Source organism: Micromonospora sp. CNB394 (assembly GCF_000374985.1).
GTDB lineage: Bacteria > Actinomycetota > Actinomycetes > Mycobacteriales > Micromonosporaceae > Micromonospora > Micromonospora marina.
Window position 1 is genome coordinate 515,651 of the sequence record NZ_KB895825.1, and the last position, 223,606, is coordinate 739,256.

Annotated in this window: 232 protein-coding genes, 1 tRNA gene, 2 pseudogenes and 1 riboswitch (2 of these 236 cut by a window edge); of the genes and pseudogenes, 120 read left to right on the top strand and 115 right to left on the bottom strand. The window is 73.3% G+C overall.

Translation table 11 applies throughout. The annotated features are described in order from the left end of the window. A protein-coding gene (locus C569_RS0102230; protein WP_018784197.1) for a glycosyl hydrolase crosses the window boundary here: on the bottom strand, positions 1-690 show its start. The gene continues 2,292 nt to the left of window position 1, outside the view; the window shows 690 of its 2,982 coding nt (coding positions 1-690); the start codon lies at positions 688-690; its stop codon lies beyond the left edge, outside the window. A gap of 246 nt (positions 691-936) precedes the next feature. Further along, the gene (locus C569_RS34015) at positions 937-1,320 is read right to left on the bottom strand and encodes a hypothetical protein (RefSeq protein ID WP_018784198.1); all 384 of its coding nucleotides are present in this window, start codon (positions 1,318-1,320) and stop codon (positions 937-939) included. Positions 1,321-1,416: 96 nt separating this feature from the next. Here C569_RS34015 and C569_RS0102240 point away from each other — a divergent pair, with 96 nt between their 5' ends. Next, the gene (locus C569_RS0102240; RefSeq protein ID WP_018784199.1) at positions 1,417-2,037 is read left to right on the top strand and encodes an L-threonylcarbamoyladenylate synthase; all 621 of its coding nucleotides are present in this window, start codon (positions 1,417-1,419) and stop codon (positions 2,035-2,037) included. A 205-nt stretch (positions 2,038-2,242) separates the two neighbouring features. On the opposite strand, the gene C569_RS0102245 is transcribed toward C569_RS0102240, so the two are convergent. Continuing rightward, positions 2,243-3,175, bottom strand: a complete 933-nt coding sequence (locus C569_RS0102245; protein ID WP_018784200.1) for a hypothetical protein — start codon at positions 3,173-3,175, stop codon at positions 2,243-2,245. Positions 3,176-3,290: 115 nt separating this feature from the next. Continuing rightward, on the bottom strand, positions 3,291-4,736 hold the full coding sequence (locus tag C569_RS0102250; protein WP_018784201.1) for an endo-1,4-beta-xylanase: 1,446 nt from the start codon (positions 4,734-4,736) through the stop codon (positions 3,291-3,293). A gap of 385 nt (positions 4,737-5,121) precedes the next feature. Between C569_RS0102250 and C569_RS0102255 the strand changes: the two genes are divergently transcribed. Continuing rightward, positions 5,122-5,967, top strand: coding sequence for a S1 family peptidase (locus C569_RS0102255; RefSeq protein ID WP_018784202.1), 846 nt, complete (start codon positions 5,122-5,124; stop codon positions 5,965-5,967). 114 nt (positions 5,968-6,081) lie between these two features. Here the strand turns inward: C569_RS0102255 and C569_RS0102260 are convergent, their stop codons facing one another. Further along, positions 6,082-7,041: a hypothetical protein gene (locus tag C569_RS0102260; protein WP_018784203.1), complete on the bottom strand. Its 960-nt coding sequence runs from the start codon at positions 7,039-7,041 to the stop codon at positions 6,082-6,084. A 171-nt stretch (positions 7,042-7,212) separates the two neighbouring features. Between C569_RS0102260 and C569_RS0102265 the strand changes: the two genes are divergently transcribed. Next, positions 7,213-7,518: a DUF1330 domain-containing protein gene (locus C569_RS0102265; protein ID WP_018784204.1), complete on the top strand. Its 306-nt coding sequence runs from the start codon at positions 7,213-7,215 to the stop codon at positions 7,516-7,518. A gap of 13 nt (positions 7,519-7,531) precedes the next feature. On the opposite strand, the gene C569_RS0102270 is transcribed toward C569_RS0102265, so the two are convergent. After that, positions 7,532-8,275, bottom strand: a complete 744-nt coding sequence (locus tag C569_RS0102270) for a hypothetical protein (RefSeq protein WP_026267602.1) — start codon at positions 8,273-8,275, stop codon at positions 7,532-7,534. Between the two features lie 72 nt (positions 8,276-8,347). Between C569_RS0102270 and C569_RS32975 the strand changes: the two genes are divergently transcribed. Continuing rightward, on the top strand, positions 8,348-8,500 hold the full coding sequence (locus tag C569_RS32975) for a thioesterase family protein (protein ID WP_018784206.1): 153 nt from the start codon (positions 8,348-8,350) through the stop codon (positions 8,498-8,500). Between the two features lie 3 nt (positions 8,501-8,503). On the opposite strand, the gene C569_RS0102280 is transcribed toward C569_RS32975, so the two are convergent. Continuing rightward, complete coding sequence (locus tag C569_RS0102280; RefSeq protein WP_018784207.1) at positions 8,504-9,049, bottom strand: hypothetical protein; 546 nt, start codon at positions 9,047-9,049, stop codon at positions 8,504-8,506. 70 nt (positions 9,050-9,119) lie between these two features. Here C569_RS0102280 and C569_RS0102285 point away from each other — a divergent pair, with 70 nt between their 5' ends. Then, positions 9,120-9,698, top strand: a complete 579-nt coding sequence (locus C569_RS0102285) for a TetR/AcrR family transcriptional regulator (protein WP_018784208.1) — start codon at positions 9,120-9,122, stop codon at positions 9,696-9,698. Between the two features lie 24 nt (positions 9,699-9,722). Here the strand turns inward: C569_RS0102285 and C569_RS0102290 are convergent, their stop codons facing one another. From C569_RS0102290 to C569_RS0102305, 3 genes are all read right to left on the bottom strand, one after another. Then, positions 9,723-12,464 carry an AAA family ATPase gene (locus C569_RS0102290; RefSeq protein WP_018784209.1) on the bottom strand — a complete coding sequence of 914 codons (2,742 nt, stop codon included), beginning with the start codon at positions 12,462-12,464 and terminating at the stop codon, positions 9,723-9,725. Between the two features lie 127 nt (positions 12,465-12,591). Next, complete coding sequence (locus C569_RS0102300; RefSeq protein WP_018784210.1) at positions 12,592-13,131, bottom strand: hypothetical protein; 540 nt, start codon at positions 13,129-13,131, stop codon at positions 12,592-12,594. Between the two features lie 10 nt (positions 13,132-13,141). Further along, positions 13,142-13,684, bottom strand: a complete 543-nt coding sequence (locus tag C569_RS0102305; protein WP_018784211.1) for a hypothetical protein — start codon at positions 13,682-13,684, stop codon at positions 13,142-13,144. A gap of 209 nt (positions 13,685-13,893) precedes the next feature. Here C569_RS0102305 and C569_RS0102310 point away from each other — a divergent pair, with 209 nt between their 5' ends. After that, positions 13,894-14,823 (top strand): diacylglycerol kinase family protein, encoded by a 930-nt coding sequence (locus C569_RS0102310; protein ID WP_018784212.1) that lies wholly within the window; start codon positions 13,894-13,896, stop codon positions 14,821-14,823. Positions 14,824-14,827: 4 nt separating this feature from the next. On the opposite strand, the gene C569_RS0102315 is transcribed toward C569_RS0102310, so the two are convergent. Continuing rightward, on the bottom strand, positions 14,828-15,088 hold the full coding sequence (locus tag C569_RS0102315; protein ID WP_018784213.1) for a hypothetical protein: 261 nt from the start codon (positions 15,086-15,088) through the stop codon (positions 14,828-14,830). Positions 15,089-15,098: 10 nt separating this feature from the next. Then, the gene (locus tag C569_RS0102320; RefSeq protein ID WP_026267603.1) at positions 15,099-15,497 is read right to left on the bottom strand and encodes a DUF2267 domain-containing protein; all 399 of its coding nucleotides are present in this window, start codon (positions 15,495-15,497) and stop codon (positions 15,099-15,101) included. A 258-nt stretch (positions 15,498-15,755) separates the two neighbouring features. On the opposite strand from C569_RS0102320, the gene C569_RS0102325 reads away from it, so the two are divergent. Then, on the top strand, positions 15,756-16,469 hold the full coding sequence (locus tag C569_RS0102325) for an RraA family protein (protein WP_018784215.1): 714 nt from the start codon (positions 15,756-15,758) through the stop codon (positions 16,467-16,469). 5 nt (positions 16,470-16,474) lie between these two features. On the opposite strand, the gene C569_RS0102330 is transcribed toward C569_RS0102325, so the two are convergent. The 6 genes from C569_RS0102330 to C569_RS0102355 form a co-directional block, all read right to left on the bottom strand. Continuing rightward, positions 16,475-17,101: a response regulator transcription factor gene (locus C569_RS0102330; protein WP_018784216.1), complete on the bottom strand. Its 627-nt coding sequence runs from the start codon at positions 17,099-17,101 to the stop codon at positions 16,475-16,477. Next, positions 17,098-18,315, bottom strand: a complete 1,218-nt coding sequence (locus C569_RS0102335; protein WP_018784217.1) for a sensor histidine kinase — start codon at positions 18,313-18,315, stop codon at positions 17,098-17,100. The genes C569_RS0102330 and C569_RS0102335 overlap by 4 nt, the downstream gene beginning before the upstream one ends. A 113-nt stretch (positions 18,316-18,428) precedes the next feature. Next, positions 18,429-19,361, bottom strand: a complete 933-nt coding sequence (locus C569_RS0102340; RefSeq protein ID WP_018784218.1) for a hypothetical protein — start codon at positions 19,359-19,361, stop codon at positions 18,429-18,431. 105 nt (positions 19,362-19,466) lie between these two features. Continuing rightward, on the bottom strand, positions 19,467-20,654 hold the full coding sequence (gene dinB / locus C569_RS0102345; RefSeq protein ID WP_018784219.1) for a DNA polymerase IV: 1,188 nt from the start codon (positions 20,652-20,654) through the stop codon (positions 19,467-19,469). A gap of 94 nt (positions 20,655-20,748) precedes the next feature. Next, positions 20,749-23,934, bottom strand: coding sequence for a penicillin acylase family protein (locus C569_RS0102350; protein ID WP_018784220.1), 3,186 nt, complete (start codon positions 23,932-23,934; stop codon positions 20,749-20,751). A gap of 260 nt (positions 23,935-24,194) precedes the next feature. Beyond that, positions 24,195-25,328: an N-acetylmuramoyl-L-alanine amidase gene (locus C569_RS0102355; protein WP_018784221.1), complete on the bottom strand. Its 1,134-nt coding sequence runs from the start codon at positions 25,326-25,328 to the stop codon at positions 24,195-24,197. Between the two features lie 349 nt (positions 25,329-25,677). Here C569_RS0102355 and C569_RS0102360 point away from each other — a divergent pair, with 349 nt between their 5' ends. The 7 genes from C569_RS0102360 (at position 25,678) to C569_RS0102395 (ending at position 35,319) form a co-directional block, all read left to right on the top strand. After that, positions 25,678-27,465, top strand: coding sequence for a hypothetical protein (locus C569_RS0102360; protein ID WP_018784222.1), 1,788 nt, complete (start codon positions 25,678-25,680; stop codon positions 27,463-27,465). A gap of 204 nt (positions 27,466-27,669) precedes the next feature. Then, the gene (locus tag C569_RS0102370) at positions 27,670-29,319 is read left to right on the top strand and encodes a serine/threonine-protein kinase (protein WP_018784224.1); all 1,650 of its coding nucleotides are present in this window, start codon (positions 27,670-27,672) and stop codon (positions 29,317-29,319) included. Between the two features lie 54 nt (positions 29,320-29,373). Continuing rightward, positions 29,374-30,381, top strand: coding sequence for a hypothetical protein (locus C569_RS0102375; protein WP_018784225.1), 1,008 nt, complete (start codon positions 29,374-29,376; stop codon positions 30,379-30,381). 73 nt (positions 30,382-30,454) lie between these two features. Further along, positions 30,455-31,498, top strand: coding sequence for a hypothetical protein (locus tag C569_RS0102380; RefSeq protein ID WP_026267604.1), 1,044 nt, complete (start codon positions 30,455-30,457; stop codon positions 31,496-31,498). Positions 31,499-31,703: 205 nt separating this feature from the next. Beyond that, the gene (locus C569_RS0102385) at positions 31,704-32,900 is read left to right on the top strand and encodes an MFS transporter (RefSeq protein ID WP_026267605.1); all 1,197 of its coding nucleotides are present in this window, start codon (positions 31,704-31,706) and stop codon (positions 32,898-32,900) included. A 78-nt stretch (positions 32,901-32,978) separates the two neighbouring features. Further along, positions 32,979-34,841: a transketolase gene (locus C569_RS0102390; RefSeq protein WP_026267606.1), complete on the top strand. Its 1,863-nt coding sequence runs from the start codon at positions 32,979-32,981 to the stop codon at positions 34,839-34,841. A gap of 91 nt (positions 34,842-34,932) precedes the next feature. Then, on the top strand, positions 34,933-35,319 hold the full coding sequence (locus C569_RS0102395) for a DUF2267 domain-containing protein (RefSeq protein WP_018784229.1): 387 nt from the start codon (positions 34,933-34,935) through the stop codon (positions 35,317-35,319). 119 nt (positions 35,320-35,438) lie between these two features. On the opposite strand, the gene C569_RS0102400 is transcribed toward C569_RS0102395, so the two are convergent. The 5 genes from C569_RS0102400 to C569_RS0102420 form a co-directional block, all read right to left on the bottom strand. Next, a complete protein-coding gene (locus C569_RS0102400) occupies positions 35,439-35,666 on the bottom strand; it encodes a VOC family protein (protein ID WP_018784230.1) in 228 nt (75 codons plus the stop codon). Next, entirely contained in the window at positions 35,663-36,361 is a 699-nt protein-coding gene (locus C569_RS0102405) for a hypothetical protein (RefSeq protein WP_036344969.1), read from the bottom strand. The genes C569_RS0102400 and C569_RS0102405 overlap by 4 nt, the downstream gene beginning before the upstream one ends. 223 nt (positions 36,362-36,584) lie before the next feature. Next, positions 36,585-36,983 carry a YchJ family protein gene (locus tag C569_RS0102410; RefSeq protein ID WP_018784232.1) on the bottom strand — a complete coding sequence of 133 codons (399 nt, stop codon included), beginning with the start codon at positions 36,981-36,983 and terminating at the stop codon, positions 36,585-36,587. Positions 36,984-37,134: 151 nt separating this feature from the next. Beyond that, entirely contained in the window at positions 37,135-37,776 is a 642-nt protein-coding gene (locus C569_RS0102415; protein ID WP_018784233.1) for a class F sortase, read from the bottom strand. A 66-nt stretch (positions 37,777-37,842) separates the two neighbouring features. After that, on the bottom strand, positions 37,843-38,325 hold the full coding sequence (locus C569_RS0102420; RefSeq protein ID WP_018784234.1) for a hypothetical protein: 483 nt from the start codon (positions 38,323-38,325) through the stop codon (positions 37,843-37,845). Between the two features lie 341 nt (positions 38,326-38,666). On the opposite strand from C569_RS0102420, the gene C569_RS0102425 reads away from it, so the two are divergent. The 4 genes from C569_RS0102425 to C569_RS0102440 are packed head-to-tail and all read left to right on the top strand — an operon-like array spanning position 38,667 to position 42,746. Next, positions 38,667-39,074 (top strand): YciI family protein, encoded by a 408-nt coding sequence (locus tag C569_RS0102425; protein ID WP_018784235.1) that lies wholly within the window; start codon positions 38,667-38,669, stop codon positions 39,072-39,074. A gap of 8 nt (positions 39,075-39,082) precedes the next feature. Further along, the gene (locus C569_RS0102430; protein WP_018784236.1) at positions 39,083-40,225 is read left to right on the top strand and encodes an RNA polymerase sigma factor; all 1,143 of its coding nucleotides are present in this window, start codon (positions 39,083-39,085) and stop codon (positions 40,223-40,225) included. Between the two features lie 42 nt (positions 40,226-40,267). Then, positions 40,268-41,515: an MFS transporter gene (locus C569_RS0102435; RefSeq protein WP_018784237.1), complete on the top strand. Its 1,248-nt coding sequence runs from the start codon at positions 40,268-40,270 to the stop codon at positions 41,513-41,515. Positions 41,516-41,561: 46 nt separating this feature from the next. Continuing rightward, positions 41,562-42,746 (top strand): lycopene cyclase family protein, encoded by a 1,185-nt coding sequence (locus C569_RS0102440; RefSeq protein WP_196806658.1) that lies wholly within the window; start codon positions 41,562-41,564, stop codon positions 42,744-42,746. Positions 42,747-42,771: 25 nt separating this feature from the next. On the opposite strand, the pseudogene C569_RS29685 reads toward C569_RS0102440, so the two are convergent. Then, positions 42,772-43,429, bottom strand: a pseudogene (locus C569_RS29685) (tyrosine-protein phosphatase). A 70-nt stretch (positions 43,430-43,499) separates the two neighbouring features. Between C569_RS29685 and rnhA the strand changes: the two are divergent. Continuing rightward, on the top strand, positions 43,500-44,063 hold the full coding sequence (rnhA, locus tag C569_RS0102450; protein ID WP_018784240.1) for a ribonuclease HI: 564 nt from the start codon (positions 43,500-43,502) through the stop codon (positions 44,061-44,063). On the opposite strand, the gene C569_RS0102455 is transcribed toward rnhA, so the two are convergent. The 3 genes from C569_RS0102455 to C569_RS0102465 all read right to left on the bottom strand — a co-directional run bounded on the left by C569_RS0102455 (position 43,982) and on the right by C569_RS0102465 (position 45,795). Then, positions 43,982-44,242, bottom strand: coding sequence for a hypothetical protein (locus tag C569_RS0102455; RefSeq protein ID WP_018784241.1), 261 nt, complete (start codon positions 44,240-44,242; stop codon positions 43,982-43,984). The genes rnhA and C569_RS0102455 overlap by 82 nt on opposite strands. A 108-nt stretch (positions 44,243-44,350) precedes the next feature. Next, positions 44,351-44,587: a hypothetical protein gene (locus C569_RS0102460; protein ID WP_018784242.1), complete on the bottom strand. Its 237-nt coding sequence runs from the start codon at positions 44,585-44,587 to the stop codon at positions 44,351-44,353. Positions 44,588-44,913: 326 nt separating this feature from the next. Further along, entirely contained in the window at positions 44,914-45,795 is an 882-nt protein-coding gene (locus C569_RS0102465) for a pentapeptide repeat-containing protein (protein ID WP_051090436.1), read from the bottom strand. Positions 45,796-46,322: 527 nt separating this feature from the next. On the opposite strand from C569_RS0102465, the gene C569_RS0102475 reads away from it, so the two are divergent. Continuing rightward, on the top strand, positions 46,323-47,057 hold the full coding sequence (locus C569_RS0102475) for a polysaccharide lyase family 7 protein (RefSeq protein ID WP_018784245.1): 735 nt from the start codon (positions 46,323-46,325) through the stop codon (positions 47,055-47,057). A gap of 549 nt (positions 47,058-47,606) precedes the next feature. After that, entirely contained in the window at positions 47,607-47,852 is a 246-nt protein-coding gene (locus C569_RS33575; protein ID WP_018784247.1) for a TetR/AcrR family transcriptional regulator C-terminal domain-containing protein, read from the top strand. Positions 47,853-48,034: 182 nt separating this feature from the next. Here the strand turns inward: C569_RS33575 and C569_RS0102490 are convergent, their stop codons facing one another. Further along, a complete protein-coding gene (locus C569_RS0102490) occupies positions 48,035-48,742 on the bottom strand; it encodes a B3/4 domain-containing protein (RefSeq protein WP_018784248.1) in 708 nt (235 codons plus the stop codon). Positions 48,743-48,773: 31 nt separating this feature from the next. Further along, positions 48,774-49,382, bottom strand: a complete 609-nt coding sequence (locus C569_RS0102495; protein ID WP_018784249.1) for a LysE family translocator — start codon at positions 49,380-49,382, stop codon at positions 48,774-48,776. Between the two features lie 29 nt (positions 49,383-49,411). Here C569_RS0102495 and C569_RS0102500 point away from each other — a divergent pair, with 29 nt between their 5' ends. Continuing rightward, on the top strand, positions 49,412-51,037 hold the full coding sequence (locus C569_RS0102500; protein WP_018784250.1) for a PLP-dependent aminotransferase family protein: 1,626 nt from the start codon (positions 49,412-49,414) through the stop codon (positions 51,035-51,037). Here the strand turns inward: C569_RS0102500 and C569_RS0102505 are convergent. Further along, positions 50,989-51,669, bottom strand: a complete 681-nt coding sequence (locus tag C569_RS0102505; protein ID WP_018784251.1) for a TetR/AcrR family transcriptional regulator — start codon at positions 51,667-51,669, stop codon at positions 50,989-50,991. The genes C569_RS0102500 and C569_RS0102505 overlap by 49 nt on opposite strands. A gap of 115 nt (positions 51,670-51,784) precedes the next feature. On the opposite strand from C569_RS0102505, the gene C569_RS0102510 reads away from it, so the two are divergent. The 7 genes from C569_RS0102510 to C569_RS0102540 all read left to right on the top strand — a co-directional run bounded on the left by C569_RS0102510 (position 51,785) and on the right by C569_RS0102540 (position 59,112). Further along, positions 51,785-53,281: an NAD(P)/FAD-dependent oxidoreductase gene (locus C569_RS0102510; protein WP_018784252.1), complete on the top strand. Its 1,497-nt coding sequence runs from the start codon at positions 51,785-51,787 to the stop codon at positions 53,279-53,281. Further along, positions 53,274-54,242, top strand: a complete 969-nt coding sequence (locus C569_RS0102515; RefSeq protein ID WP_018784253.1) for an SDR family oxidoreductase — start codon at positions 53,274-53,276, stop codon at positions 54,240-54,242. Before C569_RS0102510 ends, C569_RS0102515 begins: the two co-directional genes overlap by 8 nt. Beyond that, positions 54,239-55,078, top strand: a complete 840-nt coding sequence (locus tag C569_RS0102520) for an alpha/beta fold hydrolase (RefSeq protein ID WP_018784254.1) — start codon at positions 54,239-54,241, stop codon at positions 55,076-55,078. The genes C569_RS0102515 and C569_RS0102520 overlap by 4 nt, the downstream gene beginning before the upstream one ends. A gap of 195 nt (positions 55,079-55,273) precedes the next feature. After that, complete coding sequence (locus C569_RS0102525) at positions 55,274-56,362, top strand: S-(hydroxymethyl)mycothiol dehydrogenase (RefSeq protein WP_026267609.1); 1,089 nt, start codon at positions 55,274-55,276, stop codon at positions 56,360-56,362. Then, positions 56,359-56,988 (top strand): MBL fold metallo-hydrolase, encoded by a 630-nt coding sequence (locus C569_RS0102530; protein WP_018784256.1) that lies wholly within the window; start codon positions 56,359-56,361, stop codon positions 56,986-56,988. The genes C569_RS0102525 and C569_RS0102530 overlap by 4 nt, the downstream gene beginning before the upstream one ends. Positions 56,989-57,096: 108 nt before the next feature. Then, positions 57,097-58,182 carry a DUF3626 domain-containing protein gene (locus C569_RS0102535; RefSeq protein ID WP_018784257.1) on the top strand — a complete coding sequence of 362 codons (1,086 nt, stop codon included), beginning with the start codon at positions 57,097-57,099 and terminating at the stop codon, positions 58,180-58,182. A 210-nt stretch (positions 58,183-58,392) separates the two neighbouring features. Beyond that, positions 58,393-59,112, top strand: coding sequence for a hypothetical protein (locus tag C569_RS0102540; protein ID WP_018784258.1), 720 nt, complete (start codon positions 58,393-58,395; stop codon positions 59,110-59,112). Positions 59,113-59,191: 79 nt separating this feature from the next. Here the strand turns inward: C569_RS0102540 and C569_RS0102545 are convergent, their stop codons facing one another. Both C569_RS0102545 and C569_RS0102550 read right to left on the bottom strand, forming a co-directional pair. Continuing rightward, the gene (locus C569_RS0102545) at positions 59,192-60,646 is read right to left on the bottom strand and encodes an MFS transporter (protein WP_018784259.1); all 1,455 of its coding nucleotides are present in this window, start codon (positions 60,644-60,646) and stop codon (positions 59,192-59,194) included. A gap of 66 nt (positions 60,647-60,712) precedes the next feature. Next, positions 60,713-60,949, bottom strand: coding sequence for a hypothetical protein (locus C569_RS0102550; RefSeq protein WP_013286401.1), 237 nt, complete (start codon positions 60,947-60,949; stop codon positions 60,713-60,715). Positions 60,950-61,092: 143 nt separating this feature from the next. Between C569_RS0102550 and C569_RS0102555 the strand changes: the two genes are divergently transcribed. Then, the gene (locus tag C569_RS0102555) at positions 61,093-62,220 is read left to right on the top strand and encodes a geranylgeranyl reductase family protein (protein WP_026267612.1); all 1,128 of its coding nucleotides are present in this window, start codon (positions 61,093-61,095) and stop codon (positions 62,218-62,220) included. Here the strand turns inward: C569_RS0102555 and C569_RS0102560 are convergent. Further along, entirely contained in the window at positions 62,207-63,241 is a 1,035-nt protein-coding gene (locus C569_RS0102560; RefSeq protein ID WP_026267613.1) for an NAD(P)-dependent alcohol dehydrogenase, read from the bottom strand. The genes C569_RS0102555 and C569_RS0102560 overlap by 14 nt on opposite strands. A gap of 95 nt (positions 63,242-63,336) precedes the next feature. Here C569_RS0102560 and C569_RS29695 point away from each other — a divergent pair, with 95 nt between their 5' ends. Both C569_RS29695 and C569_RS0102570 read left to right on the top strand, forming a co-directional pair. Continuing rightward, entirely contained in the window at positions 63,337-63,522 is a 186-nt protein-coding gene (locus C569_RS29695) for a hypothetical protein (protein WP_018784262.1), read from the top strand. 127 nt (positions 63,523-63,649) lie between these two features. After that, a complete protein-coding gene (locus C569_RS0102570; protein ID WP_018784263.1) occupies positions 63,650-64,552 on the top strand; it encodes an SDR family oxidoreductase in 903 nt (300 codons plus the stop codon). Between the two features lie 42 nt (positions 64,553-64,594). On the opposite strand, the gene C569_RS0102575 is transcribed toward C569_RS0102570, so the two are convergent. Both C569_RS0102575 and C569_RS0102580 read right to left on the bottom strand, forming a co-directional pair. Then, positions 64,595-65,245, bottom strand: coding sequence for a nucleotidyl transferase AbiEii/AbiGii toxin family protein (locus C569_RS0102575; RefSeq protein WP_018784264.1), 651 nt, complete (start codon positions 65,243-65,245; stop codon positions 64,595-64,597). Beyond that, the gene (locus tag C569_RS0102580; RefSeq protein ID WP_018784265.1) at positions 65,242-65,568 is read right to left on the bottom strand and encodes a hypothetical protein; all 327 of its coding nucleotides are present in this window, start codon (positions 65,566-65,568) and stop codon (positions 65,242-65,244) included. Before C569_RS0102580 ends, C569_RS0102575 begins: the two co-directional genes overlap by 4 nt. Before the next feature lie 455 nt (positions 65,569-66,023). On the opposite strand from C569_RS0102580, the gene C569_RS0102585 reads away from it, so the two are divergent. The 10 genes from C569_RS0102585 to C569_RS31990 all read left to right on the top strand — a co-directional run bounded on the left by C569_RS0102585 (position 66,024) and on the right by C569_RS31990 (position 76,255). Next, positions 66,024-66,614, top strand: coding sequence for a hypothetical protein (locus C569_RS0102585; RefSeq protein ID WP_018784266.1), 591 nt, complete (start codon positions 66,024-66,026; stop codon positions 66,612-66,614). 300 nt (positions 66,615-66,914) lie between these two features. Further along, positions 66,915-70,238, top strand: a complete 3,324-nt coding sequence (gene fdh / locus C569_RS29700) for a formate dehydrogenase (RefSeq protein ID WP_231394690.1) — start codon at positions 66,915-66,917, stop codon at positions 70,236-70,238. After that, positions 70,231-71,274 carry a 4Fe-4S dicluster domain-containing protein gene (locus tag C569_RS0102600; protein WP_018784269.1) on the top strand — a complete coding sequence of 348 codons (1,044 nt, stop codon included), beginning with the start codon at positions 70,231-70,233 and terminating at the stop codon, positions 71,272-71,274. Before fdh ends, C569_RS0102600 begins: the two co-directional genes overlap by 8 nt. Next, positions 71,271-72,377: an NrfD/PsrC family molybdoenzyme membrane anchor subunit gene (nrfD, locus tag C569_RS0102605; protein WP_018784270.1), complete on the top strand. Its 1,107-nt coding sequence runs from the start codon at positions 71,271-71,273 to the stop codon at positions 72,375-72,377. The genes C569_RS0102600 and nrfD overlap by 4 nt, the downstream gene beginning before the upstream one ends. Positions 72,378-72,423: 46 nt before the next feature. Then, a tRNA-Sec gene (locus tag C569_RS32980) sits at positions 72,424-72,519 on the top strand. A 24-nt stretch (positions 72,520-72,543) separates the two neighbouring features. After that, complete coding sequence (gene selA, locus C569_RS0102610) at positions 72,544-73,836, top strand: L-seryl-tRNA(Sec) selenium transferase (protein ID WP_018784271.1); 1,293 nt, start codon at positions 72,544-72,546, stop codon at positions 73,834-73,836. Between the two features lie 5 nt (positions 73,837-73,841). Beyond that, entirely contained in the window at positions 73,842-75,605 is a 1,764-nt protein-coding gene (selB, locus tag C569_RS0102615) for a selenocysteine-specific translation elongation factor (protein WP_018784272.1), read from the top strand. A 45-nt stretch (positions 75,606-75,650) separates the two neighbouring features. Next, the gene (locus C569_RS0102620) at positions 75,651-75,848 is read left to right on the top strand and encodes a hypothetical protein (protein WP_013286387.1); all 198 of its coding nucleotides are present in this window, start codon (positions 75,651-75,653) and stop codon (positions 75,846-75,848) included. Between the two features lie 31 nt (positions 75,849-75,879). Beyond that, positions 75,880-76,005 carry a hypothetical protein gene (locus tag C569_RS34715; protein ID WP_018784274.1) on the top strand — a complete coding sequence of 42 codons (126 nt, stop codon included), beginning with the start codon at positions 75,880-75,882 and terminating at the stop codon, positions 76,003-76,005. A gap of 67 nt (positions 76,006-76,072) precedes the next feature. Then, the gene (locus C569_RS31990) at positions 76,073-76,255 is read left to right on the top strand and encodes a hypothetical protein (protein ID WP_081635886.1); all 183 of its coding nucleotides are present in this window, start codon (positions 76,073-76,075) and stop codon (positions 76,253-76,255) included. Positions 76,256-76,262: 7 nt separating this feature from the next. Here the strand turns inward: C569_RS31990 and C569_RS0102635 are convergent, their stop codons facing one another. Next, positions 76,263-76,919, bottom strand: coding sequence for a hypothetical protein (locus C569_RS0102635; RefSeq protein ID WP_018784276.1), 657 nt, complete (start codon positions 76,917-76,919; stop codon positions 76,263-76,265). A gap of 127 nt (positions 76,920-77,046) precedes the next feature. Here C569_RS0102635 and C569_RS0102640 point away from each other — a divergent pair, with 127 nt between their 5' ends. Then, on the top strand, positions 77,047-77,253 hold the full coding sequence (locus C569_RS0102640; protein WP_018784277.1) for a hypothetical protein: 207 nt from the start codon (positions 77,047-77,049) through the stop codon (positions 77,251-77,253). On the opposite strand, the gene C569_RS0102645 is transcribed toward C569_RS0102640, so the two are convergent. From C569_RS0102645 to C569_RS0102655, 3 genes are all read right to left on the bottom strand, one after another. After that, positions 77,250-77,723, bottom strand: coding sequence for a hypothetical protein (locus C569_RS0102645; RefSeq protein ID WP_018784278.1), 474 nt, complete (start codon positions 77,721-77,723; stop codon positions 77,250-77,252). The two genes, C569_RS0102640 and C569_RS0102645, sit on opposite strands and share 4 nt — an antisense overlap. Next, positions 77,720-77,929 carry a hypothetical protein gene (locus C569_RS0102650; protein ID WP_018784279.1) on the bottom strand — a complete coding sequence of 70 codons (210 nt, stop codon included), beginning with the start codon at positions 77,927-77,929 and terminating at the stop codon, positions 77,720-77,722. Before C569_RS0102650 ends, C569_RS0102645 begins: the two co-directional genes overlap by 4 nt. Positions 77,930-78,024: 95 nt before the next feature. Continuing rightward, on the bottom strand, positions 78,025-78,855 hold the full coding sequence (locus C569_RS0102655) for a universal stress protein (RefSeq protein ID WP_018784280.1): 831 nt from the start codon (positions 78,853-78,855) through the stop codon (positions 78,025-78,027). Positions 78,856-78,985: 130 nt separating this feature from the next. On the opposite strand from C569_RS0102655, the gene C569_RS0102660 reads away from it, so the two are divergent. The 15 genes from C569_RS0102660 (at position 78,986) to C569_RS0102730 (ending at position 90,713) form a co-directional block, all read left to right on the top strand. Then, entirely contained in the window at positions 78,986-79,732 is a 747-nt protein-coding gene (locus tag C569_RS0102660; protein ID WP_018784281.1) for an SAM-dependent methyltransferase, read from the top strand. A 98-nt stretch (positions 79,733-79,830) separates the two neighbouring features. Next, complete coding sequence (locus tag C569_RS0102665; protein WP_018784282.1) at positions 79,831-81,018, top strand: PP2C family protein-serine/threonine phosphatase; 1,188 nt, start codon at positions 79,831-79,833, stop codon at positions 81,016-81,018. A gap of 48 nt (positions 81,019-81,066) precedes the next feature. Further along, complete coding sequence (locus tag C569_RS0102670; RefSeq protein WP_018784283.1) at positions 81,067-81,537, top strand: MarR family transcriptional regulator; 471 nt, start codon at positions 81,067-81,069, stop codon at positions 81,535-81,537. A 303-nt stretch (positions 81,538-81,840) separates the two neighbouring features. Next, positions 81,841-82,479 carry a CDP-alcohol phosphatidyltransferase family protein gene (locus C569_RS0102675; protein WP_026267614.1) on the top strand — a complete coding sequence of 213 codons (639 nt, stop codon included), beginning with the start codon at positions 81,841-81,843 and terminating at the stop codon, positions 82,477-82,479. Then, on the top strand, positions 82,476-83,432 hold the full coding sequence (locus tag C569_RS0102680) for a DUF881 domain-containing protein (RefSeq protein ID WP_018784285.1): 957 nt from the start codon (positions 82,476-82,478) through the stop codon (positions 83,430-83,432). The genes C569_RS0102675 and C569_RS0102680 overlap by 4 nt, the downstream gene beginning before the upstream one ends. Beyond that, positions 83,429-83,761 carry a small basic family protein gene (locus tag C569_RS0102685; protein ID WP_007071104.1) on the top strand — a complete coding sequence of 111 codons (333 nt, stop codon included), beginning with the start codon at positions 83,429-83,431 and terminating at the stop codon, positions 83,759-83,761. The genes C569_RS0102680 and C569_RS0102685 overlap by 4 nt, the downstream gene beginning before the upstream one ends. 10 nt (positions 83,762-83,771) lie before the next feature. Further along, complete coding sequence (locus tag C569_RS0102690; protein WP_026267615.1) at positions 83,772-84,695, top strand: DUF881 domain-containing protein; 924 nt, start codon at positions 83,772-83,774, stop codon at positions 84,693-84,695. A 54-nt stretch (positions 84,696-84,749) separates the two neighbouring features. Then, the gene (gene gcvH, locus C569_RS0102695; protein ID WP_018784287.1) at positions 84,750-85,130 is read left to right on the top strand and encodes a glycine cleavage system protein GcvH; all 381 of its coding nucleotides are present in this window, start codon (positions 84,750-84,752) and stop codon (positions 85,128-85,130) included. 216 nt (positions 85,131-85,346) lie between these two features. Then, positions 85,347-85,799 carry an FHA domain-containing protein gene (locus C569_RS0102700; RefSeq protein WP_007071101.1) on the top strand — a complete coding sequence of 151 codons (453 nt, stop codon included), beginning with the start codon at positions 85,347-85,349 and terminating at the stop codon, positions 85,797-85,799. Positions 85,800-85,849: 50 nt separating this feature from the next. Beyond that, entirely contained in the window at positions 85,850-86,542 is a 693-nt protein-coding gene (locus tag C569_RS0102705) for a MerR family transcriptional regulator (RefSeq protein ID WP_196806659.1), read from the top strand. 210 nt (positions 86,543-86,752) lie between these two features. Next, positions 86,753-87,217, top strand: a complete 465-nt coding sequence (locus C569_RS0102710) for a bifunctional nuclease family protein (protein ID WP_036311069.1) — start codon at positions 86,753-86,755, stop codon at positions 87,215-87,217. Positions 87,218-87,434: 217 nt separating this feature from the next. Further along, a complete protein-coding gene (locus C569_RS0102715; protein WP_026267616.1) occupies positions 87,435-88,022 on the top strand; it encodes a MerR family transcriptional regulator in 588 nt (195 codons plus the stop codon). A 434-nt stretch (positions 88,023-88,456) separates the two neighbouring features. Next, positions 88,457-88,846 carry a group 1 truncated hemoglobin gene (locus C569_RS0102720; RefSeq protein WP_018784291.1) on the top strand — a complete coding sequence of 130 codons (390 nt, stop codon included), beginning with the start codon at positions 88,457-88,459 and terminating at the stop codon, positions 88,844-88,846. A 2-nt stretch (positions 88,847-88,848) separates the two neighbouring features. Continuing rightward, positions 88,849-90,015, top strand: coding sequence for a globin domain-containing protein (locus C569_RS0102725; RefSeq protein ID WP_018784292.1), 1,167 nt, complete (start codon positions 88,849-88,851; stop codon positions 90,013-90,015). Positions 90,016-90,032: 17 nt separating this feature from the next. Further along, the gene (locus tag C569_RS0102730) at positions 90,033-90,713 is read left to right on the top strand and encodes a DivIVA domain-containing protein (RefSeq protein ID WP_018784293.1); all 681 of its coding nucleotides are present in this window, start codon (positions 90,033-90,035) and stop codon (positions 90,711-90,713) included. A gap of 49 nt (positions 90,714-90,762) precedes the next feature. Here C569_RS0102730 and C569_RS0102735 read toward each other — a convergent pair whose 3' ends face one another. Then, positions 90,763-91,419 carry an NAD(P)H-binding protein gene (locus C569_RS0102735; protein ID WP_018784294.1) on the bottom strand — a complete coding sequence of 219 codons (657 nt, stop codon included), beginning with the start codon at positions 91,417-91,419 and terminating at the stop codon, positions 90,763-90,765. A 154-nt stretch (positions 91,420-91,573) separates the two neighbouring features. Here C569_RS0102735 and C569_RS0102740 point away from each other — a divergent pair, with 154 nt between their 5' ends. Then, a complete protein-coding gene (locus C569_RS0102740; RefSeq protein ID WP_018784295.1) occupies positions 91,574-92,416 on the top strand; it encodes an NAD-dependent protein deacetylase in 843 nt (280 codons plus the stop codon). 57 nt (positions 92,417-92,473) lie between these two features. Continuing rightward, a riboswitch (glycine riboswitch) is annotated at positions 92,474-92,564 on the top strand. Between the two features lie 73 nt (positions 92,565-92,637). Then, complete coding sequence (gene gcvP, locus C569_RS0102745; RefSeq protein ID WP_018784296.1) at positions 92,638-95,460, top strand: aminomethyl-transferring glycine dehydrogenase; 2,823 nt, start codon at positions 92,638-92,640, stop codon at positions 95,458-95,460. 94 nt (positions 95,461-95,554) lie between these two features. On the opposite strand, the gene C569_RS0102750 is transcribed toward gcvP, so the two are convergent. Further along, positions 95,555-95,755: a DUF5999 family protein gene (locus tag C569_RS0102750; protein WP_013286363.1), complete on the bottom strand. Its 201-nt coding sequence runs from the start codon at positions 95,753-95,755 to the stop codon at positions 95,555-95,557. Positions 95,756-95,878: 123 nt separating this feature from the next. Between C569_RS0102750 and C569_RS0102755 the strand changes: the two genes are divergently transcribed. Then, entirely contained in the window at positions 95,879-97,072 is a 1,194-nt protein-coding gene (locus C569_RS0102755; RefSeq protein WP_026267617.1) for a chorismate-binding protein, read from the top strand. A gap of 90 nt (positions 97,073-97,162) precedes the next feature. On the opposite strand, the gene pip is transcribed toward C569_RS0102755, so the two are convergent. Further along, positions 97,163-98,113, bottom strand: a complete 951-nt coding sequence (gene pip, locus C569_RS0102760; protein ID WP_018784298.1) for a prolyl aminopeptidase — start codon at positions 98,111-98,113, stop codon at positions 97,163-97,165. A gap of 99 nt (positions 98,114-98,212) precedes the next feature. Here pip and def point away from each other — a divergent pair, with 99 nt between their 5' ends. Next, positions 98,213-98,722, top strand: a complete 510-nt coding sequence (gene def / locus C569_RS0102765) for a peptide deformylase (RefSeq protein ID WP_026267618.1) — start codon at positions 98,213-98,215, stop codon at positions 98,720-98,722. Here the strand turns inward: def and C569_RS0102770 are convergent. Then, positions 98,702-99,505 carry a GNAT family N-acetyltransferase gene (locus tag C569_RS0102770; RefSeq protein ID WP_018784300.1) on the bottom strand — a complete coding sequence of 268 codons (804 nt, stop codon included), beginning with the start codon at positions 99,503-99,505 and terminating at the stop codon, positions 98,702-98,704. The two genes, def and C569_RS0102770, sit on opposite strands and share 21 nt — an antisense overlap. Then, on the bottom strand, positions 99,490-100,263 hold the full coding sequence (locus C569_RS0102775; protein WP_196806660.1) for a TSUP family transporter: 774 nt from the start codon (positions 100,261-100,263) through the stop codon (positions 99,490-99,492). Before C569_RS0102775 ends, C569_RS0102770 begins: the two co-directional genes overlap by 16 nt. A gap of 174 nt (positions 100,264-100,437) precedes the next feature. Between C569_RS0102775 and C569_RS0102780 the strand changes: the two genes are divergently transcribed. Beyond that, entirely contained in the window at positions 100,438-101,217 is a 780-nt protein-coding gene (locus C569_RS0102780) for an endonuclease/exonuclease/phosphatase family protein (RefSeq protein ID WP_018784302.1), read from the top strand. A gap of 3 nt (positions 101,218-101,220) precedes the next feature. Here the strand turns inward: C569_RS0102780 and C569_RS0102785 are convergent, their stop codons facing one another. Then, complete coding sequence (locus C569_RS0102785; RefSeq protein WP_026267620.1) at positions 101,221-102,087, bottom strand: bifunctional 5,10-methylenetetrahydrofolate dehydrogenase/5,10-methenyltetrahydrofolate cyclohydrolase; 867 nt, start codon at positions 102,085-102,087, stop codon at positions 101,221-101,223. 93 nt (positions 102,088-102,180) lie between these two features. After that, positions 102,181-103,200, bottom strand: a complete 1,020-nt coding sequence (locus C569_RS0102790; protein WP_018784304.1) for a hypothetical protein — start codon at positions 103,198-103,200, stop codon at positions 102,181-102,183. A 125-nt stretch (positions 103,201-103,325) separates the two neighbouring features. Between C569_RS0102790 and C569_RS29705 the strand changes: the two genes are divergently transcribed. Beyond that, complete coding sequence (locus tag C569_RS29705; protein WP_018784305.1) at positions 103,326-104,348, top strand: beta family protein; 1,023 nt, start codon at positions 103,326-103,328, stop codon at positions 104,346-104,348. Here the strand turns inward: C569_RS29705 and C569_RS0102800 are convergent. The 3 genes from C569_RS0102800 to lanKC form a co-directional block, all read right to left on the bottom strand. Next, positions 104,338-105,324 (bottom strand): tyrosine-type recombinase/integrase, encoded by a 987-nt coding sequence (locus C569_RS0102800; protein ID WP_018784306.1) that lies wholly within the window; start codon positions 105,322-105,324, stop codon positions 104,338-104,340. The genes C569_RS29705 and C569_RS0102800 overlap by 11 nt on opposite strands. Before the next feature lie 480 nt (positions 105,325-105,804). Next, positions 105,805-107,067: an MFS transporter gene (locus C569_RS29710; RefSeq protein WP_018784308.1), complete on the bottom strand. Its 1,263-nt coding sequence runs from the start codon at positions 107,065-107,067 to the stop codon at positions 105,805-105,807. Positions 107,068-107,415: 348 nt separating this feature from the next. Continuing rightward, entirely contained in the window at positions 107,416-110,043 is a 2,628-nt protein-coding gene (lanKC, locus tag C569_RS29715; protein WP_018784310.1) for a class III lanthionine synthetase LanKC, read from the bottom strand. Between the two features lie 289 nt (positions 110,044-110,332). Between lanKC and C569_RS32985 the strand changes: the two genes are divergently transcribed. The 3 genes from C569_RS32985 to C569_RS0102835 all read left to right on the top strand — a co-directional run bounded on the left by C569_RS32985 (position 110,333) and on the right by C569_RS0102835 (position 112,948). After that, the gene (locus C569_RS32985) at positions 110,333-110,872 is read left to right on the top strand and encodes a hypothetical protein (RefSeq protein WP_018784311.1); all 540 of its coding nucleotides are present in this window, start codon (positions 110,333-110,335) and stop codon (positions 110,870-110,872) included. Positions 110,873-110,879: 7 nt separating this feature from the next. Then, entirely contained in the window at positions 110,880-112,142 is a 1,263-nt protein-coding gene (locus C569_RS29720) for a sensor histidine kinase (RefSeq protein WP_018784312.1), read from the top strand. Positions 112,143-112,240: 98 nt separating this feature from the next. After that, positions 112,241-112,948, top strand: coding sequence for a response regulator transcription factor (locus tag C569_RS0102835; protein WP_155945483.1), 708 nt, complete (start codon positions 112,241-112,243; stop codon positions 112,946-112,948). A gap of 39 nt (positions 112,949-112,987) precedes the next feature. On the opposite strand, the gene C569_RS0102840 is transcribed toward C569_RS0102835, so the two are convergent. The 6 genes from C569_RS0102840 to C569_RS32990 form a co-directional block, all read right to left on the bottom strand. Further along, the gene (locus tag C569_RS0102840; RefSeq protein ID WP_018784314.1) at positions 112,988-115,363 is read right to left on the bottom strand and encodes an excinuclease ABC subunit UvrA; all 2,376 of its coding nucleotides are present in this window, start codon (positions 115,361-115,363) and stop codon (positions 112,988-112,990) included. Between the two features lie 396 nt (positions 115,364-115,759). Then, positions 115,760-116,170 carry a VOC family protein gene (locus C569_RS0102845; protein ID WP_026267621.1) on the bottom strand — a complete coding sequence of 137 codons (411 nt, stop codon included), beginning with the start codon at positions 116,168-116,170 and terminating at the stop codon, positions 115,760-115,762. Positions 116,171-116,175: 5 nt separating this feature from the next. Beyond that, positions 116,176-116,640, bottom strand: a complete 465-nt coding sequence (locus C569_RS0102850; RefSeq protein ID WP_018784316.1) for a helix-turn-helix transcriptional regulator — start codon at positions 116,638-116,640, stop codon at positions 116,176-116,178. Positions 116,641-116,739: 99 nt separating this feature from the next. Then, the gene (gene pdxY, locus C569_RS0102855; RefSeq protein ID WP_018784317.1) at positions 116,740-117,591 is read right to left on the bottom strand and encodes a pyridoxal kinase PdxY; all 852 of its coding nucleotides are present in this window, start codon (positions 117,589-117,591) and stop codon (positions 116,740-116,742) included. A 195-nt stretch (positions 117,592-117,786) separates the two neighbouring features. After that, a complete protein-coding gene (locus C569_RS0102860) occupies positions 117,787-118,515 on the bottom strand; it encodes an SDR family NAD(P)-dependent oxidoreductase (RefSeq protein ID WP_018784318.1) in 729 nt (242 codons plus the stop codon). Between the two features lie 124 nt (positions 118,516-118,639). Continuing rightward, a complete protein-coding gene (locus tag C569_RS32990) occupies positions 118,640-118,780 on the bottom strand; it encodes a hypothetical protein (protein WP_018784319.1) in 141 nt (46 codons plus the stop codon). Positions 118,781-118,881: 101 nt separating this feature from the next. On the opposite strand from C569_RS32990, the gene C569_RS0102870 reads away from it, so the two are divergent. Both C569_RS0102870 and C569_RS0102875 read left to right on the top strand, forming a co-directional pair. Next, the gene (locus C569_RS0102870; protein WP_018784320.1) at positions 118,882-119,346 is read left to right on the top strand and encodes a peroxiredoxin; all 465 of its coding nucleotides are present in this window, start codon (positions 118,882-118,884) and stop codon (positions 119,344-119,346) included. 65 nt (positions 119,347-119,411) lie between these two features. Further along, the gene (locus C569_RS0102875; protein ID WP_026267623.1) at positions 119,412-120,098 is read left to right on the top strand and encodes a hypothetical protein; all 687 of its coding nucleotides are present in this window, start codon (positions 119,412-119,414) and stop codon (positions 120,096-120,098) included. A 70-nt stretch (positions 120,099-120,168) separates the two neighbouring features. On the opposite strand, the gene cydB is transcribed toward C569_RS0102875, so the two are convergent. From cydB to C569_RS0102895, 4 genes are all read right to left on the bottom strand, one after another. Beyond that, positions 120,169-121,167 (bottom strand): cytochrome d ubiquinol oxidase subunit II, encoded by a 999-nt coding sequence (cydB, locus tag C569_RS0102880; RefSeq protein WP_026267624.1) that lies wholly within the window; start codon positions 121,165-121,167, stop codon positions 120,169-120,171. 17 nt (positions 121,168-121,184) lie between these two features. Then, positions 121,185-122,594: a cytochrome ubiquinol oxidase subunit I gene (locus tag C569_RS0102885; protein WP_026267625.1), complete on the bottom strand. Its 1,410-nt coding sequence runs from the start codon at positions 122,592-122,594 to the stop codon at positions 121,185-121,187. Between the two features lie 235 nt (positions 122,595-122,829). After that, complete coding sequence (locus C569_RS29725) at positions 122,830-124,314, bottom strand: DHA2 family efflux MFS transporter permease subunit (RefSeq protein WP_018784324.1); 1,485 nt, start codon at positions 124,312-124,314, stop codon at positions 122,830-122,832. Positions 124,315-124,332: 18 nt separating this feature from the next. Next, positions 124,333-124,959, bottom strand: coding sequence for an NADPH-dependent FMN reductase (locus C569_RS0102895; protein WP_081635897.1), 627 nt, complete (start codon positions 124,957-124,959; stop codon positions 124,333-124,335). A gap of 64 nt (positions 124,960-125,023) precedes the next feature. Between C569_RS0102895 and C569_RS0102900 the strand changes: the two genes are divergently transcribed. The 3 genes from C569_RS0102900 (at position 125,024) to C569_RS0102910 (ending at position 127,282) form a co-directional block, all read left to right on the top strand. Next, positions 125,024-125,434, top strand: coding sequence for a MerR family DNA-binding transcriptional regulator (locus C569_RS0102900; RefSeq protein ID WP_018784326.1), 411 nt, complete (start codon positions 125,024-125,026; stop codon positions 125,432-125,434). A gap of 370 nt (positions 125,435-125,804) precedes the next feature. Further along, positions 125,805-126,569, top strand: coding sequence for a 1-acyl-sn-glycerol-3-phosphate acyltransferase (locus tag C569_RS0102905; protein WP_018784327.1), 765 nt, complete (start codon positions 125,805-125,807; stop codon positions 126,567-126,569). Positions 126,570-126,631: 62 nt separating this feature from the next. Continuing rightward, a complete protein-coding gene (locus C569_RS0102910; protein ID WP_026267627.1) occupies positions 126,632-127,282 on the top strand; it encodes a flavodoxin family protein in 651 nt (216 codons plus the stop codon). Between the two features lie 103 nt (positions 127,283-127,385). Here the strand turns inward: C569_RS0102910 and C569_RS0102915 are convergent, their stop codons facing one another. Then, the gene (locus C569_RS0102915) at positions 127,386-127,754 is read right to left on the bottom strand and encodes a DUF4180 domain-containing protein (RefSeq protein WP_018784329.1); all 369 of its coding nucleotides are present in this window, start codon (positions 127,752-127,754) and stop codon (positions 127,386-127,388) included. Further along, on the bottom strand, positions 127,747-128,190 hold the full coding sequence (locus tag C569_RS0102920) for a helix-turn-helix domain-containing protein (RefSeq protein ID WP_196806662.1): 444 nt from the start codon (positions 128,188-128,190) through the stop codon (positions 127,747-127,749). Before C569_RS0102920 ends, C569_RS0102915 begins: the two co-directional genes overlap by 8 nt. Before the next feature lie 88 nt (positions 128,191-128,278). Between C569_RS0102920 and C569_RS0102925 the strand changes: the two genes are divergently transcribed. From C569_RS0102925 to C569_RS0102935, 3 genes are all read left to right on the top strand, one after another. Beyond that, complete coding sequence (locus C569_RS0102925; RefSeq protein WP_018784331.1) at positions 128,279-129,046, top strand: glycerophosphodiester phosphodiesterase family protein; 768 nt, start codon at positions 128,279-128,281, stop codon at positions 129,044-129,046. A 20-nt stretch (positions 129,047-129,066) separates the two neighbouring features. Next, positions 129,067-130,458 (top strand): MFS transporter, encoded by a 1,392-nt coding sequence (locus C569_RS0102930; protein ID WP_018784332.1) that lies wholly within the window; start codon positions 129,067-129,069, stop codon positions 130,456-130,458. A gap of 100 nt (positions 130,459-130,558) precedes the next feature. Beyond that, positions 130,559-131,245 carry a thymidine kinase gene (locus tag C569_RS0102935; RefSeq protein WP_369752976.1) on the top strand — a complete coding sequence of 229 codons (687 nt, stop codon included), beginning with the start codon at positions 130,559-130,561 and terminating at the stop codon, positions 131,243-131,245. Between the two features lie 3 nt (positions 131,246-131,248). Here C569_RS0102935 and C569_RS0102940 read toward each other — a convergent pair whose 3' ends face one another. Beyond that, complete coding sequence (locus C569_RS0102940; protein ID WP_026267628.1) at positions 131,249-131,707, bottom strand: hypothetical protein; 459 nt, start codon at positions 131,705-131,707, stop codon at positions 131,249-131,251. A 100-nt stretch (positions 131,708-131,807) separates the two neighbouring features. Between C569_RS0102940 and C569_RS0102945 the strand changes: the two genes are divergently transcribed. Next, positions 131,808-132,179, top strand: a complete 372-nt coding sequence (locus tag C569_RS0102945) for a VOC family protein (protein ID WP_018784335.1) — start codon at positions 131,808-131,810, stop codon at positions 132,177-132,179. A gap of 60 nt (positions 132,180-132,239) precedes the next feature. On the opposite strand, the gene C569_RS0102950 is transcribed toward C569_RS0102945, so the two are convergent. From C569_RS0102950 to C569_RS0102965, 4 genes are all read right to left on the bottom strand, one after another. Then, positions 132,240-133,229, bottom strand: a complete 990-nt coding sequence (locus C569_RS0102950; protein WP_018784336.1) for a tyrosine-type recombinase/integrase — start codon at positions 133,227-133,229, stop codon at positions 132,240-132,242. Between the two features lie 113 nt (positions 133,230-133,342). After that, complete coding sequence (locus tag C569_RS0102955) at positions 133,343-133,777, bottom strand: Hsp20/alpha crystallin family protein (RefSeq protein WP_018784337.1); 435 nt, start codon at positions 133,775-133,777, stop codon at positions 133,343-133,345. Between the two features lie 74 nt (positions 133,778-133,851). Beyond that, positions 133,852-134,361 carry a GNAT family N-acetyltransferase gene (locus C569_RS0102960; RefSeq protein ID WP_018784338.1) on the bottom strand — a complete coding sequence of 170 codons (510 nt, stop codon included), beginning with the start codon at positions 134,359-134,361 and terminating at the stop codon, positions 133,852-133,854. Beyond that, positions 134,358-134,885: a DUF2087 domain-containing protein gene (locus C569_RS0102965; protein WP_018784339.1), complete on the bottom strand. Its 528-nt coding sequence runs from the start codon at positions 134,883-134,885 to the stop codon at positions 134,358-134,360. Before C569_RS0102965 ends, C569_RS0102960 begins: the two co-directional genes overlap by 4 nt. A 479-nt stretch (positions 134,886-135,364) precedes the next feature. Here C569_RS0102965 and C569_RS0102975 point away from each other — a divergent pair, with 479 nt between their 5' ends. Both C569_RS0102975 and C569_RS0102980 read left to right on the top strand, forming a co-directional pair. Continuing rightward, on the top strand, positions 135,365-135,673 hold the full coding sequence (locus tag C569_RS0102975) for a hypothetical protein (RefSeq protein WP_018784341.1): 309 nt from the start codon (positions 135,365-135,367) through the stop codon (positions 135,671-135,673). 410 nt (positions 135,674-136,083) lie between these two features. After that, positions 136,084-136,605: a DUF1062 domain-containing protein gene (locus tag C569_RS0102980; protein WP_231394691.1), complete on the top strand. Its 522-nt coding sequence runs from the start codon at positions 136,084-136,086 to the stop codon at positions 136,603-136,605. A gap of 52 nt (positions 136,606-136,657) precedes the next feature. On the opposite strand, the pseudogene C569_RS0102985 reads toward C569_RS0102980, so the two are convergent. Next, positions 136,658-137,900 (bottom strand): annotated as a pseudogene (locus C569_RS0102985) (macrolide family glycosyltransferase); the annotation flags it as partial. A 46-nt stretch (positions 137,901-137,946) separates the two neighbouring features. On the opposite strand from C569_RS0102985, the gene C569_RS0102990 reads away from it, so the two are divergent. Then, on the top strand, positions 137,947-138,540 hold the full coding sequence (locus C569_RS0102990) for a TetR/AcrR family transcriptional regulator (protein WP_018784344.1): 594 nt from the start codon (positions 137,947-137,949) through the stop codon (positions 138,538-138,540). On the opposite strand, the gene C569_RS0102995 is transcribed toward C569_RS0102990, so the two are convergent. Beyond that, positions 138,537-139,016: a hypothetical protein gene (locus tag C569_RS0102995; RefSeq protein WP_018784345.1), complete on the bottom strand. Its 480-nt coding sequence runs from the start codon at positions 139,014-139,016 to the stop codon at positions 138,537-138,539. The two genes, C569_RS0102990 and C569_RS0102995, sit on opposite strands and share 4 nt — an antisense overlap. A 162-nt stretch (positions 139,017-139,178) precedes the next feature. Between C569_RS0102995 and C569_RS34835 the strand changes: the two genes are divergently transcribed. From C569_RS34835 to C569_RS33000, 4 genes are read left to right on the top strand one after another with little or no spacing between them, the layout of a single operon-like run. After that, on the top strand, positions 139,179-140,864 hold the full coding sequence (locus C569_RS34835) for a DUF4158 domain-containing protein (RefSeq protein ID WP_304412560.1): 1,686 nt from the start codon (positions 139,179-139,181) through the stop codon (positions 140,862-140,864). A 17-nt stretch (positions 140,865-140,881) separates the two neighbouring features. After that, entirely contained in the window at positions 140,882-142,081 is a 1,200-nt protein-coding gene (locus C569_RS33585) for a transposase (RefSeq protein ID WP_304412561.1), read from the top strand. 11 nt (positions 142,082-142,092) lie between these two features. After that, positions 142,093-142,455 (top strand): hypothetical protein, encoded by a 363-nt coding sequence (locus C569_RS0103005; protein ID WP_018784346.1) that lies wholly within the window; start codon positions 142,093-142,095, stop codon positions 142,453-142,455. Beyond that, positions 142,437-142,598: a hypothetical protein gene (locus C569_RS33000; protein WP_018784347.1), complete on the top strand. Its 162-nt coding sequence runs from the start codon at positions 142,437-142,439 to the stop codon at positions 142,596-142,598. Before C569_RS0103005 ends, C569_RS33000 begins: the two co-directional genes overlap by 19 nt. Before the next feature lie 9 nt (positions 142,599-142,607). Here C569_RS33000 and C569_RS0103015 read toward each other — a convergent pair whose 3' ends face one another. After that, positions 142,608-142,853 (bottom strand): hypothetical protein, encoded by a 246-nt coding sequence (locus tag C569_RS0103015; protein WP_018784348.1) that lies wholly within the window; start codon positions 142,851-142,853, stop codon positions 142,608-142,610. 281 nt (positions 142,854-143,134) lie between these two features. Here C569_RS0103015 and C569_RS34030 point away from each other — a divergent pair, with 281 nt between their 5' ends. The 5 genes from C569_RS34030 to C569_RS0103040 all read left to right on the top strand — a co-directional run bounded on the left by C569_RS34030 (position 143,135) and on the right by C569_RS0103040 (position 147,067). Next, on the top strand, positions 143,135-143,209 hold the full coding sequence (locus C569_RS34030; protein WP_231394703.1) for a hypothetical protein: 75 nt from the start codon (positions 143,135-143,137) through the stop codon (positions 143,207-143,209). Positions 143,210-143,384: 175 nt separating this feature from the next. Then, positions 143,385-143,525: a hypothetical protein gene (locus C569_RS33005; RefSeq protein ID WP_155945484.1), complete on the top strand. Its 141-nt coding sequence runs from the start codon at positions 143,385-143,387 to the stop codon at positions 143,523-143,525. A gap of 344 nt (positions 143,526-143,869) precedes the next feature. Further along, positions 143,870-144,457, top strand: a complete 588-nt coding sequence (locus tag C569_RS0103025; protein WP_036344979.1) for a hypothetical protein — start codon at positions 143,870-143,872, stop codon at positions 144,455-144,457. 67 nt (positions 144,458-144,524) lie between these two features. Next, positions 144,525-145,106: a hypothetical protein gene (locus tag C569_RS0103030; RefSeq protein WP_018784351.1), complete on the top strand. Its 582-nt coding sequence runs from the start codon at positions 144,525-144,527 to the stop codon at positions 145,104-145,106. A gap of 1,085 nt (positions 145,107-146,191) precedes the next feature. Next, complete coding sequence (locus tag C569_RS0103040; RefSeq protein ID WP_018784352.1) at positions 146,192-147,067, top strand: tyrosine-type recombinase/integrase; 876 nt, start codon at positions 146,192-146,194, stop codon at positions 147,065-147,067. Positions 147,068-147,492: 425 nt separating this feature from the next. On the opposite strand, the gene C569_RS0103045 is transcribed toward C569_RS0103040, so the two are convergent. Continuing rightward, on the bottom strand, positions 147,493-148,458 hold the full coding sequence (locus C569_RS0103045) for a TerC family protein (RefSeq protein ID WP_026267631.1): 966 nt from the start codon (positions 148,456-148,458) through the stop codon (positions 147,493-147,495). Between the two features lie 229 nt (positions 148,459-148,687). On the opposite strand from C569_RS0103045, the gene C569_RS0103050 reads away from it, so the two are divergent. Both C569_RS0103050 and C569_RS0103055 read left to right on the top strand, forming a co-directional pair. Next, complete coding sequence (locus C569_RS0103050) at positions 148,688-149,464, top strand: class I SAM-dependent methyltransferase (protein ID WP_018784354.1); 777 nt, start codon at positions 148,688-148,690, stop codon at positions 149,462-149,464. Positions 149,465-149,469: 5 nt separating this feature from the next. Beyond that, a complete protein-coding gene (locus C569_RS0103055; RefSeq protein WP_026267632.1) occupies positions 149,470-150,036 on the top strand; it encodes a maleylpyruvate isomerase N-terminal domain-containing protein in 567 nt (188 codons plus the stop codon). A gap of 6 nt (positions 150,037-150,042) precedes the next feature. Here the strand turns inward: C569_RS0103055 and C569_RS0103060 are convergent, their stop codons facing one another. Then, a complete protein-coding gene (locus C569_RS0103060) occupies positions 150,043-150,507 on the bottom strand; it encodes a DUF1992 domain-containing protein (protein ID WP_026267633.1) in 465 nt (154 codons plus the stop codon). 134 nt (positions 150,508-150,641) lie between these two features. On the opposite strand from C569_RS0103060, the gene C569_RS0103065 reads away from it, so the two are divergent. Beyond that, on the top strand, positions 150,642-151,049 hold the full coding sequence (locus tag C569_RS0103065) for a YkvA family protein (RefSeq protein ID WP_018784357.1): 408 nt from the start codon (positions 150,642-150,644) through the stop codon (positions 151,047-151,049). Here the strand turns inward: C569_RS0103065 and C569_RS29735 are convergent. Next, the gene (locus C569_RS29735) at positions 151,044-151,334 is read right to left on the bottom strand and encodes a GNAT family N-acetyltransferase (RefSeq protein ID WP_018784358.1); all 291 of its coding nucleotides are present in this window, start codon (positions 151,332-151,334) and stop codon (positions 151,044-151,046) included. The genes C569_RS0103065 and C569_RS29735 overlap by 6 nt on opposite strands. Positions 151,335-151,469: 135 nt before the next feature. Between C569_RS29735 and C569_RS0103075 the strand changes: the two genes are divergently transcribed. Next, a complete protein-coding gene (locus C569_RS0103075) occupies positions 151,470-152,120 on the top strand; it encodes a LysE family translocator (protein WP_018784359.1) in 651 nt (216 codons plus the stop codon). A gap of 188 nt (positions 152,121-152,308) precedes the next feature. Here the strand turns inward: C569_RS0103075 and C569_RS0103085 are convergent, their stop codons facing one another. Genes C569_RS0103085 through C569_RS0103100 form a run of 4 tightly spaced genes read right to left on the bottom strand, consistent with a single transcriptional unit; the run spans position 152,309 to position 155,714 of the window. Further along, complete coding sequence (locus tag C569_RS0103085) at positions 152,309-152,818, bottom strand: NUDIX domain-containing protein (protein ID WP_018784361.1); 510 nt, start codon at positions 152,816-152,818, stop codon at positions 152,309-152,311. 10 nt (positions 152,819-152,828) lie between these two features. Next, the gene (locus tag C569_RS0103090) at positions 152,829-153,692 is read right to left on the bottom strand and encodes an SDR family oxidoreductase (protein WP_018784362.1); all 864 of its coding nucleotides are present in this window, start codon (positions 153,690-153,692) and stop codon (positions 152,829-152,831) included. Beyond that, positions 153,689-154,996 carry an NAD(P)/FAD-dependent oxidoreductase gene (locus tag C569_RS0103095; RefSeq protein WP_018784363.1) on the bottom strand — a complete coding sequence of 436 codons (1,308 nt, stop codon included), beginning with the start codon at positions 154,994-154,996 and terminating at the stop codon, positions 153,689-153,691. The genes C569_RS0103090 and C569_RS0103095 overlap by 4 nt, the downstream gene beginning before the upstream one ends. A gap of 55 nt (positions 154,997-155,051) precedes the next feature. Continuing rightward, positions 155,052-155,714 (bottom strand): TetR family transcriptional regulator, encoded by a 663-nt coding sequence (locus C569_RS0103100; protein WP_018784364.1) that lies wholly within the window; start codon positions 155,712-155,714, stop codon positions 155,052-155,054. A 73-nt stretch (positions 155,715-155,787) separates the two neighbouring features. Here C569_RS0103100 and C569_RS0103105 point away from each other — a divergent pair, with 73 nt between their 5' ends. The 3 genes from C569_RS0103105 to C569_RS0103115 are packed head-to-tail and all read left to right on the top strand — an operon-like array spanning position 155,788 to position 159,008. After that, on the top strand, positions 155,788-157,140 hold the full coding sequence (locus tag C569_RS0103105) for an MFS transporter (protein WP_018784365.1): 1,353 nt from the start codon (positions 155,788-155,790) through the stop codon (positions 157,138-157,140). A 12-nt stretch (positions 157,141-157,152) separates the two neighbouring features. Further along, positions 157,153-158,358 carry a hypothetical protein gene (locus C569_RS0103110; RefSeq protein WP_018784366.1) on the top strand — a complete coding sequence of 402 codons (1,206 nt, stop codon included), beginning with the start codon at positions 157,153-157,155 and terminating at the stop codon, positions 158,356-158,358. A 59-nt stretch (positions 158,359-158,417) separates the two neighbouring features. After that, on the top strand, positions 158,418-159,008 hold the full coding sequence (locus C569_RS0103115; RefSeq protein ID WP_018784367.1) for a pyridoxamine 5'-phosphate oxidase family protein: 591 nt from the start codon (positions 158,418-158,420) through the stop codon (positions 159,006-159,008). 6 nt (positions 159,009-159,014) lie between these two features. Here the strand turns inward: C569_RS0103115 and C569_RS0103120 are convergent, their stop codons facing one another. Next, a complete protein-coding gene (locus C569_RS0103120; RefSeq protein WP_026267635.1) occupies positions 159,015-160,496 on the bottom strand; it encodes a peptide MFS transporter in 1,482 nt (493 codons plus the stop codon). A 225-nt stretch (positions 160,497-160,721) separates the two neighbouring features. Here C569_RS0103120 and C569_RS0103125 point away from each other — a divergent pair, with 225 nt between their 5' ends. After that, positions 160,722-161,063, top strand: a complete 342-nt coding sequence (locus C569_RS0103125; protein ID WP_007070998.1) for an RNA polymerase-binding protein RbpA — start codon at positions 160,722-160,724, stop codon at positions 161,061-161,063. A 177-nt stretch (positions 161,064-161,240) separates the two neighbouring features. Here C569_RS0103125 and C569_RS0103130 read toward each other — a convergent pair whose 3' ends face one another. The 3 genes from C569_RS0103130 to lnt are packed head-to-tail and all read right to left on the bottom strand — an operon-like array spanning position 161,241 to position 164,243. Then, the gene (locus C569_RS0103130; RefSeq protein ID WP_018784370.1) at positions 161,241-161,768 is read right to left on the bottom strand and encodes an FxsA family protein; all 528 of its coding nucleotides are present in this window, start codon (positions 161,766-161,768) and stop codon (positions 161,241-161,243) included. Positions 161,769-161,821: 53 nt separating this feature from the next. Next, a complete protein-coding gene (locus C569_RS0103135) occupies positions 161,822-162,613 on the bottom strand; it encodes a polyprenol monophosphomannose synthase (protein WP_026267636.1) in 792 nt (263 codons plus the stop codon). Positions 162,614-162,635: 22 nt separating this feature from the next. Further along, complete coding sequence (gene lnt, locus C569_RS0103140) at positions 162,636-164,243, bottom strand: apolipoprotein N-acyltransferase (protein ID WP_018784372.1); 1,608 nt, start codon at positions 164,241-164,243, stop codon at positions 162,636-162,638. 110 nt (positions 164,244-164,353) lie between these two features. Here lnt and C569_RS0103145 point away from each other — a divergent pair, with 110 nt between their 5' ends. From C569_RS0103145 to C569_RS0103155, 3 genes are all read left to right on the top strand, one after another. Next, positions 164,354-167,464 carry a BTAD domain-containing putative transcriptional regulator gene (locus C569_RS0103145; RefSeq protein ID WP_018784373.1) on the top strand — a complete coding sequence of 1,037 codons (3,111 nt, stop codon included), beginning with the start codon at positions 164,354-164,356 and terminating at the stop codon, positions 167,462-167,464. Positions 167,465-167,532: 68 nt separating this feature from the next. Then, on the top strand, positions 167,533-168,507 hold the full coding sequence (locus tag C569_RS0103150) for a daunorubicin resistance protein DrrA family ABC transporter ATP-binding protein (protein ID WP_018784374.1): 975 nt from the start codon (positions 167,533-167,535) through the stop codon (positions 168,505-168,507). Further along, positions 168,504-169,286: an ABC transporter permease gene (locus tag C569_RS0103155; protein WP_026267637.1), complete on the top strand. Its 783-nt coding sequence runs from the start codon at positions 168,504-168,506 to the stop codon at positions 169,284-169,286. Before C569_RS0103150 ends, C569_RS0103155 begins: the two co-directional genes overlap by 4 nt. Before the next feature lie 414 nt (positions 169,287-169,700). On the opposite strand, the gene C569_RS0103160 is transcribed toward C569_RS0103155, so the two are convergent. The 6 genes from C569_RS0103160 to C569_RS0103185 are packed head-to-tail and all read right to left on the bottom strand — an operon-like array spanning position 169,701 to position 176,378. Further along, on the bottom strand, positions 169,701-171,035 hold the full coding sequence (locus C569_RS0103160) for a glutamate mutase L (RefSeq protein WP_026267638.1): 1,335 nt from the start codon (positions 171,033-171,035) through the stop codon (positions 169,701-169,703). Between the two features lie 20 nt (positions 171,036-171,055). Further along, positions 171,056-171,448, bottom strand: a complete 393-nt coding sequence (locus C569_RS0103165) for a hotdog domain-containing protein (protein ID WP_018784377.1) — start codon at positions 171,446-171,448, stop codon at positions 171,056-171,058. Further along, positions 171,445-172,200 (bottom strand): OAM dimerization domain-containing protein, encoded by a 756-nt coding sequence (locus tag C569_RS0103170; protein WP_026267639.1) that lies wholly within the window; start codon positions 172,198-172,200, stop codon positions 171,445-171,447. The genes C569_RS0103165 and C569_RS0103170 overlap by 4 nt, the downstream gene beginning before the upstream one ends. Next, a complete protein-coding gene (locus tag C569_RS0103175) occupies positions 172,197-173,756 on the bottom strand; it encodes a lysine 5,6-aminomutase subunit alpha (protein WP_026267640.1) in 1,560 nt (519 codons plus the stop codon). The genes C569_RS0103170 and C569_RS0103175 overlap by 4 nt, the downstream gene beginning before the upstream one ends. Beyond that, entirely contained in the window at positions 173,753-175,324 is a 1,572-nt protein-coding gene (locus C569_RS0103180) for an amidohydrolase (protein WP_026267641.1), read from the bottom strand. The genes C569_RS0103175 and C569_RS0103180 overlap by 4 nt, the downstream gene beginning before the upstream one ends. A gap of 4 nt (positions 175,325-175,328) precedes the next feature. Beyond that, complete coding sequence (locus C569_RS0103185; protein ID WP_018784381.1) at positions 175,329-176,378, bottom strand: hypothetical protein; 1,050 nt, start codon at positions 176,376-176,378, stop codon at positions 175,329-175,331. Between the two features lie 157 nt (positions 176,379-176,535). On the opposite strand from C569_RS0103185, the gene C569_RS0103190 reads away from it, so the two are divergent. Further along, positions 176,536-177,942, top strand: coding sequence for a KamA family radical SAM protein (locus C569_RS0103190; RefSeq protein ID WP_018784382.1), 1,407 nt, complete (start codon positions 176,536-176,538; stop codon positions 177,940-177,942). A 63-nt stretch (positions 177,943-178,005) separates the two neighbouring features. On the opposite strand, the gene C569_RS0103195 is transcribed toward C569_RS0103190, so the two are convergent. Beyond that, the gene (locus C569_RS0103195) at positions 178,006-178,200 is read right to left on the bottom strand and encodes a CsbD family protein (RefSeq protein WP_018784383.1); all 195 of its coding nucleotides are present in this window, start codon (positions 178,198-178,200) and stop codon (positions 178,006-178,008) included. Between the two features lie 160 nt (positions 178,201-178,360). On the opposite strand from C569_RS0103195, the gene C569_RS0103200 reads away from it, so the two are divergent. Then, positions 178,361-178,972: a histidine phosphatase family protein gene (locus C569_RS0103200; RefSeq protein WP_026267642.1), complete on the top strand. Its 612-nt coding sequence runs from the start codon at positions 178,361-178,363 to the stop codon at positions 178,970-178,972. On the opposite strand, the gene C569_RS0103205 is transcribed toward C569_RS0103200, so the two are convergent. The 4 genes from C569_RS0103205 to C569_RS0103220 form a co-directional block, all read right to left on the bottom strand. Further along, a complete protein-coding gene (locus tag C569_RS0103205) occupies positions 178,905-179,408 on the bottom strand; it encodes an Lrp/AsnC family transcriptional regulator (protein ID WP_018784385.1) in 504 nt (167 codons plus the stop codon). The two genes, C569_RS0103200 and C569_RS0103205, sit on opposite strands and share 68 nt — an antisense overlap. Positions 179,409-179,467: 59 nt before the next feature. Beyond that, on the bottom strand, positions 179,468-179,629 hold the full coding sequence (locus tag C569_RS31670) for a DUF433 domain-containing protein (RefSeq protein ID WP_018784386.1): 162 nt from the start codon (positions 179,627-179,629) through the stop codon (positions 179,468-179,470). 64 nt (positions 179,630-179,693) lie between these two features. Further along, complete coding sequence (locus tag C569_RS0103215) at positions 179,694-180,836, bottom strand: acyl-CoA dehydrogenase family protein (protein ID WP_018784387.1); 1,143 nt, start codon at positions 180,834-180,836, stop codon at positions 179,694-179,696. After that, positions 180,833-181,942 carry a Xaa-Pro peptidase family protein gene (locus C569_RS0103220; RefSeq protein ID WP_018784388.1) on the bottom strand — a complete coding sequence of 370 codons (1,110 nt, stop codon included), beginning with the start codon at positions 181,940-181,942 and terminating at the stop codon, positions 180,833-180,835. The genes C569_RS0103215 and C569_RS0103220 overlap by 4 nt, the downstream gene beginning before the upstream one ends. Positions 181,943-182,043: 101 nt before the next feature. Between C569_RS0103220 and C569_RS0103225 the strand changes: the two genes are divergently transcribed. The 3 genes from C569_RS0103225 (at position 182,044) to sthA (ending at position 185,260) form a co-directional block, all read left to right on the top strand. Further along, positions 182,044-182,424: a YccF domain-containing protein gene (locus C569_RS0103225; protein ID WP_026267643.1), complete on the top strand. Its 381-nt coding sequence runs from the start codon at positions 182,044-182,046 to the stop codon at positions 182,422-182,424. A gap of 309 nt (positions 182,425-182,733) precedes the next feature. Beyond that, positions 182,734-183,456, top strand: coding sequence for an FkbM family methyltransferase (locus tag C569_RS0103230; protein WP_051090445.1), 723 nt, complete (start codon positions 182,734-182,736; stop codon positions 183,454-183,456). A 400-nt stretch (positions 183,457-183,856) separates the two neighbouring features. Then, positions 183,857-185,260 (top strand): Si-specific NAD(P)(+) transhydrogenase, encoded by a 1,404-nt coding sequence (sthA, locus tag C569_RS0103240; RefSeq protein ID WP_018784392.1) that lies wholly within the window; start codon positions 183,857-183,859, stop codon positions 185,258-185,260. A gap of 122 nt (positions 185,261-185,382) precedes the next feature. Here sthA and C569_RS0103245 read toward each other — a convergent pair whose 3' ends face one another. The 6 genes from C569_RS0103245 to C569_RS0103270 form a co-directional block, all read right to left on the bottom strand. Beyond that, a complete protein-coding gene (locus C569_RS0103245; RefSeq protein WP_018784393.1) occupies positions 185,383-187,170 on the bottom strand; it encodes a gamma-glutamyltransferase family protein in 1,788 nt (595 codons plus the stop codon). 11 nt (positions 187,171-187,181) lie between these two features. After that, complete coding sequence (locus tag C569_RS0103250; protein WP_018784394.1) at positions 187,182-188,210, bottom strand: ABC transporter ATP-binding protein; 1,029 nt, start codon at positions 188,208-188,210, stop codon at positions 187,182-187,184. Beyond that, positions 188,207-189,184 (bottom strand): ABC transporter ATP-binding protein, encoded by a 978-nt coding sequence (locus C569_RS0103255; protein ID WP_026267645.1) that lies wholly within the window; start codon positions 189,182-189,184, stop codon positions 188,207-188,209. The genes C569_RS0103250 and C569_RS0103255 overlap by 4 nt, the downstream gene beginning before the upstream one ends. A gap of 98 nt (positions 189,185-189,282) precedes the next feature. After that, positions 189,283-190,164 carry an ABC transporter permease gene (locus tag C569_RS0103260; RefSeq protein ID WP_018784396.1) on the bottom strand — a complete coding sequence of 294 codons (882 nt, stop codon included), beginning with the start codon at positions 190,162-190,164 and terminating at the stop codon, positions 189,283-189,285. Beyond that, positions 190,161-191,105, bottom strand: a complete 945-nt coding sequence (locus tag C569_RS0103265; protein WP_026267646.1) for an ABC transporter permease — start codon at positions 191,103-191,105, stop codon at positions 190,161-190,163. The genes C569_RS0103260 and C569_RS0103265 overlap by 4 nt, the downstream gene beginning before the upstream one ends. Next, entirely contained in the window at positions 191,105-192,643 is a 1,539-nt protein-coding gene (locus C569_RS0103270; RefSeq protein WP_026267647.1) for an ABC transporter substrate-binding protein, read from the bottom strand. Before C569_RS0103270 ends, C569_RS0103265 begins: the two co-directional genes overlap by 1 nt. Before the next feature lie 178 nt (positions 192,644-192,821). On the opposite strand from C569_RS0103270, the gene C569_RS0103275 reads away from it, so the two are divergent. Both C569_RS0103275 and C569_RS0103280 read left to right on the top strand, forming a co-directional pair. Further along, the gene (locus C569_RS0103275; protein WP_018784399.1) at positions 192,822-194,450 is read left to right on the top strand and encodes an acyl-CoA dehydrogenase family protein; all 1,629 of its coding nucleotides are present in this window, start codon (positions 192,822-192,824) and stop codon (positions 194,448-194,450) included. Between the two features lie 10 nt (positions 194,451-194,460). After that, entirely contained in the window at positions 194,461-195,282 is an 822-nt protein-coding gene (locus tag C569_RS0103280) for an MOSC domain-containing protein (RefSeq protein ID WP_026267648.1), read from the top strand. Positions 195,283-195,321: 39 nt separating this feature from the next. On the opposite strand, the gene C569_RS0103285 is transcribed toward C569_RS0103280, so the two are convergent. Further along, a complete protein-coding gene (locus tag C569_RS0103285; RefSeq protein ID WP_026267649.1) occupies positions 195,322-195,888 on the bottom strand; it encodes a GNAT family N-acetyltransferase in 567 nt (188 codons plus the stop codon). 34 nt (positions 195,889-195,922) lie between these two features. Here C569_RS0103285 and C569_RS0103290 point away from each other — a divergent pair, with 34 nt between their 5' ends. Beyond that, on the top strand, positions 195,923-197,131 hold the full coding sequence (locus C569_RS0103290) for a MalY/PatB family protein (RefSeq protein WP_036345108.1): 1,209 nt from the start codon (positions 195,923-195,925) through the stop codon (positions 197,129-197,131). Between the two features lie 157 nt (positions 197,132-197,288). Here the strand turns inward: C569_RS0103290 and C569_RS0103295 are convergent, their stop codons facing one another. Beyond that, entirely contained in the window at positions 197,289-197,900 is a 612-nt protein-coding gene (locus tag C569_RS0103295) for a DinB family protein (RefSeq protein ID WP_018784403.1), read from the bottom strand. Between the two features lie 53 nt (positions 197,901-197,953). Between C569_RS0103295 and C569_RS0103300 the strand changes: the two genes are divergently transcribed. Beyond that, positions 197,954-198,964 carry a YafY family protein gene (locus C569_RS0103300; protein ID WP_018784404.1) on the top strand — a complete coding sequence of 337 codons (1,011 nt, stop codon included), beginning with the start codon at positions 197,954-197,956 and terminating at the stop codon, positions 198,962-198,964. A gap of 3 nt (positions 198,965-198,967) precedes the next feature. Here the strand turns inward: C569_RS0103300 and C569_RS0103305 are convergent, their stop codons facing one another. After that, positions 198,968-199,759 (bottom strand): TetR/AcrR family transcriptional regulator, encoded by a 792-nt coding sequence (locus C569_RS0103305; protein ID WP_018784405.1) that lies wholly within the window; start codon positions 199,757-199,759, stop codon positions 198,968-198,970. A gap of 225 nt (positions 199,760-199,984) precedes the next feature. Here C569_RS0103305 and helR point away from each other — a divergent pair, with 225 nt between their 5' ends. Next, entirely contained in the window at positions 199,985-202,156 is a 2,172-nt protein-coding gene (gene helR / locus C569_RS0103310; RefSeq protein ID WP_018784406.1) for an RNA polymerase recycling motor ATPase HelR, read from the top strand. A 44-nt stretch (positions 202,157-202,200) separates the two neighbouring features. Here the strand turns inward: helR and C569_RS0103315 are convergent, their stop codons facing one another. Both C569_RS0103315 and C569_RS0103320 read right to left on the bottom strand, forming a co-directional pair. Then, entirely contained in the window at positions 202,201-203,010 is an 810-nt protein-coding gene (locus tag C569_RS0103315) for an ABC transporter permease (protein ID WP_018784407.1), read from the bottom strand. Then, entirely contained in the window at positions 203,007-203,975 is a 969-nt protein-coding gene (locus C569_RS0103320) for a daunorubicin resistance protein DrrA family ABC transporter ATP-binding protein (RefSeq protein ID WP_018784408.1), read from the bottom strand. The genes C569_RS0103315 and C569_RS0103320 overlap by 4 nt, the downstream gene beginning before the upstream one ends. Positions 203,976-204,237: 262 nt before the next feature. Here C569_RS0103320 and C569_RS0103325 point away from each other — a divergent pair, with 262 nt between their 5' ends. Continuing rightward, positions 204,238-205,605 carry a pyridoxal-dependent decarboxylase gene (locus tag C569_RS0103325; protein WP_018784409.1) on the top strand — a complete coding sequence of 456 codons (1,368 nt, stop codon included), beginning with the start codon at positions 204,238-204,240 and terminating at the stop codon, positions 205,603-205,605. A 6-nt stretch (positions 205,606-205,611) separates the two neighbouring features. Here C569_RS0103325 and C569_RS0103330 read toward each other — a convergent pair whose 3' ends face one another. Genes C569_RS0103330 through C569_RS0103350 form a run of 5 tightly spaced genes read right to left on the bottom strand, consistent with a single transcriptional unit; the run spans position 205,612 to position 208,175 of the window. Continuing rightward, positions 205,612-206,025: a hypothetical protein gene (locus C569_RS0103330; RefSeq protein ID WP_018784410.1), complete on the bottom strand. Its 414-nt coding sequence runs from the start codon at positions 206,023-206,025 to the stop codon at positions 205,612-205,614. A 2-nt stretch (positions 206,026-206,027) separates the two neighbouring features. Further along, positions 206,028-206,477 carry an EndoU domain-containing protein gene (locus C569_RS0103335; protein WP_139135500.1) on the bottom strand — a complete coding sequence of 150 codons (450 nt, stop codon included), beginning with the start codon at positions 206,475-206,477 and terminating at the stop codon, positions 206,028-206,030. A gap of 28 nt (positions 206,478-206,505) precedes the next feature. Then, complete coding sequence (locus C569_RS0103340) at positions 206,506-207,000, bottom strand: hypothetical protein (protein WP_026267653.1); 495 nt, start codon at positions 206,998-207,000, stop codon at positions 206,506-206,508. Position 207,001: 1 nt separating this feature from the next. Next, a complete protein-coding gene (locus C569_RS0103345; protein ID WP_018784413.1) occupies positions 207,002-207,328 on the bottom strand; it encodes a hypothetical protein in 327 nt (108 codons plus the stop codon). A 19-nt stretch (positions 207,329-207,347) separates the two neighbouring features. Beyond that, complete coding sequence (locus tag C569_RS0103350) at positions 207,348-208,175, bottom strand: hypothetical protein (RefSeq protein ID WP_018784414.1); 828 nt, start codon at positions 208,173-208,175, stop codon at positions 207,348-207,350. Between the two features lie 164 nt (positions 208,176-208,339). On the opposite strand from C569_RS0103350, the gene C569_RS0103355 reads away from it, so the two are divergent. The 5 genes from C569_RS0103355 (at position 208,340) to C569_RS0103375 (ending at position 210,967) form a co-directional block, all read left to right on the top strand. Next, complete coding sequence (locus C569_RS0103355; RefSeq protein ID WP_018784415.1) at positions 208,340-208,741, top strand: YbaB/EbfC family nucleoid-associated protein; 402 nt, start codon at positions 208,340-208,342, stop codon at positions 208,739-208,741. Beyond that, entirely contained in the window at positions 208,728-209,048 is a 321-nt protein-coding gene (locus C569_RS0103360; protein WP_026267655.1) for a type VII secretion target, read from the top strand. The genes C569_RS0103355 and C569_RS0103360 overlap by 14 nt, the downstream gene beginning before the upstream one ends. Continuing rightward, entirely contained in the window at positions 209,045-210,319 is a 1,275-nt protein-coding gene (locus C569_RS0103365) for a WXG100 family type VII secretion target (RefSeq protein WP_026267656.1), read from the top strand. The genes C569_RS0103360 and C569_RS0103365 overlap by 4 nt, the downstream gene beginning before the upstream one ends. Continuing rightward, positions 210,316-210,555: a hypothetical protein gene (locus tag C569_RS0103370; RefSeq protein ID WP_018784417.1), complete on the top strand. Its 240-nt coding sequence runs from the start codon at positions 210,316-210,318 to the stop codon at positions 210,553-210,555. Before C569_RS0103365 ends, C569_RS0103370 begins: the two co-directional genes overlap by 4 nt. A gap of 127 nt (positions 210,556-210,682) precedes the next feature. Next, positions 210,683-210,967 carry a hypothetical protein gene (locus C569_RS0103375; RefSeq protein WP_018784418.1) on the top strand — a complete coding sequence of 95 codons (285 nt, stop codon included), beginning with the start codon at positions 210,683-210,685 and terminating at the stop codon, positions 210,965-210,967. A gap of 23 nt (positions 210,968-210,990) precedes the next feature. Here C569_RS0103375 and C569_RS0103380 read toward each other — a convergent pair whose 3' ends face one another. The 7 genes from C569_RS0103380 to C569_RS0103410 all read right to left on the bottom strand — a co-directional run bounded on the left by C569_RS0103380 (position 210,991) and on the right by C569_RS0103410 (position 217,880). Then, positions 210,991-211,668, bottom strand: a complete 678-nt coding sequence (locus C569_RS0103380) for a class I SAM-dependent methyltransferase (RefSeq protein ID WP_018784419.1) — start codon at positions 211,666-211,668, stop codon at positions 210,991-210,993. Between the two features lie 173 nt (positions 211,669-211,841). Then, positions 211,842-212,456: a hypothetical protein gene (locus C569_RS0103385; RefSeq protein ID WP_018784420.1), complete on the bottom strand. Its 615-nt coding sequence runs from the start codon at positions 212,454-212,456 to the stop codon at positions 211,842-211,844. Positions 212,457-212,462: 6 nt separating this feature from the next. Beyond that, entirely contained in the window at positions 212,463-215,921 is a 3,459-nt protein-coding gene (locus tag C569_RS0103390) for a protein kinase (RefSeq protein WP_018784421.1), read from the bottom strand. Between the two features lie 9 nt (positions 215,922-215,930). Next, positions 215,931-216,521, bottom strand: coding sequence for an SAVMC3_10250 family protein (locus C569_RS0103395; protein ID WP_018784422.1), 591 nt, complete (start codon positions 216,519-216,521; stop codon positions 215,931-215,933). 161 nt (positions 216,522-216,682) lie between these two features. Continuing rightward, on the bottom strand, positions 216,683-217,204 hold the full coding sequence (locus tag C569_RS0103400) for a hypothetical protein (RefSeq protein WP_231394693.1): 522 nt from the start codon (positions 217,202-217,204) through the stop codon (positions 216,683-216,685). A gap of 146 nt (positions 217,205-217,350) precedes the next feature. After that, complete coding sequence (locus C569_RS0103405) at positions 217,351-217,602, bottom strand: hypothetical protein (RefSeq protein ID WP_018784424.1); 252 nt, start codon at positions 217,600-217,602, stop codon at positions 217,351-217,353. After that, a complete protein-coding gene (locus tag C569_RS0103410; protein ID WP_018784425.1) occupies positions 217,599-217,880 on the bottom strand; it encodes a DivIVA domain-containing protein in 282 nt (93 codons plus the stop codon). Before C569_RS0103410 ends, C569_RS0103405 begins: the two co-directional genes overlap by 4 nt. A gap of 322 nt (positions 217,881-218,202) precedes the next feature. Here C569_RS0103410 and C569_RS0103415 point away from each other — a divergent pair, with 322 nt between their 5' ends. The 3 genes from C569_RS0103415 to C569_RS0103420 all read left to right on the top strand — a co-directional run bounded on the left by C569_RS0103415 (position 218,203) and on the right by C569_RS0103420 (position 220,875). Further along, on the top strand, positions 218,203-219,090 hold the full coding sequence (locus C569_RS0103415; protein ID WP_018784426.1) for a helix-turn-helix transcriptional regulator: 888 nt from the start codon (positions 218,203-218,205) through the stop codon (positions 219,088-219,090). Next, entirely contained in the window at positions 219,083-219,298 is a 216-nt protein-coding gene (locus C569_RS32030; RefSeq protein ID WP_081635890.1) for a DUF397 domain-containing protein, read from the top strand. Before C569_RS0103415 ends, C569_RS32030 begins: the two co-directional genes overlap by 8 nt. A gap of 173 nt (positions 219,299-219,471) precedes the next feature. Next, positions 219,472-220,875, top strand: coding sequence for a CBS domain-containing protein (locus C569_RS0103420; protein ID WP_026267658.1), 1,404 nt, complete (start codon positions 219,472-219,474; stop codon positions 220,873-220,875). Between the two features lie 405 nt (positions 220,876-221,280). Here C569_RS0103420 and C569_RS29740 read toward each other — a convergent pair whose 3' ends face one another. Then, positions 221,281-222,180, bottom strand: coding sequence for a hypothetical protein (locus tag C569_RS29740; protein WP_155945486.1), 900 nt, complete (start codon positions 222,178-222,180; stop codon positions 221,281-221,283). A gap of 4 nt (positions 222,181-222,184) precedes the next feature. On the opposite strand from C569_RS29740, the gene C569_RS0103430 reads away from it, so the two are divergent. Further along, complete coding sequence (locus C569_RS0103430) at positions 222,185-222,844, top strand: class I SAM-dependent methyltransferase (protein WP_018784429.1); 660 nt, start codon at positions 222,185-222,187, stop codon at positions 222,842-222,844. Between the two features lie 22 nt (positions 222,845-222,866). After that, positions 222,867-223,606, top strand: partial view of an arginase family protein gene (locus C569_RS0103435; RefSeq protein ID WP_018784430.1) — the 5' portion only. It continues 151 nt past the right edge of the window; the window shows 740 of its 891 coding nt (coding positions 1-740); the start codon lies at positions 222,867-222,869; the stop codon falls past the right edge of the window.

Genomic DNA, 223,606 nt, shown 5'->3' on the forward strand with positions numbered 1-223,606 from the left:
GGCGCCGGAGTTGCGCCAGACGGTGGGCGTCCCGGCGGTGGTGAGCTGCGCGGTGCCGCCGTTCACCGTGTAGTAGCTGAACGGCAGGCCGTGGCCGATCGTGGCGCGCATGGTGCGGCTGCCGTCGCTCCAGTCGGCGGTGACCGTCCAGTCGGTCCAGCCGGCGGCCTTGACCACCGGCGCGGTCAGCCCGGCCAGCCCGACGCGGACGTCCTCGGTGTACGGGTAGTGGAACTCGCCCACACCGGTCGCGGTGCCGCTGATCGCGGGCGTGGTGGTGTAGGACAACCCGAGCCCGTTGTTCTCGGCCTTGAACGCCAGCGGGTGGGCGTGCAGGACTTCGCTGCCGGTGCAGTTGTTGCGCTTCCAGATCAGCGAGGACCACCAGTCGTTGGTGGGAATCGCGCCGGCCGGCGCGTCGGCTGTGGTGAACGTCCGCGGGTTGGTGCTGATCGCGCCGCAGCCCTTGGGGAGCAGTGCGCCGGCCGGCCGCGTCTCGGTGAAGCTGCCCGCGCCGACCGCGCCGGCGGTGGCGGTGCCGCCACCGGCGACCACGACGCCGAGCAGGCCGGCGGCGAGCACTGAGGCGGCGGCGAGGGCGGTCGCCCGCAGGCCGCGGCGGCGGGCCGGGGACGGGACGGGCACGGCCGGGGGTACGGGGTCGGGGGAGAAGTCCCGCAGGAGGGTCATGGAGGTCCCTTCACGAGGAGAGGCGGGGTACGGAGTGGTGGTCCGGAAGCTGTGAGAGCGCTCTCTCGAGATGCGACATTAAGGTCCGGGTTACGGGTCCGTCAATGTCCTGTTACGAGAGAGGGCGCTCTTCCGGGGTCGTCCTGACCCTCCGCAGTGGCTCTCCGTACGACCGGTGACCGGGGCGACCCCGGACCGCGCCGCCGCCCCCGGCCGGTGACCGGGGGCAGCGCCGCGCGTGCGTGCTCAGGCGGCGGTGGCGGCGGCGAGCCTGTCCGCCGCGTCGCCGGCGCCGGGCTGAGCGTGCTGCCGGTCGGCCGGAGCGACCGGGACCGTTCCGGCCAGGCCCGGCGTGAGCACGCCGACCGACGTGATCGCGCCGCCCGGGCTGACGGAGCGCGCGGCCGGGACGGAGCGCGCGGGCCGCGGCGCCCGGGCGGCGCTCAGTCCGACCTGCGCGTTGTTCCAGGCCGGGCACGGCCACGCCGCCCCGGCGCAGCTCGGGCTGGCGCAGGCGCGCTCGGCGTCCGGCTGGTGCGCGTCGGACACCGCGGCGGCCAGGTCCCACAGCAGCGGATCGGTCACCTCCGCGGGGCGGTCGGCGACGCGGTCTGTGCTGGCTTCGGACATTGTTCGGTCCCCCTGTCGTGAACGGCCCCCACCTGTTTCCGGAAACCGCCCCGGCCAAACCTGCGCCCGCCCGGGCGCGGACATAGGCTGGCCGGCGTGGCGAGGTACTACGACCTGCATCCGGACAACCCCCAGCCCCGCGTGATCCGGCAGGTGGTGGACCTGCTGCGCGCCGACGGGGTGATCGCCTACCCGACCGACTCCTGCTACGCGCTCGGCTGCCGGATCGGCAACCGCGACGGCGTGGAGCGGATCCGGGAGATCCGGCGGCTGGACGACCGGCACCCGTTCACGCTGATGTGCGCCGACTTCGCTCAGCTCGGCCAGTTCGTCAAGCTCAGCAACGCGGTCTTCCGGCAGGTGAAGTCGGTCATCCCGGGCAGCTACACGTTCCTGCTGCCGGCCACCGCCGAGGTACCCCGCCGGTTGCAGGACCCGCGGCGGCGGGTGGTCGGGGCGCGGGTGCCCCGGCACGCCGTGACCCAGGCGCTGCTCGCCGAACTCGGCGAGCCGCTGCTGACCAGCACGCTGCTGCTGCCCGGCGAGGACGAGCCGATGACCCAGGGCTGGGAGATCAAGGAGCGGCTCGACCACCTCGTCGATGCGGTGGTCGACGCCGGGGACTGCGGGCTGGAGCCGACCACAGTGGTCGACCTGTCCGGCGCGGAGCCGGAGATCCTGCGCCGCGGCGCCGGCGACCCCTCCCGCTTCGAGTAACGATCACCCGTTGCGCCCCGCCGGGCCTCCGCCGTGGCCGGCCGAGGCCGCCCTGGAGGCGCTGCCCCCGGCCGCCGGCGACGTGGGCGCCACGCAGGACACCGTGGACCGGCTGCGCGCCGACTACGAGAACCACCTGGCCGCCGCCCGCGACCCGGGCGGCGAGGACGCGGAGGGGGAGCGGCAGGCGGCCCGGCGGCCCCGATCAGCGCCCGTCGACGGCGACAGCCGTGTACGGGGTGGCCGGCGTCGGCGGAGTGGAGAACCGGGCGTTGGGCAGGTAGAGCCGCCCGAGCGCGGCGGCGACGGTGGTCGGCACGTCGAAGTCCGGGTCGGTGAGGACCCGGCGCAGCACACCGGTGGTGCCGGCGCGGTTCAGTTCGACCACGGCGATCTGGTTGAGCCGGTTCTGCACCACGTACAGCGTGCGGCCGATCAGCAGCAGGCCGTCGCCGTTGACGAACGTGGTGCCCGGCACGTCGACGGCGGTGGTGACGCCGGTGGCCGGGTCCACCCGGAACAGGATGCCGGTGTTCGACTGCACGACGATCAGCCCTCGGCCGTCCGGCGTCGGCACGATGCCGTTGAGGTTGACGCCGGTACCGCTCTGCTGGAAGTCGCCGGTCAGCGGCAGCGTGGTGAAGCCGCCGGCGGGCGGCAGCGTGCCGCCGCGTCCCAGCGGCAGGCGGTAGAGCACCGGCCGGTTCGAGTCGGTGAACCAGGCGGCGTCGGGGGTGAGCGTCACGTCGTTGACGAACGTCGGCGCGTCGGCGAACCGGTAGCGGGCGAGCACGGCGCCGGTGCGCGTGTCGATCACCCGCGCGTCGCCGGCGGTGCCGCCGGCGACGAAGAGCCGGCCCCGCCTGTCGACCTTCAGGCCGAGCGACGGGGTGCCGGTGGCGGGGCTGACCTGCCGGCCCGCTCCGGTGATCAGGTCGGCGCGGTAGATCTCTCCGGTGGCCCGCGACCCGAACCAGGCGTACCGGCCGGCGGCGGCGATGCCCTCCGGCTGGAAGCCGTCCGGCAGCGCGATCACTGCCGGGCGCCGGTCGTGGGCGGCGGCGGGGGCCGGTGCGGCGGTGGTGACGAGGGTGGCGGTCAGGGCGACGCCGATAGCGGTCCTGATGCGTCGGTTCACTGTGGTCCTTCCGGCGAGACAGTGGAACAGGACCTACCCCACTGTACGGTCGCCGGCGGGTGCCCGCCGGGGATGCGACCCGGCACGGTCGCCCCGTGCCGGGTCGCGCCGACTGTCAGCCGCCCGCGCAGGCCGGCGTGCCGGAGGGCGCCGTGCCGGTGCCCTGGAATCCGAACTCGGTGGTGCCACCGGCACCGACCTGGCGGTTGTAGTCCACGTTGCGGAACGTCACCGCGCCGGTGGTGCCGCTGGCCTGGGCGCTCCAGGTGTTCGTGACGGCCGAGCCCGAGGGCACGGTGAGCGACACGGCCCATCCGTTGAGCCCGCCGGCTCCCGCGGTGATCCGGACGTTGGTGACGAAGCCGCCCAGCCACTGGTTGGTGGTGAACGTCGCGGTGCAGGCGCCGGTCGGCGGGGGCGTCGTCGGCGGCGCGCTGGTCGGCGGCGCGCTGGTCGGCGGTGTCGAGGTGGGCGGGGCGCTGGTCGGCGGCGCGGTGGTGGGCGGCGGGGTGCCGCCCGCGTTGAGGGCGTTCAGCACGGCGGTGTACGCCTGCTTCTTGTTGCCGCTGCCGTCGAACAGCAGCGGGGTGCCGCTGGCCCGCCAGGAGTCGGTGTCCCGGATGCCCCAGACCGTGATGCCGTTGCAGCGCGGCACGGCCAGGCAGTCCCGGGTCACGTTGCCGTACGTGGTGGCCTGGGTGCTGCCGGAGCCCTCGATGTCCAGCTCGGTGATCTGCACGTCGACGCCGAGCGCGGCGAAGTTCTGCAGCGTGGTGCGGTAGTTGCTCGGGTACGGCGACCCGCTGTTGAAGTGCGACTGGAAACCGACGCAGTCGATCGGCACGCCCCGGGCCTTGAAGTCCCGCACCATGTTGTAGACGGCCTGCGTCTTGGCCCAGTTCCAGTTGTCGGTGTTGTAGTCGTTGTAGCAGAGCTTGGCGCCCGGATCGGCGGCGCGGGCGGCCCGGAACGCGGCCTCGATCCAGTCGCTGCCGGTGCGCTCCAGGTTGGAGTTGCGGCGGGCGCCGCTGTTGCCGTCGTCGAACGCCTCGTTCACCACGTCCCAGGAGTCGATCTTGCCGCGGTAGTGGGTGGCGACCCGGGTGACGTGGTTGAGCATCGCCTGGCGCAGCGCGCTGCCGGACATGTTCTGCGCCCAGCCGGGCTGCTGCGAGTGCCAGGCCAGCGCGTGGCCGCGTACCCGCATGCCGTTGGCCTGGGCGTGCGCGACGAGCCGGTCGCCGCTGGTGAAGTTGAACTGGTTCTGGGACGGCTCGGTGGCGTCCCACTTCATCTCGTTCTCGGCGGTCACCGAGTTGAACTCGCGGTTGAGGATGCCGACGTACGTGCTGTCGGACAGCTTGTTGACCGCCACCGCCGCGCCGAAGTACCGGCCCTGCTCCGCCGCCGACGCGCCGAGCGTCGTGCCGGCGCTGGCACTGGTCGCCACCGCTGTCGTCGCGGCGACCACCGCGGCCCCCGCCACCATCGCGATCACAGCGGTCCGCGGGCGTGACCGGGCTGCCGCGCTCCCGCTGCCGCGGGCGACCACCTTGTCCATCTGAATGCCTCTCTAGCCTGACGATGGGATCGGCTCGCCTCGGCCCCACCGCCCGCCACGACGTCGGCTCCGCGCGGCCGCCCGGTGGCCGCGCCAGGTCCGGGAGTGACTCCCCGGCACATCGTGAGTGGATCGAAGCGAATCTCTGCCCGGAGCCTACCGGAATTGTTCCGAAAACTTAATCACCTCGATGCGTCGACCATGGGGCGGCCGGCATCGGGTGAGCAGGCGGATTCTGCGGGTGGGTGCGGGCTGCGAGCGTGCGCGTACCGCCCGGCGCGGTTCCGGAAGTTTCGGGGCCCGCCGGTTCTGCCACTTGAGTCGATCGCGCCACCGGACCGATGCTTGGCAGATCGACCGTAGACGATGGAGGAGGTGTCGGGGGATGCGCCGACCCGCGCTTGTCGTACTCGTCCTCGCCGCCCTGCTCGCCGGCACCCCGGCGCTCGCCCGGGCCGGCGTCGCCGCACCGCCGTCCGATCCCGCCGCGCTCGCCGATCTCCGTACGCCCGGCACCGCCTGGGGGCGCGACCCGGCCACCGGCCGGCTCACCGTCACCGCCGACGACACGGTACGCGGACCCGAGCTGGCCGCGTTGCGCCGCACCGCCGACCGGGCCGGCGCGGTGCTGCACCACGAACCCGGGCGGCTGCGCACGCTCATCGCCGGCGGTCAGGCGATCTACGGCGGCGGCGGGCGGTGCTCCCTGGGCGCGAACGTGCGCAGCGGCACCACCTGGTACTTCGTGACCGCCGGGCACTGCACGCGCCTCGCCGCCACCTGGTACGCCGACAGCGCCCGCACCACGGTGCTGGGCAGCCGGAGCGGCAGCAGCTTCCCCGGCAACGACTACGGCGTGGTCCGCTACACCGGCGACGTCGCCCACCCGAGCGCGGTCCACACCTACCCCGGGCAGGTCACCGTCACCGCCGCCGGCAGCGCGTACGTCGGGCAGGGGGTCTGCCGCAGTGGCGCCACCACGGGCGTACGGTGCGGCACCGTCACCGGGCTCAACCAGACCGTCAACTACGCCGAAGGCAGCGTCACCGGGCTCATCCGCACGAACATCTGCGCCGAGCCGGGCGACAGCGGCGGCCCGCTCTACGTGGCCGCGACCGGCACCGTCATCGGCGTCCTCTCCGGCGGCAGCGGCAACTGCACGAGCGGCGGCACCAGCTACTACCAGCCGATCCTGGAGATCCTCGCCGCGTACGGCCTGGCCATCCCCTGACCGGCGCTCAGCCCGCGCAGGTGTTGTTGCGCACCGGCTGGGTCAGCCGCTCCTGGTCCCCGAACGCCGCGTAGACGCGCAGGTGACACGGCCGGTCGAGGTCACCACCCGGCGTCAGCTCTTGGCCGCCGGCCCGAGGAGTTCGGCCGCCCGTCGGTCGGCGAACGCGGTGACGGCCTGCTGCCCGGCGCCGAACACGATCGCCAGGCCCAGCAGCGCGGCGGTGCTGCTGACGCTGGTCTCCACCAGGCCGCCGATGACGAGCATGATGCCGACCACCGCGACCAGCGGGCCGATCGCGAGCTTGAGCAGCCCCTGCTGGAACGGCAGCTTGTAGGGCAGCCCGCCGGACCGTGAGGTGATCATCGAGGGCAGCGCGCTGAGGAACGCCCCGAGCGCCCCGGCGATCAGCACGAAGAACAACAGCCGCCACGCCGGCACGCCACCGGCGTCGGTCGGCGCCTCCAGCAGCCGTACGTCGTGGCTGCGCCACTGCACCAGCACCACCAGGATCTCCGCGACGAGCGCGAACACCGACAGGCCCAGCATCCGGTTGCGCAGCCGGCGGGCCGACTCGTGGAACTCGTCGGACGCCGAGTGGTAGCGCAGCAGCAACGCCTGCACCCGGGCGCGCAGTAGCGCGTCGGACGGGGCTCCGGCCGACGGGTCGAGATCGGTGAGCACCTTGTCGTCGGCCGGCAGCACCTGCGCCGCCGCGCTCCGGTACGCCGGCAGCAGCCCGGTCAGCTCGTCCGGGGAGCGCAGCGCCACCATGGCCCGCTCCACCGAGTGGATCGTCTGCCACGCGTACTCCAGGTTGCCGCCGCGCAACCACTCGACCACGCCGCTGCGTCCGAGCACCCCCTCCACCCCGGACAGTTGCGCGCGCAGCGCCTCGGCCCGCTCGGGATCACGCGGCGACAGCACCGCGAGCTGCTGGTACAGGTCGTCGAGCTTGGTACGCACGCGGACCTGCCACACGGCGGCGGGAACCGGCGCGGCGGGCCGGACCGGGCCCTCCGGCGCGCTCCGCGGCTCGGGTATGGCCTCCGGCTGGGTCTCCTGTCCGATCATCGTGCCCCACCTCTTCCCCCACCCGACGCGCGGCGCGCGAGTCTGCTACCAGTATTCGCAGGTCAGAGGCATAATGGCTAGAGCACAGCGGACAGTCGGCCGGGTCACGACGGCGGTGGGCCGACCTGACGGACGACACCGCGGCGCTCGGGCGGTCGGTAGCCTGACCCGGTGACCGTCTACGCCCTCGCACAGCTCACCATCCACGACCGGGCGCGCTACGACAGGTATGCCGCCGCCTTCCCGCCGGTACTGGCCCGGTACGGCGGGAAGCTGCTCGCCGCCGACACCGCTCCTCGCGTGGTGGAGGGCGACTGGCCGCACCAGAAGGCGGTGCTGCTGTCGTTCGGCAGCCGCGAGGACTTCGAGCGCTGGTCCACCTCGCCGGAGTACCGGGAGATCTCCCGGGACCGGGAGGCGGCCACCGAGGGCGTGGTCCTGCTACTCGACGGGATCGGTCACGCCTGGCCGGCCTGACCCGCCGGCCCGCTCAGAGGCGGTGGCGCACCCACACGTTGGGCTCGACGTACGCGGCGTGGTCGTGGTCGACGTCGACGAGCACCGGCGTCAGCGCGCCCGGCACGCGTACCGGGCCGGAGGTGTCGAACGGCAGCCCGGTCCAGCGCCGCCAGTCGGCGAGCGTGCCGGTCACCGTCATCGACCGGGGCGCGACCCGCTCGATCACCCCGCCCGCGCGGACGTGCACCCGCAGCCACGGGTCGGCCGGCAGCCCGTCCGGGCCGCGCCGGGCCACGTACTCGGTCATCGGCACGTCCGGGACGGCGGCCTTGCCGCTCGGGCGCACCGGCGCCACCAGCGTGTCGAAGCCGGCGCGGGCCACCGCCGCGCGCATGGCCGCCAGCATCAGCGCGGACAGCCCGCCGCCGCGCCGGTCCGGGCGCACGCAGATCTCCAGCGCGGACACCAGGTTCGGCGTGGACCCGGTGAGCCGGCCGAGCGTGGCCCGCTGGATCACCCGGTCCCAGCCGCCGTCGGGCAGCTCGTCCTCGGTCCAGCGCAGCGGCACCGCGTACCCCCGGGCCACGGCCCGGCCCGGCTCGGCCGGGTCGACGGCGGCGAAGACGAACTCGGGGTACGTCTCGTGCGCGACGCCGTAGTAGATCGCGCCCATCGGATCCCAGAGCATGAACGGCGGCCAGGCGCCGTCGAAGTCGGCGTCCAGCAGCGGCGCCAGGTCGGGCCGCTGCGCCAGGGTCACGATCTCCACTGTCACGCCGGGCAGGCTAGAGGCGCGCGGCCCGGACCGCACCCGGATTACCGCTTCGCCCCTGGTTAGGCTGCCGGCATGGCAGATCCGTTCCGGGTGCGCGTCACCGTGCGCGGCTACGGACTCGACACGCAGGGGCACCTCAACCAGGCGGTCTACCTCCAGTACGCCGAGCACGCCCGCTGGGAGTGCCTGCGCGCGTCCGGCCGGGTCGCCGGGCGCGGTGGGTGAATCTCACGCGTCGCGCGGCGCCCGTTTCGGGAAGACGGTGTACGCGACCGGCCAGAACACCAGCCAGCCCGCCATCACCAGGCTGAGCCGGCCGGTCCACGCCCACAGCTCGGCGGTGCGCTCGCCGTCGCCGACCAGGGCGATGCCGGCGAGCAGCACGGCGCAGGCGACCGCCCAGCCGATCATGCCCTTACCCCACTCGCGCCACTCGTGCCGGGCCCGGGCCATCCCGTACCGGGGGGCCCGGCGCGGGGGAGGGCCGCCGGCGAACCGGTGCGCGAACCGCTCGTCGGCCCAGCGCACCATGCTGTGCCCGAACGCCACCGAGAACCCGAGGTACGCGGCGGCGAGGCCGTGGGCGAACGTGGCCGTGGCGCCCCGGCGCAGGTCGATCATCGTGGCGGCAAGCAGGACGAGGTCGACGACCGGCACGGCGATCAGCAGGGCGGCGCCGAGGCGGGGCCGCCGCAGCGGGTACCGGGCGATCAGGCCGGCGAGCAGCACCACCCAGAACGCCACCTCGCATCCGACGATCACTGCCACGAGCATGCGGCCTCCCTTTTTAGTACGCTGTGCGATAACCGTAGCAGCGGTCGTCAACCACGTTCCGGAGGGGCCCGTGCCCAAGATCGTCGACCACGACGCGCGCCGTGCCGAACTGGCGCAGGCGATGTGGCGGGTCGTCTACCGCGACGGCGTCGGCGCCGCCACCGTCCGCAGCATCGCGGCCGAGGCGGGCTGGTCACCGAGCGCGCTGCGGCACTACTTCGCCACCCAGACCGAGCTGCTGGTGTTCGCCATGGAGCACGTGCAGGCCGAGGCGGCCGAGCGGATCGCCGCCGACGACCGCACCGGCGGCCCGCGCGAGGTCGCCCAGCGGATCCTGGAACAACTGCTGCCACTGGACCGCCAGCGCGTCCGCGAGGCCGAGGTGTGGCTGCTGCTCGCCGCGCGCGCCCAGACCGACCCGGTGGCGCGTGCCCGGATGGCCGACGCGGACGACGGCATCCGCCGCGCCGTCGAGTTCGCCGTGGTGCTGCTCACCGGGGAACCGGCCGCCGACCACGAAACGGTCGCCCGGTTGCACGCCCTGCTCGACGGGCTCGCGCTGCATGCGCTCCTGTACCCCGAGCGGATGCCGCCCGCGCGTGCCCGGGAGCTGCTCGGCGCGCACCTGGGCACGCTGGCCGCGTCCTGAGCGCCCTGGCCGGTGCTGAGCGACTCAGTCGCCCGGCGGCCGGCCCATCGCCGCGCCCAGCTCGGCACGGCTGGCGATGCCCAGCTTGCGGTAGACCCGGGCCAGGTTGGCCTCCACCGTCTTCGGGCTGATGTAGAGCGCGTCGGCGATGAGCCGGTTGGTCTGGCCCCGCGCGGCGAGCCGGGCGACCCGCTCCTCGGTCGCGGTGAGCGTCGTCGGTGCCGGGGTGCGGGCGCCGATGCGGCCCAGCTCCGCCCGCGCCCGGTCGGCGAACGCGGACGCGCCGAGTGCGTCGAACTCGGCCACCGCCGCGTCGAGCGCCGCCCGCGCCTCCCGGCGTCGCCGCACCCGCCGGTACGCGCGGCCGGCGGCGAGCAGGCAGCGGGCCCGGTCCAGCGGCAGCACCGCCTCCGGCACCGCGGCCCGGGCCTGCGTCAGCGCGTCCAGCGCCGCGCTCGGATCCGCACCGGTCGCGCCGGCCAGCAGGACCCGGCTGCGGGCCAGCCCGAGCGTCGTCCACGGTCGTGGCAGCCGGCTGTGGCGCCGGGCCAGCCGGTCCAGCGCGGCGTGCGCGGTGTCCAGGTCACCGGCGCCCACGCACGCCTCGATCCAGTCCGGCTCGAAGCGCTGCCCGAGCGGTTCGGCGATGCCCGACCCGTCCAGATCGGCGGCGAGCGCGCCGAACGCCGTCGCGGCGGTGGCCCACTCCCCGGACGCCAGCGCCACCAGCCCGGTGAGCTGGTGGTGCAGTCGCCGGCTCCACGTGTCGGCGAGGTCGTCGTCGCGGCGCAGCCCGGCTGCGGCGGCGCCCGCCTGCGCCAACCGGCCCCGGTGCGCGTCGAGCACACCGCCCAGCCAGCTCTCGCCCACCAGCCCGGTACCCAGCTGCTCACCCAGGTCACGGGCGGCGGCGATGTGCGAACCGGCCTCGGCGAAGCGCCCCGCCAGCAGTTCCGTCTCGCCGAGATGGGTCAGCACCTCGTGCCGCAGCGGGTCGTCGCCCCGTGCCACCGCCAGGTCCAGCATCAGGTGCAGCCGGGCCCGCGCCCGGTCGTGGTCGTCGACCGACTTCCACCAGATCGCCGGCACCGAACCGGCCAGGAAGGACGGCTCGCCGTCCTCCAGCGCCAGCGCCCGGTCCAGCAGTTCCGTGGGCGCCGGGCCGCCGGCGCGTACCTCGTTGAAGAACAGCAGCAGCAGCGCGGCGGTCAGCAGCGGGCGGTGCTCGTCGCGGCCGGACAGGCGGGCGATCGCGGCGCGCGCGTGCCGGCGGGCCGGCTCCGGCTGGTCGTGGAACATGGTCAGGTGGGTGTGGATCCGCCCGGCCAGGTCGCCGTCCGGCCCAGCGGCGGCGAGCGCCTGCTCGGCGACCCGGACGGCGGTGACCAGGTCGTCGACGCACCACGCGACGAGCGCGCGCAACAGCAGCGCCTCGCCCCGCTCGGCGCCGGTCAGCTCGTCGGCCGCCGCCGCGGCGGCCCGCCCGGCCGCCGCGTAGTCGCCGCTGTCGATGCGGCACTGCACCGCGTCGAGGCGGCGCCGGTTCCGGTCGGCGGCCGACGACGGCGGGGTCAGCTCGGCCGCCCGGGCGTACCAGTCGGCGGCGAGCGCCGATGCGCCGCGCATCCGCTGCCGGGCCGCCGCGGCGGCCAGATCGGCGGCGACGGCGACGTCCGGCGCCACAGTGCACCGGGACAGGTGCCGGGCCCGCTCGTCCGGGTCGGCGACCGCACCGGCGAGCAGCGCGTGCAATTGCCGCCGGGCCCCCGGCGGGATGCTCTCGCGCACCGCCGCCGCGTACCGCGGGTGCGCGAAGTCGATCCGGCTCGGCGTGACCACGACCAGCCCGGCGTCCTCGGCCGCGTCCAGCGCTCCGGCCGGCGCACCCGCCGCTGCCAGGTCCCGCAGCGTCGGCACGGACAGCAGCGCGGCCAGCCGCACCGCGTCCCGGCTCGGACCGGGCAGCGCCCGCAGGGTCTCCGCGAGCAGCAGGCGCAGCGACGACGGTACGGGCAGGTCCTCGTCGTGCGCGGGCGGGCGCGGCAGCCGCAGCACCGCGCGGGCCAGTTCGATGGCCAGCAGCGGATTGCCGTCGGCGTCGCGGGCCAGCCGGTCGGTGAGCGGACGGCTGAGCGTGCCGCCGAGCCGGGCGGCGAGGACGCGGTGCAGGTCGGGCGGAGTGAGCGGGGGTACGGCGGCGCGCAGCAGCGCGGGCCGCCCGGCCGGGTCGTCGTCGAGCCCGAGCGGCACCGGCACCGGGGGGCTGTCCCCGGTGCGGTGGGTGGCCAGGACGGCGGGCCACCGGGTCAGCCGGCGCAGCGCGAACCGCAGCGCCCGGGCGCTCGGCGGGTCCAGCCACTGCGGATCGTCGACCGCGAGCAGCACCCGGGGCGCGTCGGTGACCGCCGCGTCGAGCAGCGTACGGGTGGCCGCGCCCACCGCCCGCTCGTCCACCGCGCCGTCGTGCTCGCCGGTCAGCAGCACCATGTCGGCGGCGACCCGTTGCGGCGCGGGCAGCCCCGGTAGCGCGTCGGCCAGCGGGCGGAGCACGTCGGCGAGTGCCGCGTACGGCAGCGCGGTCTCGGCCTCGGTGGGCGCGGCGGACAGCACCCGCCAGCCGGTGCGCCCGGCGTGGGCGACCACTGCCCGCCAGAGCGCGGTCTTGCCGATGCCGCTCGGACCGTCGAGCAGCACCGGCGTACCGGAGGTCAGGGCACGCCACACCCGCTCGACGACCGCGTCGCGGCCGACCAGTGCGGCGTCCATGGCGGGATGGTGGCACAGCCGCGCCCGCGAACCCAGCGTCGGCGCGGCCTGGCCCCGAAGCTGTCCGCATGTCGAGACGGCGGGATCACCTCCTGGTGCGGTAGACGCCGGCCACGCACCGGCCGCCTCACATCCGGCCGGCGACGGTACGGGCGAGCCGTTCCAGCGGCGCCCGGTTCTCCTGCGGGTCGTTGAGCCGCACCAGCCGCACCGCCACCCACAACTCGCCCTTGCGCAGGAAGAACGTCTCCGCGGTGAGCAGTGCCTCGTCGGCCGTCCCGGCCAGCTCACGGATCTCGTGCCCGAGTTGCCGTTCGATGTCGAGGTACTTCTTGGCGCCGTCGCCCACGAACACCTCGACCTGAGCGGTGGGCCCGCTCGTCGGTCCGGTGTAGGTGCACGACCGGTCGGAAACCACCGGTTCCTGCAGCGCGGTGCCGGCGAGGCGTTCCGCGTCGGCCTTCGGCACCAGCGCGCACGCCTGCGGGGCGGCGGCGTCGTCCACCGGTTCGGTGCTCGCCAGCGCCTCCCCGGTCGGCTCCGCGACCGGCGCGCTCGCGCCCGGGGCGGCGCCACCGGCAGCCGGCGGTTCGTCGCCGCCGCAGCCGGCCGAGGCGGTGAGCAGGGCCGCGGCCAGCGTGAGCGCGATCAGTCCACGGGTTCGCATGCCCGCCCCCTCAGCCCGGAATCGCGTCGAGCGTACGGCGGAGGATCTGCTCGTTGCCGGCGGTGCCGCCGCCGAAGCTGCTGATGGTGACGGTGTACGCGCCCTTGCCGTCGATCAGCACCGCTTCGCCGCTGATGTCCTTGACCGCGAGGTAGCTCCGCTCGCCCCGGTCCAGGTCGACGACCTTCTCGTACTGCTTGCCGGCCTGCTCGTGCTGGTAGTCGTAGGTCGTCACGCCGGCCTCCGCCGACGCGGTGGTGACGGTCAGGCTGGCCACTCCCTTGCCGTCGCCGAACGCGCAGTTCCCGTCGTCCCGCATGCTCTGCCCGACGATCTCCGACACCTGAGCGGCGGTGAACGGGCAGGGCGGGCGGACCCCGGCGAGCGTACCGGCGTCCGCGTCCCCGTCCCCGGCGACATCGGCCGGTGCGGAGTCCGGCGGACCTGCGTCGCCGCCGTCGCACCCGGCCGGGGCGAGCAGGGCGAGCAGCAGCAGGGGCAGCGCCAGCCGGGCGCGGCCGGTCCGGGACGGTGTGAGCGCGTCAGATGCCATGTGATCGACGCTAGGCATGTCGTCACCGCCCGTAATCGGGGGTTTCCCTATGCGGTGACCTTGCGGACGGACGGATACGGCCGGCCCAGCGGGCGCAGCGCGCCGATGCCGAACCGACCGGCGCCGCACGGTGCGGTCCACCACCGGGCCGCACCGCTGCCGACGCGGTGGCCCGGTCCCTCCGGGTGCCGCCGGATAGGGTCGCATCCGTGCGGACCAAGCAGGAACTGTCGACGGCGATCCGGGAACGACGGCGGGCGGTGCTCGTGGTCAACGCCCACTCCCGGCGCGGCCGGCGGCTCTACGACACCGTCCACGCACGCCTGCGGGCCGCCGGTTTCGCGCTGCTCGGCGCGTACCCGGCGGACCGGCCGGGAGAGCTGGACCGGGTCCTCGCCGAGGCCGCCGACCTGGGGCCGGACCTGCTGGTCACCGGCGGTGGCGACGGCACGGTCGGTGCGGCGGCCCGGCTGCTCGCCCACCGGGACATCGCGATGGGCCTACTGCCGCTGGGCACCACAAACAACTTCGCCCGCACCGTCGGGGTCCCGCTCGACCTGGACGCCGCGATCGCGGTGCTCACCGGCGGCAAGGTGATCGACGTCGACCTGGGCCTGATCGGCGACACCCGGTTCACCAACCACGTCGGGGTCGGCCTGTCCGCCGACATCATGCAGGCCGCGCCGCCCGGGCTGAAGCGGGTCGTCGGGCGGCTCGCGTACCCGCTGACCGGGCTGGGGCTGCTGGCCCGCCACCGGCCGCTGGCCGTGACGGTCCGCGCCGAGGGCCGCGAGCACACGTTCACCACGCATCAGGTGTACGTGGCCAACGGCGGCTTCCACGCCGGCCGGCCCATCACCGCCGACGCCACCGCCGACGACCGGCTGCTGGTCGCGTACCCGGTGGGTGGGCCGACCCGTCGCGGGCTGCTGCGCGAGACGGCGCGCAACGCGGCGGCCGGCCACCGCCGTACGCTCGGCGACGAGCCGTTCCTGGCGGTACGCCAGCTGTGGCTGGACACCGACCGGCCGGCCCGCATCGAGGTCGACGGCGAGCCGTACGGGCGGACGCCGGTCCGCATCGGCCTGGACCCGAACGCGTTGCGGCTGATGGCGCCCGCGGGCAGCCCGGACCACTGACCGGTCAGGCCCAGTGCTCCTCGTCCGGCAGCGGGATCTCGGTGTTCTGCTCCACCGCGTCGGCGGCGGTCAGGTCGTCACGCACCGACTCGCCCAGCCCGGCCCGGTCGCTCGGCGGGCGCAGCACGCCCTGCTCGGCCAGGTCCGCCTCGCTCGCCTCGGGCACCGCCGTGCCGACCGTGTCGGGTCCGCCGACGAGCGTCTCGTCCTGCCGCTGCTCCTGGGCGTCGGCCTCGGGCGGGCGGCGCAGCGCGTCCTCGCTCATCGCGTCCCCGTCACGCCGTGCGCCGCACGTACGGCGCGCTCTGGTCGGCCACGTCGCCGTACTCGGCCGGGAGCTGCCCGACGACCTGCGCGTAGGCGGCCGGGTCGACCGCGTCGCGCAGCACGTCGAACACCGCCGTGATCCCGTCCCGGGCGGCGTCCACGTCGACGTCGGCGCGTCCGCTCACCCGCTCCACGAACACGTCGAGCCCGAACGGCTCGGCGTCCTCGGCCGGGCCGAACGCGTACGCCCGCAGCGCCTCCGGCAGCCGGTCGGCGAGGTCGCGCGCCTCCCCGCCGTCGATGCGCTCGGCCAGCGTGGTGAACGTCGCCCGGGTGATCGCGGTGGCCTGCTCCGCGGACGCGCCGCACCGCTGGGCCACCGCGCCGATGAACTGATCCTGGTCCATCTCGCCGCCTTCCTCCGCCGGGATCGCGGGATTCCCACCCTCGACCTCCGCAAACGGGCCGCGCACCGCCCGGCACGGCGCGGGGCTCGACCCGCCGGCCCCGAGCCGGGTAACCGCCGTCATGACCGACCGTCGCGCCGACACCGTCCGCTCGACCGGACGGCCGAGCGGTCGCCGTCCGGCCCGGCCGACCGCCGCAGGCCACCGGACGCCGACTGGCACCTGCCCGGGGCCGGGTCGGCTGGTTAGCGTCGGCGCATGGACATCCGTCAGGACGCGCCGGCCGCGCGTTTCGCCGCGCTGACCACCGCCCACGTCGCCGACGCCTGCCTGCGCGCCGGCGTCCCCGTCCGCTGCGCCCCCGCCGCCGTCGTCCCGGTGCTGCCCGGGCGGCGCCTGGCCGGCCGGGTCCGCCCGGCCCGGCACGCCGGCAGCGTGGACGTCTTCCTGGAGGCGATCGAGCAGGCCACCGAGGGGGACGTGCTCGTCGTCGACGACGGCGGGCGCACCGACCGGGCCTGCGTCGGCGACCTGGTGGTGCTGGAGGCGCGGGCCGCCGGCCTGGCCGGACTGGTGGTGTGGGGCGCGCACCGCGACACCGCCGACCTGGTCGCGGTCGGGCTGCCCGTGTTCAGCCTCGGCGCCACCCCGAGCGGGCCGCTGGAGCTGGACCCGCGCCCGGCCGGGGCGCTGGAGCACGCCCGGGTCGGACCGCTCACCGTCGGTCCGCGGGATGTGGCGCTGGCCGACGACGACGGCGTGCTGTTCGTACCCGCCGACCGGGCCGGGGAGCTGTTCGACCTGGCCGAGTCCATCCGGGACACCGAGCGGCGGCAGGCCGACCGGATCCGGGCCGGCGATTCGCTGCGCGCGCAGGTCGGGTTCGGCGCGTACCTGGCGGCCCGGGAGGCGGACCCGGCGCTGACGTTCCGGGCGCACCTGCGGGCGGTGGGCGGCGCGATCGAGGAGTGACCCGGTCAGCCGCCGCGCGCCCACAGCGCCAGGCGTACCCGGTTGGCGCTGCCGGTCTTGGTCATCAGGCTGGTGATGTGCGTCTTCACCGTGGTCACCCCGATGTGCAGGCGGTCGGCGATCTCGGTGTTCGACAGCCCGTCGGCGACCAGGTCCAGCACGTCCCGCTCGCGGGCGGTCAGGCCGGCCGTACGCCGGGGCGCGCCGGCGCGGGCGTGCACCGCGCGCTCGACCAGCCGGCGCAGGACGTCGGGACTGAACGGGCTGTCGCCGGCGGCGGCACGGCGGACGCCCGCGAGCAGGTCGGCCGGGGGCGCGTCCTTGAGCAGGAACCCGCAGGCGCCCGCGGTCAGCGCGGGGTAGAGGTGGTCGTCGTCGCCGAACGTGGTGAGCGCCATGATCCGGGTGGCCGGCCGGTCGGCGAGGATCCGGCTGGTTGCGGTGATCCCGTCGACACCGGGCATCCGCAGGTCCATCACCACCACGTCGGGGCGTAGCCGGGCGGCGAGGGCGACCGCGTCCCTGCCGTTGTCGGCCTCGCCGACGACCTCGAGGTCGGGCTGGGCGTCGCAGAGCATCCGCAGACCGGCCCGGATGAGGTGCTGGTCGTCGACCAGCAGCACCCGGATCACGCCGGCTCCGGCATCCCGGCGCGGGGCCGGGGCGGGTGCGGGGCGGGCCCCGCCCCGGGCAGCACGGTCCGTACCCGCCAGCCGGACCCGGTGGGCCCGGCCTCCAGCCGCCCGCCGAGCACCTCGACCCGTTCCCGCATCCCGACGATGCCGTGACCGCCGCCGGTGGGCACCCCGGCCGGCGCGGCGCCCCGCCCGTCGTCGGTCACCGCCCAGTGCACCGCGCCGTCCTCGACCGACACGGTCAGCCGAGCCCGGGCCGCCGCGCCCGCGTGTTTCGCCACGTTCGTCAACGCCTCCTGGGTCAGTCGCAGCACCGCCTGGCCGCGTACCGCGTCGAGCGTGCCGACCGCGGGGTCGACGTCGGCCTCCACCACGACGCCCGCCTGCCGGGCGCGGTCGACCGCCGCGCCGAGCGCGGCCGGCAGCGCCGACGGGTCGATCGCGGTCAGGGCGGCGTCACCGCGTACGCCGTCCGGGCCGCGCAGCACCGCCACCAGCCGCCGCAGGTCGGTCAGCGCGGCCGTGCCGGTGGCGTGCACGTCGTCGAACACCTCACCGACCCGGGGATCCAGGTCCGGCAGCACGTGCCGGGCCACGCCGACCCGCAGCACCATCGACGCGACGTGGTGCGCGAGCACGTCGTGCAGTTCCCGGGCGATGGCGCCGCGCTCGTCGGCACGGGCCGCCCGGTCTTCCGACTCGCGCCGGCGCCGTTCCGCCTCGGCCCGCTCCTGCGCCTGGCGCCCGAGTTCCCGGGTGGTCCGCACGACCAGCCCGAGCAGCAGCGGCAGCCCGACGGTGACGGCCGGTCCGAACAGGCCGGTCAACACGGTACGGACCGGTGCGCCGATCAGGCCGGTCAGGTCGACGGCGGCCAGCAGCCCGGCACCGAGCCAGATCGTGCGGGGCCGGGTGGCGCGCATGGTCAGCTCCAGCAGCGCCCAGCTCGCACCGACCTGGTTGATCGTCTCGTCGTCGACCAGGACGAGCGCGGCGACCAGCAGGGCCGACTGGAGCAGCAGGTTCACCAGCGGCCGGCGGTGGCACAGCAGCGCCAGGAGGAACGCCGGGACCGCCAGTGCCCACTGCGTACCGGTGGCGGCCGGGCCGCCGTGCGCGCCGAAGACCAGGTAGCCGATGCCGCTGAGGTCCAGCAGCAGGATCCGCGCGAACGTGTCGCGCGCGTCGAACAGCCGGCCGGCCCACCTCACCGCGCCAGCCTAGGCAACCGCTGCGGCGGGGGCCACCGTGTCCACCGGCCGCCGCCATCCGACCGGCGGTCCGCTGTGGACCGCCGGGCCGACCCGGCCGGGGACCGTGGCGCTCATCCGAACAGCACCACACCGGTACGCCGGCTGCGGCGGGCCAGCACCGACGTGGTGGCCGTCGCCGTGGCCACCACCAGCACCCCCGCCGCGGCGAGCGTGCGCGCGTCCGGTGCGAGCAGTGGCTGGCCGCGCAGCGCCTGCCCGGTCAGCAGCAGCGTCAGTCCCGCGTACGCGACGCCGCCGACGAGCACCAGCCGGGCCCGGGTCAGCTCGTCCAGCCGCGCGCCGAGGAACCGGTCGAGCAGGATCGCCAGCAGCGGCAGCGCCTGCAACGCGTGCATCCCGACGAAGTGCCCGACGCGCAGGTCGCCGCCGGTGGTGCTCCAGCCGAGCAGCGGCAGCCCCGGGCCGCCGTCGGGGACGCCGACGCTGTGCGCGCCGTTGATCCCGGCGGGCGCGCCGGCCGGGCGCTGCGCCACCATCGGGAACGCGACGAGCATGCCGAGCAGGGACACGGCGAGACCGAGCCGGACCGCGTATCCGCCGGCCCGGTCCGGAAGCGACCGGCGGGCCAGCACGACCGCCAGCACGAACTGGGCCGCGAACAGCACGGTGATCGCCACGCCCATCACGTTGAACAGCACCGCGTCCAGCGTGGTGGTGCCGTTGAAGTGGCTCGTGGTGCCGCGGAGCACCTGACCCACGATGACGGCCATCTCCACCACGGACACGGCCACGATCACGGTGGCCGCCCGCTCGGCCGCCCGGCTGCGGCGGGGCAGCAGGGACAGCATCCAGGCCAGCGTGACGCCGTAGAGCACGAACGAGATCGCGAACTTCAGCGGCTTGAGCCAGATCGGCGCGCCGGTGAGCACGCGCGGGTCGGCCACGACACCGATCGCGGCGACGACGGTGAGCACCGCCATCGCGGACACGAGGAGCATCAGGGGGCGGTGCCATCCGGCCGCCCGGTTCCGCAGGGTAGTCATGCCTGTAGATGCTCGTGACGGGCCGGGCCGGTCGCGCCCGCCCGCAGGCCGCACCCGCGGCCACGGGTCGGAGTCCGTCTCCTACCCGGGGAGGAGGCCGGCCGGTCAGTCCGGCAGCCGGGGCATCTCGACGCCCGGGTCGCGGCCGAGCAGCACGCCGCGGGTCAGCGCCCGGGATCCGAAGCGGTCCCGCACCGCGTCGACGGCGGCGTCCAGCGCCGGGCCCGGTTCGGCGGCGAACGGCAGGGTGAGCTGGGTGTGCCCGCTGCCGAGGTTGCCCACCGAGACGCCGAGCAGCGTGACGCCACGTTCGGCGATCAGCGGCAGCGCGGCGCGCAGCAGGTCCCCGGCGGCGGCCCGCAGCGGCCCGGTCTGCGCGGTCGGCTCGTCGAGCGTGTGCGACCGGGTGGCCCGGGTGTAGTCGGCGAAGCGCAGCCGCAGCGTCACCGTTCGGCCGGTGCGCCGGGCGGCCCGTATCCGCCCGGTGACCCGGTCGACCAGCCCGGCCAGCACCGCGTCCAGGTCGCCGGGGGAGTGCGGCCCGCGTCCCAGCGCGTGCTGCGCGCCCATCGAGGAACGGCGGCGGCCCACCTGCACCGCCCGGGGGTCGCGGTTGTGGGCCAGGGCGTGCAGGTGCCGCCCGGCGCCCCCGCCCAGCAGCGACACCAGGGCCGGCTCGTCCAGCCGGGCCACCTGCCCGACGGTACGGAGGCCGCGCTCGCGCAGCCGGGCGGCGGTGACCGGGCCGACGCCCCACAGCCGCTCGACCGGCAGCGGGTGCAGGAACGCCAGTTCCCGTTCCGGCTCCACCACCAGCAGCCCGTCCGGCTTGGCCACGCCGCTTGCCACCTTCGCGAGGAACTTCGTCCGGGCCACCCCGACGGTGATCGGCAGGCCGACCTCGCGGCGTACCCGCTCCCGCAGCGCGGCCGCGACGGCGGTCGGCGCCCCGGCGAGCCGCCGCAGCCCGCCCACGTCGAGGAACGCCTCGTCGATGCTGAGCCCTTCGACGAGCGGGGTGGTGTGCCGGAAGATCTCGAACACCGCCCGGCTGGCGGCCGTGTACGCGGCCATCCGGGGCGGCACCACCAGCGCGTCCGGGCAGAGGCGCCGCGCCTGCCGGCCGCCCATCGCGCTGCGCACGCCCCGGGCCTTGGCCTCGTAGCTGCACGCGAGCACCACGCCGCCGCCGACGATCACCGGCCGGCCGCGTAGCCGGGGGTCGTCGCGTTGCTCGACCGAGGCGTAGAACGCGTCCAGGTCGGCGTGCAGGATGGTGACCTCGCTCGACACCGCGTCATCATCGCACAGGTGTTCGAAAGAGCGCGGCTGACCTGCCCGGACAGGCGGCCGGCCAGCGGGGCGCCCGCCGGCCGGCCGCCTGTGGTCACCGTCCGTAGACCTCGAACTCGTAGAGCGAGAAGCCGTACGAGGTGGCCCGCTTGACGCCGTACATCCGCACGTAGCGGGCGCTGACCGGGGCGAACGTCACGTTGTCGACGCCGCCGTTGCCGGTGGTGGTGCTGAACACCGGCTGCCAGGAGTTGCCGTCACCGGAGACCTCGACCCGGTAGCCGGTGGCGTAGGCGGCCTCCCACCGCAGCACCGCCCGGCTGATGGTCCGGGCCGAACCGAGGTCCACCCGCAGCCACTGGTTGTCGCTGTAGCGGCTGGCCCACCGGGTGCCGAGACTGCCGTCCACCGCCTTGGCCGGGGTGTAGCTGGTCAGGAACTGGGTGCTGGACGCTGTGGCGGTACGGCCCTGCGCCAGGTTGGTCACCGTGTCGCCCCGGCGCGCCGGGAACGAGACGACCTGCTGGTAGGTGGGCCGGTTCTGCCAGGCGATCAGCGGCTGGGTGATGCCGCCGAGCCCGGACTGGACGATCGAGTCGGCGCACCACTGGTCGCCGGCCCCGCAGGACGAGTCGCCCGGGTAGACGGTGGTGGCGGACGCCGCCGCGGCCTGGCCGAGCGTGTCGAGCAGCGCCTGCCGGCACGCGCCCAGGTTGCCGTTGCCGCAGTACGTGCGCCCGAGCCCGCCGGCCACCGGGTCGCCGAGCACGGCCCGCAGGTCCTTGTCGACGTAGCCCCACCAGCCGTACTGGAACGCCGAGCCCTTGTGCGCCTGCCCCTGCGACGCCCAGTTCACGGTGCCGTCGCGGGCACCGTTCTGGCCGCCCGAGGGCGCCTCGTTGACGTCGAGCGCGTCGACGAGCGCGGCGTACAGGTCGGAACCGAGCCCGGGGCGGAACTGCGCCGAGGCCAGCAGCGGCCACCAGGCGTCGAAGATTCGGATGGCCTCGGCGTGCTGGTAGACCTTCGAGCCGGGCGACGTCTCCACCCGCCGCGACCCGGCCTGCTGCCAGGCCCGCAGCTTGGTCACCGCGGCGGCGAGCGCCGGGTCGGTGACCGGCGTGCTGTCGAGCACCCGCAGCAGTTCGCCGAGCACCTGCTGCCCGCGCAGGTCGGTCACCGCCGCCTCGGCGGTGATCCGGACGATGTCGGCGCGGCCGACCTTGCGCGAGGCGATCGCGGCCTGCACCGGGCCGTCGAGCAACTGGCCCCGGTGCACCGCGCCGTAGCTGAAGTTTCCGTCGGCCGCGCCGAAGTCGCGCGCCTGCTTGTTGTTCCAGCTGACGTAGTAGTCCTGGTTGACCGACTGGGGGTGGGCCGACGCCGGGGTGTACGTGGCGTCGTTGGTGTCCGGGTTCCAGCCGGCCCACTCGTACGCCGGCTCCGCCTTCGCCGGCAGGTTCGGGTCGAGCCCGGACGGGCGGACCGGGTTGGAGCCGGAGTTGTAGTACGCCGCCTCGGTCGAGTTGACGTAGAACCAGTTGAACGCGTACCCGACGCCGGCCGCGGACGCCTGGAACGCCGCCGCGCTGCCCATCGCCGCCGGGTCGTTGTACGCCTGGAAGCCGATCGCCGAGTCGGCCTCGTGCCGGTAGGTGGAGCGCAGCTTGGTGAACGCGGTGGGCTGCCCGTTCACCAGCCCCCGGTAGGCCACCAGCCCGTACTTGGTGCGCAGCGAGCGCAGCGTGTACGCGCCGGCCGGGGTGGAGTCGGCGAGCGTCGGCGACCAGGAGTTGCGCTTCTCCAGCACCTCCATCGCGACGCACTGGCCACGGTAGAGGTAGCGGTTGGAGCGCAGCGTCGGCGCGCTGCCGTCGGTGGTGCACAGCGGCACCGCGTACGTGTCGGTCAGGTCCTGGTTGGCGGAGGTGGCGCTCCACGCGTAGTCCTGGCCGCGGCCGAGCAGCACGTAGAGGTTCAGCCCGGCGAACGCGGCGCCGCGGGCGCTGATCCCCGGCCCCTGGAGTTCCTGGAGCATGAGCAGCTGCGGCGCGAAGTAGCCGGTCTGCGGGCCGAACACGGCCACCGGATTGCCGCTTGTGGTGTGCCGGCCGGAGACCACCACCGCGTTCGACATGCCCTGCGCACGCAGGTTCGACAGGCCGCCGAGCAGGTCCTTGGTGGCGGCGCTGCTGCCGGTGCGGGCGGCGGCCCCGCCGGTGGCGTCGTACGCCAGCGGCTCGGCGACCACGGTGCCGGCGTCGGGTAGCACCGCGCTGGTGGCGCCGGGTGGTGTCGCGCCGTACGGGAAGCTCTGCCCGTCGTGCAGCGTCAGCACTGTCTCCGGGTCGTTCTGCGACCGGAACGCCGTCCAGACCCGGTCGCCCTCGGTCGGGCCGTACTTGGCCCGGGCGGCCACCCGGACCAGCGCGGACTGCATCTCGCTGCCGCCGCCCCCGCCGAACAGCCCGCCGATGACGCCGGCGGTGGCGATCAGGTCGGTCATGGTGAAGTGCCTGGGCTTGCCGGCGCCGGTGAGGACGTACTCGCCGGGGTAGTTGTCGTCGGCGATCGACTTGTCGATGTAGGCGTTGATGCCGGCGATGTAGTCGGCGACGTCGGTGTGGAGCTGCTGACCCCGGGTGCCCTTGAGGCGCAGCGCGTCCACCTGGGCCTGGAGGTCGGCCTCGGAGTACGGCGAGTTGGCCCAGATGCTCTGCTCCAGCTCCCGGTTGCCCGGCGCACCGCCCGCGAACGAGGTGAGCGTGCCGCGTCCGGCGTGCCGCAGCAGGTCCATCACCCAGAGCCGGTCCTGGGCTCCGGCGTACCCGGCGCCGAACATGGTGCCGGCGCGGGTGGTGCCGGTGACGTGCGGGACGCCGGTGGCCCTGTCCCGGACGATGGTGACGTCCGCGCGCGGCGAGATCCTGCTCTCGACCTGCGCGTCGGGGACGCCGAACGAGGCGTCGTTGTAGAAGTGGGCGATCTGCTCGTCGGTCAGGCCGGCGTAGTTGTAGACCAGGTTGGCGTACTCGTCGAGCTGGTCGCTGGAGTGCGCCGGGCGGGTGCCGAGCGCCTGGTGGGCGAGGATGGCGACGAGTGTGGCGTTGCCGTTCTGCCCCGGGGGCAGGATGTCGGCGCACTGGCCGAGGCAGTAGTCGTCGGGGGTGAACGTGGTGGCGGCGAGCGCCGGTGACGGCGGGACGACGGTCAGGACGCTCGCGGTGAGGGCGGCGGCGGTGAGCGCCGCGAGGCGGGCGCGGACGGGGGGTCGTGGCATGGCGATCCTCCGGGGACGCGGAGTAGGGCCGTTCGGTACGCCCGGCTGACGGCGTCTCGGCCTCCGCGCCCGGGCGTCCTGCCCGGAGGTGAGAATGACTCATATCTATCTCCGGGCAATGATCGGCGCACCGCCGCCGTCCGGGATAGCCGTCGTTCACCAGTCGTCAATGCCGACGTTTCGTCTTGTTCCATCCCGCAACGACGAGGTGGGGGTGGCGCCGTTGCTACCCCCACCGCTCTCTCCCCGCCGGTGCGCCGTCAGTGCTTGCGGAACGACTCGCGCACCACACCCCCCACCAGCGCGCACCAGGTGGTCGTGCTGATCTTGCCGGTGGGCGGTAGTCCGTGCAGGCGCTGGAGGTCCTTCACCGCCGTACGGGTGGCGTGGTCGTACTCGCCGGTGGCGGTGACCTCGGCGTATCCCTTGGAGGCGAGCATGGACTGCGCCGCGGCCACCGGGATCCCGCTGGACTTCTGGTCCAGCTCCGGAGCCAGGGTCTCCCAGGTCGGCGCCGTGAGCGTGGCGTCGACGTCGACCGGAATGCCGTTGCGCGCCTGCCAGTCCTGCACCGCCGCGACGGTGGCCGCGTCGAACACGCCGGTGGCCGGCACGGTGTAGCCGCGGAACGTGAGCAGCTCCTGGGCGACCCGGACCACCGGGCCGCCGACGAAGCGCCAGATGTCCGGCCAGCGGCGGGCCGGCACGTCGCCCAGCTTGGTGCCGAGCTTGTGGCACACGGCCCGGCGCAGCGCCGGGAACTCCCGGTAGAACATCGCGCCGGGGCAGAGCGTGGCGCGGAAGTCCCAGTGACCGAAGATGTCGTGCGCGTGCAGTCCGTACTGCCGGCAGATCGCGGTGCAGAGCCGGACCAGCCCGTCGAGCAGTTCCTCCGGCGGCGTCTCGGTGACGTAGGTGCCCTCGTTCTCGATGCCGATGGCCCGCCCGTTCTCGCCCGGGCAGTGCGCGGCGACCATCTGCCGGTCGCCTTCGCGCAGCCGGTCCAGGCTGCCGTGCCGTCCCTCCAGGACGTGACCGCCGCGGCTCACCGTGAAGTGCTGCCCGGTGTCGGACCAGCCGTTGCCGTCCATGTGCAGGTCCTGGCAGTCGCGGGCGAGCTGCTTGGCGTGCTCCTCGGAGTAGTCGGTGACGTTCGGGAACGCCATGTGGTGCACGATGATCTTGTTGGTCGGGATCGCACTGACCGACAGCGGGTCGGCCGGTGGGCGGGCGGCCCACTCGTCGCAGGCGATGATCCAGTCGAGGTCCGCGCCCGGCGCGGCCCGCGCGGCGGCCGGTAGGGCGAGCTCGCTGCCGACGACCGCGACCGCGGCGGCGCCGAGGCCGGCCCGCAGCAGCGTACGGCGGTCCAGCTCGGGGTGGTCGAAGTGCATCTCGCCTCCTCGGTGGCCCGACCGGCGCCGGGCGGTGTAAAGGAAATGCAACGACTGAGCGCGTGGTGGAGAATATTGCCAAGCCTGGGTGGTGCGCCAGAGGACAAAAGCGACGTTCGCTGCCGTTGAACCGGCCGCGCCTGCCGCCGGAGTAGGCGATCTCCGGTCCGCTGACCGGGACGGACCATGGTCGTCCGCGGTCCGCCGTGGCCGCCGGACCGGAGCCGTCGCCGGCCCGACCGGCACCGATCCGGCGGCCGGGCCGGGCGCCCGCTCGCCGCCCGGACGGCGGTGCCCCCGCGCCGGCCGCCCACCCGTACGCTGGCCGGGGCGGAACGGGGGGAATGACATGGCGAGTCGCGGACGGCTGGACCGGCGCAGCGTGCTCGTGGCCGCGGGCGGCCTGGCGGTCGCCGGGATCGGCGTGCCGGTCGGGCTGGCCGCCACGAACGACCGGCCGCCGCCCCCGCCGCGCGGCCGGCGGCCGGTCAGCATGGCGATGCACCTGCACGCCTCGTTCAGCGAGGGCGTGGCCAGCTACGCCGCCCATCTCGACCAGGCCCGCCGCAACGGCGTCGACGTGCTCTGGTGGACCGACCACGACTTCCGGGTCGCCGCCCACGACCACCGCCGGGTCGTCCACTTCGACGGCCCCGAGGAACGCGAGGGCGGCCTGGCCTGGACCTGGGAGCCGGCCACCGAGGGACGACTGTCCACCTCGGGCGCCGACTTCGTGGACGCGCCGGACGCCCCCGACGGTCCGGGCCGCGCGCTGCGGCTCACCGCCGCCGGTTCCGGCACCCTCTGGTACGCGGGCAAGGCGTGGAACTGGACGCACACCGCCAACATCTCCGACACGACACTGCACCTCGACGTACGCCCGGAAGCGGCGGGCCGGGACGCCACGCTCACCGTGGAGGTGGCGCTGTCGCACCACCCGGCCGGGCCCGGCCGGCCCGCCGGACAGCTCGTGCTGCGCTACCGCCTCGGCGGCGTGGACACGGTCCGGCACACGGTGGACGGCCGGCACGGCACCGTCGAGACGCCCGCCCCGGCGGGTGCCTGGCGGCGGCACACGTTCGACCTGCTCGCCGACGTTCGGCGGCTCTGGCCCGGCATCGTCGCCGGGGACAACTCGCTGCGCGGGCTGCGCCTCGGCGTGACCGCGGCACGGGGCGGGCGCGGCGCGTACCTGGTGGACCGGCTCGTCTTCGACCGCGCCCGCCGCGCCGGCCAGGCGGGCGAGGAGCTGCGCGCCGAGGTGCTGCGCGGCTACGACGGCGCGTACCCCGGCGTCACCCACCACCGCGCGTACGAGGTGTCCATGGTGCGGCACCTCAACTGGTTCGGCGGCGACGGCACGCTGCCGCGCTTCCCGTCCCCGCCGTACCGGGACAACGACGTCGACGCCACCGAGAAGATGGTGGAGTTCCTGCACGCGCACGGCGGGGTGGTGTGCTGGAACCACCCGCTGGACGTGGAGCGCCGCGAGTCACTGGCCCGGCTGCTGGTGAGCCGCGACGCGCTCGGCGTCGACCTGATCGAGATCGGACGCCGGCCGGTCGAGGACCACCTCTGGGCGTACGACGTGGCGGCCCGTAACGCGATCCCGCTCACCGCCGTCGGGGTCACCGACGACCACGACGGCACCGACTGGCGGGCCGGCCGGGACCGGAACGTCACATCGGTGTGGGCGGCCTCGACCGGCCGGGACGACCTGGTCGCGGCGCTGCGCGCCGGTCAGGCGTGGTTCGCCGACCTGGCCGGCTACCGGGGTGCGCTGGACCTGGAACTGGGTGGCCGCAGCGCCATGGGTGCGCTCGCCGTCCTTGCCGAGGACACCGTCACGGTGCGGTTGCGCGCCACCGACCTGCCGGCCGGGGCCACGCTGGAGACGGTCACCGGCGAGGTCGACCGGGCCGGTGTCGCGGACCCGACACCGGCGGTCCGGGTCGGGCCGGTCGCCTGGCGGCAGTTGCGGCAGGGCTGGTGCGACCTGCCGGTGCGCGTCGGCTCCGGCACGTACGTGCGCACCCAGGTCCGTGACCGCGACGGCGAGATCGTCGGCGCGAGCAACCCCCTCTGGCTGCTCCGCAACCCCCCACCGGCAGGAATCCCCGCACCCCGCCGCTTCTGACCCGCGGTTGCCGGGGTCTGGTACTCGTGACGGTGTGTCCGATACCGACGACCTGCCGTGCGACGCCGCGCCGCGCGGCCGACCGGACGCCGACCGGCGTCCGGAAACAGCCGTTGCGGCGATGGCCGGTGCCCGCGCCTCGGTGAGAATGACGAGCGAGGCGGAGTCCGACATCCGCCCGTGGGACGCCGTGGAGTCTGTCGCATGAGCGGCTGGGAACTGTCCGGATACACCCCCGTCCGCCGGCTCGGCGCCGGCGCGTCGGGCAGCGTCGTGCTCGCCGTCCACGATGCGACCGGCACTCCGGTCGCGATCAAGTACCTGGTCCGCGACCTGGGCGAGGACTCCGCGTTCCGGACCGCGTTCCGCACCGAGGCCCGGCTGCTCGGCGAGATCGACGACCCGCACGTCAGCCGCCTCTACGAGTACGTGGAGAGCCCGCACGGCGCGGCCATCGTGATGGAACTGGTCGACGGCGTCTCCCTGCGCCAGATGCTGCGGGAACACGGCCCGACCACGCCCGAGGCCGCGCTCTGCGTCCTCAAGGGCTCGCTCGCGGGCCTGGCCGCCGCACACGCCCACGGTGTCGTGCACCGCGACTACAAGCCGGAGAACGTGCTGGTCACCGGCTCCGGGCTGAGCAAGCTCGCCGACTTCGGCATCGCCATGCCGATCGGTCAGGGCTCCGACACCACGGTGTCCGGCACGCCCCGCTACATGGCCCCCGAGCAGTGGACCGGCGCCCCGGCTGCCGCGGCGTGCGACGTCTACGCCGCCACCGCCACGTTCTTCGAGTGCCTCACCGGCCGGCCCCCGTACCAGGGACCGGACCTGCTCTCCCTGCGCGACCAGCACGCCAGCGCGCCGATCCCCGCCGAGGCGGCGCCCCCGCCGGTGCACGAACTGCTGCGCCACGGCATGGCCAAACGCCCCGACGAGCGTCCGCCGTCCGCCGAGGCGTTCCTGGACCTGCTGGAACGGGTCGCCGGCAGCGGCTACGGCAGCGACTGGGAGCAACGAGGCCTGGGCGAACTGGCCCGGCGGGCGGCGCTGCTCGCCGCGCTGTGGCCGTTCCCGGACCGGGCCGAGGGCGGCACCGCTGTCGCCCACACCGCGCTGGGCACCACCACCGGCCGGAGCGGACGGTTCCGCAGCGGGCGCACCCGTACCGCGCTCACCGCCGGTGCGCTGGTCGCCGCCGTCCTGGCCGGGGGCGCCGGCTACAGCTACGCCGCCCACGACGGCACGTCCGCCGCGGGCCCCACCGGTCCGGCGAGTGCCGCGCCCGCCACCACCGGCGCACCCACACCGGAGCCGACCGGCGCCGAGTCGCCGAGCCCGTCGCCGACGCCCGTCCCGTCCACCGCGTCCGCCGCACCACCACCTCCCGCGCCGCCGGCCACCCCCGGCCCGACCGGGACGCCGGCCCGTACCGGCACGCCCGCCCCCAGCGCTACGCCCGCCCCCAGCGCCTCGCGCACCACCAGCCCGCCACCACCGGACGTGACCGCGCCGGTCGTGGACGGCGTACGTGCCGACCCGGGCGAGCTGGACCCGAAGGGCTGCCCGTACGGCGCCAAGACCGTCACCGTCACCGCCACCGTCACCGACGACCGCAGCGGCCCGGCCGCGCTCACCGTCACGTTCGGCTACACCGTGGATGGCGCCGCCGGCACGATCCGGATGGCCGCCGCCGGGCGGGGCGTGTTCACCGGCACGCTCGGCCCGCTGTCCACGCCCAAGCGCAGCGCCCGCATCCCCATCCGGGTCACCGCCGCCGACGCCGCCGGCAACACGACCACCTCGGCGTCACCGGTGTACGTGACGCTCTACCACGCCTGCACCCCCGGCTAGGAGTACGACAGTGCCCGCTGCCCCGCCCCGCAGCCCGTCCCCGGGACGATCGGCGTGACCCGCCCCGACGAGCCCACCGAGGCGCTGCCCACCCGCGCCCTGCCGATCACCGGCGACGCGGACGCCGCGGAGCCCACCGTCCACCTTGCCGGGGCGGCGGCCGACCGGCCACCCACCGCCGAACCCACGGTGCACCTGACGGCGATCCCCGGCGGGGACGACCACACCGCAGACCTCGCCGCCCCGGCCACGCCGACACCGTCCGACGCCGAGCCGACCGTGCACCTGCGCCCAGGCCGGGCAGCCGACACGGGGGAGGCGACGGCCCAGATGCGCCCGGCGCCGGCAGGTGCGACCGGACAGGCTGCCGTCCACCCGCGTGCGAGCGCAGAACCGCCCCTGCGCCCCGGCGCGGAACCGACCGCGTCGTGGCAGCCCACCGCCTCCTGGCAGCCCACCGGCGTACCGCATCCGGGCCGCGCCACCGGCACGGCGGCGACGGGCGCCGGGGCGTACCCGGATCGGACCGGCCACGCGCGGCCGGCGAGTGGCGTGCCGGCCCCGGGCGGTGAGCTGCGCTTCGGGCCGGGCGTGCCGGCGACGCCGCCGCCCGCGCCGCCCTGGCCCGCCACGCCTCCGATCCGCCGGCGTCCGGCCTGGCGTGGCGTCGTCTCGGTGCTGTCCGCGCTGCTCACCGTGGTGCTGCTGCTGGCCGTCGGCCTCTACCTGTGGCAGCGGCTGAGCCCGCTGGAGGTCGAGGGAGTCACCGTCGCGGTGTCCCGGCCCGCCGGTGTCGCCTGCGACGTGACAGTCGACGTGGTGGCCACCGTGCGCACCAACGGTCGCGGCGGGACGATCCGGTACCAGTGGTTCCGCTCGGACGCGCCGCCCGGCGCGGTGCTCACCGAACGGGTCGGCAACGGGCAGCGGACCGTCGCGCTCACGCTCAAGTGGACGTTCACCGGGACCGGGACGACCACCGGCATCGCCACCGTCAACATCGTCGGACCGACGACGGCGCAGGCCGGCACCCAGGTCGTCTACCGCTGCCCCGGAGGCTGACCGCGTTTCCCCGCACGCGCGTCCGGGTAGCCCCACCCGAACAAACCTGGACCACGTACGTGGAGGCCCTTCGATGAGAGACGATTTCGGGGACGCGGTGGGCGACGCGTTCCGTTCGGTGATGCTGTTCCTGCCCAAGGCGGTCGCGTTCGTCGCGATCCTGGTCGTCGGCTGGCTGATCGCCAAGGCCGTGCTGAAGCTCGTCGACAAGGTGCTGGAGCGGGTCCACTTCGACCGCGCCGTGGAGCGCGGCGGGATCAAGACCGCGCTGGCCCGCTCGAAGTACGACGCCAGTGACATCGTCGCGAAGCTGGCCTACTACGGGGTGCTGCTGGTCACGCTCCAGCTCGCGTTCGGCATCTGGGGCCCGAACCCCATCTCCGACCTGATCGCCGGCGTGATCGCCTGGCTGCCCCGGGCGTTCGTCGCGATCGTCATCGTGGTGGTCGCCGCGGCCATCGCCCGCGCGGTGAAGGACATCATCTCCAGTGCGCTCGGTGGCCTCTCGTACGGGCGGGTGCTGGCCAACCTCGCCTCGGTGTTCATCCTGGGCCTCGGCGTCATCGCCGCGCTCAACCAGATCGGCGTCGCCACCACCGTCACCACCCCGGTCCTGATCGCGGTGCTCGCCACCGTCGGCGGCATCCTGGTCGTCGGCGTCGGCGGCGGGCTGGTCCGGCCGATGCAGAGCCGCTGGGAGAACTGGCTGACCCGGGCCGAGGAGGAGTCGCGCACCATCGCCACGCACGCCCGTGCCTACCAGGCGGGCCGGCGTGACGTCGAGGCCCGCCTGTCGGCCAACGGCCCGTCCGGGGACTCCGAGCTGACCCAGCCGGTGAGCCGCGACGCCGAGGCGGACCGCACCCAGCCGGTCCCCGCGTATCCGGGCACCCGGCCGGCCCCGGCCGCCACCGGCGCGGACGCCACCGAGCCGGTGCCGTCGCAGGTGGGCGCGGAGGCGACGCAGCACATCCCGGCGTACCCGGACTCCGAGCGCACCCAGCCGGCCACGCCGCGCCAGCCGACCACGCCGCGCCAGCCGACCGCCGAGCAGGCCGCGGACAGCGAGGCCACCATGGTCATTCCGCAGGCCGACGTGGACAAGTTCCGCCGCTGACCCGACAGCGGAGACGAACCGGGGCGGGACCGCACGGTCCCGCCCCGAATTCGTGCCCTCCGCAGGGACCACCCGGGCGCCTCACGGCGGATAGGATCCCGGTATGACCTGGCGATGTTGATGCCTTCCTGAGCGACGAGGCCGCGGGCCGCCGCGGACGCCGAGCACTCCGACCGGTGTCCGTCACGTTCCGTGGGAAGGTTCCATGCTCGTCGCTCCCTCCCGCGTGCCCGCGACCCGCCGTCTGGCGGCGACGCTCTACGGGTACGCGTTCCTCACCGACCTCGTCCTGCTCTACCCGCTCTACGTGCTGCTGTTCGCCGACACCGGACTGTCGGTCGGGCAGATCTCCTCGCTGTTCGTGCTCTGGGCGGCCGCCGGCATCGTGCTGGAGGTGCCCTCCGGCGTGTGGGCCGACGCGGTGTCGCGCCGGCTGCTGCTCTGCCTGGCGCCGCTGCTGGCCGCCGTCGGGTTCGCGCTCTGGGTGCTGCTGCCGTCCTATCCGGCGTTCGCCGTGGGCTTCCTGCTCTGGGGCGCCGGTGGCGCGCTGCGCTCCGGCGCGCTGGAGGCGCTCGTCTTCACCGAGTTGGAACACCTCGGCGCAACCGGCCGGTACGCCCGGCTGATCGGCCGGACCCGCACCGCCGAGGTGCTGGGCGCGGTCGGGTCGGGGGTGCTCGCCGGGCCGGTGTTCGCGCTCGGCGGCTACCTCGCGGTCGGCGTGGCGAGCGTGGCGACCTGCCTGCTGGCGGCGGCCGTCGCGGCCCGCTTCCCGGAGCACCGCACACCGCCCGCAGCGCCTGTTCCGGGCGCGGGTGACGAGGAGCCCGGCTGGCTGGACAGCCTGCGCCTGGGCCTGCGCGAGGTGCGGGCCGACCGCCGCGTCCGCACCGCCGTGCTGCTGGTCGCGGCCGTCACCGCGATCTGGGGTGGGCTCGACGAGTACACCGGGCTGCTGGCCGCCGACACCGGGATGGCCGAGGTGGGCGTGCCGCTGCTGCTCCTGCTGGTGTGGGCCGGGATGACAGTGGGCGGACTGCTCGCGCCGCTGGGCGAGCGGCTGTCCCACCGGGGGTACGCCGGTCTGCTGGTGTTCGCGGCGGCGGCGACGGCGGCCGGGGCGCTGCTGCGGCACCCGGCGGGCTTCCTGCTGCTGGCGGCGGCGTTCGCCGCGTTCCAGCTGGCCACCGTGCTCGCCGACGTGCGGCTCCAGGCCCGGATCGCCGGGCCGTCCCGGGCCACCGTCACGTCGCTGGCCGGGATGGCCACCGACCTGACCATCGTCGCCTTCTACGGCGGGTACGGGCTGCTCGCCGGCGCGGTGGGTAATCCGGCGGCCTTCGCGGTCGCGGTGCTGCCGTACCTGCTGGTGGCGCTCTGGCTCGTCACCGGTCGGGCATGAATAGCCAGAAAAGGGACCAATGGTCGCGTTCGCGGTTAGCGTGGGTCCGGAAATCGGCGAGCCCGGGAGACGATCGCGGTGACGTTGGAAGCAGAGCGCACATTGCGCGACGAGGATCTGACCGGGCTGGCGGAGCTGGCCGCCCAACTGCGGGTGGACGCGATCCGGTGCAGCACGACGGCCGGCTCCGGGCACCCCACGTCCAGCCTCTCCGCCGCCGACCTGCTCGCCGTGCTCGTCGCCCGGCACCTGCGCTACGACTGGTCCTACCCGGACAACCCCGGCAACGACCACCTGATCTTCTCCAAGGGGCACGCCTCCCCGCTGCTGTACGCGGTGTTCCGCGCCACCGGCGCGATCAGCGAGCAGGAGCTGCTGGAGACGTACCGGCGATCCGGCTCGCGCCTCCAGGGCCACCCCACACCGGCGCTGCCCTGGGTGGACGTGGCCACCGGCTCGCTCGGGCAGGGCCTGCCGGTCGGCGTCGGGGTGGCACTGGCCGCCCAGCACCTCGACCGGTCGCCCGCCCACGTCTGGGTGCTCTGCGGCGACAGCGAGACCGCGGAGGGATCGGTGTGGGAGGCGCTGGACAAGGCGGGCCACTACGGGCTGCGTAACCTCACCACGATCGTGGACGTCAACCGGTTCGGCCAGCGCGGCCCCACCGAGCTGGAGTGGGACCTGGACACCTACCGGCGGCGGGTGGAGGCGTTCGGTTGCCGAGCGATCGTGGTCGACGGCCACGACCCGGGCGCCGTCGACGAGGCGTACGGGCAGGCGCGCGACGCCGCCGGGCCGACCGTGGTGCTGGCCCGCACGGTCAAGGGCAAGGGCGTACCCGAGGTGGAGAACGACCCGGCCTGGCACGGCAAGCCGTTCGACCCGGAACTGGCCGAGCGCGCCGTACGCGCGCTCGGCGGCCCCCGGCGCATCCGGGTCGCCGGACCGAAGCCACCGCCCGCGCCGCGCACCGCCCCGGCCGAGCACGGACAGCCGGAGCTGCCCCGGTACTCCCGCGGCGCGAAGGTCGCCACCCGGGACGCGTACGGCGACGCGCTGCGCGCCCTCGGCGCCGCCCGGCCCGACGTGGTCGCGCTCGACGGCGAGGTCAGCGACTCCACCCGGGCGGAGCGCTTCGCCACCGCGTATCCGGATCGGTTCTTCCAGATGTTCATCGCCGAGCAGCAGCTCGCCGCCGCGGCGGTGGGCATGGCGGTGCGCGGCTACCGACCGTTCGCGGCGACGTTCGCCGCGTTCTGGTCCCGGGCGTACGACTTCATCCGGATGGCCGGCGTGTCCCGCGCCGATATCGCGCTCGTCGGCTCGCACGCCGGGGTGGAGATCGGCCCGGACGGCCCGTCCCAGATGGGGCTGGAGGACATCGCCGCGCTGCGGGCGGTGCCCGGCTCCACGGTGCTCTGCCCGGCCGACGCGGTCTCCTGCGCGGCCCTGGTCGCCCAGATGCCCGACCACCCGGGCGTGACCTACCTGCGCACCACGCGCGGGAAGTACCCGGTGCTCTACGACGACACCGAGCCGTTCCCGATCGGCGGCAGCCGGATGGTGCGCGACGGCGGGGACGTCGCGCTGCTGGGCACCGGCGTGACGGTGCACCTGTGCCTCGCCGCCGCCGACGAACTGACCCGCGAGGGCATCGACGCCCGGGTGATCGACCTGTACTCGATAAAGCCGGTGGACCGGCGGCGGCTGGCCGAGGCCGTCGTGGAGACCGGCGGGCGGCTCGTCGTGGTCGAGGACCACTACCCGGAGGGCGGGCTGGGCTCGGCCGTGCTGGAGGCGCTCGCCGACCTGGGCGAACCGTCCCGGGTCAACCACCTGGCGGTACGCGGACTGCCCGGCTCCGGCACCCCCGCCCAGCAGCTCGACCGGGCCGGCATCGGCGTCGGCGCGATCGTCTCGGCGGCGCGGGCCCTGGCCTGAGCGTGTCCGCCCGGACCGGCGGCGCTCGCGGCGGTGTTTGCGGGGACCGGCGGCGGGTAGCCACGCTGCCGTTGCGACGGGAGGACCGACGATGGCCGAACCGGAGTTCTACGCGCGGGTGTCCGCCCGGGCCGGCGTGCCGCCGGACGACGCCCGCGCGCTCACCCAGGCGACGCTGCGCACCCTCGCCGAGCGGATCAGCGGCGGCGAGGCCGCCGAACTGTCCGCGCACGTCGCGCACGAGCTGCGTCCGCTGCTGGCGCGGCCCCGCACCGACGACCCCGAGGCATTCGGGTACGACGAGTTCCTGCGCCGGATCGCCGAGCGGGCCGGCGTCAGCCCGGCCGAGGCCGAGCGCGGTGCCCGCGCCGTGGTGCAGGCCCTGCACCGGGTGATCGGGCCGGCCGCGTTCCACCGCGCGCTGTCGCAACTGCCCGCGCGGATCGGCGAGCTGGCCCAGCCGGCACCACGCGGGTAGCGCCGGATCCCGCCTCCGCCGTAGGCGGGATCCCGCTCGGACCGCCCGCTCGGACCGCCCGCTCGGACCGCCCGCTCGGACCGCCCGCTCGGACCGCCCGCTCGGACCGCCCGCGTGGATCAGTCCGTCCGGTGCAGGAACGACCACTGGTGCGGCGAACGCGGTGAAGGCGGCGGGAGATGCAGGAGCAGGTGCGTGGTGGCGCCTAAGCCGAGCTGCGCGCTCCGCGCGCCCGGCGGCCGGGCGCCGGGACGCGGGAACGCCAGGACGAAGCCGAGGGCGGCGAAGAACGCCACCGCGGCGTCGAGGTCGCGTACCGGGAGGTTGACGGGGGTCGCTCCGCTCATCGGGCCGCCTCCCGCTCCAGCAGCGCCTTGAGCGCGCCCAACCGGTCCCGCCAGTACGCCTTGAGTCGCGCCGCCTCGTCGGCGTCGGCCAGCTTCTCGTGCAGCACGGCCACCCGTGACTTCGACGCACCCATCGGGGTCAGCCCGACGACGATCCGGCTGGGGCTGTTCGCCCAGTCCGCCCGGAACGTCTTCGGTGCCGTGGCGGTACGCACCCGCACCTCGACGCCGGGCAGCCACCGCCGTCGGGTCGCCGCGTCGGCGAACGCCTGGAACAGCGTCTGCACCGGCACGCCGACGGTCCGGCTGGCACCGGCCTCGAACCCGCCGCCCCGCCGCTGACCCGGCGCGCGCAGGCCGCGTGCCTGCTCGTAGCCGACCGTGACGGTCTGCGCCCACCAGCCCGGCACCCCGTGGGTGTCGACCAGCCAGCGGGCGATCTCGGCGTGGCTCCGGTCGACCGCGCCCCACGCGTCGAGCCGGTCGAACCAGTAGGCCCAGTCCTGCCCGGTCCGCTCGCGCAGCAACGCGTCGGAGATGCGGTCCTGCTGGGTCCGCCCACCGGTGGGGGCCACCGTCGGGGCCGGCGTGGTCTCGGCTCTGCCGAGCAACTGCCGGCGGGCGGTGGTGTAGCTCTCGCCGGTCTTGTCCATCCGGGTGCGTACCCGAGACTTGAAGGACCTCTGACGGGTCATCGCGCGCTCCCTGTCACGACCCGGTCGGGGAACCCACGCTTCCGGCGACCGTGCCGTGCGGCTGCCGCGCGGTGGTCAGGTGTCGCGTCCCGAGGGCTCGAAGCCCCCTTTGCCTCCGCGGGCCGGTGGCGTGGGCACCGGAAAGGAGGTGGGGCGCGGGACGGCGCCGACCCTCAGTGTAGGCCGGATCGTCGTGCCGTGGGAGCCGGCGCGCCGGGCCGCGTCACTCCGGCAGCGCGTCCAGGTAGACCCAGCGGCCGTCCTCCCGGGCGAAGCGGCTGTGCTCGGCCAGCACGCCGGCCCGGCCGCCCTCGCGGTAGTGCGCCCGGAACCGGACCGTGCCGGCGGTGTCGAACAGCCCGCCCTGCCCGGTCTCCACGATCTCCAGCCGGGTCCAGCGGGTGCCCGGATCCAGCTCCAGCCGGTCCGGCCGGGTGCTGGAGTGCCAGCTGTGCCGCAGGTAGGCGGCGTCGCCGAGCGCGAACGCGCTGAACCGGGACCGCATCAGCGCCTCCGCGGTCGCCGCCGTCGCCTCGTCCCGGTGGACCGGGGCGCAGCAGTCCGCGTACGGCCGCCCGGTGCCGCACGGGCAGGCCGCCGTCCGCTCACCCCGTTTCGCCATGCCGCGATTCTCCCAACTCGCGGAGCGGTGTTAACAAGGGGCCCTTCCTCTACCGGAGGCGTTAACAGGGGGCCCCTCCTTGCACCTCAACCCTCGCTGCTGCTGTTCCGGCGCGGAACTGGCGGAACTGGCCGACCTGGCCGGGTGAGCCTCACCGGGTGGCGGTGGCGAAGACGACGATGTTGTCCGGGTAGTTGCCGGTCCGGGGGTCGAACCGTCCGCCGCACGTGATCAGCCGCAGCCGCGCCGCCGCGTCGCCGCCGTAGACCCGTGCGGTGGGGAAACGCTCCTTCGGGTACGCCCCGACGCCGTCGACAGCGAACGTCGCGGTCCGCCCGTCGGCGCGCAGCACCCGGATCGTGTCGCCGCCGCGCAGCCGCCCGAGGTCGAAGAACACGGCCGGACCGTGCTGCGAGTCGACGTGCCCGACCAGCACCGCGTTGCCGGCCTGGCCGGGGGTGGGACCGGGGTGGTACCAGCCGGTGACCGTCGGGCGTTCCAGCGGTGGCACCTCCAGCGCGCCGTCCGCGTCGGTGGCGACCGGGACGATCTCGGCGTCGACGCCGATGCGGGGGATGGTGACCCGCACCGGCGTGGATCGGGGCAGCGCCGGGCCGCCCGTACCCGGTCGTTCGGTCGCCGGCGCGGCGGAGGCGCCGGGTTGCGGTGGTGACGCCGACGTGGTGCCGAGCCCGGCCGAGACCAGCCCGGTGCCGGTGGCGGCGGCGAGCGTGACGGCGGTGACCACGACGGCGGTGTGCAGGCGCGAGCGGCGTTGCGATTCCGACAGCATCCCACCTCCGTCGAACAGGGACGCGGCGCCCGCGCCGGAGCATCCGGCGCGGGCGGACCGCTCCGGTCAGGCGACGGCGCCCGCGCGACGCCGGCGGATGACCGCGTACGCGCCTCCGGCGAGCGCCCCGGCGGCCAGCACGCCACCGGCGATCAGCACCCCGGTGTCGCCGTCGCGCCCGCCCCCACCGGCCTGCGCGCCGCCGATCGGGGTGACGGTGAACGTGGCGCTGCCGCCGTCGCTGCCGTCGCCGCAGGTGGTGGCCACCGTGTACGTGCCGAGCGTGAACCCGGCGGTGAACAGTTCGGCGCTCAGGCCGCCGCCCGCGGCGGCCGTGGTGGACCGGACGTTCTGGTCCCGGTCCGGGCCGGTGACCCGGAAGATCGCGTCACCGGCGTTCGGGTTGCACGTGGTGGTCAGCACGACGGTGGCGCCGACCGGGGTGGTGGCGGGTGACACTCTGGTGTCCGCCAGCGCGGCGGCCGGGAGCAGCAGTGCGCCGAGGCCCACGCCGAACGCCGCCGATCCGAGAAATGACTGTGCCTTCATCCGCGTCTTCCCTCACTTTTCGTCCGCTGTAGGCGTGGGACGTCGTTCGGGTGGCCAACTCCGTGACGAGCACCGGTGTGGCCAACACTAGGAGGGTTGCGGCGATCACTGGGGGTAATTGAGAAATCTTCGTTGCCGTCCGGTGTGCTCCTTGCCGCCACGAGACGGCGGACATGTCGACCCAGGCCGGACAGCCGTACTGGCATAACTAGCCTCCTAGGATGGATTACGCGATGTGACGCCCGAAAATTCCTCCGCCACCGATGTCGAGAACGGACGGCCGGCTTCGTCCCCGGAGTGAACGCGGCCAGAATGGGTCGCACCCCCACGAGGAGACACAGATGAAGTACCTGCTCCTAAAGCACTACCGCGGCGGCCCGACCCCGGTCACCGAGATGCCGATGATCGACAAGTGGACGCCGGAGGAGATCTCCGCGCACGTGCGCTACATGCAGGAGTTCGCGGCGCGGCTGCAGGACAGCGGCGAGTACGTCGACGGTCAGGCGCTCGCCCCGGAGGGCACCTTCGTCCGCTACGACGGCGAGGGACGGCCGCCGGTCACCGACGGCCCGTTCGCCGAGACGAAGGACCTCATCGCCGGCTGGATGGTGATCGACGTGGACAGCTACGAGCGCGCTCTCGAACTCGCCGCCGAGCTGTCGGCCGCGCCGGGGCAGGACGGCAAGCCGATCCACGAGTGGCTGGAGCTGCGCCCGTTCCTGAGCGCGCCGCCCACCATCACCGAGTGACAGCTCCGATGGACGAGGTCGCCCTTCGCAGCCTCATCCCGGGCGTGCTCGGTGTCCTCGTCCGCCGTGGAGCCGACTTCGCGGCGGCCGAGGACGCCGTGCAGGACGCGCTGATCGAGGCGCTGCGCGTCTGGCCCGACGACCCGCCCCGGGATCCGCGCGGCTGGCTGGTCACAGTGGCGTGGCGGCGGTTCCTGGACGTGGTCCGCGCCGACGCCGCCCGGCGCCGGCGGGAGGATCTCGTGGACGAGGAGCCGCAGCCCGGGCCGGTGCCGTCGGCGGACGACACGCTGCGGCTCTACTTCCTGTGCGCGCATCCGTCGCTGAGCCCGTCGTCGGCCGTCGCGTTGACGCTGCGCGCCGTCGGCGGGCTCACCACCCGGCAGATCGCGCAGGCGTACCTGGTGCCGGAGGCCACCATGGCGCAGCGGATCAGCCGGGCCAAGCGCACCGTGTCCGGGGTCCGCCTCGACCAGCCCGGCGACGTCGCCACCGTGCTGCGGGTGCTGTACCTGGTGTTCAACGAGGGCTACTCCGGCGACGTGGACCTGGCCGCCGAGGCGATCCGGCTCACCCGGCAGCTCACCGCCGCGATCGACCACCCCGAGGTGGCCGGGCTGCTCGCGCTCATGCTGCTGCACCACGCCCGCCGGGCCGGTCGGACCGCGCCCGACGGGAGCCTGGTGCCGCTGGCCGAGCAGGACCGCCGCCGGTGGAACACCGTGCTGATCGCCGAGGGCGTGGGCATCCTCCAGACCGCCCTGTCCCGGGACCGGCTGGGCGAGTTCCAGGCCCAGGCTGCCGTCGCGGCCCTGCACGCCGACGCGCCCACCGCAGCGGAGACCGACTGGGTGCAGATCGTCGAGTGGTACGACGAACTGGTCCGCCTGACCGGCAGCCCGATCGCCCGGCTGAACCGGGCGGTGGCGGTCGGCGAGGCGGACGGCCCCCGGGCCGGGCTGGCGGCGCTCGCGGCGCTCGACGACTCGCTACCCCGGTACCCGGCGGTGGCGGCTTACCTGCACGAACGCGACGGCGACCCGGACACGGCGGCGCGGCTGTACGCGGCGGCGGCCCGCCGGGCGTCCAGCCTGGCCGAACGCGACCACCTGAACCGGCAGGCCGCCCGTCTCAACGCCGGCCGCCGGTAAACCGGTCGGCAGGCTCCGTCGCCGCTGGTAGGTTGCCTCGCCGTGACGGGGGAACGGCTCGGCGGGCGCTTCGCCCGACTGTGGACGGCGAGCACGCTGTCCGCGCTGGGCAGCGGAACGGCGACGGTGGCCGCTCCGCTGTACGTGGCGTCGATCACCGACGATCCGCTCGTGGTGTCGGCCGGGGCGGCGGTGTCGTGGCTGCCGTGGCTGCTTTTCGCGCTGCCCGGTGGCGTACTGGCGGACCGGATGGACCGGCGCCGGCTGATGGTGCTCATCGACTGGGTACGCGTCGGCGCGCTGGCCGTGCTCGCGGCGGCGATGCTGGCCGACCGGGCCGGGATCGCGCTGCTGTACGCGGTGCTGTTCGTCGTGAACACCGGCGAGGTGGTGTTCCGGACCGCCGCGCAGGCGGTGCTGCCGGCGGTGGTGCCGCGTTCGCTGCTGGAACGCGCAAACGGCTGGCTCGGCGGCGGCACCCAGGTGATGCAGAACATGATCGCCGGCCCGCTCGGCGGGTTCCTGTTCGTGGTGGCGGCGACGCTGCCGTTCGCGCTCAACGCCGGCACGTACGCGCTGAGCGCCGTACTGGTCGGGCTGCTCGCCGGTACGTACCGGGGCGGTGCGGCGCCCCAGGTCCGGCGGTCGGTGCGGGCGGAGGTCGCGGAGGGGTTCCGCTGGCTGTGGGGGCAGCGGCTGCTGCGCACCATGACCGTGCTGATCGGCCTGCTGAACGTCACGCTCACCGCGGCGGTGGCGGTGCTGGTGCTGCTCGCCACCGAGCGGCTGAATCTGGGCTCGGTCGGCTACGGCGCGTTGTTCACCTGCATGGCGGTGGGCGGCGTGCTCGGTTCGCTGGTGGGGGACCGGCTGATCGCCGCGATCACCCCCACCTGGACGGTGCGGACGGGGCTGCTGGTCGAGGCCGGACTGCACCTGGCGCTCGCCGCGTCCCGCAGCGCGGCCGTGGTCGGGTTCGCGTTGTTCGCGTTCGGGGCGCACGGCGCGCTGTGGAACATCGTGGCGAACTCGCTGCGGCAGCGGCTCACCCCGCAGGAGTTGATGGGCCGGGTCGGCAGCACCACGTTGTTCGTCGCGGCGGGCGGCAACTGCGTCGGCGCGCTGCTCGGCGGCGTGGTGGCGGCCCGGTTCGGCATCACCGCGCCGTACTGGGTGGGCTTCGTGGTGGCCGTGGCGGTGATCGCCGCGACGTGGCGGGTCTTCGACCGGGCGACGGTGGCCGCCGCCTACGCCGAGCCGGCCGCGCGCAAGCCCGCCCCGGTGCCCTGAGCGGGCCGCCCGGTGGCGGCTCCCGCCGGTGTGGCAGCGTGGCCGGATGCACGCATCCTTCCCGGTCGACGCCGACCTCGCGCTGGTCGGCGGCGGCGGCGCCGCGTCCCTGGTCCTGGCCGCGCTGGACCGGCACGACGTGACCGGGCTGCGGGTCGCGGTGGTGGACCCGGTGCACAAGCGCGGCCAGGACCGCACCTGGGCGTTCTGGGGCCTGCCCGGCGACGACCTGGACCCGATGCTGAGCGCGAGCTGGTCGCAGGTCGACGTGGTCACGCCGGCGGGCCGCCGTGTCCTGACGCTCGACCCCCTGCGGTACGCCATGCTCCGCTCCGCCCCGGTCTACGACCGGGCTGCCGCGGCCGAGCGCCGGCTGGACGCGGTCCGGATCAGCGCCCCGGCGGGGGAGCTGCACGACGACGGTGAGCGGGTCACGGTCCGCGACCCGGACGGCCGGGACCTGGTGCGGGCCGGGTGGGTGCTCGACTCGCGGCCCCGGCGGCCGAGGCGTCCGGGGCGCACCAGCTGGCTGCAGCACTTCCGGGGCTGGTGGCTGGCCGCCGACCGGCCGACGTTCGATCCGCAGCGGGCGGTGCTGATGGACTTCCGCACGCCCCAGCCGGATCGCGGGGTGTCCTTCGGGTACGTGCTGCCGGTCGACGACCGGTTCGCGCTGGTCGAGTACACCGAGTTCGGGCCGCAGCTGCTCGACGACGCGGGCTACGACGCGGCGCTGCGCGGGTACGCCGGACTGCTCGGCCTGGACCTGACCGCGCTGCGGGTGCGGGAGGTCGAGGACGGCGTGATCCCGATGACCGACGGACCGTTCGACTCCCGCCCGAGCCCGCGCGTGGTGCGGCTGGGCACCGCCGGTGGGGCGACCCGCCCGTCCACCGGATTCACGTTCTCGGCGATGCTGCGCCAGGCCGACCAGGTGGCCCGCGCGCTCGCCGCCGGTCGCCCGCCGGTGCCGGCGCCCGCGTACCCGGGCCGGCACCTGTGGATGGACGCGGTGGCGTTGCGCGCGCTGGACCGGGGCCACGTCGGCGGGGTGGAGTTCTTCGAGCGGCTGTTCGACCGCAACCCGCCGGAGCGGGTGCTGCGGTTCCTCGACGGCGTGACCAGCCCGGCCGAGGATCTGGCGGTGATGCGGTCCAGCCCGCTGCTGCCGATGACCGGCGCGGTGCTCGGCGACGCGGCCGGCCGGCTGCGCGCCCGCCTGCGCCGCTAGCTTCCGCTGTCGCCGGTCCCGGCGCCTATCGGCGGCCGGTCGCCTCGGTGACGCGGCCGCGCACGAGCGCGCGCAGTCGCTCCGCCGCCGGCGTACTGCCGCCCTGGGTGGGCAGCGGTTTCGTGTCGCCGGCGAGCAGCCGGGCGCGCAGCGCGTCGATCGTCTGCTCGTCGACACCGAGCCGGCCGGTCGCGTAGCCGTGCACGGAACCGTGGGCGGCCCGCAGGTCGGCCAGCACCAGCCGGATGATCTCGGCCGGGGCCCGCCCGTACGCCGGCCAGCCCGGCGCGCCGCCGTGGCGATCACGCCACTCGGCGACCAGCCGTTCGGTGGCGTGCTCGGTGAGCGCGAAGTCCGCCGCGATCTGGTCGTCGTCCACGCCGAGCAGGGACAGCACCAGCGCGGCGAGCAGCCCGGTGCGGTCCTTGCCGGAGGCGCAGTGGAACACCAGCGGGTGCTCGCCGTCCGCGATCAGTTCGAGCGCCTGCCGCAGCTCGGTCACGCAGGTCGATCACGGTGCGGACGCCGAGAGCCGCGAACCGTTCCAGATCCGAGCCGGCAAGCTTGGCCAGTGAGTCGGAGCGGTAGAGCCGGCCCCGGGCGACGGTACGGCCGTCGCCGGTCCGCCAGCCGCCGAGGTCACGGAAGTTGCACAGAGCGGCGAAGTCCGGGGGAGCGGTCATGCCCGCACGTTAGCCGCGCGCGGCGGGTCGGGTGGTCCCGCGCGCTCGCGTACCCGGTAGGTTGCCGGGCATGGTGGAGGCGGAGACCGGCCGGGTCGTGGAGATCTGGACCGACGGCGCGTGCAGCGGCAATCCCGGGCCCGGCGGCTGGGGCGCGGTGCTGCGCTGGGGCGGGCACGAGCGGGAGCTGTGCGGCGGCGAGGCCACCCCGACCACGAACAACCGGATGGAGCTGACCGCCGCGATCCGGGCGCTGGAGAGCCTGACCCGCCCGGTCACGGTACGGCTGCACACCGACAGCACGTACGTGCGCAACGGCATCACCGGCTGGCTGAACTCGTGGAAGCGCAACGGCTGGCTGACCGCCGCCAAGCAGCCGGTGAAGAACGCCGACCTGTGGCAGGCGCTGGAGGCGGCCTGCGCCCGGCACGACGTGACGTGGCTGTGGGTGAAGGGCCACAACGGGCATCCGGAGAACGAGCGCGCCGACGCGCTGGCGAACCGGGGCATGACCGAGGCGCGGAGCGGCGCAGCCGCCGCCCCGCGTACGGCTCAGCGCAGCGGCCGGCCCTCCTCGATCTCCTCCGGTTCCTCGGACGGGTCGCCGGTGCCGGAGACGGCCGCCACGTCGTAGCCGGCCCGGCTGACCTCCCGTGCCGACCGCCGGTCCTCGGCGGGCTGGTCGGCGAAATCGTCACCGGTGTCGTCGGTGGTGTGCAGGGACTCGCCCGGCGGGCGCAGGGACGCCTCGTACGCGGTCGTGCCGTCGGGTTCGTCGCCGGCCGCGCGGCCGAAAGACTCTTCACTGGTCATGTCGCCCTCCTGCCCGCAGCGGGTGACGGCAAACGTTCGGGTCGCCCGAGCCCTGGCGACGGGCCCGGTTCGTTCGGTGGCCCGGGTTCGGCCGGTGCTCGCGCCCGGTCAGCGGGCCGCGTCCGGGTGGGTCGGCATCGAGGAGCCGCCCGAGCTGCTGCCGGACGCTCCGCCCGCCGTCCCGGATCCGTCGTCCTCGGTCACCTCGTCCGGTTTCGGTGCGCTCGGAGCGGGTGCCGGCACGTCGGTGTCAGCGGCCGTCTGCACCAGCGGAACCTGTCCGGCCTCGTCCTCGGCGTGCGCCGGGTCGACCGGTTCCTCACCGTCGCGTGCCCGATACCCCACCGGTGGCCCCTCCCAGTCGGTCGCCGCCTACCCCACCCCACCCCCACCAAACCCACGCGCCCCCGCCCGGTCCCCTCACAGTTGATCAAGGACTTTGTGTCCCCATCCGGCCCTGAACCCGACCCAAACTCCTTGATCACCGCCGAGGTGGCCCTGGTGAGCCGGTCGAAGGGGGTGATCAAGGAGTTTGTGGCCTGGCGGCGGGCGGAAATGGACACAAAGTCCTTGATCGCCGCGGTGCGGGGGTGGGGTGGGAGCGGGTGCCAAGATGCGGGCGGGCCGGGGGTCGCCATGAGTGGCGGCGGCGGGGGCGCGCGTGGGTGGCGTCAGCGGGGTTGGCGGCGGCGCTGCCGGGGCTGGGGGCGGGCCGGGGTCAGCGTCAGGGACCAGTGAGCCGGGCGGTGTAGCCCCGGCGGCAGCACCGTGCGGTGGTCGCCGCGTGCGGCATCGAGCTGCGACTGGTGCGTGAACAGGCACTCGCCCAGGTCGGCCCCGCGCAGGTCGGCCCCGCGCAGGTCCGCGCCGGTCAGGTCGGCGGCGCCGAGGCGTACGCCCCGCAGGTCCGCCCCGATCAGGCAGGCACCGCGCAGGTTCGCCCCGGTCAGCGGGGTGCGGCGCAGGTCCACCCCGATCAGCGTCGCGCCCCGGCGGTCCGGGCCGGCCTTTCCGGCGCGGGCCCGTTCGGCGGCGCGCGACAGCAGCCGGTTGGCCCGGTCCCGGTGCGCGTCGACGTCGAGCGCGAGCAGGTCGTCAGGGGTGCCGTCGGTGAGCCGGCCGGTCTCGTCGAGCGCGGCGGTCAGCTCGTCGCGCAGTGGTCCGGGCGGGGTCAGGCGGACCGCCTCGGTCAGGTACCAGAGCAGTTCGTGCAGCGGTCGCAGCACCGCGAAGCTGTCGAACATCCGCTGCGCGGTGGCCGGGTCGGCGCGCCAGTCGCGGCCGGCGAACGTGTGCCGGGTGAGGTGTTGACCGGCGCCGAAGCAGTCGAACACGGTGCATCCGGGGAAGCCGCGTTGCCGCAGCTCGGTGTGGATGCCGCAGCGGAAGTCGGCGCCCAGGTTCGGGCAGGGCCGCCCGGCGGGCTTGTCGATGGCGAAGTCGGCCGACGCGGTGAACGCCGGCGCGACGCAGCACACCCCGGCGCAGCGCGAACAGTCCGCCCGCAACTCCCGCCCGCTGACGACCGGTCCTCCTCCCGACACGGCACCCATTCTCCCCACCCCACGCGCCCACCTACCCACCCACCCCGTCGATCATGAGGTTGACGGCGACGAACCGGACCGGAACCGCCGCCAACCTCATGATCAACGAGAACTGGCGGGGCGGCGTCGACAACCCGATCGCCACCCGATCCGGTAACCGATCCCGCGCTGCCTCGACGATACGAGTCACCCCGGCCACCGGAAAGATCGTAGTCCATCATGGACCTGAAAGAGCGCCGTCCGGCCTGGGGGAGAACGCGCGCCCACCCGACGCACTCCGCATCCTCACCGTGGATCACTGTTCACGAGTGTGCACACCCATCAAATGCCCTGGCCTCGAACATTGACCTTCCTGGTTCTGCCTCCTAATCTCCTGGCGGGCCGGTTCTGCGCGGTTCGCATATATGAAAACTCCACTCAGGAGTGCGTATGACGCGACGCTCAGCGCTGGAAAAACGCCGGTTCACCACCACCACCACCTCGAGAGGCGGAACCCCGCAATGAATCCTGTCCGAAAGCGCAGGCTCGTCACGGCGATGCTGGCGACCCTGGCCATCCTGGCCACCCCCGTCGTCTCGCAGAGTGCCGCCACCGCGGCCGCCCCCTGCGACTACCCCGCCCAGCAGCTCAACCTCACGAACTGGAAGGTGACGCTGCCGACCGGCTCGTCCGGCTCGCCGACCGAAGTGAAGCAGCCCTCACTCGCCACCTACTCCACGAATCCGGCGTTCATGGTGAACACCAAATGCACGGGCGTGCAGTTCCGGGCCCCGGTCAACGGTGTGACCACCAGTGGATCGAGCTACCCCCGCTCCGAACTGCGGGAGATGGCCAACAACGGCACCTCGAACGCCTCCTGGTCGTCCACCTCGGGCACCCACACCCTCACCGTCAGGCTGGCGTTCAACAAGCTCCCGAACACCAAGCCGCACGTTGTGGGCGCTCAGATTCACGACGGTGACGACGATGTCACCGTGTTCCGCCTGGAAGGCACCAGCCTCTACATCACCAAGGGCAACACCACTCACCACAAGTTGGTGACCAGCAGTTACAAGCTGAACACGGTCTTTGAGGCGAAGTTTGTCGTCAGCGGTGGCCAGATCAGGGCCTACTACAACGGCGTACTGCAGACGACCATTGCGCATTCGAAGTCCGGCAACTACTTCAAGGCCGGCGGATACACCCAGGCCAACTGCAGCAACTCCTCTCCGTGCAGCAGCTCCAACTATGGGCAGGTGTCCCTGTACAAACTGCTCGTGTCGCATTCCTGAAAATAGCCGCGAGTGCCGGGTGTTTCCTGCGGGAAACGCCCGGCACTCGTGTCAGCGGGTGGCGACGACGCGAGGTCGGACCGCAGCGCGGTGCCGGTCTCCCGACCGGTCCGTCTCTGCGGCCCACGTCCCGAACCGGACTTGCGGCTCTCACTGCATCAAGCCCCAACTCCGGCGACGACGGCCGTCGCCAGTGCCGGCGCCTGGCCGCCCGCGCCCTGTCCGACGAGCTGCGGCCTTCAGCGTCGACGACGGTTCCGGGGCGGCGGGAGACGGTGCTGCTCAGTCCGCAGGACGGGCACCTGCTCGGTCACGAGTCGACGGGACTGTCGGACCGGGCGGTCATCGCGTACTCGCTGTCCTTCCGCTGTCGTACCGATGCCGTGGTGGATGGGTCGTGCCAGTGAGCAGGGGCGATCTCTTCCGCAACCCGGCTGGCCCGCACACGCCCGCCATCCGCCCGGTCACCGGGACTTGCGTCAGCCCCCCGGCGCTTCGGGTACGGCGACTTCGTCCTCTCCGGTCAGCTCCCCGGCCAACGCCCGGCTCATGCTCACCGGGCACCTGCACCCCAGCGACCCCGCCCAGGCCGCCGAACACTTCATGGCCCTCCTCGTCGGCCCGCTGGAGGCCCGTACCGAGATGGGCACACGCCAGCTCAGCGACACCGAGCTGGATGACGTCGTCCGCTCCGCCGTCCGGACGTTCCTGCTGGCCTTCGGCCCACAGCACGACCAGGCCAGCCAGACCCAACGCCCCTGGCCGGTGCACGGTCAGAACGGACAGGATCGGTAGACGACGTCCGGCCAGTCGCGGCTCATGAGGGAACTGTCGTACCCACCGGCCGCACCCGGCCCCGACGTCGGGCCGTTCCCGGCGCGCGACCGGACCGGCCCCGACGCCCGACGCCTAAACCGGCGCAGGCCGCGACCCACGCACCGGCGACGGCGTTGGATCGCGAGGCGGCACACCCGTGGTCAGCCCGTCCGGACCGGCACGGCGAACTCCGGCGCGTCCGCGCTCAGCAGCGCCGTCCGCGCCGGCGCGCGCCACTGCTCGGTCAGCGCCACAGCCAACTCGTCCAGCATCCGGCGTACGGTCGGCGCCGCCCGCTCGTGCATCGCCTCGACCACCACGAGCACCTCGGTGGTGCCGGCCCGGACAGCCGACGCGCCGCTCTGCCGGTGGCACCAGCGCCGGGCGTGCGCGTGTCCGGAGTTGTCGGCGAAGATCACCTCGCCGGGCGCGGGCTGCTCGTTCTCCCCGCCGAGGCCCAGGTAGGACTCCGTGCCGTCGGCCGGGCGCACGGTCAGGTCGCCGTCGATCCGGGCCAGGTCGAGCACGGCGACCGGGACCGCGTACCGGGTGGAGAGCGCGTTGCCGAGGTCCACGAGCGGGTGCAGCCGGGGCAGGTCCCCGTCCCGCCGCAACCGGCGCAGCAGCGATTCGGCAGCGCAGCGGTAGCGGGTCGGCGGGCAGCCCATCCGGGTGAACGCGCGACGCCAGGCCTGGATCTCGGGGAAGCCACCCTCCGGCCCGGCGGCGAGCCGGTCCCGGGTGGCGCCGAGACACCCGGCCAGCCGGGGCGTGACGTCGACCTCGGGCGTGACGCCGGCGGCGTGCAGGACGCCGCAGGTCAGTTCCGGAAATGCCGACCAGATCTCGGGGGAGTGCCGGAAACGCACGGAAAGACTCCTTGTGGGTGGTGAGTCGAGGCTAGGCGCGGAACGCGAGGCCGAGGCCCAGGACGAGGAAGCTGCCGGCGAAGGCGTGCCGCAGCAGCCCGGTCAGCCGGGGCCGGGACAGCACACGCCGGCGCAACGCGCCGGCCAGCAGCGCGTACCCGGCGAACACCAGCAGCGTGACGGCCATGAACACCAGGCCGCAGGCGAGCATGCGCACGGTGGCGGCGGGCGCGTCCGGCGGTACGAACTGCGGCAGGAACGCCACGAAGAACACCGTCACCTTCGGGTTCAGCAGGTTCAGCAGCACCCCGTCGCGGAACACGGCCGCCGCCGGACGCGGGGGCCGGTCGCCGTCGAGGGCGAACGTGCCCCGGTCGCGCAGCGCCGACCAGGCCATCCAGAGCAGGTACGCCACGCCCAGCCAGGTCATCACGCGGAACGCCGGGGTGCCGGCGCGCAGCAGGGCGGCCAGCCCGGTCACCGCGGCGATCACGTGTGGCACGAGGCTGAGCGTGCCTCCGGCGGCAGCGGCCAGGCCGGCCCGCCGTCCGGCGGTCACCGTGGCGGCGAGCGTGTGCATCACCCCGGTGCCCGGAGTGATCGCGACGACGAGCGACGTCAGCAGGAAGGCGACTGTCATGCGGTCCAGCGTGTGCCCATAATGGTCCGATGGACAGGGCCAAAGCTGTCGCTGTCGAGGAGTCCAAAGCGGCCGGCGCGGACTTCCTCCAGCTCGACGTCGGCGAGGCGCCGCCCGGTGGCCGCGCGGACTGGCTGGCCGCCCGGCTGCGGTCCGCCATCGCCGACGGCCGGGCGCCGGTGGGCACCCGTCTGCCCGCCAGCCGGGTGCTCGCCGCCGAGCTGGGCGTCTCCCGCGGTGTGGTGACCGAGGCGTACCAGCGGCTGGCCGAGGACGGGCAGGTGGCCGGACGCGGCCGGGCCGGAACGGTGGTGGTCGCCTCGCCGGCCGCCGTGGTCACCCGGCCGCCCGAGCCGAGGAGAGCACCGCAGGTGTTCGCCACCAGGCCCGGCGTCGACGCGTTCGACGAGCTGCGCGCCGTACCCGCGCAGGTGGACCTGACACCCGGCGTACCCGATCTGGCGGCCTTTCCCCGCGCGGCCTGGCTGCGGGCCGAGCGGACCGTGCTGCACCGGATGACGCCCGCCTCGCTCGGCTACGGCGACCCGGCCGGCACGCCCGCGCTGCGGCTCGCGGTCGCGAACTGGCTGGCCCGCAACCGGGGCGTCGGCGCGGACCCGGCCGAGGTGGTGATCGTGGCCGGGGTGTCGCAGGCGCTCGGCCTGCTCGCGCGGGTGCTGCACGACCGGGGTACGCACACCGTGGCGGTGGAGGATCCCGGCTCGCTGGGTGTACGGCAGCACCTGCTCTGCTTCGGGCTGGCGACACCGCCGATCCCGGTGGACGACCGGGGACTACGTGTCGACGAGCTGGAGCGGTCCGGTGCTCCCGCGGTGCTGCTCACCCCGGCGCACCAGTTCCCGACCGGGGTGGTGCTCGACGGCGACCGGCGCCGGCGGCTGCTGCGGTGGGCACGCGACGGCGGCCTGGTGGTGGAGGACGACTACGACGCCGAGCACCGCTACGACCGTCCGCCGGTGCCGGCGTTACGTGCCATGGCGCCGGACCGGGTCTGCTACGTCGGCAGCATCTCCAAGCTGCTCGCGCCGGCCCTGCGGATCGGGTGGATGCTGGTGCCGCCCGCGCTGCACCCCGACGTGGTGGCCGCGAAGCGGGCGGCAGACCTCGGCAACGCGGCCTTGCCGCAGCTCGTACTCGCCGAGCTGATGGAGTCCGGCGCGCTGGAACGGCACCTGCGGCTGCTGCGCCACCGGCACGTACGCCGACGGGACGCGATGATCCGGGCGGTCCGCGCGTACCTGCCGGGGGCGGTGGTGCACGGCGCGGCGGCCGGGCTGCACCTGATGGTCACGCTGCCCGGCGACGTCGACGACCGGGCGCTGGCGGCGGCGGCGCTGCGGAGTGGCGTCAAGCTCCACCCGTTGTCCTGGCACGGCCAGAGCCCGCAGCCACCCGGCCTCGTCCTCGGGTACGCGGCCACCCCGCCCTCCGAGATCGACCGCGCCCTCTCCACGGTGGCCGAGGCCCTCCACGTCGGCGCCGAGCCGGTGCAGGTCACCGTGGGCGTGGGTGAGCGACTCGATCGGGATGCCCGGCCTCGCCGCACAGCGGGATGCCGGCGAGCGCACCCGGGAGACCAATGGGGTCATGGAGTTCCGCCGGACGGGATGACCGGCGGCGTGGTGGTCCGGTAGATCGCGGTCAGCCACACGTCGAGCAGCACGTCGACCACGTCCCGCTCGGCCACCGCCGGGCCGTCCCCGGCGAACGTGGCGTACCAGACGCGCTCGTTCATCGAGTTCAGCGCGATGGCGAGATCCCGGGCGGGCAGCCCGTCCGGGGCCGCGCCGCGGGCGCGTTCGGCCTCGATCGCGGCCTGCACCGCGCGGACCCAGCGTTCCAGCACCTCGGCCCAGAGCCGCCGCACCTCGGCGTTGGTGCCGCGCACCTGGGCGCAGGCCAGTACCACGTCCCGGTGCCCGCCGAAGGTGGCGTGGAACCGGGCGATCAACTTCCGCCAGTGGGCGCGCGGATCCTCGGCGAGCCGTTCGAACACGCCCCCGGCGGCGGCGTCGGCCTCCTCGGTGACCCGGTCGAGCAGCGTGAGCAGCACCGCGCTCTTGGACGGGAAGTAGAAGTAGAACGTGGGGCGGGAGATCCCGGCGCCGCGCGCCAGGTCGTCGATGGAGATGTCCGCGAGGGGGCGCTGGGCCAGCAGCCGCTCGGCAGTGGCCAGGATCGCGGTCTCCCGGTCGTCGCCGGTGGACCGGCCGGCCCGCCGCCCGCGCGTCGGCGCGGCGCCGGTCGGCGTACGGGCGGTCGTCATGTCGGCTGATGCTACACCCGCTCGACACAGTGTCGATTCGACTCGACACGGTGTTGACCGCGGTCGACGGCGATGGATAGTGTCCGGTCCACCGCCGGTGCGAACGGGAGAAGCGATGGCCGCAGACCACGTCGACGTCCTCATCGTCGGGGCCGGCCTGTCCGGCATCGGCGCCGCCGTCCACCTCGGACGTGAATGCCCCGGCAAGACCTACGCGGTGCTGGAGGCCCGGGGTGCCATCGGCGGCACCTGGGACCTGTTCCGCTACCCGGGCATCCGCTCCGACTCCGACATGTACACCCTCGGCTACTCGTTCGAGCCGTGGACCGACCCGAAGGCGATCGCCGACGGCGACTCCATCCGGGCGTACGTGCGGCGGACCGCGCGCGAGTACGACGTGGAGCGGCACATCCGCTTCCACCACCGGGCGCTGCGCGCCGAGTGGGACAGCGCCACCGCCCGCTGGACCGTGCACGCCCACCGCGACGACACCGGCGAGGACGTCACGCTCACCTGCGGGTTCCTGTTCACCAACTCCGGCTACTACCGATACGACGAGGGCTACACGCCGCGGTTCCCCGGCGTCGAGCGGTACGCCGGCACGCTCGTGCACCCGCAGCACTGGCCCGACGACCTGGACTACGCCGGCAAGCGGGTCGTGGTGATCGGCAGCGGCGCCACGGCGGTCACGGTGGTCCCGGCCATGGCCGAGCGGGCCGCCCACGTCACCATGCTCCAGCGCTCACCCACGTACGTGATCGCGCTGCCCTCGCGCGACCGGTTCGCCGACGCCGCGCGGCGCTGGCTGCCCCCGAAGGCCGCGTACGCGGTGGTCCGGTGGAAGAACGTCACGCTCGGCGTGGCGAACTTCCAGCTCAGCCGCCGCGCCCCCGGCGTGGTGAAGCGGTTCCTGCGCCGGGCCGCGAAAGGCCGCCTCCCTTCCGGGTACGACGTCGACAGGCACTTCTCGCCCCGCTACGACCCGTGGGACCAGCGGCTCTGCGTGGTGCCGGACGGGGACCTGTTCGCCGCGCTGAGCGCCGGCCGCGCGTCGGTGGTGACCGACACCATCGACACGTTCACCGAGCACGGGATCCGGCTCGCCTCCGGCGAGGAACTGCCCGCCGACGTGGTGGTCACCGCCACCGGCCTCAACCTGCTCGCGCTCGGCGGCATCACGCTGACCGTCGACGGCGCCGAGGTCGACCTCGCCTCGACGGTGGCCTACAAGGGCATGATGCTCTCCGGCGTGCCGAACTTCGCCATGACCATCGGCTACACGAACGCCTCCTGGACGCTCAAGGCCGACCTGGTCGCCACGTACGTCTGCCGGCTGCTGCGCCACCTCGACGACACCGGCCGGCAGATCGTCACGCCGCTCGCCCCGGACACCGACGACCTCGAACCGATCATCGACCTGAAGTCCGGGTACGTGCTGCGAGCCGTCGACCAGCTCCCCAAGCAGGGGCCGCAGGCGCCGTGGCGGCTGCACCAGAACTACCCCCGCGACGTACGCCTGATGCGGCACGGCCCGCTCACCGACGGCGTCCGGTTCGACCGCGCCGGCGTACCCGCCACGGCGGCCACCACCTCGGGAGGAACCGATGCGTGACCTCGTCCTCCCCGGCGGCACGACGGTGCTCACCGGCGCGGCGAGCGGCATCGGCGCGGCGCTGGCCCACGGGCTGGCCCGGCGCGGCGCCGACCTGGTGCTGCTCGACCGGGACGCCGACGGCCTGGCCGCCACCGTCGCCGCGATCCGGGCCGTGTATCCGGACCGGCGGGTCGAGACCCACGTGGTCGACCTGGCCGACGCCGACGCCACCGACCGGGTCGCCGCCGAGATCCACCGCGCGCACCCCCGGATCCGGCTGCTGATCAACAACGCCGGCGTGGCGCTGGGCGGGCGCTTCGACCAGGTCACCCTGGAGGAGTTCCTCTGGGTCATCGAGGTCAACTTCCGGGCGGTGGTCCGCCTGACCCACGCGCTGCTGCCCGCGCTCAAGGCCGAATCCGGCTCCCACCTGGTGAACGTGTCCAGCCTGTTCGGGCTGATCGCCCCCGCCGGGCAGGCCGCGTACGCGGCGAGCAAGTTCGCCGTGCGCGGCTTCACCGAGGCGCTGCGGCACGAACTCGTCGACGACGGCGTCGGCGTCACCTCGGTGCACCCGGGCGGCATCCGCACCCGGATCGCCGCCACCGCCCGCGTCGGCAGCGGCGTGGCCCTCGACGAGTACGAGGCCGGGCGCAGGCAGTTCGAGAAGCTGCTGACCATCGACCCGGCGACCGCCGCCGAGGTGATCCTGCGCGGTGCGCAGCGACGCCGCGGCCGGGTGCTGATCGGCTGGTCGGCGAAGCTGCCCGACCTGCTCGCCCGCCTCGCCCCCGCCGGGTACGGCAGGGTGCTGGCCCTGGGCATGCGCCAGCGCCCGACCGGGCCCGGCGTCGCGCCCGCAACTCCGCCCGCCGTCCCGCCCGCCGAAGCGCCCGCCCTCGCGACCGACGCCGCCGTGCCGGTTCCGTCTCCCCGGGCCGGCGACGAGGCCGTGCCGGAGTCCGGAAGCCGGGCGTGACGCTCGCCCTGCCCCCGGCCGACGAGCGCACCGTCGACGGGCGGCGTACCCGGTGCCGGATCAGCGGCGACGGCCCGCCCGTGGTGCTGCTGCACGGCATCGGCCGTACCCTCGACGACTTCACCGCCCTGCACACGGCGCTGGCCCGCGACCACCTGGTGCTCGCGGTGGACCTGCCCGGCCACGGCGGCTCCGCGCCGCTGGACGGCCCGCACACGCTCCCAGCCCTGGCCGCCGCGGTGGCCCGCTTCCTGGACGTGGCAGGGGTGACCGGCCCGGCCCACCTGGTCGGCAACTCCCTCGGCGGGGCGGTCGCCATGCGCCTGGCCGCCGACGCGCCGCACCGCGCCGCCAGCCTGGCGTTGCTCAACAGCGCCGGCTTCGGCCGCGAGGTGACGGTGGCGCTGCGGCTGCTCGCGGTACGCCCGCTGGCCCGGCTGCTGCTGCGCCCGCACCCGGGGATCGCCCGGCGCACCGAGCGGGCGATCTTCCACGACCCGGCGCACGTCACCGACGAGCGGATCGCCGTCGCGCTCGCCGTGGCCGGGCAGCCGCACGCGGCCCGGGTGATGCGGGAGCTGGTCCGCGACCTGGGCACCTGGCGCGGCGTACGCCCGCAGTGGCGCGCCGACCTGCTCGACGCGGTGGCCGCGCTCGACCTGCCCACGCTGCTCGTCTGGGGCGAGCGCGACCTGGTCCTGCCCGCCGCGCACCTGGTGTACGCCCGCACCCGGCTGCCGCACGCGCACAGCCACCTGTTCCGCGGTACCGGGCACATGCCGCAGATCGAGCGCACCGTCGAGGTGGAGGCGCTGCTGCGGGAGCTGTGGGCCTGACCGTGGCCTGCGCCACTGTCCAGGCCCGCCCCGGACCGCCCGGGTGTTCGACCAGGCGGCGGGCCTCGATGACGTCGGCGATCTCCCGGCCCGACACCGGCCGGGTTCGACTACGCCCGCACGTTCGACGCTGGTTCGCCAGTCATGATCAGCGGTACGTTTCCGGGTGCAGACGTATCCGACGAAGGAGGCACCGTGAGCCAGGAAGTCCGGGGAGTCGTGTCGCGGCGCAAGGGCGCGCCGGTGGAGGTCACCACCATCGTGGTGCCGGACCCGGGGCCCGGCGAGGCGGTGGTCCGCATCCAGTCGTGCGGCGTCTGCCACACCGACCTGCACTACCGCGAGGGCGGCATCAACGACGACTACCCGTTCCTGCTCGGCCACGAGGCCGCCGGCGTCGTGGAGCAGGTGGGCGACGGCGTCACCGACGTGGCTCCCGGCGACTTCGTGGTGCTCAACTGGCGCGCGGTCTGCGGGCAGTGCCGGGCCTGCCGGCGCGGCCGGCCGTGGTACTGCTTCGCCACCCACAACGCGACGCAGAAGATGACGCTCACCGACGGCACCGAGCTGACGCCCGCGCTCGGCATCGGCGCGTTCGCCGAGAAGACGCTCGTCCACGCCGGGCAGTGCACGAAGGTCGACCCGTCGGCCCGGCCGGCGGCGGTCGGCCTGCTCGGCTGCGGCGTGATGGCCGGTCTCGGCGCGGCCATGAACACGGGCAACGTGACCCGGGGCGACTCGGTCGCGGTGATCGGCTGCGGCGGCGTCGGCGACGCGGCGGTGGCCGGCGCGGCCCTGGCCGGCGCGACCACGATCATCGCGGTGGACACCGACTCCCGCAAGCTCGACTGGGCGCGCAGGTTCGGTGCCACGCACACCGTCGACGCCTCGGAGGACGACGTGGTGGAGGCCGTCCGCGCGGCCACCGGTGGCTTCGGCGCCGACGTGGTGATCGACGCGGTCGGCCGTCCGGAGACGTGGAAGCAGGCTTTCTACGCTCGCGACCTGGCCGGCACCGTCGTGCTGGTCGGCGTGCCGACCCCGGAGATGACTGTCGACCTGCCGTTGCTGGACGTCTTCGGGCGCGGCGGCGCGCTCAAGTCCAGCTGGTACGGCGACTGCCTGCCCAGCCGCGACTTCCCGATGCTGACCGAGCTGTACCGGCAGGGCCGGCTGGACCTGGACGCGTTCGTCACCGAGGAGATCGCCCTCGACCAGGTCGAGGAGGCGTTCGCCCGGATGCACCACGGGGACGTGCTGCGCTCGGTGGTGGTCTTCCCGTGACCGCCCGCGTCGACCACGCCGTCACCTCCGGCACGTTCTCGCTCGACGGCCAGACGTTCGACGTGGACAACAACGTCTGGGTGATCGGCGACGACGCCGAGTGCGTCGTCCTCGACGCGCCGCACGACGTGGCGGCCGTCCGCGCGGTGATCGGTGACCGGCGGGTGCTGGCGATCATCGCCACCCACGCCCACGACGACCACGTGCGGGTCGCGCCCGAGCTGGCCCGGGCCACCGGCGCGCCGGTGCTGCTGCACCCGGCCGACCGGGTGCTGTGGGACATGGTGCACCCCGGCACGGCCCCGGACGGCGACCTGACCGACGGGCAGACGGTCACCGTCGGCGGCACCACGCTGCGGGTGCTGCACACGCCCGGCCACAGTCCCGGCGCGTGCAGCCTGTACGCGGCCGACCTGGGCACGGTCTTCACCGGCGACACCCTGTTCGCCGGCGGACCGGGCGCGACCGGGCGGTCGTACAGCGACTTCGGCACCATCGTCGAGTCGATCCGTACCCGGCTGTTCACGCTGCCGCCGGAGACGGTGGTGCACACCGGGCACGGCGACGACACCACTATCGGGGCCGAGGCGCCGCACCTGGACGAGTGGATCGCCCGGGGCCACTGAGGACACCGCCCGACCGGGCCCGGTCGGGCGTCCCGGCCCTGGCGGACGCCGGTTCCGGCCCGGAAACCGGGTGGCCGGGCGTCGCTCCGTCTGGTGATACTCGGGCCCGTGCCCGCCGCCGACCTCACCGACGCCCAGTCCGCAGCGCTGCGCCACGTCCGCCGGGTCGCGCTGAGCGACCGCCCGGCGGCGCTCGCCGTCATCGCCGAGCACCTTGCCGCCTCCGGCACGACCTACCGGTACGAGGAGGTCGTCGCCGCGACCACCGGGTACGGGCACCTGACGCTCAACTTCCACCCCGACCGGGTGCTGCGGGACGGCCGCGCCGTGGTCGAGGCGCTGGACGAGGAGGGCGTCTACCGCAGCCAGTTCGAGACCGGCATTTCCAACGGCGGCCTGACCGCGTACCCGGGCGGCGACCGGGACGTGTGGGAGCAGGCGATGTTCGGCGGCGCGTACCAGCGTCCCGGTGTGCTGCCCACGGAGCGCCCGAAGTACGGCGGCCTGAACCTGCTCGACCACGCCGACGGCGCGTGCCCCCGGTTCGGCTCCTGTCACCTGCGACTGCGCCCGGAGGTGCTGGCCCGGGCCACGTTCACCTTCGGTGACAGCCACCTTCAGCCTGCCGAGGTCGGCACCGTGGACGTCTTCGAGCCGGTGTTCGCGGCGCTGCTGACCGCCACCGCCGGGACCGGCGTCGCCCTGGGCGTGGCCGGCATGGACACCGGCGCGCTGCTGCTGACGCTGCTGCGCCGTCGGGAACGGGAGTCCGGGCGGGTGGGAAGGGCGCTCGACGACTACGTCGAGGCGCAGGTGCACGGCGAGATCAGCCTGGCCCGCGACGTCGAGGCACTGGTGGTCGACCCGTCGTTCCGGGGCACCGACGTGGGGCGGCGCCTCGCCGGGATCGCCGCGCGGCGCGGCCTGGCGCTGCGCTTCCACAGCGGCTTCGTGCTGCCCGCCGCCGCCGTGGACGCCGCGTTCCGCGGTCCCGACATCCCGCCCCTGGCCCTACGGGTGGCCGCCGAGTTCGCCCGCCCGGGGGAGCCGCTGCACGCGGCGCTCGTCGGCCGCGCCGCCGCCTCGGTGGTACGCGAGCCGCAGCGCTGGGCCGACCGGGGACCGGCCGCGGTGACACTGCAGCACCTCAAGCAGCTCTGGCACGTGCTGGTCCGGTTCGGCGTTCCGGCCTGATCGTCCGGTCTGCGGCAGGCACGACTCTGCTGCCCGGAATCGCGGGTGACCTGGACCGCAGCCTCGGCTCTACCCGGCATTTCCGGAATGACCGACACCGCGGGCTCGTTGTGTCCCCCGTACCGCCGGAACCCAAACACCTACCCGGCGGTAGTCCCTCGAGGGGCGCTCATCCCGGAGCGCGTCGTAACGATCGAAAGGGCAACCATCGTGAAGCAGTACTTCACTGGATGGCTCCCCGCCATCGCGAAGACCGCCGTCGTGAAGACCGCCGCCGTCTCCCGGAACCGCCGCGCCGCGCTGAGCGTGGCGGGGGTGGCCGTACTGGGTGGCCTGGCCGTCGGCCCCGTCGCCGTGGCCGCGCCTGTGACCAGCGGGCCGCACGCCGGCGCCAAGGCCGCCATCGACCTGGCCACCGGCACCTCGACCGAGGCGGTGCAGCCCGGCCAGACCACCGGCCTGGACAAGGTGCCGACCAGGGCCGACCGGCCGGCCGAGGAGAAGCTCGTGCCGCACGGCGTCGAGGGCGCGCAGTCGCGCATCCCGCTCGACGACGCGCAGCTCGACAACGCCAAGGCCATCGTCGAGGCGGCCAAGGAGACCGGCGTGGGGGAGCGGGGCGCCGTGATCGGCGTCGCGACCTCGCTGCAGGAGTCGAAGCTGTACAACCTGGGTCACCTCGGCGCGTCAAACGACCACGACTCGGAGGGCCTGTTCCAGCAGCGCCCGTCGTCCGGTTGGGGCACGTCCGAGCAGATCACCGACCCGGAGTACTCCAGCAAGGCGTTCTTCAACGCGCTGAAGAACGTCGGCGGCTGGGAGGATCTGCCGCTGACCACCGCCGCGCAGACGGTCCAGGTGTCCGCCTACCCGTACGCGTACGCGCAGTGGGAGGAGCAGGCCGCGGACATCGTCCAGCAGGTCTGGTGACCCGACCCCGCGCAACGGCCGGCCCCCTTCGCGGGGCCGGCCGGTGGCTGCTCACCACAGTGCTGCTGCCCGCCGCCGATCAGGAGCGGCCCGCGGACCACCGGTGACCGAGCACGATGTCAGTGACGGCGGCGCCGAGCGCCACCACGATGATCCCGGCGGCGAGCAGCAGTGAGTGGCGGAACGCCGTACTCCAGTCGCCGCGGTCGCCGGCGAGCGTCGAGAAGAACAGCGCGCCCACCGCGGCGATGCCGGCGGCCGATCCGAGGCGCTGCCCGGTCTGCAGCATTCCGGCGCCGCTGCCGGCCGTCGGCACCGGCACCTCGGACAGCGTGAGCGTCTGGTTCGGCGCGATCACCAAGCCGCTGCCCAGCCCGGCGACGAGCAGCGGCAGTGCGGTCCGCAGCGGCACGTCGTCGTGCGGCCCGCCGGCTAGCACCAGATCGGTCGCGATCAGCCCGGCCACCACGGCCACCAGCCCGACCGCGACGAGCGGACGGCCGTAGCGGGTGACCACCCGGCCGCCGAGCGCGGAGGCGAGCGCCGAACCGAGCGCGAACGGCGTGATCGCCAGACCGGCCACGAGTGCGCTGTAGCCGAGCCCCATCTGGAGATAGAGCGTGAAGACGAAGAAGATCGCGGTGAACCCGGCGAAGTAGATCAGGCCGATCAGCGCACCCAGCGTGTACGAGCGCACCGTGAACAGCCGCAGGTCGAACAGCGGCTGGGCGCGCCGGGCGTACCGGTGTTCCCAGAGCGCGAACCCGCCGAGCAGCAGCAGGCCGACGGGGATCAGCAGCCACTTGCCCGGGCCCCGCCACTGCTCCCGCTGCATTAGCGGCAGCAGGAGCGCCGTGACCCCCGTCCCGAGCAGCAGCACACCGAGCGGGTCGAGGCGGCCCCGTCCGGCCGGGTTGGTGGGCCGGGCGGGCATCAGCCGCCAGCCCAGCACCATCGCCACGATCCCGACCGGGATGTTCACGAAGAACACCCACCGCCAGCCGTGCTCGGCGCCGCCGAGGTGGATGACCAGCCCGCCGAGCAGCGGACCCACGGCCGTGGAGATGCCGATCGTCGCGCCCAGCAGCCCGAACGCCCGGCCCCGGTCCGCACCCCGGAACAGCTCCTGAATCGTGCCGCTGACCTGCGGGTTCACCACACCGGCGGCGGCACCCTGGACGAGCCGGGCGACGACCAGCCACTCCGGCGAACGGGCCAGCCCGGCCAGCGCGCTGGTGAGCGTGAACAGGCCCACCCCGACCACGAACGCGGTACGCCGCCCGCGCGCGTCACCGAACCGTCCGGCCGGTACCAGCACCAGGCCGAACGTCAGCGCGTACCCGGACAGCACCCACTGCAGGTCGCTCGGCGTGGCCTGCAACGCCCGGTCGATCGACGGCACCGCGACGTTGACGATGCTGACGTCCAGCAGCGTCATGAACGCCGCGATCAGGCCGACGCTCAGCGCCTGCCAGCGACGCCGGCCGTCGTACCCGGTGCCGGGCACCGCCGTCGACGACCGGCCTTCGCTCATCGCGCCCCCCATCGACCGTCGACCACCCGGATCGTCACCCGGTGCCCGGTGGGGCGAACGACCCGGTCATGCCATCTGGCGCGCGCACCACCGGGGTCCGAAGTCCAGGCCGGACATCGGGGAGTCCTCGCGGTGCAGCAGCCCCCGCTCGGTGAGCGAGTGCAGCGGCTCGCGCAGTTCCTCCTCGGTCATCCCGGTCTCCTGGGCGATCAGGTCCGGGTAGGGGACGTGTCCCTGCACCTCCAGCGCGGACACCGCCTGGTAGACCCGTTCCTCGACCGCAGACAGCTGGACCTGAGGCATCGCTTCCCTCCTCGGCGTGGACCGCCCGACCCGCGGACGGCCGGCGACCGGCGGTTACCCGGACGGGCGGCGATGATGCTCACCCGTTCGGCTGTCGTACCGGGCGGCGCGGCCCGCCGGTGCCCTAGGCTGCACCCGTGATCATGGATCTCGTCGTGGTCGGCGGCGGGCCCGCCGGACTCTCCGCCGCGCACGCCGCGGCCCGGGCCGGCGTCCGCACGCTCGTGGTCGAACGGGCCACCCACCCCCGGTACAAGACGTGCGGCGGCGGCCTCATCGGCACGTCGCTGGCCGAGATCGCCGGCCGCGTCGAGGTGCCCGCCCACGACCGGACCGACCGGGTCACGTTCACCCGGGACGGGCGACGCGCGTTCACCCGCCGGCACGCCGGGCCGCTGGTCACCATGATCCGCCGCGAGGAGTTCGACGAGCGGCTGCGCGCCGCCGCCGTCGCCGCCGGGGCGCAGGTCCGCGAAGGCGTCGCGGTCCGCGCGATCGAGCAGGACCCCGACGAGGTACGCCTGCGCCTGGCCGGCGGTGAGACGGTACGCGCCCGGACCGTCATCGGCGCGGACGGTTCGTCCGGCGTGACGGCGCGCCACGTCGGGGTGCGCTTCCGCCAGGTCGACCTCGGCCTGGAACTGGAACTGCCGGTGGACGCCGCCGAGCGGGACCGCTGGCGCGGCCGGGTGCTGCTCGACTGGGGGCCACTGCCCGGCTCCTACGCGTGGGTCTTCCCGAAGGGCGACCGTCTCACGGTGGGTGTCATAGCCGCCCGGGGCGACGGCGATCGCACCCGCGCCTACCTGCGCGACTTCACCGACCGGCTCGGCCTGTCCGCGGTCGAGCCGGAGCACGACTCCGGTCACCTGACCCGCTGCCGAACCGGGGACTCGCCACTGCGCCAGGGCCGGGTGCTGGTCGCCGGGGACGCCGCCGGCCTGCTGGAACCGTGGAGCCGCGAGGGGATCAGCTACGCGCTGCGCTCGGGCCGGCTGGCCGGGGAGGCGGTGGCCGCCGGCGACCTCGACGCGTACGCCCGGGAGGTCGACCGGCGGCTGACGCCGGAGATGCGCGCCGGGCACCGGCTGCTGGAGGTGTTCGAGCGGCGGCCCGACGTGTTCCACGCGATGCTGGCGAGCCCGCCCGGCTGGCGGATGTTCGTGCGGTTCTGCCAGGGCCGGGCGAGCTTCGCCGAGATGCTCGACCGGCGGCCCGTACGCGCCGGGCTGGCGCTGCTCGACCGGCTGCCGTCGCTCAGGGGACGATGACCGCCCGCCCCCGCACCTCGCCCCGGCGCAGCGTCTCGTACGCCTGCGGCGCCTCCGCGAGGGGGAACGTGTGCACGTCGGCGTGCAGCCGGCCGTCACGGGCCAGCGCGATCACCTCGTGCAGTTCGGCCCGGGTGCCCCAGAACGGCACCACCACACCGGTCTCCAACGGCACCGGGGGCGGCTCGTCGGCGACCGGGCGCACCGGCAGCGTGCCGCCGGCCAGGCCCACCAGCAGGATCTGACCGCCGGTGGCGACGACCTGCCGGGCGGTGTCCAGGGTGGGCTGCGCGCCGACGAAGTCGAGCACCACGTCCGCGCCGTCCGGCGCCGGCCCGACCAGTTCGCGGATCTTCTCCACCGCGTCCGGTCCGGCCTGCACCGTGTGGTGCGCACCCAGGCGGCCGGCCAGCTCCAGCGCGGCGGTGTTCGTGTCCACCGCGATGACCCGTACCGCCGTGGTGGCGAGCAGGATCTGCAACCCCATGTGCCCCAGACCGCCGATGCCGATCACCACGCAGGAGGTGCCCGGTCGCAGCCGGGGCCGCGCCAGCTCCACCGCGTGGTACGGCGTCAGCCCGGCGTCGGTCAGCGGCGCCGCCCGGGTCAGGTCCATGTCGCCGACCGGCAGCAGCCGGGACGCGGGCACCACCACGTACTCGGCCAGCCCGCCGTCGCGGCTGAGCCCGATGCCGCCGACCGGGATGACCCGGCAGCGGTTCTCCTCGCCCCGCAGGCAGGCCCGGCACCTGCCGCAGCCGATGATGCCGTAGACGGCGGCCCGGTCGCCGGGCGACCATCCGTCGACCCCGGCGCCGACCGTGTCGACGGTGCCGGCGATCTCGTGGCCGAGCGTCATCGGGACCGGGAACACGCCCGCCGGGGCGTCGAGGATGTGCAGGTCGGAGTGGCAGGCGCCGACCGCGCCGACGCGCAGCAGCACCTCGCCGGGGCCGGCCTGCGGCGTGGGCACCTCCGTGTGCTCCAGCACGCCGGGTGCGGTCATCCGTACTGCGCGCATGTCTCCTCCACCTCGCCGCCGACGGTCGACGCGGCGGCATACCCGTGCCGTGGCGGTTGATGCGGAGACGGGCCGGGTGAGCGCACAATGCGGTCATGAGCGAACCCGCCGAGTCGTTCACCGACGAGCAGTACGCGTTCCTGCGGCACGTCCGCTTCGGCGAACTGCCGGCCCGGGTACGCCCGGAGGAGCGGATCGAGTCCGCCGAGACCGAGTTCCCGCCGGACCGGCCGGATCCGGTCGGCGGGGAGTCGGAGTGGCACCTGCGCGCGGGCGGCTGACGCGCCCCGGGCACCTGCCCGGACCTCGCCGCCCGCATGGCCGGAAGAGCCCTTGGCCCGCGCCCAGTCGACCTTCCGGTCACTGGCTGCTGTTTTTCCCGCCGGTCCCCCGGGTAGGGGCGCATGCATGAGCGAGGACCAGTTCACCCAGCAGCACCCGGCCGAGCAGTACGGACAGCAGGAGGGCCAGCCGGCGCAGCAGCAGACGCCGCCCGGCAGCGAGCAGCAGATGGGGCCGAAGCCCGACCACGGCGAGGAGTCGTACCGGGGCAGTGACCGGCTCAGCGGCAAGCGGGCGATCATCACCGGTGGCGACTCCGGCATCGGCCGGGCCGTCGCTGTCGCCTTCGCCCGCGAGGGCGCCGACGTCCTGGTCACCTACCTCGGCGACGAGGAGGAGAAGGACGCCCGGGAGACGGTCGCCCTGATCGAGCAGGCCGGGCGCACCGGTGTGGCGGTCCAGTGCGACCTGCGCGAGGAGGCCAACTGCCGCGAGCTGGTCGACCGGGCGCTGCGCGACCTCGGCGGCGTCGACATCCTGGTCAACAACGCCGCTTACCAGATGTCGCAGGACAACGGCCTGCTCGACATCACCACCGAGCAGTTCGACCGGGTCTTCAAGACCAACGTGTACGCCATGTTCTGGCTCTGCAAGTTCGCCGTGCCGCACATGAAGGACGGCTCGACGATCATCAACACCTCGTCGATCCAGGCGTTCGACCCGTCGCCGCAGCTGCTCGACTACGCCACCACAAAGGCCGCCATCGCCAACTTCACCAAGGCGCTCGCGCAGAACCTGGCCGAGCGTGGCATCCGGGTCAACGCGGTCGCGCCCGGCCCGATCTGGACGCCGCTGATCCCGGCCACCATGCCGGAGGAGAAGGTGAAGCAGTTCGGCACCGACACGCCGCTGGGCCGTCCCGGTCAGCCGGCCGAGCTGGCGCCCGCGTACGTCTACTTCGCCTCGCAGGAGTCCAGCTACGTCACCGGCGAGATCCTCGGCGTCACGGGTGGCCGCCCGACGAAGTGAGCGCCCGACCGGTCCCCGCCCTCGGTCGTCTGGTTCCGCCGCTCAGCGGGGCCAGGCGGCCATCCGGCGGCGCACCTCGGCGATGCGCGGCGCGTCCAGGCCGTAGCGGGTGAACCGGCGGTCGGCCAGCCCGTCCAGGTAGCGGCCCGCGGCGCGCACGTCCTCGTCGTCGAGCGCCGGGTCGACCTGCCGGGCCAGCTCCAGCAACTCGGCGACCGTGTACCGGTCCAGCGCGGCGGAGACGTCGATGTAGTCGCGTACCTCCCGCCGGTTCACCAGCGCGGCGGTCTTGTTGGCGATCAGGTCGCGGACGTCCATCACCGGGCCGAGGTCCATCACCACCGGGCTGCGGTGCCGGTCCAGGCGGGCCAGGCTGAGCCGGATCTGCCGGCCGTCCCGGCTCACCACGAAGTCCCGCAGGTCCCGGTCGAAGCCGTCGAACACCGCACCCAGCCCGCCCGGGTCCACCTCGGCCACCTGGTAGCCGGCCCGCTCCAGCGCCGCGCGCACCCCGTCGGCCGCCGCCGCGGCGGCGCCCTCCACGTCGGCGAACAGGTCGACGTCCTCCGTGGGACGGGTGACCAGGCCGTGTACGGCCCACGCCACCCCGCCGCCGAGCACGAAGCGATGCGGGCCCGCGGCGGCCAGAGCCACCCGGGCCACCTGCCGGTAGAAGTCGTGCGGGTGGGTCACGCCGGGCGCAGGCTCCGGTGCCGGCTCTCCCAGGCCAGGCGTACGCCCCGGGGCAGGTTGAGCAGTGGCCACAGCCTTCGCAACGTGCCCGCGTGGATCAGCTCGCGCAGATCCTCCACCCGGGTCGTCTCGCGCAGCACGTTCTCGTACATCCAGAGCAGCTCGTCCGGTTCGCCCAGGTCGAACGCGCGTTCGCTGCTCCACATCAGGCGTACCGGCAGTTCGACGATGCCGCTCGTGGGGCCGGTGAGCTCGTCGAGGGTGCGCGCCACCACGGCGGGTCGCCCGGGGCGGGCGAGGTACGCGTGCGCGCTGACCGACATGGCATCAGGGTAACCCCTGCCCGGCCCCTTTCCCCCCATCCGTTCCCCGAGCAGCGCCACCCGCCCTGCGCCCGCCGTCCCGCCTCGCCCCGTCGATCATGAGGTTACCGGACAAATCGGTCAGCACGCGCCGCCAACCTCATGATCGACGGCCGGGGACACCCGGGCGGCGGAATCGGTGCCGGTGGCGGAGCGTTATACCTGGTGTACGACCGCAGCAGCACCCCGCGCCGGTGAAGGGCGGGCGGCAGGCGCCCGGGAATGATCCCCGGCCCGCGGTCGTTGCACATGTCTCCGGCACCGCCAGCCGGCCCCCCGCCGCCCCCGGGCGTGATGTGCGGGCCGCGTGAGCAGGACGCCGGACCCCCCGAGAGCTTTTCTGAGCGCCTGACGGTGCTCGCACCCGCACCGGCCCCCACCGGTTACGGGCGTCGACCCCCGAATGGAGCACTCCGATGAACACGATCCTGCGTAAGAGCATCCTCGGAATCGCCGGTCTGACCGTCGCCGGTGGCCTCGCCGCCGGCCCCCTGAACCACGACACCAGCAGCACCACCCCGGCGCGGGACGTGGCCGTCACCACCCAGGCCACCGCGAAGCTCGACACCGCCGCGCTGATCCCGCACGGCGTGCAGGGCACCCAGTCCCACATCGAGCTGGGCGACGAGCAGACCGCCAACGTGAAGGCGATCATCGCGGCGACGAAGAAGGCCGGGATGGACGAGCGAGCCGCCGTCGTCTCCATCGCCACCGCGCTGCAGGAGTCGAAGCTGGAGAACCTCGGCCACCTCGGTGACCGTAACGACCACGACTCGCAGGGCCTGTTCCAGCAGCGCCCGTCCTCCGGTTGGGGCACGGTCGAGCAGATCACCGACCCCGAGTACTCCACCCTGGCGTTCCTCAAGGGCCTCAAGCAGGTCGACGGCTGGCGCGACATGCCCCTGACCGTCGCCGCCCAGACCGTCCAGGTGAGCGCCTACCCCGACCACTACGCCCAGTGGGAACAGCAGGCCGCCGACCTCGTCGCCCAGCACTGGAACAGCTGACCCGGCGGTGACCGGGGTCACGACGAACGAGCGGAAGAACCGTGCCCCCGGTACCGTTGTGCAGAGCGTCGGTGTGTCCAGTGTCCCCGGGCCTCACCTAAATTGCCTTCGCGGAATACCGTTCGGCTGGAGCCGCGTCGCGCCACTCGCCGAGAGGCGACATGCACACCGACGCCCAGAGCCGCCCCGGCCCACCGGCCGGGGCGGCTCTGTCTGTCGGCTCGAGTCGCACCCCCCGGACCGCTGGCCTAGGGTTACAGGCAGAGGTGAGCCGTTCTCGACGGAGAGGGGGGTGCGCGGATGGGTCTCAAGACGTTCATCCAGGGGTGGCCGGTCTACCGGCAACTCACCGGCACCGACCCGCTCGGTCGCGGCGCCGCCGCCCAGTCGCCCCGCTCCGCCGGGCTGACCGCCCGCACCGAGACCGCCGACGGCATGGCCCGCTCGGTCTGCCCGTACTGCGCGGTCGGTTGCGGACAGCGGGTCTTCCACTCCGGCGGCCAGGTCACCCAGATCGAGGGCGACCCGGACAGCCCGATCTCGCGTGGCCGGCTCTGCCCGAAGGGCTCGGCCAGCAAGAGCCTGGTGACCAGCCCGCTGCGCCAGACCAAGGTCCGCTACCGCCGGCCGTACGCGACCGAGTGGGAAGACCTGGACCTCGACGTCGCGCTCGACATGATCGCCGACCGGATCCTCGCCGCCCGAGCGGAGACCTGGGAGGACGTCGACGAGCAGGGCCGCCCGCTGAACCGGACGCTGGGCATCTCCAGCCTCGGCGGCGCGACGCTGGACAACGAGGAGAACTACCTCATCAAGAAGCTGTTCACGGCGATGGGGGCACTCCAGATCGAGAACCAGGCCCGGATTTGACACTCCGCCACCGTCCCCGGTCTGGGGACCAGCTTCGGTCGCGGCGGCGCCACGGACTTCCAGCAGGATCTCGCCAACGCTGACGTCATCGTCATCCAGGGCTCCAACATGGCCGAGGCCCACCCGGTGGGCTTCCAGTGGGTGATGGAGGCGAAGAAACGCGGCGCGAAGGTCTTCCACGTCGACCCGCGGTTCACGCGCACCAGCGCGCTCGCCGACACGTACCTGCCGATCCGGGCGGGCACGGACATCGCGCTGCTCGGCGGCGTGGTGCGCTACATCCTGGAGAACCAGCTCGACTTCCGGGAGTACGTGCTGGCGTACACCAACGCGGCCAACATCGTCAGCGAACAGTTCGCCGACACCGAGGACCTGGACGGCCTGTTCTCCGGCTACAACCCGGACACCGGCTCGTACGACCACGCGAGCTGGCAGTACGACGGCCAGGAGGGCAATGCCACGGTCCGGGGCACCGGCAAGGAACGCGACTCGGCCTCCGGGCTGGAGCACGAGTCGCACGGCGAGCCGGTGCCGGCGCGGGCGCCACGTGACGAGACGTTGCAGCATCCGCGCTGCGTCTACCAGATCCTGAAGCGGCACTTCTCCCGCTACACCCCGGAGATGGTGGCCCGCGTGTGCGGTATCCCGGAGGAGAGGTTCCTCGAACTGGCGCGCGCCTGGACGGAGAACTCGGGCCGGGAGCGTACCGGCGCGCTCGTCTACTCGGTCGGCTGGACGCAGCACAGCGTCGGCGTGCAGTACATCCGCACCGGCTCGATCATCCAGACGCTGCTGGGCAACATGGGCCGCCCGGGCGGCGGCATCCTGGCGCTGCGCGGGCACGCCAGCATCCAGGGCTCCACCGACATCCCGACGCTGTTCAACCTGCTGCCCGGCTACCTGCCGATGCCGCACCACGCGGACCACCCGACGTTCGACGAGTGGGTGGACAGCATCCGGCACCCGGGCCAGAAGGGCTTCTGGGGCGACTCGCGGGCCTTCGCGGCGAGCCTGCTCAAGGCGTACTGGGGTGACGCGGCGACGCCGGAGAACGACTTCTGCTACGGGTACATGCCCCGGATGACCGGCGACCACGGCACGTACCAGCAGGTCCTGAACATGATCGACGGCAGAGTGAAGGGCTACTTCCTGCTCGGCCAGAACCCGGCGGTCGGCTCGGCGCACGGCCGGGCCCAGCGCCTGGGCATGGCCAACCTGGACTGGCTCGTCGTCCGCGACCTGTTCATGATCGAGAGCGCCACGTTCTGGAAGAACGGCCCGGAGGTCGCCACCGGCGAGATCGTGCCGGAGGAGTGCCGCACCGAGGTGTTCTTCCTGCCGGCGGCCTCGCACGTGGAGAAGGAAGGCACGTTCACCCAGACGCAGCGGCTGTTGCAGTGGCGGGAGAAGGCGGTCGACGCGCCGGGCGACGCCCGCTCCGAGCTGTGGTTCTTCTACCACCTCGGCCGGGTGCTGCGGGAGAAACTGGCCGGCTCCACGCAGCGCCGCGACCGCGCGCTGCTGGACCTGGCCTGGGACTACCCGACGCACGGCCCGCACGCGGAGCCGAGCGCCGAGGCGGTGCTCAAGGAGATCAACGGGTACGAGGTGGCGACCGGCCGCCCGCTGGGCGCCTTCACCGAGGCCCGTGACGACGGCTCGACGGCGATCGGCTGCTGGATCTACTCCGGCGTCTACGCCGACGGGGTGAACCAGGCGGCCCGCCGCCGGCCCCGGCACGAGCAGGACTGGGTGGCGGCCGAGTGGGGCTGGGCGTGGCCGGCGAACCGGCGCACGCTGTACAACCGCGCCTCCGCCGACCCGGACGGCCGGCCGTGGAGCGAGCGCAAGAAATACGTCTGGTGGGATCCGGACGCCGGCGAGTGGACCGGCTACGACGTGCCGGACTTCGAGAAGACGAAGCCGCCGTCGTACCGGCCGCCGGAGGGCGCCTCCGGCCCGGCCGCGCTCGCCGGTGACGACCCGTTCATCATGCAGGGCGACGGCAAGGCGTGGCTGTACGCGCCGGGCGGCGTCCTCGACGGCCCGCTGCCCACGCACTACGAGCCGGCCGAGTCGCCGATGCGCAACCCGCTCTACGGTCAGCAGGCCAACCCGACCCGCAAGATCTACGAGCATCCGATCAACCGGATGAACCCGAGCCCGCCGGAGCCGGACAGCCAGGTCTTCCCGTACGTGTTCACGGTCAGCCGCCTCACCGAGCACCACACGGCCGGCGGGATGAGCCGTACCGTGCCGCGCCTGGCCGAGCTGCAACCGGAGATGTTCGTCGAGGTGTCCCCGGAACTCGCCGGCGAGGTCGGGCTGGCCCATCTGGGCTGGGCGCACCTGATCAGCGGCCGCGCGGTGATCGAGGCGCGGGTGCTGGTCACCGACCGGCTCACCCCGCTGCGGGTGGACGGCCGGATCATCCACCAGGTCTGGCTGCCGTACCACTTCGGCACCGAGGGCCTGGTGACCGGCGACTCGGCGAACGACCTGTTCGGCATCACGCTGGACCCGAACGTCCTCATCCAGGAGAGCAAGGTCGGCACCTGCGACATCCGGCCCGGGCGGCGGCCCACCGGCCCGTCGCTGCTCGACCTGGTCGGCGACTACCAGCGGCGTGCCGGGATGACGCCGGACCGCAAGGTGCCGGTGGTGACCACCGACGCGGCCGGCGGGGACGACGCCGCCGGCAGCACCGACGAGCAGTCGGCCGCCGCGCACCAGGACGGGGAACCGCATGCCTGACGCCAACAGCCTGTACGGCCCGCTCGACCCGGCACCGGACGCGGGCTGGGTCTCCGCGCCGCCCCGGATGGGCTTCTTCACCGACACCAGCGTCTGCATCGGCTGCAAGGCGTGCGAGGTGGCCTGCAAGGAGTGGAACGGCGTCCCCGACTCGGGTTTCGACCTGCTAGGCATGTCGTACGACAACACCGGCGCGCTTACCGCGAACTCGTGGCGGCACGTCGCGTTCATCGAGCAGCCCCGCCCGGCCGGGCACCGCACGCCGCCGTTCGCCGGTGACCCGACCGGCCCGGCGACCAGCCCGGCGTCGGCGGCGGCCGGCGCGGTGACGGCCGCGGACACCGGGACGAACCCCGGTCTGCCGCCGGGGCGGCCGGAGGCGGCGGCTCTGATGGCCGCCGGTCCGGAGTTCCTCGGCATGCCCGGTGCCCGGCCGCCCGGGCGGGGCACCGGCGCGCAGAGCCGAACGGACTTCCGCTGGCTGATGATGTCCGACGTGTGCAAGCACTGCACGCACGCGGCCTGTCTGGACGTGTGCCCGACCGGTTCGCTGTTCCGCACCGAGTTCGGCACCGTGGTGGTGCAGGAGGACATCTGCAACGGCTGCGGGTACTGCATCTCCGCCTGCCCGTACGGCGTGATCGACCAGCGCAAGGACGACGGCCGGGCGTGGAAGTGCACGCTGTGCTACGACCGGATCGGCGCGGGCATGACGCCCGCCTGCGCGCAGGCGTGCCCGACCGAGTCGATCCAGTACGGCCCGCTCGACGAGTTGCGGGAGCGCGCCGCCCGGCGGGTCACCGCGCTGCACGAGCGAGGGGTGCCGGAGGCGCGGCTGTACGGCCACGACCCGACCGACGGCGTCGGCGGCGACGGCGCGTTCTTCCTGCTGCTGGACTCACCCGAGGTCTACGGGCTGCCGCCGGACCCGGTGGTCACCACCCGGGATCTGCCGAAGATGTGGAAGCGGGCCGGGCTGGCCGCCCTGGCCATGGCGGCGGCTGCCGTCGCCGCGTTCGCCGGAGGATCGTCGTGAGCCCGGACCGCCCGGTCGGTGACCTGTTCCGCCGCTTCCGCGAGCGCCCGGCCGCCGGACGCGTCAACGGTTCCGCCACCGGACGCGACGCCGGCCTCGCCCCGCACCCGTCCCGCGACGCGGCACCGCGCCGGGGCGGCAGGGGCGGCGGGGAGCGGCTCAACGTCCCGCCGGCCGAGTTCACCTCCTACTACGGCCGGCCCGTCCTCAAGCCGCCGGTGTGGCGGTGGGACGTCGCCGCGTACCTGTTCACCGGCGGTCTCGCCGCCGGGTCGTCGCTGCTGGCGGCGGGCGGGCAGCTCACCGGCCGGCCGGCACTGCGCCGGGCCGGCCGGGTCAGCGCGCTCGCGGCGGTCGGCGCCAGCACGTACTTCCTGGTGAACGACCTGGGGCGGCCGTCACGCTTCCACCACATGCTGCGGGTGGCGAAGGTGACCTCACCGATGTCGGTGGGCACCTGGATCCTCAGCGTGTTCGGCCCGGCCGCCGGGGTCGCGGCGGTGGCCGAGGCGGCGCCGCTGCTGCCCGACCGTGGCGTGCTGGGGTTCGGCCGCCGGCTGCTGCCCCCGGCCGGGCATGCCGCCGGTGTGGTCGCCGCCGTCACCGCGCCGGCGCTGGCCACGTACACCGGGGTGCTGCTGGCGGACACGGCGGTGCCGTCGTGGCACGAGGCGTACCCGGAACTGCCCGCCATCTTCGCGGGCAGCGCGCTGGCCAGCGGAGCCGGTGTCGGGCTGGTGGCCGCGCCCGGCGCGCAGGCCGGCCCGGCGCGGCGCCTCGCGGTCGCGGGCGCGGCGATGGAGCTGTGGGGTTCGCACCGGGTGGAGAACCGGCTCGGCCTGCTCAGCGAGCCCTACACGCAGGGCACACCCGGGAAGCTGCTGCGCGCCGGCCGGGCGCTGACCGCCGCCGGTGTGGCGGGCGCGCTGCTCGGCCGCCGCAGCCGGGTGCTGTCCGCGCTATCCGGTGGCGCGCTGATCGCCGCGTCGGTGTGCACCCGGTTCGGCATCTTCCACGGCGGGGTCGCCTCGGCGCGCGATCCGCGGTACACGGTGGTGCCGCAGCGCGAACGCGCCGACCGGCGGGCCGCCGGCCAGGACTGACACCTCCCCGGGCGGGACCTCCGTCCGCTGTGGTTGACTGCTGCGTGGAGGCGTTCAGGCGGCTGGTGCCCCTCCCGGTCTTCAAAACCGGTGTGGTCCGGGATCCGGGCCAGGCGGGTTCGATTCCCGTCCGTCTCCGCCAGGAACCGTTCCCGGGAGTGCGCCGATGCGTGAGGTCGACCCGCGACGGCGGGTGCCGCGCACCGACGCGCTGCTCGCCGATCCCGCGCTGGCCGCCGCCGCCGGCACGCTCGGCCGCGACCGGGTCAAGGCCGCGATCGTCCGCGCGCAGGACCGCGCCCGCCGCGGCGAGCTGACCCCCGATGAGGTACGCGACGCGGCGCTGGCGGACCTGCCCGGTCGTACGCCGCGCGCGGTGCTCAACGCCACCGGCGTCGTGCTGCACACCAACCTGGGCCGCGCCCCGCTCGCCCCGTCCGCCGTGGACGCCCTGGTCGCCGCCGCCGGGCACACCGACGTGGAGCTGGACCTGCGGACCGGGCGGCGGGCCCGCCGCGGCCGGGAGGCGCTCGACGCGCTCGCCGCGGCGGTGCCCGACGCCGGGGCGGTGCACGTGGTGAACAACGGCGCCGCCGCGCTGGCGCTGGCCGCGACCGCGCTGGCCGCCGGCCGGGAGATCGTGGTCAGCCGCGGCGAACTGGTCGAGATCGGCGACGGGTTCCGCCTGCCCGACCTGCTGGCCAGCACCGGCGCCCGGCTGCGCGAGGTGGGCACCACGAATCGCACCACGCGCGCCGACTACGAGGCCGCGATCGGCGAGCGGACCGGGTTCGTGCTGAAGGTGCACCCGTCGAACTTCGTGGTCAGCGGCTTCACCTCCGCGGTGCCGGTGGCCGAGCTGGCCACACTCGGCGTACCGGTGGTGGCCGACATCGGCTCCGGCCTGCTCGCGCCGGACCCGCTGCTGCCCGCCGAGCCGGACGCCGCGACCACGTTGCGGGCGGGCGCGCACCTGGTCACCGCCAGCGGCGACAAGCTGCTCGGCGGCCCGCAGGCCGGCCTGCTGCTCGGCGACGCCGACCTGGTGCACCGGCTGCGCCGGCACCCCCTCGCCCGAGCGCTGCGGGTGGACAAGCTCACCCTCGCCGCGCTCGCCGCCACCCTGTACGCGCCGGCCACGCCCACCGGGGACGCGCTGCACGCCGACCCGGCCCGGCTGCGGAAGCGGCTGGAACGGCTGCGTGACCGGCTCGGCGAGGACGGCTGCAAGGCCGAGGTGGTGCCCAGCGTCGCCGTCGTCGGCGGCGGCGGGGCACCCGGCGTGGAGCTGGACTCGTGGGCGCTGAGCCTGCCCGAGCGGTACGCGCAGCCGCTGCGCACCGGCGACCCGGCGATCCTCGGCCGGGTGCTGCACGGCCGGGTCCTGCTGGACCTGCGTGCCGTGCCGGAGGGCGCCGACGACCGGGTCCGCGCGGCCGTGCTGAACGTGGGGGACTGACCGGCATGTGGGTGGTGGCGACCGCCGGGCACGTCGACCACGGCAAGTCCACGCTGGTGCGGGCGCTGACCGGGATGGAACCGGACCGGTGGGCGGAGGAACGCCGCCGGGGCATGACCATCGACCTCGGCTTTGCCTGGACCACGCTGCCGTCGGGCGGCACGATCGCCTTCGTCGACGTGCCGGGGCACGAGCGGTTCGTGCCGAACATGCTCGCCGGTGTCGGCCCGGTACCGGCCGCGCTGATCGTGGTGGCCGCCGACGAGGGCTGGATGCCGCAGTCCGCGGAGCACCTGGCCGCGCTGGACGCGCTGGGTGTGTCGTACGGGCTGCTGGCGGTGACCCGCGCGGACCTGGCCGACCCCGGCCCGGCGGCCGCGCGCGCCCGTCGAGAGATCGCCGCGACGTCGCTGGGCGCTGTGGAGGCGGTGCCGGTCTCCGCGGTCACCGGCGCCGGGCTGCCCGAGCTGCGCGCCGCACTGGACCGCCTGACCGCCCGCCTGCCCGACCCGGCCCGGGACGGGCCGGTGCGGCTGTGGGTGGATCGGGCGTTCACCGTGCGCGGCAGCGGCACTGTGGTCACCGGCACGCTCGGCGGCGGCCGGCTGCGTGCCGACGACGAGCTGGAGCTGGCCGCCATCGGCGAGACGCTGCGGGTACGCGGGCTGCACTCGCTCGGCACCGCACGCACCGCTGTCGAGGCGGTGGCCCGGGTCGCGGTGAACCTGCGCGGCCTGTCCCGCGACCGGGTCGGGCGCGGCGACGCGCTGCTCACGCCTGGCCGGTTCGGGCGCACCGACCTGCTCGACGTGCGGCTGTCCGGTGACCCGGCCGCCGACCTGCCGGCCGCGCTCACCCTGCACGCGGGCTCGGCGGCGGTGCCCGCCCGGGTCCGGCCGCTGGGCCCGGACACGGTACGACTGCGCCTGGCCCGCCCGCTGCCGCTGCTGGTCGGGGACCGGGCGTTGCTGCGCGACCCCGGCCGGCACCACGTGGCGGGCGGCGTGACGGTGCTGGACGTCGACCCGCCGCCGCTGCGCCGCCGGGGGGCGGCAGCAGCCCGCGCGGCGGTGCTGGCCGGCCTGGACGGGCGGCCGGACCTGGCCGGGGAGCTGCGCCGCCGGCGGCTGGTCCGGGCCGGTGACCTGACCCGGATGGGTGTGCCGCCGGCCGGAACGCCGGTGGCCGGGCAGTGGCTGGCCGACCCGGAGCACTGGCGGGATCTGGGCCGTCGCCTCACCGCGGAGGTGACCCGGTACGCCGGCGAGCATCCGCTCGCCGCGGGCGTACCCGTCGACGTGCTGCGGCACCGGCTCGACCTGCCCGAGCGCGCCCTGGTCACGGCGCTGCTGCGCCCGCCGCTGCGGCTGCGCGACGGCCTGGTCACCGCCGCCGGGCAGGGGACACTGCCGGATCCGGTGGCCCGGGCGGTGGACCGGGTCCGGGCCGAGTACGGCGACCGGCCGTTCCAGGCCCCCGAGGCGCACCACCTGGCCGACCTCGGCCTGGGCCCCCGCGAGATCGGCGCCGCGGTCCGGGCCGGTGTGCTGCTGAGGCTGGCCGAGAACGTGGTGCTGCTACCCGGCGCCCCGGACGACGCGGTGCGGGTGCTCGCCGGGCTGCCGCAGCCGTTCACGCTCAGCGCCGCCCGGCAGGCGCTCGGCACCACCCGCCGGGTGGCGGTGCCGCTGTTGGAACTGCTCGACCGGCGGGGCGCCACGCGGCGGCTGCCCGACGACGCCCGCGAGATGGTCCGCCCGCCGGGCTGAGCCAACCGGCGCCACCGGCCCGTGCCGGTCACCTACCGTGACGCCATGGACCCTTCCGCGGTCTGGCGGGACAAGAACCACAAGTGGCGGATCGAGGCGTACCGGGCCCCGGACCTGCGCTTCGCGATCTTCGCCACGAACGGCCCCACCGAGTCGGCGCCGCTGTGGCTGTTCGGGATGGCCGCGCTGGCCCGCTGGCTGATGACCCACGCGATCTCGCTGGACGACCTGGAGACCGACTGATGGGCGCGCAGCCGCCCCCAAGCGGCTGGCCATGCAGACCGCGGGCGACCGGGCCCGCCCACCGGTGCTGCTGCCCGGGACGCTGCCGGTGGCCGACACGATGCGGCAGCTGCGCCAGCGGCACGAGCAGCTCGCCCTGGTTCGTACGCCGGACTGACACCCGGACGGGGGACAGACGCCCGATCCGGCGTCCCGGCCCGCGCCGCCGGTCGTACGGTGCGGACGTGCGGGACCGTGGAATGCGTGTGTTCATCACCGTGCTGGCCGGGCTGGCCGTGATCTACTTCGGCTTCACCGGAAGCCGCGACAGCGGCGGGGAGGGCGGAGTCTCCGGCGGCGTGGTGCTGCTCGCGCTGCTCGCCTCGCTGCTGGCCTGGAACCTCACCAAGCCCGGCCCGGCCAAGTAGCCACCCCTCAGTGGGCGGTGGCGGCGCTGCGGCTCACCTCGCCCGCCGACTCCTCGCCCAGGGCCACCCGCACCAGCGCCGACGCCAGCCGGCCGAAGTCGGCCTCGCCGACCAGCCCGACCAGGTCACCCGGGCTCGCCGGCAGCCCCAGCCGCCGCGCCCCGGCAAGCGTGCGCCGGTCGGCGTACGGGCGCACGTCCGGCCACACCGACTGCGCCTCCCGCAGGAAGATGTCCGCACCGGTGGGGCCGATGCCGGGGAACCCGGTGAGCAGGCGGCGCAGCACGGCCCGGTCGGCGCCGGCCTCCTCGTGCAGGCGGCGCAGGTCACCGTGCCAGCGGTCCAGGCAGAGCCGGGCGCCGGTGCCGAGCATGGTGGCGGTCCGCTCGTCGTAGCGCCGGTAGTGGCCCCGGCCCAGCGCGTCGACCCGGTCCTGCCAGCTCGCCGCCTCCATCGCCTGCGGGGTGCGGTAGCCGGCCGCGAACAGCTCCCGGGCGGCGGCCACCGCCACCGAGGCCCGGATCCGGGTGCTCAGCAGCGTGGTGAGGACCAGCAACTGGTAGAGCGGGCCGGGCCGGTCCGCGAGGGCGATGCCGGCTTCCTCCGCGTACGTGCGGGACTGCCGGTCCAGCAGGGCGCGCGCGACGTTGCGATCGTCTGGCATCCATCCGGCTTACCCGCCGCGGCCCCGGCCAGACCCCCGGGTCGATCCGGAATGCGCCGGGCGGCGACGGGTACGCGGGGCGGGTGCGCGGTCGACGGCCGTGCGCTCCACCGGGAAGGAGAGACCCGTGGTCAAGCCGCAGCAGGAGGAACTGCGCCGGAACGACCTCGGCGGCACCAGCCAGGACAGCCGCAAGACGGCCACCCAGGCGGGCGGCCGTTCGCGAGGCGGTGGTACGTCCAACGCCGACGCGGGACGCCCCGTCCCGAGGGGCCAGGTGTCGCCGTACGGCCCGGCCGGTGAGCCGGTGGCCGACGACGAGAGCGACGGCTAGGCGCGAGCCGACGTCGGCCGCAGTCGCCGCCAGGTGGCTGCGGCCGACAGCCCGTACGCCAGGTGCGGGATCAGGTCGGAGACCCAGTCGCTGCGCCGCCAGCTCCGCGGGTCGGTCACCCCGAGCACCGTCATCGAGCCGTCGGTGGTGGCCATCACCCCGCCGCCGAGCAGCACCGTGGCAAGCGGCAACGGGATCCGGCGATCGGCGGCGAGCAGGCCGAACACGGCGCCGGCGGCGACGCCCGTGGCGTATCCGAGCAATGGCCCCAGACCGGAGCGGCGGTTCGCCGCCTCGTCGCCGGGGCCCAGGTCGACGTGCGCGACGTCGGCCAGCCGCCCGGCCACCGACTCCGGGGTGCTGCTGGCCGGCCGGGCCCGAAACGCCATGTCGAGGTACGTGACCGCGTTGAGGACGGCGCTGCCGACGGCGCCCGCGACGGCGCCGTCGGCAACCGCTGCCGATCTCACTTCGGGTCACCCGGTTCCCGGTTGCCCTTGGGGCCGTAGGTCCGTTCGCCCCGGACCACGCCGCGTTGCCCCCGGTCGTCCTGGAGGATCCGGTTGGCGACCTGGTTCGCCTCCTGGTCGGACGCCCGCCCGGACTGCTCGACGAGGTCGCGAAGGCGTGCCCGCTGCTTGTCGTACGCGTTGCTGCCCGGCCGTGGTCCTGGCATCTCTGCCTCCTGCGGATCGGTGTCGGCTGACCGAAGGCGTCTACCCGTCCGGGCCGGGACCAACCGTCGCCTGCACGTCCCCGCCCGGCCGCCGTTCAGTCGGGCGCGCGGACCACCGCGACCGGGCAGGCGGAGTGGTGCAGGACCCCCTGGCTGACCGAGCCGAGCAGCAGCCCGCCCAACTCGCCGCGGCCGTGCCGGCCCACCACGACGAGCTGGGCGTCGCGGGACGCCTCGGTCAGCGCGGCGAGCGGCTTGGCGCGTACCGCCTCGGCGTGCACCGGCAGTTCCGGCCACCGTTCGCCGATCGCGGTGAGCGCATCAGTGAGCACCCGCTCCTCGTCGTCGTCCCGGCCGCGCGGGCGGGCGTGCACCACGTGCAGCGCGGCGTCGCGGTCGTACGCGGCCTCGGCGGCGAACTCGACGGCGTCGCGCGACAGCGCGGAGCCGTCGACGCCGACCACGACCGGGCCGTCGTCACGGGCGGTGCCGCGGGCGATGAGCACCGGGCAGTCGGCGTGTGAGGAGACCTGCACCGCCACCGACCCGACCACGAGCGCGGCGAATCCGCCCAGGCCGCGGTCGCCGAGCACGAGCACGGCGGCGGTGGGGGACTCGCCGAGCAGCACCGCCGCCGCCTCCCCGTCGATGATCTCGCCGGTGACGTGCAGTCCCGGTGCCTCGGTCTCGGCCACGGCGACCGCGTCGGAGACGAGCTGCTCGGCCTGGTGGCGCAGCCCGGCACCGGGTGGCGACCCGGCCGGCGGGGACACCGGTACGCGCAGCAGCGGCCAGATGAAGCCGTGCACCACCCGCAGCGGGCGGTCGCGCCGCAGCGCCTCCCGGGCCGCCAGGCGCACCGCCCGTGTCGCGGGTTCGGAGCCGTCCACCCCGACCACCACCGCGGCCCCGTTCGCCGAATTCACCAGTGCCTCCTCGTGGTCGGCGCGCTCCCGTGGCCAGTATCGCGGCCCGGGTGGGCGGCCCGGGGCGATACCGCCGGGGTCGCCCGGTGGGTACGCTGGCGTGCAGCGCCCAGGGGGAGGAGCCCCGTCGATGGATCAGCCGGACGGACCGAGCACCGCCCGCATGATCGACTACTGGCTCGGCGGCCGGCACCACCGTCCGTTGGACGTGGCAGCGGCCGCCGCGTTCGAGGCGGCGTACGGGCCCTGCGCGGCGATCTTCCGGTCGCTGCGCGGCTTCCTCGGCCGTACCGTGCGGGCCATGGCAGCCGACGGGATCGACGGCTTCCTGGTCTTCGGTGCAGGCGTGCCCACCTGTGGCAACGTGCACGAGGTCGCACCGGAGGCGACTGTCCTCTACACCGACGTGGAACCGGAGACCGTCCGCCTGGGCCGCAGCCTGCTCACCGGCAGCGACCGGGCCGGGTACGGCTACGGCGACGCCACCGACATCGGGACCGTGGACCGGGCGCAGCTGCACCGGTTCGTGCCGGGCTGGGGGAGACGACCGGTGGGTGTGGTCTTCCTGGGGCTGGCGGCGTTCCTGGACGACGACACGCTCGCCCGTACGCTCGACGAACTGTACGAGGCGGTCGCGCCCGGCAGCCGGCTGGCGATCGACTTCGACACCGAGGAGCTGGCCGGTCACCCCGAGGCGCTGGCCATGATGGGTCCGGCGTTCCGGATGCGGACGCCCGAGCGGTTCGCGCCGCTGCTGGGCCGCTGGCGGCCGACCGACGACGGCATCGTGCCGGTGGCCCGGTGGCGGCCGGCTAGCGAGCCTGAGCCGGTGCCGGACGCGTTCCACGGCGCGCTGGCGGTCCGCGCGGCCGGCTGAGGCGTTCTCGTCACGCCCGGCCGAGGCGGGGCGTTCGTTGTCGGCCGACCTTCGTATGATGTTTGCTCTGTAGCAATAGTCGTCATCGGAGGATGAGCATGCCGGAGGCGTCCGGATCGGTGTCGCGTGCCCTGCGCACGGCGCCGCCCGACCAGCTGGCGGAGACCGCGGACGCGGTGCTTCGCCAGACGCTCGGGGCCGCGCGGGCGGAGGTGTTCGTCGCCGACTACCGCGCCAGCGGGCTCTGGCCGGTGCTCGACCCGGACGTGCCCGACGGCGGCCCGCTGCCGGCCCACACCGTGGCGCAGCGCTGTTTCAGCAGCCAGGAACCGGTGCTGGACATCGTCGAGGACGGCCGCTGCCGCGCCTACCTGCCGTTGTCGGTGTGGGGGGAGCGGCTCGGCGTGCTGATGGTGGACCTACCCGGCGATCCGGACGCGGCCACTGTGGAGGCGGTCCGTGACGCCGCCGGGGAACTGGCCGTGGCGATCCGGGCGGCCGACCGGGAGACTGACCGCTACCGGCGCGCCCGGCGACGGGAGCGGCTGAGCATGGCCGCCGAGATGCAGTGGGACCTGCTGCCGGGGCGCAGCGTACGGCTCGGTGACGCGCTGCTCGCCGGGCAGCTCGAACCGGCGTACACGGTGGGCGGCGACCACTTCGACTGGTCGGTGGACGGCGACCGGCTCACGCTCACCGTGCTCAACGGCACCGGCAGCGGGCTGGCCGCGTCGATGCTCACGTCGATGACGGTGAACGCCATGCGCAACGCCCGGCGTTCGGGCGGCAGCCTGGTCGAGCAGGCGGAGCTGGCCTCGGACACCATCTTCTACCAGCACCGGGGAAGCCGGCACGTGGCCACGCTGCTGCTGGAACTGGACAGCCGCCGGGGTGTGATGCGGGCGGTGGATGCCGGCTCACCGCAACTGCTGCGGCTGCGCGGTGGCCGCGTCACGCCGATCGCGCTGGAGCAGCAACTGCCGCTGGGCATGTTCGCCGAGACGCGCTACGACGTGCAGGAGTTCACTCTGGAACCGGGCGATCGTCTCTTCGTGGTCAGCGACGGGGTGTACGCGGCGGCGCCCGACGAGCAGGAGCCGTACGGTGTGCGGGCGATGGCGCGCGCGATGCGGTCGACGCGGCTGCAGCCGGCGACCGAGGCAGTTGGTACGGTGATGCGCGAACTGCATGCGTACCATGCCGACGCGGATCTCCGTGACGACGCGGTCGTCGTCTGCCTGGACTGGCGCGGCTCCAGCCGGTCGGACGACGTGACGGGGCAGTGACGGGGGCGGCGGAGCGGACACGAGCGGGACGATCGCAGGGGACAGCGAGTGGAGCGACCTCCGAATCTTGCCGCGGCCATCGAATCGGCTGCGGAGGCGCTCATCGGTGTGCTCGACTCCGCGACCTCCCGGCACACGGTCAGCGTCTCGCCCACCCAGCTGCGGGTGCTGTCGCTGATCGTGTCGCATCCGGACACCAACGTGAACCGGCTGGCCGAGCTGCTGGACGTCGTCCCGTCCTCGGCGAGCCGGCTCTGCGACCGCCTGGAGGCGGTCGGCCTGCTGCGCCGGGTGGCCGACCCGCGCGACCGGCGCGAGGTGCGGCTGATTCCCACCACTGCGGCGGAGACACTGTTGCGCGACCTCCAGGAGAGACGGCACCGGGCGGTGCAGGCCGTGCTGGACCGGATGCCCAACCGGGTGCAGCACGAACTGCTGCTGGCGCTGGTCGCGTTCAGTCAGGCCGCGATCGCCACCGCTCCGCAGGCCGGGTCGGACTCGGCCGCCCGTACCGCCTGACCCGCACTGCCCGGATCGGCCTCCCCTTCCACCGTTCAACTAGTGTCCTAGGATGCCGTAGCGGTTGTGACGGTCCCCACCGTGACACCACTGAGCAACGGCGCAGCGGGCAGCCGGGGCAGAACGGCCAGCCCGATATAGTGGCAGCGCAACTGGGCGGCCCGTGACGACGACGGCGGGCCGCATCGGGGAGGTCCCAGCCCGGGATCACAGAGGGCGCCGGCGTCTGACCGGCCGGCAACGCGCACGTCCCTCCAGCGGCCGCTCGTCCGGCTGCCGGACCGTGCTGCGAAGGGAGGTTCGGTGTCGCGTCGGCCGGCTCCAGCGGAGCAACCGGATTCCGGGACCGCCACGGTCATGGGAGATCGCGTCCTCACGCTGCCCAACCTGATCAGCTTCGTCCGGCTCGTCGGCGTGCCGGTCTTCCTCTACCTGTTCCTCGTGGTCCGGGCCGACGTCGCCGCCATCGTGGTGCTCGCCGTCGGTGGCACCAGCGACTGGGTGGACGGCTGGATCGCCCGCCGCCTGGGCCAGGTGAGCCGGCTCGGGGAGTTGCTCGACCCGCTCGCGGACCGCCTCTACATCATCGCCACGCTGTTCGCGTTCACCGCCCGCGAGGTGGTGCCGTGGCAGTTCACCGGCGCGCTGCTGGCCCGGGAGCTGCTGCTGCTGGCGTCGCTCGGGGTGCTGCGCCGGTACGGCTACGGCCCGCCGCCGGTGCACTACGTGGGCAAGACCGCGACGTTCCTGCTGCTGGCGGCGTTCCCGATCCTGCTGCTGGCCGACGCCGTGCCGGACGCCGGCACCGCCGCCGGCGCGATCGGCTGGGGGCTGGCCTGGTGGGGTCTGGCCCTCTACTGGGCCGCCGGCACGATGTACGTGGTGCAGGCCGGCCGCCTCGTGCGGACCATGCGGGGGCGTCGTACGGAGGCGGCGGCATGACCACGCCGCAGCCGCGGGACGGGGACCGGGAGCGCGACCCGTCGACCCGGGTGTACACGCCGGACTTCCTGACCGAGCTGTTCCGCAATCCGCTGGATCCGGGGTACGGCGACGCTGCGGCGCGCCGGGCGACGGGCTCGGTGTCGCGGGTGCGGCAGGTGCTGGGCCGGCCGGTGAGCCTGGTGGTGCTGGCGCTGATCGGTTTCCTGTTCGCGGTGGCGTACCGGGAGACGATGGCGGAGGAGCCGAGCCGCGCGACGGCGCGGGCGGGTCTGGTCGCCGAGATCAAGGGGCGGGAGGCGGAGACCGACCGGTTGACCGAGCGCGCGGAGCAGTTGCGTGAGGAGGTCGGCCGGCAGCGGGACGCGGCGTTGAGCGGTTCGCAGGCGTCCCGGTTGCGCACGTTGGAGGCGGGAACCGGCCTGGCCCGGGTGCGGGGGGACGGCGTGGTGGTGCGGCTGGCCGACGCGGCGGCGGACCAGGACGGGGTGACCGGTGGGAACGCGGGTCCGTCCCGGGTGCTGTATTCGGATCTGCAGAAGGTCGCGAACGCGTTGTGGGCCGCGGGCGCCGAGGCGGTGGCGGTGAACGGGCAGCGGTTGACGGCGACGTCGACGATCCGGTCGGCGGGTGAGGCGATCCTGGTGGACTACCGGCCGGTGACGGGCCCGTACGAGGTGCAGGCGATCGGGCCGGGGTCGATGCGGGACCGGTTCGACGAGAGCCGGGCGGCGGCGTTGATGCGTGAGGTGGCGCGGACGACGGGTCTGTCGTTCGGGGTGAAGCGGGTCGAGGACCTCACCCTGCCGGCGGCGCCGCAGCCGCGGCTACGCTACGCCGAGCCTTCGGTGAGTCCGAGCGCGCGCCCGTCGCGTTCGGGTGGTGCCGGTTCGTCGAGTCCCGGGTCGTCCGGCCCGGGACGTTCTTCCAGCCCTTCGGGAGGTGGCCGATGATCGCGGTGCTGGCGTTGCTCGCCGGTGTGGTGCTCGGGGTGTATCTGGACCCCACGGTGCCGGCGGCGTTGCAGCCGTATCTGCCGATCGCGGTGGTGGCCGCGTTGGACGCGGTGTTCGGTGGGGTGCGGGCGAAGCTGGACCGGATCTTCGACGACAAGCAGTTCGTGGTGTCGTTCATCTCGAACGTGCTGGTGGCGGGTCTGATCGTGTACCTGGGTGACCAGTTGGGCGTGGGCGGTCAGTTGTCGACCGGTGTGGTGGTCGTGCTCGGGGTGCGCATCTTCGGAAACGTGGCGGCGATCCGCCGGCACCTGTTCCGGGCGTAGGTTTGTGGCGATGAGCGAGGAACACAGGGAGACGGGTACCGGGTGGCCGAGGCCGGGGGAGCCGGTGCGGCCGTCGGGTCCGGCGGGTGAGCCGGATCCGCGCCCGGAGGCGCCCGATCCGGACGAGTTGAGCCCGTTGGCGCCGGTGCCGGACGAGTCGGCGCCTCCCGCGGAGCGGGCGGCAGTGCCGGAGTCCGAGCCGGAGCGGGGCGCGGTGGCCGATGGGCCGTCGGCGGCGCGGCGGTTCTCGTCGGCGGGTGCGATGATCGCGGTGTTGCTGGCGTTGCTGGGGTTCACGCTGGTGGTGCAGTTCAAGACGACGTCGACGGATCCGACGCTCGCGGCGACGCGGGAGGAGGACCTGGTGCGGATCTCGTCGGATCTGGATTCGCGGGAGCGGCGGCTGCGCCAGGAGATCGAGTTGCTGGAGGAGAGTCAGCGGCAGCTGCGGTCGGGTGAGCAGGGCCGGCAGGCGGCGTTGGAGGAGGCGACGCGGCGGGCGGACGAGCTGGGCATCCTGGCGGGTACGTTGCCGGCTGTGGGTCCGGGTCTTGAGGTGCGGTTCTCGGGGCCGGCGAAGGCGGTGTCGTCGACGCGGATCCTGGACGCGGTGCAGGAGTTGCGGGGTGCGGGCGCGGAGGCGATGCAGATCCAGGGCGCGGACGGTACGGCGGCGCGGATCATCGCGTCGACGTATTTCGTGGACGGGACCGACGGTGCGCTGGTGGTGGACGGGCGGCGGTTGACGGGTCCGTTCACGATCATGGTGATCGGTGATCCGGCGACGATGCGTACGGCGTTGAACATTCCGGGCGGGGTGGTCGCATCGGTGCGGGACGGCGGCGGTAACGTGACCTCCGAGGATCGTGAGGTTGTGGAGGTTTCGCAGCTGCACGCGCCGATCAAGCTGGACCACGCCCGGCCGGTCTCGTGACCGGTCGCGGCCGCGCCGGTTTCTCCGGTGCACCGATGACGAAGGACGCAGCTGGTGATTCCTGAGGATCTGCGGTATACCGCCGAGCACGAGTGGGTGGTCGGTGGTGACGGTGGTGTCGTCCGCGTCGGTATCACGCATTTCGCGCAGGATGCCCTGGGTGACATCGTGTTCGTGCAGCTGCCGGAGCCCGGTGCGGTGGTGGCGGCGGGTGAGTCGCTGGGCGAGATCGAGTCGACGAAGAGCGTGTCGGAGATCTACGCGCCGTTGGGCGGCACGGTGGCGGCGCGCAACGAGGCGTTGGCCGACGCCCCTGAGGTGATCAATACGGATCCGTACGGTGCGGGGTGGTTGGTGGAGATCACTCCGGACGATCCGGCGGCGGTCGAGGGTCTGCTGACCGCTGATGCGTACCGCGAGCTCACCGAGAGCTGAGTTCGTGCTGTTCCGGGCGGCGGCGCGGTTCCGCGCGTCCGGTTGCCCTGCATTTCGGCGCTGGCTAGGCTCGCCCAGTCGACCGAGAACCAATAGTTTGAGCGTCGCGGAATGCGCCTTCCCGGGCACGGGGAGCCAGCCGCCGGGTGTGGTGTTGCCCGGCGGCCAGACCCGCCATTCCCTGACGCCGACCGAACAGATCCGTGAGGTGGTCCCATGACGCGCCCAGACGACGAGTTCCCCCCGCTCGACGTCACTTCGACGCTCAATCTCGGTTCGCTCGACGAAGTGCTGGAGGGGCCGGACACCGATGTGGTGCCGAGCCGGATGTCCGGCTCGTTGCCGCCGGGTATGGCGTTGCTGGTGGTTCGCCGGGGTCCGAATGCGGGTGCCCGGTTCCTGTTGGACCACGATGTGACGACGAGTGGGCGGCACCCGGACAGTGACATCTTCCTGGACGACGTGACGGTGTCGCGTCGGCACGCGGAGTTCCACCGTGACGGTGGGACGTTCACGGTGCGGGATGTGGGCAGCCTGAACGGCACGTATGTGAACCGTGAGCGGGTCGAGGCGGCGACGCTGAGCAACGGTGACGAGGTGCAGATCGGCAAGTTCCGGGTGGTGTTCATCGCCGGTCCGCGCCCGGAGGAGGAGGCCGGCCGGGGGTGAACGAGCCTGCGGCTTCGACGCCGTCCGGGGCGGCGCGGGCGCCTGCGTTGATGAGTATCGGCGAGGTGCTGGCGCAGTTGCGGCCGGAGTTTCCGGACGTGACGATCTCGAAGTTGCGGTTCCTGGAGGCTGAGGGCCTGGTGGAGCCGCAGCGGACGCCGGCGGGTTATCGGAAGTACGGCTGGGACGATGTGGCGCGGTTGCGGTTCGTGTTGACCGCGCAGCGGGATCAGTACCTGCCGTTGCGGGTGATCCGGGAGCAGTTGGCCCAGTGGGACGGGTCTGTTCCGTCGCCGGGGCGGGGGCGGCCGAATCTGGTGGCGGTGGGTCCGGGTGGTGAGGTTCCGGGCCGGGAGCCGGTGGAGTCGTCGGAGGTGCGGCTGGACCGGGCGGGTCTGATCGCCCGTAGTGGTGTGGAGGAGTCGACGCTCGCGGAGTTGGAGCGGCTGGGTGTGCTGGTGCCGGATCCGCCGGGGTGGTACGACGCGGATGCGTTGATCATCGCGAGTGCGGTGGCGGGTCTGGCGGCGTACGGGCTGGAGCCTCGGCATCTGCGGGCGTACCGGTCGGCGGCGGATCGTGAGGTCGGGTTGTTCGCGCAGCTCGTGGCGCCGTTGGCGCGGCAGAGCGATCCGGCGGCGCGGGCCCGGGCGGCTGAGACGGCGCGGGAGTTGGTGGCGTTGTCGCAGCGGTTGCACGCGGCGTTGCTGCGGGTGGGGTTGCGGTCGACGTTGGGCCGGTGAGGTCGGTGCGAAGGGCCGGGTGCGGGTGCGCCCGGCCCTTCGTCGTGGGTGGGCGCGGAAAGATCTGGTGGGTGGAGCGTGTCGTAGGCTTGCCGGGGTATGCCCGTCCGGCGAGGCGTGGTGCACGTAGCGCGTGGGACTCCCGTGTCCTGGTCCGTGTACCGTGCAGGGAAGGGCGCGGTGCAAGGTGACGACGACACGGAGGCGGCGGTGCGCGAGCTGAGCGTGGTCGGAGTTCGGGTGGAGTTGCCCAGCAACCAGCCGATCGTCCTGCTGCGGGAGGTCGAGGGGGACCGCTATCTGCCGATCTGGATCGGCGCGGTCGAGGCGACGGCGATCGCTTACGAGCAGCAGGGGGTCAAGCCGGCTCGGCCGTTGACGCACGATCTTCTGCGGGATGTGCTGACGGCGTTGCAGGCGCCGTTGCGGGCGGTGGAGATCACCGAGTTGAAGGAGAACGTGTTCTACGCGGATCTGCTGCTCGGTGACGGTGTGCGGGTGTCGGCGCGGCCGAGTGACTCGATCGCGTTGGCGTTGCGGGTGGGTGCTCCTATTCGTTGTGCGGAGCAGGTTCTCAGTGAGGCGGGGATCGTGATTCCGGACGAGCAGGAGGACGAGGTGGAGAAGTTCCGGGAGTTCCTGGAGCAGGTGCGTCCGGAGGACTTCGCGGGTTGAGGTGTTCCCGGCCGGGTGGCCGGGGTCGGCGCGGCGGCGGGTGTCACGGTGGTGGCGGCCGGCCGCCGTGTGTGGTTTGTTGCCGGATGGTGGCGCGGCGTGTCGCGGTGTCTCCTGCGGGTGAAGTCCGGGGGGCGGCGTTAGGGTTGCCGTGTCGAGGGGTGCGCGTACGGGGAGTCGACGCGGCGCCGCCACGGGCGCGGGGAGGTTGGTCCGGATGCACGAGCCGCGGGATCCTGGTCCGGGTGCGGAGCAGCAGGCGGGTGTGGGGGCCGTTCCGGCTGGTGACGGCGAGGTCGGTTACCGGGGTGTGACCGCGTGTTCTGCGGTGGGGATCAGTTACCGGCAGTTGGACTACTGGGCGCGTACGGCGCTGGTGGTGCCGAGTGTGCGTGACGCGTCGGGTTCGGGGACGTCGCGGTTGTACTCGTTCCGCGACCTGGTGGTGTTGAAGGTCGTGAAGCGGCTGCTGGATGCCGGGGTGTCGTTGCAGAACATCCGTAAGGCGATCGAGGCGTTGCGGTCGCGTGGGGTGGACGATCTGGCGGGTATCACGTTGATCTCCGACGGGACGACTGTGTACGAGTGCCGGTCGCCGGAGGAGGTGGTCGACCTGTTGCAGGGCGGCCAGGGGGTGTTCGGCATCGCGATCGGTGGCGCGTTCAAGGAGATCCAGGGTTCGTTGTCGCATCTGCCGGCGGAGCCGGTGGGTGGGCAGGAGCCGGCCGTTGCGGCGGTGGAGCCGGAGGTGGAGTCGGTGGGTGACGAGCTGGCGGCGCGCCGGGCCCGGCGCCGGGCCGGGTGACCTGCGTCGCGTCTCGTTGACGGGATCGCGCCGCGCCCGAAAAGGGTGCGGCGCGATTCGTGTTTTGGTGACGGGGTGTGGTCCTCGCCTGTGGGTTCAGGCGTTCGGGCGGTGTGGGCCGGGCCGGGTGGAAGTCGGTGCAGGTCGCGGCGCGTGTGCACGTGATGTCCGAAAAGGACGGTACGTGGTGTGCGTTGACGGCTTGTGTGCGTGCGGCTGCGGTGCGTCCACCGGTTCGGGCGGGTTGCTGACTGTCCGTGTTCGACGGCTCTCGGGATTGGCACAGGGTGGGCGTGAAGTGTCGTTGCGGTCGCGCTATGGTCCGTTCCGGTCGTCGGCGTGTCGGCGTCACGGCGGAACGCTGTGTGACGCCGCGCCGGACGGCGAACCCCTGCCGCGGCGCTGCCCGCGGGCCCCTGGTGGAAGGACCGAGTATGACGGTGACGAGCGAGACCACCCCGATCTCCCATTACGAGCGCATCGGCGGCGCGGCGGCGGTGAAGGCCGCGGTGGAGCTGTTCTACGACAGGGTGCTGGCCGACCCGGATCTGGCCGGCTACTTCGCCGACGTGGACATGGTGGAGCAGCGGCGGCACCTGGCGCTGATGCTGGCGGTGGTGCTGGGTGGCCCGAACGAGTACGCGGGCCGTGGGCTGGCCGAGGCGCACCAGCCGCTGAGCATCACCGGTGAGCACTACGCGAAGGTCGGTGAGCACCTGACCGCGACGCTCGTCGAGCTGGGTGTGCCGGCGGACGTGATCGCCGACGTGCAGGTCGTGCTCGGGCAGGTGCGGGAGCAGGTCGTGTCGGCGGGGGACGCCTGAGCGTGGACGTCGCACGGCTCAAGCAGAGCTGGTCCCTGGCCGCCGCGCACGGCGACCAGGTGCCGCTCTACTTCTATTCGACGCTGTTCCTGGCGCATCCGGAGACCCGGCAGATGTTCCCCACGAACATGGCCGGGCAGCGGGACCGGCTGGTGGCCGCGTTGGGGCATGTGGTGTCCCACGTGGACCAGGTGGACCGGCTGGTCGGGTTCCTGCGGGACCTCGGCGCGGATCACCGGAAGTTCGCGGTGCGCGCCGAGCACTACCCGGCGGTCGGTGAGGCGCTGCTGGCGACGTTGCGGCACTTCTGCGGTGAGGCGTGGACCGAGGAACTGGCCGCTGACTGGGCCGCGGCGTACGGGCTCGTCGCGCGGGTGATGATCGAGGGCGCGCAGGCCGCGGAGTCGCAGTCGCCGCCGTGGTGGGTGGCGGAGGTGCTGACGCACGAGCAGCGCACGTTCGACGTGGCGGTGCTGACGGTGCGCCCGCAGTATCTGTTGCCGTTCACGCCCGGCCAGTCGATCGGGGTGTCGCATCCGGCGGTGCGGTCGTGGCGGTACTACTCGCCGGCGAACGCGCCGCGGCCGGACGGCACGGTGGAGTTGCACGTGCGGGCCGCGCCGGGTGGTGTGGTGTCGTCGCGTCTGGTGTACGGGTGCGCGGCCGGTGACCAGATCCACCTGGCGTCGCCGGTGGGGGACCGGTTGACGTTGTGGCAGGCCGGGTCGTCGGATCTGTTGCTGCTGGCGGGTGGGACCGGCTGGGCGCCGGTGAAGGCGCTCGTGGAGCAGGTCGCGGCGGAGGGTTCGGGCCGGCGGGTGGACCTGTACGTGGGTGCGCGTTCGCGGACGGAGTTCTACGACAGCGAGGCGATCGACAAGCTGGCGGCGACGCATCCGTGGCTGCGGGTGTCGTACGTGGCCGGTGCGGATCCGGCCCGGCCGGGTGAGTCGGTGCGTGTCGCCGACCGGGTGCTGGCCGACGGGGACTGGCGGTCGCGGCACGTGTATGTGTGCGGCTCGCACGAGATGGTGGGTCATTCCGTGGCGGCGTTGAGCGGTGCCGGGTACCAGCCGGGCCAGGTGCATCACGAGGGTTACGGCAAGCACTGGTACGGCCCGGCGTGGCGGACGTTGACGGGGTCTGACGAGTCGGAGGTGGACCGGTGAGCGCGAGGAGTGAGCCGGTGAGCGCGGGTCCGATCAGAAGTTACGACGGGCAGCAGGTGTCCGGTCCGGTGCAGGTGCGGTTGACCTCGGACCGGGTACGGCGGTGGGAGTTCGGGTCGGCGGCGTTCACCCGGCGTGGCTACGACCAGACCGGGGTGGACCGGTTCCGGTTGCAGGTGGCTGACGAGCTGGATCTGCTGGCCGCGCAGGTGGCGAACCTGCGGGCGGAGAACGAGCGGCTCAACGACCATCTGGAGCTGCACCGGCACGGGGTGATCCCGAGCACCGAGGCGGCGGTGGCGCCGGCGGCGAAGGAGGTCAACCTGTTGTCGGCGGCGCAGCGGGAGGCCGAGCAGATCATCGCGCAGGCCCACGACTACGCCCGCCGAATCGCCGAGTACGCCCGTACGCAGTACGAGAGTTACATGCGGGCGGCGGCGGAGGAGGCGAAGCGGGAGGCCGAGCGGGCGGTGACGGAGTACCGCAGCGCGGCCGGGAGCGGCTTCGGCGACTCGGTGGCGACGCGTGAGGCGTTGCGGATCTTCGGCGAGATGATGATCTCGCACATGCAGGCGGCGGCCCGGCACCTCGACGACGGCAGTGAGCAGTTGTCGCGCACGATGGAGCGGATCGCCCGGGAGTTGCCGCAGGGCGGCGGGGGCGCACCGCAGCCGGCGTTGTCCCGGCACCAGCGTTGAGCGGCGTCCCGGTCCGTGGATGATCGCGGGCCGGGACGTGCCCGCCGGGTCAGCCGGCGACGGCGGCGATCGCGTCGGCGATGGGTGTGTCTCCGCCGACCAGTTCCAGGGTGTGCCCGGCGGTGTCCGGGGCGTACAGCAGGGCGAGCAGTACCCGGGCCACGTCGGCGCGGCTGATCGCGCCGGGTTCGACGTGCCGGGCCAGGGTGATCCGGCCCGCGGGTTCGTCGTCGGTGAGGCGGCCGGGCCGCAGCACCGTCACGTCGAGGTCCCGGCCGGCGACGTCGTCCTCGGCGGCCTTCTTCGCGCGCAGGTACGCCACCCACACGTCGTCGGTGCCCTCGGCGGGCGCGTTCTCGACGCCCATGGAGGAGACCAGCAGGTAGCGGCGTACCCCGGCGCGGACGGCGGCGTCGGCGAGCAGCACGGCGGCGCCGCGGTCGACGGTGTCCTTGCGGGCGGCGCCGCTGCCGGGTCCGGCGCCGGCGGCGAACACGACCGCGTCGGCACCGGCGAGGTGGGCGGCGAGGGTGTCGACGTCGGTGTGTTCCAGGTCGCACACGACGGGTTCGGCGCCGGCGGCGCGCAGCGCGGCTTCGTGGTCGGGGTTGCGGATCAGCCCGAGCGCGGTGTCTCCGCGTCCGGCGAGTTCCCGCTCCAGCAGTTTGGCGATCTTTCCGTGCCCTCCGGCGATGACGACGCGCATGGGCTCAACCTAGCCCGCCACGGCGGCCCTCGCCGGGTGACCGGCCTCGCCGATCATGAGGTCGGCGGTACGACACGCCGGGCCTGAGCACCGCCGACCTCATGATCGGCCGGGTGAAGGGGCGGGCAGGGGCGCGGCGAGGGACGATGGACGGGTGAGTGAGGCGTTCGAGGAGTTGACGCGGCTGGTGGCCGCCGGGGACGTGGTGGTGCTCAGCGGCGCGGGCCTGTCCACCGAGTCGGGCATCCCGGACTACCGGGGGCCCAGCGGCGCGGCGCGCCGGCACACCCCGATGACGTACCAGGAGTTCACCCGGGATCCGCTGGCGCGGCGGCGGTACTGGGCGCGCAGCCACCTGGGCTGGCGGACCATCGCCCGGGCGGCGCCCAACGACGGGCACCGGGCGGTGGCCCGGCTGCAGGGCGCCGGGCTGCTCGGCGGGATCATCACCCAGAACGTCGACGGGCTGCACACCGCCGCCGGCGCGACCGGGGTGATCGAGCTGCACGGCCGCCTCGACGAGGTGACGTGCCTGGACTGCGGCAACGCCACCGGCCGCGACGAGCTGCACCGGCGGCTGTCGGAGGCGAACCCGGGCTTCGACGCGCGGGCGGCCCGCGTCAACCCCGACGGTGACGTGGACCTGCCCGACGAGGCGGTGACCGGGTTCCGCACCGTCGACTGCGGGGTCTGCGGCACCGGCATGCTGAAACCGGACGTGGTGTTCTTCGGCGAGACGGTCCCCGCGCCCCGGGTGGCGGACTGTTTCGCGCTGGTCGAGCGGGCCCGGGCGCTGCTGGTGCTCGGGTCGTCGTTGACTGTCATGTCGGGGCGGCGGTTCGTGCTGCGCGCGGCCCGCCACGGCATCCCGGTGGCGATCGTCAACCGGGGCGCAACCCGCGGCGACGGGTACGCGGCGCTGCGCCTGGACGCGCCGCTGGGCGTCACGCTGTGCGCGCTCGCCGACCGGGTGGCGGCGGCACCGGCGCCGGTGTGATCAACCCCCGGGACATGAGCCGGAAACACGCCCGCTGGTAGCGTTGGGGCTGCCGGTACCACCCACGTGGGAGAGACCGTCGACCCGACGGCGCCGAAGGGGCAGATTCTCCCCGGAACCTCTCAGGCAAAAGGACCACGTGGGCAGGCGCTGTGGAGCGCGTCAGCGCGACTCAGGGGGAGGCCGACCCGTCGACCTCGCCCCACCAAGGAGCGCAGCGCATGACCGCAGAGCAGTTCGCCGACCGGCACATCGGTCCCGGCCGCGACGACGAACGCCGGATGCTGGGCACAGTCGGTTACGACTCCGTCGACGAGCTGATGGACGCCGCGATCCCCGAGGTGATCCGCTGGCACGGCACCCTGGACCTGCCCGCCCCGGCCAGCGAGCGGGAGGCGATCGCCGAGCTGCGCGCCCTGGCCTGCCGCAACACCGTGGCCGTGTCCATGATCGGCCTGGGTTACCACGGCACGCACACCCCGGCGGTGATCCGCCGCAACGTGCTGGAGAACCCGGCCTGGTACACCGCGTACACGCCGTACCAGCCGGAGATCAGCCAGGGCCGGCTGGAGGCGCTGCTGAACTTCCAAAGCATGGTGTCCGGCCTGACTGCGCTACCAGTCGCGAACGCCTCGATGCTCGACGAGGGCACCGCCGCGGCCGAGGCGATGACGCTGGCCCGCCGCGCGTCCAGGAGCAGGAGCCCGGTGTACGTGGTGGACGCCGACGCGCTGCCGCAGACCGTCGCGGTGATCGCCGGCCGCGCCGAGCCGCTCGGCATCGAGGTGCGCGTCGTCGACGTCGAGCGTGACGAGTTGCCGGCCGAGTTCTTCGGCCTGCACCTGCAGTATCCGGGCGCCTCCGGCGCGGTCCGTGACCACCGGGCGCTGGTCGAGGCGGCGCACGGCGTGGGCGCGCTGGTGACCGTCGCCGCGGACCTGCTGGCGTTGACGCTGCTGCGCCCGCCGGGCGAGATCGGCGCCGACATCGCCGCCGGCACCACGCAGCGTTTCGGCGTACCGATGGGCTTCGGCGGGCCGCACGCCGGTTACCTGGCGGTGCGCTCGGGCCTGGAGCGGATGCTGCCCGGCCGCCTCGTCGGGGTGTCCCGCGACGCCGACGGCAACCCGGCGTACCGGCTGGCGTTGCAGACCCGCGAGCAGCACATCCGCCGGGAGAAGGCCACCAGTAACATCTGCACCGCGCAGGTGCTCCTCGCGGTGATGGCCGGCATGTACGCCGTCTACCACGGCCCCGACGGGCTGCGCGCGATCGCCCGGCGTACCCACGAGGCGGCGGCGCGGCTCGCGGCCGGGCTGCGCGCCGGGGGCGTGCAGGTCGCGGACGTCGCGTTCTTCGACACCGTCACCGCGACCGTGCCGGGCCGCGCCGCCGACGTGGTGGCCGCCGCGGCCGAGCGCAACGTCAACCTGCGGCTGGTCGACGCCGACCGGGTCGGTGTGTCCTGCGACGAGACCACCACACCCGCGCACCTCGCCGCGGTGTGGGCGGCGTTCGGCGTCGACGGGTTCGACGGCGACGCCGACGTGGCCCTGCCCGACGGGCTGGCCCGCACGTCGGACTTCCTCACCCACCCGGTGTTCCACAACCACCACTCGGAGACGGCGATGCTGCGCTACCTGCGCCGCCTGGCCGACTTCGACTACGCGCTGGACCGCGGCATGATCCCGCTGGGGTCGTGCACGATGAAGCTCAACGCCACCACCGAGATGGAAGCGATCACCTGGCCGGAGTTCGCGCACCTGCACCCGTTCGCGCCGGACGAGCAGACCGCCGGGTACCGGAAGCTGATCGCGCAGCTCGAGGGCTGGCTGGCCGAGGTCACCGGCTACGACGCGGTCAGCGTGCAACCCAACGCCGGTTCCCAGGGTGAGCTGGCCGGGCTGCTGGCGATCCGCGGCTACCACCGCGAGCGCGGCGAGGGCCACCGCGACGTGTGCCTGATCCCGTCGTCGGCGCACGGCACCAACGCCGCGTCGGCGGTGATGGCCGGCATGCGGGTGGTGGTGGTCGGCTGCGACGCCGACGGCAACGTCGACCTGATCGACCTCGACGCGAAGATCGACAAGCACCGGGACGTGCTCGCCGCGATCATGGTGACGTACCCGTCGACGCACGGCGTGTACGAGACCGGCATCGCCCAGCTGTGCGCGAAGGTCCACGACGCGGGCGGTCAGGTGTACGTCGACGGCGCGAACCTCAACGCGCTGGTCGGGTTCGCCAAGCCGGGCCGGTTCGGCGCGGACGTGTCGCACCTGAACCTGCACAAGACGTTCTGCATTCCGCACGGCGGCGGCGGCCCCGGTGTGGGCCCGGTGGCGGTGCGCTCGCACCTGGCGCCGTTCCTGCCCGGTGACCCTCTCGGTGCGCGCGCCGAGGGGCGGCCGGTGATCTCGGCGGCGAACCACGGGTCGGCGGGGATCCTGCCGATCCCGTGGGCGTACCTGCGGATGATGGGCGCCGACGGGCTGGCCCGCGCCACCGGCGTGGCGGTCCTGGCCGCGAACTACGTGGCGGCGCGGCTGCGGGGCCACTTCCCGGTGCTGTACGCCGGCAACAAGGGCCTGGTCGCGCACGAGTGCATCCTGGACCTGCGTCCGCTGACCAAGGCCACCGGTGTGAGCGTCGACGACGTGGCGAAGCGGCTGATCGACTACGGCTTCCACGCGCCGACGATGTCGTTTCCGGTGGCCGGGACGTTGATGGTGGAGCCGACGGAGAGCGAGGACCTGGCCGAGCTGGACCGCTTCTGCGACGCGATGATCGCGATCCGGGCGGAGATCGACAAGGTCGGCTCGGGGGAGTGGCCGGCCGGGGACAACCCGCTGGCCAACGCGCCGCACACCGCGGCGATGGTGTCCGCCGACCAGTGGCCGCACCCGTACCCGCGGTCGGTGGGCGCCTACCCGGCGGGTGTGGACCGGGCGGGCCGGTACTGGCCTCCGGTGCGGCGCGTCGACGGCGCGTACGGCGACCGGAACCTGGTCTGCTCGTGCCCCGCGCCGGAGGCGTTCGAGGACTGAGCGGCTGCCGCCGGGGCGGTGGGCTCCCGCCGCCCCGGCCGGTGTGCGCGCCAGTCCTGACCGGCGCGTACGCTCACTGACGCTGCGTGATCGCTCAGGCGACGAGGGCGTGGCGGGCCGGACCCCGGTGCGGGGCGATGGTGCGCCCGTCGGGGAGCAGCTCACCGGTGTCCTCGAAGACGATGACACCGTTGCAGAGCAGGCTCCAGCCTTGCTCAGGGAAGCAGGCGAGGACGCGGGCGGCCTCGCGGTCGGTCGCGTCGGCGGAGGGGCAGGTGGGCTGGTGCTGACACATCGGGTTCTCCGGACTGTGGGGGCACTGTGTCATGGTTCACATGACCAGTGACGCACAGTACCAAGGAAAACTGAGCGGCATCGAGCAAGGATGCGTCATGTTCACCCAGAATGGGCTGAACGGATGACCCGTCACGGCCCAGACGTCGTGGAAGCGCTCCCACAGGTGGGGGTCGATGCACCGGGTGCCCCGCCCGGATGCCGCCGCCGGCTCGTCGAGACCGCCCGGCTGCACTGGCGCATCGGCGACGGCGGCGACCCCGCCGACCTGGCACAACGCTTCCTCGCCGCACACGGCATCACCCGCGACGACCTGGCCCGCCCCGGCCGCCACGACCCCGGGGCCGCAGTGTGCGGCGCCGCGCTGTACCTGTCCGCCGCCGCCGGCGCCTACACCCTCGGCGTGCCGCCCGGCGCGCCGAGCCCCGCACCGGCGCTGCCCGACCTGGCCGTGGTCGTCTACCACCACACCGGCCGCCCGGCGGCACCCCGGCCACCGGCGTCGGCCCCGTGGCGGCTCGGCGGCTGGCGCGACAGCTGGACCCCCGGCGCGCACGCCGCCGCCGTCGCCGCGGTCCGCGACGCCATCGCCCGCGGCGACGTCTACCAGGTCAACGTCGTCGGCCACGCCGCCGCCCGCTACACCGGCGACCCGCGCCCCGCGCTGGCCCGCCTCGCCGCACTGCCCGGCGCCCGCTACGGCGGCACCCTGCACGGCCCCGGCTGGACGCTCGGCTGCGCCTCCCCGGAAACCCTCATCGCCGTCGAGCACGGCCGGCTGATCACCCGCCCCATCAAAGGCACCCGCCCCGCCACCCCCGCCGGACACCGGGACCTGCTCGCCTCGGCCAAGGAACGCGCCGAACACGTCATGATCGTCGACCTGGAACGCAACGACCTGGCCCGCGTCGCCCGCACCGGCTCGGTACGCGTCGACGAACTGTTCACCGTACGCCGCTGGTGTGACCTGTGGCAGGCGGAGTCCACCGTGTCGGCGGCGCCCGCCGACGGCCTCGGCCTGGCCGACCTGCTACGCGCGGTCTGCCCCGGCGGGTCGGTCACCGGCGCGCCCAAACACGCCGCCCTGACCCACGTCGCCGCCCTGGAGCCGGTCGGCCGCGGCGCGAGCATGGGCGCGCTCGGCTGGGTCGGGCCCGACCGCCTCGACCTGGGCCTGACCATCCGCACCGCCGCCGCCGACGCGCACCTGCTGCACCTGTGGGCCGGGGGAGGCATCACCTGGGACAGCGACCCCGCCGCCGAGGTCGCCGAAGCAGCCGCCAAGGCCGCCCCGATCCGCGCCCTGCTCGCCGGCTGACAAGGCGGCCCGGCGACCCGGCCTCTCGCAGCGGCCCTGCCCCCGGTGGGCCGTGTGCGGCGGCTCCGGCTTCCGCGGGCCGGTGGCGGCTCAGCCTGCGGCGGCGAACGCGTCCAGAGCGGCGACGACCTGTTCGCCGATGCCGTGACCGCCGCCGTGACCGCCGGACTCCACGATCTCCAGCCGCGCGTCCGACCAGTCCCGGGTCAGCTGCCAGGCGATGTCCGGCGGGCCGCTGACGTCCAGCCGACCCTGCACCAGCACCCCCGGAATGCCCGCGAGGCGGCCCGCGTCACGCAGCAGCTGACCGTCGGGCAGGAAACCCCGATTCGCGAAGTAGTGCGTCACCAGCCGGGCGAACCCGTACCGGAACACCGGATCGGCGAACCGCGGATCCGGCGCATACCCGCCGGCGAGCGACACGTGCACGTCCTCCCAGTCGCACCAGTGGCGCGCCGCCCGGTCCCGCACCGCCGGGTCCGCATCGTCGAGCAGCCGCCCGTACGCGGCCGACAGGTCACCGTCCCGGTCGGCCTCCGGAACCCCGTCCCGGAACCGCGCCCACTCCTGCGGGAACACCCGGCCCATGTCCCGGGTCACCCACTCGATCTCCCGGCTGGTGTTGGCCACCACGCTGAACAGCACCAGCGCGCTCACCCGCCCCGGGTGCCGCTGCGCGTACGCCAACGCCAGCGACGACCCCCACGACGCGCCGCACAGCAGCCACCTGTCGACCCCCAGATGCGCGCGCAGCACCTCCATGTCGGCCAGCAGATGCCCGGTGGTGTTCACCGACAGGTCAGTCGCCGGATCCGACGCCGGGGGAGTGCTGCGCCCGCAGCCACGCTGGTCGAACAACACGATCCGGTACGCGGCCGGGTCGAACAGCCGACGCCACGACGCGCCCGCGCCCGAACCGGGCCCACCGTGCACCACCAGCGCCGGCCGCCCGTCCGGGTTGCCGCACGTCTCCCAGTACACGCGCTGCCCGTCCCCGACGTCCAGCATGCCGTGCGCGTACGGCTCGATCGGCGGATACATACGGCGGCCTCCCTGCGACGGTGTCCGCACACCCTACGAGCGTCACCGCCCCGGCGGGTGTCCACCCACGAGCGGTAAGCAACGGATAGCCTTCCGGACATGACTATGCGCCCCATCCGGATCATCGGCGACCCCGTGCTGCGCACCCCCAGCGAACCCGTCACCAGCTTCGACGCCGAACTGCGCGCCCTCGTCACCGACCTGATGGACACGCTGCTCGGCGCACCCGGCCGCGCCGGCGTCGCCGCACCCCAGATCGGCGTCAACACCCAGGTGTTCGTCTACGACGCCGACGGCCACCGCGGCCACCTGGTCAACCCCACCCTGGAGGTGTCCGACGAACTCCAGGACGACGAGGAAGGCTGCCTGTCCATCCCCGGCCTGTACTTCCCGACCCCCCGCGCGCTGCACGCCACCGCACACGGCTACGACCAGCACGGCGAACCGCTCACCATCACCGGCAGCGGCTTCCTCGCCCGCGCCCTGCAACACGAAACCGACCACCTGCGCGGACGCCTCTACGTCGACACCCTGCGCGGCGACACCCGCCGACAGGCCCTGCGCGAGATCCGCGCCGGCCGGTTCGACTCACCCAGCCGCGACCGATGACGTCAACGCGCACTCGGTGAACCCGGCCACCCGGGAGAACCCCAGCCGCTCGTACAACCGCACCGCCGCCGCGTTGTCCGCCCGCACGTTCAACGTCACATGATCCACCGACGCGCGCAGCCGGGCGCACAACGCCGCCACCACACCCGCACCCAGACCACGACCCCGCACCTGCGGATGCGTCGTCACGTTCCCCACCGCCGCCACCCGCCACCGCGGCGAGAACACGTGCACCCCCGCCACCGCCACCAACCGGCCACGCTCCCGCACCCCCACGTACTGGCCCGTCTCCAGCATCCGCGCGTCGAACCAGTTCCCCGGATACGCCACCGCGTACAACGCGGAAAGCTCCGCCGCGTCCGCCGGCCCCAACGGCTCACCCACCGCCGGCACCGTCGCCAACCGGCCCGGCTCCGTCAACGCCATCCGGTGATGCGCCGCCGCCTCCGACACCACGAACCAGCGGCCCAGCGCCGCCTCCAGACCCGGGGACAGGTGCGCCCACATCCGCGCCGGCAACACCGGCGCCGCCTCCACCAGCAACCCCGCCAACTCCGGCACCCGATCCGGCGCCGCGAACGCCAGCAACGTCGGCAACTCCACCCCGTGATACAGCAACACCACCTGATCGCCACGCCGGAACCACGACGTGTACGGCCAGAAAAAATCGTCCAGATCACCCAACTGGTACGCGTGCAACACCGGATCCCGGCCCAGCAGACCCGCCAGCACCGCCCGGTCGTGCTCCGCCCGCACCGCCACCGCGATCAGCCCGCCATCCACTGGTCGTAACCCAACCGGGCCACCAGCGCCAGCACCACCACCAGCAGCACCACCCGCACGAACCCGGCACCCCGCCGCAACGCCATCCGCGCACCCACCGCCGCCCCCGCCACGTTGCACACCGCCATCGCCGCACCAAGCGCCCACCACACGTGCCCGGTCAACCCGAACACCACCAGCGCACCCAGATTCGTACCCGCGTTCACGACCTTCGCCATCGCCGACGCGTGCACGAAATCCGAACCCAGAAGCGCCGTGAACGCCAGCACCAGGAACGTGCCCGTACCAGGCCCGATCAACCCGTCGTACAAAGCGATACCCAGACCGGCCACCGCCACCGCCACCACCACCCGCACCGGCGACCGCCGCTGCGGCGACGCCACCACACCCAGCGACGGCCGCGCCAGCACGAACACCGCCACCGCCACCAGCACCACCAGCACCACCGGCCGGTACGCGCTACCCGGCACCGCACCCGCCAACGCCGCACCCAACCCCGCCGTCAGCACCGCCAACCCCGCCGCCGGCCCCGCCACCGCCCAGTCCAGCTTCGTCCGCCGCGCATACGTCACCGCCGCCGTCGACGTACCGAAGATCGCCGCCAGCTTGTTCGTGCCCAACGCCGTCGCCACCGGCACACCCGGCGCCGCCACCAACAACGCCGGCAACAACAACAGACCGCCGCCACCCACCACCGCGTCCACCCACCCGGCCAGAAGGGCAGCGGTCAGCAACGTCGTCAACGACAGGGCATCCACCGCCGCATTCTGCCCACGCCGCCACCAGCGACGAGACCACCTGTGGCCAGCCTCACCGCCCCCGGCGACGCCGCAACCACACCCCGACCGACCCCACCGCCACGAACACCAGCATCGAACAGCACAACAGTCTCAGCACCCGGCAAGACTCCCACGACGACGTAGGGTGTCCAGGTGCGCCTGGCCACCTTCAACCTGCTGCACGGCCGATCCCTCACCGACGGACTCGTCGACCCCGACCGGCTCAGCGCCGCCGTCACCGACCTCGACGCCGACATCCTCGCCCTCCAGGAAGTCGACCGAGACCAGACCCGCAGCGGCAAACTCGACCTCACCGCAGTGGCCGCCCGCGCCCTGCACGCCGACCACCACCGCTTCGCCGCCGCCGTCGTCGGCACCCCCGGCGAACAGTTCCGCCCCCTCACCCACGACGACGACGGCCACGGCGAACCCCTCTACGGCATCGGCCTGATCAGCCGCCACCCCGTCCGCTCCTGGCAGGTCACCCGCCTGCGCGCCGCCCCCGTCCGCTCACCCATCTACGCACCCGGCCCCGGCGGCGGACTCGTCCTGCTCCGCGACGAACCCCGCGTCGTGCTCGCCGCCGTCCTCGACACCCCCCACGGCCCCCTCACCGTCGCCGCCACCCACCTGTCCTTCGTCCCCGGCTGGAACATCTGGCAACTACGCCGCGTCGTCCGCGTCCTGCGCACCCTGCCCGCACCCCGGATCCTGCTCGGCGACCTCAACCTGCCCGCCGGACCCGCCGCCGCACTCACCCGCTGGCAACCCCTCGCGCGGCGCCCCACCTACCCGGCCGGGCAACCCCGCCTCCAACTCGACCACATCCTCGCCGACCGCCACGCACTCGACCAGCTACCACCCGTCACCGCCGTACACACGCCACTGGCCACCATCTCCGACCACCGTCCCCTCGTCGTCGACCTCGGCTGACACTCAAGCCAGACCGCACTGCCGCCACGCCGCCCGCACCGCGTTGCGGAACAACATCGCCACCGTCGTCGGACCCACCCCACCCACACGCGGCGTGATCGCACCCGCCACCTGCGCGCACGACTCGTCCACATCCGGCAGCAACCGCCGCCCCTCGTACCGCACCCCACCACCGACCACCACCGCACCCGGACGCACATGCTCCGGCCGCACGATCCCCGGCACCCCCGCCGCCGCCACCAGGATCTCCGCCCGCCGCGTGTACCGCGGCCAGTCCGCCACCCCCGTGTGCACCACGGTCACCGCCGCGTTCGCCGTCGGCCGCTTCTGCGCCAGCAACATCGCCAGCGGCCGCCCCAACGTCGCACCCCGGCCCAGGATCACCACCTCCCGGCCCGCCACCGGCACACCGTGAAACGCCAGCAACGCCTCGATCCCCGCCGGCGTACACGGCAACGGACCCGGCAACCCCAACGCCAGCCGGCCCATGTTCACCGGATGCATCCCGTCCACGTCCTTGTCCGGATCCAGCTCCGCCAACGCCCGGTCGTAGTCCAGGTGACCCGGAACCGGATACTGCACCAGCACCCCGTGCACCGACTTGTCCGCGTTGAGATCCGCCAGCACCGCATGCAGATCCGCCTGCGACGCCGACGCCGGCAGATGCACGTGCGGCGACACGAAACCCAGCTCCGCCGCCTGCCGCTGCTTGATCCGGATATAACCCGCGCTCGCGTCGTCGTCACCCACCAGCACCGTCGCCAACGCCGGCGTCACCCCCGCCGCACGCAACTGGACCACCGACGCGGCGACCTCCGACAACACCTGCTCCGCCACCGGCGCACCCGGCAACAACCGCGCAGAAGACATACGACACCTCGCCCGCGGAGGCCCAGGCGGTCGACCCCCACGACGAGCTCCCCGATGGTTCACCCATCCCCGTGCCGCCAGTCGCGTTCCCCCTCAGCCTGCCACAGCCTCCGCCGCCACCGCATCCACCACCGCCTGCCACTCCGGCAACGCCGCCAGCAAACCGTCCGCCCGCCGCCGCCGATCCGCAGACGACGCCACACCCAGATCCGCCAGCACCGCCCCGAACGCCCGCTCCCGCTCCGGCGCCACCGCACCCGACACCACAAGACACCGCGCGTACGTCACCAACACCCAGAACATCGCCTCCCGATGCCGGCCCGCCCCAACCAGCTCAGCCGCACCGTCGAACACCACCGGACGCCCCGCGGCGCTCAGGTCCGCCCCGAACGCGAACCCCTCCCGCGGCAACCGAGACACCTCGTCGAACAGCACCGCCAACCCGGCCAGATGCTCCCGCACCCGCGCCGCGTCCACGCCCGCCCCGCCGCCGTCGAGCGTGTCCAGCAACCCCGCGTACCGATCCGCGAACCCGAACCGCGACAACACCCGCTCCGCCCGCACGTACCGCCGCCGCACCGTCGGATCCACCAGACCCGCCACCGCCGGCCACACCGCCAGCAACGACGTCGGAAACACCCACGCCAGCACCTGCTCCGCCACCGGCGCCGAACCACCGACCGCCCGCAACCCGGCCTCGATCCGCCGCCGCACCCCCGCGCACCGCGCCCGCACCCACACCGGATCCGCGAACCCCGCCGCCACCCGCTCCCGCACCGCGGCCAGCCGGCCCGACGGATCCGCGATCACCCCATCGGTACGGAACATCGGCGCGAACACCCACGACCCCAGCACGTCCTCCGGGCCACCCAACTCCTCCCACGTGACAGTGCTGACCTCCAGCAGCACCCCCCGGTGCACGAACTTGCCCACCTTCGCGCCGGGCTCCCGGCGCACCAGCAACACATCCACGTCCGACGACACCGGCAGCGCCGCGTCGTCCGGCAACCCCACAGTCGACCCGCTGAAGAACGGCCCCTCGATCAACGGATCGACGCGCATCCGCTCCCGCACCCACCCGACCGCCACCGCCCGCGCCGCACCGACTCGCATCCCGCCGATCCTGCCAGCCCGGCAACGCCCACGCCCGCCCGCATTGACACGGAAGGTTGTCGATCGGACACAGAACGTGGAACATCGATACAAGTGACTGTCGTCAAATCGTGTGGGGCGATGCAATGGCGGGCTACTATCCGATCCTTAAAGGCCGAAAAGCCGAATTCCGGGCCCTCGACCACATCGCGGATGAGTTGGTGCCGCACATCCTCCCGATCTTCGACGTGCCACCGTCCGACCAGGGTTCGATCAAGGCCGCCTCCGCCTTCAGCCAGCGCGCGCAGGAATCCATCCCACGCGACATGGCCATCGCTGTCGACGTGCGTCACCTCCCGGAGCCCACCACCGGTACCCGCCGACCCCTTCAGGACATCGCCGACGACCTGCACCGATGGGGGATCCCCGCCCTGCCCGTCGCCCACCTGCACGACACCCCCGCACAACTGGCGGACGTCCGTGACGCCGCCGCCCCGTACGGCGGCGTCATACGGCTCCCCGCCGACCACACCGAACCGGACGCCGCCGAAACCGGCGCCCGACTGAGTCACGTTCTGTCCGCCACCGAACTGCATCCCGAGGACTGCATCCTCATCCTCGACGTCGCTGAGGTGCCCTCCGACCGGGACCTCACCAGCGCCGAACCCTTGATCCGTAAACACCTCGCATGGGCTCGGCGCCATCCCTGGAAGACAGTCGTCGTCGCCGCGGGTGCCATGCCCGCGAACATCTCCCACGTGCCGGCCCACACAGCCACCCCGCTGCGCCGGAGGGACTTCGATCTCTGGAAGCGGCTACAGGAGCACGACATCCAGTTCGCCGACTACGGGATCACCTGTCCCCGCATGAGCTCCGGAACCCGCGGGCCGGCACCGAACCTCCGCTACACCCACCACGACGCCTGGTGGGCCTACCGAGCCACGCGCGACGGCAACGGCAACATCGGCATCTACGACATCTGCAAGGCCCTTGTGTCCGCCGACCACTGGCCAGCCGCCGGACGGCACTTCTCCTGGGGCGACGAACAGATCGCCCTGCGCGCCGCATGCCATGCCGGGACCGGCGTCGCCACGGATTGGATCGCTTGGGGAACGTCACACCACCTGGCGTACGTCGCCGCTCAACTCGGCCTGCCCCCTACTGCTTGAGAAACCCCGACAACGCCCGGTTGGTGCGGTTCGCCGCCACCGCCGCCCGCTGCTGACCCGCCGTCACCTCGATGTACGTCTGCGACGACGCCAACGACGCGTGCCCCAGCAATCGCATGATCTCCGCCGCGCTCGCCCCGTCCTCCGCCAGCCGCGTCGCGAACGTGTGCCGCAACGCGTGCAACCGCGCACCCCGCGGCACCCGGTCACCGATGCCCGCCCGCCGGTAACACGACTCGACCAGGTACTGCAGACCACCCCGCCGCAACGGCTCACCCTGACGGTCCACCAGGAACGGCGCGTCCGGCCGCACGCTGCGCGACCCGAACCGGTGCCGCCGGCTGTCCAGATAACCGGCCAGCACCCGGTCCACGGCGTCCTCGATCGGCACCGTACGCGGCCGCCCGCCCTTTCCCGCCACGTCCACCCGCCGCTCGCCGGCGCGCCCGGCCACCGACGACACCCGCAGCGCCAGCAGCTCCGACAGCCGCAACCCCGCGCACAACGCCAGTGCCAGCACCGCCAGGTCGCGCTCCGGCCACGGATCACGCTGCCGGCCCTCCGCGCGCGCCACCGCCGCCAGCAGTTCCTCCGGGGTGTCCTCGCCCCGCAGCGGCTTGGGCCGGGGGAGAGGCGTGCGGGGCCGGCCCACCGCAGGCATCGGATTTCCCGGTACGACGCCCTCGGCGACCAGGAACGTGAAGAAGCTGTTCCACGTCGACCAGGCGCGATGGACCGACGCGGCGGCGCGGGGAGCGGCGAACCGCGCGAACGCCGCGCGCATCACGCGGGGGGAGAGGGTGCTGACGGGTAGGTGCAGGGGAGCGGCTTCACCGTCGGCGGCGACCAGCTCGGCCACCGTGGTCAGATCCCTCCGGTACGCGGCCAGGGTGTGGGGGGAGGGCTTACGGGTGGCCCGGGCGGTCAGGAACTCCTCGATCAGAGCGCCCGCCGTATCGTCCGGTTTGTCATGCATAAGGGATATTATGCATGATTTTCGCGTTCCCGCCAGGAGGCCCACTTCGGGGGAGCGCGGGCGATCAAGGCGATGATCAACTCCATCTCGCCGAGACGGCGGTATCCGCAGCCCTCCGCTGCAGCCACCTCGGCGAACTGGCGGCAGCTCCGGGCGATCATGAGGTTGACCGGGAGTGCTGTCCAATTTGTCGCCGTCAACTTCATGATCGGCGGACGGTGGATGGAGCGAGGTGGGGTTCAGGCGATTGGTGCCTGCCGGCGGGCAAACGCCGGGCGATGTCGTGTCTGTCGGTGCGAGGCGGCTGGCGGCGGACGGCGAGCTCACTGTCGGTGCCAGCGCTCGCCAGGGGTGGGCTAATCGACCCGCCTGCACCCGAAGGCCTGCCGAAGCGGTCACCCGCTTGCGCGAGCGCTCGGGGAGGTCCCGTCTCCGGGTTACTTGACATAATATACATTATCGAATCGCCGCCAGAGGCGCTCAGGCAGGCTGCGGGTCGCGGTGCTCGGCCTCGCCGGCCTCCACGTCCTCGACGGACCGCAGATCCGGCATGTCACGCACAGCCGGCGCGAGGGCCGCCACGCCGGCGAGCGCCAGCATGACGGCGGCGAAGCTGCCGAACACCATCGGGGCCGGCACCCGGTCGATCAGCAGGCCGGACAACGCCGGGCCGAACGGCGCCACGACCAGCGCGATGAAGCTGGTGGCGGCGTTCGCCCTCCCCTGAAGCTCGCCGGGGGTCAACAGCGTCTGCAGGGTCAGCATGCTGATGTTCGCCGCCGGTACGACCAGGACGCAGGCGCCGGCCAGCGCGCCCAGCGCCAGTCCGTTGTCGGTGGTGGCCATGGCGGCGGTCAACACGCCGCAGGCCCAGATGACCGCGAGGATCAGCCAGCGGGTGGGTACCCGGGCGGTCAGCCAGGACGCGACGAGCGACCCGGCGACGGCGCCGAGCCCGACGCACGCCATGACGGTTCCGGCGGACAGGCCGGAGGCCCCGTTGCGGACCGGCACGACGATGATCGCCAGCAGCACACCGGCGAACGCGAAGTTCAGGACGGCGCCGCTGAGCAGCGTGAACCGCAGTGCGGGGTGCCGCCACAGGAACCGTACGCCGGCGACCGCCTGCCGGGGCAAAGACTCCCCCGGCTGGGTCAGGGTCCGGCCGAGCGGGCCGCGCAGCAGGGCCACGGCGACCAGGGATACGGCGTACGAGATCGCGTCGACGAGGAACGGCAGGGCCGGGGCGAGGCCGAACAGGAAGCCGCCGAACGGTGGGCCGGCCAGGTGGACGACGCCGTTGCGGGTCTCGTTGAACACGGTGGCCGTACGCAGGTCGCGGGCCGCAACGACGGCGCGGGTGGCCGCCGCGGCGGCGGGTTGCAGCGCGGCGCCGAGGCCGGCGGTGGCGGCGGCGAGGAGCGCGATCAGCAGGACGGGCGCGTCTCCGATGAGGGCGAGGACGGTGACGCCGGTGACGGCGAGGAGCGCGCCGCCGTCGCAGCAGAGCATGAGGATGCGCCGGTCGCGGCGGTCGGCGAGCAGGCCGGCGGGCAGGAGTACGAGGACGAGGGCCATGCCTTCGGCGAAGGCGACGAGGCCGGCGTCGGTGGCGGAACCGGTCGTCATCAGGACGAGCAGCGGTGTGGCGACGGCGGTGACCTGGGTGCCGAGTTTCGAGGCGGTGCGGGCGACGGTGATCAGGAGGAAGTCGCGGTTGTGTCGCAGGCCGGTGGGCGGCATGAGGGCTCCGTGGGCGTGGTGGCGGGCGGGAGGTCGGCTCCACCGGGTGGGTAGACGACGGACCCGGGCGGGCGGGGGGCCGCCCGCCCGGGTCGCCAGGCGGATCAGGTGTGGCCGGGGCCGGTGGCCCCGTCGCCACTGCCGTCTCAGCCGTTGCAGCAGGCGATGCTGATGCTGCTGGACTGCGGCGGGACCGCGTGGCGGGTGCCGTTCTGCGTGGCCATGGCCTGCAGGTTGAGGAGCTTCGTCATGGGGGTTCACCTCCTTCGTGGGTGTGGTGGTCGGGCCTCCGGTGTGTCCCGGAGGGCCGTCGGTGGGTGCCGACGGGGTCTGTGGGTGCCGGCTGGTTCAGCTCGCGGCGAGGAGGTGGCCGGTGGTCGCGACGTGGGTGGGTGCGTCGAGGAAGGGCAGTGTGACTCCGGTGTGGTGCAGCGCGGCGTGCATGGCGGAGAGGATTCCGGCGCCGCCGGCGGCGAGGTCGGTGGAGATGCGCAGCAGGGTGTCGCCGGGGAAGGCGAGGTGGCCGTCGAGGGCGTACGCGTGCCAGGCGAGCCGGGCCAGGTGTGCGGGGTGGCGGCGGGTCGCGGCGTCGCGGACGATGCTGACGGGACGGTTCGGGGTGGGGTGGGGCGGTTCGTCGGCGAGGAGTGCGGCGGTGGCGAGCAGTCCGGCGCGGCCGTGGAAGAGGCCGGGCAGGAGGACGAACTCGACGTCGACGGTGCGGCGGACGGTGGTGACGATGTCGCGCAGCCAGGGGCGTTCGCCGTGGTGGAGCAGTGTGTGTGCGGCGACGGCGATGCCGGCGCTGCCTTCGTCGAGGTAGAACAGTCGTCGTGCGCCGTCGCGTACGTGGAGGTTGCCGTTGTCGTCGCGGACGGTGTGTTCGAGGTCGCGGCGGACGGCGGTGCGGGCGGCGTGCAGCCAGGCGGGGTCGCCGGTGGCTTCGTGGAGCCGGGTGAGGAAGACCGCGGGGCCGGACCAGCCGCGGAGCAGGCCGGGGCGTGCGGGTTCGGGTACGGGGTGTCTGGTGTCGTCGGTGAGGGTGCGGGTGAGCCGGTCACCGATGCGCAGGGCGTCGTCGGGGGCGGGAGTGCCGGTGCGGAGCAGGGCGAGTCCGATGCCGGCGAGGCCGCTGTGCAGGCCGGGGCCGTGTTGGTCGTGGAGGCCGGTGCGACATCGGTCGAGGAGTTCCGCGGCGTCGTCGTGGCGTCCGGTGCGGTGCAGCAGCGCGGCGATGCCGGCCAGGCCGTCGTAGAGGCCGAGGTGGGTGGCGGGTAGGCGTTGTGCGGCGCGGACGAGCCAGTCGAGGTGTTCGTCGCGTTCGGGGTAGTGGGTGCCGGTGCTGACCAGTGCCCAGATGACGCCGGCGGCGCCGTGCGCGAGGGTGGCGCCGCCGTGTGGGAACTGTCCGGGGTCGCCGGGGAAGAGCCGGTCGGTGCGGTGTGGGGTGGCGGTGGCGCGGATTCCGGCGGCGAGTGATTCGAGCAGCGGGGTGTGGTCGGCGGTGTGGCCGGTGGGCCATGGGAAGCGGGTGACGCGGGTGTGCTCGGAGGCAGCGGTGCGGGCGGGCGTGGCGTGTGCGGTGTGCAGGTCGTCCTGGATGCGGTCGAGGTATCCGGCGGGCAGGGGGAACCGTCGGGCGGCGGTGACGAGGTCGTGGAACTTCTCGTCGGTCAGTGCGGTGAGTTGGGTGATCGGTATGAAGACGGCGAGTCGGAGGCAGGCCAGCGCGTATGCGTCGACGGCCGGGCCGCGGCGTATCCGCGGGGTGGCGAAGCCGGGGTCGCCGAGTGACGGGGTGAAGTCCTCGTCGGCCAGGTACGCCTGTTCGAAGTCGACGAGGACGATCCGGCCGTCGGGCCGGATCATGACGTTGGCGGTGTGCAGGTCGCCGAAGACCACTCCCCTGGCGTGTATCTGGGCCATTGCCGTCTCGACGCGGTCGATGACGTCGAGCGCCCAGGTGGTGTAGTCGGCGAGGTCCTGGTCGGTGGGGTCGGGGTGGATCAGGGGGTGCCGCATGGCCAGGTGGTGTTGGAGGGTGTCGCCCTCGACGAACTCCTCGACCAGGAATTCGTGTTCCCACCAGGTGAGGCGGTCGAGAAGTCGTGGTACGCAGTCGAGGCCGGTGAGGCGCCGCAGCATGTCCTCCTCGCGGCGCAGGCGGGTGAGGGCGTCTGTTCCTGCTCCGTCGAGCCCGGCCAGCGGCCGGGCTTCGCGCAGGACGACGGTGCGGCCGTCGCGCAGGTCGGTGGCGCGGTAGACGCCGCCGGCGTTGGAGTGGTGCAGGGCCTCGTCGATGCGGTAGGGCGGGTCGTCGGCGGTCTGCGCGTCCACTGCCGCGATGTGTTCGGCGACGAAGTCGGGTACGGGGGCCCAGTCGGGCACGGTGAAGACGGGTTCGCGCCGGTCGGGGACGAGGACTCCGTCGGGGCGTACGACGGCGGGGACGGGTTCGTCGCCGTCGACGCACCAGAGTTCGGCGAATCCGCCGTAGCGCAGGTAGAGGGGTCCGTCGTGCCAGCGCAGGTCACTGAGGACGTATGGGCCGCGGTAGCCGGCCAGCCGGGTGCCGAGGTCGTCGAGGATGCGGCGCAGGGCGGTGTCGTCGGCCGGGTACAGGGCGGCGAGTTTTCCGCTGCCGGCGCGGTGGGCGTACTTCTCGTTGTTGACCAGGGCGAGTCGCCGGCTGCGCTGGAACTTGAAGGCGACCCGGTGGCGTACGCAGTGGTCGCGTACCAGGTCGAGTACGTCGGCGGCGTCGTCGAGGCCCACTGACACGTGCACCTTCCAGCCCTGCTGCGGCAGCTGCGTGTGGGTGGGGTGCCACATGACCCAGCCGCCGTGCTCGGCGACGCGCCATCCGTCGGGCGGGGTCTGGCCGGCCAGCGGGAACCGGTTCGCCGTGTCGGCGACGTACGCCGGTGAGTCGACGTGGATCGGGTCGGCGATCAGGAAGGCACCGGGCTTGGGCATGGCGAACCTCGCGGCCGTGACGGGTGGGATGGGTGTCCGGGGTGTTCGGTGTGTGGCTGCCGTCGTCCGGACTGGTTCCATCGTGGTCGTAGCCGGCCGGTTCCGGCGTCCGGCCGTGGGGCGAGGTTCGGTGTCCGCCCCGGTCCGGTCCGGGGCGCCGGGGGGTCCGTCTGGAAGGTGACACCGGATGTCACCCGGTACGGGGACGTCCGCCGGGCCTGGTGTCGGCCAGAATTCGTCGCGTACGCGGGTCGTCCGCCCGCATCTTTCTGTTCTCTGGAGGTCCTTGATGGAGACCGAGGTCCAGTCGCCGCCGGCGGTGTTGTTCCTGCAGGCGCAGCGGCCGGCGGGTTGGGTGACGGTGGCGCGTGGGGTTGCGCTGGACGGCCGGCGGTGTCTGCTGCGGACGGTGGGTGCGGGCCGGCCGCGCTCGGGTGACGCGGTGCGTCTGGTGGGGGTGACCGGTCCGGACGCGCGGTCGCTCACTGTGGCCGAGGTGTCGGTGTTGCACCGTGACCCGGCGGACCTGCTGATGGTGTCCCTCGCCGGTGAGACGGTTCCCGGTGGGTACGGCACCGACGCGTCGGCGGTGCGCCGGGTGCTGGCGTTGCTCGCCGACGACGGGGACCGGCGGTGGCGGGTGGCCGCGGACGTCGCCGGTGGCGTGGTGTCGCCGGTCGTGCTGGCCGCCGCGGGCCGGCCGGGTGTGCCGGTGACCACGCACCGGGTGAGCGCGGCGACGCCGGATGGTGGAGGTGACGACGACGGCTCTCCGCTGTCGTGGACGTGCCGGTTGTTCGGGATCGGCTGCCCCGCCGAAGATTCCTAGCCCGCCGATGACCACGGTGACCGGTGCGGTGGCGCCGTCTGCCCCGGCGCGGGCTGCGAGATGGTGGCGTCACGATCTTCTGCTGCTGCCGGTGCTGTGCCTGCTCGACCTGTTCACGGCTTCGTCGGTGGTGATTCAGAGTGAGCCGGTGGGCCCGGTCCGGCAGTGGGTGCAGGTGCTCGCCGCGGTGCTGTCGATCGGTGCCCTGTGGTGGCGGGCCCGCGCGCCGGTAGCCGTCTTCGGGTTCCAGTGTGCCCACGGTGTGGCGATGTGGTTCCTGGTGCACGACTACCGGCCGTGGGTGGGCCTGATCGTCGCCCTGTACGCGGTGGCGGCGTTGCGGCCGCTCGTGGTGTCGGCGGTGGCGTTCGCGGCGGCGTGCGCGCGTAGTCTGCTCAGCGCGCTCGACTCGTTCCGGGTGGAGCCGAACCCGGGTGCGCGGGCCGGGGAGTTCGTGGTCACCGCGCTGATGTTCGCGCTGATCTACGCGGCCGCGTGGGCGGCCGGGTCGGTGGTGCGGCGGCATCGGCGGCGGGTGGCCGATCTGGAACGGGAGCGGCGTCTGGCCCGGGCCGAGGCGGTGGCGTTGGAGCGTCGCCGGATCGCCGCCGAGCTGCACGACGTGGTGTCCCACTCGGTGACCGTGATGGTTCTGCAGGCCGCCGGTGCCGCGCGGATCAGCGCTTCCGACCCGGAGCGCACCCGGGAGGCGTTGCTGCACATTCAGCAGGCGGGGCAGCAGGCGATGGCGGAGCTGCGCCGGCTGCTGGCGGTCATGCGGGCCGAGTCGGGTCCGGCGGCCGGCGGTGAGCCGGGCCCGCAGCCGCGGCTGGACGACATCGAGGTGCTGCTGACGTCGATGCGGTGCGCGGGGCTGACGGTGACGATGTCGGTGTCCGGCAGCCCCAAGCCGCTGGATCCGAGTATCGAGCTGGCGGCGTACCGGACGGTGCAGGAGAGCTTGACGAACACGCTGAAGCACGTCGGGCGGCGTGCCTGCGCGACTGTGCATTTCGGGTGGCAGGAGCGGGTGGTGTTGCTGCGTGTCGACGACGACGGCACGGGCGGTGACCCGGGCGGCGCGGCGGCGGGGCTGTCGACCGGCAACGGGCTGGTCAGCCTCGCCGAACGGCTGGAACGCGTCGGTGGCCGCCTGGTCGCCGGGCGGCGTCCCGAGGGCGGGTTCCGGGTGAGCGCGACGCTGCCGGTCGCGCAGCGCGGCGACGTCGTGGCGGTGCCGGGTGACGGCGGGGTGCCGGCTGTCGGGTGAACGCGTGTCCGTTGGGCGACATCAGGCTGGCCGGCGACGCCGGCACCGATGATCATGTGGTGGGGCCGTGGTCACGGCCGCCGATGACGGGAGCCTTCATGATCAGGGTGCTGCTCGCCGACGATCAGCCGCTCGTGCGGGCGGGACTCGCGATGCTGCTGACGAACGAGCCGGACATCGAGGTCGTCGCCGAGGCCGGCGATGGGGCGCAGGCCGTGGAACTCGGTCGCCGGCTGCGCCCGGACGTGGTGCTCATGGACGTGCGGATGCCCGGCACCGACGGCCTGGCCGCGACGAGGCTGATGGCCGAGGAGAAGCTGATCGGTGACGCCGACCGGCCGGTGCGGATCATCATGTTGACGACCTACCACGTGGACGAGGCGGTGCATGCCGCGCTGCGGGCGGGCGCCTCCGGTTTCGTGCTGAAGGACGCCGCGCCCGAGGAACTGGTGTCGGCCATCCGGGCGGTGTCCGCTGGAGAGGCGTGGCTGGATCCCGCTGTGGCCCGGCGGCTGCTCGACGACCTCGCCGCCCGGCCCGACCCGGGGCTGCCCACACCGGTGCAGATGCGCGGGCTCACGCCGAGGGAGCGCGAGGTGCTGGTGCTCATGGCGTACGGGATGTCGAACCGGGAGATCGCCGAGCATCTCGTGCTCGGTGACGCGACGGTCAAGACCCACGTCAGCCGGGTCCTGACGAAGCTGGGGATGCGGGACCGGACGCACGCGGTGGTGGCCGCGTACCAGTGCGGGCTGGTGGAGCCCGGGACGGCGCCGCCGGCCCGGATGGCCGGCTTGTCCCGCTGAGGCCCGCGGCGCGGCCGGGAGCCTCAGCGGGCGCGGCGGTCAGGCGCCGACGTAGTCGGCGAGGTGTTCGCCGGTGAGCGTGGACCGGGCGGCGACGAGATCGGCCGGGGTGCCCTCGTAGACGAGCCGGCCGCCGTCGTGGCCGGCTCCCGGGCCGAGGTCGATGATCCAGTCGGCGTGCGCCATGACGGCCTGGTGGTGTTCGATCACGATGACCGACTTGCCGGCGTCGACGAGCCGGTCGAGCAGGCCGAGTAGTTGGGCGACGTCGGCCAGGTGCAGGCCGGTGGTCGGTTCGTCGAGGACGTACACGCCGCCCTTGTCCCCCATCCGGGTGGCGAGCTTGAGGCGCTGCCGTTCGCCGCCGGACAGGGTGGTGAGGGGCTGGCCGAGCGTGAGGTAGCCGAGGCCGACGTCGGCGAGCCGGTCGAGGACGGTGTGGGCGGCGGGGGTGCGGGCCTCGCCGTCGCTGAAGAACGTCTCGGCCTCGTCGACGGACATGGCGAGGACCTCGCTGATGTCGCGGCCGCCGAGGTGGTAGTCGAGGACGGCGGGCTGGAACCGTTTGCCCTCGCAGTCCTCGCAGGTGCTGGCGACGCCGGCCATCATGCCGAGGTCGGTGTAGATGACACCGGCGCCGTTGCAGGTGGGGCAGGCGCCTTCGGAGTTGGCGCTGAACAGGGCGGGTTTGACGCCGTTGGCCTTGGCGAAGGCCTTGCGGATGGGGTCGAGCAGGCCGGTGTAGGTGGCCGGGTTGCTGCGGCGGGAGCCGCGGATCGCGGTCTGGTCGATGCTGACGACGTCCTCACGCTTGGCCAGGGAGCCGTGGATGAGGCTGCTCTTGCCGGAGCCGGCGACGCCGGTGACCACGACCAGGACGCCGAGGGGGATGTCGACGTCGACGTCGCGCAGGTTGTGGGTGCGGGCGCCGCGGATCGGCAGGGCGCCGGTGGGCGTACGCAGCTTGTCCTTGCAGGTGGCGCGGTCGTCGAGGTGGCGGCCGGTGGTGGTGCCGCTGTCGCGCAGGCCGGCGACTGTGCCCTCGTAGCAGATGGTGCCGCCGGCGGTGCCGGCGCCGGGGCCGAGGTCGACGACGTGGTCGGCGATGGCGATGGTTTCGGGTTTGTGTTCGACGACCAGGACGGTGTTGCCCTTGTCGCGCAGTTGTAGCAGGAGGTTGTTCATGCGGGCGATGTCGTGCGGGTGCAGGCCGATGGTGGGTTCGTCGAAGATGTATGTGACGTCGGTGAGGGACGAGCCGAGGTGGCGGATCATCTTGGTGCGCTGTGCCTCGCCGCCGGAGAGGGTGCCGGCGGGGCGGTCGAGGCTGAGGTAGCCGAGGCCGATCTCGACGAACGAGTCGAGGGTGTCCCCCAGCGCGGTGAGCAGCGGGCCGACGGATGGTTCGCGCAGGTCGCGTACCCAGGTGGCGAGGTCGCTGATCTGCATGGCGCACGCGTCGGCGATGTTGATGCCCTTGATCTTCGAGGAGCGGGCTTCGGGTGCCAGCCGGGTGCCGTCGCAGTCGGGGCAGGTGGTGAACGTGACGGCGCGTTCGACGAAGGCGCGGATGTGCGGCTGCATGGCGTCGACGTCCTTGGCGAGCATCGACTTGCTGATGGCCGGGACGAGGCCGGTGTAGGTGACGTTGATGCCGTCGACCTTGATCTTGGTGGGCTCCTTGTGGAGCAGGTCGTCCAGTTCCCGCTTGGTGTAGTCGCGGATGGGCTTGTCGGGGTCGAACAGGCCGCTGGAGCGGAAGATGCGGCCGTACCAGCCGTCCATGCTGTAGCCGGGGATGGTGATGGCGCCCTCGTTGAGGGACAGCTTCTCGTCGTAGAGGACGGTCAGGTCGAAGTCGGTGACGGCGCCGCGGCCCTCGCAGCGGGGACACATGCCGCCGAGGCGGTTGAAGGTGCCCTTCTTGGTCTGGGTCTTGCCGGGGCCGCGGTCGACGGTGACGGCGCCGGTGGCGCGTACGGAGGGGACGTTGAACGAGTAGGCGTTGGGCGGGCCGATGTGGGGGTCGCCGAGGCGGCTGAACAGGATGCGCAGCATCGCGTTGACGTCGGTGGCGGTGCCGACGGTGGAGCGGGGGTCGGCGCCCATGCGTTCCTGGTCGACGATGATGGCGGTGGTGAGGCCTTCGAGGACGTCGACCTCGGGGCGGGACAGGGTAGGCATGAAGCCCTGGACGAAGGCGCTGTACGTCTCGTTGATGAGGCGCTGGGACTCGGCGGCGATGGTGCCGAAGACCAGTGAGCTCTTGCCGGAGCCGGACACGCCGGTGAAGACGGTGAGCCGGCGTTTGGGTATCTCGACGTCGACGTTGCGCAGGTTGTTCTCGCGGGCACCGTGGACGCGGATGATGTCGTGGCTGTCGGCGTGGTGCAGGCCGGTGGTGGCCTTGCTCATGGTGTCTCCGTCCGGTGTTGCGGTGTCAGTCGAGCCAGCGGCCGTCGCGCTTCAGGGTGCGGCCGGGCAGTTCGTCGGCTTCACGCCAGGTCTGGATGCGGCGTGGTGTGATGCGGTGCCAACGGTAGGGCGTGATCAGGGTACGGGGGTCGAAGCCGGTTCGGGTGCCGAAGCGGTCCCGTGTTCGGTGGGCAGGGCGTCGACGGCGAGGGTTTCCACGTCGCCGTCGATCATCGTGACGTCGCGGGTGGGGCCGAGACCGACGCGGGCGCGGCGGCGGCGAGGTTGCGGCCCGTCGGGGCCGGCGGTGGCGACCCCGCAGTCGACGTCGTGGTCGAGGCGGTGGGCGGTATCGTCGCGGCGCCGGGCGCGGGTGCGTCGCTCACGGGGTGGGCCTCAGCGCCGCTCGTTGATGCGGATGAGGTTGCCGGTGGGGTCGCGGAAGGCGCAGTCGCGTACGCCGTAGGGCTGTTCGGTGGGTTCCTGGACGACGTCGGCGCCGCCGGACTGAAGGCGGTCGAACAGGCCGTCGAGGTCGTCGGTGGCGAGGGTGAGCGCGCCGTAGCTGCCCTTGGCGATCAGTTCGAGGATGGTGCGGCGTTCGTCGTCGGTGATGCCGGGGTCGGCGGCCGGCGGGTGCAGGACGATGCCGGTCTCGGGCTGGTTCGGCGGGCCGACGGTGAGCCAGCGCATGTCCTGGTAGCCGACGTCGTTGCGCAGTTCGAAGCCGAGGGTGTCGCGGTAGAAGGCGAGGGCGGCGTCGGCGTCGGTGTGGGGCAGGAACGCGTAGTGGATGGTGATCGTCATGGTGGTCACGGTAGTGGTGGCCGGCCGGTGCGGGCTTCTCGATTCCTGATCGGCCGGGTGGCCTGTTTGGTCAGGCACGGGGGTGGTTCGGCGGTGTCGGGGGCGTGGCGGGCGCGGTAGGCGCCGGGTGGTTCGCCGACGAGTTCGGTGAACCGGGTGGTGAAGGTGCCCAGGGACTGGCAGCCGACGGCGAAGCAGACGTCGGTGACGTTGAGGTCGCCGCGGCGCAGCAGGGCCATGGCGCGTTCGATGCGGCGGGTCATGAGGTACGCGTACGGGGATTCGCCGTAGGTCTGGCGGAACTGGCGGCTGAGGTGCCCGGCGGACATGTGCTCGCCGCGGGCGAGGGCTTCGACGTCGAGGGGTTCGGCGTATTCGCGGTCGATGCGGTCGCGGACGCGGCGCAGGCGGGTGAGGTCGCGCAGCCGCTGGGCGAATGCGGGGTCGTCGGTGGCCGGGTGCGGTGGCACGTCCGCATCCTGCCTGCTCGGCGGCGGTGTCGTCCACCAGTGTGGGCGGCGGGTCGTCGCCGGGTGCACCGGCCGTGCCCGGTGCACCCGGGGCGTGGGTCAGCGCAGCCGGCGGGCGGTGAAGCGGGTGGGCGGGTCGGCGATGGCGTCCTGGGTGGCGACGAGTTGCAGTTCGCGGGTGCCGGCTTCGAGGGTCGCCTCGAGTACCGCGTAGATCGAGTTGGTGGTGCGTTCCAGCGCGGTCCGCGGTGAGCCGGTGGTGGTGAGGTGGGCGAGGTAGAGGGCGGCGGTGACGTCGCCGCCGCCGTTGGGGGCGATCGGCAGCAGCGGGGTGGTGACGGCCCAGGCGCCGTCGTCGGAGACGGCGACGACTTCCAGGTGACCGGCGGGCAGGTCGCCGTGCAGGACGCTGGTGACCAGGACGTGCCGGGGGCCGGTGGCGCGGACGGCGTCGACGGCGGCGAGCAGGTCGTCGAGGGTGCCGGTGGTGCGGCCGGCGAGGAACTCCAGCTCGAATTGGTTGGGGGTCACGATGTCGGCGCGCGGGACGACGGTGTCGCGCAGGTATTCGGGGATGCCGGGGCGGACGAACATGCCGCGGCCGACGTCGCCCATGACCGGGTCGCAGCAGTAGACGGCGGCCGGGTTGGCGGCCTTGACGCGGGCGACGGCGTCGAGGATGACGGCGCCGACGGCGGGGTCGCCCTGGTAGCCGGAGAGGACGGCGTCGGCGGTGCCGAGCACGCCGCGGTCGGAGATCCCGGCGATGACGTCGGCGACGTCGGTGGGGGCGAGCAGGGGGCCGCGCCAGGCGCCGTAGCCGGTGTGGTTGGAGAAGTGCACGGTCAGCACCGGCCAGACCTCGTGCCGGAGGCGTTGCAGCGGGAACACGGCGGCGGAGTTGCCGACGTGGCCGTAGGCGACCGACGACTGGATGGACAGGATCTTCACCCGGTCATCGTCGCATCTCCGGCCGCGGATGACTGCCGGTGGTGGGGTGATGACCGGGTCGGGACGGCGGTGACCGTTCGGCTCACGCTTTCGACCTTCCCCGTCTCCACGTTGATCAAGTGGTTCCCGGAGCGGCCTCAGTAGGAGACGCGGCGCGGCAGCCCGGGGGCGGAGATCCCCCGGGCCGCCGCCGGGTCAGAGGCCGCCGCCGACGCGCAGGACCGCGCCCGTGGTGTACGAGGCGTCCGGGCCGAGCAGGTACGCGATCGCGCCGGCGACCTCCTCGGGTTCCCCGGCGCGGCCCATCGGGATCCGGCCGGCGGCGGTGTCGGGACGGTCGGGCACGCCGGAGCGGGCGTGGATGGTGGTGCGGATGATCCCGGGGGCGACGGCGTTGACGCGGACACCGTGCGGCGCGAGTTCCTTGGCCAGCCCGACGGTGAGGGCGTCGGTGGCGGCCTTGACCGCGGCGTAGTGGATGTACTCGCCGGGTGAGCCGAGCGTCGCGGCCACGGAGGAGACGTTGACGATGGCGCCGCCGCGGGTGAGCCGCCGGGCCGCCTGCTGGGCGCACAGGACGTAGCCGATGAGGTTGACGTCGACGACCTCGCGCAGGTCGTCGACGCGCAGGTCGGTGAACGGGCCGATCGGGCTGGTGACGCCGGCGTTGTTGACCAGGCCGGTGAGCGGGCCGAGCCGGTCGGCGGCGTCGAAGATGCGGCGTACCCCGTCGGGGTCGCATGTGTCGGCGGCGACGGTGACCGCGCGGCGGCCGGCGGCGCGCACGTCGGCGGCCACCGCCTCGGCGGCGGTGTGGTCGGCGCGGTAACCGATGACCAGATCGTGACCCTCGGCGGCGAGGCGGCGGGCGGTGGCCGCGCCGATGCCGCGTCCACCCCCGGTGATGATGGTGACGGAGGTCAATGCCCTTCTCCCCTGCCTGGCGGTGGGGGCGACGTTACCGTGGGCGGGACCATCCGGGGTGGAGAGGACTGTCACATGGGGCGCGCGTTGGTGCTGGGTGACGGCGGGGTGACCGGGGTGCCGCTCAGGCGCCGTCGGTGAGGCGGGCGAGCCGCCGGTTGAGGTAGCGCTGTTCGGGCCGGCTGCCGGTGAGCCGGGCGGCCAGCCGGTAGTGCTCGGCGGCGGCCTGCGTGTCGCCGTGGAGTTCGAGCAGGTGGGCGCGCACGGCGTGCAGCCGGTGGTGACCGTGCGTCGTGCGGCGGTGCCTCCCCGCCGCTCGCCCGGTACGACGGAGCGGGATCGCCGATGTCTACATATCCTCACGTCATGAGTGACGCGGTGGGTGTCGGTGACCTGGTCGAGGATTTCACGCTGCCGGACGAGACGGGCACGCCACGGCGGCTGTCGGAGTTCCTGGCCGCCGGGCCGGTGGTGCTGTTCTTCTACCCGGCGGCGATGACGCGGGGCTGCACCGCGCAGAGCTGCCACTTCCGGGACCTGGCGGCGGAGTTCGCGGCGGTGGGCGCGTCCCGGGTGGGGATCAGCCGGGATCCGGTGCAGCGGCAGGCCGAGTTCTCCCGCCGGCACGGGTTCGACTATCCGCTGCTGTCCGACGTCGACGGCGAGGTGGCGCGGGCGTTCGGGGTGCGGCGGCGGCTGCCGCTGGGCGCGCTGAGCACCCGGCGGATGACGTTCGTGATCGGTACCGACCGGCGGGTCCTCGCCGTGGTGCACAGCGAGCTGAGCATGAACGAGCACGCCGACGCGGCGCTGCGGGCCCTCGGGGGCTGATCATCGCGGTGTCGCAGCCGGCTGGTATCAAGGCTGCGTCAAACAGGTGTACGGAAGAGGGCGTGATGGCGGGTCAGGGTTTGTCCACTGACGAGGTTCAGGGAATCCGGGAGGCCCTTGCGGCGGGCCGCAAGCCCCGGGTGGTGTTCACCGAGGCGGCCGGGCAGATGGCCGGGCAGCTCGGGCAGGTGGTGGAGCTGACCGATCCGGCGGCGTCGGAGGAGTTCGTGGTGGTGCGGTTCGGCCGCGACGAGCTGCCGTTCTCCCCCGCCGACGTGGCGATCGCCCCCAGGGGCGCGGGGCGGCGTCCGGCCGCCGAGGCGAAGCCGGAACCGGAGCAGCCGCCGGCCGCGCCGGAGCCGGCGTTCGTGCTGGACACGCCGCGGGTGCCGGCGCCGCGACGGGAGGAGCCGAGGGCCGAGCAGCCGGCGGCGGAGCCGAAGCCGGCGAAGCGGGCGGTGAAGGCCGCGAAGCCGAAGACCCCGCCGGGGCTCACCGTGACGCTGGCCTACGCCGAGGGCGAGTGGACGGTCGCCGCGCAGCAGGGCACGAAGGCGCTGGCCCGGCCGTACGTGGTGAAGCCCGCCGAGGCGCTGCGGATGGTGGCGCTGGTGGACGTGCCCGGCGTGCAGGAGGCGGTGGAGCAGATCCTGGCCGCCGAGCGGGCCGAGGCCGAGCAGCAGGCGGAGAAGCTGCGCGCCGAGCTGGCCGAGATCGAGGCGCGGCTGGCGGAGCTGCGCGAGGCGCGCTGACCCCGGAACGCCCCGCGGGGCCGGTGCGACCCCCTCGCACCGGCCCCGCGCCCCTGCGCCCACAGGTCCATCAGTGTTGCGGGATGTTCTGTACCCCGATCCGGCGGCGGAACACCCAGTAGGTCCAACCCTGGTAGGCCAGCACGATCGGCGTGAACACCACCGCCACCCAGGTCATGATCTTCAAGGTGTACGGGGTGGACGCGGCGTTGGTGGCGGTGAGCGTGCCCGCCGCGTCGAGGGTGGACGGCATCACGTTCGGGAACAGCGCCGCGAACAGAGTCGCCACGGCCAGCGCGATCGCCACGGCGGTGCCGGTGAACGCCCAGCCCTCCCGGCGTACCCTGGCCGCGGCCAGACCGCCGAGCAGGGCGAGGGCGGCGCCGACGGCGAGCACGACGGCGGCGGCGCTGGAGCGGATGGTCAGCGACCAGCTCAGGAACGCCACGGCGGCCACGGCGGTGCCGACGCCGAGCTTGACGGCGAGGGCGCCGGCGCGCTCCCGGATGTCACCGGTGGTTTTGAGGGCCAGGAACACCGCGCCGTGGGTGAGGAACAGCCCCAGCGTGGTCAGGCCGCCGAGCAGCGCGTACGGGTGGAGCAGGTCGAGCAGGCCGCCGACGTACTCGTGGTCGGCGGAAAGCGGCACGCCGCGGAAGATGTTGGCGAACGCCACGCCCCACAGCACGGCAGGGATCGCCGAGCCCCAGAAGATGGCCTGGTCCCAGCGGCGCTTCCAGGACGCCTCGGGCCGCTTGTGGCGGTACTCGAAGGCGACGCCGCGGGCGATCAGAGCCAGCAGGATGAGCAGCAGCGGCAGGTAGAAGCCGGAGAACAGGGTGGCGTACCACTCGGGGAAGGCGGCGAACATGGCCCCGCCGGCGGTGATCAGCCACACCTCGTTGCCGTCCCAGACCGGGCCGATGGTGTTGATCAGGACGCGGCGCTGCCGGTCGTCGCGGCCGAGCACCGGCAGCAGCATCCCGACGCCGAAGTCGAAGCCTTCGAGGATGAAGTAGCCGGTGAAGAGCACTGCCACGAGAAGAAACCAGACGGTCGTCAGTTCCACGGTTGGGCTCCGGGGTGTCAGTAGGCGAACGCCAGCGGGCGCTCGGCGTCGTCGGTGTCGTCGTCGGTCTGCGGGCTGACGTCCGGTACGCCGGCGCGGGCGTAGCGGACCAGCAGTTTGAACTCGACCACCGCGAGGACGGCGTAGATGAGGGTGAACGCGGTGAAGGAGGTGAGCACCTCGGTCAGGGAGACGCTGCGGGACACGCCGTCGCGGGTGAGCATCTCGCCGAACACGATCCACGGCTGGCGGCCCATCTCGGTGAAGATCCAGCCGAAGGAGTTGGCCAGCAGCGGCAGCACGGGCATGACCAGGCCGGCGCGCAGCAGCCACTTGCTGGTGGGGGTGCGGCCCTTGCGCTGGCTCCACAGCACCAGCAGCGCGATCGCGGCGGCGGCCAACCCGAAGCCGATCATGAAGCGGAAGCTCCAGTAGGTGACCGGGATGATCGGGGCGTAGTTGCCGGGGCCGTACTGGCTGGCGTACTGGGCCTGGAGGTCGTTGATGCCCTGCACGGTGCCGTTGGGGTCGCCGGTGCCGAGGAACGACAGCAGGTACGGGATCTTGACGGCGAACAGCTCGCGGCTGCCGTCGAGGCTGCCGACGGTGAGCACGGAGAACGAGGCGGGGCTCTCGGTGGTGTAGAGGCCCTCGGCGGCGGCCATCTTCATCGGCTGCACCTCGGTCATGATCTTGCCCTGGATGTCGCCGGTGAGGATGACCAGTGCCGAGGAGACCAGGACCGTCCAGGAGCCGAGCTTGGTGGCGAAGCGGTACGCGCCGGTGTCGGCGCTGTCACGGTTGCGCATCACGTGCCACAGGCCGACGGTGACCATCAGCGAGCCGGCGACCAGGAACGCGCCGGCCAGGGTGTGCGGGAAGGTGACCAGGGCGACCTTGTTGGTGAGCACGGCGACGAAGTCGGTCAGCTCGGCGCGGCCGCTGTCCGGGTTGATCCGGAAGCCGACCGGGTTCTGCATGAACGAGTTCGCGGCGAGGATGAAGTACGCCGACAGGTTGGTGCCGATCGCGGCGGCCCAGATCGCGGCCAGGTGCAGACGCTTGGGCAGCCGGTCCCAGCCGAAGATCCACAGGCCGATGAACGTGGATTCGAGGAAGAACGCCACCAGGGCCTCGATGGCCAGCGGAGCGCCGAAGATGTCGCCGACGAAGCGGGAGTAGTCGCTCCAGTTCATGCCGAACTGGAACTCCTGCACGATGCCGGTGACCACACCCATCGCGAAGTTGATCAGGAAGAGCTTGCCGTAGAACTTGGTGAGTTTGAGGTACCGCTCGTTGCCGGTGCGGTGCCACATGGTCTGGAGGATGGCCACCAGCACGGACAGGCCGATGGTCAACGGCACGAACAAGAAGTGGTAGACGGTGGTGACACCGAACTGCCAGCGGGCGACGTCCAACGCGTCCACCTGAAACCCCCAGCTGAGCATACTACGAGACGTAGTAGATACTACTCGCTGTCGTAGCGAAAGCGGCAGGGCCGCAGGGCCCGACCCGGCCCGGGACCAATGACCCTGATCACCCTTGCCGGAGGACCTGCGGTCCCCGGGATGCGCTGTGCCCGTCGTCCCCGCAGCGGGCTGAGGCCGCTGCGGGGACGTGGTGATGACCGTGCGGACGCACAGCCGGCTCGGGAAACCCCTGTCAGGCTGGCGATCTTGACCCCTCGGCCCGGTCTTCGACCCGCGCGACGCGACGCAGGCCCACGGCCGCCGCCAGTACGCTCAGGGCCATGAAGGCTGCGGCGACGGCGTAGCTGCCGCCGACCGCTCCGGCAAGCTGAGTCTCGAGCTCGGCGCGGGCGGGTGGATCGAGGGCGAGCATCGCAGCGAGCCCGCCGCTGTCGGTGGTGCCCAGTTCGGTCACCCGGGTGGACACCAGAACCGTGAGAGTGGTGGCGACGAGGGCAACGCCGACAGCGCTGGCGATCTGCTGGACGAGCGCGAGCAGTGTCGTACCGCGGGGGGTGTCCTCGTGCTCCAGGTCGCGCACGGCCACGGTCATGGCCGGCATCAGGGTGGCGCCGGAACCAACACCGAGAACGGCCGCCGCGGCTGCGATCATCGGGTATGACGCGCCGCTCGTCGTGGTGATCAGCAGTGCGATGCTGCCGAGCAGGCCCAGTGTCACGCCGGTGAACACGATGCGTGCTGGTGGTACGCGGTCCACCAGTCGGGTGGCGATCTGAAGAGTCGCTCCGACGGCGAGGGCCATCGGGATGGTGATGGTGCCGGCGAGGGTGGCGGGGTCGCCGCGGACGCCTTGGACGTAGATCGGCAGGATCGACATCGCTCCGAAGTAGGCGGCGCCGAAACACACCAGCACGGCCAGGCCACCGGCGAGGGGTCGGTGGCGCAGCAACCGCAGGTCGACCAGTGGGGCATCGATCCGCAGTGCGCGGACGACGAACGAGGCAAGGAGCAGCACGCTCGCGCCGAGCGCGGCAGCCGCCTCGATGGTCATCTCGCCGGTCTCCCCGATGAGGGTGCACCCCAGCACGAGCAGCACGGCACCGCCGCATACCTGAGCCAGGCCGGTCCAGTCCATCCGCGTGGTCGACGCGGGGTCGGCGGGTTGGCGTGGCAGCAGTCGCGCGCACAGCAGCACGGCGGCGGCGCCGATCGGCACGTTGAGGAGGAAGATCCAGCGCCAGGAAGCGGCGTCGACAAGCCAGCCGGCAAGAGGCGGGCCGAGGACGGGGCCAATGATCAGGGGCAGGCCCAGCAGGCTCATCAATCGGCCGCGGGCCTCGCGGGACACGGAACGTAGACCGATGGCCTGGCCCACGGGGTTGAGCAGACCACCGCCGAGGCCCTGCAGGATTCGGAACGCGGTGAGCGACCCGGCGTCCCATGCCAGACCGGCCAGACCCGAGGAAAGGGTGAAGATCACCAGTGCGGCCACGTACACGCGGCGGGCGCCGTAGCGGTTCGCCGCCCAGCCGGCGAGTGGGGTAACCGCGACGACGCCGAGCAGGTAGCCGCTGGTCACCCACTGCACCGCAGGCAGGGTCGAGTCGAGGTCGGCGACGATCGCGGGTACCGCGACCAGGGTGACGGTGGTGTCGACGATGACCATCAGCCCACCGAGGGCGAGCACCAGGCCGATGACACGTGCGCGAGCATCCATGGCGGGTCCGGCCGGCGCTCAGCGCTGGAACGGGCGGTCGCGGCGGGCGACGTGCAGCGTCGTCGCCCACCAGGTCAGTTCGCGCAACGCCTCGTCGAGGGCCTCGCCCGTGCCGGGCGGTGGAGTGAAACCGTCGTCGCCGATGTCGTTCCACGGCGCGCGTAGCCCGACGACACGGCGGGTGGTCACCACGTGCAGCTCGGCGAAGACGCCGCGCAGGTGCTCGGCGGCCAGCAAGCCGCCCTGCACCCCGTACGACAGCACGGTGGCCGCCTTGAACATCCACTCGCCGTAGTGCCAGTCGATCGCCCGCTTCAAGCAGGCCGGGTAGCTGTGGTTGTACTCGGGGGTGACGATGACGTACCCGTCGGCTCGATCGATGCGGTCGGCGATCGCCGAGCGGGGGCCGCCGCCAGGCTCCAGGTGCTCGTCGTCGGGCAGCTCGCACTCGGCCAGGTCGACCAGGTCGACGTCGGCGATGTCGGCCGCCTTGCCGGCGACCCAGTCCGCGAGTACGCGGCTCAGCCGTTCCTTACGGACGCTGGCGGCGATGACGGCCAGGCGTAGCGGCGGCTGGTCCAATCGGTCGGCCGTCGACAACGCGGTCTCGGGCGAAGGGCTGTACGGGGACGTCGGATCGGTCATGCCGGCCATGCTCGGCCTTCAACTTATGTTGAAGTCAAGCCGCTGGGTGGGGCACCATGGTCGAGTGAGCATCGCAGCGCAGATCCCTGCCCGCTTCACCCTCACGGTCAAGGACGTCGCGACCGAGGCCGGGGTGGCGCCCTCCGCCGTGCGCTTCTATGAGCAGCACGGGCTGATCACCGCCCACCGCACCGCAGGCGACCAGCGGCGCTTCGACGACAGCGCCGCCTGCCGTATCAAGGTCGCCAAGGTCGCCCAGCGCGTCGGACTCACCGTCCGAGAAATCGCCGACGTCTTCGTCACGCTCCCTGACGACCCCGAGCCACAGGATTGGCAACGTGTCGCCGCTGTGCTCATCGACGAAGCCGAGGCGCGCACCGCGGCACTTCAGGCATACCTCGGTGAGATGCTCTCCGGCGGTCGACTGTGCGAGATCGACGACCGCATCGAGGTGCCCAACCAGGGGCGCGGGTAGAAAGCTGTGGCGATCTCGGCCATGGTGAACTGACGGGAGTCGTACATCCGTTGCGCCTTGCCGATCAGGGCCGGGGTCATCTTCGGCTTACGGCCGCCACTGCGGCCGCGGGCGCGAGCGGCGGACAGCCCGGCCACTGCCCGTTCCTTGATCAGGGCGGCTTCGTACTCGGCGATGCCGGTCGATCTTCCAGATGATCAGGGTGTCGCCGGTGCGTAGATCGGCGAGGCAGGCGAATGTGAGAGCTGGGCGGAGCGGTGAGACCCGCAAGATCATTCTCGGCGCCGACCGCTGTACCGCTCTTCCTCAACCCCGGGATCACCGTGCCGGGTGCCGGGATCGGCCCGGCGCGTGCGACCATCCAGCACTGATGAACAGCACCCCCTGGCGCGCACCGCTGCTGTGGCGGGGCGCGCAGACGCTCGCCCGCGCCGTCGTCGGGCTGGTCGGCCGGCTGGAGGTCACCGGCGACGTGCCCGACGCGCTGCGCCACGGCCCGCTCGTCCTGGCCGCCAACCACATCAGCCCGTTCGACCCGGTGGTGCTGGCCGCCGCCTGCCGGGTCCGGCGCGTCGCGCCCCGGATCATGGCCACCGGCGGGCTGTTCCGCGCCCCGGTGATCGGGGCGCTCATGCGCCGTGCCGGGCACATCCGCGTCGACCGGGGCACCGCCGCGGTGCACCGCTCGCTGGAGGTCGCCGCCCAGGCCGTGGCCGGCGGGTCGGTGGTGCTGGTCTACCCCGAGGGACGCATCGGGCTCGACCCGGGCATGTGGCCCGAGCGCGGCAAGACCGGCGCTGCCCGGCTCGCCTTCGCCGCCGGCGCCGCCGTCGTACCGGTGGCCCAGTGGGGCTCGCACGAGGTGATGCCCTACCGGGCGCCCAAGGGGATGCTGCGCGCGGTGGCCCGGGCGGTCGTCCGCCGACCCGCCATCCGGGTGCACTTCGGCGCCCCGGTGCCGCTGGACGACCTACGGCCGGACTACCCCGGCGCGGCCCGGCAGGCCACCGACCGGATCATCGACGCGATCACCGACGACCTGGTGCTGCTGCGTCCCGACGAGCCCGACCGGCCCCGGCACGTCGACCCCGGCCGCCCGGTGGACGGCAGCCGCGCGCACCGCCGCCGCACCTGAGGCATTCCGGCCGCGACGGCGGGTATCAGATGACGCTTACCGCGTACGTCGAGAGGACCGTCATGACCGCTGTTCGAGCACTCGTTCTCAACTGCACCCTGAAACGCTCCCCGGCGACGTCCAGCTCACACGTGCTCGGTCAGGAGGTGCTCGACGCGCTGGCCGATCAGGGCGTCGACGGCGAGATCGTCCGGGTGGTCGACCACGACGTGCGCTTCGGGGTGTCCGTCGACGAGGGCGACGGCGACGGCTGGCCCGCCATCCGCGCCAAGCTGCTCGCCGCCCAGATCCTGATCATCGCCACCCCGATCTGGCTCGGTCAGCCCTCGTCGGTGACGAAGATGGTCCTCGAACGGTTGGACGCCGAGCTGTCCGAGACCGACGACCAGGGCCGGCTGCTCACCTACGGCAAGGTCGGCGGGGTGGCAGTGGTCGGCAACGAGGACGGCGCGCACCACACCATCGCCGAGGTGCAGCAGGCGCTCAACGAGGTGGGCTTCACCTGCCCGGCCGCCGGGGCGACCTACTGGGTCGGGGAGGCGCTGCACAAGACCGACTACGTCGACGCCCGCCCCAAACCCGACACCACCGGCCGCGCCACCGCCGCGCTGGCGCTCAACAGCGCCCACCTGGCCCGGCTGCTCGCGGAGCAGCCCTACCCGCCGCCCGGAACCCGGGACGCGGCCGCCGGACCCAGCACACAGCCAGGCTGACCCCCGCCGATCTTGCGGTTGGTGCCCGGGCAAACCCGGCCAACCGCCCCCGACGAGGGCCGCGAGTGCAACATCGGCGAGGCGAGGACGACGTCGGGCTGGGTCAGGCGGTGGCGCGCAGGCGGGCGTCGAGCGCGGCCAGGTCCGGCACGAACCACACCTGGTCGTGCCGGTTGGACTCGGCCACCAGCGCGCGCAGCGCGCCACTGCGGTCCAGGTGCGCGGAGATGTCGCCGACTATCGCCAGGCGCAGCCGGTAGTTGACGAACTTCTGCATCACCTCGCCCGCGAAACGGGTGCCGAGCGTGAAGAAGCCGGGATCGAGGCGGGTGGCCGGCACCGCGACCACCGTCGCACCGAGGAACGCGGCGCCGATCAGGTCCAGCGCGTCGCCCTCGGTGGCGATCGGTGGACCGTCCGGGTCGCAGACCAGCACCGCCACGCCGGCCCGGTCCTGCATCACGTCAGCCACGGCCGCCGCCGAGTAGGCCGTTGTCGCCGCCCAGCACCTCGTCCACCAGGCGCAGCAGGTCGGCGGCGGCGGTGAGGTCGCCCAGGATCATGATGGTCATGCGTTGCCGCTCCTCGTCGTGGACCGTCTGCACCCGCAGCGGACGGTCCGGGTCGTGGTGGGTGTTCACGCCGGCCAGCACCAGCGTCGCGAGCCGGTCGGCGGCGGCCCGGTCGACGCCGTCGAGCCGCAGGACGCTCGACGCCTCCGCCGCCGGTCCGGCGGCCGCGACGGCCGGCCGGCCGGTCAGCGCGTCCAGGTCCGCACGCGCGATCCGGTACTGCTTGCCGATCCGGGTGGCCCGAAGCCGCCCGGACCGGATGTAGCCGCGCACGGTGCGCACGTGCAGCCCGAGCAGGTCAGCAACCTGCTCGACCGAATACATGTCGTTACTCATCGCACCCTATCTTAGTCCCGATAGGGAGCGATAGGTAATTTCATCGCCCGGCCATGTGCCCGCCACCCAGGCCGGGCATACTGCCCGCGTGCAGCCCCGTCCCGGCTACCTCGACGCGCCCGCGCCGCTGGCGTTCGCCCACCGCGGCGGCGCGGCCGACGGCGACGAGAACACCGCCGCCGCGTTCGCCCGTGCCGTCGCCCTGGGCTACCGGTACGTGGAGACCGACGTGCACGCCACCGCCGACGGCGTACCGGTGGTCTTCCACGACCCGACGCTGCGCCGCGTCACCGGCGAGCCGGGCCGCATCGCCGACCTGCGCTGGGCCGATCTGTCCTCGGTACGCGTCGGCGGGGCCGCCCTGGTGCCCCGCCTGGACGAGGTGCTCGGCGCGTGGCCGCAGGTGCGGTTCAACATCGACGTCAAGTCCGACGGCGGCGTGGCGCCCACTGTCGCCACCGTCTCCCGGGCCGGCGCGGGCGATCGGGTGCTGCTCGCCTCGTTCAGCGACGCCCGGCTGGCCCGGCTGCGGGCGCTGGCCGGCCCGGAGGTCGCCACCAGCATCGGTATGCGCGGCGTGGCGCGGCTGCGGCTGGCCTCGCTGCACGGGCGGCCCGTGCGGCTGCCCCCGTCAGTGGTCGCCGCCCAGGTGCCGGTCTCCTTCGGCCGGGTGCCGGTGGTCGACGGGCGGTTCCTCGCGTACTGCCACCGGATCGGGTTGCAGGTGCACGTCTGGACGATCGACGATCCCGCCCAGATGCACCACTTACTTGATCTTGGGGTGGATGGCATCATGACCGATCACGTCAGCGTGCTCCGTGACGTCTACCGCAGTCGCGGCCACTGGGCCGCCTGAGCCCCCGAGGACGACCCCCGATGGCCGATACGGTCACCCCCGCCGTCGCCGACCCCACCGGACCGGGCAGCACCCGCCGCGAGCGCACCGGCTGGTACTTCTACGACTGGGCGAACTCCGCGTTCCAGACCACAGTCATCACTGTCTTCCTCGGGCCGTTCCTGACCACCGTCGCCGAACTCGCCGCCGGCTGCGAGCTGGGCGCGGACAGCTGCGACGGCGCGGTGTACCCGCTGGGCATCAAGGTCGCCGCCGGGTCGTTCTACCCGTACCTGATCTCGCTGTCGGTGTTCCTCACCGTGTTCGTGCTGCCCGTGGTCGGCGCGATCGCCGACCGGTCGGCGCACAAGAAGCGCCTGCTCGCCGCCGCGGCGTTCACCGGCGCCGGCGCGACCATCGCGTTCGCCTTCGTCACCGGCGAACGCTACCTGCTCGGCGGCGCGCTGTTCCTGATCGCGAACATCTCCTTCGGGGCCGCCGTGGTCGTCTACAACTCGTTCCTGCCGCAACTCGGCGGCCCGGACGAACGCGACGGCATCTCCAGCCGCGGCTGGGCCATCGGCTACCTCGGCGGCGGGCTGCTGCTCGCGCTGAACCTGGTCGCGGTCACCATGCTCAGCGAGGAGGGCAACGCCCAGCGCACGCTGGACCTGGCCCGCTGGTCGATCGTGTCGGCCGGCGTGTGGTGGGCCGCGTTCACCCTGGTCCCGCTGCGCTGGCTGCGCGAACACCCCACCGCCGCGGCCCTGCAGGCGGGCGGCAACGTGCTCACCGACGGCTTCCGGCAGCTCGGGCGCACCCTGCGGGAACTCAAGACGTACCCGCTGACGCTGTTCTTCCTGCTCGCGTTCCTGGTCTTCAACGACGGCATCCAGACCGTCATCACCCTCGCCAGCCAGTACGGCACCGAGGAACTGCGGCTTGGCCAGAGCACGCTGATCGTGACCATCCTGCTGGTGCAGTTCCTCGCCTTCGGCGGCGCGCTCGCCCTCGGCGCGCTCGCGAGGCGCATCGGCGCCTGGAAGACCGTGCTGCTGTCGCTTGTGCTCTGGACCGGTGTGATCATCGCCGCGTTCCAGCTGCCCGCCGAAGCGCCCGTACCGTTCATGATCCTCGGCGGCTGCATCGGCCTGGTGCTCGGCGGCAGCCAGGCGCTGAGCCGGTCGCTGTTCAGCCAGCTCATCCCGGCCGGCAAGGAGGGCGAGTACTACGGCTTCTACGAGATCAGCGACAAGGGCACCAGCTGGCTCGGCCCGCTGGCGTTCGGCCTGGTGTTCCAGCTGACCTCGTCGTACCGGGTGGGCCTGGTGTCACTGCTGATCTTCTTCGTGGTCGGCTTCGTGCTGCTGGCCGCCGTGCCGATGCGCCGGGCCATCATCGCCGCCGGCAACACCCCGCCCCGGGTGCTCTGACCCGCGCCGCGCCCCGGCCTGCGGATCATCGCGGGCCGGATCAGGGGGCATCGATGGACTAGGCTGCCCCGACGTGACCGACGACGCCGCCCCGACCTGCCTGGCCCGCCCTCTGCCGGGGCCCGGCGACGACCGAGCCACCGGCTGCGCCGCCGCCCGCGGCGTCGACGGACGGCCGCTGCACGCTGCCGCGCTGAAATTCTTCTGGGGGCCGATGGACTGCGGCAAGTCCACCATGGCGTTGCAGATGAACCACAACCACGCCCGGCAGGGCCGCCGTGGCCTGGTCACCACCCGCATCGACCGCTCGCTGGGCCCACAGGTCACCACCCGCATCGGCCTGGCCCACGAGGCCGTCGAGGTCACCGACGACCTCGACCTGCGCGTCCTGGTCCGCGACGCGTGGGCCGAGGGGGTACGCGTGGACTACCTGATCTGCGACGAGGCCTCGTTCTACAACCTCGAACACATCGAGCAGATGGCCGAGCTGGTCGACCGGTTCGACGTCGACGTGTACGCCTTCGGCCTGGCCACCGACTTCCGGTCCTGCCTGTTCCCGGCCGCGCAGCGGCTGTTCGAACTGGCCGACGAGGTGGCCCGGATCCAGGTCGAGGTGCTGTGCTGGTGCGGCCGGGAAGGGCTGCTCAACGCACGCGTGGTCGGCGGCCGGGTGGTCCGCGAGGGCGCGCAGGTCGTCATCGGCGACACCGTGGACACCGCCGACGTGCGCTACCAGGTGCTGTGCCGGCGCCACTACCGCGCGGGCGACCTCGGCCCGCGCGCCTGAGCGTCAGAACGGATCCCCGCACACCCGCCAGCCGCCGCCCTCCGGCACCACCGGCAACTCGCGTTCCTCGCTGCCGCCGCCGTCGCGGTTGATCCGCACGATCACCGTCCCGGTCGGCTTGCCGGATCGGGTCGTCACCGACACGTCGACGATCTCGTAGCCGCTGACCTGCGGCGGAGTCCGCACCCAGCTCCCGAAACCGGTCCGGCTCCACTTCTCGCGGGCGTCGGCGCACAGCCGCTCGTACGCCGCGTCGGTGTCACCGGCCGCGACGTCGCGGAAGAACCCGTCGGCGGTCTCCCGCACCGGCCCGTCGGCCTGGAACACCACCTGCGCGTTCCAGGCCGCCAGCCCGGCCACCCCGATCAGGCAGGTGCCCACGCCGAGACCGGCGATCAGCACACCCGCGCGTAGCGGGCGGCGACGCCGGGCCGTGTGGTGCCAATCCCGCTGCCTGCCCATCACCGTCGACGGTAGGCAACCGGACGGTGACGCGCAGCCGGTTGCGACGCGCGCTCGTACCGGACAGCGAACGGCGGGGCATCGGCGGCAGACTGTCCGCATGACAGCTCACGCCGACATCGCCATGATCAGTATCGACAGCTCCGACCCGGCCGCGCACGCCACCTTCTACGCCAAGGCGCTGGGCTGGGAGATAACCCACAGCGAGGCCGAGTACGCCATGATCGTCAAGGACGGCCCGGCGATCGGGTTCGGCCTCGTGCCCGGCTACACGCCGCCGGCGTGGCCGGACGAGAGCGGCGACAAGCGCTACCACCTGGATCTCTACGTCGACGACGTGGCGGCCGCGGAGAAGGACCTGGTGGCGGCCGGCGCGATCCGGCCCGAGTTCCAGCCCGGCGGCGAGCGGTGGACCGTGCTGATCGACCCGGTCGGGCAGCCGTTCTGCCTCTGCCCGCGCCCCCAGGGCTGACCGGTCCGCGATGCGGGCCGCGGAGCACCGCGCGGCCCGCATCGCGGCCGCCGGCGGCGGTCAGCCGCGGCGGCGGGCCCGGGCCGCCCAGATGGCGTACGCCGGGTCGCGGTCCAGGTTGTGCCGGTCCCGGTCGTAGCGGCGGGTGGTACGCGGATCGGCGTGCCCCATCGCGTCCTGCACGTCCTCCAGCGGCACCCCCTCGGAGCGCGCCGTGGTGGCGAACGCGTGCCGCAGCGAGTGCGGCGACAGCTTCGCCCAGGCGGCGATCCCGGCCTGCTGCGCGAGGCGCCGCACCAGCCGGAACACGGCGTGCCGGTCCATCCGGCCGCCGGTCGTGGTGACCAGCAGCGGACCGGTCAGCTCCGGCACCGTGACACCCTGCGCGGCGGCCCGTGCGGCGAGGTAGGCGTCGACCGCGTACGCGGTGCCCGGGGTGAGCGCACGCCGGCGTACCTTGCCGCCCTTGCCGACGAAGCGGACGCTGCGGTGACCGCGCTCCGTGCCCAGGTCGGACACGTCCAGCGCGACCAGTTCCCCGACCCGCAGCCCCAGGTCGGCCAGCAGCGCGACAGCGGCCCGGTTGCGGGCGGCGGCCGGTCCGGTGTCTGCCTCGGCGGCGGCGATCAGCGCGTCGACCTCGTCGGGGGTCAGGCCGACGGTGGCGGAGTGGTCCCGGTCGACGCGCGGCCGGTCCGCAGCCGACACCGGGTTGGCGGGCACCGCGCCCAGCTTGACGAGGAAGTCGTACCAGCTCGACAGCGCGGACAGGCGGCGGGCGACGGTCGCCGGCGTGAGCGGGCGGCCGGCGCGGCCGCGCGGTGTGCACTCCAGTTCGCGGCCGTAGGCGTTGACGTCGAGGAAGGTGGCCCGCAGCGGGTCGACGGCGTGCTCGGCGCACCAGGTCAGCCAGCCGGTGACGTCGCGGCGGTACGCGTCGCGGGTGTGCTCGGACAGCCGCCGGTTGCGCAGCCACGCCTCGGTGACGTCGGCCGGGCCGGCGGGCAGGGCGGCGGGGCGGGCGCGCGGCAGCACCTCGGAGCGAAGCATGTGAGAAAGGCTCTCAGCCGGCGGGCGGTTTGGCGATGAGGCGCGCTGACCCACCGGCACGACGGCGAGGTCGGCCGGTGGGCCGGCCTCCCCCGCGCGTCGGCGTGACCTGCTCAGGCGGTGGTGAGCTGACGGTGGCCGTTGCTCTCGGCGGGCGTGCTCACCGCGATGCGGCGCGGCTTGGCGCGCTCGGCGATCGGGATGCGCAGCGTCAGCACCCCGTTGTCGTAGCCGGCCTCCAGCCGGTCGGTGTCGAGCGTGTCGCCCAGGAACAGCTGCCGGGTGAACGTGCCCATCGGACGCTCGGCGGCGACCAGCTCGACGTTCTCGCCGGTGGGGCGGCGACGCTCGGCACGGACGGTCAGCACGTTGCGCTCGACCGTGCAGTCGATGCTGTCCGGGTCCACACCGGGCAGGTCGAACGCCGCGTAGAAGTGGTCACCGTCGCGGTACGCGTCGAGGTGCATCACGGCGGGCCGGGCGGTGGTGCCGAAGAACTGCTCGGCGATCCGGTCGATCTCGCGGAACGGGTCGGTACGCATCAACATGGTTGCTGCCTCCTCGGCTCTCCTGACCCAAGGTCTCAAGTTGAGTCCGTGTGACTCAAGTTCCTGGTTCTGTTTTAGCGCGCCTGCGCCGCGTCGTCAACTCGTCCCGCGAGTGCTTTCTCGAACCAGTGCTGCGCGTACGGGCCGCTGTTGAAGGCGGGGATCTCCCGGTAGCCGTGCCGGGCGTACAGGGCGCGCGCCTCGACCAGGTCGGAGCGGGTGTCCAGCCGGATCCGGGTCGCTCCGCCGTCGGCCGCGTACGCCTCGACCGCGGCGATCAGCGCCGCCCCGCCCCCCGCGCCCCGGTGCTCCGGGCGCACGTACACCCGGGTCAGCTCGGCCCAGCCCGACTGCCACCGCAGTCCGGCACACCCGGCGAGCCGACCGCCGCGGCAGGCCACCACCAGCAGCCCGGTGGGCGGGGCCAGGTCGTCACTCGGGTCCTCGGCCAGCGCGGCGTCCACCTCACCGGGCCGCTCCGGACGGCCGTACCAGCGGCGCACCATCTCCGCCATGTACTCCCGCAACACCAGCGCGGCGTCCGGCTCGTCCGGGCGCACGACCCGCGTGCTCCAGCCGGTCACGGCCCGGTCCGCCAGTAGACGCCCTGCTCGCGGGTGAGCAGCATGTCGTCGATCAGGTACCGGCGCAGCGACACATGGTCGGCCTCGCCGCCCTCGCACCAGCGGCGCAGGGCGTCGTCGACCTCCCGCTCCGGGTAGCGCCGCCCGGGTTCGAAGGTGCGTTCGGTGATGTGCTCCAGCAGCACGCGGCGGCGCCCCCGCTGCGCGGGCAGCCGGGTCAGCGCGACGTCGCGTAGGAACGTGCGCAGGATCGTCTCCCGCGGGTTCGCCGCCGACGTCGACGGGGACGCCGCGCCGGCCCGCGCGAACTCGCGCAGCCGCTCGGCGTCGACGCGCAGCCCGCCCCCGTCGTCGGCGAGCACCCCGGCGTCGGTGAGACGGCGGACCGCCACGGCGGCTTCGCGGGCGGGCAGGCCGATGCGGGCCATCACGGCCGGCACGTCCCGGGCGCCGAGCGCGATCACGGCGAACACGGTCCGGCGGCCCTCGTCGGCGAGTGCCCCGGCGAGGGCATGAGCGGTCATGACGGGCAGCCTGTCAGCAACCCGCCGGATCCGGCGAGGCGTTTTCCGGCCGCGCTCACAGCCGCCGGTGCATGACGTGCAGCCCCACCCGGCCCCGCGTCGGGTGGGCGAACGCCTCCGGCTTCGTCGCCCGGGGCCTGCGGTGTTCGTGGTCACAGATCTGGGACACCGAGGTAGGCCCGCTCCTGAGATACCTCACGCCATGCTCTGGGGAGTCAGCGGGCCGGTCTTCCTGCTCGACTACCTCGGCGCGGTCGCCGTGGCAGTGCTGCCTGGCGACAGCGCAGGGCGGCTGGTGGCTGACCGTGGTGCCGGAGACCGGCGCCGCGGCCCGCGCGCCGCTGACCAGACCTCCCATTTCGCGTCGATCACGAGGTCGACGTGTCCGGTGTCCGTTCTGCCCGGTGCAACTTCATGATCGACGGCTGGCCGAGCAGGCCCACCGGTTTCCTTGTCTTGGGGGCCGGGAAGGCTCGGGCATGGCCGAGACATTCGTGAGCGAAGACCTGAAGACACTGCAGGCGATTGCGCGCGGGGCCGGGATACAGGAGGTCGACCGCCTGTCGCCGGACCAGCTGGTCGAGGCGCTGCGCCGCGCCGGGGTGACCGACGGTACGCAGGACCAGTGGCCGCCCCAGCCGATCGAGGACCCGGCGCACCTGGCCGGGCTGCCCCGCAGCTCGCTGAAGCAGGGCGACGAGAGCACCGGCGGCCGGGCCGCCGAGGAGGCGATCGGCGCCATGCCCGGCGAGTCCGGCGCGGAGATCAACGACCGCACCCGACGCTGACCGTACGCAGAAAGGGGCCGCCCCCGGTACTCCCGGGGGCGGCCCACGCTCGACCGGACGCGGTCGGAGCATGCCGGCGGCGACCGCCGCCTCCTCGCGGGCCCGGTGCCGCCGAAGTGAAGTGACGTGTGATGCAGCGGCGCCGGAAACGGGTTGAGAGCGGTTTCGGACTTCCCGTACGTTCCCTGCATCTGTCGTCGCAGCGAAGAAGGACGATTCGCGTGACCCCTCCTGCTCTCTAGAACCTGACACGTTCCCCACGCCTGTAGCCGGTGCCTGCGCACCGGCTCACCGGGCTGCTCTCACGCGCCCGGCACAGCGTCCGAGGCCGCGCGTAATCGGCCTCGCGTCAGGTCTTCAGAGATCAGGTCTTCATGTCATCCCAACCACATATCGTGCTGTCCTGGGTCGTGCGCCGGACCCGCCTTCCGCTGCTGTCGCTGCGCTGCGCCGTCTGCCGGGCGGAGTCGGCCACCGCCGCCAAGGGCCGGTTCCGGGTCAACGCCAACGGCAAGCTGCTGGACGTGTGGCTGCTCGTGCGGTGCGTGTCCTGCGACCGCACCATCAAGCTCACCGTCCGCGAGCGGGCACCTGTCAGTTCGTTCGATCCCGCCGATCTGCACGGCCATCACCTCAACGATCCCGATCTGGTGGCGGCCACACTGCTCGACCCGTGGTTCGCCCGGCGCTGCCGCTTCACCCTCGACTGGACGGACGCGTGGACGCTCGACGCGCCCACGGTGCCCTTGGACGGGTGGCCGGTGCAGGTGGACGTCACCTTCGACGATCCGGTGCCGGTACGGCCGGACCGGCTCATCGCGCGCCGGTTCGGCCTCACCCGGGCGGAGGTGCTGCGCCGGGTCAAGTCCGACATCCCGCTGAAGCGCCCGACGAGCACCGGATTCACCTTCACCGTACTGGCGGACGACTGACCGGGGCGTGGTCGCGGCGGCTGGTGCCGCCGCGACCACGCCGCCCGGCACCACCACGTGCGACTGTCAGCTCGGCCTCGATCAGATCGGCGGCCCGGTCGGCGCCGCCGGCGGCGCCGACCTGCCGCTTCAACTCCGCAGTGCGGGCCACCACGGCGGGGTCCGAGGTGAGATCGAGCAGCGCCTCGCGCAGCTCCGCGGCGGTGACGGTGGCCGAGTCGACGACCCGGGCGACGCCGAGGGCGGCCAGTTGCTCGGCGTTCGCGAACTGGTCGGCCGCCTGCGGTACGGCGATCATCGGCGTCCCGCAGTAGAGGCCCTCGCTGCTGCCGCCCATGCCGGCGTGGGTGACGAAGGCATCCGCCTGCTCCAGTACGGCCAGCTGTGGCACCCACCGGTGGACCTCGACGCCGTCGGGCACGGGACCGAGCTCGGCGGGGTCGACGTGCTCGCCGATCTGGATAACCGCGTGCCAGCCGGGCAGGTCACCGAACGCGGCGAGGCAGCGGCGGTAGAACTCGGGCTGCCGGGTGAAGGCGGAGCCGAGCGAGACGAGCAGCACCTTCCCGGCGCGCTCCGGCCGTACCCATGATCCCTGGTCGGAGCGGTCGCCCAGCACCGGGCCGACGAAGCTGTAGACCGACCGGTCCACCCGGTCGGCGTTCGGCTGGAGCGCCTCCGGCGGCAGGACCAGGCCGCGAACCGGCCGCCCCTGGAACGCCATGCTGTCGGTGACCGACGAGCCCTCAGCGGTCAGCCACTGCGTGAAGCGCCGGTAGTAGTCGGCGCCACGCGGATCGGCCCGCATCGCCTCCACGGCGGGTGCCATCTCCTGCTCGTAGCCGTCCCAGGCGACGAACGTGGAGGAGAGCTGGACGGCCGGAATCCCCCACTGCTCGCCGAGCAGCCGGGCCGGCGCGCCGGCGATGTCGTAGAGGAACAGGTCCGGCCGGTCGTCGTCGTAGGCGGCCCGCAACTGCGGCAGCATGGCGACGGCATCGTCGAGGAAGAGCGTGAGCTGCGCGATCGGATCGTCGATTCCGGCGCCGCCGTCGGCGGGCAGCGTCGAGGTGTACGGCTTCAGCTCCGCGCCGGTGGCCCGGATCGCCTCGGCGAAGGTGGGATCGTTGGCGTACGTGACCCGGTGGCCGCGCCGCACGAGGGTACGGATGATCTCCAAGCTCGGGTTGACGTGGCCGTGGAACGGGATGCTGACCATGGCGATGTGCGACATGTGATCTCCTGATCCTCGCTGAGACGAGACGTTCCGTCTCGATCAGAAGACCACGGCGCACCCGAACCGTCAAGACGATACGTCTCGTCTCGTTGTAGGCTCGTGGGGTGACCCCGCAGCCCACGCGCCGCAACGAGCATTCCCGCCGCGCGATCCTCGCCGCCGCCCTGGAACTGCTGGCCGAGACCGGCTACCCGGCCCTGACCGTCGAGGCGATCGCCGCCCGCGCCGGCGTCGGCAAGCAGACGATCTACCGCTGGTGGCGCGGCAAGGGCGCGGTCATCCTGGATGCGCTCGCCGACGATGTGCCGGAGGTCGTCGCGCTGCCCGACACCGGTGACCTGCGGGCTGACCTGCGTCAGGTTCTCCGGGCCACTGTCGCCGAGTTCGCCGATCCACGGTTGTCCGCCACCACCCGCGCCATCACCATCGAGACGCTCGCCGACGAGGAACTGGGCGCGCAGGCACGCGACCGACTGCTCCGCCCTCAGCTGAACGCGGTGCGCGTTCGCCTGGAGGCCGCTCGCGAGGCCGGCCAGGTCCGCCCCGACGCGGCGCTGGACCAGGTGGTGGAGCTGCTGTTCGGCCCGCTCTACCACCGCTGGCTGCTGCGCAACGGACCGCTCACCGACGACTACGCCGACGGCATCGTCGACCTGGTCGTCGCCGCCGTCACCCCGTCAACGAGCATTCGCGGCTAGCCATTCGCCTGCGGCCTGTCGGCGGCCAGTTCCTGCGACAACCGGTCCAGGCCACCTCTGATCAACTTCCCGTAGCCGTCGTCGCCGAGCGCCTCGACACCCTCCCGGGCCCGCCGGAGGTGGTCCCTCGCCTGGTCGAGTTCGCCGAGCCTGCGGTGGCACTCCGCCAGGTTGAGATGCAGCGACGGGTACAGCCCGGCAACCGGCATCGGCACCCCGGCCCGCGCGACCTGCTCGTCGGTGAGCAGGTCAGCCGCCGCGAGCGCCCGCCGGTCCCAGACAAGCTCATGGCGTACGTCGTCCTGCACGTCGGCCATCGCGTGGGCGAGGACGCAGACATGCAGCGGGTCGCCCTGCTCCGCGCCGATCTCGTTCCAGATCCGGGTGAACAAGTTGCGGGCGTTCTCCCGCCGACCGTGCTGGTGATGCATCTGGACGCCGTCGTTGATCCTGGCCAGTGTCGCGTCGAACGCCACCGAAGCCGACCCCCCGGGGGGGCCGACCGGAGTACGCCGGAGACCGGCAATAGGCGTTTCAGGGTTGCGTTGAGCTGTGGATTTCCCTGCGGGGATTGATGTTGGTTAGAGTCTGCGGCGGCGCGGGGGCCTTTGTCCGGTTGGTGATCGGGTGGTGGCTTCGTGGCGTCGATCGAGCGGACCGCGTATCCGCGGTTGAAGCCGGCCGTGTCGGTGCGGGAGTTGCACGAGGCGTTCACGCCGACGGCTGATGAGATCGGGTGGGCTCGGGAGCGGACCCGGTCGGCGCGGCATCTGCTGGCGTTGGTGGTGTTGCTGAAGACGTATCACCGGCTGGGGTACTTCGCGGATCTGTTCGAGATGCCGCTGCCGATCGTGGAGCACATTCGGGGCGTGCTGGAGCTGAAGCCGGACGTCGATGCGGAGCATGATTCGGAGCGCACGCTGCGGCATCACCGCGGGCTGGTGCGGCAGCGGCTGGGGATCACGGCGGATCCGGGCCGGGCCCGGGAGGTCGCGGAGCAGGCGATCCGGGCTGCGGCGTTGACGAAGGACAACCCGGCCGACCTGATCAATGTGGCCCTCGAAGAGCTGGTCCGGGCTCGGCTGGAGTTGCCCGGCTACACGACGCTGGATGAGTTGGCGGCGTCGGTCCGGACCGCGGTGAACACCGCGGAGTACGCGGGCATCGACGCGCGGATGAGCCGGGCGCAGGTCGCGGTGGTAGATGCGATGCTGGTGGTGGATCCGGTGACCCGGCGCAGCGACTTCGACCGGCTCAAGACGCCGGCGCCGGCCGCGACGGTGCAGCGGTTGAAGAACCATGTGGCACACCTGGCCTGGCTGGACGGTTTGGGGCCGACCGAGGTGTGGTTGCGGGGTGTGCCGCCGGCGAAGGTGTCGCACTTCGCAGGTGAGGCCCGTGTCACTGACGCGTCGGATCTGCGCCGGTACGGCGACGGCAAACGTCGGGCGTTGGTGGTGACGTTGCTGCACCAGGCGCGGGTGCGGGCCCGCGACGAGATCGCGACGATGTTCTGCAAGCGGATGGGCGCGATCCACAAACGGGCTCGGGAGCGTCTGGAGGAGCTGCGGGAGGCGAACCGGGCCGAGTCGGAGCGGCTGCTGGGCGCGTTCGGCGATGTCCTGGCCGGCGCCCGCGAGGCTCTCGGGGTGTCTCCGGACGAGGAAGCCAGCGGGTTGCTCGACCCCTCTGACGAGATCTGCGCCCGGGCCGGCCGGTTGGTGCTCGGTGTCCTGGCCGAGGCGGGCGGGGTGGCCGCGCTGTCGGCGGCGCACGAGGCGGTCTCGGCGCACCTGGGCAACAACTACCTGCCGCTGGTCGAGCGGTTCTACCGCTCATCGCGCTCGGGCCTGTTCGATCTGCTGGACGTTCTCGTCTTGGAGCCGACCAGCGCCGAGCGGGGTGTGCTGGACGCGGTCCGGTTCCTGCGCGGACAGCGGGCCAAGACCGGCGAGGTCATCTCGGGCCGCGTCGACGGTGCTGAGGTCGATCTTGGGCTCGCCTCGGCGGAGTGGCGCAAACTCATCGTCGATCGCCGTCGGCCGGGCAAGCTGGTGCGTCGGCATTTCGAGGCGTGCGTGTTCTTCTACCTGGCCGCCGAGCTGCGCTCCGGTGACATCGCGGTGGTCGGCTCCGAGTCGTACGCGAACTTCCCCGCGCAGCTGCTGACCGAGGCCGAGTGCGCCCCGCTGGTCGACGCCTACTGCGCCGAGGCCGGGCTGCCCGCCGACGCCGCCGCGGCAAAGATCGCCGCGCCTCCGCCCTGGCGCTGGAATCGGAGCTGCTGCAACAGCTGCCGGAGCGCGGGATTCTGGACATACTGACCCGCACCGCATACGGGATCGGCTGGCACCGGCACTTCGGGCCCGCGTCCGGGTCGGACCCGAAGATCCGCGACGCGCTCGGCCGGTACGTGCTGCTCACGTTCTGCCAGGGCGCCAACCTCGGCCCGGCGCAGGTCGCCCGGCACATGCGCGGCACAGTCAGCGCACACGAGCTGTCGCTGGCGAACAAGCACGCCGACGCGAAGAAGATCCACGCCGCCTCCGCTGACGTGATCAACGCGTTCACCCGGCTGGACATGACCCGGCTGTGGGGCGACGGCTCCCGCGTCGGCGCCGACGGCACCCAGATCGACACCTGGTCGGACAACCTCCTGGCCGAGACGAGCATTCGGTACGGCGGGTACGGCGGCATCGCCTACCGGCTGATCGCCGACAACTACATCGCCCTGTTCTCCCACTTCATCCCCTGCGGAGTGTGGGAGGCCGTGCACCTGCTACAGGGCCTGCTGGACAACACCTCCGAGGTGCAGCCGGAGATCATCCACACCGATACGCAGGGCCAGTCGCTGCCGGTCTTCGGGCTCAGCTGGGCGCTGGGGTTCGAGCTGCTGCCCCGAATCCGCAACTGGCAGGACCTGATCTTCTACCGACCCGCCAAGACGATGCGCTACCAGCACATCGACCGGCTGTTCGCCGACGACGCCGTGGACTGGCAGCTCATCGAAACCCACTGGGCCGACATCATGCGCGTGGTCCTGTCGATCAGGGCCGGGCGGATCTCCTCGGCCGCGTTGCTGCGCCGGCTGGGCAACGAGTCGCGCCGCAACCGCATCTACCGGGCGTTCCGCGAGCTCGGCCGCGCCGTCAGGACCATCGTGCTGCTGCGATATCTGTCCGAGCCGGAGCTGCGCGAGGGCATCACCCGCATCACCAACCGGGTAGAGGCCTTCCACGGCTTCTCCAAGTGGCTCATGTTCGGCGGCGGCGTCCTCGCGGACAACGACCCGGAGCACCACGAGAAGATCGTGAAGTTCAACGAGCTGCTCGCCAACTGCGCGATCTACTCCACCACCCTGGACCTGACCGCCACCGCGAACGAACTGAGCCGCGAAGGCTGGAGCATCGACCCGGACGACCTGGCCACCGTCACCCCGTACATCACCTCGACCATCCGCCGCTTCGGCGACTGGGTCCTCGACCTCAACCCGCCCGCCGAGACCGTCGACGGGCACCTCGCTCTCGCCGAGGCCGGGTAGGTTGCTGGGCCATGACCCCGAACGCCGCGAGCGCGCCGCTGGGCGTCGACGAGCTGCTGCCGCTGCTGGCTGCGCTACGCGCCCCGGCCACCGTCCCGGCCGACGCCAACACGATCGACGCGGTGCTGCACCTGTCGCACGGCCTGGTCGGCGCCGCGGAGATACAGGCCATCGCCGCCGAGCTGGCCGCCCGCGACGCCGGCGCCGACCACCCGACGATCCAGGCCGCCGCCGGCGAGGCCTTCGCCGCGGCCGGCGCGGACTCCCGCACCGACGTGCTCGGCCACGTCCATGGCGGGCCATGCGTCTGGTCCAGGGCGTGCAGGCCCTGCTGGACGAGATCGGGGAGGATCCGGTGCTGCGCACCGCGCTGATCTCCGCCGCCGCGACCGCGGCGCTGTTGTCGGCTCGGGCCAACAGCACTCTGCCTGGCTCCTGCGACGACGCAATCGGCTCGATCCGCAAGGCCGGCCAGGCCCTCGACATGGCCGCGGCGCAGGCCCGCCGTCTGCGGTGACGGGCGTGCCTACGACTCGACGGTGACCTTCCCATCCCGGACATCGGCGAGCGCGGCCATGTATCCGACCTCGATGGCCTGCACGAACATGCGCAGGACATCGAGGGGCGCGTCCAGGTAGCCGAACCCGGACCACAGCATCGCCACGGCCCGCTCCGCTTCCCTCTCGTCGCCGAGGTCGGTGGCGGTGTTGTCGTGCAACCGGGCGATCATCTCGACCCACTCATCGACGTCCTTGCGCGTGACCTCAGCCATGCCCGCCAGTATGACGGCCCCCGGACACCGGTGGCGGCCCCGCTACAGCCCAACAGCGGGAGAAGGCCCGGCGCTTGGGTAGCTGTCCCAGCTCACCAAATTTCTGATCTTGCTGCGCGCGGCAGCGCTGCATCGTGTGCGGAAACAGGCATGCGGATCGGTTACGGACGTGGCCGCACCGGCGGGCAGAAACCGAAGCTGACGCCGCGCCAGGCGAAGATCGCCCAGCAGATGTACGAGGAGACCGGCCCGACGGCCGGCGCCTGCACACCGTGTAGCAGATCGCTGCCGAGTTCGGCGTCACCCGGCCCGCCATCTACCGTCACCTCGCCAAACTGACCGCCGAGGCCAGCTAGAACAGAGCGGACACCCCCGCGTGTTTGCCTTGGTCAGCCGGATCCGTTAATTTCCGCCAGGACTACGGGCACTCCAGCCCCTACTGGCCACGTCACATCGCCGGCCTGCCCCTTCAAGCCGTTCGGGAAGACCGCATCTTTACGAGGCCACCGCTACCACCGGAGACGCCCTCGCATGTGCGACCTGGTTAGCCTCACTGTCAACGCCGTCGTGCGCTACACCGCGACCGTCGACGCGCCGGGCGTAGTCGAGGCGGGCCTGCGCACCGCCAAACCACCTGAGCCTGCCCGTACCCACCGCCGCAACTACCGCTGAAAGCAGGCCCAGCCGCCGGGTTACACCCGCGCCTCGCGCAACCGTGGACGTCCCGGAAACAGAGATGACAGTGACTCAGATCACACCGGCTCGACAAGCAAGGCCACACACTCACCCAGTGTCACCGAAAGATTGCGGGAAAGCGATACCAGATGGGCTTGCCGCTGACGGTGAGCGATCTTCACCGGGTATCGAACCGGCTGCGCCCCTCCACTGTGGGGGGAGCGGAGTTGCTCGATGGTCTGATAGGAACGAAGTGCACGGATACGGCGATGGCTGCGGTGATTAGGCACCACAGCCACCGATATCCGCCGCAAGCCCAGCTCTGTCCAGAAGGAGGGCCTATGCGGTTCCGAGCAAGTCTACGCGCCGCCGCGGCGATCGGCGCCATGGCGATCGCAGCCAGCCTGTCGCCGGCCGCCGCTCACGCGGCCAAGCCCACTCCGCAGCCCGACCCGACGGGCACCTACATCACCTCGCCGATGAAGCGCATCGGCGTTGACCACAAGATCGCCGAGGCCAACGGCTACGAAGTCCGCCTCGACTCCAACGGTGTCGAGTACGCCGTGAAGAAGGGGGAGTTCACCACCCAGAACGAGGTCGCCGGGGAGTGCGGGACCTCGTGGGTCTACTTCACCGCCGTGGATACGCGGAAGCACTACTCATCGATCTACACCGGCTACTCCATCCGCCCCGACTGGCCGGGCGCGGTCTTCACGAGGTGGCGTGTCGGCGTCATCGACAACTACGGTGCGAGCACCAAGCCATGGGACGACCCGTCCACGCCGACGCGCTGGTGGGCGAAGACCCACGGCTTCACCTCCAGCGGCCCCGGCTGGGCCTACGCCGATGTCCTCCCGGGTAGCATCGCCACCCTGTCCAACGGCACCATCTGCTACTCCCACGGACCCGAGGCCAGCGCCTACCTGTAGCGAATCGCGCTGAGCGAAAAGCCTCGGCGGAAGACGGCGCCACGTAGGGATTGAGGGAGCCTCCAGCATGCGCGTACACGACCAGTCGGGCCAGCACGATCGGGGTTGGCTGATACAGCCGACACCCGAGGAGATCCACCGCTGGCTCGGGGTGAAGTTCGCCACGCTGGAGGCTCCCCACTACCGCTCCCGCCTCGCCGGCCGCACCTGGGAAACCACCGGTGACCAAGACGATCACCGATACGCCGCAGTGCGGCTCGTCCACCAACTGGACGACGACGCGACCATCGACGTCACCACGGCAAGAGACGAAACCGACGGCACTTCACTCGGCGCCCGCCTCCGCGAATGCCTGACCAACTACCAGCTGGAACAGCTCGGACGCCTCGGCACGCTTCCCTGGGGCGCTGGACCTCCACCACCGGAGTTCTTCGAACGCCTCGAAGCCGACCTGCCCCGCGATCCCACTGCCACCCGCACCATGCCCGTAGACGGCGAACCCAAAGACTGGATCTACCTCACCTTCCCGGACATGACCACCGACCACCACCTCGTCGCATGCGGCGGCTACATCGGCACGTCACTAATCATGGTCACCGGAACAGAAGCTTCCGTCACCACCACACGCCTGCGCATGTCGCCTAGCTAACCGGCCGGTTTCATGTTGTCCGCTCACGAGCAGAGCCCAAGGCCGGGGGCCAGCAGTGGCCGGAGACGGGCTCGTTGGTCTTGCCGTCGACGTCCGACTTGACCCAGGACGGTTCCGGTGCGCTGGTCCAGCACCGCCAGGAGATGCACCTGGACGCCGACCGGTCCGCTGCCTCGTAAGGTTCTGCCGTCCACGCTGTATCCGCCGGCCCGAGCGTGGTGCGGACAGGGACACCAGCACCCACCGGCCGACCGGGGCGTCCAGGACGTCGGCGTCGACATCGGCCAGGATCCGCCGGACCGTCGACTCGTCCGGAGCCCGGTACACCCCGGTGAGCGGATCCCGGAACACGCCCAGGTCGAAGGACGCGGGTATCGACGCCGTCGACATTTCCGTCACCGTCGGCTCAACCGAGCCCGTGCACCCGAAGGCATCCGCCCGTACGACCGGCCCTGGCTGGCAAGCGGTGGACCGCCACCTTCGGCCCGATTCGGAAGACCCGCCGTCGTGGACCCTGACGCCGCTCGAATCATGGTCACGGTCAGTCTTGGCTGTGGAACCAGTCCCGGGGCCACCGATCCTCCTGGGCCGCGATGCTCATGTCGACGGTCAGGTCCATCCGGTAGAGCGGCTCGTCGGAGTCCTAGACGAGTTCGCCGATGTCGCCGCGCCAGTTGGCCGCGAGAAGCAACCATGGCCCCGCCGAACTTCTCCAGCCATTCCGCCGCCCGTCGCAGCACGGCCGCCGCGGTCGGGCCGGTGATCTCAACGGGAGCGTGCGGGTTCTCGTGAACCTTGATCCGCGTGGGAGACGTCGTCATGCGCAGCACCATACGGGCCGGGGCCATGGACCGAAGCGCCATGATCTTTTTGCTACAGATAAGGCTAGTTATCTGAAGTACGCTCCCGACGTGACTCCAGATAACGCGCACCAACGGGATCCGCAGGCCACCGGAACCACTTCAGATAACACGGAGCCTCTTCGGCGGGCCGCCGACGAACCCGATCACCGCGATCCCGCGCGGGCCACCGCAGCACCGCGCCGCGGTCGCGCCCCGACAGTCCTGCCCGCCCCTCTGCAGACGGTGCTTGACCGGTACGCCGGTCAGCTGGCCAAGGCGACCATGCTCGACAACGACACCCGCCGCGCCTACACCTCCCGGACCCGCGGCTACCTCGCCTGGCTCGCTGCGGCCGACGTAGACGGCGACCCACTCACCGACCCGGCCGCCCGCGACGGCGCTGTCCGCGACTACCGCGCCCACCTGCAGACCGTGGCCAAACGCAAACCCGCCACGATCAACACCATCCTCGCCGCACTCGGCGACTTCTACACCCGATCCGGTCTCGGCACCCTCAACGCAGCCCGGCTCGACCTGCCCAAACGCGCCCCCCGCAGCCTCGACGCCCGCGACAGCGTGCGCTGGCTGCGCACCGTCGAGCGCTGGCTCAGCCCCCGCGACCGGGTCGTCGCCCTGCTGCCCTACTACGCCGGCCTGCGCCTGGGCGAAGTCGTCGCCCTCGACCTCGACGACGTGCAGTTGTCCGCCCGCAAGGGCGTCATCACCGTCCGGGCCGGCAAGGGCGGCAAGTACCGCGAGATCCCGGTCCACCCCGGCCTGCACGAACACCTGAAACTCTGGATCAACGACGAACGCCCCGCCTGGCCCGGCGCCGACAACCCCGCCCTGTTGCTCAACCAGCGCGGCGGCCGCCTCTCCGACCGCGGCGCCCACGACATCCTGCTCACCATCGCCGACGAGGCCGCCGTCACCACCGACTTCACCGGCGGCCACGTCCTGCGCCACACCTTCGGCACCCGCCTCGTCCGCGAAGGCCACGACATCGTCCTGGTCGCCGAACTCATGGGACATGCCCGCCTCGAAACCACCCGGACGTACAGCCTGCCCACCGACGCCGACCGCGAAGCCGCGATCAACAGCCTCCTCACCGACCGCTGACCAGCGGATTCACCGACCTATTGCCGGTCTCCGGCGTATTCCGGTCGGCCCCCTCCCTGGGGTCGGCTTCGGTGGCGTGATCGTACGCCGACGGCTTCCAAGGAGTTGGTCCGCACATAACTGTCATTATGGTGCAGTGCTGATTAGTCCTTTTTGACCGTCCAGGTTAAGGAAATACTGTTATCGGTAATCCATTAATACGCGCCCGCTCCTGCCGGAGGGCGGACAGCGCCTGTCGTGTGCCGACTCCGTTGCCACTGTGGCGGCTCCCGGCTGGGGCATGGTCGGTCTTCACCGGCGGCACCTGGGTGGCGGTTCCGGGGTGCGTGCCGCTCACCGTCCGGACGAGAACCCGATACCCGCCTGTCGGTGGGTGTGGCGTGTGAGCAGAGCGCGTCCTGACGGGAAAACGCGGTGGCGGAGGATCAGCGCGCCGAGTTCGCCGGTGAGTCGGCCGCGTCGACGTCGTTCGCCTCGGCGCCCCGGGTGCTGCGCAGACTCCACACGATCGACACCGCGATCGTCACCACGATCACGCCGAGGGTGACCGGGATGGGCAGCTTGCCGACCGGGGTCTCCGAGAGGATCAACTTGACGCCCGCGAAGGCGAGCAGGACGGCCAGGCCGTAGTGCAGGTGCACGAAGCGGCGCAGCAGCCCGGCGAGGCAGAAGTAGAGGCTGCGCAGGCCGAGGATGGCGAAGGCGTTGGCGGTCCAGACGATGAACGTGCTGGTGGTGATGGCCAGGATCGCGGCGACGCTGTCGATGGCGAAGATCAGATCGGTGGCCTCGACCGCGATCAGGACCACGAACAGCAGGGTCGCGACCCGCTTGCCGTCGATCCGGGCGACGAACCTGTCACCGTGGTAGGCGGGGTCGGTCGGGACGATCCGGCGGACCAGGCGGACGACGGGGTTGCGGTCCGGCGGGGTCTGCCCGTCGTGGCGGAACGCCATCTTGTAGCCGGTGTAGATGAGGAAGGCGCCGAACACGTACGCGGTCCAGAAGAACGTCTCGAGCAGCTCGGCGCCGACGAAGATGAAGACGAACCGGAAGACCAGGGCGCCGATGACACCCCAGAACAGCACCTTGTGCTGGAACGGGGCGGGCACGGCGAAGTAGGTGAAGATCAGCGCGAAGACGAAGACGTTGTCGATCGACAGCGCCTTCTCGATCAGATAGCCGGCGTAGTAGGTGCCGGCCACGTCACCGCCCTGCCAGGCCCAGAGGACCACGCCGAAGAGCAGGCCGGCGGCGATCCAGATGCCGGACCAGACGGCTGCCTCACGGAAGCCGATGACGTGGTTGTCGCGGTGCAGGAACAGATCGACGGCGAGCATCGCCGCGATCGCCAGCATGAGGACGGCCCAGATCCACCAGGACACGGACATCACGAAGGGAGACCTCTCGCCCGGGCCGGCACACGGTGTTCCGGCGCTGCTGGACGACGGTCTCCCCGGGCCACCCGTGACGGTGGCTGCATCGCCGGGATCCGGATGGGCCGGGCCCGTACTGACGGCGGTACGTGGATCGTCGGGTACTCCCCCTCGAACTATGACCCATTATTCACGAAGCAGAGTTCGTACGTCAAGGGTGGCCGGCCGCCGATAGGGTGCCTGGATGGACGAAGACGCACGACGTCGGCACTCCTCGTCGTTCGGCGCGGCGGCGACGGCGTACGCCGAACACCGCCCGGACTACGCGCGGGCCGCTCTGCGGTGGGCCCTCGAACCCGCGCCCGGCGCGCGGGCGCTCGACCTCGGCGCGGGCACCGGCAAGCTCACCGCCACGCTGGCCGAGGTGACCGACGACGTGACGGCGGTCGAGCCGGACCCGGCGATGCTCGCCGAACTGCGCCGCACCCTGCCGGGCATACGCGCGCTTTCCGGCAGCGCCGAGGCGATCCCGCTGCCGGACGCCTCGGTCGACGCAGTGGTCGCCGGCAACGCGATGCACTGGTTCGACATGGCAGTGGCCGGCCCGGAGATCGCCCGGATCCTCTCCCCCGGCGGAGTCCTGGCCGGACTGTGGAACGTCGTGGACGACCGGGTCGACTGGGTCGCCGGGCTCGCGGCGGTCAGCGGAAGCGCCGCCATCGGCCCCCGGGACACGCCCGCGAGCTGGCGCGCCACCACGACCGGCATGCACCTGCCGGAGACCGGCGAGGCCCGGTTCGGCTCGCCCGAGCAGGCGGAGTTCCCGCACGGCCAGCGCCGTACCGCCGACTCGCTCGTGGCGACGCTCGCCACCCGGGCCGGGATGCTGGTCATGCCGGACCGGGACCGCGCGGAGGCGCTCGACCGCATCCGCGCCTACCTGGCCGGCCGGCCGGAGACGACCGACGGCGAGTTCACGCTCCCGATGCTGACGTGCGTGCTGCGCGTACGCCGGTTGTGACGGCGATGACCGGCGCGGACGTCCGCGCCGCCGCGGCCGCGGCGACAGCGGTGCTGCGGCCCGCCGGCGACCGGGACTGGACGGTACGCGCCGGCGGCCTGGACTGGTCCTGCTGGACCACCGCCGCGCACATCGCGCACGACCTGGTCGCGTACACCGGTCAGGTGTCGGGTCGGCCCGGCGGCGGCTATCTGCCGTTCGACCTGCGGGTACGCGCCGACGCCACGCCCGCCGAGGTGCTCACGATCGCAGCGGCCGCGGCCGGGATGCTGGCCGCCACGATCGACGCCGCGAATCCGGACGACCGCGCGTGGCACTTCGGCCCGTGCGATCCGGGCGGGTTCGCCGCGATGGGTGTGGCCGAGATCCTCCTGCACACGCACGACCTGACCCGAGGGCTCGGCCTGGACTGGTCACCACCCGCCGAGCTGTGCGCCGGGGTGGTACGCCGGCTGTTCCCCGACGCGCCGGGCGGCGACCCGGTGCCGGTGCTGCTGTGGCTGACCGGCCGCGCACCGCTCGGCGACCGTCCCCGGCGTACCGCGTGGACCTGGCAGGCGGCGCTTTCCTGAACGTTCTCAGCGACGCCACCAGCGCCGGCGCGGCCGGGCCGGAGTGGCTCGCTGCTGCTCCGGCGCCGTGACGACCGGTGTGTTGCGTTCCCGGTCGGCACGCCAGCGGCGCACCGCCTCCTCGACGTTCACCGGGCGGACCACCATGCGTGGCCCGGTCGGGGTACGCAGCCAGGCCACCACCTCGGTGTTGAGCGCCGCCACGTACGACCGGACGGCCTCCTCGGTGGGCAGGTCGCGCAGCTCGGCCGGGAGCTGTTCGATGCGGCGGCGCAACTGGAGCGGCGTGGGCAGCAGCAGGTCGGACGGGATCTGCTCGCGTTCCATGAAGCTGCGGATCCACCAGCCCTCGTCGTAGGGCATGTCGCGCCCCGGGATCGGCTTGCCGGCGCCCGGCAGGTTGTCGAACTCGCCGCGCTCCTGGGCCGAGCGGATCTGTGCCTCGACCGCGGCCTCCCAGCCTGTCGTCACCGCCGTCACCTCCCGTACCCACCGTATCCGCCACCGTCCGACAAGGGTCAGCGTCGCGCGGGGCCGGCCTGTTCCCGCGCGCCGGGCGGGACGCCGCGTAGCGTGCTGCACGGAGTACGGAGAGAGGTGTCGGCGTGCGCGACTGGCTCATCGGTCTCGGAATGGCGACGGTCGGCTTGATCGTGAGCTGGGGGGTGCTGGTGCTGCTGGCCCGGCGCCTGCCGCCGGGCATCCTGCGCGATCTGGCCGCGTTCGTACCCGACTGTGTGACAGCGGTGCGACGGCTGCGCCGCGACCCGCGGGTGCCCCGCCGCGCCCGGGTCGCGATAGTGGTCGCCGGGCTCTGGGTGGCCAGCCCGATCGACCTGATCCCTGAGTTCCTGCCGGTGATCGGTCCGCTCGACGACATCGTGGTGGTGGCGCTCGCGTTACGCTACGCCGCCCGGCAGGTACCCCGGCAGGTGCTGCTCGACGCGTGGCCGGGCGAGCCACGGCTGCTGCTGCGCCTGCTCGGCGGCACTGTCACGTCTCCTCCGTCATGAGACCAGGTGGCGGACATGGCGGTGGCCGTCGCGGGGAAAGGGCGGGCGGGCCGGCATCACCTCGGCGAACGCGTACCCGCTCTTCTCCGCGACCCGGCAGGAGGCCGGGTTGTCGACCTGGTGCAGCAGCTCCAGACGGGTCAGGCCGGCGGCGGCGAACCGGGCGAACGCCCACCCGGTGACCGCCCCCACCGCCCGTGGCGCGACACCCCGGCCGCGCGCCGGAGCTGCCGTCCAGTAGCCGACCTCGGCGGCCGGGCGTCCCGGGCGGACGTCCTTGAGCACGAGCGACCTGCGGCAGGTATCACCGGTGTGCGCCGCTCACGTGACCCGCATAACACCCACTGTCGCGTCACGGGCACCCGCGTACCGCGGCGACCGGCGTAGTGTCCGGTTCACGGTCGGCAACGGGGAGGCGACGTGGTCACTGTCGGCGCGGTCATGGGAATCGCCCTGGTGGCGCTCGGTCTGGTCCTCACACCCGGTCCCAACATGGTCTATCTGGTGTCCCGGTCGGTGACCCAGGGGCGGCGGGCCGGGCTGGTGTCGCTGCTCGGCGTGGCTGCCGGTTTCCTGGTCTACCTGGCCGCGGCGGTGGCCGGCATCGCCACCGTGTTCGTGCTGGTCCCGCCGCTGTACACGGCGGTGAAGCTGGCCGGCGCGGCGTACCTGCTGTGGCTGGCCTGGCGGACGCTGCGCCCCGGTGGCACGTCGGCGTTCGCCCCGGCGCCGCTGCCGCCGGACCGGCCCCGGCGCCTGTTCACCATGGGCCTGGTCACCAACCTCCTCAACCCGAAGATCGCCATCCTGTACGTGTCGCTGCTGCCGCAGTTCGTCGACCCGGCGCGGGGGCAGGTGGCGGTGCAGAGTCTCCTGCTCGGCCTGACCCAGATCGTCGTCGCGCTCACCGTGAACGCGCTGATCGTGCTCAGCGCCGGCTCGGTGTCGGCGTTCCTGACCCGCAGGCCGGGCTGGGCGCGCCTGCAGCGGTACGTGATGGGCACGGTGCTGGCGGCGCTCGCGGTGCGGATCGCCGCCGACCGCTCCCGCGCCGCCGCCGCCACGCCCTGACCGGGGTACGCGCCTCAGCGCGCTGTTCCACGTCCGCCTCCGACCCTGCCCGCCGGCACGCTCCGCGGCATCACCTGCCGGGGCCGGGTCACGGTCGAGGAGTTGACCTGGTCGCCGGGCCGGATCCGGGTGCGACTGGTGTCGCCGGTGGCGCTGGCCCCGGACCGGCCGTACGAGATGGTGTTCGGCTAGAGGTTGTCGGGCTGGTGCAGTGCCGGGTGGCTCCGGCCCGGCGCGGCGTACCAGGGCGGGGCGTCGTCGGTGAGCGCCGTGCCGATCCGCAGCCGCGACCAGTCGTCCAGGTCGGGCAGCGCGTCCGGGGCGAACCAGGCCACCGCCAGCGACTCGTCGCCGTCGGCCGTCGGTGACCCGCCGATCGCCCGGCAGCGGAACCAGACGTTCAGGTATTCGCAGGCGTCACCGTTGGGGTAGACCACCGGATGGGTGGCCACGCCGGCCAGCCGGTCGATCGCCACCTCGACGCCGGTCTCCTCGTGGACCTCGCGCACCACCGCGTCGGCCGGTTGCTCGCCCGGGTCCACGGTGCCGGCCGGGACCGACCAGCGGCCGTTGTCGCCCCGGCGGGCCAGCAGCACCCGCCCCGCGTCGTCGGTGACCACGCCGCTGACGCCGTACAGCATGAGCAGGTCGTGCCCGACGTGGCGGCGCAGGCGGGTGATGTAGGGCGAGACGGCCATGGCGAGCAGGCTACCGGCGGTCCTTCCGGTGCCGCCGGACCATGCCCTCGGCCAGCGCCGCACCGTCCAGGTCACCGGCGGCCAGCCGGCTGGCGACGGTACGGCGCACCATCCGGTCGGCGAGCGCCGGGGCGTGCCGGGCCAGCGCCATCTCGATCCGGCCGCGCCTGGTGGTGGCCACGTCCCGTGGCGCGCGGCGGGCGGTGGCGGCGCGCAGGATCGCCGTCACCACCCCCTCGACCGGCTCCGGGCGGGACACTCCGCTCAGCGACAGCCCGGCCGCCACTGTGCTGTCGTGGATCGGGGAGGCGACCATGCTGGGGTAGACGACGCTGACGCCGACGTGGGTGCCGACCTCGTGGCGCAGCGCGTCGGCGTAGGCGACGAGCGCCCGCTTGCTGACCCCGTACGCGGCGGCCAGCGGCAGCGGCAGCACCGCCATCCGGCTGGCCACGAAGATCACCCGGCCGCGGGCGGCCTCCAGGGCGGGCATCGCGGCGGCGGTGGTACGCCAGGCGGCGAGCAGGTTCACCTCGATCTGGCGGCGTACCACCTCGTCCGGAGGCAGCTCGGCGGGCGCGGGTCCGCCCACCCCGGCGTTGTTGATCAGCAGGTCCAGCCCGCCGAGCCGCTCGACGGCGGCGGCCACCGCTGGTGGGGTCGCGGCGGGGTCGGTCAGGTCGACGCCGAGCACCGGCGGTGTGGCGCCGGGGTCGGCGTGCAGGTCCAGCCCGACCACGTGCGCCCCGGCGGCGGTGAGTGCCGCGCCCAGGTGCTGCCCGAACGTGCCCCGGGCGCCGGTGACCAGCACCCGCCGCCCGGCCAGCCCACGTACCGCTTCGGTACCGCTTCCCTGCGGGCCTGCGGCGCTCATCGGGCCGCTCCGGCGCGGCGCCGCCCGGTGGCCAGTTCGCGGCCCAGCTCGGCCAGGTAGACGTCGAAGTCGACGCGCATGTGCGGGCGGCGCTGCCCCCACCGGGCGGTGGCGGCGCGCAGTTCCTCCCGGCAGGCGGCGGCTTGGCGGGCCGGGTCCGGTGGCGCCCAGGTGCCGGCCAGGCGTGCGGCCACCAGCCGGGCCTGCGCCTCGACCAGTGGGAACGCGGCGCCGGTGGACTGCATCAGCCCGACGAATGCCAGCCCGGGGGCGTCCAGGTGGAACACGTGCCGGTACAGCGGCAGCCGGTCCGCGCCGTCGCCGAGCAGCGCCGGGTCGAGGAACGGCACCTCGACCCGGTAGCCGGTGCACCAGACGACCAGGTCGACCTCGTCGGTGCGGCCGTCGGTGAACTCGGCCCGGTCGCCGTCGAAGCGGGCGATGCCGGGCCGGGCCTGGATGTCGCCGTGGGTGAGCCGGGACAGCAGCGCGTCGGACAGCGTCGGGTGGTCCTGGAGGAAGCCGTGCGCCGGTGCGGGCAGCCCGTACCGGGCGGGTGACCCGACCGCAGTAGTGATCATGGTCTGGCTGATCCGTTGTCGCAGCCGCCAGGGCAGCCGGCGGGCCAGCGCGCCGTTGAGCGTGTCCGACGGGCGGCCGAGCAGGTACTTGGGCACCACCCAGACGCCGCGGCGCAGCGACAGCAGCGTGCGCGCGGCGGCGTACGACGCGTCGACGGCGATGTCCATGGCGGAGTTGCCGCCGCCGACCACGAGCACCCGGCGCCCGGCGAGCTGCTCCGGGCCGCGGTAGTCGTGGCTGTGCATCTGCTCGGCGGTGCACTCACCCGGATACGGCTCGGGTCGCTTCGGCACCCGGTTGTGCCCGTTGGCGACCACCACCGCCTCGACGTCGACCTCGACCGGGCCGTCCGGGCCGGTGGCCTGCACCCGCCAGCCGTCGCCGGTGCGGGTGACCCGCTCGACGGTGTGCCGCAGCCGTACCGCCTCGCGCAGCCCGAACCGGTCGGCGTAGTCACCGAGGTAACCGGCGACGCGGGTGTGGTCGGGGTAGTCGGGCCAGTCGGCCGGCATCGGGTGGTCGGCGAACTCGGTGCGCCCCTTGCTGGTGTTCAGATGCAGCGTCCGGTACGCGGGCGAGCCGGGTGCGCCGTACACCCAGAGGCCGCCGGGTGTGTCCGCCGACTCGAACGCGACGGCGGGGACACCGGCGTCGGCGAGCGCCTTGAGTGTGGCCAGCCCGGCGGCTCCGGCGCCGACGACCGCGACCCTCGGTGTGGCCATACCCCGCCTCCTTAATCCAACGACCGATGGATAATCCCCGGAGCGGAGGCCGGCGTCAAGGGCGGATGTCTCCCGGGCCGCCGGCGTACAGCGCGTCGAGGAACCGGTGGACGAACGCCCGGAACTCGCGGCGCTCCCGCGCTCCCGAACCGGTCCCGGCGGCCAGCGCCACCACATGCCCGTGCACCGCCCAGACCAGGGAACGCACCGTCACGTGCGGGGTCGGCTCGGTCAGCGCGCCGGCGCCGGCCGCGGCCACCAGCAGCTCCTCGACCAGCCCGTACAGCGGCGCGGCGTAGCGGCGGTCCAGTTCGCCGTGCCGCTGCGGCTCCAGCCAGCGGCGCAGCCACAGCGCGGTCGTCTCCGGCCGGTCCTCCAGGAAGTCGACGAACACGTCCACCAGGTCGTGCAGCGCCCGCACCGCGTCCTGCGGGCCCGCCGCCAGGGCCGACCGGGCGCGTTTCCCGGCCGCCTCGATGACCTCCTGCTCGGCGCTGAACACCCGGGCGAAGCAGGCGTCGTAGAGCTGTGCCTTCGGCCCGGTGTGGTGCACGACGGTGGCCGCGTCCACGCCCGCCGCGGCGGCGACGTCGCGGACGCTCACCGCGTCGAAGCCCCGCTCGGCGAACAACGCGGTGGCGGCGGCGAGCACCAGGTCACGGGTCGGCCGCTGGTCGTCGCGGCGGGGCCGGCCCGGGCGGCGGCGAGGCATGGTCATCTGGCCATTGTTCCCCCTACAATCCAGCATCCGTTGGATTGAGGGCGGCGTGCCCCGAGGACAGGAGACCGCCATGACCGGGCTGGATCGGCGCTCCGACGCGGTCACCCTGCCGCGCGGCCCGCTCGTCGGCTTCGCCACCGGCTCGCTCGGCATGGGCGTCTGGGTCACCGTGCCGGGACTGCTGCTGCTCTACTTCCTGACCGACGTGCTGGCGGTCGCGCCGTGGCTGGCCGGGCTCACCCTGCTGCTGCCGAAGATCGCCGACGTGCTGCTGCACCCGTGGATCGGGCACCGCTGCGACGTGGAACAGACCCGCCGGGGCCACCGCCGCCGGCTGCTGCTTGCCGGGTGCGTGCTGCCGCTGGCGTTCGCCGCGCTGTTCGCGGTGCCCGGCGGCCTCACCGGCGCCGCCGCGGCGGGCTGGGTGGCGGTGTTCTTCGTCGCCGGCAACCTGCTGTTCGCCGCCTATCAGGTGCCCTACCTGGCGACCCCGGCGGATCTGCGGATCGGCTACCACGAGCGGACCCGGCTGATGGCGTTCCGGATGGTGGTGCTGACACTCGGCATCCTGGTCTCCGGGTTGCTCGCGCCGCTGCTTACCGGCGGTGACGACGCCACCCGCGCCGGTTACCTGCGGATGGGTGTGATGCTGGCGGCCGGAATGCTCGCCGCGATGGTCGTCGGCGTCGCCGGGATCGGCCGGCTGCGCCGCAGCGCCGCCGACACGGCCCCGCCGCACGGCCCGGGCGGGTGGCGGGCGCTGGCGGCCAGCCTGCGGGACCGGCAGTTCCGCTGGTTGGTCGGCGCGTACCTGGCCATGTCCACCACCACCCACCTCGTGCTCGCCGGGGTGCCCTACTACGCCGAGTACGAGCTGGGCCGCCCCGGGCTCACCACGGTGCTGGTGGCCGCGTTCGTCGCGCCCGCGCTGCTGGTCACCCCCGGCTGGCTGGCAGTGGCGCGGCGGATCGGCAAGCAACGTGCCCTGCTCGCCGGGCAGGCCGCGTTCGCCGCCGGGTCGCTGGTGCTGGCGATCGGCCGTCCCGCCGGGCTGCCGGTGCTGGTGGCCGCCGTGGCGGTGCTCGGGGTGGCGTTCGCCGGCATGCAACTGCTGCCGTTCTCGATGCTGCCCGACGTGATCCGCGCGGCCGGCGGCACCGAGCGGGCCGGCACGTACACCGGGGTGTGGACCGCCACCGAGGCCACCGGCGCCGCGCTCGGCCCCTACGCGTACGCGCTGTGCCTGGCCGCCGGTGGGTTCGTGGCCTCGACCGCCGGGCAGACGGTGACCCAGTCCCCGGCGGCGCTGGACGCGTTGCGCTACGGCTTCGGGCTGCTGCCCGCCGCCGTGATGGTGGTCGCGGTGCTGCTGCAACGCCGCTACACCCTCGACGGCGCGGCCCGGGCCGACGCCGCCGGATAGACTTCGCGCCCGATGGACGCCGAGCCCGCCACCGACATCCGCCCCTGCGCCCACTGCGGACGCGACGTGCCGCAACGCGCCGGCGCGGGCCGCCCGTTCCGCTACTGCCGGGACAACGACGGCGCCTGCCAGCGGGCCGCCCGCAACTCGCGGATGCGTCACCGCAACTCCCCCGGGCTGCCCGGGCAGGTGGCGCGCACCTGGGAGGCGGTGGACCGGCTCGACCAGATCGTGGAGACGCTCACCGAGGCGCTGCACGCCGAACTGTCACCGGCCGGTGTGGAACGGCAGCTCGCCGAGCTGCGTGCGGAGACCGCCGCGCAGGTCGCGGCCGCCCACGCCGAACGCGACGAGGCACGCCGCGAGGCCGAGGACGCGACCGCGGCGGCGGCCCGCGACCGGCAGCAGGCCCGCGCCGCGTACGCCGACCGCGACGACGCCACCGACCGCGCCGAGCGGGCGGAGGCCACCGCGTCCGCCGCCGCCGAACGGGCCGCCGCGGCCGAGGACGCCCGCGACGCGGCGCGCGCCGAGGCGGGCGCCGCGCAGGCGCTGCGGGTGCAGGCCGAACGTGACCGCGACTCCGCCCGCCACGAACTGCGCACGGTACGCACCGAACGCGACGCCGAACGCCGCCGCGCGGCCGAGCTGACCGCCGAGCGGGACACCGCCCGGGCCGACGCCGAGCGGGCCACCCGCTCCGCCACCGAGGCCCTGGACCGGGCCGAGCAGTCCCGCGCCGAGGCCGACCGGGCGCGCGCCGACGCGCAGGCCGCGCAGGGCCGGGCGACCGACGCGGAGCGCGCGGCCCGGGCCGCTTCCGAGCGGGCCGAGGCGGAGGCCGCCGCCGCGCGGCAGGCCCTCGTCGAGCGGGACCGGGCCGACGCGGCACGCGCCGCCGCCGAGGCGGCCCTGGAGCGGGTCCGGGCCGAGGCGAGTGCGGCGGTCGAGACGGCCCGCGCCGGGGCCTCCGCTTCCGTCGAGCAGGCCCGCGCGGACGTGGCCGCCGCGGTGGAGCAGGTCGCCGCCCGTACCGCCGAGCGGGACGCGCTGGCCGCGGAGCTGGCAGATGCGCGGCGGGCCGTGAGCGCCGCCGAGGCGCGGGCGGCAGCGATCGAGGCCGACCGGGACGCCGCGCAGCGCCGCGCCGGGCAGCTCGCCGACCAGGTGAGCGACCTGGCGACGGCACTGGCGCGGCTCGGCACGCGCACCGGCTGAGGCGGCCACGGGCTGGGAACGGGGCAGCGCGGCACCCGGCCGGCGGCGAGGATCGAGGTATGGGAAAGACGTACGAGCGCATCGACGGCCGGCTGCGGGACTTCATCGAGGCGCAGCCGATGTTCTTCGTAGCCACCGCCCCGCTGTCGGGCGACGGCACCGTCAACCTCTCCCCGAAAGGGCTGCGCGGCTGCTTCGCGGTGCTCGACGAGCGCACGGTGGCATACCTCGACTTCGCCGGCAGCAACGCCGAGACCATCGCCCACCTGCGGGAGAACGGCCGGGTCACGCTGATGTGGTGCGCCTTCACCGGCCCGCCGAACATCGTGCGGGTGCACGGGCACGGCGAGCCGGTGTTCCGCGACGACCCGCGCTGGCCCGGCCTGCTGACCCACTTTCCCGACATCGACCCGGGCCCGCACGGGTTGCGGGCGGTCATCGTGGTGCGCGCCGAGCTGATCCGCGACACCTGCGGCTACGCGGTGCCGTTCATGACCTACGACGCCGACCGGGACCTGCACGAACGCCGGTTCGCCAGGGAGGACGACGCGTCGCTGAGCGCGTACTTCGCGGGCAAGGACCACGTCGCCACCAGCATCGACGGCCTGCCCGGTCTGCCGTTGCCGCTGCCGCCGACCCCGGCGGGGTGAGCGCGGTCAGTGGATGCCGGCCATCAGCTGCCGGATCTGGCGGGTGAACATCACCGCGGCCAGACCCAGCACCACCGAGGCCAGCCCGAAGGTCAGGAAGTACACCGGCTGGGACCAGGTGTCGGCCAGCCGGGCCACCTGACCGCCGATGGCGTCGCCGACGGCGGTGGCGAGGAACCACAGGCCCAGCATCTGGCTGGCGTACTTGACCGGCGCGAGTTTCGTGGTGGCGGACAGGCCGACCGGGCTCAGGGACAGCTCACCGGCGACCTGGATCGCGTACACCGCGACGAGCCACAGCGGTGAGACCAGGTCGCCGCCGACGGCGGCCCTGGCGGCGGCGGCCATCAGCACGAACGACAGGCCGTTGAGCACCAGGCCGACGGCGAACTTCGTGGGCGTGGACACCCGGTGCCCGAGTTTGAGCCACAACGCGGCGGCCAGCGGCGCGCCGATGATGATGAGGATCGGGTTCACCGACTGCAACCAGGACGCCGGGAACGTGAACCCGCCGACCGAGCGGTCGGTCCGGTCGGCGGCGAAGATGTTCAGTACCGACCCGGCCTGGTCGTAGATGAGCCAGAACGAGGCGGCGAACAGGAACAGCCACACGTACGCCTTCATCCGGCTGCGTTCGGTGTCGCTGATCTCCCGGTCGGTGAGGATCCGCGTGAAGTAGCCGACGGTCACCAGCACCGTCACCACTGTGAGCAGGTTGACCACCGTGTCGACGGTGAACCAGCCGGCCAGCAGCAGCACCAGCCCGACGGCGAGGACCACGACGCTCGCCACGCCCACCCGGGTCAGCGCGCGCCGCCGGTCGGCGCCGAGCAGCGGGTCCGCCGGGCGGGCGCCGGCGTCGCCGAGGTTGCGGCGGCCCAGCACGTACTGGAGCACGCCGAAGGTCATGCCGACCGCGGCGGCGCCGAACCCCAGATGCCAGTTGATCTTCTCGCCGAGGAAACCGGTGATCAGCGGCGCGATGAACGCGCCCAGGTTGATGCCCATGTAGAAGATGGAGAAGCCGGCGTCGCGGCGCGGCGAGTCCCGCTCGTACAGGTCACCGACCATCGTGGAGATGTTCGGCTTGAGCAGGCCGGTGCCGAGCACGATCAGCGCCATGCCGGCGAACACGCTCCACCCGGTGGGGATCGCCATCACGTAGTGCCCGGCGGCGATCACCACGCCGCCCCACAGCACGCTGCGCCGGGCGCCGATCAGCCGGTCGGCTACCCAGCCGCCCGGCAGCGCCATCAGATAGACCATGGCGTTGTAGGTGCCGTACACGGCGTTGGCGCTGGACTCACCGAGGTCCAGACCGCCGTCGGCCACGGCGGCGGTCAGGTACAGCACCAGGATCGCCCGCATGCCGTAGAAGCTGAACCGCTCCCACATCTCGGTGAGGAAGAGCGTGGACAGCGCACGGGGATGACCGAAGAAGGTCTTCCCGGCTGGTGGTCGGGCCCCGACCGGCGCGTCACTGCTCATCGTCACCTCCGGCACGCAAACAGGTGGGTAACATCCCCGTTGACAGGCGAAACACTCCACCGATTCGGCCCGGCCGGGGACGACCCCGCCGGGCAGCTGTCATGGCCGGTTACCCTTGAGACTCCCGACCCGCGTACGGCCCTGCCGCCGTGGGCCGGGGAATGGGTGAGCGGTGACCGGTCGTTACACCTGAAGACCAGCACCACGAACGAGGGGAAGTCGATCATGGGCGAGCGCATGCTGCGCGGTAGCCGGCTGGGAGCGGTCAGCTACGAGTCCGACCGCAACACGGAGCTCGCGCCGCGCCAGACCCGCGAGTACCTCTGCGCCAAGGGCCACCAGTTCGAGGTGCCGTTCGCCGTCGACGCCGAGGTCCCGACGACCTGGGAGTGCAAGTTCGACGGCAGCGTCGCCCGCCTGGTCGACGGCACCGAGCCCGAGCAGAAGAAGGCCAAGCCGCCGCGTACCCACTGGGACATGCTGCTGGAGCGGCGCTCGATCGCCGAGCTGGAGGACATCCTCGCCGAGCGGCTCCAGGAGGTCCGCACCCGCCGCGGTCGTGCCTGACCGTCCGTGACGCGCCGAAACGCCCCCGGGATCACCCGGGGGCGTTTTCGTTGCCGGGCCGGGCCGGGGCGGCCGCCAGTTCGGGGAGGTGGCGGGGTCGGGCGCGGTTCGATGCCGCCACCTCGACGAAGTGGAGTTGATCAAGCCGATGGCCTGACGCAGCGCGACGGGCGCGCCTCAGCGGTCGACGATCTCGCCCTCGATGGCCTTGCCCGGGTCGGTGACCGGCTGCGGCGAAGGCGACGGGGCCGGCGCGGGCTCCGGAGACGGCTGCGGCGCACCCCGGTACACACGCACCCGGCGCGGCCCGAACAGGTCACCGGCGACCATCGACGACACCCGCCGCTCGGTGGCCCGGCGCACCCCGCCACCGGCGAGCCGGCGCAGCGGCGGCACCAGCAGCAGCAGGCCCACCACGCCGCTGACCAGGCCCGGCATCGCCAGCAGCAGCGCACCCAGCAGACCGACCAGCCCGTCGGTCACCTCGGGCCCCGGCGGCCGGCCGGTCTGCGCCGCCGCGCGGAACCCGCGCCACGCCCGCATCCCCTCGCGCCGCAGCAGCACCAGACCCAGCAGGGACGCCCCGAACACCAGCAGCACCGCCGCGCCGAACCCGACGGCCCGGCCGACCAGCACGAAAACGGCCAGCTCCAGCAGCGCGAGCAGCAGCAGGGCCGGTGGTACGTACTTCAGTCCTCGGCGCATCTCACCTCATCAGCCCGGGGTCACCACGCCCCTCAAGCATGACACGCCCTCGCTCAAGGCCAGCGCGCGAGCGCGTCCGGGCGGGCGGACGCGGTCGCCAGACGGTCCCGCACCCCCCAGCGGGTCACCCGCCACAACGCCTCGGCCACGATCAGCGGGCTCATCTTGCTGTCGCCGTGTTCCCGCTCGGCGAACGTGATCGGCACCTCCACGATGCGTACCCCGGCGCGGTGCGCCAGCCGCGACAACTCCACCTGGAACGCGTACCCCTGGGAACGCACCGACTTCAGGTCGATCGCGTCCAACGCGCTCGACCGGTACACCCGGTAGCCGCCGGTCGCGTCGCTGACCGGCATGCCCAGCGCCAGCCGCGCGTACAGGTTACCCACCCGGGACAGCAGCAGCCGCCGCCACGGCCAGTTCAGCACCCGCGCGCCGCGGGTCCACCGGGAGCCGATCACCACGTCGGCGTCGCGGGCCGCATGCAGCAGCGCCGGCAGGTCCTCCGGGGCGTGCGAGCCGTCGGCGTCCATCTCGACCACCGCGTCGTAGCCGCGCCTGCGCGCCCAGGCGAAACCGGCCAGGTAGGCCGCGCCGAGCCCTTCCTTGCCGGCCCGGTGCAGCACGTGCACCCGCGGGTCTCCGGCCGCGAGCATGTCGGCGATCGCCCCGGTGCCGTCGGGGCTGTTGTCGTCGGCGACGAGCACGTCCACCGACGGCGCCGCCTCGCGTACCCGGGCGACGATGCGCCTGACGTTGTCGGCCTCGTTGTAGGTGGGGATGACCACCAGGACCCGCCCCACCCCGGGATGGCCTACCGTCCGCCTGCCGGCTGCCACGCCCACCGTCGCACCGCCTCTCGTCGGCTCAGCCGGGAGCGGCCTCCCGGCGGCGGCGCCGCAGCACGGCCGCGCCGGTCAGGGCCGCGACCGCCAGCGCCGTCAGCGCCACCTCCGGCCACACCCCGGCCGTGGTCGCCGGGGTACGCCCGTCACCGAGTTCCATCTGCCGCACCACCACCGCGGCGGTGTTGAACCCGGTCGCACCGTCTACCCGCCCGTCGGGGGAAACGAACCCGGACACCCCGACCGTGGAGGCCATCAACGCGGCCCGGCCGTGCTCCACGGCCCGCAGCCGCACCATGGCCAGCTGCTGGCGGGCCTCGGCCACATCGAACGTGGCGTTGTTGGTCTGCACCACCAGCAGCTGCGCGCCGCCGGTGACGGTGTCCCGGACGACGCCGTCGTACGCGACCTCGAAGCAGATCACGTCGCCGAGCACGGCCGGGCCGGTGTCCAGCACACCCGGACGGTCACCTGGCACGAAATCGGACCGGACCCGGTCGACCTGGGAGCTGACCTTGCGGGCGATGGAGCGCAGCGGCACGTACTCGGCGAACGGCACCGGATGCCGCTTCGTGTACACCTGGTCCAGATCCGGGCCGGTCCCCGGCCGCCACAGCAGCCCCGCGTTGCGCACCTCACCCCGGCCGGGCCCGACCAGCACCGCGCCGACCAGGATCGGCGCGCCGATCGCGTCGGCCGCCTGGGAGATCCGCTCCCCCGCGCCCGGGTTGCGCAGCGGGTCGATGTCGCTGGAGTTCTCCGGCCACACCACCACGTCGGGACGGTCCTGCCCGCCCTCGGCGACCCGCCGCGCCAGGTCCAGCGTCGCGTCGACGTGGTTGTTCAGCACCGCCTGCCGCTGCGCGTTGAAGTCCAGCCCGAGGCGCGGAACGTTGCCCTGCACGATGGCCACGGTGACGGTGCCGCCCGCGCCGCGTACCCCGGTCGGCACGGCCGCGCCGGCGGCGAGCAGCGCCACCAGCGCGGCGGTGAGCCCGGCGACCGGCCGCCACTGCCCGGGCGTGTGCCGCCAGTCCCGCCACGCGGCGGTCACCAGGAGCCCGCCGGCGACCGCGACGGCGAACGTGACCAGCGGGGCGCCGCCGAGCGCGGCCAGCTTCAGCAGCGGCGAGGTGTCCTGGCTGAACGCCAGCCGCCCCCACGGGAACCCGCCGAACGGGGTGCGGTCGCGCAGCGCCTCCTGCCCCACCCACAGCACACCGGTCAGCAGCGGCCACGCCGCCCGGTGCCGGTCGGCCAGCGGCGACACCCAGGCGGTCGCGGCACCCAGCAGCGCCAGATACGCGGCCTGCAACAGCGACAGCAGCGCCCACGGCAGGTAGCCGGTGTGCAGGTTCGTCCACTCCAGCAGCGACGCGAACAACGCCACCCCGGTCAGGAAGCCCAGCCCGGCGCCGGCACGCAACCGCCGCCGGTGCACGGCGGCGGCCAGCAACGCCACACCGACCGGCGCCAGCGGCCACCACCCGTACGGCGGGAACGCCAGCAGCAGCGCCACCCCGGCCAGCACGGCGGCCGGCACGGCCAGCATCAGCGGCAGGGGACGCGCGGCGCCGTCACCGGGTGCCCCGTCGGTGGCACGCGGCTGTTCCCGGTCCAGCGTCGTCACCGGCTTCTCCCCACGATCACGGGCCGAAGGCTACCCGCCCGTACCGGCGGGCGGCCGAACCGGTGTGGGGCGTGCCACCGACGCGGCGGGGGCAGGCGACAATCGGGCGCATGCGGTTCGGTGTGCTCGGCGAGACCCAGGCGTACGCGGCCGACGGCAGCCTGCTGCCCGTCGCCGGCGGGCGGCTGCGCGCGCTGCTGGTGCTGCTGCTGCTCGACGCCGGCCGCACCGTGGCGCCGCAGCGTCTCGTCGACGGCGTGTACGGCGACCGGCCGCCCGAGCAGGCCACGAACGCACTCCAGTCGCAGGTGTCGCGGCTGCGGCGGCTGCTGCCGGGCGCGCCCGTCGAGTTCGGTCCGGCCGGCTACCGGCTGGCCGTCGACCCCCAGCGGGTGGACGTGCACCGGTTCACCGGGCTGGCCGCTGCCGGGCGGGCGGCGCTGGCCGCCGGTGACCCGGCCGCCGCGGCGGCGTTGCTGCGCGACGCGCTCGGCCTGTGGCGCGGTGAACCCCTCGCGGACGTGACGGACGCGCCGTTCGCCGACGCCGAGGCGGCCCGGCTGCGCCAGGCGCGCCTGGCCGCGGTCGAGGACCGGGTCGAGGCGGAACTGGCGCTGGCACCGGCCGGCGCGCCGCTGATCGCCGAGCTGCGCGACCTGGTGGCCGCGAATCCACTGCGGGAACGGCTGCACGGGCAACTGATGCGTGCCCTGCACGGCGGCGGCCGCCGCGCCGAGGCCCTCGCCGCGTACGCCGACGCCCGCCGGGTCCTGGCCGAGGAACTGGGCACCGACCCGTCGGCGGAGCTGGCCACGCTGCACACGGCGCTGCTGCGCGACGACGCCGCGCCACCCGCCCGGCTGCCCAGCCCGCTGACCAGTTTCGTCGGCCGGGAACCGGAACTGCGGCGCGTGCACGACCTGCTCGGCGCGGCGCGGCTGGTCACCCTGCACGGCCCGGGCGGCGCCGGCAAGACCCGGCTGGCCACCACCGTCGCGTCCGGCCACGACGGGCCGGTGTGCCTGGTGGAACTGGCCGCTGTGGCGACCGGCGCGCCGGTCGCGCCGGCCGTGCTGGCCGCGCTGGACCTGCGCGACGCCGGTCTGCGCACCCCCGGCGGCCCGGCCGACCTGACCGGCCGGCTGGTGGCCGCGCTGGCCGACCGGCGGCTGCTGCTGGTGCTGGACAACTGCGAGCACGTCATCGACGACGCGGCCCGGCTGACCGGCGCGCTGCTCGCCGCCGCACCCGGACTGCGGGTGCTCGCCACCAGCCGGGAGCCGCTGGGCCTCACCGGCGAGGCGCTGTGCCCGGTCGGCGGGCTGCCCGCCCCGGACGGGCCGGCCGCACCGGAGACAGCCGCCGGGTACCCGGCGGTGCGGCTGTTCACCGACCGGGCCGCCGACGTGTCGCCCGGGTTCACCCTCGACGCCGTCACCACCCCGGCGGTGCTGCGGATCTGCCGTACCCTCGACGGGCTGCCGCTGGCCCTGGAGCTGGCCGCGGCGCGCCTGCGGGCCCTGCCGGTGACGCAGGTCGCGGCGCGTCTGGACGACCGGTTCCGGCTGCTGCGCCGCGGCGACCGCACCGCGGCGCCCCGGCACCGCACGTTGGAGGCGGTGGTGGGGTGGAGCTGGGATCTGCTCGACGCCCCGGAGCGGCGGCTGGCCGCCCGGATGAGCGTGTTCGCCGGCGCCGCCGACCTGGCCGCGGTGCAGGCGGTGTGCGCGCCGGACGCCGGGGACGTCGTGGACGTACTCACCGGGCTGGTGGACAAGTCGCTGGTGGAGGCCACCGGCGGGCGCTACCGGATGCTGGAGACGATCCGCGAGTTCGCATCCGCCCGGCTGGCCGAGGGCGGCGGCACCGGGCGGATCCGGGACGCGCACGCCGCGTACTTCCTGGACCTGGCGCTCACGGGCGACGCGGCGCTGCGCGGCGGCGGCCAGGACCGGTGGCTGCGCCGCCTGGACGCCGCGCGTGACGACCTGCACGCGGCGCTGCGGCACGCGGACACCGCGACCGGGTTGCGGCTGGTCGCGGCGCTGGCGTTCTACTGGTGGCTGCGGGGCATGCGCGGTGAGGGCGCGGCCCTGGCCCGGCGGCTGGTCGACCGGCTCGACGGCCCGCCCGGCGGCCTGGCCGAGGAGTACGCGTTGGCTCTGCTGGTCGCCACGCTCGCCGGTGGCGGCGACCGCAGCGAGGTCGACGCCGCGGCCCGGATCCTGTGGACCCTGGCCCGGCCGCCCCGGCACCCGTTCCTGCTGTACCTGTCCGGCATGGCCAGCGGCCCCCCGTCACCGCAGGACGCGGCGGCGCTGCACGAGCAGGCCGTCCGGGACCGGCTGATCGGCGCCGACCCGTGGAGCCGGGCGCTGGGCCTGCTGGGCACCGCGATGGTCAGTCTGCTGCACCACCGGCACGCCCAGGCCCGCACCGACCTGGACGCCGCGCTGGCCGGCTTCCGGGCCCTCGACGACCGCTGGGGCATGATCGTGACACTGTCCACCCGCGCCGAGGCCGCCTACCGCGCCGGTGACGTCGCGTCCGCGGCCACGCCGATGGCGGAGGCGCTGGACCTGGCCGAGCAGCTCGGCTCCACGCTGGACCTGGCGGAGCTGCTGCGTACCCGCGCCGACGGTCGGCTGGCCGCCGGTGACCTGACCGGCGCGGCCGAGGACTACCGGCGGGTGCGGCGCATCGCCGGCCCGGCCGGCGCGCCGGAGCTGGTCGCCGCCGCGTACCTGGGGCTCAGCGAGATCGCCCGCCGCGACGGCGACCCGCAGCGGGCGCGGGCGCTGTGCGAGCAGGCGGTCGCGGACTGCCCGACGGGCTGGTTCGGTGCCGAGGTGGTGCGGCTGGCGGCGCTGGTGACGCTCGGGCAGCTCGCCGACGCCGCCGGCGACACCACGCGGGCCCACGCCTGCTACCGGCAGGTCCTCACCGCCGACGACGGCGTGTGGGACGCGCCGGTGGTGGCCGCGGCGGTCGACGGGCTGGCCGGGCCGCTGCTGCGCGACGGCGACCACGAGTCGGCGGCCCGCCTCCTGGGCGCGGCGGCGGCGCTGCTGGCCGGCACCGCCGCGGCCGACGCCCCGGCCGGCACGCCGACCGCCGCCACGCTGCGGGAACGCCTCGGCGAGGCGGCGTTCGCCACCGCGTACGCCCGGGGCGCGGACCTGCCCCGGCAGCGGGCGCTGGCGCTGCTCGACGGCCGCTGACCGGCGCGGCGCCGCCCGGTGCGCGCGCGGTACGCGCCCGGTCAGCGACCCCGGTGACGCTGACGCCCATGACCGACGACACGACGGCCGTGCTGGCCGACGGGATACGGAAGACGTACGGCCGCACCACCGCCCTGGACGGCTTCGACCTGGCCGTGCCGGCCGGCACCGTGTACGGCGTGCTCGGCCCGAACGGGGCGGGCAAGACCACCGCGGTGCGGATCCTCACCACGCTGCTGCGTTTCGACGCCGGCCGGGCCACGGTGGCCGGGTACGACGTCGCCGCCGCCCCGGACCGGGTCCGCCAGGCGATCAGCCTGACCGGCCAGTACGCGGCGGTCGACGAGGTGCTCAGCGGACGGCAGAACCTGGTGCTGTTCGGCCGGCTGCGGCGGCTGTCCGCGCGCCGGGCCCGCCGCCGCGCCGAGGAACTGCTGGACCGGTTCGGCCTGACCGAGGCCGCGGACCGGTCGGCCGGCGGCTACTCCGGCGGGATGCGCCGCCGCCTGGACCTGGCGGCCAGCCTGGTGGTGCCGCCGCGGGTGCTGTTCCTCGACGAGCCGACCACCGGCCTGGACCCGCGCAGCCGCAACGGCCTGTGGACGGCGGTGCGGGAACTGGTCGCCGACGGCACCACGGTGCTGCTGACCACCCAGTACCTGCAGGAGGCCGACCACCTCGCCGACCGGGTGTGCGTCATCGACGCCGGCCGGGTCGTGGCCGAGGGCACCCCGGAGCGGCTGAAGGCCCGCATCGGCGCCGACCGGCTGGAACTGGTGGTCCGCGACGCGGCGGACCTGCCGGCGGCGGCGGCGGTGGTGGAACGCGCCACCGCCGCGACCGCGACTGTGGACCCCGGGCTGCGCCGTGTGGACGCGCCGGTGGCCGACCGGATCGCCGTGCTCACCGCCGTGCTGCGGGCCCTCGACGAGACCGGGATCGCGGTGGAGGACGTGCTGGTGCGCCGTCCGACGCTGGACGAGGCGTTCCTGCGGCTCACCGGCGGTCACACCGGCGCGCAGCGGGTGGGGGTCGCGTCGTGAGGACACTGACCGACGGGTGGCTGATGGCCGGGCGGAACATGCGCCACGTGGTGCGTGCCCCGGAGGAGATCATCCTCTACTTCAGCCTGCCGATCATGTTCGTGCTGGTGTTCGGCTACGTGTTCGGCAGCGGCATGACGGTGCCGGGCGACGGCAGCTACCGGGAGTTCCTGCTGCCGGGCGTGTTCGTCATGACGATGCTCTACGGCCTCGGCGCGACCGCGTCGGCGGTCGCGGTGGACGCCGGCCGGGGCGTGGTGGACCGGTTCCGGTCCCTGCCGATGGCCCGGTCGGCGCTGCTGTCCGGCCGCGCCGCCGCCGACCTGGTACGGGCCTGCCTGGAGATGACCACACTTGTGGTGTGCGGGCTGCTGGTCGGCTGGCAGTGGCGTGCGGGCACCGGCGCGGCGCTGGCGGCGGTGGCGCTGATCCTGCTGCTGCGCGTCGCGATGACCTGGGTGGGCATCCTGTTCGGGCTGCTCGTGCCGAACCCGGACACGGTCGCGGTGGTGGTGTTCCCGCTGGCGTTCCCGCTGACCGCCCTGTCCAACGTGTTCGTGGCACCGGAGCTGATGCCGGACTGGCTGGGCGCGATCGCCGCCTGGAATCCGCTGTCCGCGACGGTGGCGGCGGCCCGGGACCTGTTCGGCAACCCGGGCCTGGGCGGGGATTCGTGGCCGGCCCGGCACGCGCTGGAACTGGCGGTCGTCTGGCCGCTGGCGCTGATCGCGGTGGCCGCACCGGCGGCGGTGCGCCGCTACCGGCGGCTGGGCCGCTGACAGGGATATCGGGGGGATGAAATCGGGGCGCGGCCGAAGCCGCGCCCCGATGCTCCCAGGCCCTTCCCGGCCGGTGGGGCGAAGACGATCGGCGCCGACCTTCGGACCGACCCGACGTGGACTGGCTGCCCCCGCCTGGCCGTTGTCTACTGGCCGTGCCTCTCACCCTGCCCGTACACCGGTAACCGCGGCCGGTTCGCGCCGCCCCGCCGACCCCCGCCCGCTGGACCTGGCCGCCGCAACCTTCCGGTCGCTCGGCCAGCGGACGAAGGGACGAAGCGAACAACAGCCGCTTCCCGTGGTAGGACTCAAAGACGGTACGGCGTAGCCCCCCGCCGCTGTCAACCCACCCGGGCCTGTCGTGTGTTGCGACACGGCGTGTCGCGTCGGCGCGTCTCGATTCCTGAGCGCGGCTCAGGCACCCAGGTGGTGCCGCAGCATCGCCGCCGCCGCACCCGGATGCTCCTGCGCGAGCAGCCCCGCGGCGGCCAGCACGTAGTCCACGTCCACGACCGGGCGGGCCGCCCGCGGCAACGCCCACCCGCCGGCGTGATCGGTGAGCACCGCGTCCAGCACCGCCTCCGCGGCACCCGGCTCGGCGTGCCGCAGCACCCCACCGGAGCCGACGAGCAGCTTCACCTCCCGCAGGTCCCGCCCGGCCCGCTCCCCCGTCGCCGCGCCCCGCGCGTGCCGCCGCAACGCCACGGTCGCGGCCAGCGCCGCGATACGCCGGTCCACCGCCCGCTCGCCGTCACCGGCGGGCAGGAACCCCGGGTCGGCGGCCCGTACCGCCGCCGCGGCCGCCAGCTGCGGCTCCTCGGCCGCGTCGAGCAGCCGCTCCTCGACGGCGGCGCGCACCACACCAGGCGCGCTCCACCGCATGCCCAGGTCACCCTCGACGGTGCGGGCCCGCCACAGCGTCCCGGCGACCTCCTGACCGGGGCCGCTGTCGCGCTCGTCGGGGGTGAGCACCGAGTACACGTCAGTGGTGGCCCCGCCCACGTCCACCACTGCGAGGTCACCGCCGAGCGTCCCGGCGAGAACCTCCACGCCCGTGAGCACCGCGTCGGGGGTGGCGGCGCGGACCAGCCGCGCGAACCGGGCCCCGCGGGACAGCTTCTTGCCGCCGATGACGTGCCGCAGGAACACCTCCCGGATCGCCGCCCGCGCCGACGCCGGCTCCAGCACCCCGATGCGGGGCAGCACGTTGTCCGCCACCGTCACCGGCACCCCCGCGCCCGCCAGCAGCGCGTGCAGGTCGTCGCGCACGTCGGCGTTGCCCGCGAGCACCACCGGCACCCGGAACCGGGCCCTCGCCAGCCGCGTCGCGTTGTGCGTCACCGTCTCCGCGTCACCGCCGTCGGTGCCGCCCACCAGCAGCACCACGTCCGGGCGGGCCGCCCGCAACGCCGCCACGTCCGCCCCACCCAGACACCCGGCCGCCACGTGCACCACGTTCGCGCCCGCCGACAGACCGACCCGCCGGCCCGCCTGAGCGGTGACGAGGGGCTCGTAACCCACCACCGCGAGGCGCAACCCGCCCCCGGCCGACGAACACACGTACCAGGGCACCTCAGCGACCCCCGCCGACGCGACGGCCGCGCCGACCGCGGTGTCCAGGCCGTGCAGCACATCCGTACCCACCGTGGTGGGCGCCGACGCCGCCGCGACCAGCCGGCCGCCGTCGACGTCCACCACCGCCGCCTTCGTGTACGTCGACCCGACGTCGGCGCAGACGACAGCGCTCACGTTCACGCCCGGCTGTCCACTCACGCCGACGGGGGCACGACCACCGTGCCGGTCGCGGTGACCGCCACGATCGGCTCGTCGAGCACCTCGGCGGCCGACTCGCCCCGGTCCGGGCGCCCCCGGCACACCACCGTCGCCGCGAAGTCGATGGTGCGGCTGCGCGTGCCCACCCGGGTCACCGTCGCCGTCACCTCCAGCACGTCACCGGCCTTCATCGGCGCCCGGAACTGCACATCGGCGTACGCGGCGAACAACCCCTCGTCGCCGTCGGTACGGATGCACACCTCGGTGGCCACGTCCCCGAACAACCCCAGCGCGTACGCCCCGTCGACCAGGTTGCCCGCGTAGTGGGCGTGGGAGTACGGCACGTACCGGCGGTGGACGACGGTCAGACCGACACGCGGATCGCTCATGGAGTGTTCGCCTTCCTGGAGGTGATCAAAGCGTGGACGAGGTAACTGGCGACCTCACCCGGAGTGGTGCCCCGGCCGAAAATCCGATCCACGCCCAGCTCACCGGTCATCGTCTCGTCGAACCGCGGCCCACCCACGATCAGCAGCGGCCGGCGCCCGGCCGGCATCGCCTCCCGGAACGCCGCCGACATCTCCCGCGTGTTGTGCAGGTGCGCGTCGCGCTGCGTCACCACCTGCGACACCAGCACCGCGTCGGCGCGTTCCCGCCGGGCCGCCTCGACCAGCTCCGGCACGCTCACCTGCGCGCCCAGGTTCGTGACCTTCAGCTCCCGGTAGTACTCCAGGCCCTTCTCCCCGGCGATGCCCTTGACGTTGAGGATCGCGTCGATGCCGACCGTGTGCGCGTCGGTGCCGATGCACGCGCCCACCACCGACAGCTTGCGCCGCAACTGCCGCTTCACCACCGCGTTCACCTCCTTGGCCGACAGCAGCGGATAGTCACGCTCCACCACCTGCACCTTCGCCAGATCCACCAGGTGGTTCACCCGCCCGTACACCACGAAGAACGTGAACCCGTCACCGATCGGCTTGGCGTGCACCAGCATCGCCGGGTCCATGCCCATCCTGTTCGCGAGCTGCACCGCCGCGCCCTCGGCCCGCTTGTCGTGCGGCACCGGCAACGTGAACGACACCTGCACCATCCCGTCACCGGTGGTGTCCCCGTACGGCCGCACGACAGTCTTCTCACTCACCGGGGTTGCTCCAGGATCTCGGTGGCCGGGTTGTCGTAGTCCGCCTCGTGCCGCGCCACACCATCGAGGCCCTTGCCCCGGTCCGCCGGCCGCTTCATGATCCCGAACGTGCCCTCGGCGATCGCCGTCAGCAACGACTGGTCCCCGATGCGCTCCAGCAGATCCACCGCCTCACCGAGCACCCGGTGCGCCCGCTGCTGGATGAACCCGCCCGGCGCCGGCACGAAGTCCTCGTGCAACCCGCCCGCCGCGCCCAGCACGTACCGCACGTTCTGCAGCGCGATGTCCCGGTCCGACAACCACGGCGTCACCACCGCCTCGGTCATCATCCCCACCAGCAGGATCCCCTGCCCGGTCATCGTGCCCACCAGGTTGAAGAACCCGTCCAGCAGGTTGCCCCGGAACACGTCCCCGGTCATGTGCTTCGTCGGCGGCATCCACTTCAACGGCGCGTCCGGGAACAACTCCCGCGCCAGCAACGCGTGCGCCAACTCCAACCGGAACGACTCCGGCACATCCGGGTTGATCTCGAACGCGTGGCCCAGCCCCAACTGCCAGTCCGCCAGCCCCGCCTCGTGCGCGAAGAACTCGTTGAGCAGCTGCGACACCGTCACCGTGTGCGCCTCGTCCACCGCATCAGCGGTGGTCAGGTAGTTGTCCTCACCGGTGTTGATGATGATCCCCGCCCGCGCGTGCACCTGCCGCGAGAACCGCTGGTCCACGAACGTACGAATCGGGTTGATGTCGCGGAACAGGATCCCGTACATCGAGTCGTTGAGCATCATGTCCAGACGCTCCAACCCGGCCAGCGTCGCCATCTCCGGCATGCACAGACCCGACGCGTAGTTCGTCAACCGCACATACCGGCCCAGCTCCCGCGACGTCTCATCGAGCGCCGCCCGCATCAACCGGAAGTTCTCCTGCGTCGCGTACGTGCCCGCGAACCCCTCCCGCGTCGCGCCCTCCGGCACGTAGTCCAGCAGCGACTGCCCCGTCGACCGGATCACCGCGATCACATCGGCGCCCGCCCGCGCCGCCGCCTGCGCCTGCGGAATGTCCTCGTAGATGTCACCCGTCGCCACGATCAGGTAGATCCACGGCCGCCGTTGCGGATCCCCGAACCGCTTGACGAGGCGATCCCGCTCCGCGCGCCGCCGGTCGATCGCCCGGATCCCCGCCGCGACCGCCTTACGCGACGCCCGCCGAGCCGCCGTCGCCGCCTTCCCCGACGGCTGCGCGAACCGCACCGACCCCGCCGCCGCCTTCTGCGCCAGCAACGTCACATCCGCGATGCCCTCACGCGCCAGCGCGTCGAACACCGGCACCGCCACCCCGTGCCCCAGCCCCACATCCGCGACCACCGCGTCCACGAGCCGGTTCACCCACGGAATACCGTCCGGGTCCGCGCCGGTCACCCCGGCCAGCCGCAGCACCGCCCGCTCCACCGACACCGTGGTGTGGCTGCGCGCCAGATCCACCACCGGCTGCCCGGCCCGGCGCGCCAACTCCCGCGCCCGCGCTACCAACGCCGGATCCAGCCCAAGCTTCCCTGTCACGAAGACCCTTCCTGATAGATCACGTCACCGCGCAACACAGTGGCCCGGCACACCGGCAGCGGCGTCGGATCGTCCGCGCCCCGCACCTCCGGATCCTCCGCCAGCACCACCGGCAGCCCCCGCTCCACGCCCGCCGGGGTGTCCCACACCGCGAACGTCGCCGGCGCCCCCAACGCCAGCACACCCTCGTTGTCCAGGTGCACCGCCCGCCACCCGCCGCGCGTGTGCGCCGCGAACGCCGCCCGCACACTCATCCGCTGCGCCGGATTGTGATGCGCCGCCGCCGCCCGCACCGAACCCCACGGATCAACCGGCGTCACCGGCGAATCCGACCCGAACGCCAACGCCACCCCGACCCCGTGCATCGCACCCATCGGATTCGACTCCAGCGAACGGGCCAACCCCAGCCGCGACTCGTACATCCGGCCCGCACCGCCCCACAACCTGTCGAACGCCGGCTGCATCGACGCCACGATCCCGTACTCCACGAACCCGGCGATCAACGCCTTGGTCATGATCTCCGCGTGCTCCACCCGGTGCCGGGCCGCCCGCAACCGGTCCACACCCACCGACCGCGCCGCCAGCCCGAACCCCGCAAGCACCGTCCCGATCGCCGCGTCCCCGATCGCGTGGAACCCGCCCTGCAACCCGTGCGCCGCGCAATCCAGCAGATGATCACGCACCTGCTCCGCCGACACGTACCCGTGCCCGCACGCCCCCGCCTCACCGTCCAGGTACGCCGCCGACACGTGCGCCGTCCGCGACCCCAGCGCCCCGTCGGCGAACAGGTCACCACCCGCACCCACCGCACCCAACTCCCGGGCCTTCGCCGCACCCAGCAGCTCACCCCAGTACCCGTACACCTCCGGCACCCCGGCCCCCGAGATCGCCAGCAGCCCGGTGAAGTCCTCCTCGTCGGAGATGTCCGGACCGCCGCACTCGTGCACCGCCGCGACACCCAGCGACGCCGCGTGCTCCAGGGCCCGCCGCTGCGCCGCCACCCGCTGCGCCCGCGAAACCGACCCGAACGCCGCCGCACGCACCACGTGATGCGCGTCCCGCCGCAGCCACCCCGACGCGGCGTACCCGGCCGCCGCCACCACCTCCGGGCACGCCGCCAGCAACCCCGCCGACACCAGCGCCGAATGGATCGACGCCTGCGACAGATACACCCGCCGCCCACCGGCCGCCCGATCCAGCTCCGCCGCATCCGGCAGCGCCGCGTCCACCCACGCCGACTCGTCCCAGCCGTGCCCCAGCACCACCGCGTCACCCGGCAGACCCGCCGCGAACGCCGACACCGCGTCCAGCAGCTCACCCGCCGACCGCACCGCCGACAGATCCAGCCCCGACAACGCCAACCCGGTATCGGTCGCGTGCACGTGCGCGTCCACGAACGCCGGCGTCACCAGCGCACCGCCCAACTCCACCACCCGGTCCGCCGACGGCACGTCCGCGTCCGTGCCCAACCAGGCGATCCGCCCGTCCCGCACCAGCAGCGCCGTCGCGCTCGGGTCCGCCGGACAGTGCAGCACTCCACCGCGATACAGCGTCGAGGGGTTCGTCATGGTCTCAGTCTGCCGCCAGACGAGCCTCGAACAGACCGCGCACCCCCGGCTCGGCCCGCAACAGGTCCAACGCCAGCGTGGCGTGCCCCGGCACATACCCGTTGCCCACCAGCATCGTCACATCCGCGGCCAGGCCCTCCGCGCCCAGCGCCGCCGCCGCGAAACTCGTCGCCATCGAGAAGAAGACCACCGTACCGCCGTCCGCCGTGGCCAGCACCGCGCCGTGCTCACACCCCGGCACGTCCACGCACACCACGGTCACGTCCGCCGGCACCCCCAGCGCCGTCGTCACCGCCGTCGACAACCCCACCGGATCCCGCGCATCCGCCAGCGCCACCACGTCGGCCAGCCCGGCCGCCGTCAGCGCGTCCCGCTCCGCGGCCACCGGAACCACCCCGACGGTACGGGCGGCGCCCGCCCGCCGCGCCGCGGCGAGGGACAACGACCCGCTCTTACCCGCCCCGCCGATCACCGCCACCGACACCGGACGCGGATCCCTCTCCCGGGACCGCCGCGCCACCTGCTCGGCCACCACCCGCGCCGTCAACGCCGGCGCCCCGCACACGTCCAGCACCGCGAGGGACAACTCGGGGTGCAGGTCCGGCGGCAGCACCGCCGCGATCGACCGGGCGAACAGGATCGCGTACCCGTCGCACGGCACCTGCTCGCTGCGCCCGTCCCAGCGGGCCAGCCCGTCGGTGATCGTCAGCGGCGTCAGCGTCAGCGACACGAGCGTCGCCACCCGGTCACCCGCCTTCAGCCCCAGTGGCGACCGGCGGCCCGCCTCCTCGACGGTGCCGATCAGCATGCCGCCCGACCCGGTCACCGGGTTCTGCATCTTCCCCCGCGCCGCCACGATCTCCAGCACCTCGGCGCGGACCTTCTCCCCGTCGCCGCCGTGCTTCTCCGCCAGCTGCCGGAAACTCGCCGCGTCCAGGTTCAGCCGCTCGACCCGGATCCGCACCTCGTTCGCCGCGATCCGCGGATCGGCGTCCAGCCGCCAGGCCGCCTGCGGGAGCACTCCCGCCGGTTCCACGACTCGGTGCAGACCCACCGGTGACGTCACGCCTACCCCCTATGTCCAGCCGCCCGAACCCCCGGCCAGGGGTCGCGTCGCGGGAAAACTTACGGCAGACTAATTTCTTCACCGCAGATTTTCCAGTAGCCTGCACAATTGTTGATCAACCCGCACCCGCTGACGAGGAGGGGCCGTGACCCAGACCCAACCGGTGGAGACCATGCCGACGCCCCGCACCGCGCCGCCCACCGTCCCGGCCGCCGGACAGCCCTACGAATACCGCCGCGCGCCCCTCGTCGAACCCGACTGGACCCGCTTCCCCGGCTGGCGCCACGTCACCCGCGACCAGTGGGAGAGCGCCCAGTGGCAGCGGGTCAACTGCGTCAAGAACATCAAGCAACTGCGCGCCGTCCTCGGCGACACCGTCGACGAGACCTTCTACGCCGACCTGGAGGCCGACCAGAAGGCCCTGGCCACCATGTCCATGCTGGTGCCGCCGCAGATGCTCAACACCATGGCACCGCATCAGCCGATGAGCACCGAGGCGCTGCTCGCCGACCCGATCCGCCGCTACATGATCCCGGTCGCCTCCGACCGGCGCACCGACTGGCCGTCACACCCGTACGCCAGCCGCGACAGCCTCCACGAACACGACATGTGGGTCGCCGAGGGTCTCACCCACCGCTACCCCACCAAGGTCCTCGCCGAGCTGCTCTCCACCTGCCCGCAGTACTGCGGCCACTGCACCCGCATGGACCTCGTCGGCAACTCCACCCCCGCCGTCGACAAGCTCAAGCTCACCCTCAAGCCCGTCGACCGCTACGACGCCCACATCACCTACCTCAAGGCCCACCCCGGCGTACGCGACGTGGTCGTCTCCGGCGGCGACGTCGCCAACGTGCCGTGGCGCAACCTCGAGTCGTACCTGATGCGCCTGCTGGAGATCGAGACGATCCGCGACATCCGGCTCGCCACCAAGGCGCTCATGGGCCTGCCCCAGCACTGGCTCCAGCCCGACGTGGTCGAGGGCCTCGAACGGGTCGCCCGCACCGCCGCCCGCCGCGGCGTCAACCTCGCCATCCACACCCACGTCAACCACGCCCAGTCGCTGACCCCGCTGGTCGCCAAGGCCGCCCAGACCGCACTCGACGTCGGTGTCCGCGACGTCCGCAACCAGGGCGTACTCATGCGCGGCGTCAACGCGACAAACGCCGACCTGCTCGACCTCTGCTTCGCGCTGCAGGGCGAGGCGGGCATCCTGCCTTACTACTTCTACATGTGCGACATGATCCCCAACGCCGAGCACTGGCGCGTCCCGGTCTGGCACGCCCAGCAGCTGCAGCACGACATCATGGGCTACCTGCCCGGCTACGCCACCCCGCGGATCGTCTGCGACGTGCCGTTCGTCGGCAAGCGCTGGGTGCACATGCTCACCGACTACGACCGTGAGCGCGGCATCTCGTACTGGACCAAGAACTACCGCACCTCGATCGAGTCGGCGGACCTGGAGGCACTGAACAAGCGCTACGCCTACTACGACCCGATCGACACGCTGCCCGAGGCCGGCCAGGCCTGGTGGCTCGCGCACAAGGACGACTGACAGGACCCGCAGGCGCACGACGGCGGGCCACCTCATCGCAGAGGTGGCCCGCCGTTCGCGTACTCACTTGTCGAAGGCGTCCTTGACGTCGCGGCCCGCCTGCTTGGCGTGCTCCCCGGCCTGCCGGGCGCGCGCCGTGCTCTGCTCGGAAGCGCCCTCGGCCCGCAACCGCTCGTTGTCGGTGACGTCGCCGATGCGCTCCTTGGCCATGCCGCTCATCTCCTGGGCCTTGTTCTTCGCCTTGTCGGTGAAGCTCATGTCGCCCTCCCTCGTCCGGCTACGCCTTGCCCTTGCCGCGTCCCCGGTGCCGGTCGTCACAAACGCTGTCGACCGGTGCACATCGCGTCATGCGTCCTAGGACAATAGGTTGAAGATGGACGCCCCGGCCGGGGCCGCGGCGTCGTGGTTGACTGGGCCGGTGAACGAGATCCTGCTGATCCGCCACGGCGAGACCACGTGGAGCGCGAGTCACCGGCACACCTCGTACACCGACCTGGACCTGACGCCCGACGGCGAGCGGCAGGCACGCGCGCTGGCTCCCCTGCTTGCCGACCGGCGCTTCGCCCGGGTGTTCTCCAGCCCCCGGCAGCGCGCCACCCGCACCGCCGCCCTGGCCGGGCTCACCGTGAACGCCATCGAGCCCGACCTGGCCGAATGGCACTACGGCGAGTACGAGGGACGCACCACCGCGGAAATCCAGGCCGAACGGCCCGGCTGGACGATCTGGACCGACGGCGGCCAAGGCGGCGAGTCACCGGAGCAGGTGGGCGCCCGCCTGGACCGCGTGCTGGACCGGGCCGCCCCGCTGCTGGAGCAGGGCGACGTCGCGCTCGTCGGGCACGGGCACAGCCTGCGCGCCCTCGGCGCACGCTGGATCGGGCTGCCGCCCTCGGCCGGCGCGCTGCTGCGGCTGGACACCGCCACCCTCAGCGTGCTCGGTCACGAGCACGGCCGGCGGGTGATCAGGCGGTGGAACCTGCCGGCTCCGCCGACGGACGGGGACGCCCCCGACCGGACAACTCGCCACTGATCTTCGGCGGCCGGTGCTCGTACGGCGTGGACAGCACCACAGTGGTGCGCGTGGTGACGTTCGCGGAAGTGCGGATCTCCTGGAGCACCCGTTCCAGGTCGGCCGGACCGGCCACCCGCACCAGCAGGAGGTAGAAGTCCTCCCCCGCCACCGAGTAGCACGAGTCGATCTCGGGCAGGTGCGCCAGCCGCTCCGGCGCGTCGTCCGGCTGCGACGGGTCGAACGGCCGGATCGCCACGAACGCGGTCAGCGGCAGGTCCAGCGCCTCGAACGACACCCGCGCGGAGTATCCCTTGATCACCCCGCGCTGCTCCAGCCGGCGGACCCGCTGGTGCACGGCCGACACCGACAGGCCCACCCGCTCGGCCAGATCCGTGTACGACAGCCGACCGTCCCCGGTCAGCGCGGCTACGATGGCACGGTCGATCTCCTCCACGCGCTGCACAGTAGCCGGAAAAGCGCTCCCATGCCGCACCCGGCCCGCCGCGGTGACGCTCAGCGCGCCGTCCGGTCGCGCACCGCGTCCGCGGCGTAGTTCAGCACCTCCGCCATGTCCTCCTCGTCCAGGAACGGCAGATCGGTGAGGATGTCCGTGACGGACATGCCCTCGGCCATCATGGCCAGCAGGGTGGCCACGGGGATGCGCGACTGCCGCACGCAGGGCGCACCCCCCCATGACGTCGGGGTCCACGGTGATCCGGGGAAAGGTCACCGCGACAGGCTAGCCCTTCGCCAGCGCGCGGGAGATGACCAGCCGCTGGATCTGGTTGGTGCCCTCGACGATCTGGAGCACCTTGGCCTCGCGCATGTACCGCTCGACCGGGTGGTCGGCGACGTACCCGGCGCCGCCGAGCACCTGCACCGCGTCGGTGGTCACCCGCATCGCCACGTCCGTGGCGAACAGCTTCGCCTTGGCCGCCTCGATCGAGTACGGGCGTCCGGCGTCGCGCAGCCGCGCGGCGGCGAGCATGAGCGCCCGCGCGGCGGAGATCTGGGTGGCAGCGTCGGCCAGGCCGAACCCGAGCCCCTGGAAGTCGATGATCGCGCGGCCGAACTGGCGGCGTTCCCGGGCGTAACCGACCGCGTAGTCGAGCGCGCCCTGGGCCAGGCCGACCGCGCACGCGGCGATGCCCAGGCGGCCGGAGTCCAGCGCCGACATCGCGATGGTGAACCCGGCGCCCTCGCCGCTGATCAGCCGCTCCGCCGGCACGCGGGCGTCGTCGAAGGCGATCTGCGCGATCGGCGAGGCGTGCAGGCCCATCGTGCGCTCGGCGGCCTGCGGGTGGATGCCCGCCGTGGACCGGTCGGCCAGCAGGCAGGAGATGCCCTTCGGGCCGGGCCCGCCGGTACGGCAGAAGATGTTGTAGAAGTCGGCCACCCGGGCGTGCGTGATCCACGCCTTGGTGCCGGTCACCACGTACGCGTCGCCGTCGCGCACCGCCCGCGTGGTCAGCGCCGCCGCGTCCGAGCCACCCTGCGGCTCGGACAGACAGTACGCCCCGAGCAGCTCCCCGCCGATCATGTCCGGCAGGAGTCTGCGCTGTTCGTCGGTGCCGAACTGGGCCAGCGGATAGCAGGACAGCGTGTGCACGCTGACCGCCTCGGCCACTGCCAGCCACCGGCTGGCGAGGATCTCCAGCACCTGGAGGTACACCTCGTACGGCTGGGCGGCGCCGCCGTGCTCCTCCGCGTACGGCAGGCCGAGCAGGCCGGCCCGGCCGAGGGTGCGCAACACCTCCCGGGGGAACTCGGCGCGGGCCTCGAAACCGGCGGCGGCCGGGGCCAGCTCCCGGTCGGCGAGTTCGGTGGCGAGGTCCAGCAGGTCGTGGGCCTCGTCGGTGGGCAGGATCCGGTCGACGTTCATAGCGCGATGAGCTCCGTGGGGATGGTGTTGAGCCGTTGCCCGCCGTCCGCCGTGCAGACGACGATGTCCTCGATCCGGGCTCCGTGCCGCCCGGCGAGATAGATCCCGGGTTCGACCGAGAAAGCCATGCCGACTTCGAGCGGCCGGGAGTTGCCGGTCACCACGTACGGCTCCTCGTGGCCGTCGAGGCCGATGCCGTGGCCGGTACGGTGCAGGAAGGCGTCGCCGAAACCGGCGGCGCCGATGATGTCGCGGGCGACCGCGTCGAGGGCCTCGGCGGTCACGCCCGGCGCCACGGCGGCCACGGCGGCGCGCTGCGCCTCCCACAGCACCGCGTAGTAGTCCACGAACTCGGCCGGAGCGGGACCGCCGGCGACGTACGTGCGGGTGCAGTCGGAGCGGTAGCCCGACGGCATGGTGCCGCCGATGTCGACCACCACCGGCTCGCCCACGCCGATCGGGCGGTCCGACGTGCCGTGGTGCGGGCTCGCCCCGTTCGGGCCGGCGGCGACGATGACGAAGTCGGCAGCGGCGTGCCCGGCGGCCCGGATCGCGGCGGCGAGGTCGGCGGCGACCTCCCGCTCGGTGCGGCCGGGGCGCAGCCACTCCCCCATCCGCAGGTGCACCGCGTCGATCGCGGCGCCCGCCTCGGCCAGCGCCGCCACCTCGGCGGACGACTTGCGGATCCGCATCTCCCGCAGCACGTCGGAGGCGAGCCGCTGGGCCGCGCCGGGCAGCGCGTCGCGCAGGGCGAGGACCTGCTGTGCCCACATCCGGTCGGCCAGCCCGAGGGCGCGGACCGGGCCGGGCAGCGCCGCGCGCACCAGCGGCCACGGGTCGGTGCCGTCGGCGTGGTCGACGATCCGGTACCCGGCGCCGGGCGCGGCCTCGGCGTCCGGCCGCTCCAGCACCGGCACGATCAGCGTCGGCTCACCCTCGGCGGGCAGGACCAGGCAGGTCAGCCGCTCCCCCTCGCGGGCGTCGTAGCCAGTCAGGTAGCGAAGGTCGGAACCCGGGGTGAGCAGCAGCGCGTCCAGGCCCGCCGCGGCGGTGGCGCGCTGGGCCGCGATCAGTCGCCCGGCGGGGTACAGTTCCTCGATTCCCACACCCCGAAGCTTAACGGTCGTTTGGGTGCGCGCGGGAGTCCGCCCACGGCTGCGTCCGTCGTACGCGCCGGGCGGTTGCGGGCACGAGCGACCATGGAGTGGTGATCCGCTTTCTGCTGAACCTGCTGTGGCTCGTCTTCGGCGGCGGCTTCGTCCTGGCCCTCGGCTACGGCATCGCCGCCCTGATCTGCTTCGTCCTCGTCGTCACCATCCCGTTCGGCGTCGCCTCGCTGCGGCTCGCCTCGTACTCGCTGTGGCCGTTCGGCCGCACCCTCGTGTCCAAGCCGGGCGCCGGCCTGCCCTCCGGCCTGGCGAACGTGCTCTGGGTGGTGCTGGCCGGCTGGTGGCTGGCGCTGTCGCACATCCTCGCCGGGGTCGCGCTCTGCGTGACGATCATCGGCATCCCGTTCGGGGTGGCCAACTTCAAGCTGGTCCCCGCAGCGCTGTGGCCGCTCGGCCAGGAGGTCGTCGAGACCCCGTAGCGGCACGCGGGCCGCCCGCCTCGCCGTTCCGGCTGACCGCTGGCGGTCGGCACGGCCGACCGCCGACGGGCCGACCGTCGCCCCGTCGTTCCCCTGCCCTGTCCACCTCTCCCGCTCACACCACTGTCGCGCGGCGACTTGGACCGAGAGCGACAAGCCTCACCACCCCTACCCCATCCTAGGAGGATGGGGTGATTGTCGACCCTCGGTGGCGGGAAGGACGCGATTGCGGCTCGCACGGACGCGGCGCTGGCTAGCGTCGGGAGGGTGCGGGACGGGGTGATCGAGGCACTCAAGGCGGACCCGGCGATGTCCGGCCTGCGCCGGTCGCTGGAGTTCTACCACGGCGACCCGGCGCGCGACGCCGCCCTGGACGCGTTCTACGCGCCGCTGGTCCGCGCCGGTGACCTCGTCTTCGACGTGGGCGCGCACGTGGGCGACCGGCTGGGCAGCTTCCGCCGCCTCGGCGCGACCGTGGTGGCGGTCGAGCCACAACCGCTGTGCGCCCGGGTGCTGCGCGAGATGCACGCGGGCGACGACGCGGTGACAGTGGTGGAGGCGGCGTGCGGGCATACCGCCGGACCGGTGCGGCTGCACGTCAACTCGGCCAACCCCACGGTCTCTACCGCCTCCCCCGGCTTCGTCCGCGCCGCCGACGGGGCGCCCGGCTGGGCGGACGAGACCTGGGACGCGCAGATCGAGGTGCCCGGCACCACGCTCGACGCGCTCGTGACCGCGTACGGCGAGCCGGCGTTCGTGAAGATCGACGTGGAGGGCTTCGAGGACGCCGTGCTGGCCGGGCTGAGCCGGCCGGTGCCGGCGTTGTCGTTCGAGTTCACCACCATCGCCCGGGTGGCGGCGGCGCGCTGCCTGGACCGGCTCACCGGGCTCGGCTTCACCCGGTTCACGGTGGCGGTCGGTGACGAGATGCAGTTCGCGCTGCCCGGCTGGCTGCAAGCCGCCGAGGTGGCCGCGTACCTGCGTGCGCTGCCGGACGAGGCCAACTCCGGCGACGTGTACGCCCGCCGCTGAGCGTCCACTCCGGACAGCCCCGGGACGCGGCGCAAGGCATCGCCCCTGCTCATCTCCGTGATCGCGCGTGGGGCGCGTATGACTCGTATCCGGCCGGCACGGTGGCCGGTTTCGTCGCGCAGACCAACTGCCTCGACGCCGGCCTGGTCGTGCCGGGCACCACGATCCGCGTACCGCTGGACCGGCAGGTCCCCGGGCTGCCCACGCAGGTCGGCGCCGGCGGCGGCCACATGAGCCCGGCGCTGGTCGCCCAGGCGTGGAACACCTACCAGGGCCGCCTCACGGGCCTGATGACCTGGTCGGTCAACTGGGACGGGTCGAAGGGCTGGAGGCCGCGTTGCACCCCGGCGTGGAGCCCCACCGCTGGCGCGGGTTGCCGGACCCTGCGAGGCTGGCGCTCGTGTATGACTACGACCTGCTGGTGCTGGGCTCCGGACCGAGTGGACAGAAGGCGGCGATCGCCGCGGCGAAGCTGGGCCGCCGCGTCGCGATCGTGGACCGCCGCGACATGCTCGGCGGGGTGTGCATAAACACCGGCACCGTGCCCTCGAAGACGCTGCGCGAGGCGGTGCTCTACCTGACCGGGCTGAGCCAGCGCGACCTCTACGGCAGCAGCTACCGGGTCAAGGAGGACATCACCGTCGCCGACCTGGCCGCCCGCACCCAGCACGTGATCAGCCGGCAGACCGACGTCATCCGCAACCAGCTGGCCCGCAACAAGGTCTCGCTGATCACCGGCACCGGCCGGTTCGCCGACGCCCACTCGGTCTGGGTGGACGCCGGCTCCGGCCGGGAGACCCGGGTCAGCTTCGACAAGGCGGTCGTCGCCGCCGGCACCCGCCCCGCCCGCCCGGACAGCGTCGACTTCGACGACCGGACGATCGTCGACTCCGACGGCGTGATCAACCTCCAGGCCGTCCCACGCAGCATGGTCGTGGTCGGCGCCGGGGTGATCGGCATGGAGTACGCGTCCCTGTTCGCCGCGCTCGGTACGAAGGTGACCGTGGTCGAGCGCCGCCCGCGGATGCTCGACTTCTGCGACGAGGAGATCGTCGAATCCCTGAAGTACCACCTGCGGGACCTGTCGGTGACCTTCCGCTTCGGCGAGGAGGTGGCCGCCGTGGAGAAGCACCGCAGCGCCGCGCTCTGCGTCCTGCGCAGCGGCAAGAAGATCGTCGCGGACACGGTGATGTACTCCGCCGGGCGGCAGGGGCAGACCGACGACCTCGCGCTGGAGGCGGCCGGGCTCACCGCCGACCACCGAGGGCGGATCTCCGTCGACGCCGACTACCGCACGGCAGTCGACAACATCTACGCGGTCGGCGACGTGATCGGCTTCCCCGCCCTGGCGTCCACCTCGATGGAACAGGGCCGGCTGGCCGCCCAGCACGCCTGCGGCGAACCGGCACGCGGCATGTCGGAGCTGCAACCGATCGGCATCTACACCATCCCGGAGATCAGCTTCGTCGGGAAGACCGAGGAGGAGCTGACCGAGGCGTCCGTCCCGTTCGAGGTGGGCATCGCCCGCTACCGGGAACTGGCCCGGGGGCAGATCGTCGGCGACTCGTACGGGATGCTGAAACTACTGGTCTCGCCCGGGGACGGGCGGCTGCTCGGGGTGCATGTGTTCGGCACCGGCGCCACCGAGATCGTCCACATCGGGCAGGCGGTGATGGGTTGCGGCGGCACCGTCGACTATCTGCTCGACGCGGTGTTCAACTATCCCACGCTCGCGGAGGCGTACAAGGTGGCGGCCCTGGACGCCGCCAACAAGATCCGCAACATCACCCGGATCGACACCTGACCTCCTCCCCCGCCCTCCCCTCGTCGATCTTGCACTTTCGGCCCGATTCACGCCCGTTATGCCGGCTATACGCGGGCAGTAAGCACAAGATCGACGGGGAGAGGGGGTGGGTGGAGGATGGGTCAGCGGCCGGTGGCGTAGCCCTGGGCACCCCGGGGGTTGGCCGCGGCGGAGAGGATCCCCGTGCGCGGGTCGCGGGTCACCGCGCACATGCGGCCCAGGCTCCACGGGTCGGACAGCCGGACGGTGTGGCCCCGGGCGCGCAGGCCGGACAGCACGTCGGCGGCGAACCGGTCCTCCAGCACCAGCACGCCCGGCTCCACCTCGCGCGGATAGAACGACGCGGGCAGGCTGGTGGTGTGCCACGTCGGGGCGTCGATCGCCTCCTGCAACTCCTGCCCGCCGGCCAGGTGCCGCAGCAGGAACAGCAGCTGCCACTGGTCCTGCTGGTCGCCGCCGGGCGTGCCGCACGCCAGCACCGGCTCGCCGTCGCGGAGCACGAGCGTCGGGCTGAGCGTGGTACGCGGACGCCGACCCGGCCGCAGCGTCGAGGCGAGCCCCTCCTCCAGCCAGCACATCTGCAACCGGCTGCCGAGCGGGAAGCCCAGCTCCGGAACGGCGGGTGAACTCTGCAGCCAGCCGCCGCTCGGGGTGGCGGAGATGATGTTGCCCCACCGGTCCACCACGTCGACGTGGCAGGTGTCGCCGCGGGTCACGCCGTCGGCCCGTACCGTGGGTTCGCCGGTGCTCGGGTCCTGCGGGACGGCCCCGCGACGCACGTCGGCGTGCAGGTGGGACGGCAGCCGGGGCGGTTCACCCGCCGGGCTGCCGGGACGCAGCGACGTGTCGGCCCGGTCGCCCACCAGCGCGGCCCGCGAACGGGCGTACCCGGCCGACAGCAGCGCGACGCCCGGAACGTCGGTGTCGCCGTACCACGCCTCACGGTCGGCGAACGCGAGCTTCAGCGCCTCGGCCTGCGCATGGATGCCCCCCACGCTCGACGGGTCGTACACCGCCGGGTCGTCGAGCGCGTCCAGCATGGACAGGGTCTGGAGCAGCACCGGGCCCTGGCCCCAGAAGCCGGTCTTGGCGACCGTGTGCCCGTGCCAATCCAGCGTGACCGGTTCCTCCCAGGTGGCCGACCAGCGGGCCAGGTCGTCGCCGGTGACCAGCCCGGCGTGGGCGTGCCCGCTGGAGTCGCGGAACGGCAGCCGGCTGAACGCGTCGATCGCCTCCGCGACGAAACCCTCCCGCCAGGCATGACGGGCCGCCTCGATCTGCGCCTCGCGGTCGGTACCGGCGGCCCGTCCCGCGTCGACGAGGCGGCGCAGCGTGTCCGCGTACGCCGGGTTGGTGACCATCTCCCCCGGCGCGGGTGGGCGGCCGTGGCGGAGCCAGAGGCGCGCGGAGGTCGGCCAGTGGTCGGTGAACAACGACCGGACCCGCGCGACGGTCTGCCCGGCGGCGCCGACGAGCGGGTGACCGGCGGCGGCGTAGCCGATCGCCGGTTCCAGCACCTCGGCGAGCGTGCGGGTGCCGTGGTCGCGCAGCAGCAGCAACCAGGCGTCGACAGCGCCCGGCACCACGGCGGCGAGCGGACCGGCGCCGGGCACGAGGTCCAGGCCGAGTGAGCGGAAGTGCGCCACAGTGGCGGCGGCCGGCGCCGGGCCCTGACCGCAGAGCACCCGCGGGGTGCTGTCGGTCGCGGTAGCGAGGATCGCGGGCACCTCCCCGGCCGGGCCGTTGAGGTGCGGCTCCACCACGTGCAGCACGAACCCGGCGGCCACCGCGGCGTCGAAGGCGTTGCCGCCGCGTTCCAGCACGCCCATCGCGGACTGGCTGGCCAGCCAGTGGGTGGAGGAGACCATGCCGAACGTGCCGCGCAGCGTCGGCCGGGTGGTGAACGTCATCGGCGGTGAGCCTACGCGGTGCCCGCGACGTCGGCACGGTTCGTCGCGCCGGCGCCGTCCCCCTCGCCGCCGTCGAGCGGGAACAGGCACGCGGCGTGGTGACCGGGGGCCACCTCGGCCGGCGCCGGGTCGGTCCCGGCACACGCGGGGCGGGCCTGGGGGCAGCGGGTACGGAAGCGGCAGCCGCTCGGCGGGTCCACCGGGCTGGGGATGTCACCGGTGAGCACGATCCGGCGGCGCTGCCGCTCGACCCGCGGATCGGCCACCGGCACCGCCGACAGCAGCGCCGCCGTGTAGGGGTGCGCCGGGTGCCGGTAGATGCGTTCCGGTGGGCCGGTCTCGACGATGCGGCCCAGGTACATCACCGCGATCCGGTCGCTCATGTGCTCGACGGCGGCCAGGTCGTGCGCGATGAACAGGTACGTCAGCCCGAGGTCGCGTTGCAGGTGCCGGAGCAGGTTCATGATCTGCGCCTGGACGCTCAGGTCCAGCGAGGCGATCGGCTCGTCCAGGACGATCAGGTCCGGCTCACCGGCCAGCGCCCGGGCCACGCCGACCCGCTGGCGCTGGCCGCCGGACAGCTCGTGCGGATAGCGCCCGGCCGTGTCGGCGCGTAGGCCGACCAGGTCCAGCAGCTCCGCGACCCGGGCCCGCCGGGCGGCGGCGGACGTGGCGAGCCGGTGCACGACCAGCGGCTCGGCGATGCTGTCGCCGACCGTCCGGCGGGGATCCAGCGACGCCTGCGGATCCTGGAAGACCATCGCCACGTGACGGCGCGTCGCGCGCAGGCGGCGGCGCGACCAGCGGGTCACGTCCTCGCCCGCCACCCGGACCCGGCCGGCGGTCGGGTCGACCAGCCGCAGCAACGCCAGACCGGCTGTGGACTTGCCGCTGCCCGACTCGCCCACCAGCCCGAGCGTCTCGCCCCGGCGTACGGCGAGGCTGACGCCATCCACCGCGCGGACCGTTCCGGCCGGCGTCGGGAAGTGCACCTTCAGGTCGTCCAGCTCGGCGACCACGTCCGGGGTGTCGGCGCTCATCCGGCCTCTCCACGGTAGAAGGTACGAACCGTGTGCCCGTCGCCGACCGGCGTCAGCGGGGGCAGCTCGTGCTCGCAGCGGGGATCGGCGCGTACCGGGCATCGCGGCCAGAACGCGCAGCCGGGCGGCAGGTCAAGCGGGCTCGGCGGCGAACCGGGGATGGCCACCAGGTCCTCGCCGCGCCGCGCCGGGTCCGGCCGGGCCGCCAGCAACGCCCTGGTGTACGGATGCGTCGGGGTGTCGAACACCGCGTCGACCGGCCCCTGCTCGACGATCCGCCCTCCGTACATGACCGCGACGGTGTCGGCGATGCCGGCGACCACGCCCAGGTCGTGGGTGACCCAGACGACGGCCGTGCCCAGCCGCGCCTGCAGGTCGGCGACCAGTTCGATGATCTGCGCCTGCGTGGTGACGTCCAGCGCGGTGGTCGGCTCGTCGGCGATCAGCAGGTCCGGCTCGCAGGCAAGCGCCATGGCGATGGCGACGCGCTGCCGCATGCCGCCGGAGAACTGGTGCGGGTACGCGTCGACGCGGCCCGCGGCCGACGGGATGCCCACCAGCTCCAGCAGCTCCACCGCCCGGTCGCGGGCGGCACGGCGGGTCAGGCCGAGGTGCTCCTCGGCCGCCTCGGTGACCTGCCGGCCCACCGGCAGCACCGGGTTGAGCGAGGTCATCGGATCCTGGAAGACGAACCCGACATGCTGGCCGCGCAGCTTGCGGCGGCGGTCGTCGGGCAGCGCGGTCAGCTCGTCGTCGAGCAGCCGCACCCGGCCGGTGACCGTGGCGGCGCGCGGGGCGAGGCCGGTGGCGGCGAGCAGGGTCATGCTCTTGCCGCTGCCGGACTCGCCGACCAGGGCGAACGTCTCGCCCGGCCGCACCTGCCAGGACACCCCGGCCACCGCTCGGACCGGGCCGTTGCGGGTGCCGACGGTGACGGTGAGGTCGTCCACGGACAGCACTGTCGAGTCGGTCATGGGGTGCCGGTCCTGGCTCGGCATGCGCTCGTGGCCCTCGCTTCGCTCGGTGCGCTCGCTCATGCGGTGCGGGCTCGGCATGCGCTCGGTGCGCTCGCTCATGGGGTGCTCCTGCGTGCCTCGCCGAGGGTGAGCTGGCGCGGGTCGAGCACGTCGCGCAGCGCGTCGCCGACCAGGTTGAACGCCAGCACGGTGAGGAAGATCGCCGCGCCCGGGAACACGCCCAGCCACCACGCGTCGGTGACGAAGCCGCGCCCGTCGAACAGCATCCGGCCCCAGGCCGGCGCGGGCGGCTGGATGCCGAGGCCGAGGAAGGACAGCGCGGCCTCGGAGAGGATCGCGAACGCCAGCGACAGCGACGTCTGCACGATCAGCGGCGCGGCGATGTTCGGCAGCACGTGCCGGCGCATGATGCGCAGGTCGGACGCGCCGATGGAGACGGCGGCCCGGACGAACACCTGCTCGCGTACCGACAGCACGCCGGCGCGGGTGATCCGGGCGAAGATGGGTGTGTAGACCACGCCGATGGCGACCATGGCGGTGAGCAGGCCGGGGCCGAGCACCGCCACGATGGCCACCGCCAGCAGCAGCACGGGGAACGCGAACAGCACGTCCATGCAGCGCATGAGCACGCTGTCCAGCCAACCCCGGTAGTAGCCGGCGAGCAGCCCGAGCGTCACGCCCGCGACCAGCGCGATACCGACGCTGACGGCGCCGACCTGCAGCGACACGCGGGCGGCGACGAGCACCCGGCTGAGCACGTCGCGGCCCAGCTCGTCGGTGCCGAACGGGTGCGCGCCGCTGGGCGGGCGCAGCATCTGGTCCACGTCGACGTCGTTGACCCCCGCCGGTGCCAGCCACGGGCCGGCCACGCCGACCACCACCAGCAGCGCCAGCACGATCGTGCCGCCGACGGCGAGCGGGTCGCGGCGCAGCGCGGCCAGGACGCGGCGTCCGGTGCTCTCGGTCGTGGCGCTCACTTGACCGTGATCCTCGGATCGAGGCGGGCGTAGAGGATGTCCACCAGCAGGTTGACCAGCAGGAACAGGGCCGCGACGAGCAGCACCGCGCCCTGCAGGACGGGATAGTCGCGGGCCTGCACGGCGTCGAAGGTGAGTCGGCCGATGCCGGGCCAGGCGAACAGCACCTCGATGACGATGACGCCGCCGAGCAGGCTGGCGAGTTGCACCGCGACCACGGTGACGACCGGGATGAGCGCGTTGCGCAGCACGTGCCGCAGGATCACCACCCGGTTGCGCAGCCCTTTCGCCTCGGCGGTCCGCACGTAGTCGGCGGACAGCACCTCCAGTACGGAGGAGCGGATGAACCGGGTGAGGATCGACGCGGTGACCAGGCCCACGGTGACCGCCGGCAGCGCCACGTGGGTGGCCCACCGGCCGGGGTCGTCGGTGAGCGCCACGTAGCCCGACGGCGGCAGCCAGCCGAGCACCCCGGCGAACAGCAGGATGCCCATGATGCCCATCCAGAAGTCCGGCACCGAGACGCCGAACTGGCTGAACACGCGGGCGGCGTGGTCGACGGCGGAGCCGCTGCGGACCGCCGCGACGATGCCCAGCGGGAACGCGACGAGCAGCGCGAACACCACGGCGGTGACGGCGAGCGACAGCGTGGCGGGCAGCCGTTCCAGCACGATCGCGCTCACCGGCTGGCCGGTGCGGAAGCTGACCCCCAGGTCGCCGGTGAGCGCGTGCCCGAGGTAGCTGGCGTACTGCACGGGTAGCGGCTGGTCGAGGCCGGCGCGCTCGCGCAGCGCGTCGTACGTCTGCGGGTCGAACCGGGTGCCCAGCGCCACCCGGACCGGGTCACCCGGCACCAGTTGCAGCAGCAGGAACACCACGAGGGTCACGCCGACCAGCACGACCGCGGACTGGAGGACCCGCCGCAGGACGAAGCGGGCCATCACTTCGCCAGGGCGACCGACCGGAAGCGGATCGCCCGATCGGTGCGCACCTCGTAGCCGGACACCTTCTTCGACCAGCCCTGCACGACGTCCGGGTTGTAGAGGTAGAGGTAGCTGGCGTCGTCGACGATCTGCTTCGCCGCCTGCTCGTACGCCTGCTTGCGGGCGCCCTGGTCGGTCTGGGTACGCGCGGCGTCCAGCAGCTTGTCCACCGCCGGGTTCCGGTACTTGTGGAAGTTGAACGTGCCGCTGCTGTGGTGCTGGGCGTAGTAGAACTCGTCCGGGTCGATGTTGCCGAGCCAGCCCAGCATGAACCCGTCGAAGTTGCCCTTGGCCTGCTCGTCGAGCCACTGGGCGAAGTCCAGCGTACGGATCTTGACGGTGATGCCGACGTCCTTGAGCTGCGCGGCGATGACCTGCGCGGCGGTGACCGTCTCCGGGTACTCGCTGGTGACCATCAGGTCCATGGTCAGGCTGGCGACGCCGGCCTGACCGAGCATCTGCTTCGCCTTGCCCGGATCGTGGCTGTAGGGCGCGTAGTCGTAGTAGAACGCGCTGGCCTTCGGGATGGCGGTCTGGTTGACGGTGGCCAGCCCGAACTTCGCCGCCTTGGTGATCGCCTCGCGGTCCAGCGCGTAGCCGATCGCGCGCCGCACCTCGGGGTTGTCGAACGGCTTGCGGGCCTGGTTGAGCGCCACGTACCAGTAGTCGGTGGAGGCCGCCGACCGCACCACCGGGTCGTCGCCGTCCTGCAGCGACTTGACCTGCTGGGGCGGCAGGTTGTCGGTCCACTGGACCTGGCCGCTGCGCAGGTTCTGCAACGCCACCGTCGGGTCCTTGACGAAGGTGAACGTGACGCCGTCCAGCTTCGGCTTCTCACCCCAGTAGGAGTCGTTGCGCACCAGCTTGACGCTGTCGCCGGAGGTGTAGCCGGCCACCTTGAACGGGCCGCTGCCGACCGGTGCGGTCTTCACCGCGCCGGACTCCACGTTGGACTTCTCCACGATCGCCACGCCCTTGAACCCGCCCAGGTTCGCCAGCAGGTTCGGCGTGGGCGCGCTCAGCGTCACCACCACCGTGGCCGGGTCGGGCCCGGTGACCGACTTGACGGTGGCGAACTTGTACGCGTTGTTCAGCTTCTCCTTGATGATCCGCTCGTACGAGTAGACGACGTCCTCGGAGGTCAGCGGCGATCCGTCGGAGAACGTGACGCCCTCGCGCAGCGTGAATGTCCAGGTGAGCTGGTCGTCGCTGGTGGTCCACTTCGTCGCCAGCGACGGCACCATCTTCAGGTCGGCGTCCGGCTCGACGAGCGTGTCGTAGACGTTCTCCAGCACCTGGAAGCTGTAGTACGCCGAGGTCTTGTGCGGGTCGAGCTGGTCCGGCTCGCCACCGATCGCGGCGTTGAGGACGCCACCGGCGGCGCCGGCGTTCCCCCCGCCACCGACGTCGACCGCCTCGCCTCCGGTGCATCCGGACAGGACGCCGACGGTCAGTGTGAGTGCGGCGCCGAGCACGCCGAGCTTTTTCCTGGACACAGGCCCCCCTAGCCATTTCCCGGACAAATGAAAGTTTCGGCGAGTCTTCTCTCCGAGCCGGATGATGTCAAACGAATCCAGCCAAATTGACTTGTCAACGAGTGCTTGCCGGTGCGGAGTGAACGATGGTTCAATCCGGGCCCGACCTGAACCGCCACCCGCGCTGGGAGTTGCCGCCGTGACCACACACGAGGTCGTCAACCAGGTTCCGCCGATGGTCGGCCACGACACCGCCGACGACCCGGCGCTGTGCGACGGTGTGACCCGTGAGGGCGCCGGCTGGGCGCTGCCCGGCCTGCACGAGCTGGGCCGGCTCGCCGGTGGTGAGGAGGCGGCCGAGCACGGGCGGCTCGCCAACGAGCACCCGCCGGTGCTGCGCACCCACGACCGGTACGGCCATCGGGTCGACGAGGTGGAGTTCCACCCGTCCTGGCACGAGCTGATGCGTACCGCCGTCGGGCACGGTCTGCACGCGGCGCCGTGGGCCGACGACCAGACCGGCGCGCACGTCGCCCGGGCGGCCGGCTTCTACCTGTGGCGGCCCGACGCCGGGCACGGCTGCCCGATCTCGATGACCTACGCGGCGGTGCCCGCGCTACGGCACAGCCCCGACCTGGCCGCCCGCTACGAGCCGCTGCTCACCACCCGCGAGTACGACTTCGGGCTGCGCCCGCCGCACGCCAAGCGCGGCCTGCTCGCCGGCATGTCGATGACGGAGAAGCAGGGCGGCTCGGACGTCCGCGCCAACACCACGACGGCCCGGCCGGAGCCGGACGGCAGCTACCGGCTCGTCGGCCACAAGTGGTTCACCTCGGCGCCCATGTGCGACCTGTTCCTCACGCTCGCCCAGGCGCCCGGCGGCCTCACCTGCTTCCTGGTCCCCCGGGTGCTGCCCGACGGCACCCGCAACCCGATGCGGCTGATGCGGCTCAAGGACAAACTGGGCAACCGCTCCAACGCCTCCGCCGAGATCGAGTACGAGCACGCGGTGGCGTGGCGCGTCGGCGACGAGGGCCGGGGTGTCCGCACCATCATCGACATGGTCAACCTGACCCGGCTCGACTGCGTGATCGGCGCGGCGGCCGGAATGCGCCACGGTGTGACCACCGCCGTGCACCACGCCACGCACCGGCGGGCGTTCGGCGGTTATCTGGCCGACCAGCCGCTGATGCGCAACGTGCTGGCCGACCTGGCCGTCGAGTCCGAGGCGGCCACTGTGCTGATGCTGCGGCTGGCCGGGGCGACCGACCGGTCGGCGCGCGGCGACGAGGGCGAGACCGCGTTCAAGCGCCTCGCCCTCGCCGTCGGCAAGTACTGGGTGTGCAAGCGCTGGCCGGGGCACGCCGCCGAGGCGCTGGAGTGCCTGGGCGGCAACGGCTACGTGGAGGAGTCCGGGATGCCGCGGCTGTTCCGCGAGTCGCCGCTGAACTCGATCTGGGAGGGCTCCGGCAACGTCGCCGCGCTGGACGTGCTGCGCGCGCTCACCCGGGAACCGCAGGTGCTCGCCGCGTACGAGGCGGAGGTGGCCGCCGCGGCCGGCGCGGACGCCCGGCTGGACGCCGCGGTGCGCCGGGTGCGCGACGAACTGGTCGACCACACCGACCTGGAGCTGCGGGCCCGCCGGGTGGTCGAGCGGTTGGCGCTGGTACTCCAGGGCGCGCTGCTGGTGCGCCACGGGCACCCGGCGGTCGCCGACGCGTTCTGCGCGTCCCGGCTCGACGGCGACCACGGGCAGGCGTACGGGACGCTGCCGGGCGGGCTGGACCTGGCCGCGATCATCGACCGCGCCACGCCCAAGATCGGCTGAGGGCGTGGTGATGCGGCTCGTCTCGGCCCACCTGTATCCGGTCAAGTCACTCGGCGGTGTCGGCGTGGACCGGGCCGACGTCCAGCCGTGGGGCCTGCGCCACGACCGCCGCTGGCTGGTGCTGCGCCCGGACGGCGGCAAACTGACGTCGAGTGCCCTGCCGGCGCTGCTCGGCCTGACCGCCGCGCCCGGCGCCGGGTCGATCACGCTCGCCGCCCGCGACGGCTCGTCGCTGACAGTCGTCGAACCGGCCGACGGGCCGCCCGTCCCGACCGACGTGTCCCGGCTGGGCACGGTCCGGCTCGCCGCCGACGAGGCCCACGACTGGCTCTCCGCACGGCTGGGCCGACCCGTACGGCTGGCCTGGCTGGACGACCCGCACCGCCGGCCGATGTCGGCCGAGCACGGCGGCGGGCCCGGTGATCCGCTGAACCTGTCCGACGCCGGGCCGCTGCTGGTCGCCACGGTGCCGTCGCTGCGGCGGCTGCGGGACTGGATCGTCGAGGGCGCGCTGGAGCGCGGCGAGCCCACGCCGGAGCCGCTGGCGATGGCCCGGTTCCGGCCGACTGTGGTGCTGGACGGACCGGCCGAACCGTTCGCCGAGGACGGCTGGAGCCGGGTACGCATCGGCGCCGTCGACTTCCGGGTGTCCGAACGCTGCGACCGCTGTTCGGTGACGCTCATCGACCCGGAGACGCTCGCGACCGGGAAGGAGCCGATCCGGACGCTGTCCCGCCACCGGCGCCACGACGGGAAGACCTGGTTCGGCATCCGGCTCGTGCCGCTGACCACGGGCGAGATCCGGGTCGGCGACGAGTGCGAGGCGACATGACCGCCCGCCCCGACACGGTGCTGCTCGCCCGGGAACCGGTCAGCCCGTCCTGAGCCCGGACCGCCACTCGTCGGCCAGGACCGCGTAGACGAGCTGGTCGGCCCAGCCGCCCCGGAACCGGTAGCTGCGCACGTGCCGCGCCTCCCGCCGCATCCCGAGCCGGGCCATCAGGCGGGCGGACGGTTCGTTGTCCGCGTGGCACCGGGCGATCACCCGATGCAGCCCGAACTCGCCGAAACCCCACTCCAGCAGCGCCCCGGCCGCCTCCGTGGCCAGTCCCCGGCCGCCGTGGCCAGGGTGGAACACGTACCCCAGCTCGGCGGTGCGGTCCGCCGCGCTGCGCCACACCAGCTCGACCGCCCCGATCACCCGCGTGTCGCTGACCACGGCGAGCGTCAGGCAGTCGCCCTCCGCGCGCAGCGCGTCCTCGCCGGCCATCGCGGTCACCGACGACAGGGACTCCACCCGGGTACGCGGCGCGGCGCCGGCCATCCAGCGGACCACGTCCGGGCGGCGCTGCCAGGCGTGCACGTCGTCGAGGTCACCGAGCGTGACCGGGCGCAGCAGCAGCCGAGGCGTGCGCAGCGGGTACGCCGGGTGGGCCATCGGGCGATGGTAGGCCGAGCCTAGGGTGGGCCGCATGGTCGTTTCCGCCGACGACGGCAACCCGCTCACCCAGCTCACGCTCGACCGGCTCCGGCAGCGCACCAGCGTGAAGTGGCGGCTGTACCCGCCGGACGTCCTGCCGCTGTGGGTGGCCGAGCAGGACGTGCCGCTGGCCCCGCCGGTCGCCGAGGCGCTGCGCCGGGCGGTCGAGCTGGGCGACACCGGCTACGCGTACGGCACCGCGTACGCCGAGGCGGTCGGCGGGTTCGCCGCCCAGCGGTGGGACTGGGCCGACTTCCCGGTCGGCCGCACCACGCTGGTGCCGGACGTGATGATGGGCACCGTCGAGGTGCTGCGCCTGGTCACCGGCCCGGGCGACGCGGTGGTGGTCACTCCCCCGGTCTATCCGCCGTTCTACGCGTTCGTCTCGCACGCCGACCGGCAGGTGATCGAGGCGCCGCTCGGCACGGACCTGCGGCTCGACCCGGCCGCGCTGGAGGAGGCGTTCCGCCGGGCCCGCGCGATCGGTGACCGGCCGGCGTTCCTGCTGTGCAACCCGCACAACCCGACCGGTGTGGTGCACCGGCCCGGCGAGCTGGCCACAGTCGCCGAGCTGGCCGCCCGGCACGGCGTACGGGTGGTCGCCGACGAGATCCACTCGCCGCTGGCGCTGCCCGGGGCGCGGTTCACCCCGTATCTGACGGTGCCGGGTGCGGGGAACGCGTTCGCGCTGGTGTCGGCGTCGAAGGCGTGGAACCTGGCCGGGCTCAAGGCGGCGCTGGCGGTCGCCGGGCCGGAAGCGGCGGACGACCTGGCCCGGATGCCGGAGGAGGTCAGCCACGGCCCCAGCCACGTCGGGGTGCTCGCGCACACCGCCGCGTTCCGGGCCGGTGGGCAGTGGCTGGACCGGCTGCTCGACGGCCTGGACGCGAACCGGGCGCTGCTCGGGTCGCTGCTGGCCGAGCACCTGCCCACCGTGTCGTGGCGGCCGCCCGAGGGCACGTACCTGGCCTGGCTGGACTGCCGGAACCTCGGCGTGCCCACCGAGGCGGGCGACGGGCCGGGGGTGGCGAGCGACCTGGCCGGCCCGGCACGGATGTTCCTCGACCGGGCGCGGGTGGCCCTCAGCTCCGGGCACGTCTTCGGAGCGGGCGGGGCCGGTTTCGTGCGGCTCAACTTCGCCACCTCCCCCGCCGTGCTCACCGAGGCGGTCACCCGGATGGGCCGCGCCGTGCCCGCCTGACCGGCCGCCTAGCGGGCGGCGACGCGTACCCCTGGGTGTCGCCCTCGGACAGGAACGACACCAGCGCCACAGCCCTCGACGCCGCGGTGATCGCGCGCAGCGGCGTGACCACGACGACGCCCGCGTCGACCGTCCAGGTCGCGACGACCCGGCCGGCTCAGGTGGTGGCCTGCCCGTCGATGCTCTCGCGCAGGATGTCCGCGTGCCCGGCGTGCTGCGTGGTCTCGGCGATGACGTGGATCAGCACCCGGCGGATGCTGCGGACCGAGCCCGGTTCGTTCCACGGCGCGTCCGGCACCGGCCAGGTCGCCGACAGGTCCTCGACGGCGGCGACGATCTCCTCGGTACGGGCGGCGACGCGGGCGTACCGGTCCAGGATGGCCAGCAGCGTGTCCTCGGGCAACATCTGGAAGTCCCGCTCCCGGTCGACCGCCCACTGCGGCAGCTCGCGGGCCTGGCCGGACATGAAGTCCGCCCAGGTGACACCCTCGGGCAGGGCGAAGGACATCGCCGACGGGCCCTCGACCACGAACCGCAGCCAGCTCTCCTCGGTGAACGCGACGTGCTTGACCAGGCCGCCCAGGCAGAGCGCGCTGACGGTCGGCTTCTGCCCGGCCTGCTCGTCGGTGAGGCCGCGCACCGTGTTGGTCAGCATGTTCCGGGCGTCGGCGAGCTCGGCCAGCAGATCGGCCCGTTCGGCGTCGAGGGTGGCGGGGGTCGTGGTGGTGCCGGTCATCGTCATCGGTTCCTTCCGGTCCTCATCGGGCATGGGTCCACCCTCGCAGCCGTAGCGGTCAGGATGTGTCCTCTTCTCGAGGCAGAATGCGTGTCGTGCCGAAGACTTCCGCCCGACTGCTCTCGCTGCTGTCCCTGTTACAGGCGCGACGGGACTGGCCGGGGCCGCTGCTGGCCGAACGGCTGCGGATCAGCCCGCGTACCGTGCGCCGCGACGTCGACCGGCTGCGCGAGCTGGGCTATCCGATCGAGAGCGCCAAGGGCCCGGACGGCGGCTACCGGCTGGGCGCCGGCTCGGCGCTGCCGCCGCTGCTCTTCGACGACGAACAGGCCGTGGCGCTGACCGTGGCGTTGCAGACCGCCGCCAGCGGCGTGACCGGCATCGAAGAGGCCGCGGCGCGGGCACTGACCACGGTGCGGCAGGTGATGCCGCCGCGGCTGCGGCACCGGGTGGACGCGCTGCGGGTGGTCGACGTGCAACGCGCCGGCACGCCGGCCCGGCACCGGGTGGAACCGGCGCTGCTGATGACGCTGAGCGCCGCCGTGCACGCCCGCGAGGAACTGCGCTTCGACTACGAGTCGGTGTCGACGGCGCCGCCGGTCCCGGGCCGGCCGCCGCGCCGGGTGCAACCGCACCACCTGGTCACCTGGGGCGGACGCTGGTACCTCGTCGCCTGGGACCTCGACCGCGACGACTGGCGCACGTTCCGGGTCGACCGGATCAGCCCGCGTACGCCCACCGGCCCCCGGTTCACGCCCCGCGAGTTGCCCGGCGGGGACGTGGCCGCGTACGTCGCCGGCCGGTTCAAGGGCGCCACCGGGCCGGGCGACTGGCCCTGCCGGGGCGAGGTGCTCCTCGACCTGCCCGCCCGGACGGTGTCCGGGTGGACCCGCGACGGGATCGTCGAGGAACTGGGCACCGACCGGTGCCGGCTGGTGCTCGGTGCCTGGTCGTGGGCCGGGCTGGCCGCTGTGCTCGGCCGCTACGACGCCGACATCGAGGTGGTCGGGCCGCCGGAGCTGCGGGAGGCGTTCGCCCGCCTGGCCCGCCGCTACGCCGCCGCCGCGGAGGGCCCGGACGTGCGGGGTGCGCAGTAGGAGTCACGCGGTCTTTCCGGGCTCCGGCTCATCCGTGGCACGGTCGGCGACCACCACCGAGATGCCGTCGAGCACCCGCTGGAGGCCGAACTCGAACGCGTGGTCCGGCCCGTACGCCCCGCCGTGCGCCATGCCGGCGGCGGTGCCGACCCGTGCGGCGAGCGGGAAGCTGCCGGCCGTCATGAACTTCGCCAGCCACGGCCCGTGCGTCTGCCACCACTGGTCGTCGGTCATCCCGGTCTCGCGTTCCAGCTCGGCCACGTCCAGCGCGACCCGGGCCGCGCTCTTGGCGTGCCCCAGCACGAGCGTGAGCACCGCGTCCATCTCCACGTCGTCGAGCCCGATGTCCGCCACCGCGTGCAGTTCGTAGTCGTACTTGGCGAGCACGTTCGGGCCGAGCACCGGCCGGGTCGTCTCGGCGCGCAGCAGCCACGGGTGGGCCCGGTAGAGCGCGAGGTTGTCCCGCGCGATGCGTTCCAGCCGCCCACGCCAGCCACCCGGCACGTCGGACGGGCGCGGCAGGTCGCCGAGGACGGCGTCCACCATGACGTCGAGCAGCTCCGCCTTGCCCGGCACGTACGTGTAGACGGACATCGTGCCCACGCCGAGTGCCTCGCTGACCCGGCGCATGGTGAGCCCGTCGATGCCCTCGGCGTCGGCGATCTCGATCGCGGTACGCACGATCCGGTCGACGCTGAGGCCGGGGCCGGCGCCGCGGCTGGCCGGCTCCCGGGTACGCCAGAGAAGGGCCAGGCTGCGGGCGGGATCGGCCTTGCGCCGGCGCTCCTTCGACATGGTGCCGTCATCCTACCGGCCACGCCGGGCACCGGTCCTCGGCGGGACGCCGGAGAAAAGCAGCCCGAGAATTGTTCGGGCAAAAAGAATGGCGGGTTCCCCCGCCACTACCAACATATAGCGCACCCCCGGTCTTGCCGCAAGACCGGGGTGACGGCGCACAATTGCCGGCCGTAACCCATCGCCGAGCCATTCGAAAGAGCCGCGAAGAGCGGAGGCTCGGCCGTGCCCGTGATCGGAGACGAGTTGAACCTGCCCGCCACGAGCGTTTTCGATCTTCCCGAGCGTCTGTCGGCGAAGGCCGACCCGGACCTGATCGCCGCCGACGAGCGGCACTTCGCCGCCATCGCGGACAGCCTGCGCCGCTCGATCGCCGAGTTGACCGACCGGCTCGACGCGACGCGCCGGGCCGCGGGCGGCCGGGGCCGGCAGGCGGTCGACCGGGATCAGGAGGTCCGGCGGCTGAGCGCGCGCCTGCGTACGCTGCGCCGCTACGGCCTGGACCTGTGCCTGGGCCGGATGGTCGGCGCGGACGGCGCGGCGCCGGTGTACGTGGGCCGGCTCGGCCTGACCGACGGCGCGGGCGGCCGGCTGCTGCTGGACTGGCGCTCCCCCGCCGCCGAGCCGTTCTTCGGCGCCACCCACGCCGACCCGATGGGCCTGGTCAGCCGCCGCCGGTACCGGTGGGGCGCAGGCCGGATCACCGACTACTGGGACGAGGTGTTCACCGCCGACGCTCTGGCCGGGCACGCCGCGCTGGACGACCAGTCGGCGTTCATCGCCAGCCTGGGCGCGACCCGGTCGGCGCGCATGCGCGACGTGCTCGGCACCATCCAGGCCGACCAGGACGCGATCATCCGGGCCGGGTCGCGGGGCGCGCTGGTGGTCGACGGCGGTCCCGGCACCGGTAAGACGGTGGTGGCGCTGCACCGCACCGCGTACCTGCTGCACGCCGACCCGCGCCTGGGCGAACGCCGGGGCGGGGTGCTGGTGGTCGGGCCGCACCAGCCGTATCTGAACTACGTGTCGGACGTGCTGCCCAGCCTGGGTGAGGAGGACGTGCAGATCTGCACCCTCGCCGACCTGGTGCCCGAGGGCGCGGCGGCGGCGCCGGAGACCGACCCCGAGGTGGAGCGGCTGAAGGCGTCCGGGGACGTGGTCCGCGCGGTCGACGCGGCGGTGCGGTTCTACGAGGAGCCGCCGTCCGCCGGGATGACGGTCGGGGTCGGGGACAGCGAGCTGCGGCTGACCGCCGGCGACTGGGCGACGGCGTTCGAGGCGGCCGGGCCGGGCGTCGGGCACAACGAGGCCCGCGACGACGTGTGGGAGGAACTGCTGACGATCCTGGTGGAGAAGTACCACGGCGACGAGCCGCAGGAGGCGGTCCGCCGGGCGCTGGGGCGCGACCGGGAACTGGTCACCGCGTTCGGCCGGGCGTGGCCGCTGCTGGACCCGCTCGACGTGGTGGCCGACCTGTGGTCGGTGCCAGCCTATCTGCGCCGGTGCGCCCCGTGGCTGAGCGTCGAGGAGATCCGTACGCTGCGGCGGGCCGACGCCCGGGCCTGGACGGTGGCGGACCTGCCGTGGCTGGACGCGGCCCGGCGGCGGGTCGGCGATCCGGAGGCGTCGCTGCGGCGGCGCCGCGACGAGGCGGTGCTGGCCGCGCAGCGCGCCGAGATGGACACGGTGGTCGACGCGCTGATCGCGTCGCACGCCTACGACGACGGCGAGGGTTTGATGACCATGCTGTCCGGCGAGGACATGCGCACCAGCCTGGTCGACGAAAGCGCGTTGAGCGCGGCCGATCCGGACCTGCTGGCCGGGCCGTTCGCGCACGTCGTGGTGGACGAGGCGCAGGAGCTGACCGACGCGCAGTGGCAGATGCTGCTGGCGCGCTGCCCGTCACGCAGCTTCACCGTGGTCGGCGACCGGGCGCAGGCGCGGCGAGGGTTCATCGAGTCGTGGCCGCAGCGGCTGGCGCGGGTCGGGTTCGACCGGGTCGAGGTGGCGACGCTGACCGTCAACTACCGCACTCCGGCGCAGGTGATGGCGGCGGCCGAACCGGTGATCCGGGCCGTGCTCCCGGATGCCAACGTGCCCACGTCCATCCGTGACGGCGCCCCGGTGCGGTACGGCGACCGCGCCGAGCTGCGCGCGGTGGTGGACGGCTGGCTCGCCACCCACGCCGAGGGCGTCGCGTGCGTCATCGGCGATCCGGCGTTCCCGGCCTGCGACCGGGTCCGGTCGCTGAGCCCGGTGCTGGCCAAGGGGCTGGAGTTCGACCTGGTGGTGCTGGTCGACCCGGAGTCGCTCGGCGACGGGATCGCCGGCGCGGTGGACCGGTACGTGGCGATGACCCGGGCCACCGGCGAACTGGCCGTGCTCACCGGGCCGTGACCGCTCCCCGGGGGCGGCGTACGGCCGCCGCCCCCGGGTGCGGCTCAGCGGCTCAGCGCCCGGTAGCGGCGCAGCGACAGCGGCAGGAACACCGCGACCAGCACCAGCGGCCAGAGCACCGCCAGCAGCGGGTGGTGCGCGGCCACCCATGAGTCGCCGCCCCAGCCGGGGTTGCCGAACAGCTCCCGGGTGGCCCCGACCGTCGCCGACAGCGGGTTCCACTCGGCGACCGCGCCCAGCCACGCGGGCATGGTGGACGGCGCCACGAACGCGCTGGACAGGAAGCCCAGCGGGAACTCAAGCGTCTGCACGGCGGTGACCGCGCTCTGCCCCTTCACGGTCAGGCCGAGGAAGATACCGACCCAGACCAGCGCGAACCGCAACAGCAGGATCAGCCCGAGCGCGGCGAGCGTGTCTCCGAGGTCGCCGCGCGCCCGCCATCCGACGGCCAGGCCGACCAACAGCAGCACGGCGAGCGTCACCACCGCGAACATCAGGTCGGCGACCGCGCGGCCGAGCAGCGGGGCCAGCCGCGACACCGGCATGGACCGCAGCCGGTCGGTGACGCCGCGGTCCAGGTCCGCCGAGACCGCCATGGTGGTCATGCTGATACCGAAGACCATGGCCATGGCGAACATGCCGGGCATCAGGAACTCGCGGTAGCTGCCGCCGCCGGGCACCTGGAGCGCGCCGCCGAACAGGTACGCGAACATCAGCACGATCAGGATGTCGAAGCCCAGCGAGCCGATCAGCGGGCCGGGCTCGCGCCGCCAGTGCGCCAGCGCGCGCCCGGTGAGCGTCAGGCCGTCACCGGCCAGGGAGGGGCGCCGGGCCGGGTTCACCGTCGCGGTCACGCGGTCACCTCCACGGCGGCACGGGCGGCGGACGGCGCGCCGGTGAGCTGGAGGAACACCTCGTCCAGTGTGGGTCGCCGCAGCGCCACGTCGGCCACGCCCACGCCGTCGGCGTCGAGCGCGCGCAGCACCTCGGTCAGCGCGCCGGCCCGGTCGCCGACCTGGGCGCTGACCGACCGCCGGTCCGGATCGACTGCCGGTTCGGCGCGGGCGACGGCGCGCAGCCGCCCGGCGGCGGCGGCCAGGTCGGCGGCGTCGCGGACGACCAGTTCGATCCGGTCACCGCCGAGGCGGGACTTGAGCGCGTCAGGGGTGCCCTCGGCGATCACCCGCCCGGCGTCGAGCACGCAGACGCGGTCGGCGAGTTGGTCGGCCTCGTCCAGGTACTGCGTGGTGAGCAGCACGGTGGTACCGCCGCGGACCAGGTCGCGTACCGCCTCCCACACCTCGTTGCGCCCGCGCGGGTCCAGCGCCGTGGTCGGTTCGTCGAGGAACAGCACCGCGGGCGCGAGGATCATCCCGGCGGCCAGGTCGAGGCGGCGGCGCATGCCACCGGAGTACGTGCGTACCGGCCGGTCGCCGGCGTCGGCGAGCCCGAACCGGTCGAGTAGTTCGCCGGCCCGCCGTCTCGCCCCGGCCCGGTCCAGGTGGAACAGGCGGCCGAAGATGACCAGGTTCTCCCGGCCGCTCAGTGCCTCGTCCACGGCCGGGTGCTGCCCGACCAGGCCGATGCGGTGGCGTACCCGGTCGGCCTGGCCCGCCACGTCGAAGCCGGCGACCTCGGCCCGCCCCGCGTCGAAGCGCAGCAGCGTGGCGAGGATGCGGACGGCTGTGGTCTTGCCGGCGCCGTTCGGGCCGAGCAGCCCGCACACGGTGCCCGGCGGCACCCGCAGGTCGAATCCCTCGAGCGCGGATCTGTTCCCGTACCGCTTGCGCAGGCCCTCCGCGAGGATCGCGTGTTCCACGTCTGTTCCCCCTCCGTCGACGAAGGCACTAACGTACAACGTACGGTAGGCCGTCCGCCAGCGGCGGTTCCGCGACGGCGGCCCGGGGCGCGCGCCGCGCCCGGGCCGCCGGGCCTACCGCTTGAGTAACGCGCGCAGGGCCTCGGCGCGGACCGGTCGCCGCGCACCTGGACCGCCTCGACGCCGCACTCGGTACGACCGGCGGTGAGGACGGTTCATGAGGGCGGCTCAGGCGGAACGCGCCCTCGGCTAGGGTGCGGCGATGGACGACCTGAGACACCTGTTCCGGCGCGCCGCCGACCACGCGGCCGACTACCGGCTGTCGCTGCCGGACCGGCCGGTCGGCGTACCCGTGGACCAGGCCGCGATGACCCGGGCCTTCGCCGGCCCGCTGCCGGACGCGCCCACCCCGCCCGAGCAGGTCCTCGCGGAGCTGGTGGCCGCCGCCGAACCGGGACTCGTCGCCAGCGCCGGGCCACGCTACTTCGGCTTCGTCATCGGCGGTGCGCTGCCCGCCGCCACCGCCGCGGACATGCTGGCCGCCGGGTGGGACCAGAACGCGTTCAACGCGGTCGCCTCCCCCGCCTCGGTGGCCGCCGAGACGGTCGCCGGGACCTGGCTGAAGGAGCTGCTCGGCATCCCGGCGACCGCGTCCGTCGGGTTCGTCACCGGCGGGCAGGCCGCCAACACCGCCGGGCTCGCCGCCGCCCGCCACCAGGTACTCACCGACGCCGGCTGGGACGTGGAACGGCGCGGCCTGACCGGCGCACCGGCGGTGCGCGTGTTCGCCGGCGCCGAACGGCACGCGACCGTCGACCGGTCGCTGCGGCTCATCGGTCTCGGCACCGACGCGCTGCGCGCGGTGCCGGTCGGCCCGCAGGGCGCGATCGACCCGGACGCCCTCGCGGCGGCGCTGCGCGACGCCGGTCCCGGCCCGACGATCGTGTGCCTGCAGGCCGGCAACGTGAACACCGGCGCGTGCGACGACCTGCGCCGCGCCTGCGGCCTGGCCCACCGGTACGGCGGCTGGGCGCACGTCGACGGCGCGTTCGGACTGTGGGCGGCGGCCAGCCCGGCCACCCGGCACCTGGTCGACGGGCTGGCGGCAGCCGACTCGTGGGCCTGCGACGGCCACAAGTGGCTGAACCTGCCGTACGACACGGCGTTCGCGTTCTGCGCCCGGCCCGACGCGCACGCGGCGGCCATGTCGCTCGCCGCCGCGTACCTCGTGGGTTCCGGCGGGGTGCCCGCGGGCGCGGACCTGACCGCGGAGTCCTCCCGCCGCGCCCGTGGTCTCGCGGTCTGGGCGGGCCTGCGAGAGCTGGGCCGCGACGGCGTCGCCGCCCTGGTCGAGCGGTGTTGCGCGCTGGCCCGGCGGTCCGCCGACGGGCTGACCGCGGCCGGGTTCGAGGTGGTGAACGACGTGGTGCTCAACCAGGTGCTGGTCGGGTTCGGCGACGACGCGCGCACCGACCGGGTGGTGGCCGCGGTGCAGGCCGACGGGACGTGCTGGGCGGGCGGGACGACGTGGCGGGGGCGGCGGCTGATGCGGATCTCGGTGTCGAACGCGACCACGACGGAGGCGGACGTGGACCGCTCGGTCGCGGCGATCGCCCGGCTGGCCCGCTGAGCGGTGTCAGCCGGGCAGACGCAGCAGGTGCCGCCCGGGGAAGGGGCCGCCGTGCTCCCGCTCCCAGGTGGCGAGGTGACGCTTCTTCTCCGCAGGCGTAGGGGCGAGGAAGTCGAAGTAGGCGAGGATCACCGTGCGGGCCTCGTCGACCGTGTACGACGCTCCCGACGGCACCGGTCCGAGGCTGTCCACGTTGACGCCGGTCGGTGTGCAGCGCACCACCGTGGAGTTGCCCTCGTACTCCTCGTAGTCCGAGCGCCCGGACATCACGTCGTCGATGCACTGCAGCAGCTCGAGACAGTCCGGGGCGTAGGTCTGGATGTCGCTGACGAGCTGGGAGGCGAACGGGCGGAAACGCGCGTCACCGCTGGTCATGGTGGGCGCGCCGTTCTGATTGCGCCCGAACTGGATGTCACCCACAGCTAGCGTCCCCCCACCGGCCAAGCCGAATACCACGTCGTGCCACCGGGATTGTAGAAGCCCTCCACGAGCAGCCCGTTCGCCCGCCCCTGCCATTTGTTCGGGTCGTCCGGGTGCGGGCCGCCGGACCGGAACGCGCCCTCGATCGTCTCGTCGACCCGCTGCGGCGTCCAGTTGTCCGGGAAGAAGGTGCTCGAACCGCGCTTCTGGCGCCAGACACCGCCGTCGTCCTGCACGTCGACGCGAGCGCGGTACGTGCCGTCGGCGTGCCGTTCGAGGATCATCTCGCGGCCGTCCGCGTCGACCCGGACCCGGGCACCCGGCGGGTTCTCTCCCATGAACCGGTGGTGGAAGCCGGTGCCCCGGGGCGGAGTGGCGTTGGTGTTCACGTGGCCGCGGAAGATGTGCGCATAGCGGCGGTGCCGCATCCGGGCCCGGAGCCATTTCTCCACCGGCGTGAAGAGACCGGCCTTTCCCCGCCTACCCACCGAGCACCGCTTCGGTGGCCAGGTTGAGCAACTGGTCGATGAGGACACCGGTGATGAGCTTGAAGATCGGGATCTCCAGCAGGGAGGCGCCGAACGTGACAGCGGCCGTGGCGACCGCCTGCGCAATCTGAATCGCGAGAAGCGTCAGCTGCACGATGACGTTGATCTTCAACGCGAGGACAATCCCGGCGCACACCATGAGCCCGGTTCCGATGAGCGCCGCCGCGGACGCCCCGTCGTCCAGGTTGGTCTTCGCCGAGTCGGCGGCCTGCCAGCTCGTCTGGAAGCGTTCGATGGCGTCGTCGCGGTTCTGGGTCCACATCTGCTGCGCCGACCGGTCGGCGTCGGCCACCGGAGCACGGAGCCGGTCCGGGAAGGCGAGCCACGCCTGGCCCATCTCCAGCAGCTTCGTCTCGTCGGCCTCGGGCCACGTGTAGCCGAGCATGGCGAGCAGGGACACCAGCTCTCCCGGCAGGGTCATTCCCATGTCAGTCGAGCACCTCACGGAAGCGGCCGAGGCTTTCGGCGATCATGCGTTCGGTCTCCTGGTAGTTGAGACCCATCACCCGGCTCAGCTTCCCGATGTCCTCGATCTCGACGAGGTTCGCCTCGTAGCTCTCCAGCGCCAGGTCGCGGATCGTCTCGTACACCATCCCGATGAGCGAGCCGAGGTCGTCGTTGCCCCACGGGGTGCCGAAGGCCGCCAACTCGGCGTCGAACGCGGACAGTGCGGCACGCAGACGCTGCGCCGAGGCGACGATGTCGTCGCCCGCCCCGATGATCGATTCGGGATCGATCTCGATTTCGCGGGCCATCAGCGCTCCCCTCCGTCGATCAACGTCCCGGCTCCCGGATGGTCCGCATCACGCCGGTAAGCGCGCCGGTGAGCGCGGACATCTGACGGACGCTCGCCTCCTGCAACTCGCGCAGCCGCGCGTCGAGCACGGCGGAGCCCAGCCCCTGCGGCGCCACCGCCGGGGGGATCTGCTCCAGCGCGCGGTTGACCGCGACCACCACCGACTCGCCGAGTTCCGCCGAGGACAGCCGCCGGGGCGGGCGGGTGAACTCCAGCCGGGTCAGCCGGGCCGAGCCGTCGACCTCCGCGCGCACACCGCCGGCGTCATCGGATCCGTTCCACCGCTCGTTCCCGCCGTCGTCGGGCGGCGTTCCGCCGGTTGCCGTGCCCAGCACGTTCATGACCTGGTTCAGGAGGCCCGCCGGCCCGGTCGCCGGGAGATCGCCGCCGAGCCCGGTCGCCGGACCGGCCGTGGCGACGGCTTCGGCGATCGCGCCGTGAAGTCGGCGCATCGCCGCCTCGCTCTCGGCGAGGACGGCCCCGAGGCTTCCGGTCAGCGCGGACAGGTCGGCCACCGGTTCGCTGCTCGCCAGGCTGCCGCGGGACGCGGTCAGCGCGTCGTTCACCGCCTGCTCGACCAGGCCGCCCAGCTCGCCCTCGGACAGCCGCATCAACGGCGCGGCCAGGTCGACGGCGCGCAGCCGCCCGTCCTCCGCCGTCACCTCGACCTGGCCGTCGGCGGCGCGGCCGCGCGCCTCTGCGGTCACACCACCGGCGGGATGCCCGCCCGCGCGCAGGGCCGCCAGCTCCTCGCGGTAGCCGGAGACGCGCAGCGCGTAGTCGCCGACCGCGGCGTCCTGTGTCATCCCGTTGCCTCCCCGTCACGGTCAACCAGACCCTAGCAACGCCCGGCACGCCCGGACGTCCCTCCACATGGGAGGACACCCACTGTCGCGCCGTCACGGGGCCCACACGAAGCGCTACCGGTTGCTACCGTGTCGGGCACCGTTGTCCTCTGGGGAGGTTCGTCATGTGGGCGGACGAGGCCGCGCTGGACGCGGCGGCACGACGGCTCGACGAGTGGGAGTGGTCGCTGGCCGACCGGGCGGAACGCGCCCGCGACCTGTCCGCCCGCACACGGGCGCTGACCGGCACCGCCCGCAGCGCCGACGGGTTGATCGAGGTCAGCGTCGACTCGAACGGATCGCTGACGGACCTGCGCCTGGACGAGCGCGTCCGGCAGCACTCCGCCGCACACACCGCCCGGCAGATCCTGGCGGTCACCCGGGACGCCCGCGCCGACCTGCTGCGGCGGCTCACCGAGGCGACCACCGACGCCCTCGGCGCGGACGACCCGGCCGCGCGGGCGATCGTCGAGACCCACCGGCGGCGTCTCGACCCCGACCCGGGTGCGCCGGATGCCGGCCGGTGACGGCCTCCAGGTCGACCCGGACGACCTGACCGCGCACGCCGCCCACCTGGGCCGCTGCGCGGACAGCATCGACACCGCCCGGCAGGCCGGGCAACACGTCCGGCTGAGCGCCGACGCGTACGGGCAGCTGTGCGCGATCATGCCGGTCCTGCTCGACGGCCTCCAGCGGACCCTGACCGACGGCATCGGCACCGCCGCCGCCTCGGTCCGGGACACCGCCGGGAAGCTGCGGTCGAGCGCCGAGCGCTACCGCGCGTCCGACGCGCACGCCGCGGACCTGCTCGACCGGGTACGGCATCGCCGGTGACCACGAACCCGCTGGTCGCCGCCGCGGCGGACACCGGACCGAGCCCGTGGGCCGGCGTGTGGATCTGCGAGGACATCGAACTCATCGCCCAGGGCGTCCGCACCGGCAGCTGGATCGACGGCAGCCTCGGCGTCGTCAGCGCCGGCCTCGACGCGCTCGCCCTCGTGTCCGACCCGGCCGGTGTGCTCCTCCAGTACGGCATCGCCTGGCTCATCGAGCACGTCAAGCCGCTCAGCGAGGCCCTCGACTGGCTGGCCGGCGATCCCGCCGAGATCACCGCGCACGCGCAGACCTGGCGCAACGTCGCCGCGTCGCTGCGCGACGACGCCGCCGAGCTGGCCCACGCCGTACGCACCGAGGTCACCGGCTGGACCGGCGCCGCCGTCACCGGCTACCGCCGCTGGGCGGACGAGCAGCAGCAGGCCGTCACCGGGCTGGCGGGGGCCGCCGAGGCGACGGCAGCGATCACCGAGGGCGCCGCCGGCCTGGTCGCGGCCGTGCGGCTGCTGGTCCGCGACGCGATCGCCGCGTGCGTGTCCCGCCTGATCGTGTACGCGGCCGAACTGGTCGCCACCGCCGGGCTGGCGACGCCGCTCGTGGTGGAGCAGGTGACGACGACTGTGGCGTCGTGGGCGGCGCGGATCGCGCGGTTGTTGCGGGGGTTGCTGGCGAGTCTGCGGCGGCTGATGCCGGAGATGCGGCGCCTCGGCGACCTGATCGAGAAGCTGAAGGAGGCGCTGCGCCGGCTTACCCGGACCACGCCGGAGCGTCCGCACGTCCCCGTTGACGGGATCCATGGTGGCCATACCAGCCGACCTCGCAATCTGTCCGACTACGATCGCCAGGAGAACTGGGCCAAGGACGCCTATGAGGCGATCCGCCAACACGAGGATGCCGAAGCCGTCGCACGCAATCTCGGTGATGCCCCTCGCCTCGACGGATCCCGGGGCTTCTCACCGGCGGAGGTCGAGCAGGTCCGCCGGCACATCTTCTTCGAGGAGCACCCCATGGACGACTATTCCGGTGGGATCGTTCGCCAACGGTACGACCCGAGTGCGCCGATGGCCGAGGCGTGGCTACGTCTGCGGCGCGGTGGTGCCCTGCCGGAGGACTTGAGGCTCCTGGAACACGAGTTGGCGGAGTCGCGGTACTACCGTCAAAACCCGCACGCCGACTACCGGGAAGCTCATCTCGCTGCGAACCGGATCGCGAACTGGGAGGACTCGATACCGGCCCCTACGTACGAGGACTATTCGAGACTTGGAGAATGAGCGACATGGGCATGATGGTCGCCGCCCGCCGGATCGAGGCCCCAGCGGACGAGGCGCGTTACGAGTTCGGTTTCGAGGACAGGTTCGATCGCATCCTCGTCATCGACGTGAGGACCTTGCAGGCACGAGTCGAGGACGGCGACTTCAACGCCGCCGCCAGCGCGATCACCGCCAAAATCGTCAATGCCTGGCGTGACCGGGGCGATTTCCCGCAACGCATGCTCTTCGCGAGTTAGCTGGCCCTCGTCGAGCGCGTCGCACTGCAACCAGAGCTCAACGCTTTTGCTCACGTCGGCCCTGCAATACGAGGCTCGTGAGGGCGAGCGGTGGGGAAGCCACCCGGTCAGACCGGAGGAGTAGCTGGTGGCTTCATTCGACGCCTGGCTGGACGCGTACGAGGTCGTCTACCGCACCCTGCCGGCCGAGTCCGACCACCAGTGCCCGAACTGCGGTCACCGAACCCTCCGGATGGTGTTCACCGGCCCTCCGGGCGCCGGGTACGGCTACGCCTCCTTCTGGTGTGACACCTGCCTGGAGGGCATACACATCTCCCGGGCTCCGGTTCCCGCCGGAGTGGAGGCCCGGTCCGTTGCCGCACCGATCGAGGAACGCACCAGAGGTATCCCCAACTACCGCTTGGTGACGTAGCTGATCCGCGTCCCCACCATGGGTTATGAGCTGGCGATCCCCCACTGCAGCCGGACGACGACCCGCTCGGTCACCACGCCCGGCCCGCCGACGGCGTCACGCACCTCGGCGGCGAACGCCGCCCGCTGTCGTGAAAGAGGCAGCCGTGCGGCCGACATTAGCGCCTCCCGGTTGCGCCGACGCCCGTCCTCGTCGGTCTGGCATCGTGCCGTGACCGGGTGACCGAGCATCCGCTCCAGGCATCCGCGCAACGCGAGCGACCACTCGGTGTCCTGCGTCCACAAGGGTTCACCGTTGGTGACGACGGCGATGCCACCTCCGGGGCGCAACAGCGGCCGGGCCGCCGCGAACAGGGCGTCGCGGTCCATGAAGTGAACGGCGACGGCGACGGTCAGCGCACCGACTCTTCCCCCGCCGAGCAGCCGGGACAGCGCGGGCACGTCGCTGTCGCTGCCGAGCAGCCACGTGGCGTTGCCGATCCCCCGGTCGAGGGCGGTACGCCGGGCGATCGCCAGCATGTCCGGTTCCGGGTCCACGCCGACGACCGTGCCCACCCGATGCGCGAGCGGGAGGCTCGACTGGCCGGTGCCGCAGCCGACGTCGACCACCGTGTCGTCGGCGCCGAGACGGAAGGCTGCCGCCAGCGCGTCGAGCACCTCGGGCGGACAGCCGCGCCGATGCCGTGCGTGGTAGGTCGCCACCTCACCGCCGAAGCCGTCGCCACAACGGCAGCCTGCCCGCCGCGACGGTTCCGAGGCCAGCGGTTCTGCTCAGGGCACGCACCCGACGCCTCGACCGCCGCGCCCGTCCCCCTGCGCGCCGCAGGTCGCAACTGCCGTACGGCATCCGCACCATCGCCTCCGGTCCCGATCGCCTACCGTTCGGGGATGGACACCCCGTCGGCGTCGAGCGGTGAGCCGTCCTGCGCACGGTCGGTCTCGACCACTGTCAGTCGCACGAACACGTTGCCGTCGTTGTCAGGGAAACGGCTGAACGTCATCAGGACGAACCCCAACCGCTTGGTGCCCCGCACGGCGTTGTCGAGGGGGGTCATGCCGACGCCCTCGACCAGCCACTCGTAGACCGGCTGCGCGTCCTCGTCCCGCCAGCCCTTGAAGCGGGCCTGGTGAACCGCCAGGGTCAGCTTCTCGGCCAGGTACGACGGGTCGCACACACTGACGATCGTCAGGTCGAGTTCCTCGAACCCGTGCCCCGCCCCGAACTGCCATCGGACCCGCACCTCGCGGACTCCCGGGGTCAACGGACGCCCGAGGAACATCCAGAAGTAGGTCTCCGTGACGGGCGCGTGGATGCTGAGCCAGTTCTCCCGGTCCTGCTCCAGCACGATCCAGGGTGCGGGGACGTCGTTGAACTCGTCGGCCCACACGACCTCGGGGATCTCCCAGTCCTCCCACCAGGAGCGGACCCGATCCCGGTTGGCCAGGAACTTCGCCCGTAGCTCCTCGTGCCGGCGGCGGCGTCCGAACATGATCGATCACTCCCCATGGTCCCAGTCGAGGCCCCAGATGCGGACGGTGCCCTGGAAGTCGCCGGTGACGACGGTGCTGAAGGAGCCGTCGGCGCGTACCGCGTTCACCCAGGCGAGGTGACCGTGCAGCGTGCGGATCCGGCGCCCGGTTCGCAGGTCCCAGACATCGACGGTCTGCTCGCCCGGGTCTCCCGCGACGGCGAACGCTCCGTCGGCGGACACCGCCACGTTGTCGATCCCGTAGACGGGGTGGTCGGGATCGCCGACGGACCTTCCGTCGAACACCAGGTCTCCGGTCGCGGTGTGCCAGACGACGAAGCCCTGCTGACCGGCGATGGCGGCGAGGCGACGGCCGCCGGTGAAGGACAGGGTGGCCGAGGAGTTGTGCTTGACCCACTGGATCTCGTACAGCGGGCGCCGGCCATCCGGACGCCACGCGGTCAGGCGGGTCATCCCGGCCATCAGCAGCACACCGGAGGCGAAGCGGATCTCCGTGTGCGCGTCGACGTGCGGGAAGGTCCGCACCAACTTTCCGGTGTCCGTCGACCGGACCTCCACGGTGTTCGTGTCGCCCGTTCGCAGGTGCACGGCGATCAGCCGGGATTCCTCGTCGGCCGTGACGCCGGCGATGATGCCGCGCCCGGTACGGACCGTCGCGACGCAGGCGGCGGCCTCCAGCGACCACACCGTCGCCAGGCCGTACCCGAATCCGACGGTCAGCAGGTCGCCGCAGAGATCGAGCGTCGTGGTCCCCTCGTCGCTGGGCAGCGCACCGGCGACCCGGATCCGTGGCTGGAACGTCGCGGTGTCGTGACAGGCGACCGACCCGTCCGAGTAGACGACGACCAGATCGCGGTCGCCCCTGGCGAAGCGCAGCGTGGTGGCGGGGTTGCGTTGCTGGGTCACCGAACCCGTCTTCTCAAGGGTCTCCAGATCGAAGATCTCCACCTCGTCGACGTTGGCGGGAAAGGCGAACAACCTGCCGGAATCACTGACGTCGAAGGTTCCGCGGGTGAGCATGATGTCGGACAGCTCCTGCTGCACCCAGACGCCGGCCAGCCCGGTGCGCCGCAGATCCCGGCCGGCGGCCCGGGACGCACGGCGCAGGCGCGGGTGGCGGTGATAGCCGGGAATGGCCCTGGCCTCGCGGATCGCCTCCGCCGCCGCCCGTCGCCCCCCGGCCTCGATCAGCGCTTCGATTCGATCCATGACCTGCTCGAATGCGCTCTCCTCGTGGGCGAGGACACCGACCGGGCGGGGTGGCGCGTACGACCACGGGGCGAGGTGTCCGCTGAGCGGCATGGGCAGGCGGGACAGCGAGGTCTGGCCGCGGGGAAAGCCCACCGACTCGGCGACGACGGCGTACCCGCAGTCGCCGCTGAACGTCGTCGCGTCGCGACGCGTACCCCGCTCGAAGTCCTTGTCGAAGGTGCGGACGCAGCGGCGGTTGGCCAGTTCGAGGACCTGGAGGTCTCCGGTCCCGGGGTCGACCAGCGCCCAGCCCGCACGGCCCGAGACGCCGAGCAGGTCGTAGCTCGTCAGCCAGGGAATCTCCCACTGGCGCGGCCCGTCCCAGACCCGCATGTCCACCGCCATCAGCGAGCGGAAGCCGCGCCTCAGGACGGTCGAGCCGTCCGCTGCCACTGCGACCTTCTGGTGGTCGGGCTCCACCTCGTCGGGAGGTATCTGCAGGCCCCGCATCCGGGTGCGACGCAGCGGCCACCACTGCTCCACCCGGTGGTCGACCCCCGAGTGGACACGCCCCAGCGAGGCCGAGACGAGCACCTCGGCGTCCGGGCCGAGGACCACCCGGGTGATCCTGCCCTGGTGGGGCCGGATGTCGGCAACCGTCTCCCACGTGCCGGCGCGGAGGACGAGGACGCGGCCGTCGGCCGTGCCCACGGCCGCGAAGCCGCCCTCGGGGCTGAGCGCCACGGCCGTGCCACCCTCCCACCGGCCGTCCGGCTCGGCGGCTCCGTCCACCAGGCGCCACGCCTCGACCACGGCATCCCGGTGGCAGACCAGGATCCGGGTGCCGGCGTGGTCGATGGCGACATCGACGGGAACCCGACCGGAATCGGCGAGTTCGGCGACGACCCGGCCGGTGAACGCGTCCCAGATCCGCACCCGGCCCGACTCCTCCGCCACCACGACGTGTGTCGCGTCGTGGTCGCAGGCCATCGCCACGACCGTGCCGGACGTGCGCCCGAACACCTCAAGGGTGCCTCTCGGCTCCAGCCGGGCGCAGCGTTCCCGCGCGACCGCGATCTCGGGTGAGCCCGGGTGCTTCCGGTCCGCCTCGGTTAGGTGGCGGGCGGCGAGGACACCGTCACCGCGTTCCATGTGCACCATCGCGGCCAGGTAGTCCGCCTCCCAGGAGTCGCCGGTGGCGCGCAGTTCCGACAGCAGCGTCTCGTCGGTGACCAGGCCGTCGGCCCACCTGATCAGCCCGTGGTTGTAGACCGCGCGGACGTTGTTCGGGTCGATCGTCTTGGCCCGCTCGAACAGCTCGATCGCCCGGCTCTGCTCACCGAGGTCCCACAGCGACAGCGCCTTGTTGGACAGGCCGTCGGCCCGAAGCGACGGCGGGACCTGGCCGGAGTGCGGGTAGGGGCTTCCGGTGCCGTCTGCGTACACGTCCAGGAGCACGGCCTCCGCCTCGGCGGTGTCGCCGACCCGCGACCGGGGATCGCGGTCGAGGCAGCCCGCCAGCAGGTCTCGCAGCGCCGGCGGGAGATCGTCGCGTAGTTCGGCCAGCGCGTCCGCACCGTCGTGGCCCCACTTCCAGAGCCGGCGCCCGTGCAGCAACTCGATCACTGTCAACGCCCAGGACCACATGTCGCTGGCCCGGCCGATCCGGCCCGCCGGATCGACCTGTTCCGGCGAGCAATATTGCGGGGTGAAGCCGCCGAGCGTCGCGTACCCGGTCTCGTCGCCACCCTGCGGGGGCGAGGAGACGGATGCCTTCGCCTTGGCCGTGCCGAAGTCGGTGACCCTCGCCGTCTCGCCGTCGTACATGACGTTTGACGGCTTGACGTCCTGGTGCACCAGGCCCGCCGCGTGGGCGTGCCCGATGCCGCGCAGCATCTGGATCGCCACGTCGAGCGCCCGCGGCAGGTCACGGCACCGACCGTCCCGGACCGCCGCGGTCAGGTCCCCGCCCGCGACCCATTCCGCGAAGATCACCGGGTACGCCCCGACGCGCTGCACGTAGTTGCAGCCGACCACGTTCGGGTGCGGGTCGAGGTCGGTCCAGGCCTGCGCCTCCTGGGCGAGCAGGTCGAGGATCCCGGGCGCCGAGGCCAGGTCGGGGCGCGGTGTCTTCACCGCCAGGTCGACGCCCCAGCCGAGGTGATGCGCGCGGTAGACGAACCCCGTGCCGCCGGTCTCGACGACCTCCTCGATGCGGAACGTGTCGAGGACGGTCTCCCCCGGCCGCCACCGGATGACCTGCCCCGCGTCCACGCCGAAGCCCTAGTCGACGAGCGCCACGTAGATCGGACTACCCAGCAGCGTGCCGTTCGCCCCTGGTTTCTCGGCCAGCCGCTTGGCGACGAACTCGACCCGTTGCGCCGGCCCCGGCAGCGCGGCCCCGATCTGCGCCAGCGACTCGTGGAAGCGCTCGTCGTCGAACTCGCCCGGGTCGGCCCGCAGTTCCCGAAGTTTGCGGAACAGGTACGGCGGGACCGATCCGACCGGTTCGGCGTCGCCGCCACCGACCACGTGCGACGCCGATCCGCCGAGGATGACGACCTGGTCGTCGAGCGTCCCCGCGAAGACGACGATGCCGGCGGTCGGGAAGACCTGCCAGCGCATCTCCAGGCAGGCCTGGACGTAGGGGCGTTCCTCGTAGGCGGCGCCGATCTGGTCGGCGTCCTGCAGGTGCCGGATCACCTTCTCCAGCTTGTCGAGGTCGTGGCGCTCGGGCAGGACCGCCTTGCGGCTGTAGCGGACGACCTTCAGGTCCACGGCGAGTTCGGTCTCGTGCTGCGCGGCGGAGGCGACCTGTGCGGCCAGGAGCCCGATCTTGAGGTGCGACAGGTAGAGGTAGTACTTCAGGCTCAAGATGCACTCCGGTTACGGGGAGACGTCCGAGCCCCACCCTACGTGACGCACGCTCGCGCCGCCGACCCTCGATCGACGGCGATCGTTGTCCGCCACGCCACCGGGCGCTCGCCGCCGCGCGTACGCAGGGCGAAGCCCGCCTGACCGAGCCTCAGCCCGTGTCACCGGCGGCGTTTGTTGATGCTCGGAAGGCCGCCCGACACCGTGCCTATACTGCCGTCCGGGTCGCGCCGGTCCGGTTTCCGCATCGCCTCCACCACCCGCCGGCCCGACAGGTCCGAGGCGTCGAGGTTGGCCGCAGTCCGGGCAGACCGACGCCAGCTCCGGAGGCAGGCCAACGCTTTCTCGTGGTCGGCGACGCCGGTCAGCGCACGGATGGCCGGCATCGCCCGAGACGGGTCGGCGAGCAGGAGCCGAGCGACGTCCGCGGGGCCCAGCCGACGCGGCGGCGTGTCGTCCACCGGGACGAGGGAGGCGTGGACCTCCTCATCCTGTAGCCACAGCCATACGGGCCTCCTGCCGTCGCCGGCCCGCATCGCTGGGGTTTCCCAGGGGCCGCGCCGGACCGGGTACTCACGCTTTATCGTGGCGCCGGACGGCGAAGCGCCCTTTCCGCCGACGAGGCGCGGCGCCCGTTTCGACACCTTGTGGCGTTCCTTCTTGAACCGGGCGCCCCCTTGCATTAACGCGACCCACCTCCCCCACCGAGCACGTTAGCCGAGCCAGTGGTCTCTCCGGCATCAGACGCAACTGCCTGCTGCGCCGAGGCCGAGCAGCCGACCCTCGGGGAAGGGGACGTGCACCGACGATGTGACAACGGCGAGCGGCGTCAACGATGGACGCGGCGGGAGCAGGGGCCGCCATGGTCGGCGCGAAGAAGGCACCGCCGGCCGCCGGACATGAGCAGGTCGCAGAAGACCCGATGGCGTACGTTCTGGTCGTCCTCGGCCGACACGGTCGTCTCCCCCGGGTCGGTCTGCGGCAGCATCCCGGTCCACCGGGCGACGACCCGGGCCAGGCGCTGCGCGGCGGGCAGGTCGGCGGCGGTCACCGGCAGGTGGATGACCCAGCGCCCGGTCACCGGCGCTCGCCGTTCGCCTGCCGCGCCTGCTCGGACTGCCAGCGGCGCAGCGCCACCTTGATCCGCAGGGTCTCCTGGCGATGCCTGGTGATCTCGGCGTGGAGCGAGGCCATGTCGCCGGCGACCCGGCCGAGGTAGGCGTACACCGCATCGGGGTCGAGGCCGCGGCGCCCGAACCGGGCGGGCGGGAATCGGCGCTCGCGCACCTGCCACGGCAGCAGCGAGGGGTACGCGGTCGTCCCGCTGCCCCGCCCCGGTCGATCGTTACGGACGCTCATCAGCCTGTCCTCCTTGTCGTGGAAGGGGTGGGCTCGCCTGCCCGTCCCGCGCCGGCGGGCCCACCCCGCCCTGACACCGCAGCTTCGTTCAGCGGTACGGCCCCAGGGCTGCTCAACGGATCACCGATCGACAGGCACAGCGGCCGGGCCGTAGAGATCGCCAGGCCGTCGTGCCGGTAGTCATCCTGTGACAGTGCGCAGTGGACGCGCAACGTTCCAAGGGCGCATTTCTGGGGTGTGCATTGACTTATTTCGTGGAAACGAGTAGACGTTGCAGAGCTACGTCACTCGTTGTTGCCGGATGGAACCAGGGAGTGCCCGAATGGCGGAAGACATCGGTTCGACCGTGCCGCGCCGACAGCTCGGCCGGCTGCTACGCCAGTTCCGCAACGAGGCCGGCGTGACCCTCGACGCCGCCGCCGAGGCGCTGGAGTACAGCCGGCAGAAGATCTGGCGCATCGAGTGCGGCCTCGGGCCGGTGCGGGTGCTGGACGTCAAGGCGATGTGCGAGCTGTACGGCGTGTCCGCGGAGATGACCGAGGCGATGCGAGGGCTGGCCGCGGAGACGAAGTCGAAGGGGTGGTGGCACGCGTACGGGGACGCGGTGCCGAGCTGGTTCGAGCTGTACGTCGGCTTGGAATCGGCCGCGTCCCGTCTCCGCGGCTACGACGAGTCGCTCATCCCCGGAGTCCTTCAGACCAAGGAGTACGCGCAGGGGCTCTACCGCCTCGGGGGCACGCTGAGCGATGAGGAGCGCGAGCGCGCAGTTCAGGTGCGGCTACAGCGGCAGGCACTGCTCATGCGACGGCTTCCGGCGGCACCTCGGCTGGAGTCCGTACTTTGCGAAAGCGTGCTCCGCCGCGTCGTCGGAGGCCCCCGGGTGATGACCGCTCAGCTCGATCACCTGCTGAAGCTCTCCGAGTTGCCGAACGTAGCCGTGCGAGTGCTGCCGCTCCAAGCGGGACCTCAGCCCGGCGCCGTCGCCGGCACGTTCATGATTCTCGACTTCCCGCCCACCAAGGGTGGACGCGCCACCCCGGAGCCGTCCATCGTCTACAGCGAGTCGTTGACCGGCGCGCTCTACCTGGACAAGCCCGAGGAACTGGTCGCCTACGAGCGAGTCTGGAGAGGGCTGGATGGGCTTGCGCTCGACGAGGAAGAATCGAAGGGTATGATCAAGCGGCTTGCTGGGGAGATGCGGCATGACTGATCTGACCGACGCGGTGTGGCGCAAGAGCACCCGCAGCGGCGACAACGGCGGGGCGTGCGTCGAGGTCGCCACCAATGTCCCCGGAGTCGTGGCCGTACGCGACTCCAAGGACCTGCAGGGACCTTCTTTGGCGTTCGATCCTGACGCTTGGCACCGCTTCATCGCGGGCCTTGGGAATCGATGCGCAGCTAGAATCGTGGCGCTCTAGACGGCCACGGCGCGCCAGCCCGTAGCCTCCGTGCCGCTCAAGCAGCAGATGCATGAGTCGGATGCACGACAATGCCTACGGTGGATCATGCGTACGCTCCGACGACCTACTCCCGAACTTGCCTTCATCGGCCGGCAGTGGGGAGCCAAAGCCATCGACAAGGAAAGAGCAGAATGTCGAACGGAGAGCCGCGTCCCCGTCGCACCCACCTTCTCGATGGCAGGCGGGTGCGAATCTCCGACCTGATGGACGCAAACCTTCTCAAGGCTGGCGACGACCTTTACTTCCAGCAGCGTATCGGCGATCCGCCGCACCAGGCCACGGTGACCGAACGAGGCCGCCTACGCCTGCAGGATGGCAGGGAGTTCAGTACGCCGTCCAAGGCCGGAGCGGTCGTGGCCCGGCGACGGGCGGTGGCGGGCTGGTCAGCCTGGCAGGTCGGCATAGGCGGCCGAACACTCCATCAACTCAGACTGCAACTTCTCCGCGACGTCGCCGCAGAAGTGACGGCGAATGAAGAGGTGCCGCGCGCGGAAACGGCAGCGGTGCAGCGACGCTTCGGGGTACTGGAATCGGCCCGCTCCGAGGCAGAGTCCGGAACGCCGCGAACGATGACAGTCAGAGAGTTCATCGGCTTGTGGGACTTGGAGGACCGGGATCGGATCGCGAGCGAGCAGATCGACGCCGACCTGGCGAACCATGGCCTGGCCACGGTGCCGGACTTCCGGGCGGTCAGCCTCGACCGGATGATCCGCATCGACGTCCTACCCGAAACCAACAGCGACGCCGAGGCGGAAGCCTCCGAGGACAGCAGCGAGGCCACCGCTCCCGAGATGAACGAGGAAAGCGTCGACATCGGGCTCACCCTCGACAACCTCTTCTCCCACAAGATGGCGCTGGTCTCAGTTGGTCCGACGGCTTCGTTCGAAGAGGCCATCACCGCGATGGAGATCAACGACTTCTCGCAGGTCGCCGTGCTGGCGAACCCACACACCCTTCACGGCTCTGTTTCGTGGGAGTCGATCGCGGCAGCGAAGCATCGCGATCTAGGAGCGAGCTTCAGCGACGCGATCGACCGCCGGGCCCGCGACCGCGTCTTCGACTACGACACTCGACTGCTGGACGTCTTGGGAGTTCTACAGCAGCACGGCTTCATCTTCGTTCGAGACGATCAGCGCAAGATCAGCGGAATCGTCACCGCTGCGGACGTCGTGCGCAAGTACGACGAGACGGCTACCCCGTTCTTCCTGATTGGTGAAATCGATCAGGAGCTACGGCAGCTGATTGTTAACACGTTCGACGAAGACACCGTTCGAAATGCCTGTCTCGCCGCTCGGCTGACGTTCAAGTCGCTGGAAAGCATGTCCATCAGCCAATACCAAGCCGTGCTCGCCAACGAAGCCTGCTGGCAACAGTTGGGGTGGCCGCTGGACCGGTCACTGTTCGTCGCTCGGCTCGACGAGCTGCGGAAGGTCCGCAACAACGTCATGCACTTCAATCCCGACCCGGTTCGTCCGAGCGAGGTCGTGAAGCTGAGGCACTTCCTGAACGTGATCCGGCGATACACCGGACGCTGACCTGATCAGCGGCGACGTCATGCCTAGGCCGGGGGCGGCTACTCGGCCACCTGATCGCGCCGTCCGGCGAGCCGGTAACGCCCTTGCTCGTCTCGCACCAAATCGGGGTACCGGCTCGCACGGTCTGCGGCACCGTGCTGCCAGGTCCTCCGCTGCCTGCAAGACTTCATCGCGACATTTCGACCGCCCCGTCGGCGACGCCTAACCACTGCTCTCGGGTGGGCGGCATTGGACGTCTAGCTGGACTGATCACCTGTCGGGCGCCTCCGTTCGCTGGCCGCGTATTCCAGCCGATCCAAGTGGGTCAGCAACGCTCCAATCTCAGCGGCCGAGGCCGACCCTGTTCCGTGCAGCCGGCCGACGTCCCGCCACAAATCATCCAACCCACGCCTGGCCTCGGCGAAGTCACCGACCCCCAGCGGCGAGCATGGCGACTTGTTGGCGAAGGGGGAACAGCTCGGGTGAGCTTGGTGCGAGCGCTCGCTGCTCCTCTGCCAGAAGTTCTCTCAGCTCGCCCAGCGCTGCGTTCGCCTCGCCCAACTCCGCCTGGCAGACCGCCGCCTGCTGCCGGCACTGCCAGATTAGCTCCTGATCCGGGACGGGCCGCTGGGCCAGGTCAACGATGAGCTGTTGAAACTCGGGCAGTGCTTGCCGGAAAGCCCCGGCAAGGACGTGGAGGTTGGCGAGGTTGAGCCGCAGCTCCAGGATCCGCGGTTGCTTGGCCCCATGCCCCTTTCTCAGCGGCCGAATAGCCGTCTCGATCAGTTCAGCTGCCTGGGTGAACCGTTCCTCCTCGGCAAGCGCCCACGCGCGCTCCTCAACCTCGGCCAACTCGTCGAGCGACGGCGGCTCGACGAGTTCAACCGCGGCGCGAGGCCGCGCTATGTCGACACGCGTGGATGGCAGCGGCGTCCGGGGCGGGAGCGGTTCGAACGGATATCGGTACGGCATGGTGGGATCAACGCGCTCACCACCAACTACGGTCATGGCGAGGTCCGCAGCCCGCTCTGGCTCGACGGCGCCGAACGGGGCCAGGATCTCGTACACCTCGGCGGCCGAACCGGGACGGTGCTGAGGGTCCTTGGCGAGCAACCCGAAGACGAGTTGCACGAGGGCGTCCGGCACACCGGCTCGGTGCGCCAACACCGACGGAACCGGGTCGTTCATGTGCCGGTGCAACATGCCGAGCGGATTGTCGGCCCGGTACGGCGGGTTGCCGGTGAGCAGTTCGAAGAGGACGCAGCCGAGCGCGTACAGGTCAGCGCGAGGGCCGACCGCGGTGTTGAGCGCCTGCTCCGGAGCCATGTAGGTGGGTGTGCCGAGGGCCGCCGTCACCCGCCACCTCACCCCGCGCCCGGGGATGCGACTGCTCGACCTGGGTGCCGGGACCGGCGCCTGGGCACGCGCGTTCACCGACTGGTTCCCCGGCGTCGACGTGGTCGCCGTCGAACCGTCGGCGGCGATGCGCGCCCGGTGCGCGTTCGCGCCACTCGTCGCGGGCGACGCCGGGCACATCCCCCTGACCGACGACAGCGTCGACGGCGTGTGGCTGTCCACAGTCGTCCACCAAGTGCCCGACCTGGCCGCCGCGGCGCGCGAACTGCGCCGGGTGCTGCGGCCCGGAGCCCCGGTGCTCATCCGGTCCGCGTTCGCCGGGCGGCACGAGGCGATCACGCTGTTCGACTACTTCCCCGAGGCGATCCGGGTGCTCGACACGTACCCCGGGATCGCCGGCGTCGAGGCCGCCTTCGCCGCCGCCGGGTTCGCCACCGCGGCGGTCGAGCAGGTTCCGCAGGTCACCGCACCGTCGCTGCGGGAGGCGGCGGCCGGCCTGCGCCGGGAGGCGCACACGCCGCTTCAGCTCATCACCGACGCGGAGTACGCCGCGGGCGTCCAGCGGTTGCGCGAAGCAGCAAGGACCCAGACCGGTCCGGTCGTCGACGCCCTCGATCTGCTCGTGCTGCGCTGAAACACGCGGTTAGGGTGGGGCGATGGATCATCGTCAGTGGACGGTCGTCGGAGCCCCGTCGAGTGCCGGTGCCCACACCCCGGGCATCGAGCGCGCCCCGGCCGCCCTGCGCGCCGCGGGCCTGCTCGACCTGCTGGGCGCCGGCGTCGAGGACGCCGGTGACGTACCGGGCTTCCGGTGGCGGCCGGATCCCGCGTACCCCAGGGGTCAGAACGCGGGCGCGGTGGCCGCCGTCGCCTCGGCGGTGGCCGACCGGGTCGTGGCGGCGCTGGTGCGGGGGCGCGCGCCGCTGGTGCTCGGCGGCGACTGCACGGTGACCGTCGGCCTGGTCGCCGGTTGTGCGCGTGCCGGGCTGTCGCCGGCGCTGGTGTACGTGGACGGCGGCCCGGATCTCTACACGCCGGAGACCCGCGCGAACGGCAACCTGGACGCCATGGGGCTGGCACACATGCTCGGGTTGCCGGGGACGCTGCCCGAGGTGGCCGGTGTCGGGCCGGCGGTGCCGTTGCTGTCGCCGGATCGGGTGGTGGTGTACGGAGACTCGCTGCCCCGCGGTGACCACGAGCGGGAGCTGGTGGCGGAGCTGGGCCTTGCGTACGTGCCGGCCGACGAGGTGCACGCCGACGCGGGGGCGGCGGCGCGCCGGGCCCGGTCGGTGGCCGAGGGCGGGGCCGATCGGTTCGTGGTGCACTTCGACGTGGACGTGCTGAGTTTCGTGGACGCGCCGCTGGCGGACGTGCCGGAGCCGTTCGGGCTCAGCCT

Coding starts and splice junctions, on each gene's coding strand:
- C569_RS34015 (WP_018784198.1), bottom strand. CDS start 1,320: ATGTCCGAAGCCAGCACAGACCGCGTCGCCGACCGCCCCGCGGAGGTG.
- C569_RS0102250 (WP_018784201.1), bottom strand. CDS start 4,736: ATGGACAAGGTGGTCGCCCGCGGCAGCGGGAGCGCGGCAGCCCGGTCA.
- C569_RS0102255 (WP_018784202.1), top strand. CDS start 5,122: ATGCGCCGACCCGCGCTTGTCGTACTCGTCCTCGCCGCCCTGCTCGCC.
- C569_RS0102260 (WP_018784203.1), bottom strand. CDS start 7,041: ATGATCGGACAGGAGACCCAGCCGGAGGCCATACCCGAGCCGCGGAGC.
- C569_RS32975 (WP_018784206.1), top strand. CDS start 8,348: ATGGCAGATCCGTTCCGGGTGCGCGTCACCGTGCGCGGCTACGGACTC.
- C569_RS0102280 (WP_018784207.1), bottom strand. CDS start 9,049: ATGCTCGTGGCAGTGATCGTCGGATGCGAGGTGGCGTTCTGGGTGGTG.
- C569_RS0102290 (WP_018784209.1), bottom strand. CDS start 12,464: ATGGACGCCGCACTGGTCGGCCGCGACGCGGTCGTCGAGCGGGTGTGG.
- C569_RS0102300 (WP_018784210.1), bottom strand. CDS start 13,131: ATGCGAACCCGTGGACTGATCGCGCTCACGCTGGCCGCGGCCCTGCTC.
- C569_RS0102305 (WP_018784211.1), bottom strand. CDS start 13,684: ATGGCATCTGACGCGCTCACACCGTCCCGGACCGGCCGCGCCCGGCTG.
- C569_RS0102315 (WP_018784213.1), bottom strand. CDS start 15,088: ATGAGCGAGGACGCGCTGCGCCGCCCGCCCGAGGCCGACGCCCAGGAG.
- C569_RS0102320 (WP_026267603.1), bottom strand. CDS start 15,497: ATGGACCAGGATCAGTTCATCGGCGCGGTGGCCCAGCGGTGCGGCGCG.
- C569_RS0102325 (WP_018784215.1), top strand. CDS start 15,756: ATGGACATCCGTCAGGACGCGCCGGCCGCGCGTTTCGCCGCGCTGACC.
- C569_RS0102340 (WP_018784218.1), bottom strand. CDS start 19,361: ATGACTACCCTGCGGAACCGGGCGGCCGGATGGCACCGCCCCCTGATG.
- C569_RS0102350 (WP_018784220.1), bottom strand. CDS start 23,934: ATGCCACGACCCCCCGTCCGCGCCCGCCTCGCGGCGCTCACCGCCGCC.
- C569_RS0102355 (WP_018784221.1), bottom strand. CDS start 25,328: ATGCACTTCGACCACCCCGAGCTGGACCGCCGTACGCTGCTGCGGGCC.
- C569_RS0102360 (WP_018784222.1), top strand. CDS start 25,678: ATGGCGAGTCGCGGACGGCTGGACCGGCGCAGCGTGCTCGTGGCCGCG.
- C569_RS0102370 (WP_018784224.1), top strand. CDS start 27,670: ATGAGCGGCTGGGAACTGTCCGGATACACCCCCGTCCGCCGGCTCGGC.
- C569_RS0102380 (WP_026267604.1), top strand. CDS start 30,455: ATGAGAGACGATTTCGGGGACGCGGTGGGCGACGCGTTCCGTTCGGTG.
- C569_RS0102385 (WP_026267605.1), top strand. CDS start 31,704: ATGCTCGTCGCTCCCTCCCGCGTGCCCGCGACCCGCCGTCTGGCGGCG.
- C569_RS0102395 (WP_018784229.1), top strand. CDS start 34,933: ATGGCCGAACCGGAGTTCTACGCGCGGGTGTCCGCCCGGGCCGGCGTG.
- C569_RS0102400 (WP_018784230.1), bottom strand. CDS start 35,666: ATGAGCGGAGCGACCCCCGTCAACCTCCCGGTACGCGACCTCGACGCC.
- C569_RS0102405 (WP_036344969.1), bottom strand. CDS start 36,361: ATGACCCGTCAGAGGTCCTTCAAGTCTCGGGTACGCACCCGGATGGAC.
- C569_RS0102410 (WP_018784232.1), bottom strand. CDS start 36,983: ATGGCGAAACGGGGTGAGCGGACGGCGGCCTGCCCGTGCGGCACCGGG.
- C569_RS0102415 (WP_018784233.1), bottom strand. CDS start 37,776: ATGCTGTCGGAATCGCAACGCCGCTCGCGCCTGCACACCGCCGTCGTG.
- C569_RS0102420 (WP_018784234.1), bottom strand. CDS start 38,325: ATGAAGGCACAGTCATTTCTCGGATCGGCGGCGTTCGGCGTGGGCCTC.
- C569_RS0102425 (WP_018784235.1), top strand. CDS start 38,667: ATGAAGTACCTGCTCCTAAAGCACTACCGCGGCGGCCCGACCCCGGTC.
- C569_RS0102430 (WP_018784236.1), top strand. CDS start 39,083: ATGGACGAGGTCGCCCTTCGCAGCCTCATCCCGGGCGTGCTCGGTGTC.
- C569_RS0102440 (WP_196806658.1), top strand. CDS start 41,562: ATGCACGCATCCTTCCCGGTCGACGCCGACCTCGCGCTGGTCGGCGGC.
- rnhA (WP_018784240.1), top strand. CDS start 43,500: ATGGTGGAGGCGGAGACCGGCCGGGTCGTGGAGATCTGGACCGACGGC.
- C569_RS0102455 (WP_018784241.1), bottom strand. CDS start 44,242: ATGACCAGTGAAGAGTCTTTCGGCCGCGCGGCCGGCGACGAACCCGAC.
- C569_RS0102465 (WP_051090436.1), bottom strand. CDS start 45,795: ATGGGTGCCGTGTCGGGAGGAGGACCGGTCGTCAGCGGGCGGGAGTTG.
- C569_RS0102475 (WP_018784245.1), top strand. CDS start 46,323: ATGCTGGCGACCCTGGCCATCCTGGCCACCCCCGTCGTCTCGCAGAGT.
- C569_RS33575 (WP_018784247.1), top strand. CDS start 47,607: ATGCTCACCGGGCACCTGCACCCCAGCGACCCCGCCCAGGCCGCCGAA.
- C569_RS0102495 (WP_018784249.1), bottom strand. CDS start 49,382: ATGACAGTCGCCTTCCTGCTGACGTCGCTCGTCGTCGCGATCACTCCG.
- C569_RS0102500 (WP_018784250.1), top strand. CDS start 49,412: ATGGACAGGGCCAAAGCTGTCGCTGTCGAGGAGTCCAAAGCGGCCGGC.
- C569_RS0102505 (WP_018784251.1), bottom strand. CDS start 51,669: ATGACGACCGCCCGTACGCCGACCGGCGCCGCGCCGACGCGCGGGCGG.
- C569_RS0102510 (WP_018784252.1), top strand. CDS start 51,785: ATGGCCGCAGACCACGTCGACGTCCTCATCGTCGGGGCCGGCCTGTCC.
- C569_RS0102515 (WP_018784253.1), top strand. CDS start 53,274: ATGCGTGACCTCGTCCTCCCCGGCGGCACGACGGTGCTCACCGGCGCG.
- C569_RS0102545 (WP_018784259.1), bottom strand. CDS start 60,646: ATGAGCGAAGGCCGGTCGTCGACGGCGGTGCCCGGCACCGGGTACGAC.
- C569_RS0102550 (WP_013286401.1), bottom strand. CDS start 60,949: ATGCCTCAGGTCCAGCTGTCTGCGGTCGAGGAACGGGTCTACCAGGCG.
- C569_RS0102555 (WP_026267612.1), top strand. CDS start 61,093: ATGGATCTCGTCGTGGTCGGCGGCGGGCCCGCCGGACTCTCCGCCGCG.
- C569_RS0102560 (WP_026267613.1), bottom strand. CDS start 63,241: ATGCGCGCAGTACGGATGACCGCACCCGGCGTGCTGGAGCACACGGAG.
- C569_RS29695 (WP_018784262.1), top strand. CDS start 63,337: ATGAGCGAACCCGCCGAGTCGTTCACCGACGAGCAGTACGCGTTCCTG.
- C569_RS0102570 (WP_018784263.1), top strand. CDS start 63,650: ATGAGCGAGGACCAGTTCACCCAGCAGCACCCGGCCGAGCAGTACGGA.
- C569_RS0102580 (WP_018784265.1), bottom strand. CDS start 65,568: ATGTCGGTCAGCGCGCACGCGTACCTCGCCCGCCCCGGGCGACCCGCC.
- C569_RS0102585 (WP_018784266.1), top strand. CDS start 66,024: ATGAACACGATCCTGCGTAAGAGCATCCTCGGAATCGCCGGTCTGACC.
- C569_RS0102600 (WP_018784269.1), top strand. CDS start 70,231: ATGCCTGACGCCAACAGCCTGTACGGCCCGCTCGACCCGGCACCGGAC.
- selA (WP_018784271.1), top strand. CDS start 72,544: ATGCGTGAGGTCGACCCGCGACGGCGGGTGCCGCGCACCGACGCGCTG.
- selB (WP_018784272.1), top strand. CDS start 73,842: ATGTGGGTGGTGGCGACCGCCGGGCACGTCGACCACGGCAAGTCCACG.
- C569_RS0102620 (WP_013286387.1), top strand. CDS start 75,651: ATGGACCCTTCCGCGGTCTGGCGGGACAAGAACCACAAGTGGCGGATC.
- C569_RS34715 (WP_018784274.1), top strand. CDS start 75,880: ATGCAGACCGCGGGCGACCGGGCCCGCCCACCGGTGCTGCTGCCCGGG.
- C569_RS0102635 (WP_018784276.1), bottom strand. CDS start 76,919: ATGCCAGACGATCGCAACGTCGCGCGCGCCCTGCTGGACCGGCAGTCC.
- C569_RS0102650 (WP_018784279.1), bottom strand. CDS start 77,929: ATGCCAGGACCACGGCCGGGCAGCAACGCGTACGACAAGCAGCGGGCA.
- C569_RS0102660 (WP_018784281.1), top strand. CDS start 78,986: ATGGATCAGCCGGACGGACCGAGCACCGCCCGCATGATCGACTACTGG.
- C569_RS0102665 (WP_018784282.1), top strand. CDS start 79,831: ATGCCGGAGGCGTCCGGATCGGTGTCGCGTGCCCTGCGCACGGCGCCG.
- C569_RS0102680 (WP_018784285.1), top strand. CDS start 82,476: ATGACCACGCCGCAGCCGCGGGACGGGGACCGGGAGCGCGACCCGTCG.
- C569_RS0102685 (WP_007071104.1), top strand. CDS start 83,429: ATGATCGCGGTGCTGGCGTTGCTCGCCGGTGTGGTGCTCGGGGTGTAT.
- C569_RS0102690 (WP_026267615.1), top strand. CDS start 83,772: ATGAGCGAGGAACACAGGGAGACGGGTACCGGGTGGCCGAGGCCGGGG.
- C569_RS0102700 (WP_007071101.1), top strand. CDS start 85,347: ATGACGCGCCCAGACGACGAGTTCCCCCCGCTCGACGTCACTTCGACG.
- C569_RS0102705 (WP_196806659.1), top strand. CDS start 85,850: ATGAGTATCGGCGAGGTGCTGGCGCAGTTGCGGCCGGAGTTTCCGGAC.
- C569_RS0102715 (WP_026267616.1), top strand. CDS start 87,435: ATGCACGAGCCGCGGGATCCTGGTCCGGGTGCGGAGCAGCAGGCGGGT.
- C569_RS0102720 (WP_018784291.1), top strand. CDS start 88,457: ATGACGGTGACGAGCGAGACCACCCCGATCTCCCATTACGAGCGCATC.
- C569_RS0102735 (WP_018784294.1), bottom strand. CDS start 91,419: ATGCGCGTCGTCATCGCCGGAGGGCACGGAAAGATCGCCAAACTGCTG.
- gcvP (WP_018784296.1), top strand. CDS start 92,638: ATGACCGCAGAGCAGTTCGCCGACCGGCACATCGGTCCCGGCCGCGAC.
- C569_RS0102750 (WP_013286363.1), bottom strand. CDS start 95,755: ATGTGTCAGCACCAGCCCACCTGCCCCTCCGCCGACGCGACCGACCGC.
- C569_RS0102755 (WP_026267617.1), top strand. CDS start 95,879: ATGACCCGTCACGGCCCAGACGTCGTGGAAGCGCTCCCACAGGTGGGG.
- pip (WP_018784298.1), bottom strand. CDS start 98,113: ATGTATCCGCCGATCGAGCCGTACGCGCACGGCATGCTGGACGTCGGG.
- def (WP_026267618.1), top strand. CDS start 98,213: ATGACTATGCGCCCCATCCGGATCATCGGCGACCCCGTGCTGCGCACC.
- C569_RS0102785 (WP_026267620.1), bottom strand. CDS start 102,087: ATGTCTTCTGCGCGGTTGTTGCCGGGTGCGCCGGTGGCGGAGCAGGTG.
- C569_RS0102790 (WP_018784304.1), bottom strand. CDS start 103,200: ATGCGAGTCGGTGCGGCGCGGGCGGTGGCGGTCGGGTGGGTGCGGGAG.
- C569_RS29705 (WP_018784305.1), top strand. CDS start 103,326: ATGGCGGGCTACTATCCGATCCTTAAAGGCCGAAAAGCCGAATTCCGG.
- C569_RS0102800 (WP_018784306.1), bottom strand. CDS start 105,324: ATGCATGACAAACCGGACGATACGGCGGGCGCTCTGATCGAGGAGTTC.
- C569_RS29710 (WP_018784308.1), bottom strand. CDS start 107,067: ATGCCGCCCACCGGCCTGCGACACAACCGCGACTTCCTCCTGATCACC.
- lanKC (WP_018784310.1), bottom strand. CDS start 110,043: ATGCCCAAGCCCGGTGCCTTCCTGATCGCCGACCCGATCCACGTCGAC.
- C569_RS32985 (WP_018784311.1), top strand. CDS start 110,333: ATGGAGACCGAGGTCCAGTCGCCGCCGGCGGTGTTGTTCCTGCAGGCG.
- C569_RS29720 (WP_018784312.1), top strand. CDS start 110,880: ATGACCACGGTGACCGGTGCGGTGGCGCCGTCTGCCCCGGCGCGGGCT.
- C569_RS0102835 (WP_155945483.1), top strand. CDS start 112,241: ATGATCAGGGTGCTGCTCGCCGACGATCAGCCGCTCGTGCGGGCGGGA.
- C569_RS0102840 (WP_018784314.1), bottom strand. CDS start 115,363: ATGAGCAAGGCCACCACCGGCCTGCACCACGCCGACAGCCACGACATC.
- C569_RS0102845 (WP_026267621.1), bottom strand. CDS start 116,170: ATGACGATCACCATCCACTACGCGTTCCTGCCCCACACCGACGCCGAC.
- C569_RS0102870 (WP_018784320.1), top strand. CDS start 118,882: ATGAGTGACGCGGTGGGTGTCGGTGACCTGGTCGAGGATTTCACGCTG.
- C569_RS0102875 (WP_026267623.1), top strand. CDS start 119,412: ATGGCGGGTCAGGGTTTGTCCACTGACGAGGTTCAGGGAATCCGGGAG.
- C569_RS29725 (WP_018784324.1), bottom strand. CDS start 124,314: ATGGATGCTCGCGCACGTGTCATCGGCCTGGTGCTCGCCCTCGGTGGG.
- C569_RS0102895 (WP_081635897.1), bottom strand. CDS start 124,959: ATGACCGATCCGACGTCCCCGTACAGCCCTTCGCCCGAGACCGCGTTG.
- C569_RS0102905 (WP_018784327.1), top strand. CDS start 125,805: ATGAACAGCACCCCCTGGCGCGCACCGCTGCTGTGGCGGGGCGCGCAG.
- C569_RS0102910 (WP_026267627.1), top strand. CDS start 126,632: ATGACCGCTGTTCGAGCACTCGTTCTCAACTGCACCCTGAAACGCTCC.
- C569_RS0102920 (WP_196806662.1), bottom strand. CDS start 128,190: ATGAGTAACGACATGTATTCGGTCGAGCAGGTTGCTGACCTGCTCGGG.
- C569_RS0102930 (WP_018784332.1), top strand. CDS start 129,067: ATGGCCGATACGGTCACCCCCGCCGTCGCCGACCCCACCGGACCGGGC.
- C569_RS0102940 (WP_026267628.1), bottom strand. CDS start 131,707: ATGGGCAGGCAGCGGGATTGGCACCACACGGCCCGGCGTCGCCGCCCG.
- C569_RS0102945 (WP_018784335.1), top strand. CDS start 131,808: ATGACAGCTCACGCCGACATCGCCATGATCAGTATCGACAGCTCCGAC.
- C569_RS0102950 (WP_018784336.1), bottom strand. CDS start 133,229: ATGCTTCGCTCCGAGGTGCTGCCGCGCGCCCGCCCCGCCGCCCTGCCC.
- C569_RS0102955 (WP_018784337.1), bottom strand. CDS start 133,777: ATGTTGATGCGTACCGACCCGTTCCGCGAGATCGACCGGATCGCCGAG.
- C569_RS0102965 (WP_018784339.1), bottom strand. CDS start 134,885: ATGACCGCTCATGCCCTCGCCGGGGCACTCGCCGACGAGGGCCGCCGG.
- C569_RS0102975 (WP_018784341.1), top strand. CDS start 135,365: ATGGCCGAGACATTCGTGAGCGAAGACCTGAAGACACTGCAGGCGATT.
- C569_RS0103005 (WP_018784346.1), top strand. CDS start 142,093: ATGACCCCGAACGCCGCGAGCGCGCCGCTGGGCGTCGACGAGCTGCTG.
- C569_RS0103015 (WP_018784348.1), bottom strand. CDS start 142,853: ATGGCTGAGGTCACGCGCAAGGACGTCGATGAGTGGGTCGAGATGATC.
- C569_RS33005 (WP_155945484.1), top strand. CDS start 143,385: ATGTGCGACCTGGTTAGCCTCACTGTCAACGCCGTCGTGCGCTACACC.
- C569_RS0103025 (WP_036344979.1), top strand. CDS start 143,870: ATGCGGTTCCGAGCAAGTCTACGCGCCGCCGCGGCGATCGGCGCCATG.
- C569_RS0103030 (WP_018784351.1), top strand. CDS start 144,525: ATGCGCGTACACGACCAGTCGGGCCAGCACGATCGGGGTTGGCTGATA.
- C569_RS0103045 (WP_026267631.1), bottom strand. CDS start 148,458: ATGTCCGTGTCCTGGTGGATCTGGGCCGTCCTCATGCTGGCGATCGCG.
- C569_RS0103050 (WP_018784354.1), top strand. CDS start 148,688: ATGGACGAAGACGCACGACGTCGGCACTCCTCGTCGTTCGGCGCGGCG.
- C569_RS0103055 (WP_026267632.1), top strand. CDS start 149,470: ATGACCGGCGCGGACGTCCGCGCCGCCGCGGCCGCGGCGACAGCGGTG.
- C569_RS0103085 (WP_018784361.1), bottom strand. CDS start 152,818: ATGGCCGTCTCGCCCTACATCACCCGCCTGCGCCGCCACGTCGGGCAC.
- C569_RS0103090 (WP_018784362.1), bottom strand. CDS start 153,692: ATGAGCGCCGCAGGCCCGCAGGGAAGCGGTACCGAAGCGGTACGTGGG.
- C569_RS0103095 (WP_018784363.1), bottom strand. CDS start 154,996: ATGGCCACACCGAGGGTCGCGGTCGTCGGCGCCGGAGCCGCCGGGCTG.
- C569_RS0103100 (WP_018784364.1), bottom strand. CDS start 155,714: ATGACCATGCCTCGCCGCCGCCCGGGCCGGCCCCGCCGCGACGACCAG.
- C569_RS0103105 (WP_018784365.1), top strand. CDS start 155,788: ATGACCGGGCTGGATCGGCGCTCCGACGCGGTCACCCTGCCGCGCGGC.
- C569_RS0103110 (WP_018784366.1), top strand. CDS start 157,153: ATGGACGCCGAGCCCGCCACCGACATCCGCCCCTGCGCCCACTGCGGA.
- C569_RS0103115 (WP_018784367.1), top strand. CDS start 158,418: ATGGGAAAGACGTACGAGCGCATCGACGGCCGGCTGCGGGACTTCATC.
- C569_RS0103120 (WP_026267635.1), bottom strand. CDS start 160,496: ATGAGCAGTGACGCGCCGGTCGGGGCCCGACCACCAGCCGGGAAGACC.
- C569_RS0103125 (WP_007070998.1), top strand. CDS start 160,722: ATGGGCGAGCGCATGCTGCGCGGTAGCCGGCTGGGAGCGGTCAGCTAC.
- C569_RS0103130 (WP_018784370.1), bottom strand. CDS start 161,768: ATGCGCCGAGGACTGAAGTACGTACCACCGGCCCTGCTGCTGCTCGCG.
- C569_RS0103145 (WP_018784373.1), top strand. CDS start 164,354: ATGCGGTTCGGTGTGCTCGGCGAGACCCAGGCGTACGCGGCCGACGGC.
- C569_RS0103150 (WP_018784374.1), top strand. CDS start 167,533: ATGACCGACGACACGACGGCCGTGCTGGCCGACGGGATACGGAAGACG.
- C569_RS0103165 (WP_018784377.1), bottom strand. CDS start 171,448: ATGAGCGATCCGCGTGTCGGTCTGACCGTCGTCCACCGCCGGTACGTG.
- C569_RS0103180 (WP_026267641.1), bottom strand. CDS start 175,324: ATGACGAACCCCTCGACGCTGTATCGCGGTGGAGTGCTGCACTGTCCG.
- C569_RS0103195 (WP_018784383.1), bottom strand. CDS start 178,200: ATGAGCTTCACCGACAAGGCGAAGAACAAGGCCCAGGAGATGAGCGGC.
- C569_RS0103215 (WP_018784387.1), bottom strand. CDS start 180,836: ATGAACGTCGACCGGATCCTGCCCACCGACGAGGCCCACGACCTGCTG.
- C569_RS0103230 (WP_051090445.1), top strand. CDS start 182,734: ATGTCCGGCCTGCGCCGGTCGCTGGAGTTCTACCACGGCGACCCGGCG.
- C569_RS0103245 (WP_018784393.1), bottom strand. CDS start 187,170: ATGACGTTCACCACCCGGCCGACGCTGCGCGGCACGTTCGGCATGGTC.
- C569_RS0103250 (WP_018784394.1), bottom strand. CDS start 188,210: ATGAGCGCCGACACCCCGGACGTGGTCGCCGAGCTGGACGACCTGAAG.
- C569_RS0103255 (WP_026267645.1), bottom strand. CDS start 189,184: ATGACCGACTCGACAGTGCTGTCCGTGGACGACCTCACCGTCACCGTC.
- C569_RS0103265 (WP_026267646.1), bottom strand. CDS start 191,105: ATGGCCCGCTTCGTCCTGCGGCGGGTCCTCCAGTCCGCGGTCGTGCTG.
- C569_RS0103280 (WP_026267648.1), top strand. CDS start 194,461: ATGCGGCTCGTCTCGGCCCACCTGTATCCGGTCAAGTCACTCGGCGGT.
- C569_RS0103285 (WP_026267649.1), bottom strand. CDS start 195,888: ATGGCCCACCCGGCGTACCCGCTGCGCACGCCTCGGCTGCTGCTGCGC.
- C569_RS0103290 (WP_036345108.1), top strand. CDS start 195,923: ATGGTCGTTTCCGCCGACGACGGCAACCCGCTCACCCAGCTCACGCTC.
- C569_RS0103295 (WP_018784403.1), bottom strand. CDS start 197,900: ATGCCCGATGAGGACCGGAAGGAACCGATGACGATGACCGGCACCACC.
- C569_RS0103300 (WP_018784404.1), top strand. CDS start 197,954: ATGCGTGTCGTGCCGAAGACTTCCGCCCGACTGCTCTCGCTGCTGTCC.
- C569_RS0103305 (WP_018784405.1), bottom strand. CDS start 199,759: ATGTCGAAGGAGCGCCGGCGCAAGGCCGATCCCGCCCGCAGCCTGGCC.
- C569_RS0103325 (WP_018784409.1), top strand. CDS start 204,238: ATGGACGACCTGAGACACCTGTTCCGGCGCGCCGCCGACCACGCGGCC.
- C569_RS0103340 (WP_026267653.1), bottom strand. CDS start 207,000: ATGGGAATGACCCTGCCGGGAGAGCTGGTGTCCCTGCTCGCCATGCTC.
- C569_RS0103345 (WP_018784413.1), bottom strand. CDS start 207,328: ATGGCCCGCGAAATCGAGATCGATCCCGAATCGATCATCGGGGCGGGC.
- C569_RS0103350 (WP_018784414.1), bottom strand. CDS start 208,175: ATGACACAGGACGCCGCGGTCGGCGACTACGCGCTGCGCGTCTCCGGC.
- C569_RS0103355 (WP_018784415.1), top strand. CDS start 208,340: ATGTGGGCGGACGAGGCCGCGCTGGACGCGGCGGCACGACGGCTCGAC.
- C569_RS0103360 (WP_026267655.1), top strand. CDS start 208,728: ATGCCGGCCGGTGACGGCCTCCAGGTCGACCCGGACGACCTGACCGCG.
- C569_RS0103370 (WP_018784417.1), top strand. CDS start 210,316: ATGAGCGACATGGGCATGATGGTCGCCGCCCGCCGGATCGAGGCCCCA.
- C569_RS0103385 (WP_018784420.1), bottom strand. CDS start 212,456: ATGTTCGGACGCCGCCGCCGGCACGAGGAGCTACGGGCGAAGTTCCTG.
- C569_RS0103400 (WP_231394693.1), bottom strand. CDS start 217,204: ATGCAAGGGGGCGCCCGGTTCAAGAAGGAACGCCACAAGGTGTCGAAA.
- C569_RS0103410 (WP_018784425.1), bottom strand. CDS start 217,880: ATGAGCGTCCGTAACGATCGACCGGGGCGGGGCAGCGGGACGACCGCG.
- C569_RS0103415 (WP_018784426.1), top strand. CDS start 218,203: ATGGCGGAAGACATCGGTTCGACCGTGCCGCGCCGACAGCTCGGCCGG.
- C569_RS32030 (WP_081635890.1), top strand. CDS start 219,083: ATGACTGATCTGACCGACGCGGTGTGGCGCAAGAGCACCCGCAGCGGC.
- C569_RS0103420 (WP_026267658.1), top strand. CDS start 219,472: ATGTCGAACGGAGAGCCGCGTCCCCGTCGCACCCACCTTCTCGATGGC.
- C569_RS29740 (WP_155945486.1), bottom strand. CDS start 222,180: ATGGCTCCGGAGCAGGCGCTCAACACCGCGGTCGGCCCTCGCGCTGAC.